At 33.3% G+C, this 230,686-nt stretch carries 181 protein-coding genes, 1 tRNA gene, 1 pseudogene and 2 riboswitches (1 of these 185 only partly in view); of the genes and pseudogenes, 105 read left to right on the top strand and 78 right to left on the bottom strand.

Going from position 1 to position 230,686, the window contains the following annotated elements; all coding sequences use genetic code 11:
* The 5 genes from JC605_RS02440 to JC605_RS02420 all read left to right on the top strand — a co-directional run.
* A protein-coding gene (locus tag JC605_RS02440; RefSeq protein WP_198854713.1) for a DUF6734 family protein crosses the window boundary here: on the top strand, positions 1-229 show its end. It extends 1,154 nt beyond the left edge of the window; the window shows 229 of its 1,383 coding nt (coding positions 1,155-1,383); its start codon lies beyond the left edge, outside the window; it ends in the stop codon at positions 227-229.
* On the top strand, positions 226-1,815 hold the full coding sequence (locus JC605_RS02435) for a vitamin K epoxide reductase family protein (RefSeq protein ID WP_198854712.1): 1,590 nt from the start codon (positions 226-228) through the stop codon (positions 1,813-1,815). Before JC605_RS02440 ends, JC605_RS02435 begins: the two co-directional genes overlap by 4 nt.
* Positions 1,816-1,817: 2 nt before the next feature.
* Entirely contained in the window at positions 1,818-4,007 is a 2,190-nt protein-coding gene (locus tag JC605_RS02430; protein WP_198855518.1) for a peptidase domain-containing ABC transporter, read from the top strand.
* 25 nt (positions 4,008-4,032) lie between these two features.
* Complete coding sequence (locus JC605_RS02425) at positions 4,033-5,328, top strand: HlyD family secretion protein (RefSeq protein ID WP_198854711.1); 1,296 nt, start codon at positions 4,033-4,035, stop codon at positions 5,326-5,328.
* 203 nt (positions 5,329-5,531) lie between these two features.
* Positions 5,532-8,408 (top strand): alpha-amylase family glycosyl hydrolase, encoded by a 2,877-nt coding sequence (locus JC605_RS02420; RefSeq protein WP_198854710.1) that lies wholly within the window; start codon positions 5,532-5,534, stop codon positions 8,406-8,408.
* A gap of 152 nt (positions 8,409-8,560) precedes the next feature.
* On the opposite strand, the gene JC605_RS02415 is transcribed toward JC605_RS02420, so the two are convergent.
* The 3 genes from JC605_RS02415 to JC605_RS02405 all read right to left on the bottom strand — a co-directional run bounded on the left by JC605_RS02415 (position 8,561) and on the right by JC605_RS02405 (position 10,796).
* Entirely contained in the window at positions 8,561-8,797 is a 237-nt protein-coding gene (locus tag JC605_RS02415; RefSeq protein WP_198854709.1) for a DUF6814 family protein, read from the bottom strand.
* Positions 8,798-8,810: 13 nt separating this feature from the next.
* Positions 8,811-10,304, bottom strand: a complete 1,494-nt coding sequence (locus JC605_RS02410) for an MFS transporter (protein ID WP_198854708.1) — start codon at positions 10,302-10,304, stop codon at positions 8,811-8,813.
* A 419-nt stretch (positions 10,305-10,723) separates the two neighbouring features.
* A tRNA-Phe gene (locus JC605_RS02405) sits at positions 10,724-10,796 on the bottom strand.
* Positions 10,797-10,895: 99 nt separating this feature from the next.
* Between JC605_RS02405 and JC605_RS02400 the strand changes: the two genes are divergently transcribed.
* The 8 genes from JC605_RS02400 (at position 10,896) to JC605_RS02365 (ending at position 18,654) form a co-directional block, all read left to right on the top strand.
* Complete coding sequence (locus tag JC605_RS02400) at positions 10,896-11,630, top strand: type III pantothenate kinase (protein ID WP_198854707.1); 735 nt, start codon at positions 10,896-10,898, stop codon at positions 11,628-11,630.
* Positions 11,623-12,852: a hypothetical protein gene (locus JC605_RS02395; RefSeq protein ID WP_198854706.1), complete on the top strand. Its 1,230-nt coding sequence runs from the start codon at positions 11,623-11,625 to the stop codon at positions 12,850-12,852. The genes JC605_RS02400 and JC605_RS02395 overlap by 8 nt, the downstream gene beginning before the upstream one ends.
* A 51-nt stretch (positions 12,853-12,903) precedes the next feature.
* Positions 12,904-13,461, top strand: coding sequence for an LPS export ABC transporter periplasmic protein LptC (lptC, locus tag JC605_RS02390; RefSeq protein ID WP_198854705.1), 558 nt, complete (start codon positions 12,904-12,906; stop codon positions 13,459-13,461).
* 4 nt (positions 13,462-13,465) lie between these two features.
* Positions 13,466-13,660 carry a hypothetical protein gene (locus JC605_RS02385; RefSeq protein ID WP_198854704.1) on the top strand — a complete coding sequence of 65 codons (195 nt, stop codon included), beginning with the start codon at positions 13,466-13,468 and terminating at the stop codon, positions 13,658-13,660.
* A 3-nt stretch (positions 13,661-13,663) separates the two neighbouring features.
* Entirely contained in the window at positions 13,664-14,920 is a 1,257-nt protein-coding gene (locus JC605_RS02380) for a hemolysin family protein (protein ID WP_198854703.1), read from the top strand.
* Between the two features lie 107 nt (positions 14,921-15,027).
* Positions 15,028-17,127, top strand: a complete 2,100-nt coding sequence (locus JC605_RS02375) for a peptidylprolyl isomerase (protein ID WP_198854702.1) — start codon at positions 15,028-15,030, stop codon at positions 17,125-17,127.
* Between the two features lie 360 nt (positions 17,128-17,487).
* Positions 17,488-17,838: a hypothetical protein gene (locus JC605_RS02370; RefSeq protein WP_345157061.1), complete on the top strand. Its 351-nt coding sequence runs from the start codon at positions 17,488-17,490 to the stop codon at positions 17,836-17,838.
* A gap of 369 nt (positions 17,839-18,207) precedes the next feature.
* Positions 18,208-18,654, top strand: coding sequence for a hypothetical protein (locus JC605_RS02365; RefSeq protein WP_233074012.1), 447 nt, complete (start codon positions 18,208-18,210; stop codon positions 18,652-18,654).
* A 31-nt stretch (positions 18,655-18,685) separates the two neighbouring features.
* Here the strand turns inward: JC605_RS02365 and JC605_RS02360 are convergent, their stop codons facing one another.
* Positions 18,686-19,594, bottom strand: coding sequence for a GYDIA family GHMP kinase (locus tag JC605_RS02360; RefSeq protein WP_198854700.1), 909 nt, complete (start codon positions 19,592-19,594; stop codon positions 18,686-18,688).
* Between the two features lie 95 nt (positions 19,595-19,689).
* Positions 19,690-21,003, bottom strand: a complete 1,314-nt coding sequence (locus tag JC605_RS02355) for a hydroxymethylglutaryl-CoA reductase, degradative (protein ID WP_198854699.1) — start codon at positions 21,001-21,003, stop codon at positions 19,690-19,692.
* 180 nt (positions 21,004-21,183) lie between these two features.
* Here JC605_RS02355 and JC605_RS02350 point away from each other — a divergent pair, with 180 nt between their 5' ends.
* The 6 genes from JC605_RS02350 (at position 21,184) to JC605_RS02325 (ending at position 28,443) form a co-directional block, all read left to right on the top strand.
* Positions 21,184-23,355, top strand: a complete 2,172-nt coding sequence (locus JC605_RS02350) for a S9 family peptidase (protein ID WP_198854698.1) — start codon at positions 21,184-21,186, stop codon at positions 23,353-23,355.
* A gap of 35 nt (positions 23,356-23,390) precedes the next feature.
* Entirely contained in the window at positions 23,391-25,067 is a 1,677-nt protein-coding gene (locus JC605_RS02345) for a peptide MFS transporter (RefSeq protein ID WP_198854697.1), read from the top strand.
* Position 25,068: 1 nt separating this feature from the next.
* Positions 25,069-26,553: a peptide MFS transporter gene (locus tag JC605_RS02340; RefSeq protein ID WP_198854696.1), complete on the top strand. Its 1,485-nt coding sequence runs from the start codon at positions 25,069-25,071 to the stop codon at positions 26,551-26,553.
* A 47-nt stretch (positions 26,554-26,600) separates the two neighbouring features.
* Entirely contained in the window at positions 26,601-27,068 is a 468-nt protein-coding gene (locus tag JC605_RS02335) for a thioredoxin family protein (RefSeq protein ID WP_198854695.1), read from the top strand.
* 212 nt (positions 27,069-27,280) lie between these two features.
* Positions 27,281-27,733 carry a thioredoxin family protein gene (locus JC605_RS02330; RefSeq protein WP_198854694.1) on the top strand — a complete coding sequence of 151 codons (453 nt, stop codon included), beginning with the start codon at positions 27,281-27,283 and terminating at the stop codon, positions 27,731-27,733.
* 260 nt (positions 27,734-27,993) lie between these two features.
* On the top strand, positions 27,994-28,443 hold the full coding sequence (locus JC605_RS02325) for a thioredoxin family protein (protein ID WP_198854693.1): 450 nt from the start codon (positions 27,994-27,996) through the stop codon (positions 28,441-28,443).
* Between the two features lies 1 nt (position 28,444).
* On the opposite strand, the gene JC605_RS02320 is transcribed toward JC605_RS02325, so the two are convergent.
* The 5 genes from JC605_RS02320 to surE all read right to left on the bottom strand — a co-directional run bounded on the left by JC605_RS02320 (position 28,445) and on the right by surE (position 33,256).
* The gene (locus JC605_RS02320; RefSeq protein ID WP_198854692.1) at positions 28,445-30,469 is read right to left on the bottom strand and encodes a ComEC/Rec2 family competence protein; all 2,025 of its coding nucleotides are present in this window, start codon (positions 30,467-30,469) and stop codon (positions 28,445-28,447) included.
* 52 nt (positions 30,470-30,521) lie between these two features.
* Positions 30,522-31,019 (bottom strand): C40 family peptidase, encoded by a 498-nt coding sequence (locus JC605_RS02315; protein ID WP_198854691.1) that lies wholly within the window; start codon positions 31,017-31,019, stop codon positions 30,522-30,524.
* 6 nt (positions 31,020-31,025) lie between these two features.
* On the bottom strand, positions 31,026-32,147 hold the full coding sequence (gene lpxB, locus JC605_RS02310) for a lipid-A-disaccharide synthase (RefSeq protein ID WP_198854690.1): 1,122 nt from the start codon (positions 32,145-32,147) through the stop codon (positions 31,026-31,028).
* A gap of 67 nt (positions 32,148-32,214) precedes the next feature.
* Positions 32,215-32,484, bottom strand: coding sequence for a hypothetical protein (locus tag JC605_RS02305; RefSeq protein WP_198854689.1), 270 nt, complete (start codon positions 32,482-32,484; stop codon positions 32,215-32,217).
* Positions 32,477-33,256, bottom strand: coding sequence for a 5'/3'-nucleotidase SurE (gene surE / locus JC605_RS02300; RefSeq protein WP_198854688.1), 780 nt, complete (start codon positions 33,254-33,256; stop codon positions 32,477-32,479). The genes JC605_RS02305 and surE overlap by 8 nt, the downstream gene beginning before the upstream one ends.
* A gap of 212 nt (positions 33,257-33,468) precedes the next feature.
* Here surE and JC605_RS02295 point away from each other — a divergent pair, with 212 nt between their 5' ends.
* The 3 genes from JC605_RS02295 (at position 33,469) to glsA (ending at position 37,608) form a co-directional block, all read left to right on the top strand.
* Positions 33,469-35,652 carry a carboxy terminal-processing peptidase gene (locus tag JC605_RS02295; RefSeq protein ID WP_198854687.1) on the top strand — a complete coding sequence of 728 codons (2,184 nt, stop codon included), beginning with the start codon at positions 33,469-33,471 and terminating at the stop codon, positions 35,650-35,652.
* A gap of 94 nt (positions 35,653-35,746) precedes the next feature.
* A complete protein-coding gene (locus JC605_RS02290) occupies positions 35,747-36,538 on the top strand; it encodes a DNA/RNA non-specific endonuclease (RefSeq protein ID WP_198854686.1) in 792 nt (263 codons plus the stop codon).
* A gap of 44 nt (positions 36,539-36,582) precedes the next feature.
* Positions 36,583-37,608, top strand: coding sequence for a glutaminase A (gene glsA / locus JC605_RS02285; RefSeq protein ID WP_198854685.1), 1,026 nt, complete (start codon positions 36,583-36,585; stop codon positions 37,606-37,608).
* 59 nt (positions 37,609-37,667) lie between these two features.
* On the opposite strand, the gene rpe is transcribed toward glsA, so the two are convergent.
* The 10 genes from rpe to JC605_RS02235 all read right to left on the bottom strand — a co-directional run bounded on the left by rpe (position 37,668) and on the right by JC605_RS02235 (position 51,161).
* Positions 37,668-38,330, bottom strand: a complete 663-nt coding sequence (gene rpe, locus JC605_RS02280) for a ribulose-phosphate 3-epimerase (RefSeq protein WP_198854684.1) — start codon at positions 38,328-38,330, stop codon at positions 37,668-37,670.
* Between the two features lie 376 nt (positions 38,331-38,706).
* Positions 38,707-39,570: an RNA polymerase sigma factor RpoD/SigA gene (locus JC605_RS02275; RefSeq protein WP_007804760.1), complete on the bottom strand. Its 864-nt coding sequence runs from the start codon at positions 39,568-39,570 to the stop codon at positions 38,707-38,709.
* Positions 39,571-39,731: 161 nt separating this feature from the next.
* Positions 39,732-41,462 (bottom strand): hypothetical protein, encoded by a 1,731-nt coding sequence (locus JC605_RS02270; RefSeq protein WP_198854683.1) that lies wholly within the window; start codon positions 41,460-41,462, stop codon positions 39,732-39,734.
* On the bottom strand, positions 41,450-42,625 hold the full coding sequence (locus tag JC605_RS02265; RefSeq protein WP_198854682.1) for a DUF4249 domain-containing protein: 1,176 nt from the start codon (positions 42,623-42,625) through the stop codon (positions 41,450-41,452). Before JC605_RS02265 ends, JC605_RS02270 begins: the two co-directional genes overlap by 13 nt.
* A 55-nt stretch (positions 42,626-42,680) precedes the next feature.
* On the bottom strand, positions 42,681-43,874 hold the full coding sequence (locus JC605_RS02260; protein ID WP_198854681.1) for a DUF4249 domain-containing protein: 1,194 nt from the start codon (positions 43,872-43,874) through the stop codon (positions 42,681-42,683).
* 55 nt (positions 43,875-43,929) lie between these two features.
* Positions 43,930-45,117 carry a DUF4249 domain-containing protein gene (locus tag JC605_RS02255; RefSeq protein ID WP_198854680.1) on the bottom strand — a complete coding sequence of 396 codons (1,188 nt, stop codon included), beginning with the start codon at positions 45,115-45,117 and terminating at the stop codon, positions 43,930-43,932.
* Positions 45,118-45,172: 55 nt separating this feature from the next.
* Positions 45,173-46,357, bottom strand: coding sequence for a DUF4249 domain-containing protein (locus tag JC605_RS02250; protein WP_198854679.1), 1,185 nt, complete (start codon positions 46,355-46,357; stop codon positions 45,173-45,175).
* A gap of 9 nt (positions 46,358-46,366) precedes the next feature.
* Entirely contained in the window at positions 46,367-49,150 is a 2,784-nt protein-coding gene (locus tag JC605_RS02245; RefSeq protein WP_198854678.1) for a TonB-dependent receptor, read from the bottom strand.
* 5 nt (positions 49,151-49,155) lie between these two features.
* A complete protein-coding gene (locus JC605_RS02240; RefSeq protein ID WP_198854677.1) occupies positions 49,156-49,902 on the bottom strand; it encodes a hypothetical protein in 747 nt (248 codons plus the stop codon).
* A 296-nt stretch (positions 49,903-50,198) separates the two neighbouring features.
* Positions 50,199-51,161 carry a helix-turn-helix domain-containing protein gene (locus JC605_RS02235; protein WP_198854676.1) on the bottom strand — a complete coding sequence of 321 codons (963 nt, stop codon included), beginning with the start codon at positions 51,159-51,161 and terminating at the stop codon, positions 50,199-50,201.
* A gap of 104 nt (positions 51,162-51,265) precedes the next feature.
* Between JC605_RS02235 and JC605_RS02230 the strand changes: the two genes are divergently transcribed.
* Entirely contained in the window at positions 51,266-52,342 is a 1,077-nt protein-coding gene (locus JC605_RS02230) for a fatty acid desaturase (protein ID WP_198854675.1), read from the top strand.
* An 80-nt stretch (positions 52,343-52,422) separates the two neighbouring features.
* Here the strand turns inward: JC605_RS02230 and JC605_RS02225 are convergent, their stop codons facing one another.
* The 4 genes from JC605_RS02225 to JC605_RS02210 all read right to left on the bottom strand — a co-directional run bounded on the left by JC605_RS02225 (position 52,423) and on the right by JC605_RS02210 (position 56,373).
* Positions 52,423-54,567, bottom strand: a complete 2,145-nt coding sequence (locus JC605_RS02225) for a polyribonucleotide nucleotidyltransferase (RefSeq protein WP_198854674.1) — start codon at positions 54,565-54,567, stop codon at positions 52,423-52,425.
* 179 nt (positions 54,568-54,746) lie between these two features.
* Entirely contained in the window at positions 54,747-55,013 is a 267-nt protein-coding gene (rpsO, locus tag JC605_RS02220; RefSeq protein ID WP_012023524.1) for a 30S ribosomal protein S15, read from the bottom strand.
* Between the two features lie 175 nt (positions 55,014-55,188).
* The gene (locus JC605_RS02215; protein WP_198854673.1) at positions 55,189-55,884 is read right to left on the bottom strand and encodes a hypothetical protein; all 696 of its coding nucleotides are present in this window, start codon (positions 55,882-55,884) and stop codon (positions 55,189-55,191) included.
* 33 nt (positions 55,885-55,917) lie between these two features.
* Positions 55,918-56,373 (bottom strand): GAF domain-containing protein, encoded by a 456-nt coding sequence (locus JC605_RS02210; protein WP_198854672.1) that lies wholly within the window; start codon positions 56,371-56,373, stop codon positions 55,918-55,920.
* A gap of 70 nt (positions 56,374-56,443) precedes the next feature.
* Here JC605_RS02210 and xrtF point away from each other — a divergent pair, with 70 nt between their 5' ends.
* The 6 genes from xrtF (at position 56,444) to JC605_RS02180 (ending at position 61,185) form a co-directional block, all read left to right on the top strand.
* Positions 56,444-56,980 carry an exosortase family protein XrtF gene (gene xrtF, locus JC605_RS02205; RefSeq protein ID WP_198854671.1) on the top strand — a complete coding sequence of 179 codons (537 nt, stop codon included), beginning with the start codon at positions 56,444-56,446 and terminating at the stop codon, positions 56,978-56,980.
* Positions 56,970-57,416 carry an exosortase F system-associated protein gene (locus JC605_RS02200; protein ID WP_198854670.1) on the top strand — a complete coding sequence of 149 codons (447 nt, stop codon included), beginning with the start codon at positions 56,970-56,972 and terminating at the stop codon, positions 57,414-57,416. The genes xrtF and JC605_RS02200 overlap by 11 nt, the downstream gene beginning before the upstream one ends.
* A gap of 46 nt (positions 57,417-57,462) precedes the next feature.
* Complete coding sequence (locus JC605_RS02195) at positions 57,463-57,861, top strand: hypothetical protein (RefSeq protein ID WP_198854669.1); 399 nt, start codon at positions 57,463-57,465, stop codon at positions 57,859-57,861.
* Between the two features lie 117 nt (positions 57,862-57,978).
* A complete protein-coding gene (locus JC605_RS02190; RefSeq protein WP_198854668.1) occupies positions 57,979-59,985 on the top strand; it encodes a TonB-dependent siderophore receptor in 2,007 nt (668 codons plus the stop codon).
* A gap of 41 nt (positions 59,986-60,026) precedes the next feature.
* Positions 60,027-60,368 (top strand): heavy-metal-associated domain-containing protein, encoded by a 342-nt coding sequence (locus tag JC605_RS02185; protein ID WP_111426071.1) that lies wholly within the window; start codon positions 60,027-60,029, stop codon positions 60,366-60,368.
* A gap of 136 nt (positions 60,369-60,504) precedes the next feature.
* On the top strand, positions 60,505-61,185 hold the full coding sequence (locus JC605_RS02180; RefSeq protein ID WP_198854667.1) for a DedA family protein: 681 nt from the start codon (positions 60,505-60,507) through the stop codon (positions 61,183-61,185).
* A gap of 258 nt (positions 61,186-61,443) precedes the next feature.
* On the opposite strand, the gene rodA is transcribed toward JC605_RS02180, so the two are convergent.
* From rodA to purH, 6 genes are all read right to left on the bottom strand, one after another.
* The gene (rodA, locus tag JC605_RS02175; protein ID WP_198854666.1) at positions 61,444-62,679 is read right to left on the bottom strand and encodes a rod shape-determining protein RodA; all 1,236 of its coding nucleotides are present in this window, start codon (positions 62,677-62,679) and stop codon (positions 61,444-61,446) included.
* A 15-nt stretch (positions 62,680-62,694) separates the two neighbouring features.
* The gene (mrdA, locus tag JC605_RS02170) at positions 62,695-64,668 is read right to left on the bottom strand and encodes a penicillin-binding protein 2 (protein ID WP_198854665.1); all 1,974 of its coding nucleotides are present in this window, start codon (positions 64,666-64,668) and stop codon (positions 62,695-62,697) included.
* Positions 64,665-65,171, bottom strand: coding sequence for a rod shape-determining protein MreD (locus JC605_RS02165; RefSeq protein WP_198854664.1), 507 nt, complete (start codon positions 65,169-65,171; stop codon positions 64,665-64,667). Before JC605_RS02165 ends, mrdA begins: the two co-directional genes overlap by 4 nt.
* Positions 65,164-65,988 (bottom strand): rod shape-determining protein MreC, encoded by an 825-nt coding sequence (gene mreC, locus JC605_RS02160; RefSeq protein ID WP_198854663.1) that lies wholly within the window; start codon positions 65,986-65,988, stop codon positions 65,164-65,166. Before mreC ends, JC605_RS02165 begins: the two co-directional genes overlap by 8 nt.
* Before the next feature lie 110 nt (positions 65,989-66,098).
* Positions 66,099-67,127 (bottom strand): rod shape-determining protein, encoded by a 1,029-nt coding sequence (locus tag JC605_RS02155; RefSeq protein WP_008466528.1) that lies wholly within the window; start codon positions 67,125-67,127, stop codon positions 66,099-66,101.
* 56 nt (positions 67,128-67,183) lie between these two features.
* Entirely contained in the window at positions 67,184-68,710 is a 1,527-nt protein-coding gene (purH, locus tag JC605_RS02150) for a bifunctional phosphoribosylaminoimidazolecarboxamide formyltransferase/IMP cyclohydrolase (protein WP_198854662.1), read from the bottom strand.
* A gap of 165 nt (positions 68,711-68,875) precedes the next feature.
* On the opposite strand from purH, the gene JC605_RS02145 reads away from it, so the two are divergent.
* The 4 genes from JC605_RS02145 to JC605_RS02130 all read left to right on the top strand — a co-directional run bounded on the left by JC605_RS02145 (position 68,876) and on the right by JC605_RS02130 (position 71,916).
* A complete protein-coding gene (locus tag JC605_RS02145; RefSeq protein WP_198854661.1) occupies positions 68,876-70,123 on the top strand; it encodes an ABC transporter permease in 1,248 nt (415 codons plus the stop codon).
* A gap of 18 nt (positions 70,124-70,141) precedes the next feature.
* Positions 70,142-70,549: a hypothetical protein gene (locus JC605_RS02140; protein WP_198854660.1), complete on the top strand. Its 408-nt coding sequence runs from the start codon at positions 70,142-70,144 to the stop codon at positions 70,547-70,549.
* Between the two features lie 86 nt (positions 70,550-70,635).
* On the top strand, positions 70,636-70,881 hold the full coding sequence (locus JC605_RS02135) for a hypothetical protein (RefSeq protein ID WP_198854659.1): 246 nt from the start codon (positions 70,636-70,638) through the stop codon (positions 70,879-70,881).
* A 147-nt stretch (positions 70,882-71,028) separates the two neighbouring features.
* Entirely contained in the window at positions 71,029-71,916 is an 888-nt protein-coding gene (locus JC605_RS02130) for a cupin-like domain-containing protein (protein ID WP_198854658.1), read from the top strand.
* 101 nt (positions 71,917-72,017) lie between these two features.
* Here JC605_RS02130 and JC605_RS02125 read toward each other — a convergent pair whose 3' ends face one another.
* From JC605_RS02125 to JC605_RS02105, 5 genes are all read right to left on the bottom strand, one after another.
* The gene (locus JC605_RS02125; RefSeq protein ID WP_198854657.1) at positions 72,018-72,629 is read right to left on the bottom strand and encodes a hypothetical protein; all 612 of its coding nucleotides are present in this window, start codon (positions 72,627-72,629) and stop codon (positions 72,018-72,020) included.
* Positions 72,630-72,718: 89 nt separating this feature from the next.
* Entirely contained in the window at positions 72,719-73,120 is a 402-nt protein-coding gene (locus tag JC605_RS02120; RefSeq protein WP_198854656.1) for a helix-turn-helix domain-containing protein, read from the bottom strand.
* A 211-nt stretch (positions 73,121-73,331) separates the two neighbouring features.
* Positions 73,332-74,186, bottom strand: a complete 855-nt coding sequence (accD, locus tag JC605_RS02115) for an acetyl-CoA carboxylase, carboxyltransferase subunit beta (protein ID WP_111379468.1) — start codon at positions 74,184-74,186, stop codon at positions 73,332-73,334.
* Positions 74,187-74,267: 81 nt separating this feature from the next.
* Positions 74,268-75,335 (bottom strand): class II fructose-bisphosphate aldolase, encoded by a 1,068-nt coding sequence (gene fbaA / locus JC605_RS02110; protein WP_012023542.1) that lies wholly within the window; start codon positions 75,333-75,335, stop codon positions 74,268-74,270.
* A 60-nt stretch (positions 75,336-75,395) separates the two neighbouring features.
* A complete protein-coding gene (locus tag JC605_RS02105; protein ID WP_198854655.1) occupies positions 75,396-77,969 on the bottom strand; it encodes a BamA/TamA family outer membrane protein in 2,574 nt (857 codons plus the stop codon).
* Positions 77,970-78,006: 37 nt separating this feature from the next.
* Between JC605_RS02105 and JC605_RS02100 the strand changes: the two genes are divergently transcribed.
* Positions 78,007-78,735 carry an RNA methyltransferase gene (locus tag JC605_RS02100; RefSeq protein WP_198854654.1) on the top strand — a complete coding sequence of 243 codons (729 nt, stop codon included), beginning with the start codon at positions 78,007-78,009 and terminating at the stop codon, positions 78,733-78,735.
* Between the two features lie 9 nt (positions 78,736-78,744).
* On the opposite strand, the gene JC605_RS02095 is transcribed toward JC605_RS02100, so the two are convergent.
* The 4 genes from JC605_RS02095 to JC605_RS02080 all read right to left on the bottom strand — a co-directional run bounded on the left by JC605_RS02095 (position 78,745) and on the right by JC605_RS02080 (position 81,602).
* On the bottom strand, positions 78,745-79,455 hold the full coding sequence (locus JC605_RS02095) for a porin family protein (RefSeq protein ID WP_198854653.1): 711 nt from the start codon (positions 79,453-79,455) through the stop codon (positions 78,745-78,747).
* A 1-nt stretch (position 79,456) separates the two neighbouring features.
* Entirely contained in the window at positions 79,457-80,188 is a 732-nt protein-coding gene (gene ubiE, locus JC605_RS02090; RefSeq protein ID WP_198854652.1) for a bifunctional demethylmenaquinone methyltransferase/2-methoxy-6-polyprenyl-1,4-benzoquinol methylase UbiE, read from the bottom strand.
* Between the two features lie 575 nt (positions 80,189-80,763).
* Positions 80,764-81,246 carry a dihydrofolate reductase gene (locus tag JC605_RS02085; protein WP_198854651.1) on the bottom strand — a complete coding sequence of 161 codons (483 nt, stop codon included), beginning with the start codon at positions 81,244-81,246 and terminating at the stop codon, positions 80,764-80,766.
* Positions 81,247-81,257: 11 nt separating this feature from the next.
* On the bottom strand, positions 81,258-81,602 hold the full coding sequence (locus JC605_RS02080; RefSeq protein ID WP_111288290.1) for a 2TM domain-containing protein: 345 nt from the start codon (positions 81,600-81,602) through the stop codon (positions 81,258-81,260).
* A gap of 239 nt (positions 81,603-81,841) precedes the next feature.
* Here JC605_RS02080 and JC605_RS02075 point away from each other — a divergent pair, with 239 nt between their 5' ends.
* Positions 81,842-82,138, top strand: coding sequence for an isoamylase early set domain-containing protein (locus JC605_RS02075; protein WP_198854650.1), 297 nt, complete (start codon positions 81,842-81,844; stop codon positions 82,136-82,138).
* A gap of 32 nt (positions 82,139-82,170) precedes the next feature.
* Here the strand turns inward: JC605_RS02075 and JC605_RS02070 are convergent, their stop codons facing one another.
* The 4 genes from JC605_RS02070 to JC605_RS02055 all read right to left on the bottom strand — a co-directional run bounded on the left by JC605_RS02070 (position 82,171) and on the right by JC605_RS02055 (position 85,680).
* Positions 82,171-83,022 carry a thymidylate synthase gene (locus JC605_RS02070; RefSeq protein WP_198854649.1) on the bottom strand — a complete coding sequence of 284 codons (852 nt, stop codon included), beginning with the start codon at positions 83,020-83,022 and terminating at the stop codon, positions 82,171-82,173.
* Between the two features lie 92 nt (positions 83,023-83,114).
* Positions 83,115-83,738 (bottom strand): bifunctional nuclease family protein, encoded by a 624-nt coding sequence (locus tag JC605_RS02065; protein ID WP_008466556.1) that lies wholly within the window; start codon positions 83,736-83,738, stop codon positions 83,115-83,117.
* A 165-nt stretch (positions 83,739-83,903) separates the two neighbouring features.
* A complete protein-coding gene (locus JC605_RS02060; protein WP_198854648.1) occupies positions 83,904-84,872 on the bottom strand; it encodes an electron transfer flavoprotein subunit alpha/FixB family protein in 969 nt (322 codons plus the stop codon).
* A gap of 61 nt (positions 84,873-84,933) precedes the next feature.
* Positions 84,934-85,680 (bottom strand): electron transfer flavoprotein subunit beta/FixA family protein, encoded by a 747-nt coding sequence (locus JC605_RS02055; RefSeq protein ID WP_198854647.1) that lies wholly within the window; start codon positions 85,678-85,680, stop codon positions 84,934-84,936.
* 502 nt (positions 85,681-86,182) lie between these two features.
* On the opposite strand from JC605_RS02055, the gene JC605_RS02050 reads away from it, so the two are divergent.
* From JC605_RS02050 to JC605_RS02030, 5 genes are all read left to right on the top strand, one after another.
* Positions 86,183-87,160 (top strand): pyruvate dehydrogenase complex E1 component subunit beta, encoded by a 978-nt coding sequence (locus JC605_RS02050; protein ID WP_008466560.1) that lies wholly within the window; start codon positions 86,183-86,185, stop codon positions 87,158-87,160.
* A gap of 69 nt (positions 87,161-87,229) precedes the next feature.
* Entirely contained in the window at positions 87,230-89,731 is a 2,502-nt protein-coding gene (locus JC605_RS02045) for a DUF5686 and carboxypeptidase-like regulatory domain-containing protein (protein WP_177211104.1), read from the top strand.
* Between the two features lie 256 nt (positions 89,732-89,987).
* Positions 89,988-90,587: a DNA-3-methyladenine glycosylase gene (locus JC605_RS02040; protein ID WP_198855516.1), complete on the top strand. Its 600-nt coding sequence runs from the start codon at positions 89,988-89,990 to the stop codon at positions 90,585-90,587.
* Between the two features lie 111 nt (positions 90,588-90,698).
* A complete protein-coding gene (locus JC605_RS02035) occupies positions 90,699-91,229 on the top strand; it encodes an inorganic diphosphatase (RefSeq protein ID WP_111379450.1) in 531 nt (176 codons plus the stop codon).
* A gap of 113 nt (positions 91,230-91,342) precedes the next feature.
* Positions 91,343-93,862: a sodium-translocating pyrophosphatase gene (locus JC605_RS02030; protein ID WP_198854646.1), complete on the top strand. Its 2,520-nt coding sequence runs from the start codon at positions 91,343-91,345 to the stop codon at positions 93,860-93,862.
* Positions 93,863-93,964: 102 nt separating this feature from the next.
* Here JC605_RS02030 and JC605_RS02025 read toward each other — a convergent pair whose 3' ends face one another.
* Together JC605_RS02025 and JC605_RS02020 are read right to left on the bottom strand one after the other, a co-directional pair.
* A complete protein-coding gene (locus JC605_RS02025; protein ID WP_111367772.1) occupies positions 93,965-94,579 on the bottom strand; it encodes a deoxynucleoside kinase in 615 nt (204 codons plus the stop codon).
* The gene (locus JC605_RS02020) at positions 94,579-95,382 is read right to left on the bottom strand and encodes a hypothetical protein (protein WP_278019672.1); all 804 of its coding nucleotides are present in this window, start codon (positions 95,380-95,382) and stop codon (positions 94,579-94,581) included. The genes JC605_RS02025 and JC605_RS02020 overlap by 1 nt, the downstream gene beginning before the upstream one ends.
* Positions 95,383-95,608: 226 nt before the next feature.
* On the opposite strand from JC605_RS02020, the gene JC605_RS02015 reads away from it, so the two are divergent.
* From JC605_RS02015 to JC605_RS02005, 3 genes are all read left to right on the top strand, one after another.
* Complete coding sequence (locus JC605_RS02015; RefSeq protein ID WP_198854645.1) at positions 95,609-96,499, top strand: GLPGLI family protein; 891 nt, start codon at positions 95,609-95,611, stop codon at positions 96,497-96,499.
* A gap of 39 nt (positions 96,500-96,538) precedes the next feature.
* On the top strand, positions 96,539-99,226 hold the full coding sequence (locus tag JC605_RS02010) for a carboxypeptidase-like regulatory domain-containing protein (protein WP_198854644.1): 2,688 nt from the start codon (positions 96,539-96,541) through the stop codon (positions 99,224-99,226).
* 93 nt (positions 99,227-99,319) lie between these two features.
* Positions 99,320-101,596 carry a hypothetical protein gene (locus tag JC605_RS02005; protein WP_198854643.1) on the top strand — a complete coding sequence of 759 codons (2,277 nt, stop codon included), beginning with the start codon at positions 99,320-99,322 and terminating at the stop codon, positions 101,594-101,596.
* Positions 101,597-101,724: 128 nt separating this feature from the next.
* Here JC605_RS02005 and metK read toward each other — a convergent pair whose 3' ends face one another.
* Positions 101,725-102,975: a methionine adenosyltransferase gene (gene metK / locus JC605_RS02000; RefSeq protein WP_111367782.1), complete on the bottom strand. Its 1,251-nt coding sequence runs from the start codon at positions 102,973-102,975 to the stop codon at positions 101,725-101,727.
* Between the two features lie 547 nt (positions 102,976-103,522).
* Here metK and JC605_RS01995 point away from each other — a divergent pair.
* The 11 genes from JC605_RS01995 (at position 103,523) to JC605_RS01945 (ending at position 117,397) form a co-directional block, all read left to right on the top strand.
* Entirely contained in the window at positions 103,523-106,369 is a 2,847-nt protein-coding gene (locus JC605_RS01995) for a TonB-dependent siderophore receptor (protein WP_198854642.1), read from the top strand.
* 338 nt (positions 106,370-106,707) lie between these two features.
* Positions 106,708-106,884, top strand: a complete 177-nt coding sequence (locus JC605_RS01990; RefSeq protein WP_198854641.1) for a hypothetical protein — start codon at positions 106,708-106,710, stop codon at positions 106,882-106,884.
* Between the two features lie 68 nt (positions 106,885-106,952).
* Positions 106,953-108,257: an O-acetylhomoserine aminocarboxypropyltransferase/cysteine synthase family protein gene (locus tag JC605_RS01985; RefSeq protein WP_198854640.1), complete on the top strand. Its 1,305-nt coding sequence runs from the start codon at positions 106,953-106,955 to the stop codon at positions 108,255-108,257.
* A gap of 215 nt (positions 108,258-108,472) precedes the next feature.
* Positions 108,473-109,561 (top strand): aspartate kinase, encoded by a 1,089-nt coding sequence (locus JC605_RS01980; RefSeq protein WP_198854639.1) that lies wholly within the window; start codon positions 108,473-108,475, stop codon positions 109,559-109,561.
* Positions 109,562-110,211: 650 nt separating this feature from the next.
* Entirely contained in the window at positions 110,212-110,412 is a 201-nt protein-coding gene (locus JC605_RS01975; RefSeq protein ID WP_198854638.1) for a hypothetical protein, read from the top strand.
* A 190-nt stretch (positions 110,413-110,602) separates the two neighbouring features.
* Positions 110,603-110,710: riboswitch (SAM riboswitch) on the top strand.
* Positions 110,711-110,787: 77 nt separating this feature from the next.
* Entirely contained in the window at positions 110,788-111,771 is a 984-nt protein-coding gene (locus JC605_RS01970; RefSeq protein ID WP_233074011.1) for an alpha/beta fold hydrolase, read from the top strand.
* Position 111,772: 1 nt separating this feature from the next.
* Positions 111,773-114,187: a bifunctional aspartate kinase/homoserine dehydrogenase I gene (gene thrA / locus JC605_RS01965; protein WP_198854636.1), complete on the top strand. Its 2,415-nt coding sequence runs from the start codon at positions 111,773-111,775 to the stop codon at positions 114,185-114,187.
* A gap of 201 nt (positions 114,188-114,388) precedes the next feature.
* The gene (locus JC605_RS01960; protein ID WP_198854635.1) at positions 114,389-114,814 is read left to right on the top strand and encodes an OsmC family protein; all 426 of its coding nucleotides are present in this window, start codon (positions 114,389-114,391) and stop codon (positions 114,812-114,814) included.
* A gap of 167 nt (positions 114,815-114,981) precedes the next feature.
* Positions 114,982-116,154, top strand: a complete 1,173-nt coding sequence (locus JC605_RS01955; RefSeq protein ID WP_198854634.1) for a PLP-dependent aspartate aminotransferase family protein — start codon at positions 114,982-114,984, stop codon at positions 116,152-116,154.
* 97 nt (positions 116,155-116,251) lie between these two features.
* Positions 116,252-116,764 (top strand): alpha/beta hydrolase, encoded by a 513-nt coding sequence (locus tag JC605_RS01950; RefSeq protein ID WP_198854633.1) that lies wholly within the window; start codon positions 116,252-116,254, stop codon positions 116,762-116,764.
* 222 nt (positions 116,765-116,986) lie between these two features.
* Positions 116,987-117,397 carry an Rrf2 family transcriptional regulator gene (locus JC605_RS01945; RefSeq protein WP_125722103.1) on the top strand — a complete coding sequence of 137 codons (411 nt, stop codon included), beginning with the start codon at positions 116,987-116,989 and terminating at the stop codon, positions 117,395-117,397.
* Positions 117,398-117,464: 67 nt separating this feature from the next.
* Here the strand turns inward: JC605_RS01945 and JC605_RS01940 are convergent, their stop codons facing one another.
* The gene (locus JC605_RS01940; protein ID WP_198854632.1) at positions 117,465-118,247 is read right to left on the bottom strand and encodes a sulfite exporter TauE/SafE family protein; all 783 of its coding nucleotides are present in this window, start codon (positions 118,245-118,247) and stop codon (positions 117,465-117,467) included.
* Positions 118,248-118,559: 312 nt separating this feature from the next.
* On the opposite strand from JC605_RS01940, the gene JC605_RS01935 reads away from it, so the two are divergent.
* From JC605_RS01935 to JC605_RS01840, 20 genes are all read left to right on the top strand, one after another.
* Positions 118,560-119,462: a sulfite exporter TauE/SafE family protein gene (locus JC605_RS01935; RefSeq protein WP_198854631.1), complete on the top strand. Its 903-nt coding sequence runs from the start codon at positions 118,560-118,562 to the stop codon at positions 119,460-119,462.
* A gap of 27 nt (positions 119,463-119,489) precedes the next feature.
* Complete coding sequence (locus JC605_RS01930) at positions 119,490-120,200, top strand: phosphoadenylyl-sulfate reductase (RefSeq protein WP_198854630.1); 711 nt, start codon at positions 119,490-119,492, stop codon at positions 120,198-120,200.
* A gap of 237 nt (positions 120,201-120,437) precedes the next feature.
* Positions 120,438-121,337, top strand: coding sequence for a sulfate adenylyltransferase subunit CysD (gene cysD / locus JC605_RS01925; RefSeq protein ID WP_008466601.1), 900 nt, complete (start codon positions 120,438-120,440; stop codon positions 121,335-121,337).
* Positions 121,338-121,498: 161 nt separating this feature from the next.
* Complete coding sequence (locus JC605_RS01920) at positions 121,499-122,743, top strand: sulfate adenylyltransferase subunit 1 (RefSeq protein WP_198854629.1); 1,245 nt, start codon at positions 121,499-121,501, stop codon at positions 122,741-122,743.
* A gap of 82 nt (positions 122,744-122,825) precedes the next feature.
* On the top strand, positions 122,826-124,916 hold the full coding sequence (locus JC605_RS01915; RefSeq protein ID WP_198854628.1) for a HEPN domain-containing protein: 2,091 nt from the start codon (positions 122,826-122,828) through the stop codon (positions 124,914-124,916).
* Entirely contained in the window at positions 124,909-125,682 is a 774-nt protein-coding gene (gene cobA, locus JC605_RS01910; protein ID WP_198854627.1) for a uroporphyrinogen-III C-methyltransferase, read from the top strand. Before JC605_RS01915 ends, cobA begins: the two co-directional genes overlap by 8 nt.
* A gap of 138 nt (positions 125,683-125,820) precedes the next feature.
* Positions 125,821-126,405: a bifunctional precorrin-2 dehydrogenase/sirohydrochlorin ferrochelatase gene (locus JC605_RS01905; RefSeq protein ID WP_198854626.1), complete on the top strand. Its 585-nt coding sequence runs from the start codon at positions 125,821-125,823 to the stop codon at positions 126,403-126,405.
* A 175-nt stretch (positions 126,406-126,580) separates the two neighbouring features.
* Positions 126,581-127,633 (top strand): NAD(P)/FAD-dependent oxidoreductase, encoded by a 1,053-nt coding sequence (locus tag JC605_RS01900; RefSeq protein ID WP_177211081.1) that lies wholly within the window; start codon positions 126,581-126,583, stop codon positions 127,631-127,633.
* Between the two features lie 134 nt (positions 127,634-127,767).
* Positions 127,768-128,127 (top strand): TfoX/Sxy family protein, encoded by a 360-nt coding sequence (locus JC605_RS01895; RefSeq protein WP_198854625.1) that lies wholly within the window; start codon positions 127,768-127,770, stop codon positions 128,125-128,127.
* A gap of 106 nt (positions 128,128-128,233) precedes the next feature.
* Positions 128,234-128,350: riboswitch (SAM riboswitch) on the top strand.
* Positions 128,351-128,686: 336 nt separating this feature from the next.
* Complete coding sequence (locus JC605_RS01890; protein ID WP_198854624.1) at positions 128,687-129,691, top strand: homocysteine S-methyltransferase family protein; 1,005 nt, start codon at positions 128,687-128,689, stop codon at positions 129,689-129,691.
* Positions 129,692-129,978: 287 nt separating this feature from the next.
* On the top strand, positions 129,979-130,131 hold the full coding sequence (locus JC605_RS01885) for a hypothetical protein (protein ID WP_198854623.1): 153 nt from the start codon (positions 129,979-129,981) through the stop codon (positions 130,129-130,131).
* Between the two features lie 315 nt (positions 130,132-130,446).
* On the top strand, positions 130,447-133,122 hold the full coding sequence (metH, locus tag JC605_RS01880; RefSeq protein ID WP_198854622.1) for a methionine synthase: 2,676 nt from the start codon (positions 130,447-130,449) through the stop codon (positions 133,120-133,122).
* Positions 133,123-133,200: 78 nt separating this feature from the next.
* Complete coding sequence (gene metF / locus JC605_RS01875; RefSeq protein ID WP_198854621.1) at positions 133,201-134,157, top strand: methylenetetrahydrofolate reductase [NAD(P)H]; 957 nt, start codon at positions 133,201-133,203, stop codon at positions 134,155-134,157.
* A gap of 137 nt (positions 134,158-134,294) precedes the next feature.
* Positions 134,295-134,948 carry a class I SAM-dependent methyltransferase gene (locus JC605_RS01870; RefSeq protein WP_198854620.1) on the top strand — a complete coding sequence of 218 codons (654 nt, stop codon included), beginning with the start codon at positions 134,295-134,297 and terminating at the stop codon, positions 134,946-134,948.
* A gap of 76 nt (positions 134,949-135,024) precedes the next feature.
* Positions 135,025-136,251 (top strand): dicarboxylate/amino acid:cation symporter, encoded by a 1,227-nt coding sequence (locus JC605_RS01865; RefSeq protein ID WP_198854619.1) that lies wholly within the window; start codon positions 135,025-135,027, stop codon positions 136,249-136,251.
* Between the two features lie 177 nt (positions 136,252-136,428).
* Positions 136,429-139,446, top strand: coding sequence for a T9SS type B sorting domain-containing protein (locus tag JC605_RS01860; protein ID WP_198854618.1), 3,018 nt, complete (start codon positions 136,429-136,431; stop codon positions 139,444-139,446).
* A 73-nt stretch (positions 139,447-139,519) separates the two neighbouring features.
* Positions 139,520-140,926, top strand: coding sequence for a pyridoxal-dependent decarboxylase (locus tag JC605_RS01855; protein WP_198854617.1), 1,407 nt, complete (start codon positions 139,520-139,522; stop codon positions 140,924-140,926).
* A gap of 291 nt (positions 140,927-141,217) precedes the next feature.
* Positions 141,218-143,560, top strand: a complete 2,343-nt coding sequence (locus tag JC605_RS01850; protein ID WP_233074010.1) for a TonB-dependent receptor — start codon at positions 141,218-141,220, stop codon at positions 143,558-143,560.
* A gap of 34 nt (positions 143,561-143,594) precedes the next feature.
* The gene (locus JC605_RS01845; RefSeq protein WP_198854616.1) at positions 143,595-144,845 is read left to right on the top strand and encodes a DUF4374 domain-containing protein; all 1,251 of its coding nucleotides are present in this window, start codon (positions 143,595-143,597) and stop codon (positions 144,843-144,845) included.
* 97 nt (positions 144,846-144,942) lie between these two features.
* On the top strand, positions 144,943-146,106 hold the full coding sequence (locus JC605_RS01840; RefSeq protein ID WP_198854615.1) for a PepSY domain-containing protein: 1,164 nt from the start codon (positions 144,943-144,945) through the stop codon (positions 146,104-146,106).
* A 394-nt stretch (positions 146,107-146,500) separates the two neighbouring features.
* Here JC605_RS01840 and JC605_RS01835 read toward each other — a convergent pair whose 3' ends face one another.
* Together JC605_RS01835 and gldA are read right to left on the bottom strand one after the other, a co-directional pair.
* Entirely contained in the window at positions 146,501-148,621 is a 2,121-nt protein-coding gene (locus JC605_RS01835; protein ID WP_198854614.1) for a TonB-dependent receptor domain-containing protein, read from the bottom strand.
* Positions 148,622-149,016: 395 nt separating this feature from the next.
* Entirely contained in the window at positions 149,017-149,913 is an 897-nt protein-coding gene (gene gldA / locus JC605_RS01830) for a gliding motility-associated ABC transporter ATP-binding subunit GldA (protein ID WP_198854613.1), read from the bottom strand.
* A 148-nt stretch (positions 149,914-150,061) separates the two neighbouring features.
* Here gldA and JC605_RS01825 point away from each other — a divergent pair, with 148 nt between their 5' ends.
* Both JC605_RS01825 and JC605_RS01820 read left to right on the top strand, forming a co-directional pair.
* Positions 150,062-150,643, top strand: a complete 582-nt coding sequence (locus JC605_RS01825) for an outer membrane beta-barrel protein (RefSeq protein ID WP_198854612.1) — start codon at positions 150,062-150,064, stop codon at positions 150,641-150,643.
* Between the two features lie 193 nt (positions 150,644-150,836).
* On the top strand, positions 150,837-151,418 hold the full coding sequence (locus tag JC605_RS01820) for an outer membrane beta-barrel protein (protein WP_198854611.1): 582 nt from the start codon (positions 150,837-150,839) through the stop codon (positions 151,416-151,418).
* 163 nt (positions 151,419-151,581) lie between these two features.
* Here JC605_RS01820 and JC605_RS23880 read toward each other — a convergent pair.
* A pseudogene (locus tag JC605_RS23880) lies at positions 151,582-151,644 on the bottom strand (hypothetical protein); the annotation flags it as partial.
* 137 nt (positions 151,645-151,781) lie between these two features.
* Here JC605_RS23880 and JC605_RS23665 point away from each other — a divergent pair.
* Together JC605_RS23665 and JC605_RS01805 are read left to right on the top strand one after the other, a co-directional pair.
* Entirely contained in the window at positions 151,782-151,922 is a 141-nt protein-coding gene (locus JC605_RS23665) for an Lrp/AsnC ligand binding domain-containing protein (protein WP_370569045.1), read from the top strand.
* Between the two features lie 96 nt (positions 151,923-152,018).
* On the top strand, positions 152,019-153,365 hold the full coding sequence (locus tag JC605_RS01805) for a deoxyguanosinetriphosphate triphosphohydrolase (RefSeq protein WP_198854609.1): 1,347 nt from the start codon (positions 152,019-152,021) through the stop codon (positions 153,363-153,365).
* A 69-nt stretch (positions 153,366-153,434) separates the two neighbouring features.
* Here JC605_RS01805 and JC605_RS01800 read toward each other — a convergent pair whose 3' ends face one another.
* From JC605_RS01800 to JC605_RS23660, 5 genes are read right to left on the bottom strand one after another with little or no spacing between them, the layout of a single operon-like run.
* On the bottom strand, positions 153,435-154,436 hold the full coding sequence (locus JC605_RS01800) for a DUF3078 domain-containing protein (protein WP_198854608.1): 1,002 nt from the start codon (positions 154,434-154,436) through the stop codon (positions 153,435-153,437).
* A 33-nt stretch (positions 154,437-154,469) separates the two neighbouring features.
* Positions 154,470-156,257, bottom strand: coding sequence for a 1-deoxy-D-xylulose-5-phosphate synthase (locus JC605_RS01795; protein ID WP_198854607.1), 1,788 nt, complete (start codon positions 156,255-156,257; stop codon positions 154,470-154,472).
* Between the two features lie 52 nt (positions 156,258-156,309).
* Entirely contained in the window at positions 156,310-156,948 is a 639-nt protein-coding gene (locus tag JC605_RS01790; protein ID WP_198854606.1) for an energy transducer TonB, read from the bottom strand.
* Entirely contained in the window at positions 156,948-157,760 is an 813-nt protein-coding gene (locus tag JC605_RS01785) for an energy transducer TonB (protein WP_233074009.1), read from the bottom strand. Before JC605_RS01785 ends, JC605_RS01790 begins: the two co-directional genes overlap by 1 nt.
* Positions 157,751-159,052, bottom strand: a complete 1,302-nt coding sequence (locus tag JC605_RS23660) for an energy transducer TonB (RefSeq protein WP_233074008.1) — start codon at positions 159,050-159,052, stop codon at positions 157,751-157,753. Before JC605_RS23660 ends, JC605_RS01785 begins: the two co-directional genes overlap by 10 nt.
* A 60-nt stretch (positions 159,053-159,112) precedes the next feature.
* On the opposite strand from JC605_RS23660, the gene JC605_RS01775 reads away from it, so the two are divergent.
* The 3 genes from JC605_RS01775 to pbpC all read left to right on the top strand — a co-directional run bounded on the left by JC605_RS01775 (position 159,113) and on the right by pbpC (position 168,009).
* Complete coding sequence (locus JC605_RS01775; RefSeq protein WP_198854603.1) at positions 159,113-159,556, top strand: nucleoside deaminase; 444 nt, start codon at positions 159,113-159,115, stop codon at positions 159,554-159,556.
* 192 nt (positions 159,557-159,748) lie between these two features.
* Positions 159,749-165,436 carry an MG2 domain-containing protein gene (locus tag JC605_RS01770; protein ID WP_198854602.1) on the top strand — a complete coding sequence of 1,896 codons (5,688 nt, stop codon included), beginning with the start codon at positions 159,749-159,751 and terminating at the stop codon, positions 165,434-165,436.
* A gap of 197 nt (positions 165,437-165,633) precedes the next feature.
* Positions 165,634-168,009: a penicillin-binding protein 1C gene (gene pbpC, locus JC605_RS01765; RefSeq protein ID WP_198854601.1), complete on the top strand. Its 2,376-nt coding sequence runs from the start codon at positions 165,634-165,636 to the stop codon at positions 168,007-168,009.
* A 1-nt stretch (position 168,010) separates the two neighbouring features.
* On the opposite strand, the gene JC605_RS01760 is transcribed toward pbpC, so the two are convergent.
* The 3 genes from JC605_RS01760 to JC605_RS01750 all read right to left on the bottom strand — a co-directional run bounded on the left by JC605_RS01760 (position 168,011) and on the right by JC605_RS01750 (position 171,111).
* Positions 168,011-168,781, bottom strand: coding sequence for a hypothetical protein (locus JC605_RS01760; RefSeq protein WP_198854600.1), 771 nt, complete (start codon positions 168,779-168,781; stop codon positions 168,011-168,013).
* 110 nt (positions 168,782-168,891) lie between these two features.
* On the bottom strand, positions 168,892-170,436 hold the full coding sequence (locus JC605_RS01755; RefSeq protein ID WP_066032867.1) for a ribonuclease E/G: 1,545 nt from the start codon (positions 170,434-170,436) through the stop codon (positions 168,892-168,894).
* 384 nt (positions 170,437-170,820) lie between these two features.
* Entirely contained in the window at positions 170,821-171,111 is a 291-nt protein-coding gene (locus tag JC605_RS01750; RefSeq protein WP_007805026.1) for an HU family DNA-binding protein, read from the bottom strand.
* A gap of 140 nt (positions 171,112-171,251) precedes the next feature.
* Between JC605_RS01750 and mutY the strand changes: the two genes are divergently transcribed.
* The 5 genes from mutY to JC605_RS01725 all read left to right on the top strand — a co-directional run bounded on the left by mutY (position 171,252) and on the right by JC605_RS01725 (position 175,218).
* Positions 171,252-172,298, top strand: coding sequence for an A/G-specific adenine glycosylase (gene mutY / locus JC605_RS01745; RefSeq protein WP_198854599.1), 1,047 nt, complete (start codon positions 171,252-171,254; stop codon positions 172,296-172,298).
* 36 nt (positions 172,299-172,334) lie between these two features.
* Positions 172,335-172,772, top strand: coding sequence for a single-stranded DNA-binding protein (locus JC605_RS01740; RefSeq protein ID WP_198855513.1), 438 nt, complete (start codon positions 172,335-172,337; stop codon positions 172,770-172,772).
* A gap of 26 nt (positions 172,773-172,798) precedes the next feature.
* A complete protein-coding gene (locus tag JC605_RS01735; protein ID WP_198854598.1) occupies positions 172,799-174,094 on the top strand; it encodes a gliding motility-associated protein GldE in 1,296 nt (431 codons plus the stop codon).
* Between the two features lies 1 nt (position 174,095).
* Positions 174,096-174,656, top strand: a complete 561-nt coding sequence (gene gldD, locus JC605_RS01730; protein ID WP_198854597.1) for a gliding motility lipoprotein GldD — start codon at positions 174,096-174,098, stop codon at positions 174,654-174,656.
* 157 nt (positions 174,657-174,813) lie between these two features.
* Complete coding sequence (locus JC605_RS01725) at positions 174,814-175,218, top strand: helix-turn-helix domain-containing protein (protein WP_198854596.1); 405 nt, start codon at positions 174,814-174,816, stop codon at positions 175,216-175,218.
* A gap of 76 nt (positions 175,219-175,294) precedes the next feature.
* Here the strand turns inward: JC605_RS01725 and JC605_RS01720 are convergent, their stop codons facing one another.
* Positions 175,295-175,672 (bottom strand): heavy-metal-associated domain-containing protein, encoded by a 378-nt coding sequence (locus tag JC605_RS01720; protein ID WP_198854595.1) that lies wholly within the window; start codon positions 175,670-175,672, stop codon positions 175,295-175,297.
* A gap of 102 nt (positions 175,673-175,774) precedes the next feature.
* Between JC605_RS01720 and JC605_RS01715 the strand changes: the two genes are divergently transcribed.
* Positions 175,775-176,641: a DMT family transporter gene (locus JC605_RS01715; RefSeq protein ID WP_198854594.1), complete on the top strand. Its 867-nt coding sequence runs from the start codon at positions 175,775-175,777 to the stop codon at positions 176,639-176,641.
* A 163-nt stretch (positions 176,642-176,804) separates the two neighbouring features.
* Here the strand turns inward: JC605_RS01715 and JC605_RS01710 are convergent, their stop codons facing one another.
* Together JC605_RS01710 and JC605_RS01705 are read right to left on the bottom strand one after the other, a co-directional pair.
* Positions 176,805-178,853 (bottom strand): pitrilysin family protein, encoded by a 2,049-nt coding sequence (locus JC605_RS01710; protein WP_198854593.1) that lies wholly within the window; start codon positions 178,851-178,853, stop codon positions 176,805-176,807.
* 12 nt (positions 178,854-178,865) lie between these two features.
* On the bottom strand, positions 178,866-180,188 hold the full coding sequence (locus JC605_RS01705; protein WP_198854592.1) for a pitrilysin family protein: 1,323 nt from the start codon (positions 180,186-180,188) through the stop codon (positions 178,866-178,868).
* A gap of 273 nt (positions 180,189-180,461) precedes the next feature.
* Here JC605_RS01705 and rplU point away from each other — a divergent pair, with 273 nt between their 5' ends.
* The 3 genes from rplU (at position 180,462) to JC605_RS01690 (ending at position 182,610) form a co-directional block, all read left to right on the top strand.
* On the top strand, positions 180,462-180,899 hold the full coding sequence (gene rplU, locus JC605_RS01700; protein ID WP_073412831.1) for a 50S ribosomal protein L21: 438 nt from the start codon (positions 180,462-180,464) through the stop codon (positions 180,897-180,899).
* A 24-nt stretch (positions 180,900-180,923) separates the two neighbouring features.
* Positions 180,924-181,184 carry a 50S ribosomal protein L27 gene (gene rpmA, locus JC605_RS01695; protein WP_012023622.1) on the top strand — a complete coding sequence of 87 codons (261 nt, stop codon included), beginning with the start codon at positions 180,924-180,926 and terminating at the stop codon, positions 181,182-181,184.
* 130 nt (positions 181,185-181,314) lie between these two features.
* Complete coding sequence (locus JC605_RS01690) at positions 181,315-182,610, top strand: hypothetical protein (RefSeq protein ID WP_233074006.1); 1,296 nt, start codon at positions 181,315-181,317, stop codon at positions 182,608-182,610.
* 59 nt (positions 182,611-182,669) lie between these two features.
* Here the strand turns inward: JC605_RS01690 and JC605_RS01685 are convergent, their stop codons facing one another.
* Together JC605_RS01685 and JC605_RS01680 are read right to left on the bottom strand one after the other, a co-directional pair.
* Entirely contained in the window at positions 182,670-185,429 is a 2,760-nt protein-coding gene (locus tag JC605_RS01685; protein WP_198854591.1) for an AsmA-like C-terminal region-containing protein, read from the bottom strand.
* Between the two features lie 53 nt (positions 185,430-185,482).
* Positions 185,483-186,064: a tRNA-(ms[2]io[6]A)-hydroxylase gene (locus tag JC605_RS01680; RefSeq protein WP_198854590.1), complete on the bottom strand. Its 582-nt coding sequence runs from the start codon at positions 186,062-186,064 to the stop codon at positions 185,483-185,485.
* Positions 186,065-186,177: 113 nt separating this feature from the next.
* Here JC605_RS01680 and JC605_RS01675 point away from each other — a divergent pair, with 113 nt between their 5' ends.
* On the top strand, positions 186,178-187,419 hold the full coding sequence (locus tag JC605_RS01675; protein WP_198854589.1) for a glycosyltransferase: 1,242 nt from the start codon (positions 186,178-186,180) through the stop codon (positions 187,417-187,419).
* Positions 187,420-187,459: 40 nt separating this feature from the next.
* On the opposite strand, the gene JC605_RS01670 is transcribed toward JC605_RS01675, so the two are convergent.
* From JC605_RS01670 to porU, 8 genes are all read right to left on the bottom strand, one after another.
* Positions 187,460-188,338 carry an AraC family transcriptional regulator gene (locus JC605_RS01670; protein WP_198854588.1) on the bottom strand — a complete coding sequence of 293 codons (879 nt, stop codon included), beginning with the start codon at positions 188,336-188,338 and terminating at the stop codon, positions 187,460-187,462.
* A 96-nt stretch (positions 188,339-188,434) separates the two neighbouring features.
* Positions 188,435-188,965, bottom strand: a complete 531-nt coding sequence (locus JC605_RS01665) for a carboxymuconolactone decarboxylase family protein (protein ID WP_198854587.1) — start codon at positions 188,963-188,965, stop codon at positions 188,435-188,437.
* A 469-nt stretch (positions 188,966-189,434) separates the two neighbouring features.
* Entirely contained in the window at positions 189,435-191,282 is a 1,848-nt protein-coding gene (locus JC605_RS01660; protein ID WP_198854586.1) for a hydrolase/aminopeptidase, read from the bottom strand.
* 91 nt (positions 191,283-191,373) lie between these two features.
* Entirely contained in the window at positions 191,374-193,014 is a 1,641-nt protein-coding gene (locus JC605_RS01655) for a pyruvate dehydrogenase complex dihydrolipoamide acetyltransferase (RefSeq protein ID WP_198854585.1), read from the bottom strand.
* Between the two features lie 5 nt (positions 193,015-193,019).
* Positions 193,020-194,018, bottom strand: a complete 999-nt coding sequence (pdhA, locus tag JC605_RS01650; RefSeq protein ID WP_144215559.1) for a pyruvate dehydrogenase (acetyl-transferring) E1 component subunit alpha — start codon at positions 194,016-194,018, stop codon at positions 193,020-193,022.
* Positions 194,019-194,177: 159 nt separating this feature from the next.
* The gene (gene cdd / locus JC605_RS01645) at positions 194,178-194,660 is read right to left on the bottom strand and encodes a cytidine deaminase (RefSeq protein WP_198854584.1); all 483 of its coding nucleotides are present in this window, start codon (positions 194,658-194,660) and stop codon (positions 194,178-194,180) included.
* A gap of 80 nt (positions 194,661-194,740) precedes the next feature.
* Complete coding sequence (gene porV / locus JC605_RS01640; RefSeq protein WP_198854583.1) at positions 194,741-195,946, bottom strand: type IX secretion system outer membrane channel protein PorV; 1,206 nt, start codon at positions 195,944-195,946, stop codon at positions 194,741-194,743.
* A 41-nt stretch (positions 195,947-195,987) separates the two neighbouring features.
* Positions 195,988-199,824 (bottom strand): type IX secretion system sortase PorU, encoded by a 3,837-nt coding sequence (porU, locus tag JC605_RS01635; protein WP_198854582.1) that lies wholly within the window; start codon positions 199,822-199,824, stop codon positions 195,988-195,990.
* Between the two features lie 212 nt (positions 199,825-200,036).
* Here porU and gldJ point away from each other — a divergent pair, with 212 nt between their 5' ends.
* Both gldJ and murF read left to right on the top strand, forming a co-directional pair.
* Entirely contained in the window at positions 200,037-201,722 is a 1,686-nt protein-coding gene (gene gldJ, locus JC605_RS01630; protein WP_198854581.1) for a gliding motility lipoprotein GldJ, read from the top strand.
* Positions 201,723-201,836: 114 nt separating this feature from the next.
* Positions 201,837-203,123 (top strand): UDP-N-acetylmuramoyl-tripeptide--D-alanyl-D-alanine ligase, encoded by a 1,287-nt coding sequence (gene murF, locus JC605_RS01625; RefSeq protein ID WP_198854580.1) that lies wholly within the window; start codon positions 201,837-201,839, stop codon positions 203,121-203,123.
* 40 nt (positions 203,124-203,163) lie between these two features.
* Here murF and JC605_RS01620 read toward each other — a convergent pair whose 3' ends face one another.
* Positions 203,164-206,043, bottom strand: a complete 2,880-nt coding sequence (locus JC605_RS01620; protein ID WP_198854579.1) for a triple tyrosine motif-containing protein — start codon at positions 206,041-206,043, stop codon at positions 203,164-203,166.
* A gap of 1,207 nt (positions 206,044-207,250) precedes the next feature.
* On the opposite strand from JC605_RS01620, the gene JC605_RS01615 reads away from it, so the two are divergent.
* From JC605_RS01615 to bglX, 10 genes are all read left to right on the top strand, one after another.
* Complete coding sequence (locus JC605_RS01615; protein WP_198854578.1) at positions 207,251-210,361, top strand: TonB-dependent receptor; 3,111 nt, start codon at positions 207,251-207,253, stop codon at positions 210,359-210,361.
* Positions 210,362-210,375: 14 nt separating this feature from the next.
* Positions 210,376-211,884 (top strand): RagB/SusD family nutrient uptake outer membrane protein, encoded by a 1,509-nt coding sequence (locus JC605_RS01610; RefSeq protein ID WP_198854577.1) that lies wholly within the window; start codon positions 210,376-210,378, stop codon positions 211,882-211,884.
* Between the two features lie 29 nt (positions 211,885-211,913).
* Entirely contained in the window at positions 211,914-212,795 is an 882-nt protein-coding gene (locus JC605_RS01605; RefSeq protein WP_198854576.1) for a hypothetical protein, read from the top strand.
* Between the two features lie 150 nt (positions 212,796-212,945).
* Entirely contained in the window at positions 212,946-214,400 is a 1,455-nt protein-coding gene (locus JC605_RS01600) for a glycoside hydrolase family 30 beta sandwich domain-containing protein (RefSeq protein ID WP_198854575.1), read from the top strand.
* Positions 214,401-214,491: 91 nt separating this feature from the next.
* The gene (locus JC605_RS01595) at positions 214,492-215,943 is read left to right on the top strand and encodes a glycoside hydrolase family 30 beta sandwich domain-containing protein (RefSeq protein WP_198854574.1); all 1,452 of its coding nucleotides are present in this window, start codon (positions 214,492-214,494) and stop codon (positions 215,941-215,943) included.
* 28 nt (positions 215,944-215,971) lie between these two features.
* Positions 215,972-217,441 carry a glycoside hydrolase family 30 beta sandwich domain-containing protein gene (locus tag JC605_RS01590; RefSeq protein WP_198854573.1) on the top strand — a complete coding sequence of 490 codons (1,470 nt, stop codon included), beginning with the start codon at positions 215,972-215,974 and terminating at the stop codon, positions 217,439-217,441.
* Positions 217,442-217,459: 18 nt separating this feature from the next.
* Positions 217,460-219,202 carry a cellulase family glycosylhydrolase gene (locus JC605_RS01585; protein ID WP_198854572.1) on the top strand — a complete coding sequence of 581 codons (1,743 nt, stop codon included), beginning with the start codon at positions 217,460-217,462 and terminating at the stop codon, positions 219,200-219,202.
* A gap of 156 nt (positions 219,203-219,358) precedes the next feature.
* On the top strand, positions 219,359-220,198 hold the full coding sequence (locus tag JC605_RS01580) for an endonuclease/exonuclease/phosphatase family protein (RefSeq protein WP_198854571.1): 840 nt from the start codon (positions 219,359-219,361) through the stop codon (positions 220,196-220,198).
* A 1-nt stretch (position 220,199) separates the two neighbouring features.
* Positions 220,200-221,624 carry a glycoside hydrolase family 30 beta sandwich domain-containing protein gene (locus JC605_RS01575; RefSeq protein WP_198854570.1) on the top strand — a complete coding sequence of 475 codons (1,425 nt, stop codon included), beginning with the start codon at positions 220,200-220,202 and terminating at the stop codon, positions 221,622-221,624.
* An 11-nt stretch (positions 221,625-221,635) separates the two neighbouring features.
* Positions 221,636-223,864, top strand: coding sequence for a beta-glucosidase BglX (gene bglX / locus JC605_RS01570; protein WP_198854569.1), 2,229 nt, complete (start codon positions 221,636-221,638; stop codon positions 223,862-223,864).
* A gap of 51 nt (positions 223,865-223,915) precedes the next feature.
* Here bglX and JC605_RS01565 read toward each other — a convergent pair whose 3' ends face one another.
* Positions 223,916-225,937, bottom strand: coding sequence for a hypothetical protein (locus JC605_RS01565; RefSeq protein ID WP_198854568.1), 2,022 nt, complete (start codon positions 225,935-225,937; stop codon positions 223,916-223,918).
* A gap of 148 nt (positions 225,938-226,085) precedes the next feature.
* Positions 226,086-226,343 (bottom strand): hypothetical protein, encoded by a 258-nt coding sequence (locus JC605_RS01560; RefSeq protein WP_198854567.1) that lies wholly within the window; start codon positions 226,341-226,343, stop codon positions 226,086-226,088.
* A 284-nt stretch (positions 226,344-226,627) separates the two neighbouring features.
* On the opposite strand from JC605_RS01560, the gene JC605_RS01555 reads away from it, so the two are divergent.
* Together JC605_RS01555 and JC605_RS01550 are read left to right on the top strand one after the other, a co-directional pair.
* Positions 226,628-227,383 carry an NUDIX hydrolase gene (locus JC605_RS01555; protein WP_198854566.1) on the top strand — a complete coding sequence of 252 codons (756 nt, stop codon included), beginning with the start codon at positions 226,628-226,630 and terminating at the stop codon, positions 227,381-227,383.
* 31 nt (positions 227,384-227,414) lie between these two features.
* Complete coding sequence (locus JC605_RS01550) at positions 227,415-227,735, top strand: MmcQ/YjbR family DNA-binding protein (protein WP_198854565.1); 321 nt, start codon at positions 227,415-227,417, stop codon at positions 227,733-227,735.
* A gap of 4 nt (positions 227,736-227,739) precedes the next feature.
* Here JC605_RS01550 and JC605_RS01545 read toward each other — a convergent pair whose 3' ends face one another.
* From JC605_RS01545 to JC605_RS01530, 4 genes are all read right to left on the bottom strand, one after another.
* Positions 227,740-228,348: an alpha-ketoglutarate-dependent dioxygenase AlkB gene (locus JC605_RS01545; RefSeq protein ID WP_198854564.1), complete on the bottom strand. Its 609-nt coding sequence runs from the start codon at positions 228,346-228,348 to the stop codon at positions 227,740-227,742.
* Positions 228,335-228,580, bottom strand: coding sequence for an Ada metal-binding domain-containing protein (locus tag JC605_RS01540; protein WP_198854563.1), 246 nt, complete (start codon positions 228,578-228,580; stop codon positions 228,335-228,337). The genes JC605_RS01545 and JC605_RS01540 overlap by 14 nt, the downstream gene beginning before the upstream one ends.
* A 388-nt stretch (positions 228,581-228,968) precedes the next feature.
* Positions 228,969-229,682 (bottom strand): 2OG-Fe(II) oxygenase, encoded by a 714-nt coding sequence (locus tag JC605_RS01535; RefSeq protein WP_198854562.1) that lies wholly within the window; start codon positions 229,680-229,682, stop codon positions 228,969-228,971.
* A 91-nt stretch (positions 229,683-229,773) separates the two neighbouring features.
* Positions 229,774-230,616: a methylated-DNA--[protein]-cysteine S-methyltransferase gene (locus JC605_RS01530; RefSeq protein WP_198854561.1), complete on the bottom strand. Its 843-nt coding sequence runs from the start codon at positions 230,614-230,616 to the stop codon at positions 229,774-229,776.
* Positions 230,617-230,686: the final 70 nt, after the last annotated feature.

The following is a 230,686-nucleotide window of genomic DNA, read 5'->3' as shown; positions in this document are numbered from 1 at the left end:
TTTAAGTATAGATGAAATTGACGAATTGGTTCTAGAAGAACTTGCCGAGCCTATTCTTTACAAACAACTTATTCGCAACATGACGGCATATTTGGAAGAAGATGTAGATGAGCAGGGAAAAAACGATTTTATAGAACTGATCCAGAACAGAATTAGATTCTTTTTAGCAGAAAAAGTACTTTTTTTGAAAGCAATGATTGAAGAACCAGATTTAATTTCATCAAAATGATAGACTTTTTTTATCTAAAAAAATACCTTCATGAGCATAAGTATAGTCATCTTGGAGAAAAATTTTTACTCGAATTAGAAGCGCATCCAGATTATCCAAGCTTAATTGCTATGGTTGATGTTTTCAATTATTATGATATCGAAAATGTAGCAGCCAGAATTGATCAAAGCGAATTACCAAATCTGCCAGATACATTTATTTCTATTTTTTGCACTTATACAGGAAATGAAATTGTTTATACAAAAAAAATCGGGCAAGATTTTGAGATCCAATTTGCAAATGGCTTTGTTCAAAAACTTTCCAGAAGCGAATATTTAGCAGGATGGAACGGAATGATTGTAGCTATTGAAGAAAATGAAAATGCTGAAAACGTAGAGAAAAATATTCTTTTTAAGAGTGTTCCTTTGTTTTTATTGATCACAATCGGTTTTGCTTTTTTTCAAGTTTATACTAACAATATAATAAGCCCTTTTTTATCAATAGGATACTTTATAGCATCATTTTTAGGATTGGCAATTAGTATTTTTTTAATTAGAGAAGATTTAGGATTTCATGACACTGCAATTTCAAGAATATGCTATGCTACTAAAAAAACAAGTTGTAAAGAGGTGCTTCATTCAAAAAAAGCAAAAATTTTAGGAGGTTTAAAATTGACGGATCTTTCTCTAATATACTTTTTAGGATTGACTGTTTTTTCAATTTTTACCAAATTTCAAGACTATATTTTTATTTATAGCTGTTTAGCTTTTTTTAGTATTCCGGTAATGTTGTATTCTGTTTATGTACAAAGTTTTGTTGTGAAAAAATGGTGCATATTGTGTTTAGGAATCTTGCTTGCATTGGCAATTCAGGTTTTGATGGTTTTAAATTATGGTTTTAGCGTCAATCCAAATTTTGCTGAAGCTAAAAATGCTGTTGTGTTTTTGTTTGCTTTGATTTTTATAAGTTTTCTTTTTCTGGAAATTAAAAGACTTATAAAAAACAATTTGACCAACAATATGATTGAGCTAAAATACAATCAGCTTAAAAGAAAATATCCTGTTTTTAAAGTCTTGATTGATGGTGAAAATAGTGTAGAAGAACTCGTTCTAGAAAAATTACAAGCCATTGTGATTGGAAAAGAAAACGCTCCAATTACAATCAATGCAGTTCTTAGTGCGTCTTGTATGCATTGTCATAAAGTTTATGAAAAACTAGTAAAACTGCAAGCCAAAAATCCAGACTACTTAAAGATAAAACTTGTCTTTAATATAAATGTCGAGAATTTGCAGAATCCATATAACATTATCTATAAACAGGCAATTGCTTATTATATAAAAGGAGAATACAACAAAGCGGTTTTATCATTGAATGAATGGCATATCGATCGATTAGATTTTGAACAATGGAAATTGAAATGGCAAGACAACTATTCTGAAATCGGAATAGCACAAATACAATCGCAATACCAATGGTGTCTTGAAAACAAGATTTTTTATACACCAGCAATTCTAGTAAATGGGCAATTATTGCCTAAAGAATATGAAGCTCACGAACTCAATTTTTTTATTGATAATCTAATAGAAGAAAAAATCGCCGTATTTTGAAAATTACCTCTTTCCCTTTTTACAAACAGCCCGACACTAAAGATTGCGGCCCAACCTGCTTACGTATTATTGCAAAATATTATGGAAAAGTAATTGAACTGCAACAAATACGAAACCTTTCTGAAACCACTCGAGAAGGCAGCAGTCTTTTAGGTTTGAGCGATGCAGGAGAAGCTTTGGGTTTTAGGACGCTTGGGCTAAAAACTAATTTTGAAACTCTGCAAAACGAAATGCCTTTGCCTTGTATTGTGCATTGGAATAGTCAGCATTTTGTTGTGGTTTACAAAATAAAAAACGACAAAGTTTATGTCTCAGATCCAAGTCACGGTTTAATTATTTATTCTAAAGAAGAATTTATTAAGTTTTGGATTGGTAAAAATGCACATGAAAAAACAGAAGAAGGAGTTGCCCTTTTTTTAGAAACAACTCCAGAATTTTATAAAAACGAATGGGACGATGAAAACTCTAAAAGGAGCTTTAGTTATCTGACAAAATATTTGTTTCGTTACAAAGGCCTAGTAATTCAGTTAATTATAGGATTGGCTGCGGCGAGTTTGTTTTCATTGCTGTTTCCGTTTCTTACTCAAAGTATTGTCGATGTCGGGATTCAGACTCAAGATTTGAACTTTATATATCTAATACTTTTAGCTCAATTAATGCTTTTTGCAGGCCAGACAGCAATAGAAGTGTTGCGTTCTTGGATTATGCTTCATTTAAGTACAAGAATAAATATTTCATTGGTTTCTGATTTTTTTATTAAACTGATGAAATTGCCGATTAGCTATTTTGATAGTCGAATGACTGGAGATATTATGCAGCGAATAGCAGACAATAGAAGAATTGAGCAATTGTTGACAGGAAGTTCGCTGAATGTAATGTTCTCACTTTTAAATCTAGTTGTTTTTAGTTTTGTGCTGGCTTTTTATAATCTGCAATTGTTTTTGGTTTTTTTAATTGGAAGTAGTGTTTATCTCAGCTGGATTTTGTTTTTTTTGAAAAAAAGAAAAGAACTAGATTATAAACGTTTCTCTCAGGTTTCAAACGAGCAATCTAAAGTAATCGAGCTTATAAACGGAATGCAGGAAATAAAAATGCATAATGCCGAAAAGCAAAAACGATGGGGCTGGGAGTTTGTTCAGATTCGTCTTTTTAAAGTTAATATTCAAGCCCTGACTTTGGAGCAATGGCAATCTGTTGGGTCAAATTTTATTAATCACTTAAAAGATTTATTAATTACTTTTTTTTCTGCAACCCTTGTTGTTAAAGGAGATTTAACTCTCGGGATGATGCTGTCTGTACAATATATTATCGGACAATTAAATAGCCCTTTAATGCAGATGGTAGGTTTTGTGAGATCTCTTCAAGATGCTAAAATAAGTTTAGAACGATTAGGCGAAATTCATGACAAAGAAGATGAAGAGGATGCTTTAAATCCTAAAAATCACGATTTATCACATTCTGATGTTTTTGTAAAAAATATATCTTTTAAGTATACAGGAAGTCAGGATTATGTTCTAGAAAATTTAAATCTGTTGATACCAAAACAAAAAACAACCGCAATAGTAGGAACAAGCGGCAGCGGAAAAACAACTTTACTAAAGCTTTTGATGAAATTTTATGAGCCAAATGCAGGAGAAATCGTTTTGGGGAATATGAAGTTTAGTACTATTTCTCCAAGTGCTTGGAGAGGAAAATGCGGTGTTGTAATGCAGGATGGATTCATTTTTAATGATACAATTGCAAATAATATAGCGGTTGGAGAAGATTATATCGACAAGAAAAAATTACTGCATGCTATTGAAACTGCCAATATCAAAGAGTTTATAGAATCTCTTCCGCTTTCGTACAATACTAAAATAGGAAATGAAGGAACTGGAATTTCGGGTGGACAGAAACAAAGGCTTTTGATTGCAAGAGCAGTTTATAAAAACCCTGATTATTTGTTTTTTGATGAAGCCACTTCTTCTCTAGATGCTAATAATGAGAAGATAATTATGGAAAATCTAAATCAGTTTTTGGTTGGGAAAACAGCAGTAATTATCGCTCATCGTTTATCGACTGTAAAAAACGCAGACCAGATTGTAGTTTTAGAAAAAGGAAGAATAGTCGAAATAGGCACACACAAAGAGCTCGTTCTTGCTCAAAGAAATTATTACGAATTAGTGAAAAATCAATTAGAATTAGGGAACTAGTTCCCTGTTAATATAAGATAACAAAATGGCATCAAAAGTTTTAGATGATTTAGAGTTGCGTTCTGAGGCCGTGCAGGAAGTATTGTCAAATCCTCCAGCATGGATTGTTCGTTATGGTATTTCTATTGTATTTGGAGTGATACTCTTATTTATTATTGGAAGCTGGTTTATTAAATATCCAGATGTAATACCCGCAAAAGCAATGGTAACATCTAATTATCCGCCAGAACGATTAGAATCAAAAGTCAATTCAAGAATTGTAAAATTGTACATGCCTAATTCTTCACAGGTTAAAAAAGATGATGTTCTTGCAATTTTAGAAAGTACTGCCAATTTTGAAGATGTTTTAAAATTAGATAAAATGGTGTCTTCAATTCCATTAGATTATCAAGCGTTTTATTTCCCTTTTCAAGAAATGGGCAATTTACAGCTGGGAGATATTCAATCTTCATTTAGTCAATTCCATAAAGCTTATATCGAAAACGAATTGAACCAAAAACTACATCCTTATTCCGAAGAAATAAATGCAGGTAAAAGTTCGCAAACAGAAAACAAAAACCGATTAGAATCGCTATACGGGCAGCAAAAATTAGAAAAAGTTAAGCTTTCTTTGAGCGATGTTCAATATCAAAGATCGCTACAGCTTTATGAAAAAGGAGTTATTTCAAAGTATGATTTAGATGTTCAAAAAGCAAATAATTTGCAAGCCAAGCAAAGCTATGATCAGATAAATACAGCCATTTCTCAACAAAGAGAAGCAATAGAACAAGCAAAAAAACAAGTAGTAGCCAGTGAAATTTCTCAAAAGAAAGCAGACGTTACTAATTTGGCTTCTTTGTTTCAAGCATTAGATGAATTAAAAAAAAGCATTCGAATCTGGAAACAGAATTATTTATTTCAGGCCAATTATGATGGAGTTTTTAAATTTCAAAATTCATGGAAAGAAAATCAGCTCATAAAAGCAGGTGACTTGTTTGCGACAGTATTGCCAGAAAATCAAGGGCAATATATAAGTAGTCTAAAAGTTCCGTCGCAGAATACAGGTAAAATAAGGCAAAATCAAAAGGTTCTAATAAAATTAGATAATTATCCTTTTCAAGAATACGGAATGCTGGAAGGCCGTGTTCAGTCTATGTCGACAATAGCAGACAAAGAAGGAAATTATTTTATTGAAGTAGTCATGCCCAATGGACTTCAAACTAGCTATGGCAGAAAGATAAAATTTGATAAAGAATTGACAGGATCTGCAGATATTATTACTGATGAAATGCGCCTCATTGAACGTATTTTTTATCAATTTAGAAAATTAGTTCAAAGATAAATATGGAGTTCTGATTTTTTTACTTAAAAAATGAAGCATACTAAATTTTGTTTTTATAATAATTTTCAGAGATTTATTATAAAGTTTTAAACACTACAACGTTGTCGTAAGTCTATTTTAGAAGCGCTTCTCCAAGTTCTCGACTTAATAAGATACCTTTATTAATTATCTCAATTTTTTGCTTGATTAATCATTATTTAAATATGAAAAAAACTTTACTTTTTATTTTCTTTTTATTGTCGATTATTGCTGATGCTCAACAGATAACAGTGTCTCCAGCTGTGTTTCAGGTTAATCAACAGATCAAAATAACAGCTTCATTTGCATCGGGTACATGTAATACAATGGGAACGAGTCCTACTAAAGTATATATGCATGCGGGTATAGGTAACGAAGCAAATGCTTGGCAAGTTGTTAAAGGAAATTGGGGAGCTGACGACGGTGTTGGCCTAATGACAAAAGAAACAAACGGAACTTGGAGCATTACCATTACACCGAGTGTTTATTTTGGGTTGACTGCTACACAGCAATCGGCGGCGACAAAAATGGGAATTGTATTTAGAAATGCAAATGGAAGCCAGACATTAAAATTGGCTCCATCATGTTCTGATTTTTTTGTTAGCGTAGGATCTTTTCAAGTTACCTTGACTTCTCCAGCCGAAAATAGCACTTCAATTGTTTCGTCAGGTTCAAGTTTTAATATTGCTGCAACAAATACTGGTGGAGCAGGCAGTTATACTTTAAAAGCTAATGGAGTAACCATAAATACAAATGCCAGTACTTCAAGCTATTCGTATACGCATACCAATATTACAAGCAATCAAAGCTATGAGCTAATTGCAACTCAAGGTACAGCTACAATCTCAAAGAAATTTGCAGTAGTTGTAAATCCAAATACTGTTTCTCAAGCTATGCCGACAGGCTTAGTTGATGGAATTAATTATAACGCTTCAGATGCCACAAAAGCAACTTTAGTATTAGACGCACCTCTTAAAGATTTTGTTTATGTTGCTGGAAGTTTCAATAACTGGCAGCCAACGTCGGCTTATGCTATGAAAAAAGATCCTTCTTCGGGTAAATTTTGGCTAGAATTAACAGGTTTGGTCTCAGGTGTAAATAATACGTACCAATATTGGGTTGTAGATACAACTCCAATTGCAAATTCACCATCAATGGTAAAAACAGCAGATCCGTATTCAACCTTAGTTTTATCACCTTATGATGATTCTTCAATTCCTGCATCAAAATATCCAAATATGCCAGTTTATCCTGCAGGGCAAAATTTTGAAGTTACAGTTTTAAAAACAGGGCAAACCCCTTACAATTGGAAGGTGACTAATTTTGATAAACCTCAAAAAGAAAAATTAGTCGTTTATGAAGTTTTGGTTCGCGATTTTGATGCATCAAGAAGCTATCAAAGTTTAATTGATAAAATAGATTATTTTAAAAATCTAAAAATCAATGCTATTGAATTAATGCCAGTAATGGAATTTGAAGGCAATGAAAGTTGGGGTTATAATACTTCATTTCATATGGCTTTAGATAAGTTTTATGGAACTTCGGATAAATTAAAAGAATTTATTGATCTGTGCCACCAAAACGGAATTGCAGTAATTCTGGATGTTGCATTAAATCACGCTTTTGGAAGAAATCCTATGGTAAGAATGTGGATGAATGATCCTGATGGAGATGGTTTCGGGTCACCTACAACAGAAAATCCATATTTTAATACAGTAGCAAAACATACTTATAGTGTTGGTGAAGATTTTAATCACCAATCATTAAAAACACAATACTATGTAAATCGTGTTATTAAACAATGGATTGAAGAATATAAAATTGATGGTTTCCGTTGGGATTTGACAAAAGGATTTACGCAAGCATGTACAGCTTCAAACGAAAGTTGTACAAATAGCTATCAGCAAGATAGAGTAGATGTTTTGAAAAAATATGCCGATTATTCGTGGAGTTTAGACCCGACACATTATACTATTTTCGAACACTTAGGAACTGATGCCGAAGAACAGCAATGGGCAAATTATCGTGTTAGCGAAACACCAAGTAAAGGGGTGATGATGTGGGGGAAAATGACAAAAGAATACAATCAATTGTCAATGGGATATGCGTCTGAAAGCAACATTTATAGAATGAATAGCACAAGCCGTGGATTTACTGCCAATCGTTTAATGGGTTATGCTGAAAGTCACGATGAAGAACGTTTGATGTATAAAAATGTACAGTATGGAGCTTCAAACGGAAGTTATAATGTAAAAACATTAAATACAGCCTTATCTAGAATGTCTGCAATTGGAGCAGTTTCTTTATTAATTCCTGGGCCTAAAATGATTTGGCATTTTGGAGAATTAGGAATGGATGATTCTATTTTTAGCTGTAATAACGGAACGGTAAATGATGAAACAACAACAACTCCTGGAGATTGTAAATTAGATACAAAACCACAGCCACAATGGACAGAAAATTGGCTTGGCGATTCAAATCGAAATAAAATATACAATGATTGGGCTAAAATGATCACGCTTAAAAAGACAGAGCCTGTGTTTTTAGGGACAGCAACAATGGCAAATACAACTACTTTGACAGTAAATATCAAAATTACAAACAGCAGCTTGGCTTCAACTCAGCTTAAAGATGTTGTGATTTTGGCAAATTTTGAAACAACTGTACAAAATATGATTCCAGCATTTCAATACACTGGGGCTTGGTATAACTTAATGGATAATTCAACGATAAATGTTACCAATGTAAATACTCCAATTAGTCTAGCTCCAGGAGAATATAGAATTTATGGTAATAAACAAGCAAATTTGGCAATAGAAGATTTTGAAAAAGGAAATCAGGTCAACCTGTATCCAAATCCTGTTTCCGATTATTTTACTTTAGGTTTTGCAACTTCAAAAGTAGATATCTATTCTATTACAGGACAATTAGTAAAAATATTCAATACAAACGGAAATGCAGATTATCAATTCTCAGTTAGTGGTTTAACTTCTGGTTTATATCTTGTAAAAACGTTTGACGAGAATAATAAAGTTCGCGTTGTGAAATTTATTAAAAATTAGGTTTGGTTAGTAATGAAAAAGGGCTGTCTAGAAATGGACAGCCTTTTTTTTTGAGTAGTTTTTTGCTATAAATGTCTTATTTTAATATTTTAATGTCTTTTTGGGGTTGTCTAATTATCAGACACTAATTTTATGATTTAACTATGATTGTTTTATTTGTTTTTTCTTTTAGGTTCGTTGTATTCTCCAATCAAAGAGTAATATCCAAATGTTCCTAATCCCATTACGATAAGCGGAGTTAGTATAAATAAAATAATTACACCAAATACCAAATCGTCTTGTTGATCTGAAAGAAGTTTTGGCAAACCAAATTCAAACACGCAAAAATAGGCGGCAGCTGCAGCCAAAGCAATCCATAACGCCCCTAAAACCTGTTTAATCGCATTCATTTTTTAATAAATTTTAAAGGTGAGTAATTTTGTTTTTGTTGTCAATATAAATCATTCCAATAACAAAGCAGATTCCAGCAATAATTATCGGATACCATAATCCGTCCAAATAATAATCGGTTTTGCCTGCTGTTTTGGCGTGTGATACAAAATAAGTAGAAATAGCGGGAAGCAATCCGCCAAAAATTCCATTTCCTACATGATAAGGCAGTGACATAGAGGTGTATCTAATTTTGGTTGGAAACATCTCAACTAAAAATGCTGCAATTGGACCATAAACCATTGTTACGAAAAGTACCTGAATAAAAACCAGAAAAATTAAAGCCCATTTATCACTTGAAGTTATTTGGATTGAAATATTTGTTTGTACATCTTTTTTATCCATGTACGTTTTTTTCTCGATCAAGGTTGTGCCGTCAGTGTATTTTTTTTGACTTATTGTAACAGAACTCCCATCAGCTTTCTTTTCAGTCGTTTCTCTAGGATTTTCTACAATTTCTGTTTTTTGACTGATATCTGTTGTGTTATACATTGCTGTATAAATAGATCTGTAAGATAAAATAGCGAGCAACATTCCAAACATCATAATATATTTGCGGCCCACTTTATCGCTTAACCATCCAAAAACAATAAAAAACGGCGTTCCAATTAAAAGGGCAATTCCCAATAATTCGTCTACTTGCGATGAATCAACATTCATTACTGTTTTCATAAAGCTCATAGCGTAGAATTGCCCCGTGTACCAAACAACACCTTGTCCCATTGTGGCTCCGAACAAAGCCAAAAGAACAAACTTTAAATTGTACCTATTTCCAAAGCTTTCCTTTAACGGATTTGTACTTGTTGTTCCTTCTTTTTTAGCTTTCGCGAAAACAGGAGATTCATCCATGTTTTTTCGAATTAAGTAGGAAACTCCAACCATAGCGATTGAAACCCAAAAAGGAACACGCCATCCCCATAAGTCAAAATTTTCTGCAGAAAGCGCGCTTTTGGTTGCTAGAATAACCATTAGAGAAATAAATAAACCAACAGTAGCAGTTGTCTGAATCCAAGAAGTCCAATATCCTTTTTCTCCTGGTGGCGCATGTTCTGCAACATATGTGGCTGCTCCTCCATATTCTCCTCCAAGAGCAAGTCCTTGAAGTAAGCGTAAAATCAAAACCAACAAAGGAGCTAAAAAGCCAATTGTTTCATAACTCGGAATGCATCCAATTAAGAAAGTGGAACCACCCATTAATAATAAGGTAGCCATAAAAGTATATTTACGTCCAATGATATCACCAAGTCTTCCAAAGAATAAAGCTCCAAATGGGCGAACTACAAATCCGGCAGCAAATGTGGCCAAAGTAGATAAAAACGCAGCGGTTGGATTGTCACTTGGGAAAAATTTTGTTGAAATAACGACAGCCAAACTGCCAAAAATGTAAAAGTCATACCATTCGATCATGGTGCCCATAGAAGAGGCCGAAATTACTTTCCAAATGCCCTTAGTAGAAGTTTTGCTCATAAAACTGCTTTGAGATCTTGTTAATAAATCAAATATAAAAATACAGTTTTACGAATATAGAAGATTATTTTTTATTCAGTCAATACTTTTTTAACAAAAACTATTAATTTGTTGACTTTTGAGTTTAACCGCAAAGACGCAAAGAAAAACCGCAAAGGTTCGCAAAGTTTTTTTGAATTGGCTCCAGCTTTAGCTGGAGTTTGAATAAAAAGAAATCGGAATGGCTTTAGCCGAAAACGCATGATTTGGCTAAAGCCTTATCGTTCGTTTGTTAAATACCTCCAGCTAAAGCTGGAGGCTATTCAAAAAATTAATACAAAAAAATTAACTTAATGACATCATCCATGACTATAGGGATTGTGATTAAAAAAACAGAAAAGTATAAAAAACAAAAAACCCACTCGGTTGAGTGGGTTTTGTGGTACCTCCAGGGATCGAACCAGGGACACATGGATTTTCAGTCCATTGCTCTACCATCTGAGCTAAGGTACCGTGCTTGTTGCGGGTGCAAATATATAATCATTTTTGGTTTGTGCAAAACATTTTTTAGAAAAAATCTATTCGTATCTTCGCAAAAGCAAAAAAGGAAATATGATTTTAACGATCGATGTTGGCAATACCAGAATTAAAGCATCTGTATTTGAGGATAATACTTCTCTAGGAAATTTTGTTTTTGATAAAAATGAAATTGAAAAAAAAATTGAAAATATTTTAGAAAAATATCCAAAATGCTCCGATTTGGTTGTTGCTTCTGTCGGAAATATCGAAAAAAAGTCCTTTTTAACTTTTGAAAATAGGCTGAAAGTTCATTTTTTCACTCACGAAGATGTTTTTCCTTTTCATAATAAATATGCAACACCAAAAACTTTGGGTATAGACCGAATGATTTTGGCAGCAGGAGCGACACTGCAATTTCCAAAACAAAATCGTTTGGTTATAGATGCTGGAACATGCATTACCTACGATTTTATCGACGAAAATGATAATTATTTGGGAGGAGCCATTTCTCCAGGGCTTCGTTTGAGATATGAATCACTGCATAATTTTACGGCCAGACTGCCGTTACTTACTTTAGAAGAACCCGATTCTTATGTAGGAAACTCGACGGCACAAGCCATTCATTCTGGTGTTGTCAACGGTTTCGTCTATGAGATTGACGGTTTTATCGATGAATATCGCAAAGAGTTTTCAAATTTTATCATAATTTTAACGGGAGGCGATGCAGATTTTTTGGCTAAACGATTAAAAAATACCATATTTGCCAATTCAAATTTCCTTCTGGAGAGTTTGAGCCAAACATATCAATATAAAATCGACAATGATTAAAAAAGTAATACTAAGCGCTTGTTTGCTTATATCGTTCGTTTCATTCGCTCAACAAGGTACTGCGTCACCTTATTCTTTTTTCGGGATAGGAGATGTGAGATTCAAGGGAACACTTGAAAACAGATCTATGGCTGGAGTTGCAGTAGAGCAAGACACGATTCACTTAAATTTAGATAATCCGGCAAGTTATGCCAGTTTAATTCAGACAACTTTTACAGTTGGAGGAACATATGCGACTTCTAATTTAAAAACGACTTCGCAATCAGAAAAAGCACAACGCTCTACTTTTGATTATTTGGCATTAGGAATTCCGATGGGAAAATTTGGTGCTTCATTTGGTTTGATTCCTGTCAGTTCAGTAGGTTACAAAATTCGTGAAGATAATTCGGCAACAGAAGGAGCAACAAGTTCTCAGCTTGACGGAAAAGGTGGTGTCAATAAAGTATATTTCGGTTTATCATACAAAATAATGCGTGGTTGGAACGTTGGGGTAGATGCGCAATATAATTTTGGTAAAATTACAACTACTAGTATAGAAGCAATTACTGGTGTTCAAAACGGAACGGCAGAGGTTAATACTTCAGAACTTTCAGGTGTTGGATTTAGTTTTGGAACAATGTATCAGAAAAAAATCAACAAAAAGACGAGTGTGTTTTCTAGTTTGAGTTATTCTTTTGCTAGTAACCTGAATTCAGATAATACAAGAGTTATTTCAGTTCAAGGCGATTCAGATCCTTATGTAATTCCAACAGAAACAACAAAATTAAAACTTCCAAACAAATTGAGTATTGGTTTGGGTGTTGGTGAAGCTAGAAAATGGCTTGTAGGAGCAAACATGACGTTTCAAGGAGACGGACAGTTAGCAAATTATTATAATTCTGCAAGTAATGTAAGATACGAAAGCTATTCTAAATATGCAATTGGAGGATATTACCTTCCAAATTACGCTTCTTTCACTAGTTATATGAGCAGAATTACTTATAGAGCTGGTTTGAAATATGAAAAAATTGGTTTAATTGTTAATAATGAATCAATTAAAGATGTTGGTATGACATTAGGAGCAGGAGTTCCGATTCCAGGATCTTTCTCAAATGTGAATTTCGGAATTGAATTTGGTAAACGTGGTACAACGGCAGCAGATTTAGTTCAAGAAAATTATGTTAATTTTAGTGTGAGTTTCTCTTTCAATGATAAATGGTTTGTGAAGAGTAAATACCAATAAACAAAATATATTATCTTTTAGAAGCTCATTACAATTTACTACATTTGGCAAATGAATTTACCAAAAAGATATAGTCTAATAGTTGTCACAGTTATTGCTGTGACAATGTTTTTTGGATGCGAAAGTAATTTTAAAGAAGTTCAGAAAATTAACTTCTCAGAATTTGTCCCTGCCAGCGATGCAGATACTGTAAATATTAAATACACAGATTCCGGACGTATTACTGGTGTTTTGATAAGTCCGAAAATGTTAGATTATTCAAATCTTGATTTTCCGTTTACAGAATTTCCTAAAGGAATCGATGTTACTTTATATGATAAAAGACAAAAACGAACCTTTATAAAAGGTAACTATGCGGTTTCATATAAAAACACTGGGATTATTGATTTGATAGGAAAAGTAAAGATTACTTCAGAAGCTGGGCAGATTTTAGAAACAGAACAGTTATATTTCGATCAAAAAAACGAATGGTTTTATACAGAGAGAAAATTTAAATTGACCGATAAAAAAGGAGTTTCTCATGGTCAGGGAATAGATTTTAGCAAAGATTTTAAAGTGATCAATTCGCAGCGTGTAACGGGCGAAATTGAATCCAACGAAGAATTATAATATTATGGGTTATTTAAAATATACACAATACGTTTACATCCTTTTTGCAGTTTTCTTTACTTATGATGGTATCGTAAAACTTAATGAAGGAGATGAGAGTTATCCTTTTTATTTCGTAATTGCAGGAATGGCTGTTTTTATGTTTTTCTTTAGGAGAAGATTTCTTAATAAGTATAATGATCGAAATAAAAAGCAATAAAAAATGGAAATTAGTATTATAATAATCTGTTTAATACTAGCCGCCTTTTTTTCTGGGATGGAAATAGCTTTTACATCCGCCAACAAAATTTATCTCGAAATAGAAAAGAAACAAGACGATTTCTTGTCTCGAATCTTAACAAAGCTAACCGAAAATCCGTCCAAATTTATTGCCGCCATGTTAATTGGCAATAATGTAGCTTTGGTGATTTACGGTTTTTTTATGGGTGATCTGATTTTAAATTGGATGACTTATTTTGGCTTTGTTTTTTCTGATTGGTGGAATATTCTTATTCAAACACTTCTTGCGGCATTTATAGTCTTGCTGACTTCAGAATTTTTCCCGAAAGTTTTTTTTCAAATTTATGCCAATTCTTTAATTAAAATTCTGGCTCTTCCAGCTTATCTGTTCTACAGATTATTTTACTATATTTCTACTTTCTTTATCTGGATTGCCGATTTTGTGCTAAGTAAGTTTTTTAAAACAGAAGGAAGTCAAATTCATTTGTTTAGCAGAATTGAACTTGGAAATTACATAACAGAGCAAATGAGCACAGTTGAAGAAGACGAAGAAGTAGATTCTGAAATTCAAATCTTCCAAAATGCTTTAGAATTTTCTGCTGTTAAGGCGAGAGAGATTATGACGCCTCGAACAGAAATTGTAGATATAGATTTGTTCGATAGTGTTGACGATCTTAAAGCTTTATTTATAGAAACAGGCTATTCTAAAATCATCATAAGTCAAAATTCACTCGATGACATTGTTGGATACGTCCATTCTTTTGATTTGTTTAAAAAGCCGTCTACTATAAAATCAGTCTTGATGACGGTTGAATTTGTTCCAGAAACTATATTTATTAAGGATGTTTTGAATTTATTGATCAAAAAACGAAAAAATGTTGCAGTAGTTTTAGATGAATATGGAGGAACTTCAGGCATTGTTACAATTGAAGATATTGTAGAAGAACTTTTTGGGGAAATTGAAGACGAGCACGATTTAGATGAAGAATTGATTGAAGAAGAAATCGGGGAAGGTAAGTATTTGTTTTCAACGCGATTAGATGTTGAATATTTAAATGAGACCTATAAATTAATGATTCCAGAAGAAGATTCTTATGAAACTTTAGGAGGTTTTATAGTCAATCATACAAAAGAAATCCCACAAAAAGGAGATAAAATTGTAATAGATAAGTTTCATTTTCGCATTGAAGAGGCATCAAATAAGAAAATAGAACTAGTCAAATTGACAATTAAAGAGTGATTTTTTAAATTAATGAAAAAAAATGTTGAAAATAAAACGCTAGTTGTATTGTTATTAACTAGATAATTGTATTTTCGCAAACTGAATATAAAATTAACGATAATAAAATGGCAGTTTTAGCAAAAATTAGACAGCGTTCCGCTTTATTGATAGGAGTTATTGCACTTGCATTATTTGCATTTATAATACAAGATCTATTTACAAGAGGAACATTTGGTCAAAGTTCAAAAGATGTAGGAAGCATCGATGGAAAAGATATTTCATTTGAAGACTTTAGAGTTAAAGTTAGTAATGTTGAAAAAAGTGGACAAGGAATAACTTCCACTGAAGCTGCAAACAGAGTTTGGGATCAAGAAGTTTCAATCGCTTTATTGTCATCTCAATTTGATAAATTAGGATTGAGAGTTGGTGAAAAACACATTTTAGAGGTTTTGAAATCAGATCCAAATATTGGTAAAAACCCAATGTTCTTAAATGCAGCAGGAATGTTTGATGTTGCTAAGTTTAAAGATTATTTTAAAACAAACCCAGAAGCAGCGCAATACATTTCTCAAAAAGAGAAAGATGCTGAATTGAATGCTAAGTTTCAAATCTATAATACTTTAATCAAATCAGGACTTTACACAACTGCTAGTGAAGGAAAATTAAAGTATGAAATGGAAACTAATAAAGTGAGTTTTGCATATGCAGCTGCTCCTTATTCTTCTATTAAAGATAGTGAAGTTAAAATCTCTGATGATGAGATCGTAGCTTACATGAAGAAAAACGAGAAAAAATTCAAAGCTGATGCTACTCGTGAGATTCAGTATGTTTTAGTTGAAGATAAAGCTTCTAAAGAAGATGAAGCTGAAATTAAAGCTAAATTGACTGCATTATTATCTGGAAGTGTTGTTTACAACGCAAAAACAGGTAAAAACGATACATTGCCAGGATTTAAAAACGCAACAAACATTGCAGAATTTGTAAATGCAAATTCTGATGTTCCTTACGATTCTACTTACGTTCCTAAAAATGCATTGCCAGCAATTGATGCTGACAAATTATTCAGCTTGCCAGCTGGAGCAATTTACGGACCATATGTTTACGGAAGATACTATGCAATCTCTAAATCTTTAGGATTTAAAGCTGGGGTTAATGCAAAAGCAAGTCATATCTTAATTGGATATGAAGGATCTCAAACTCCAAACCCGAAAGAGAAAAGAACTAAAGAAGAAGCTAAAGCTAAAGCTGAAGAAATCTTAGCTCAAGTTCAAGCTAATCCTGATAGCTTCATGATGTTAGCTTTTACAAGTTCTGATGATTCATCTGCACAACAAGGTGGTGATTTAGGATACTTTGGGCCAAACCAAATGGTAAAACCTTTCAATGATTTTGTATTCAGCAACGGAATTGGTAAAGTTGGTTTAGTAGAAACTCCTTTCGGATTTCACATTATCAAAATTACAGACAAACAAGACGGAATTCGTTTAGCTACAATTGCTCAAAAAATCGAGCCATCTGAAGCTACTTCTGATAAAGTATTTACGTTAGCAACTAAATTTGAAATGGATGCTGCTAATAAAGATTTCAATGCTGCAGCTAAAGAATTAGGTTTAAAAGTTGCTCAGCCAGTTAATGCAAAAGCTATGGATGAAGCGTTTGGACCATTAGGTAACCAACGTAACATTGTAAGATGGGCTTTTGATAAAGAAACTGATAAAGGAGACGTAAAACGTTTTGAAATTGCAAACATCGGACACGTTATTGCACAATATAAAGGCGAAAACAAATCTGGTCTAGTTTCTGTTGATATGGCAAGACCTTATGTTGAGCCAATCTTGAAAAACAAGAAAAAAGCAGAATTATTAAAAGCTAAAATGCAAGGTTCAAGCATTGAGGCTATTGCTAAAGCTGCAGGAGTTGCAGTTCAGCAAGCTACAGACGTAACTCTAGATAACCCAGTTCTTCCAGGTGGAGTTGGACAAGAGCCACAAGTTGTAGGTAATGCTTTTGCTTTGACTGCAAACAAAATCTCTGCTCCAATTGAAGGAAATACAGGTGTTTATGTTGTTAAAAACATCAAAACTGTAAAAGCTCCTGCAATTGCTAATCACGCTGCTTACGTAGAGAAAGTAAAAGCTCAAAGCGCTAATGATGCAAGTAGAGTATTGCCAGCTTTGAAAAACAATGCTAAAATTGAAGATAACAGATTACAATTTAATTACTAATTAAAAAGTAATTTCATCTTATAAAAACCCGAAACATCTTAGATGTTTCGGGTTTTTTTTTTGTGAAAATGAACAATTTTACTTTGTGTTAATTTTCTTAAAGTTATATAGGGATTATCGAAATTTAATTTAAAAAACTTGTGATTTTCAATTTATTACAGTTTATTTGCTCGAATTTTTATTTTAACATATTTTTGGCTTTTGCTGGAAAATGAGAGAAGAAAAAAATCAAAACCCAAAGCAATATCCTTAATAACTAATTATTTAATGTTTTTTACTTTTAAATTTTTTCGAAAAAAGCCGAGAGTATATACCAAAATAGAAAGTCATATTTATGGTATCATCACGGAGCTTTTAAAAGTGAGCAGCACCGACATCAATGTTGATGAGTTGGGAGGGAAATATTATTTGAGTAACGAAGAACAACATTTTAAAGTTACAATTTTGAGTAACGATTATGTGATTAGACTAACGAACACACATGACTCTGTTGCTGAAAAGTACGATAAGGTTTTTGTAGAAGACGTTTTAAGAGCTGTAAAAGAAGAGAAGCACCGCCGAATGGAAGTTGTTTATGATTCTATTACAAATAGCATCGAAAAAATGGCAGAGCGATTGCATAATAGACTTATTGAGTCAAATGAGCAAGACAGCAAATCTATTCGTCGTCTCGAAACACAATCAGATGAAAATAAGCAGGTGAGTTATTAATTACGTTCTTAGTTATAATCATTTCCTAAATTCCAATGATTTAAATAAAGTGTTACCAGCATTGAAAATCATATAAAAAATGAAGATAATAGATTGCAACTGAATTATTAATAAACAGTAATCAATAGTATAAAAACCGAAATATTCAACCGAGTATTTCGGTTTTTTTGTGCTTGCAATGATTGAAATTTTTTGTAATAAATACTTGTTGTTTTCATAACTATTTTGATTTAATAGAAATATAATTAAAGAAAAGTTTGTAACATTCAAATTATTACAGTTAATTTGTGAGATTTTTAATACGAAAACTTAGGTTTTTGTAAAAAAGATAGGTGAATATATTAATAATCAAGATACTTAATGTTTTATATGTTTAGTTTTTTAAAAAGAAAACCTAAGGTATATTCTAAAATAGAAAATCACATTTTTGGAATAATTACGGAGCTTTTAAAAGTTGGCAGTACTGATATCAATGTTGATGAGTTGGGTGGCAAGTATTATTTAAGTAATGAGGAGCAACATTTTAAAGTTACCATATTAAGTAACGATTATGTAATTAGACTTACCAATACCCGCGATTCAGTTGCAGAAAAATACGACAGGTATTTTGTAGAAGATGTATTAAGGATAGTGAAAGAAGAAAAACACCGACGTATGGAGCTAATATATGTTTCTATTACAAACAGCATTGAAAAAATGGCAGAGCGCCTTCATAATACCCTTATTGAATCTAATGAATTTGGAAATGAAAAAATCCGTCGTTTAGAATCGGGGCATTTAGAAAATAGAGGAGATCAGCAAAAAATGAAGTTCTAGTTTTTTTAGAATTACATAGTTAAAGTTATTTCTATAAAATCATTTCACTATAAGTAAGAATGGTGCTATATCCTTTTTTGGTGAAATATTCTTTCGGATTTTCTTTAGAAACTACCATTACAAAATCTCCGCCCCAAGCTCCTAGACTTTTAATGACTCCATTAAAATCAGGAAAAACAGCTTCTTTTATGGTTTGCATTTCTAAAACTTTGCTCAAATGAATTTCGTGTTTCTGAACTGCAGAAGCAAATTCGTTTAATGTTTTAGCGTGTAAAATAGCACTTGTAATTTTGTTGTTTTCTGCAACGCGATCGGCCAAATGACTATTTTTATGATTGTTGTATGAAAAAATAGCCGATTTACTGTTTTGTTTTTTATTCAAATAAACAAAATAAATGTGCTCTTTAAAGTCAGGATTAAACTCAACTTGTTTTACAAAATTATCTTTTATTCGGTATAAAACTGGCGTGTTGTTTTGTGCACATGCAATGTCGTAACCACTTCCGCCGAAACTATTTTTTAGTAGCGTAAAAGCATTGGTTTCTGTCCATTGCGCAATATTATTTATAAGAGTAGAAGAAGTGCCTAATCCCCAGTTTTTTGGAAAACTCAAATGTGTGCTTACTTTGTATCCTTTAGCGCTTTCAATAAATTTTGGGTTCAATGCATAAGCTGCATGAAGAATATTGATTAGCGTAGATTTTACAGTATCAATTTGCGGATCTGTGCTTTTTACAACTTCATCAAATGAAATAGTTTCTTCAAACCATAAATGCTTATCTTGATCATAACTTTTCCATTCGATTTGATTGTTTTCTAGTTCCTCAATTACTAAATCTTGACCAAACTTTGTTGGTAACGCAAATGCATCTGCTCCATCCAAAACAAGATATTCTCCCGCAATAAAAAGTTTTCCGTTACTGTAAAATGTTTTCTTCATGCTTTATTTTTTAGCCCCGATAGAATTAAAATCCTTTTGCTTTTTTTTGTTTAGAAAAGCAAAAGATTGCAATGAATAGCGGGATTGGCCCTAAATTATTTTCTTAAATTCTCAATAAATTCTACTACAGCGCTGTGAGAAACGGCTGTTTTTTTGAAGTGTGCTTTAATTAAATGGCGCTCTTCGTCTGTAGCTTCAAATTGATTGATAATGTTGTTAAGGTGCATTTTCATATGACCTTCTTGAATTCCGGTTGTAGTTAACGAGCGTAATGCTGCAAAATTTTGTGCTAAACCTGCAACAGCCACAATTTCCATTAATTCTGGAGCTGAAGGTTTTTCTAAAATTTCTAAACACAATTTTACTAATGGATGTAAAGAAGTTAAACCGCCAACCGTACCAACTGCAAGCGGAATTTCAAGCCAAAAAGTAAAGATCCCGTTTTCGATTTTAGCGTGCGATAAACTAGCATATTGACCATTTCTGGCAGCATAAGCATGAACACCAGCTTCTACGGCTCTAAAATCGTTTCCTGTTGCCAGAATAACGGCATCAACACCATTCATGATGCCTTTGTTATGAGTCACCGCTCTAAAAGGTTCTACTTCTGCAATTTGAACGGCTTGAACAAAACGTTCTGCAAATTCTTGAGGATTGGTAATGTGTTTTTCTGTTAATTCTTCGATAGCACAAGAAACTTCGGCTCTAACAAGGCAATGCGGAACGTAGTTAGAAAGAATGCTCATGATGACTTCTAGGTTTTCACCATTTTGGCATAAGTCAGAATTTTGAGCTTCTTCTTTTAAAGTGGTAGCAAATTGCTCTAAACAGGAGTTTATAAAATTGGCTCCCATACTGTCTTTGGTTTCAAAAGTAGCATGAAGCTGGTAGTAGTTTTCTAATAAGCTTCTTTTGTCTTTTAGTTTAATATCTAAAATTCCACCGCCACGCTGTTGCATGTTTTTGGTAATGCTTTGCGTTTCAGAAAAGAATTTAGGTTTTATTTGATCAAAAAACTGAGTTAATTTTTCTGCATCTCCGTTATAAGTAAAATGGACTTGACCAATTTTTTCTGTGTTGATAATCGTAGCTTTAAACCCGCCTCTAGTTGACCAGTATTTTGCTGCTTTAGAGGCTGCGGCCACAACGGAACTTTCTTCGATTGCCATCGGAATTGTTTTGTACTTTCCGTTGATCAAAAAGTTAGGAGCAACTCCAAGTGGTATATAAAGGTTTGTAATGGTGTTTTCGATAAATTCGTCATGAAGTTGCTGAAGCTTTTCGTCTGAATTCCAGTAATTTCTTATAATATTTTGTGCCTCTTCAGGATTCGAAAAATATTCATTTGCAATCCAGTTAATTTTTTCTTTTTTGGATAATTTAGAAAATCCGGCAACAGCGTTGTTCATTCTCAATGTATTAAATAATATTGTTGCGGCAAAGATACTATTTTAAGAGTTTTGATTGCAATCTATTTCAGACATGAAAGTACGCAATCGTTATTTTTTTTAACATTTAACACTTAAAATGTGTATTATGTTTATTTTTTTTACTAAAATTGGGCTCTTTTTATATTTAAAATAATTCTAATGAATACAAGTAAATTTACTGCAGTACTTTTATTTTTGACTGCGGTTGTTTTTGGGCAGCAAAAAATAACTGTCGAAAATGTTTTTAGCGGAACTTTCCGGGCCAAAGGGATGGATGAGCTGCAATCGCTAAAAAATACTAATCAATATACTGTTTTAAATGTTGATATGGCGAGCAGAAGCATGCAGATTGATTTATACGATTTTGCAACGCTGAAAAAAGTATCGAATCTTATTGATACAAAAAACTACAAAGAACTTGCCGACGGAATTGACAGCTATACTTTTGATGCCTCTGAAAAAAAGATCTTAATTGCTTGTAATTCATCTAAAATTTTCCGTCACTCTTTTACTGCTGATTATTTCCTTTATGATATCGCAGCTAAATCTCTAACTAAACTTGTTGATTTTCAAATTCAAGAGCCAACATTCTCACCTGACGGAACCAAAATTGCTTACGCTAAAGAAAACAACTTATATATATATGATGTTGCTTCAAAAAAATCTACTGCTGTAACAACAGACGGAAAGAAAAATGCTGTCATTAATGGTATTACTGACTGGGTTTACGAAGAAGAATTTGCATTTGTTCGTGCATTTGATTGGAGTAAAGACAGTAAAAAACTAGCTTATATTCGTTTTGATGAAAGTCAAGTTCCAGAATACTCAATGTCAATTTTTCACAAGGATTTATATCCAAAAATCGAAACTTTTAAATATCCTAAAGCTGGAGAAAAAAACTCTGTAGTTTCATTACATATATATGATGCTGCTGGAAATACTTCAAAGAAAGTAGATTTAGGAAATTACAATGATTTCTACATTGCAAGAATGCAGTGGACAAATGATGCAAATGTGCTTTCTGCGCAAGTTTTAAACCGTCACCAAGATAATTTAGATTTATTGTTTATTGACGGCAATACAGCTACTCCAAAAGTAGTTTTAAATGAAAAAGATAAAGCTTACGTAGATATTACAGATAATTTAACTTTCTTAAAAGACAATAGTTTTATCTGGACTAGCGAAAAGGACGGTTTTAATCATATTTATGTGTATGATAAAAACGGAAAACTTAAAAATCAAGTTACAAAAGGAAACTGGGAAGTGGTTTCATACTACGGTTTCGACGAGAAAACAAAAACTATTTTCTACCAATCTACAGAAAATGGTTCAATTAACAGAGATCTTTACAGAATTGGTTTAGATGGAAAAAACAAAGTGCGTTTGTCTTCTAAAGTAGGAACAAGTAAAGCGACTTTTAGTCCAAATTTCCAATACTTTATTAATACTTTCTCAAGTAATACACAGCCTACAACTTATACTCTTAACGAGGCTAAAACAGGAAAAGAAATTCAGGTTATCGAAAACAATCAAGCTCTTGCTGATAAATTAAAAGCCTATGATCTTCCTTCAAAAGAATATTTTGTTTTAAAAACGGCAAAAGGAAACGAATTGAATGCTTGGATTTTAAAGCCAAAAGATTTTGATCCTTCAAAAAAATATCCTGTTTTCATGTTCCAATATTCTGGTCCAGGATCTCAGCAGGTAAATAATCAATGGAACAATTCTAATGATTATTGGTTTCTTTCATTAACGCAGCAAGGTTATATCGTTGCTTGTGTTGACGGAAGAGGTACAGGTTATAAAGGAGCTGATTTCAAAAAAGTGACTCAAAAGGAATTAGGAAAATATGAAGTTGAAGATCAAATTGATGCTGCAAAAGTAATTGGTGCTTATCCGTATGTGGATGCTTCAAGAATTGGAATTTTCGGATGGAGTTATGGTGGATTTATGGCATCTAACTGTATTTTCCAAGGAAATGATGTGTTTAAAATGGCAATTGCAGTTGCTCCAGTTACAAACTGGCGTTTTTATGATAGCGTTTACACAGAAAGATACATGCAGACTCCACAGGAAAATGCAAGCGGATACGATCAAAACTCTCCAATTAATCACGTTAGTAAATTGAAAGGGAAGTTCTTGTTGATTCATGGTTCTGGAGATGACAACGTTCATGTTCAAAATACGATGCAAATGATGGAAGCTTTAATTCAGGCAAATAAACAATTTGATTCTCAAATTTATCCAGATAAAGACCACGGTATTTATGGTGGAAATACTAGAATTCAGCTTTACACAAAAATGACCAATTTCATCAAAGAAAATCTATAATCTAAATATATAACCTAATTAAAATAGTGAATAATATGGGAGAAACACAAGTAAAAACTGCGCATCCAAAAGGGCTTTGGGTATTGTTTGGAACGGAGATGTGGGAGAGATTCAATTTTTATGGAATGCGAGCTTTATTGACTTTATTTCTTGTAAATTCATTATTGATGAAGGAAGAAGAAGCATCTTTAATTTACGGAGGTTTCCTTGGACTTTGTTATTTAACGCCAATGCTAGGTGGTTTTGTTGCCGATCGTTATTTAGGGAACAGAAACTGTATCTTATTAGGAGGGTTATTGATGGCGATTGGGCAAATGCTTTTGTTTACTAGTGGAAGCATTTTTGAGTCTAATTTAGACTTAGCAAAAATCGTTATGTATTCTGCATTAGGTGTAATTGTTTTTGGTAACGGATTCTTTAAGCCAAATATTTCTAGTATGGTTGGAAGTTTGTATCCAAAACAAGAAAAAACAAAATTAGATAGTGCGTTTACTATTTTCTATATGGGTATTAACATCGGAGCTTTTTTAGGCCAGTCAATCTGTCCTTTATTGGGAGATGTTAAAGATGCGGGCGGAATTAGAGATATTCATGCTTTTAGATGGGGATTCATGGCGGCTTCTGTTGCAATGTTATTAGGAACAATTTTATTTTACTTCTTAAAGAATAAATATGTAGTTTCTCCAGAAGGAAAGCCATTAGGAGGACTTCCTTCTAAAAATGATGCTTCAGATTTTGAAGAAGGAGAAGCGCAAACAGCAAACTTTTCTACAAAAGCTTTAATAGGAGCAGGAATTGCTTTTATCGCTTTAGGATTCTTTTTTCATTATGTTGTAGGTCAGAATTTGATTTATACTCTGATTTATTCAAGTGGTTTGGCATTAGCAGGATTAATTATTTCTGATACTTCTTTAACTAAGATTGAAAGAGATAGAATTATTGTAATTTATATCGTTTCGTTTTTTATTATTTTCTTTTGGGCAGCATTTGAACAAGCTGGTTCATCTTTGACTTTCATTGCTGATAACCAAACAGACAGACATTTCTTTGGCTGGGCAATGCCGCCATCGATGGTTCAAATTTTTAACGGAATGTTTGTTGTGTTTTTAGCAGTTCCATTTAGTATTCTTTGGGATACTTTAAGAGCTAGAGGCAAAGAACCGATTTCTCCAGTAAAACTTGCTGCAGGATTAGTAATAATTTCTATGAGTTTCTTAATGATCGCTACTCAGGTTTCTTATATCGGAACTTCTGGACTTTTATTAGTAAAATGGCTTATCTTATTATATTTCTTAAACACATGTGCAGAATTATGCTTATCTCCAATTGGTTTATCATTGGTAGGTAAATTATCTCCAAAACGTTTTGCGTCATTATTATATGGGGTATTCTTTTTATCAAATGCATCTGGATATGCATTAGGAGGAACTTTAGGTTCTATTTTGCCTGCAACAGGTGATAAATTTGCAAAAGCAAAAGAATTAGGGATTGATTTACAAGCGGTTTTAGATAAAAAAATAACGCTTTCAGCAGATCAAATAGCTTTATTGGATCATCATCAAATTAGTGCTCAAAATCCAATTTTTGCAGGATTTGAAATCCATAACTTATATGAGTTCTTTATGGTTTTTGTTGTTTTGACAGGTATTGCTGCAATTTTATTATTTGCTTTAACGCCACTATTGAAGAAATTAATGCACGGTGTTAGATAAAATGGAAAACAATATTACTTTAGAAGAAATTCAAAATTTTAAAGGCAAGTACCCAAAACAATTGTGGTACTTGTTTTTGGTTGAAATGTGGGAACGTTTTTGTTTCTACGGAATGAGAGGGGTTTTAGCTTTTTTTATGGTAGACCAGCTAGGTTTAGTAGAAGGAAAAGCAAATCTTCAATATGGAGCGATTCAGGCTTTTGTTTACGCATTTACATTTATTGGAGGTATTTTTGCAGATAAAATATTAGGATTTAAGAAATCACTACTTTTTGGAGGAATCGTTATGATTCTTGGGAATTTGCTTATTGCTGCTTCGCCACATGATTTCTTTTACTACGGAATAACGCTTTCTATCATCGGAACAGGTTTCTTTAAACCAAACGTTTCTTCGATGGTAGGTGAGTTGTATCATGAAAGTGACGGTCGTCGAGATGCTGGTTATGGATTGTTTTATGCAGGAATTAATATTGGAGGAATGCTTGGTGGTGCAATTCCTATTTATTTAGGAAAGAACTATTCTTGGAGTCTTTGCTTTCTTTCTGCGGCAATTGTTATGGTAATTGGAGTTATTACTTTTCTTTTAACGAAAAAACATTTAGCGCCAATTGGAAATTCTCCATTAGAAAATCAAGCGCCTAAAAAACGTAATCTTTATGAAATAGCGGTTTATGTTGGTTCTTTTGTTGTAATACCATTAGTTTATATAATGGTTATCAATTCTGATTTTACAGAATACTTTATGTATACTATGGGAATAGCGGCATTAGGGTATTTTGCATATGAATTGATAATGCTAAAGGATGGAAAACAACAGCGAAAACTTTTAGCTGCATTTGTATTCATTTTTGGATACTTTATGTTTATGGCAATTTCGGAGCAATCTGGAGGATCACTGTCTTTGTTTGCAAAAGATAATTTATCTAGCAAGTTATTGTTTTTTAACATTGATCCAAACGTAGTAAATAATAGTATTAACTCGTTGTATGTTGTTATTTTTAGTCCGTTGGTAGGATTGTTATGGATATTTATGGCCAAGCGAAAAATTGAACCTAATACGGTTATTAAGTTTGGTTTGTCTTTTGTTTTGCTTGCGGCAGGTTTCTTTATTTTTTACAGCGCCAGATTTTTTGTAAATGCAGATGGATTAAGTTCTCTAGATGTTTTTGCTTTAGGATATCTTGTATATACTCTTGGAGAATTGTGTATTGGTCCGATCGGAATGTCGGTAATTACAAAATTATCTCCTAAAAGATTGTTCGGAATGATGATGGGGCTTTGGTTCTTGTCGAGTGCATTTGGCCAGTTTGCAGCTGGAAAATTAGGAGCTGAAATATCTAATGCTAATACAGGAACTACATTAATGACTAAGCTTATCGCTTATACAGATGGATACTATCAGTTAGCATTATATTCTTTAATTGCAGGAATCGTTTTAATTGTAGTTACGCCACTAATCAGAAGATTAATGCAAGAAGTTAAATAATTATATTGTAACAACTTTTTGTATAAATTTGTGTAAAATTTCTCACTATGAAAAAAATACTACTTATTGCTTTGTTTTTAATTGGAGCCGCAAATCTTCAGGCGCAAGAATTAAAATGGTATACAGATGTTAGAGAGGCAATTACTATAAGTAACAAAGAGCAAAAACCTATGCTAATGTTCTTTACAGGAAGTGATTGGTGTGGTTGGTGTATTCGTTTGCAAAATGAAGTTTTAAAGACTGCAGAGTTTAAGAAATGGGCAGCAGATAATGTAGTTTTAGTTGAATTAGATTATCCTAGATCTGTTGCGCAGACTCCAGAGCTTAAAAGTCAGAACAATGAATTGCAACAAGCTTTTGGTATTCAGGGTTTCCCAACTGTTTTCTTTACAAGTGCGGAAACAAAGGATGGGAGAGTTAATTTTAAAGGTCTTGGTAAGACAGGATATGTTGCTGGTGGACCATCTGCTTGGTTAACTGTTGCAGAAGGAATAGTACACCCTAAGAAATCATAAATTAGATTTAAAAATATTGAAAAGTCCCTTACAATGTAAGGGACTTTTTTTTGTTTAGTAGGAAAAACTCTTTGTAAAATTATCTCTAATTGAGTATTTGGTATTTTATTATATTTAAAAAAACATATAATGTATTTTTTATGCTAATAAAAATTGGAAAATTAAAATATAATGTTAATTTCGTCTTGCTAATCTAACCAAAACCAATTTATATGATTAAAAAACTACTTATCCTACTGTTTTTTTTAGGCTCATTTATGACGCAGGCGCAAAATTTAGCATGGAGAACAAACATGACAGATGCTATTGCGATAAGTAATGACCAGAAAAAACCAATGTTGATTTTATTCACTGCCTCAGGTGTACCAGAAAATCTCCAAAATGAAATCTTTAAAACGCCTGATTTTGCTGTTTGGTCACGTGATAACGTGGTCTTAGTAAAATTAGATTTGTCTGATATGAATGCTTCAGATAGCGATCGCGAACAGAATGTGAAATTAAAAAATGCATTTGGAGTTCAAGATCTTCCAGAAGTATGCTTTGCAATGGCATCGGTAAGAAAAAACAAAACGACATTTAGTGCTTTAGGAAAAATAGCCTACAAACCAGGAGGAGCGAAAGCTTGGATTGCAGAATCAAATGCAATTTTACATCCATCAGAATAGTAAACGATTTCATTCGACTTTTATTTTAATTTTTTTTAGTCCCCTTTCTGTTTTTCAGAGGGGGATTTTTTTGTTCTAAAAAATACATCGATAATTTGATTATTTTTATTTGTGTTTATTTCACATTTATTAAAAAATAGCCTATTTATTATCAATTTGATTTTAATGCTTATAAGTTGGTTTTTAATTTATTAAAATCGTTATCGGATTCTGTTTTTGTATTATTTTAGATTTATTAACATAACCAAAACCAAAATTATATGCCGAAAAAATTACTTATTCTACTATTTTTTTTAAGTCCATTTTATATGAATTCTCAAAATATAATATGGAAAACAGATATTAATGATGCTGTAACTGTGAGCGCAGAAAAGAGAAAACCATTGCTGATTTTTTTTACTAGCCAAGGTGTAAATCCTCAGTTGCAAAATGAAATTTTTTCTACTCGTGATTTCGAAGAATGGTCACGTAAAAATGTTATTCTAGTCAAGCTTGATATTTCTGATTCTTCAATCTCAGATGCTACTAGAGAGCAGATTTTACGATTAAAAAATGCTTTTGGTATAGAAGATATTCCGCAAGTGTGTTTTTCAGAAGTAACCAGCAGGAAAGGAAAAACCAATTTTAATAAATTAGGACTTATTGGTTATAATGCTTCAGGAGTTAAATCGTGGATCTCTGAATCGAATTTAATTTTAAATCCAGAATAAATTATAATCTATAGTATCCCTTTTCTTTTGTTGAATGAAAAGGGATATTTTTTTTGAGACAACTATTTTTCCAATATTTCTGAATGGAGTTCGAATTTGATCCATCTGCAATAACAATTTTCGGATGAAGAATTTGCAACAATCGATCTAAGTTTACTTTTGAAGTCTGAGTAAGAATTAAAATATCTGGTTTAATTTTTTCCGAATAAGTTTTAGTGCTGTCAATTATTAGGATCCTGTTCTTTTTAAAATAAAGTACATTTTTAATCTCTTTGGTTGTAGGTAATGAAATTGAATTTCCTACGAGATACGAATTTATGTTTCTGTTGTTCTCACTAAGAGTATCTTTTGTGAAAAGCAAAAGGTTTCTTCCTAAACGCTCAGAAATTAGGGTGTTATTTTTTTCATTATAAACAATTAATTCTTCTTCATTTTCCGTTTCTATTTTGGTGAAAATAAAAGCAAGCTGGATAGTAATAATTGAGACGAATACAAATAGCAATTTATTAAAACTTGGTTTTTTAATCCAGACGATTGTGCCAATTATAAAGAATGAAAATGCCCATAAGTGATACAGATTAAAACTGATGTTTTGAATGACAAAAGAATCAACAGAGGCAACAGCATGAATCATGAGATTTAAAAGGTAAATACTTTTTTCAAAAATGATTGTAATAAATAATGGTGGACTGGTAAAAATAGCTATAATCATAACCACAATTCCTGCTATCATGATGAAGGATAAAACTGGAAGGATTATGATGTTGGTAACAAAAAACAATCCAGGAAATTGATGAAAATAGTAAAGGCATAAAGGCAATGTGCCAATTTGTGCTGCAAAAGAAACCGTTAAGGCTTCCCAAATGTAAATTGTTAGTTTATTTTTCGGGTTATAAATATTCTTTAAAATAGGCTGTAGCCAAAGAATGAAAAAAAGCGCGATATAGCTTAACTGAAAACCAACATCAAATAAGAAATACGGTTCAAAAAGTAATATCAGTAAGATTGAAACCAATAAAGTATGATAGATATTGCCATTTCGACATAAATGATTTCCAATTGCAAGAAAGGAAAACATGACTACAGATCGCAAAACGGAAGGCGATAAACAAGAAATAACAGCAAAACCGGCTAAGGAAATTAGAATACAAGCTAGTTTAAAAAATGAACCTTTTTTTGTGTTTGGAATTGGTTTCAGTATAAAAGTGATAAAAAGCATTATAAAGCCCACATGAAGCCCTGAAACAGATAAAACATGGGTAGCTCCAGAATATTGATAATCTTGAATTATACCTTGTGAAATCTCTTGCTGTTGGCCTAAAATTAATGCCAAAGCAACATTCATTTCGGCTTGATTGAAATTTGATTTTTCTAGATTGGAGATTATTCTAGAATGAAGTTTGGCGCAATAATACCAAATGTCTTTTTGAATGGCTTTATTAACTAGAATTTCTTTTTTCTGGCAATAAACCTGCGCATAGATTTGTTTGTCGGCCAAATATCTGCTGTAATCAAATTGATTGGGATTTTTGCTTGGTTTGTTTTGCTGTAAAATTGTTTGAATTTTAATGCTGTTTCCTATAATCAAATGATTCTTGCTACTGTCTTTCTGGACATTTACAATTACTTTTCCCGAATAAGGTTTTCCTGAGATTGTTTTTATTAAACCAATGTACCGATCACTATAATCGTTGCTTTTTAATTTCTCTCTAAGAATTAAAGTAGTAGATTGTTTGCTTTTAAAAGCAGATTTGCAATGAGTGTAATTGTCTTTTTGAAGATTTTCAGTGTGACTAATAAGGGTAAAAGTTCCAATGAAAAAGGCTAAACCACAGCTGAGAATACCAAATAGAGACGATTTCTTATTCCGTTTTAAGGTCCAAAAGAAAGCGACAAAGAATGCAATAAAACTCAGCAAAAGCGGAAAAGCAATTATCGATATTGAAAAATGTAGATAATACGAGGCAATTATGCCAAGTATAAAGGCTATTGTAATTTTTACTAACGGAAAATCTAATACTTTCATGGTTTAAAAGTATTAAATATTTGTAAGAAAAATAATAAAAAAAATGAATTTTTTATGGAAGAACCCTATTTACCTGTTCAAAAGAGTTTTTGTAATAAGCTTCTTTAGTAGAAGAAATAATTACACCTTTAGAAGTAGAGGAATGGACAAATTTAATTTCGTCAGAATTAACTTCCGTGATTAATCCGACGTGATTTATTTGTCTGCTTTTGTTAGTTTTAAAGAAAATTAAATCGCCTTTTTTTGCATCATTTAGTGGAATGACTTTTCCAATTTTTGCTTGATCATAAGAACTTCTTGGAAGTTGGATGTTTTCACTTTCAAAAGTAGTGTAAACAAGTCCAGAACAATCAAAACCGCTTTTTGTAGTTCCTCCTGCTTTATAGCGAACGCCAATATTATCAGTTGCTTTTTCGATTAAAGTATTAACCAAAGCTTTGTTTTCTTTTTTTGATTCGCTTTTTGTGCCACTTTTTGATACCGCTGTCGAAGTCGATTTACAAGAAGTAAAAGCAATTGCTAAAAGGAGGAAAATTACAATTCTTTTCAAAATCAGTTACTTATTTTGTTTTAAATCGGCAACAATGAGTCTTGCTGTATTTTTACTCGCTCCAACTCCGCCTAATTTTTGTTCTAATATATCGTAATTATGTAGCACTTTATTGCGATAATCAGGTTCTAATAATTTTTGAAGTTCTTCTTTAATTCGTTTTTTATTGCAGTCTCCTTGAATTAATTCGGTTACAACTTCTTGATCCATAATTAAATTGACAAGAGAAATGTATTTTAAAGTGATAATACGTTTTGCAATCTGGTACGAAACTTCGCTTCCTTTATAGCAAACTACTTCTGGAACTTTAAAAAGAGCCGTTTCAAGAGTTGCAGTTCCAGAAGTTACTAGAGCTGCGGTTGAAGAACGAAGTAAATCGTAGGTTCTGTTCGAAACAAATGCGATGTTTTTGTTTTTTAGAAACTGCTGATAAAATTCATATTCCTGACTTGGAGCGCCAGCAATTACAAATTCGTAATCCTGAAAATCATCAACAACACTCAGCATTACGCTCAACATTTTGGTAATTTCCTGCTTACGACTTCCTGGTAGAACGGCAATAATTGGTTTTTCGCCTAAATTATTTTCTTTTCTAAATAAAGCTTCATCAAAAGCAGGCTGATTCTGAATGGCATCAATAAGAGGATGTCCAACAAAATCTACCGGAAAATGATGTTTGTCTTCGTAAAAGCTTTTTTCAAAAGGCAAAATCACAAACATCTTATCGACATCTTGTTTAATGGCTTTAATTCTGTTTTCTTTCCAAGCCCAAATTTGAGGAGAAATATAATAATGCGTTTTATAGCCTAATTCTTTTGCCCATTTTGCAATTCGCATATTAAAACCAGGATAATCAATAAAAATAATAACATCTGGCTGAAACTCCAAGATATCTTTTTTACAGATTTTGATATTGTTTAATATGGTTTTTAAATTGAAAACCACTTCAATAAAACCCATAAAAGCCAAATCGCGATAGTGTTTTACTAGAGTTCCGCCTACTTTTTGCATTAAATCTCCGCCCCAAAATCTAATTTCTGCTTCAGGGTCTTCAACATATAATGCTTTCATTAAATTAGAACCATGTAAATCTCCAGAGGCTTCTCCTGCAATTATGTAATACTTCATGTTGGTTTTTTTGTAAATGTGCTAAAGTTGTAAATCCGCAATAACGGTAACAAAGCAAAGATAAGATTTAAATAACTAATGTCGAAATAGCCAGTGCAATCACGGCTAAAATTACACCTCGAGCCATATATTCTTTATTTCTTTTTAGCAGAATAGCAAATACAGCAAGATCTAAAAGTGTTCCAAGAGTGATTATTTTTCCAAGATATCCATGTTCTCTAATGATCTCAATTCCTGACGAAATATCAAATGTTGTGAAAAAAGTAATAAACAAATAGCTTCCCAAAAGAGCCGTAAAAATTCCGATCAAAAAACCGATTAGTACTTCTTTAGTCATTTAATTTCCAAGTGTTAAGTTGCTGAATAGAATGATGTGCTGTCAAATCAAATTGTACTGGAACAACAGAAATATATCCGTTTGCCAAAGCCCATTCGTCTGTGTCTTCGCCTTTATCTTCGTTTACAAATTTTCCAGCAAGCCAGTAATAATCTTTTCCAAAAGGAGTTTGTCTTTTATCAAATTTTTGCGCATAGTAGGCTTTCGCTTGACGACAAACTTTTATTCCTTTAATTTCAGATTCTTTTAGTTTCGGAAAATTGACATTTAAAACCACCCCTGGAGGAAGTTTATTGGCCAGAGTTTCTAAAGTAATTTTTTTCACAAAAGATTTGATTGGTTCAAAATCGGCATTCCAATCAAAATCTAAAAGAGAAAAACCAATTGCCTGAATGCCTTCAATTCCTGCTTCTACAGCAGCGCTCATAGTTCCAGAATAAATGACATTGATAGAAGAATTCGATCCATGGTTTATTCCCGAAACGCATAAGTCAGGTTTACGTTTCAAGATTTCGTTTACTGCCAATTTTACACAATCTACAGGAGTTCCAGAACAGCTGTATTCTGCAATTGTGTCATCGTCTTTTGAAATTTTATCTATAAACAAAGTATTGTTGACTGTGATTGCGTGTCCCATTGCACTTTGAGGTTTGTCTGGCGCAACAACAATAACGTTTCCGATTGTTTCCATGACGCTAATTAAGGCTCTAATTCCAGGAGCTAAAATACCATCGTCGTTAGTTACCAATATAAGTGGTTTCTCAGCTTTCATTTAATAAATATTATGTGTAGTTTTAACAATTGTAAGATTTTAAAAACAAAAATAATCACAATTATTTGTGAGAAGTCACAAATAGTGCAAAATTTGTCAACTAAGGTAAAGAACTTTTTTACGAATTAAACATTTTTATATCTTTAACAAAAAATTATCGAAGCGTTAGCTCTCGTGGCATAGTTTTTAACGTAACTTAGATAAAAAAATTGATGAATGCTATTATAAAGTTTATGAAAAGAAATTATAAGATACTCATAGCCGTATTGTGCTTATCGCTTACATTGTTTGCATTTAAGATGAATGCCGATAGGACAATCGACCCAGATCCGAACAGAGACAAGACACTTTTAGAATTACTAGCATTTGTTATTGAAAAAGGACATTATAGCCCAGCAGAAATAAATGACGAATTTTCTAAAGGTATTTTCAAGGATTATATTGATGCTTTAGACCCTTCAAAAAGATTTTTCCTTCAGTCTGATATTGACGAATTCAAACAGTATGAATTAATGTTGGATGATCAGTTTTTGAATAAAGATATTACGTTTTTCAACCTTACTTATACAAGGTTAATGAAGCGTATGGAAGAAAGTAAAAAACGTTATAAAACGATTTTAAGTCAGCCATTTAACTATAATGTAGATGAGAATTTTGATGCGGATTATGAAAAAATGCCGTATGCAAAAAACTTAACAGAGATTAATGAAAGATGGAGAAAACAAATTAAATTATCGACTCTATCGTCTTTAGTAACAAAACAAAAAATTGAAGAAGAGAAGAAGAAAAAAGATCCTGCTTACAAAGAGAAATCTTTTGAAACTTTAGAAAAAGAAACTCGCGAAAGCTCTTTAAAATCTCTAGATGATAATTTTAGTGTAATTAAAGATTTAAATAGAGACTACTGGTTTTCTGTGTATTTGAACTCTATCATGGCTCGTTTTGATCCGCACACAAGCTATTTTGCACCAGAAGAAAAAGATCGTTTTGATGTAAATATCAGCGGTAAATTGGAAGGTATTGGAGCTCGTTTGACTAAGAAAAACGATTTTACTCAAATTGATGAGTTAATTTCTGGAGGTCCAGCTTGGAAAGGAAAGCAACTTGAAGCAGGAGATTTAATCTTAAAAGTTGCTCAAGGAAATGAGGAGCCTGTAGATGTTGTTGGAATGCGTTTGGATGATGTTGTAAAGAAAATTAAAGGGCATAAAGGAACTGAAGTAAAATTGACGGTTAAAAAAGTTGACGGTTCTATCAAAGTGATTTCTATCATTCGTGATGTTGTTGAAATTGAAGAAACATATGCAAAGTCTAGTGTTGTTGAGAAAAACGGTTTAAAATATGGAGTAATTTATCTTCCTAAGTTTTATATTGATTTTGAAAACAAAGACGGACGTGATGCAGGAAAAGATATTGCTAAAGAAGTAGAGAGACTAAAAAAAGAAAACATCAATGGTATTGTATTAGACGTTCGTGATGATGGTGGAGGATCTCTTTCTACTGTGGTTGATATCGCAGGTTTATTTATTGAAGAAGGACCAATTGTTCAAGTAAAATCTGCAGGTAAAAAGAAAGAAGTTCTATACGATAAAGATAAAAAAATCGAGTGGGATGGACCACTTGTTATCATGGTAAACAGTTTTTCTGCTTCTGCATCTGAAATTTTAGCAGCTGCAATTCAGGATTACAAACGTGGTGTAATTATCGGAAGTAAACAAACATACGGTAAAGGAACGGTTCAAAATGTATTAGATTTAAATCAGTTTGTGCGTAATGCAAATTATGGAGATCTTGGTGCATTGAAAATTACCGGACAGAAGTTTTACAGAATAAATGGAGGATCTACTCAGCTTGAAGGAGTTCATAGTGATGTCGTAATGCCGGATCGTTATGCTTACTTAAAAATGGGCGAGAGAGATATTGACAATGCAATGCCTTGGGATAAAATTGATCCAGCAGATTATAGCACATGGAATTCTAATGAGAATTTTGCTAAAGCTATCAATAACAGTAAAAACAGAATTGCTCAAAATCCTCAGTTTAAATTAATTGATGATAATGCAAAATGGATTGATGTTAAAAACAAAGAAAATGTTTACAGCTTAAATATTAAGAGTTTTAAAGAAACTCAAGAGCAAGTTGAAAACGAAGGAAAAAAATACAAACCAATTTCTGATTACAAAAACGATTTGATCTTTAAATCGCTTCCGTACGAAGAAGATGAAATGAAAGCTGATGCATCTTTAAAAGAGAAAAGAGATGCATGGCATCAAGCTTTATCTAAAGATGTTTATGTAGAAGAAGCATTAAATGTACTAGATGATTTGCAGACAAAAGGTTTGGTGAAAAATACAGTTAATCCTAAAATGAAAAAGGATAAACTAGTGAAGTCTTAAGTTCGAGAAGAATTTAATTTGTTAAAAAACGCTCTGTAAATTTTGAATTTATGGAGCGTTTTTTTTGTACGTTTATCGCTTAATATTTTTATTTATGAAAAAGTTGCTTTATGTGTTTTTAATGAGTTTCGTGCTGTTGTCATGCAAGAAGGAGAATGTAGAGAAAGAAAATATAAGAGAAGAAAACGAAAGTAAAGATGTGATTTCTTTTAAGGGAAATTCTACGAGCAATGATTCTTATACCGTAGCTTATTTGCCAACTTCAACAACGAAACAGATTGTAAAGCATCAATATTATACGCTTTCTTATAATGAAAAGTTTGAACAGGCAGAGTGGGTGGCTTATGAATTAAAAAAGGAATATTTAAAAAATAACGATTATAAAAGACCTTATTTTATTGAAGATCCAAAAGTAACTACGGGTTCTGCAGATTGGAGAAACTATAAAAATTCTGGTTATGATAAAGGGCATCTTTGCCCCGCTGGAGACATGGAGTTTAGTAAAGATGCTTATAATGATACTTTTTATACTTCGAATATTTCACCTCAAAAGAAAGAGTTTAATGCCGGAATTTGGAATAGAATAGAGCAAAAAACGCGCTATTGGGCAGGAAAATATAATGATATTTATGTTGTAACTGGCGGAATTCTGAAGGATTCGGATAAAAAAATAGGAATAGAGAAAGTTGCTGTTCCTGAATACTTTTATAAAATTGTTTTAGCTAAATCTGGAACAGAGCATAAGGCAATTGCTTTCTTAGTGCCAAATGAAAAAAGTGATAAATCAATTTACGATTTTGTTGTTCCAATCGAAACTTTAGAAAAAATGACTGGAATTGATTTCTTCCCAAATCTTAAGAACTTAAAAAGCAGTAAGGATTTTTAATTAAATACTGTTTATCTATAAATTAATCTAGAATAGAAATAAGAATGCCTTTTTTTAAAATGAACAAGCAATTGATTTTTGCTGGTTTAATGATTGTTTTTATCATAAACCACGGCTATAGCCAAACAATACTGAATAAACAAAATATACAAAATACCCTTAATGAAGCGTTTAATAAATTTAAAGATGTAAAAGAAGGAAAAAATGCTGATTATATTAAAGAACTAGCCAATGTTGATCCCAATATTTTTGGTATTGCGCTTGTTACTGCAGAGGGAGCCATATATACAAAAGGCGATATAACGTCAATGGTTTCAATTCAAAGCATCTCGAAAGTATTTACGATGGCAAAAGTAATTGAGCAAGAAGGATCACAGTTTTTAGAAGACAAAATAGGCGTAAATGCCACAGGATTACCATTTAATTCTATTGTTGCGATAGAAATGCATAAAGGTGATAAAATTAATCCTCTTGTAAATCCTGGAGCTATTGCAACTACGAGCCTTATTCGAGGTAATGATTCTATAGCAAAATGGAAAGAAATCCAGAAAATTCAGAGTGACTTTGCTGGAAGAGAGCTTTCTCTAAATCGTCCTGTTTATATAAGTGAAGCTGGGGATAATTTACGAAATCAAGCTATTGCACATTTGTTATTGGCTTATAACAGAATATATTTTGATCCAGTACAAGCAACAGATCTTTATACGAAACAATGTGCATTGAATGTAAATGTAAAGGATCTTGCTACAATGGCGGCCACATTGGCAAATGGAGGCGTTAATCCTGTTACAAAGAATAAGGTGGTTAGTCAGACAACTGTAATGTATACTTTACCTGTAATGGCAACTGCAGGTCTTTATGATAATTCTGGAATTTGGCTGTTTAATTCGGGACTTCCGGCAAAGAGTGGAGTTGGAGGAGGAATATTGGCTGTATGTCCTGGCAAATTTGGAATTGCTGTTATTTCGCCACCATTAGATAACTCTGGAAATAGTTTGAAAGCTCAGAAAGTTATCCAATATGTTGTAGAAAAACTTAAAGCAAATCCTTATTGGATTGAACCTAAGTAGGTTTTAGATAATAAAAAAAAGTCCAAAAATTATTTTGGACTTTTTTTGCTTTTGAAAATTTAAAAAGCAGTAAGACTTTTTAAATCTGCTATGGTTTCTGTTGGGTTTTCAGCTTTAAAAACAAAGCTTCCGGCCACTAAAACATCTGCTCCAGCTTCGACTAATTGTTTTGCGTTTTTGCTGGTTACACCGCCGTCAATTTCGATTAATGTTGAAGCATTTTTACGAGTAATAAGTGCTTTTAGCTTCTTTACTTTGTCGTAAGTGTTTTCGATAAATGATTGTCCTCCAAATCCTGGATTTACACTCATAATGCAAACTACGTCGATGTCATTAATAACGTCTTCTAATAAGTCAACATTGGTATGTGGATTCATGGCAACACCAGCCTTCATTCCTTCTGCTTTAATTGCTTGCAGTGTTCTGTGTAAGTGTGTGCAAGCTTCGTAATGTACAGTAAGCCCATTTGCTCCTAAATCGGCAAAAGTTTTTATGTAACGATCTGGATCAATAATCATTAAATGTACATCAATATACTTTTTTGCATGTTTTGAAATTGCTTCTAAAACGGGCATTCCGAAAGAGATATTCGGAACAAAAACTCCATCCATAATATCGATATGAAACCAATCAGCCTGACTGTTATTAATCATTTCTGCATCACGCTGTAAATTTCCAAAATCCGCAGCAAGAACTGAAGGAGCAATAAGTGTATTTTTCATTGTGTGTTGTTTTATTGCAAAGATAAAGTTTTTATACTGTTGATTATAATTTAACCGCAAAGCACGCTAAGAATTACGCAAATTGCACTAAGTTTTTTTGCCACAGATTAAAGGGATTAAAATGATTTTATAATCTGTGTAAATCCTTTAATCTGTGGCTATTTCTTTTTTTCTTTGTGAACTTTGCGTAATTCTTAGCGTGCTTTGCGGTAAAAAAACTTTAAAAATAAAAAACTCCGGTAATCAGCCGGAGTTTCAATCATCAATCAAAAAACGAACAGTCAATCAAACTGTTGTTTGCGGTACAAAGGTTTCAAGTTTCATGTTTCAAGTTACAAAAGCAACCTGAAACTTTAAACCTGAAACAAATATTGTCTTATCCTAAATATGTTTTAAGGATTTTACTTCTAGAAGTGTGCTTCAATCGACGGATTGCTTTTTCTTTAATCTGACGAACACGCTCACGAGTTAGGTCGAAAGTTTCACCAATTTCTTCAAGAGTCATTGGGTGCTGATCGCCAAGACCAAAATACAAACGAACAACATCTGCTTCTCTTGGAGTTAATGTTTCTAAAGAACGTTCGATTTCAGTACGAAGAGATTCGTGAATTAATTCTCTATCTGGATTTGGAGATTCGCCAGAACGTAATACGTCATAAAGGTTAGAATCTTCTCCTTCAACAAGAGGAGCATCCATAGATAGGTGACGTCCAGAGTTTTTCATAGACTCTTTTACGTCGTTTACAGTCATATCAAGTTCTTTTGCAATTTCCTCAGCAGAAGGTGGACGCTCGTTAGATTGCTCTAATAATGCATACATTTTGTTGATTTTATTGATAGAACCAATTTTATTTAATGGTAAACGTACAATACGAGATTGCTCTGCTAAAGCTTGAAGAATCGATTGACGAATCCACCATACAGCGTAAGAAATGAATTTGAAACCACGAGTCTCATCAAAACGTTGAGCCGCTTTAATTAAACCTAAGTTTCCTTCATTAATTAAGTCAGGAAGAGTTAATCCTTGATTTTGATATTGTTTAGCCACAGATACTACGAAACGTAGGTTGGCTTTTGTTAGTTTTTCTAAAGCTCTTTGATCACCAGCCTTTATTCTTTGTGCTAATTCTACCTCTTCATCAGCGGTAATTAGGTCAACTTTTCCAATTTCTTGTAGATATTTATCTAACGATGCAGTTTCACGATTAGTTACCTGCTTGGTGATTTTAAGTTGTCTCATGTTGTTGTCTCCCTATTTTTAAAGTGTACAAATGGTTATACGTAATGAGTATCAAAAAAGTTACAATATAATAAAAATATTTTTAAAATATTTTGGAAAAAATAAAAACCTGCCTTTAATGGGCAGGTTTTGTGAGTGTTATGTTTTTTTTTTAACTAAATTTAATTTACAGCAGTATTTTGAACTTCAATATTTTCTGTAACAGAGACTGGAATTCCGTTTTTAGTAAAACCTTCCAATCTAATTTCAAAAGTTCCAGATAAGTCTGAAGTATAAAATGAAGTATCGGCATCACTGTTTAGTTGAGCATTAGGATTCCAAAGCAATTGATTTCTAAAATCTGGAATTCTATCATTATCAGAACCACTTTCATATTTTACTTTGTTGTAAATCTTTTTAGGCTGCGGTCTCAAAACAGTTGGTTTTGCTATAAAACTTCCTGTTTGAGTGTTTTTAAAATCTTTATTGAAAGTTGTAAAACTAATTAATCCGTTAAAAGATCTTGGCCCAATGTAATATCTTCCTATAATAAGCTCGACTTTGTAGACATTTTTCATGCTGTATAGCGCCAAGTCGTTTACATTTTCTAAATATTCTCCATCTACAAGAACAAGTGCAGATTCAGGAAGCTGCGGGAAAACATTCGGGTCAGTTACGTGCAAATAAAGATTATTGTCTTTCTGTTTAGAGTAAATTTCAACAACAACCTCGGTAATTGTTTCCTTTAAAGTTTTAAAACGAGTATAATCATCTAAAACATATTCTTTTGCAAGCGGATAGTAAAATGCATCTGTTGTAGGTGCTTTTTCTATATTATCTACTTTTTTGTAGAAATATGCGTTTTCAACTTGGCTAGAAACAGATCTTTCTAGCAAACTCTCTTTGAAGGTATAAGATAGGCTCGTGTTTTTTTCGAATGATAATTTAGAGTAATCTATTTCTGGACTATTGTTTACAACAAGGTTATAACCGCTTGCTTTTTCGTCTATGATCTGCAAAATGATATTTGATGTGTAATATGTTTGTCCAACATTGAAAATAAAGTTACCGTACATGTCGGTTTTTACAACTTTGAAAGCAAAAGATTTTCCAGGAATAGACAATCCAACAGAAATATTTGCAATCTTATCAGTACCATTTTTTGCTGAAATTGTTCCTGCGATAATCTCTCCTCTAAGTTCTGGCAACACTAATTTTTGATCTTGTTTTTGTGTATCTAACGCAATCGGATAAGATGGATTAGAAGCAAAACCTACAGCAGAAATTTTATCTGAAGAAGGAATGTTGTCTAATTTTCTAACAGAAAGCGAATAATTTCCATTTTTGAAATCGGCATTAGAGGATTGAATTTTTAAATCAACCAATTCTCGATTTGTAAACGATTTTTTATTCAAATTAAGAGTTATGTTGTCGTTTTTTAAATTTTCTGAAGCATTTGATTTTGTGCTACTAGTTAAAACTTTTTCGGCATTAGTCTTCTCATCTGTTTTATACGGATTGATGATGTTGATGTCTAGTTGGAACAATTCTGAGATTGGTTTGTTTAGCATCCAATTGGTATATCCAACTAATTTGTAATTACCTGTTTTTACAGTTGTCGGAATAAAGTAATCTCCTTGTCCAACTCCATTTTCGAGTGCAATTTTAGTTTTAAAAACAGATTTGTGGTTGTTGTCAACAATTTCTACGTAAGCTATTTTGCTTATGTTGCTTGGCGTTTTATCAGACGATTTTAGGCAGTAAACTTTGTACAATAAAGTTTCTCCTGTAACAAATGATGTAGCATTAGAATGAACGTATACCGTTTCATCTAAAGTAATTGTTTGCTGTGCTCTGCTAAATTGTGTATTAATTAATACAAGCAATAAAAATAAATGTTTTAGTCTATCCAAAATGAAGGTTTTATGTTTGATGAAAATGATGTGCAATCTCCGCAGGCGACGTCTACAAGAGTATAGTTTGAACCAGCGCCACTAACGTATGTCATAAGGTTTTTATTTATATTATAAATCATAGTTTCTCCCTCGCAGTCTTCTGTGCCAAAGCAGAATTTAAAAGGAACGTCGTCGCAGCTGTTAAAATAAGGTATTGGGCTTGTAGGGAAAAAATCGGTATAATTGAAGAATATTCTAGACTCAGAATAAGAAGAAACATCAAAAAAGCCTATAACTTTTGTAGCCGAATCGTTTATGCATCTTATATTTCCAGCAATAATACCAGGTTGTTTTGGGTTTAAAATACTTGAAGAACTTGACATGTCTTTTATTGTTTTATGAAAAGTATATGCTTCTAAACTTTCAATATATTGTTTTACCAATATGCTGTATCGATGTCCAATTATGTAATCATTTTTATCGATAAATCGAATAGGTAAGTTTACGCGGTCTTCTGTCAGGTCATTAGTATTAACCAAAATTATATCTGTTGATTTTTTGGTTGAGTAACAAGTTTTAGTAGCAGGATCGTTATTAATCAAATCTACTGTTTGCAGAGAAGTGCTAATGATTTTGTAAACATTCCATTTTGGTGCGACAATTTTGAAAGTTTCCTCATATTCATATCTGTAGTAATTTGAAGATTTTGTTGGATCGTAATTGTTAACATTAATCTGAACACCAGTTTCATTGTCTTTATTTACTGCAAGTGCAGGAACAACACTTTGGATTGGATTTACCTTTGTCAAAGTTTGCGGGTTTGACTGATAAATCTTTCCATCTTTAGTAGTGACTTCTAATGTGTATTTAGCATCTGGAAGAGCTTGAAAAGCTACCTGAGATTTATATACTCCTGAGCTTTCTACAAATAGATATTCGTTTCCTTGGTCGTCTCTAACAACGACTTTAGCGCCACTTTCTACGGCAACTTCTGTATCTTCAAATTTTGAAGTTTTAGTGATTTTAATTTCTTGGTTTTTAAGTTCGTTTGTTAATGTTGCTTCAATTACTATTATTTCTTCATAAGTGTTAGTTAAAAGCGGATATGTTTCTGTACAGCCACTAAAAAGGACTGCTAGAAATGCTAAAAGGATTGTATTTTTTATTAAATGAAATTTCATGGTTTAAATCTATTCTTTTTAATCTGATTCTGGTTTTATTGTAAAAAGGGAATTTTTAATTATCCACCCAAAATGGAGGTTTAATACTCGATGCAATTGTTGTACAGTCTCCACATGGAGAATCTACCCAAAAGGTCAAACCTGTTCCTGTTCCCGAATAATAGGTTATTTTCCCTAATGATAAATCAGTAGCGTAATGTCCCCAGTTCGTGCAAGGGTCAGGAACTAAAGACTCATCTGTTGAGTAGCAAAACTCTTTACATTCTTCTACATAAGGTGGAGGAAATTTACCTGGAAATAAGTCTTCATAGTTAAAATAAATTCGTTCTGTCGATACAGAGCAAACATCAAAATATCCAGATATTTTACTGTCATTATTAATACCTCGTAAATTTCCCAATAAAAAGCCTGGCTGAGTAGGAGAAACAATAGTACCTCCAGATGCAGCGCTTTTTTTCAATGTATTGTAATAATTGTATGCTGTTTGACTTTCTATATATTGTCTAACCAAAATGCTATATCGGTGTGTAATAATGTAATCTTGGTCGTTAATAAATCGAATTAAATAGTCTACACGATCTTCTTTTAGATTGTTTGTACTTTGTAGCATTAATTCTATATTTTTTCCAGAACCATAACAAGTTTTAGTGCTGGGTGAATTTGGAAGGAAAACAGGAGTTTGCGTGCTTACGATCCAATCAATTTTTGTAGGTCTCCATTTTGGCGCAATAACTTTGTAGGTTTCCTCGTATTCGTATCTGTAATAAGTTGATGAGTCGGTAGGATCAAAGCTGTTTACGTGAATAGCAACACCATTTACACCATCTTTTTCTTCAACCGTAGCCACTACACTTTGTATAGGATTTATGGTGGTTAGAGTTTCTGGCGATGACTCAAAAGATCTACCGTCTTTAGTGGTAATATGCAGCTGGTATTTAGTATTTGGAACTGCCTGAAATTCCGTATCAGAAACATATTTATCTAAATCTTCACTAAAATTATATTGATTGCCGGCATCATCAGTAATGAAAACTTTTGCTCCGCTTTCAGACAGGTAGTTTTCATCTTCAAATTTTGCAGATTTGGTAAGTTTTATTTCTTGCTTTTTAAGTTCATTGGTTATATTGGCTTCTACAATAATTACTTCTTCAAATCTGTTTGTTACTAACGGATATGCCTCTGTACAACCATTAAAAAGGATTGTAAGAAGGGCAAGGAAGATTATATTTTTTATGATGTAAAATTTCATTTTTTTGATGTTCTTTTTAAGTTGATTGAATCTTTTAAAAACTAGATGACTTTGTTTAATCTACCCAAAAAGGAGGTTTTATGTTAGAGGCAATTTTTGTGCAATCTCCGCAAGGGGCATCAACCCAATAAGTTGTAATAGTATTAGCACCGTCTCCTGAAAAATAGCTTATTTTTCCGAGAATCAAATCGTCTAAATAATGGGGGGCCGAGTGTGTGCAAGGAGGAGGATTAAAAGGAGATTCTGCAATACAATATTGTGTGCAATCAATAACATACGGAGGTGGGAATTTATCTGGAAATAAATCCTTATAATTGAAATAAATTCGTTCCGTAGAAACAGAGCACACATCAAAATATCCTGATATTTTACTGTCACCATTAATAGCTCTTAAATTACCCAATAAAAGACCTGGCTGGGTTGGAGAAGTAATGGTTCCTCCAGAAACTGCCGTTTTATTCAATGTGTTATAATAGTTGTAAGCAGCAAGACTTTCTACATATTGTCTAACTAGAATGCTGTATCTGTGTGTGATAATATAGTCTTGGTCATTAATAAAGCGAATTAAATAATTTACGCGGTCTTCTTTTAGCGTATTTGTATTTACTAGCATAAATCCTACGCTTTTTTTAGAACCATAGCAAGTCTTAGTATCTGGCGAGTTTGATTCAAATATAGGCCCATTATTCCATACAAGTTTAATAGGCAGCCAGTTTGGGGCAATAACTTTATATGTTTCCTCATATTCATATCTGTAATAAGTTGATGTGGCTGTAGGATCAAAGCTGTTTACGCGAATACCTACGCCGTTTATATCGTCTTTTTGTTCAATTGCTGCGACCACACTTTGCATAGGGTTAATGGTCGTAAGCATTTCTGGGGATGATTCAAAAGATCTTCCGTCTTTGGTGTTAATGTGTAATTGATATTTAGTATTTGGAACAGCTTGAAATTCTATATCTGAAACATATTTTTCTGAATCGTCACTAAAATTATATTGATTGCCAGCATCATCGGTAATAAAAACTTCTGCGCCACTTTCAGAAAGGTAGCCTTCATCTTCAAATTTTGCTGATTTGGTCAATTTTATTTCCTGTTTTTTTAGCTCGTTAGTTAGGCTGGCCTCTACTATAATTACTTCTTCAAACCTATTTGTCACTAACGGATATGCTTCTGAACAACCATAAAAAAGGGTTGAGAGAAGAGCTAGTGGGATTATATTTTTTATGATTTGAAATTTCATTTTTCGATGTTCTTTTTAAGTTGATTTGATCTTCAAAAAAATAGATAATTCTTTATTAATCTACCCAAAAAGGTGGTTTTATGTTAGAGGCAATTTTTGTACAGTCTCCGCATGGAGCATCAACCCAATATGTTTCAAGAGATTTGATTCCATCTCCTGAATAATAAGTTATTATTCCTCGAGGCAAATCATCTAAATAATGACAGCAATGTGTACAAGGAACAGGGTTATAAGCTTCTTTTTCATAACAAAATTGTGTACAATCTACAGCATAAGGAGGAGGAAATTTACCTGGAAATAAATCCGCATAGTTAAAATAAATTCGCTCAGTCGATACGGAGCATACATCAAAATATCCTGATATTTTACTGTCGCCATTAATTGATCTCAAATTACCTAACAAAAGACCGGGCTGAGTAGGAGAAGTAATAGTTCCTCCTGAGACAGCTGTTTTGTTTAATGTATTGTAATAATTGTAAGCTGCCAGACTTTCTACATATTGCTTAACTAAAATACTGTATCGGGTCGTAATAATATAATCTTGGTCACTAATAAAGCGAATTCGATAATCTACACGATCTTCTTTCAGTTTATTTGTATTTAAAAGCATAAATCCGATGCTTTTGTTAGAACCATAGCAAACCTTAGTGTCTACAGAATTTGGTTCAAAGGTTGGCCCGCCATTCCATACAAGTTTTGTTGGCAGCCATTTTGGCGCAACAACCTTGTAGGTTTCCTCGTACTCAAATCTATAATAGGTCGATGTAGCTGTAGGGTCAAAACTGTTTACACGAATACCAACACCATTAATATCATCTTTTTGTTCAATCGCTGCTACTACACTTTGGATAGGTGTTATAGTGGTAAGGATTTCTGGCGATGAAGCAAAAGATCTTCCGTCTTTGGTGTTAATGTGTAATTGGTATTTGGTATTAGGAACAGCTTGAAACTCTATATCTGAAACGTATTTATCTGAATTTTCGCTGAAATTGTATTTATTGCCTGCATCGTCAGTAATAAAAACTTCTGCTCCACTTTCTGGAAGATAATTTTCATCTTCGAACCTTGCAGATTTGGTAAGTTTTACTTCTTGGTTTTTGAGCTCGTTCGTTAGATTGGCTTCAACAATCAGTACATCTTCAAATCTATTGGTTACCAATGGATATGCTTCTGTACAGCCATTAATTACAATAGCAGTAACAAGTAAAATAATAATCTTATATAGATTGTGATTTTTCATTTACTCGTATTAGAATTTGAAGTTATACGTAATACTTGGTACTGGGATTGAGAAAATAGATGTTTTATAGCCTTTTACTTTTCCATTTGGATCTGTTACGAAATAAATAGAATACGGATTGTTTCTTCCTAGAACGTTGTAAATAGAAATATTCCAGAAACTATGTGCTAGCTTTTTAATTTTATGGTTTCCTTCAATGTTAACTCCAATATCTAAACGAATATAATCTGGAATTCTATAAGCATTTCTATCACTATACAAAGTATATTCTGAGTTTCCGTAATGGAAAGTACCAATAGGATACGTTATAGGTCTTCCGGTTTGATATAAGAAGTTAGTTGATAAACTGTAACGTTTTGTAAATCTATAATTTAAAATCGCACTTAAATCATGAGGTTTATCAAAGTTAGCAGGGAAATATTCTCCATTATTTACGATTTCTGAACTAAACTGGCTGTCTAGTTTAATAAAAGTACGAGAATAAGTATATCCAATCCATCCGTTTAATCTTCCAGTCGATTTCTTTAATAATAACTCAACTCCGTATGCTTTTCCTTCACCTTGTAAAAGTTCGGTTTCAACATTTTGGTTAAGCAATAATTGCGCACCAACTTTGTAATCTAGAATGTTTTTAGATTTTTTATAATATCCTTCTAAACTTACTTCGTATTCTTCATCTTTTAATGTTTTGAATAATCCTAACGAAACCTGTTGAGCGGTTTGAGGTTTTACATTAGAATCAGATAATTTCCAAGTATCTGTTGGTGATTGAGTAACATTACTAGATAATAAATGAATATACTGACGAGTTACATCATAACCTGCTTTTACAGAGAAATCATCTGTAAGGAAATAACGTGCAGCAATACGAGGTTCTAGTCCGCCGTATGTTTTTATGACTTCATTATTCTTATAAGTCGTTGTTCCTGTCACTGTTTCGGCGCTCAATGGTAAACCAGGAGCATAAGTATTTACATCACCAGGACCTAATGCCATGTAATAAGAATACCTTAATCCAAGATCAATAAGTAATTTATCATTGAATTTATAACTGTCAGATAAATATGCTGCAGATTCTAATGCTTTTTCTTTTTCAATATCTGTTGGGACTAAAGTAGCTTCCGGTTTTGTAGGGTGCTGATATCCTGGCGAGATATTGTATAGTTTGCTAGCAATACCATAAGAAAAAGTATGTTTTGGGTTAAGTTGGTAAGTGAATTTTGCCTGTAATTGCGATTCGTTTACTTTATAACCAAAATCAAATGAATTTATATCATCTGAATCGTAGTCAATATTGAATTTGTATTCACTGTTTGTGAAAATGAAAGCAGCTTTATTTTTTTTGTTAAAAGTGTGATCCCATTTAATAGAAGCCAATCTGTTGCTGTATTTGTAAATAGAGTCAGAGCTTAAACTAAAACGGTCGTGGCTATAATATGCCGTAGCTTCTAAATTGTTATTAGCGTTAATTGCATTATTGTATTTAAAAATTCCATCATAAAATCCTGCTTGACTGTTTTTTAAATCTTCATTATCAAGCGCCTTTAAAATCCAATCAGAATATGTTGCACGTCCTCCGACAATAATACTAGATTTATTTTTTTCGATTGGAACACTTAACGTAAGATTCGAAGTAATAGGACCAATTGCTCCCTCACCTGAAAATTTTTCCTGATTACCATTTTTGGTAGCGATATCAAACACAGACGACAATCTTCCTCCAAAATCTGCAGGAATACTTCCTTTGTAAATATCGGCTTTCTTTGTAGTGTATGGATTAATAGCAGAGAAGAATCCTAAAAAGTGCTGCGGATTATATAATACAGCATTGTCCAAAAGAATTAAGTTTTGATCATCTTTTCCACCTCTAACATTAAATCCAGCAGAACCTTCACCTGTGGTTTTAATCCCAGGAAAAGTAGTCGCTACTTTAAGGATATCTCTTTCACCAAGAATTAAAGGAACATTCTTGATTCCTTCAATATCAATAGAAACCAAACCAGAAACAGTAGTTTCAGTAGGTTTTTGTCCTTTCTTTTTAATTACAACTTCGTCAAGTTGGTTTGATTTTTCGTTGATATTAACATCAAAAGCACCATCATCATAAACCATTAAAGTTCTTACCACTTCTTTATGGCTTAATGATTTGATTTCAATAATATTTATACCTCTAGGAAGTTGTAGAGTATAATTTCCGTCAGGGTCTGTAGAAGTATTTATGTTTTTATTTCGAACTTTAATATAAATATTTGGTTCAGCTTTACCTGTTTCTTCGTTTCTAACTGTTCCAGAAACGGTAAAAGATTTTTTAGTAGCTTCTTTGTTTTCTTTACCAATAAAAACAATTGCAGATTTTTTATTTACGGTATAGCTGCTTAAAGAATCGTATTGCTGGTGAAATACAGGATTCTCGCTATCAGTATTTTTATTCTGATTTGTTTCAACAGGAGCATCAGTAAAATAATTTGCAGGCAAAGTATCGTGAATTGTACTGTTTAGTGTAAAGATTACTTTGTTTTTCAGGATGATATAATTCAAATCTGTTTTGCTTAATACTTTATTAAGCACATCATCGATTTTTGCATCTGTATAAGTTCCAGAGATCAGTCCTTTTTCAGCATTAACCCAAGTTGGATCAAAGTAAAATTTATATGCAGTTGCTTCTTCAATACGTTTTAGCGCATTGGTTAAAGTTTCGTCTTTAAAAGTGATAGATAATTTCTCATTCGTATTTTGTGCAAAAGACAATTGAAAAGAGAACGCGATAAGTAAGGAGAGTAAAAATTTTTTCATTTGTTTTATTTGCTTGATATTGACTGAGAGTTAAAGGTATATTTCATCAAATTTTTCATGAATTGATCTAAATCGGAATTTCTTAGTTCTCTGTTCAATAAATAAAACCCATTGATTTGCTTTTTCTGTTCTGGAAATAATTTAACAAGGTCGCTTTTGCCTCTTATTGCATAAATTTTACCTTTTAAATCAATAAAATAGGAGTTGTTTTCTTTGAAGGTAAAGTAAAGACTGCTTTCGTAAATCGTTTTCTGCATATCTTTATGGTGTTTGATATACAAGACCAATTCTGGAGCAATTTTGCTTTCCTCGTAATAACCCGTTGTAAATTCAGGTATATCTTCGCTCTTTTTTTCTCTTTTGATAAAGTTTTTATCAAGTATAGAAAACGAACTAACTTTATTCTGTATTAGATTTATACCAATATTTTCTGACCCTCCATCAGGGTTCAAAACCAATATATCTCTATAAATGTCATATTTGAGTTTGACATCATAATAAGTTTGGTTTTCGTACGTAACTTTTCCTGATTCGTATTTATTAATTAAATACAAATGGATGTCAGTGCTTAAAGTTCGAAATGAATTGGTGTGTGGTATCCCATTATTAATATCCAAATTAATTCTGCCAACAGTAGTATCAAACCAATTGTAAGTATTGATATCATTACTAGTTTGACTCTGGATAGGATGAATGTTTAAGAATAATTCAAATAAAATGAGAAAAACGATTTTTTTTTGGTAATTTTTCAAAGGATTTAATGGTTTTATTAGTTGTTTTCGGAAGATTTCAAAAGTATAAAAAAAAGGTTACAAATAAAACGCTAATTTGTTAAATTGTGATAAAAAGTTGCTACAGCCTCTTAAAAGGCGTTATATAACTATTAAAATTTAGAATATTTATTAAAAATATTCGAAAATGACTTTGCAATAGTAAATTTTAAATTTGGTACGAAATAGATTCCTTTTGTAGGAAATGTAAAAAATGAAGAAATACATAAGGTTGAAAAACCCTAATTTGGTTAAGAATTTGGGGTTTTTCAATTTTTTTAAAACAATAAATCTACCTGAGAATTTATTTTTTCTAGATAATAGTCTATTTTTCGAATGGCTCGATTAAAGAAAAGATTTTGTTCCTTTATTCCAGATTGTCCTAAGGGTATAGAATTTGTAATTTGCTGTTTGAAAAATTGATGAACATTCTTGCAGCTTTCTTTATTGTCGGTTATAAAATACCCTAAAAGAGTGTAAGGTACAAACATCGTCAGCTTTTCTTCTGTTTCTATAAGCATGTTATTATTCAATAATATTAGCTCATTATAATAAATCGAAAACTGATTATTGGGTTTGCTGCATTTTTCTTTTATTAAGCTAATAATTCGTTTTAAATCTAAACAAAGAGCATTTGCACTTTTTAGATTTAAAAGTCCAGCCTCATAAAAATATAGAATTTGTTGCAAGCTACTGTTTATGGTGGTGTCATTCCATACTTCATTTACAGGAGTATTCTCGTATATTTCTTTTAATTTTTGCATGTATTCTGTAAATGATTCATCAATTACAAAATTTTCAAAAGCAACTTTTTTCTGATTTGAGTTTAATAGATTCAGCCATACAAAGGCTTTAAATTTGGATAAAATTGTACCATCCATAAAATAAAACAGCGGAATGTCTTTTGCTGAATAGAAAAGTGTTGCTGTCTTATTTTTTATTAATGCTTCAATATTTTCAGATGATGATTTGAAATAATGAAGCATGTCTTTTAAGTTTTCAATCTCGATTGTTTTCTCAATAACCACCTTTTCTTTATTTGAGAATAAATTATCTAGCGAAATGTTGAAATGTTCCGCCAGTTTAATCGTTTCATCAATAGAGAATTTGCTTTTTCCTGAAATCCTTCGATGAGAGGCGTCATAACTAATTTCTAAAATACCTGCAATTTCTTCTATTAAAGAAACTGACTTAGGTGCTTTTTGTCTAATTGCTTTTAAAAAAGATTCCTGATGTTTCATAATTTGCGATAATCGCAAATATAAATATTTCTTTAATTGGTTTGCGCAAATTGATACGCGATAAATGCAATAGGTTTGTCTTGTAATTTTAAAAAAGACACTTTATGAAAGCTAAATATTTCAATAAATCAGAAGAAGAAAAACTTTTTTTTTCTACTCTAAAACATCGTGTTCACCAAAAACTTCAAGGTAAAAATATTTCTTACGGAGATTTCAGATTTTGGTTTAAAGGATTATTCTGGACATTGATTTGTTATTTCTCCTATTCATTGCTCTTTTGTGAATCCATAAATAAAATAAGTTTTTGGCTTCTGTATGTTGTTTTTCAATTATCAGGATTATTGATAGGATTCAGTTTTGGACATGATGCTTCTCACAATACGGCATTCAAAAACAAAAAAATAAACTCGGTATTGCATTTTTTTAGTTTTCTTACCGTCGGTATCGATCCATTGCTTTGGGGATTGAGACATATTCGTTCACATCATTTGTATGCAAATGTAGAAGGAAGCGATGTAGATATTGATAAAAATCCCTTTTTAAGATTAAGCCCAACCCATCCTTGGAAACCAAAACATAAATACCAGGCTTATTATGCGCCATTTGTTTATATGTTTACGTTGCTCCATTCTGTTTTTATGAGCGATTGGGTTTATTTGTTTTCCAACGAATATGATTGGATGAAAAGAGGTGTTCCAAAGGTTGAATTGTATGTAAGATTTATATTGTATAAAATATTTTATTTTTCTTTAGTGTTGCTTTTTCCAATATTATATTGTGGTTTTTCGTGGAGTTTTATTGTCTTGAGTTATTTTACTGCGAGTGCTTTTACGTCAATGGTTTTTATTATAATGCTTGTAGGAACGCATTTTTTTGATGGCGCAGATTATCCGCAGCCAGAAGGAGAATTTCTTGAACACACATGGGCAGTGCATCAGCTTCATACAAGCTGCGATTGGAATGCAGACAAAAGTTGGGCGAGGTTTTTAAGCGGTGGTTCAAACTGTCATGCAGCTCACCATCTTTTTCCTAATATCTGCCATACCAACTACAGTGAAATAAATTCAATAATTGAAGAAACAACAAAAGAATACAAACAACCCTATCATCATAAAACGTTATTGCAAATGATGTTTTCTCATTTTACACATTTGCATAAAATGGGTAATCCTCAAGTTTGAATTATAAAACTTAAAAACCCCAATTCAAAAATATGAATTGGGGTTTTCTATGAATAAACCTTTAGTAAACTAAGATCTGATTACTCTTTTTTGTCCTCACGTGGAGGTCTTGGAACAAGTGCTTTTTTAGACACTTTTTCTTTTTTAGTTTTAGGGTCAACTCCTAAGTATTTCACTTGGAAAACATCTCCCATTTTAACTACATCAGCAACATTTTCTGTGCGTTCCCAAGCTAATTCAGATACGTGAAGCAATACTTCGTTTCCTGGCGCAGCAGTATATTCTACTACAGCTCCAAAATCAAGCATTTTAATTACTTTAACTTCGTAAGCCTCGCCAACTTGTGGTTTGAAAGTTAATGAATCAATTTTAGCTAATACAGCTTTGATACCATCAGGATTAGTTCCTAAGATTTCAACTACACCTTGCTCGTCTACTTCGTTGATTACGATTGTAGTTCCAGTAGCTTTTTGTAATTCTTGAATTACTTTTCCACCAGGTCCGATCAATGCTCCAATAAAGTTTCCAGGAATAGTTCTTGTAATGATTTTTGGTGCGTGAGCTTTCACTTCTGCTCTTGGCGCTGCAATAGTTTCAGTTAATTTTCCTAAAATGTGCAAACGTCCGTCACGAGCTTGTGCTAAAGCTTGTTCCATAATGTCATAACGTAATCCTTCGATTTTGATATCCATTTGGCAAGCAGTAATACCGTCAGCAGTTCCAGTTACTTTAAAGTCCATATCTCCTAAGTGATCTTCGTCTCCTAAGATGTCAGACAATACAGCAAATTTCTCACCGTCAGTAATTAATCCCATAGCAATACCAGAAACTGGTTTTGTCATTTGAACTCCAGCATCCATAAGAGCCATTGTTCCAGCACAAACCGTTGCCATAGAAGAAGAACCGTTAGATTCTAAAACCTCAGAAACAACACGAATTGTATAAGGACAATCAGCAGGGATCATATTTTTTAAAGCTCTTTGAGCTAAGTTACCGTGACCAACTTCTCTTCTTGAAGTTCCTCTTAATGGTTTTGCTTCACCAGTAGAGAAAGGAGGGAAGTTATAGTGTAAGTAGAATTTCTCTTCACCTTGTTCAGATGGAGAATCGATCTGGTTAGCTTCTTTAGAAGTTCCTAAAGTTACTGTTGCCAAAGCTTGAGTTTCTCCACGAGTAAATAAAGAAGATCCGTGTACAGATGGTAAATAATCAGTTTCACACCAGATTGGTCTGATTTCTGTCGTTTTTCTACCGTCTAGACGAATTCCTTTTTCAAGAATTACGTTACGAACAGCTTCTTTGTTTGTTTTGTAGAAATATTTTCCAACTAAACCAGCAAGGTCAGCATTTTCAGCATATTCTTCTTCAGTAAATAAAGCTTTTGCTTCTTCTTTTACAGCAGCAAATTTTTCGCCTCTTTCAGCTTTTCCAGAAGCTTCTTGAGCAATTGCATAGCATTTATCGTAAGCAGCGGCTTTTACTTTTGCGTAAACAGCTTCGTCTTCAATTTCACCTTCGTAAGTTCTGTATTCTTGAGAGTTTAATTTTGCTCTTAATTTTTGTTGAGCAACGATTTGAACTTTAATAGCTTCGTGAGCAAATTTAATTGCTTCAACCATTTCAGCTTCTGAGATTTCTTTCATCTCACCTTCAACCATTGCAACAGAATCCATAGAAGCTCCGATCATCATATCGATATCAGATTTTTCTAATTCTTCTCTACTTGGGTTGATTACTAATTTTCCGTCAATACGTGCAACACGTACTTCAGAGATTAAGTTGTAAAACGGAATGTCAGAAACAGCTAATGCAGCAGATGCTGCTAAACCAGCTAATGCGTCTGGCATAACGTTATCGTCATGAGACATTAATTGAATCATAACCTGAGTTTCTGCGTGGTAATCGTCTGGGAAAAGCGGACGTAAAACACGGTCAACTAATCTCATTGTTAATACTTCGCTGTCGCTTGGTCTTGCTTCTCTTTTGAAAAATCCTCCTGGGAAACGTCCTGCAGCAGCAAATTTTTCACGGTAATCTACCGTTAATGGTAAAAAGTCAACACCTGGGTTAGATGTTCTTGCAGAAACTGCAGTTGCCAAAAGCATACAGTTTCCTAAACGTACAACAACTGAACCATCGGCTTGTTTTGCTAATTTACCAGTCTCGATTGAGATGCTTCTTCCATCTCCTAAATCGATAATTTCTTGTGAAACTTGTGGAATCATAAATTTTTCCTTTTTGATTATACAATGGGTTTTAGTTGTGTTGTAGTTGTTGTTGTGTGTAGTTGTTGTTATCTAAAACCCAATGAAAAACCAAACTTTTTTTCTTGTAACGTGCTTATTATAAATAGCTATAATGTAAAAACAAAAAGAGGCACTTTCGCACCTCTTTTCTATATTGATTATTTTCTGATATTCAATACTTTGATAATCTCACGATATCTGTTGATATCTTTCTTTTTCAAGTAGTCCAACAAAGCTCTTCTTTTACCTACTAATAGTACAAGAGAACGCTCAGTGTTGTAATCGTGACGATTTTTTTTCAAGTGTTCAGTTAAGTGAGAAATTCTGTAAGTGAACAACGCGATTTGACCTTCAGCTTTACCAGTGTTTTTTGCATCACCGTGTTGTGCGAAGATTTCTTCTTTCTTTTCTTTAGTTAAATACATTCCAATATTGTTTTAATGATTTTTATGTATGTCATACAACTTTTGTAAGACGGGTGCAAAATTAGATTAAAAAAACAGAAAAATCAAAAAAAAATAAAAGAATCTAAAAATTAGGGGTAAGAAATTTGTTTTTAATGATTTGCGATCCTCTTTTTCTTTGATTTCGGTTGTTCTTTTACTTTAACTTCGGAGCTTTTTTGCCAGATTGCTTTTCACTTAAAGAAGAATAAGAGAATTTTACATTGTTGGCATCAGTGCTTACTCCCGAAATTAAAATTCCCCGATCGTAATTGTCTACAAATGTAATTTTTCGAGCCACATCATTTCCTTCCCAAACGCCTTGTTTCAATCCGTCTTTGAGAGTTCCTTTTTGTGTTACAAATAAATCGGTTTCTTCATAATCTCCGTTTCCATCAACGACGGTCTGACTTTTATTTTCATCCCAGCAATTAAGAATCAAAGTTTGTGCTTTTTTAGTTTTCGGATCCCAAAGATTCTGCTTTTCACACTTTTTATTTTGGTTATCGTACCAATTAATCTCTTTTCCGTTTTTGTGATCTTCAGAATAATTGACAACGGTTTCTTTTGCTCCGTTTTTATAATAGTAAATAAACTCTCCGTCTTTTTTTAAAACATCGCGATCCAAAGTAGAGCCCGTCATTCTCTTTCTTCCATTTTTATAAAAGTCAGTTACAACATAACGCATGCTTTTCTGAGAATAATTGGTAATTACTCTTGTATAGGCATAGTTTTCTGGAGTGCATTCACGATTTAAGGAGTCTAAAAAAATCTTTTTAGAAACCAAATTAATTTGCCCAGACAGATGAACTGAAATTGTTAGAAGCAAAAAAAGAAGGAAGTTTCTTTTCATTCTGTGCTATTTTTTCTCTTAAAAATAGTTCTTCTAGAATAATTTAGCAACTTCTTGATTTACAAATTCTAAAAATCTTTCGTCGGCTTCTGTAAAAGGATCAATAACGTGGCTGTCAATATCGATTTGGCCAATATTTACTCCATTAACAAAAAGAGGCACAACAATTTCTGATTTTACAGTTAAACTGCAAGCAATATAATTGTCTTGAGCTTTAACGTCTGGAACAACAAAATTAGCATTGCTCTCGGCTACTTGACCGCAAATTCCTTTTCCAAACGGAATAACGGTATGGTCTGTTTCAGCACCAACATAAGGTCCTAAATGTAAAGTTTTAGCGTCATGATTGGCAAAATAAAATCCGACCCAGTTGTAATACTCTACGTTTTCGTTCAAAAGTTGGCATATTGCCAATAATTTTTCATCTCTATTTGATTCATTTTCAGAGATAATTGCGCTTATTTTTGGTTGTAATTCTTGAAATGTCATAATGTAAAAATTTATGCAAAAGTATTTAAAGCTAAACTCAAAAAATACATAAATTTGAAAAAAAAATCTCTTGAAAAAATATTTAGTCCAGTTTAAGCCATTTCTCGTTTTTGTAAGCATCTTTTTCTTGACATATATTGTCCTTACACTGCTTTATAAATTTTATTTAAATAGCTACCAAGCTGAAGAGCTTGATGCTGTGACCACAATGGCTGGACGAAATGCAGAACAGCTGCTAAAGCTTTTTAATTATGATATCATAATTCAGAAAAGTTCGCAAAATCCGTGGCTGGAGATAATATTAAATGGAAGATTTATAGCCCGTATTATAGAGGGATGCAATGCTGTAAGTGTGATGATACTCTTTGTTTCGTTTGTAGCAGCTTTTTCGAGAGGCTTAAAAAAAACATTACTATTTATATTTTTTGGAGTTGTATCTATTTATATGTTTAATATTCTAAGAATTGCGGCTTTGATTGTCCTTTCGTATAACTTTCCTCAATATTACCGATTTCTGCATGGAACTTTTTTTCCTTTGGTGATTTACGGATATGTTTTTATTTTATGGGTTTTCTGGATCAATAGATTTTCAAAATATGCTAAGTAATTTAAAAGAAAATAAGCTTAAAATCTTTACAGCAATTATAGTTGTTATAGGTTTTGCCATTATTAGAACATTTGAAAGAAAATTGTTTTACGATCCTTTTCTAAAATATTTTGAAGCAGATTTCAATTCAAGTCCTTATCCTGTAGTGCAGAATTTAAGACTTTTCTGGTCGCTTTTTCTTCGCTATTTTTTAAATACCGTGTTATCTCTTTGGTTGATTTATGCCTTGTTTAAGGATCGTGATATTCTTAAGTTTAGCCTGATTGTCTACATCTTCTTTTTGGTTTTGCTTTTGAGTTCATTTTACATCATACTGAACTTTTTTCCAGATGGCGCTTGGCTTCTTTTTTATGTTAGAAGATTTATAATTCAGCCAATTTTTGTGCTATTGTTTATTCCCGGATTTTACTATCAGCTTCAAAAAACTAAAAAATAACATTTGATTTAGTTTTTTATAGGCAGTTTTTGAATAGCTTTGCAGTATGAATTTAAAAAAGTGTACAGGTCTATTTTTAGCGTTCCTTTTATTGGTTTCCAATATTGGGTTTGCTTTTGATGTGCACTATTGTGGAGGAGAAATTGCTTCAGTATCTTTAAAAACTACGGCAGAGCCTGTTGTTGAAAAGAAATGTTGCGGTTCTAAAGAGAAAAAAAATTCTTGCTGCAAAGATAAAGTTGTTCATTTTGAAAAGAAATCTGATGATGCGACGATTAAATTTTTCTTTTTTCAATTTGCTTTCCCTGCAGTTATACAAGATTACAAGCCTCTTGTCTTTTTAGAAATTCCAAATTTTAAAAAGAAAGAAGTTCTTTCGTATTACGCTGATGCGAATGCGCCCCCCTTATTTAAATTATACCATCAGTATATTTTCTATTCCTGATTTTAATGTTAAGATGCACCGCAAGTCTTGATTAAGACTTCGTATTTACATTTTAATTGCTTTTGCTTTGCGCAAAATGCAAGAATGTAATTCTTTTCAACATTAAAATCATTTTTTATGCAAAAAAATATAATGCTTTTTGTAGCGTTTTTGCTTTCTGTATCTGTGTTTTCGCAAGAAGATCTAGAAGAAGTGAAAATCACTAAAAAGCAAAAAGGAATTAAAAAATCCTATACGTTAACATCCAATACTTCTGTTATTACTAGTAAAGAGTTGCTTAAAGCGGCCTGCTGTAATCTAGCAGAAAGTTTTGAAACCAATCCGTCAATCGATGTCAATTTTTCTGATGCCTTAACAGGGACTAAGCAAATCAAGATGCTTGGATTGACTAGTCCGTATTTAATGATTACAGAAGAAAATATTCCTTCTGTTCGAGGTGCTTCCCAAGCATACGGATTATCATTTACTCCTGGAACATGGATTGAAAGTGTTCAGATTACCAAAGGAGCGGGGAGTGTTGTAAATGGTTACGAAAGTATCTCTGGCCAAATTAATACAGAGCTTTTAAAACCCTTAAATGATATTCCGTTTTTTCTGAATGCTTATGGTTCAACCGATTCTCGTTTTGAATTGAATACCCATTTCAATAAAAAATTATCAGATAAATGGGCAACCAGTTTATTTGTTCATGGAAATGCGCGTGTTGCAAAAAACGATATGAATAATGATGGATTTTTGGATAATCCGTTAGGAAAACAAATCAATGTTTTAAATCGTTATCAATATTACGATCCAGAAAGCGGTTTGGTTAGTTTTATCAATTTCAGATATATGAATGATAAAAAGCAAACAGGAGAAGTTGACTTTGATAAAGATCGTGATCGCGGAACGACCAATCATTGGGGTTCTGAAATTAACACAGAACGATTTGATGTTTCGACAAAAATCGGATATGTATTTAAAGATATGCCTTATCAAAGTATCGGATTTCAAAATGCTTTTAATAGCCACAAACAAGATTCTTATTATGGTTTAAATCAGTACGATATCAAACAGAATAGTTTTTATTCTAATTTGATTTTCAATTCGATTATAAATAATACAATGCACAAGTTTACAACTGGATTAAATTTTACTTACGACCAATATCAGGAATTTGTCAACCTAACAGATGTAAGCAGAATTGATAATTCGGTTGGCGCTTTCTTTGAGTATACTTATGATAATACCGATAATTTCAGTTTGATTTTAGGTGGAAGAGTGGACAATCATAACCGATTAGGTTTTTTTGTTACACCAAGATTGCACATGAGATATAATCCTTGGAAAAATGGAGTAATTCGTTTTTCTGCAGGAAGAGGAAAACGTTCTGCTAACATTTTTGCTGAAAATCAGCAGCTTTTTGCCAGTTCAAGAACATTCTCAATTTTAGATTCTAACGGAAAAGTATATGGTCTGAATCCAGAGATTGCTTGGAATTATGGCGTGAGTTTTTCACAGAAATTCCGTCTTTTTAATAGAAATGCCGATGCTGGTTTTGATTTATATCGTACCGATTTCCAAAATCAAGCTATTGTAGATGTAATGCAAAGTCCGCAGCAAGTTTTGTTTTATGACTTAAAAGGAAGCTCTTTTGCTAATAGTCTTCAGGTTGAATTTAATTATGAGTTGGTTCATAATTTAAATTTAAGAACAGCTTATAAATACTACGATATACAAACTGATTATTTAAGAGGAACATTTCAACGTCCGCTTCAAGCAAAACATCGTTTTTTAGGGAATTTAGAATATGAAACAACGATGAACAATGATAAGCAATGGAGATTTGATTTTACTTATAATTGGTCAGGGAAACAACAATTACCTTATACTGCATCGAATCCAGTAGAAGATCAATTTCCTGATTTTTCGCCAGCGTATGCGGTGATGAATGCGCAAGTAACTCGTGTTTTTTCGTCTGTTTTTGAAGTATATGTTGGAGGAGAAAATATTGGCAACTACAAACAGCAAAAAGCAATTTTAGGAGCAAATGATCCTTTTGGACCTAATTTTGATGCTTCAATAGCATACGCTCCAATTTTTGGACAAATGTATTATGCGGGATTAAGATTTAAAATTAAATAAAGAGAAAAAAATAAATTTCAACAACAATAAATAATTATAAAATGAATAAGATAGTTTTAATCGCAATGATGGTTTTTTTAGGTTTTTCAGCTCAAGCTCAAACTAAGAAAAATAAGAACTTAAAATATACGACAGAAGTAAATGGCAATTGCGAACAATGCAAGAAAAGAATTGAAAAAGCAGCTTATGGTGTTCCTGGCGTAAAAACTGCAAGTTGGGATGTAAGTTCGCATCAACTTTCGGTTATTTTAAACGAAGAGAAATGTTCGCCTTCGGACTTAAATAAAGCAATTGCAAAGGCAGGTCATGATACTAAGGAAGTTAAAGCAACAACTGAAGATTATGATAATTTGCATAGCTGTTGCAAGTATGTGAGAGAATAATACAAAGTGAAGCCCAGACAATAGAGTCTGGGCTTTTTTTAATAGTTAATTTATGTTTAAAATACTGCATTTTATTGTGGTTAAGGTAAATTATTGTTACTTTCACGAACTTATATAGATAACCAATTCCCCTTTTATGAATAATTTTGAATGGACCCAGTTATTAAACCCTGAATTTTATATTACTTTAAGCGTCGGAGGTTTTCAGATTGGGTTGTTTATTGTTCTGTTTATAGTTTTTGCTGAAACAGGACTTTTTGCAGGTTTTTTTCTGCCTGGAGATAGTTTACTTTTTTTGGCAGGTATTTACAGTCGTGATCTAATTGAGAATGTTGCCTATATTCCGAATGATTTTCTGAATGTATTTCTTCTTGCTACTGCAGTTGCAATAATGGGAGTTTTAGGTAATATGACTGGTTATTGGTTCGGTGCAAAGAGTGGTTATTATTTGTTTAAAAAAGAAGATACATTCTGGTTTAAGAAAAAATACTTGCTTCAGTCAAAAGATTTCTTTGAAAAGTATGGTGGCAAAGCAATTATTTATGCGCGCTTCCTGCCAATCTTTAGAACTTTTGCTCCAATTGTTGCAGGAATCGTTTCGATGGACAAAAAAAAGTTTATGTTCTTTAATGTTTTAAGTTCATTTCTTTGGTCATTTATATTAATTTTCGCAGGACATTATTTATATGGCATTTTCTTAAAACAAGGAATAGATTTAAAGAAACATATTGAGTACATCATTATTATTATCATTATAATTTCAACGTTCCCGGTTCTAATAAAACTACTTAAAAAGACACCAAACGAACAGATATAATCAATAACAAGCATAAAAAAATCCGAAGCTACAACTTCGGATTTTTTATGCTTGTTGTTTAGTTATTATCGACATTTCTATTACATGATTTATATATTGCTTAGCAAATAGAATCGAAGTTAATGAAGTAAGTGTAAAATCAAAAAAGCTGTAATTAGTTTTTAAAACGTAATTACAGCTTTAGGTTAAATTATTATAGTTGTATAAAAGTAATTTCTAATTGGAATTTGGGTATTTAAAAATTGAATATTTTAAGCATTACCATTCATTCACTTTATTTGCATCCATTTTAAGGAAAATAAACAGCAAAATGGTGAATCCCCAGAGTCCAGAACCTCCATATGAAAAGAACGGCAGAGGAACCCCAATTGTAGGGAAAATTCCGATTACCATTGCAATATTTACAAAGAAGTGTATAAAAAGAATTGCAGCGACACAATAGCCGTAAACCCGACTAAACTTTGTCTTCTGTCTTTCTGCTAAGTAAATTACTCTAAGCAATAAGCAGACAAAAAGTAAGATAACTACAAAAGAGCCTGCAAAACCCCATTCTTCGCCAACAGTTGTAAAAATATAATCGGTATGTTGCTCGGGTACAAATCCTCCTTTGGTTTGTGTGCCTTCAAGAAAACCTTTTCCAATCCATCCTCCAGATCCAATGGCAATTTCAGATTGGTTGGTATTGTATCCAATCCCTTTCATATCTACAGTTTTACCTAGTAAAATATTGAAACGATCTCTGTGGTGCTGTTTAAAAACGTTGTCAAATACGTAATCAACAGAGAAAACAAATCCAGAAATTAAGACCAGTAAAATTCCGCTTAAAATAATATTTCTGTCAACTACTCTGCCTTTAAAATGTATAATGGCCAACACGATAAAAGCCATTCCGATAACAGCATATGGTTCTAAAACTAAAGTAAGAACAAAAAGAACGATAGTTATAAATGCTGTCCAAACGTACCAAGATGGCAAGCCTTCTCTGTATAAAACAAGGATAAAAGCACTATAGATTAAAGCACTTCCAGGATCGGGCTGTGGTAGAATAAGCATTACAGGTAATAGCATAATGGCTAAAGCCTGAATTTGTCTATTCGTTTCTTTTAAATTAATTTGTGTATCACTTAAATATTTTGCCAATGCCAAAGAAGTAGCTGCTTTTGCAAACTCAGAAGGCTGTAAAGTAAAACTTCCTATCGCGTACCAGCATCGCTGTCCTGCTATGGTTTTTCCAAAGAGAAATAATCCAGCAAGAGATAATAAGGAAACTCCAAAGATTATACTGGCATATTTTTCGTAAAATTTACCATCAACAAAAAGCACAACAAATATCAATGGAATAGTGCAGCAGATAAAAATCAGCTGTTTTTGATAAGTTCCATCGGTTGATAATAAAGAAGACGAATATATATTAAGCCAACCTAAAGTTACCAGCGCAATGTAGATAAAGACACTTATCCAATCGATATTATTTTTTACACTTTGATTTTTCATTTGAAATAATCTTTCTTAGTTTTTCTTAGTTGTGTCTACTGCTGTTTTTTTTACTTCAGTTTTTGGTGCCGTTGTAACTGGTGCTTTTGGCTTAACAATTTTTGCTTGTAAAACAGAATCTTTTGGCACAGATTCAATTTTAAGAGCATCACTTATTCCGCCTACTTTAGCATATTCCGAAAGTAAGCTTTTGTTTAGTACTCTTATTTCTAGATCTGTTCTTGTAATTTTCTTTCTTAGATATTTTTCAATCATTAAACTCGCAATCGGACCTGCAACTGTTGCTCCAAAACCACCATTTTCAATCATAACTGCAATAGCAATTTTCGGATTGTCTTTTGGGGCAAAAGCAACAAATATAGAGTGGTCTTTAAGCTGGGTTCTTTTACCGTTTATTTTGGCAAAGTTCTCAGCAGTACCTGTTTTTCCGCAAATATCAATTCCTTCTACTCGAAGACTGTAAGCTGTACCTTTGTTGTAAACATCAAATAGTCCACTGATAACTGGCGGGAAATATTTTTGATCAACCGTAGTCACGTGTTTTGTGGTGAACTTTTCGTCGATTTTTTCTCCTTCAATTTTTTTAATGATATGAGGAGTGTAATAATAACCCTGATTGGCAACAGTCGCCATCATATTGGCTAATTGAATAGGTGTCATTAAAACCTCTCCTTGGCCAATTGCATTAGATACAATGGTTGAGCTTCTCCATCCTCCGTTAGGGTAAATCCTTTTGTAGGTTTTAGAGGTTGGTATATTTCCTCGTTTTCCAGTAGGTAAATCATAACCCATGAACTGACCTAATCCAAAACTTTTTACATGACTGCTCCAAACATCAACAGCTTGACCAGGATCTTTGTACTTGTTGATGGTAAGCATATAGGCCTGTCCAAAATAAGTATTACAAGAATTGTAAATTCCGTTGTGCAATTGGTGCGGACCAAAACCGTGACATTTCATGAATCGGCCTCCACCATAACTAAATCCGTGATGACACATAAAAGTAGTTTGCTCATTGATTACGCCTTCTTGAAGTGCAACTAAACCAGTCAGGATTTTGAATGGAGAACCTGGTGGATACTCTGCCAAAAGTCCTCTGTCATATAAAGGTTTCGAAATAGAATCGTTATATAAAAGGGTGTAGTTTTTAGATCTTTGACGTCCTACCAAAATACCAGGATCATAAGAAGGAGCGGTAATTAAAGCAAGAATTTCCCCCGACTTAGGTTCAATTGCCACAATACCACCTCTTTTATTAATCATCAATTCCTCTCCATATTTTTGAAGTGTGGCATCAATCGTTAAATTAATGTCTTCTCCAGCTACGGCGATAGTATCGTATTTTCCTTCTTTATAAGGACCAATTTCTCGGTTATATTTATCTTTCTGAATATATTTTACCCCTTTTATACCACGTAAAGTTTCTTCGTAGCTTTCTTCTACACCTTGCTTTCCAATTAAATCACCACTATTGTAGTATGGATTTTTAGCAATTTGTTTTTCATTTACTTGAGTAATAAAGCCAAATATATTTGCTCCGTAATCTACTTCATAATCACGTAAAGATCTTTTCTGGAAATAAAAGCCTTCATATTTTCTAATTTTTTCCTGAAAAGCGGCAAACTCATTTTTATTCAGCTGAGATAAAAACACAGAAGGAAGCCTTGGACTATAGACCTTTGCTTTTTCAATACGTTTGTGGTATTCTTCTTCAGTAATGTTTAGAAGAGCACAGAACTCGGCAATATTAAGATCTTTTTTTATTTCTCTAGGAATAACCATAATATCGTAAGAAGCCTGATTTGCAACAAGAAGCTTTCCGTTACGATCATAGATATAACCCCTCTCAGGATAGTCATAGACCTTTTTTATCGCATTATTTTCCGATTTCAGTTTAAAAGAATCATCAATAATCTGCAGGTAAAAAATCCTAATCACTAGCAAAGACGCTGCAATAATAATTATAGTGGGCAGCAGGACTTTTCTCATCGTTTATTGGGCTTAATAAGATAAATTATTATGATTGAAGTAATTATTGTAAATATCGAGCTAAACAAAATTCGGAGTAAAACATCCCAAATAAAATTAAATTGAAAAGCTTGAAGAATGAATAATACAGTATGATGCAATAGAACGGACACTAAAATAAATGAAAATCGCTCCGGAGTTAAAGATTCATTCAGTTTAATGGTTTGATATTCATAACTTAAACCAAAAGAAAATTTAAAAATGTAAGGCCTGTAATATGCTAAAATAACACAGGCAGTTGCATGTATTCCGCCAGAATTACAGAACATATCCATTACTAATCCTAAGAAAAAACTAGAAATAATCAATCCCGCTTTATTGCTGTTTACTGGATACAGAATAATATATAAGATGTACGGAAACGGACTTATATATCCTAAGAAATTCATATTGTTGAAAATAACAATCTGAATTGCCAGTAACATAATAAATCGAAAAATATTGACTAACAGAGCGCTATTCATTTTTTTCTTTGTTTTCTAAATTAATAAGTTCCTCTCTGTCCTTACTCTTGATAATATAGACGTGTCCTAAGTTTGTCATATCGTTAAATAACTTAACTTTTATAACATAAAAACTTGTTTGGGTTTCTTTGTAAATTGTTTCAACAGTTCCGATGTTGATTCCTTCAGGGAAAATTACCGATTGTCCTCCTGTTACAATTGTATCTCCTTTTCTAACCGAAGCTAATCTTGGAACGTCTCTTAGCTGTACAAAACCAGTACTTTTTCCATCCCACGTTAAAGAACCAAAGTGATTTGATTTTTTTAACTTGGCATTAATCTGAGATTTCATGTTCAAAATACTCACAACAGTAGAATATCTAGGTGATGTATCATCTACTATACCAACAATTCCTAAACTGTTTATTACTCCCATGTCTGGTTTTACGCCGTCATTGGATCCAGAATTTAAAGTAAGGAAGTTTTCGTGTGTGCTGTATGTGTTATGAATTACTTTTGACACAATGATATCAGCAGGTTTTACCCCTTTAATGGTATCTGGTAAAGGTAATTTGGCTGTGTCTTCTTTATTAAATAAAAGACTTTTTAATCTTGCGTTCTCAAGTACAAGTTCGTCGTTTTCAGCTCTTAAATTCATGTATTCATTAACACGATTGATTTTTTCATAAACACCTCCGCTTAAGAAATTTGCTGAACTGATTATTTTGCTTCTGTGGTAAGAGTGAGATTGAATCGTGAGTCCTAACGATATACCTAAAAGCAGCAAAAACAGCAATCGATTACTGTTTCTTATAATGAAATTAAATATTTGCTGCATTTCTTGTCTGGTTATTTTGTTTCAGGATATGCTTAAAGGTTTCAGTTTTTACAAGGGTCAAATAGTAATAATTTGACCCTTATAAAAGTAAATTGATTTTTATTTTGATCTTATTTGATTAAGATACTTTTAAATTTAGCAATGTTTTTAAGGGCCATTCCTGTACCACGTACAACAGCTCTCAAAGGATCTTCAGCAATGTAAACAGGTAAATCTGTTTTTTGAGAAATACGTTTGTCAAGACCTCTTAACATAGATCCTCCACCTGCTAAATAGATACCGGTGTTGTAGATATCTGCTGCTAATTCAGGAGGAGTTTGAGATAATGTTTCCATTACCGCATCTTCAATACGCTGAATAGATTTGTCTAAAGCTTTTGCAATTTCACGGTAAGAAACATCTACTTGCTTTGGTTTACCCGTAAGCAAATCTCTACCTTGAACTGACATATCTTCTGGCGGGCCGTCTAAATCTTCGATTGCCGCTCCAATTTGAATTTTAATTTTTTCAGCAGTACTTTCTCCAACAAATAAGTTGTGTTGTGTACGCATATAATAAACGATATCGTTTGTGAAAACGTCACCTGCAATTTTTACAGATTTGTCACATACAATTCCGCCTAATGCGATAACAGCAATTTCTGTTGTACCACCTCCAATATCCACAATCATGTTTCCTTTTGGTTGCATAATGTCAATACCAATACCAATTGCCGCTGCCATTGGCTCATGAATCAAGTAAACTTCTTTTCCGTTTACTCTCTCACAAGATTCCTTCACCGCTCTCATCTCCACTTCAGTAATACCAGAAGGAATACATACAACCATACGTAAAGCTGGAGTAAACATTCTTTTTTTCAATGCAGGAATACTTTTAATGAACATATTGATCATTTTTTCCGAAGCATCAAAATCAGCGATTACACCATCTTTCAAAGGCCTTATAGTTTTGATGTTTTCATGTGTTTTACCTTGCATCATATTGGCTTCCTTACCAACAGCAATGATTTTGCCTGATACTCTATCACGTGCAACGATAGATGGACTATCAATGACAACTTTATCATTATGAATGATTAAAGTGTTTGCGGTTCCAAGGTCTATCGCAATATCCTCGGTCATGAAATCAAAAAATCCCATAAGTTTTTTAGGGGTTTAAAATGTTATAAATTATTTATCGAACAAAGTTAAACAAATTAATGTTTAAAATGACGAGTTCCTGTAAATACCATTGCAAGATTATTTTCGTTGCAATAATTTATACTTAATTCGTCTTTAATCGAACCTCCTGGCTGAATTACAGCAGTTATTCCTGCTTTTTTAGCTAATTCTACACAATCCGGAAATGGGAAAAATGCATCGCTAGCCATCGAAGCTCCATTTAAATCAAATCCAAAAGCTTTTGCTTTGTCAACAGCTTGAATTAAAGCGTCAACTCTTGAAGTCTGACCTGTACCTGATGAAATCAATGTTCCATTTTTAGCAAATACAATAGTGTTTGATTTTGTATTCTTGCAGATTTTAGAAGCAAAGATCAAATCTTCGATCTCTTGAGCAGTAGGTTCTGTAATTGTAACGGTTTTTAAATGCTCTTTATTATCCGTAATATTATTTCTGTCCTGAATTAACAAACCATTAAGACAAGTTCTTACTTGACGAGCTGGTAATTCAACTTCATTTTGAACTAATATAATTCTGTTTTTCTTTTCTTGTAACACTGTAACAGCCTCATCATCATAAGCTGGAGCAATTACAACTTCGCAAAATAGTTTGTTGATTTCCTGTGCAGTTTCTAAATCAATTTTTGCGTTAGAAATTAACACTCCTCCAAAAGCTGAAGTAGGATCACAAGCTAAAGCTGCTAAATAAGCTTCGCTGATTGTTTTTCTTGAAGCCAATCCGCAAGCATTGTTGTGTTTCAAAATTGCGAACGTTGGTCCGTCAGTTTTAAACTCAGCAATTAAATTAACTGCAGCATCAACATCTAGTAAGTTGTTGTATGATAATTCTTTTCCGTGAAGTTTTTTGAACATTGCATCAAAATCTCCAAAGAAGAATCCTTTTTGGTGAGGGTTTTCACCGTATCTTAAAACTTGACCGTTTGCAATACTTTCTTTGTAAATAGTCTCGTCTGTATTGAAATAATTAAAAATAGCTCCATCGTAGTGAGATGAAACGTGGAATGCTTTAGTTGCCAACAATCTTCTGTTCTCCAAAGTTGTTGCTCCATCTTGCTCTGTAATCAAATCTAAAAGTAAGCTATACTCGTTTACAGAAGCCACAATTACAGTGTCTTTGAAATTTTTTGCACCAGCACGAATTAATGAAATTCCGCCAATGTCAATTTTTTCAATAATATCTTGTTCGCTTGCTCCAGAAGCAACTGTTTTTTCAAAAGGATATAAATCAACAATTACCAAATCAATCTGAGGAATGTCAAATTCCTTCATTTGCTGAACATCGCTTTCATTATCCTGACGATTTAAAATACCTCCAAAGATTTTTGGGTGTAAAGTTTTTACTCTTCCTCCAAGAATTTCAGGGAAAGAAGTAATATCTTCAACAGGAACTACTGGAATACCAAGGTTTTTGATAAAATCTTCAGTTCCTCCAGTTGAATAAAGTGTTACATTTTGTTCGTGTAATTTTCTAACAATTGGTTCTAATCCATCTTTAGAAAAAACAGAAATTAATGCCGATTGTATTTTTTTTGTTGTGCTCATTGTGTAGTTATGATTTTGAGACTGCAAAAGTAGTTTTTTTATATATTATATTAAAAAAAAATAGTGTAACAAAATGCTAAAAAAATCTACTGATGAGTAAGTTAACTTTTATTAGGTTATTGAATTTAAATTATTGAATTTTACTTTATTGAAAAATACAAAAATATGATCGTTTATCTGAGATTATTAAAGGAAAGTCTGAGCTTTGCCATCAATGCTTTGCGAAATAATAAATTACGCACTTTATTATCGCTATTAGGTGTAACAATCGGTATTTTTTCGATTATCGCTGTTTTGGCTGCCGTTGACTCTTTAGACAAAAAAATCTCAAAAGATTTGAGCAGTTTAGATAAAAATACAATTTATTTAATGAAATATTGCTTTGGGCCGTCTGAAATTCCACAATGGAAGAGAGAACAGTTTCCAAATGTGAAATATGACGAGTATATCGGATTGAAAAATTCAATGAATGATACCGATCAAGTCGGATACCAGCTTTTTGTAAATAGAGAAAGTTTAAAATACGATTCTAAAACTGTTAGCGATGTAAATATTATTCCGTCGTCAAGCGAAATGGTCGATATTGACGGATTGAGTTTTGATAAAGGAAGATTTTATAATGAATCTGAATCAAATTCGGGAACTCCCGTTATTGTTCTGGGATATGATATAGCTGATGGGCTTTTTGGTTCAAGTGATCCGATTGGAAAAAATATTCGCTTGTACGGACAACGATTTACTGTAATTGGCGTAATGGCAAAACAAGGAGCCGGATTCTTTGGAGACAGTAATGATACTTCGGTTTATCTTCCAGCCAATTTTTTAAGAAGAATGTACGGAGATAGCGATTCTATGACGCCAGTAATTGTCTTAAAACCCGTTAAAGGTGTAGATATGGATGCTTATAAAGCGGAAATAGCTCAAAAGCTTAGAGCAATACGCGGGATGAAAGCGGGAGAAATGGATAATTTCTTTATTAATGTGCTTGCTGGATTTACCGATTTTATAGATGGAATTTTAGGGCAGATGAATTTTGTGGGCTGGATCATCAGCGGATTTTCTCTTCTTGTTGGTGGTTTCGGAATTGCAAATATTATGTTTGTTTCGGTTAAAGAAAGAACCAATCTTATCGGAATTCAGAAATCTCTAGGAGCAAAAAATAAATTTATCTTATTCCAATTTTTGTTTGAAGCCGTTATTTTGTCTGTTATTGGCGGAATTATTGGTCTTTTGATGGTTTGGGGAATTGCTTTTGCTCTGACAAAACTGCTAGATTTTGAATTTGTTTTAAGTTTAGGAAATATTCTTTTAGGAACTGGTTTAGCTGCTTTTATTGGTCTGGTTTCTGGAATTCTTCCTGCGATTTCGGCAGCAAATTTAGATCCTGTTGAAGCCATTCGAACAGGAATGTAATATTGATATTTTTAAGAAATGAGTGGTAGGATAGAATTTTATAAAATAGATAAATTAAAAATTGAGGCAAATTTATTACCATTAATATCGGATAATAATATTTCTAAAAACTTTAAAGAATTTGTTTTTTCATCTAATTTGGATACAGAATATTTCAAAGTTTCATATGAGAATATTATAGAGAAAATAAAGTCCAATTTTTTTAAAATAAATCATAATGAATTTGAAGTGATTTTCAAGTGGATATTTGAATGCTACGATGAAGAGTTAGATTGGGATGCGGATTTTTTGGATAATCTAGGTTTATACGAAATTGGAGACTTGCATAGTAGAGAAGAGATATCAATATTTATTTGTTTTGGAGAATATGGAATAAATGACTTTGATGATAAATTAACAAATAGGATGCCTCATGGAACAATTTAAATTCACCTTATAAGCCTGATGAATTTAAACTAGTTATAGATTTTCTTTCCATTGTGCTTCTAAATATTATATTAAAAGATGAAGAGTTGGAAAGTGATTATGAAAATGAGTTAAAAGAAATATTGGCAGATTTGTCCCAAGATAAAGAGATGTATTTAAGTAGTAGTAGGTTTTTGGAAAGTATTTTGAATAAAAGTGATTTTTTAAATTTATACAATGATGATTTAGTATATATGCTTGAATGTTCAGAATCATATTTATGGAAGATCAGATCTTTGAAAGAAAATATTGGGGATTATAATAATCTAGTTTATAGACTTGACTTGTTTTAATTATTTAAGTTTTATAAATATTTTTAAATCCGGCTGAAGCCATTCGAACAGGAATGTAATATTGTTTTTGTGTTATTTTACTGTAAATTTTGTTGGGTGAGAATAATTAGATACATTTGATAGACAACAAATTAAAACACAAGATAAATGAGCTTTAATCTTAAATCTGTTGATACTGTTGAGTCGATTTCCAAGGAAGATTTTAAAAAGAATTACCTAGATAAAAGAAAACCTTTAATCATAAAGGGACTTACAAAAGATTGGCCAGCAAGAGAAAAATGGTCAACGGAGTATTTCAAGCAGATTGCTGGAGATATAGAGGTTAAACTTGTAGATAATTCAAAGGCAGATCCGAAAAAAGTAATCAATGCTTCGATTGCGAGTATGAAATTTGGAGAATATCTGGATTTGATAAAGCGTGAACCAACCCAGTTACGTATTTTTTTCTTCAATCTTTTCAAGCACAGACCCGAATTAATTGACGATGTAAAAGTTCCCAAAGAATTAATGGGAGGTTTTATAGAAAGCATGCCTGCTATGTTTTTTGGCGGTTCTAAAGCGATTACTTTTCTGCATTATGATATCGATTTGCCACATCTTTTTCATACTCATTTCGGCGGAAGAAAGCATATTATCTTATTTGATAACAAATGGAAGAAAAGACTTTACTGTCTTCCAAATACCACTTATGCATTAGAAGATTATGATGTTGCCAATCCCGATTTTGAAAAATTTCCAGCGTTGAAAGGAGTAGAAGGCTATGAAGTTTTTCTCGAGCATGGAGATACTTTATTCATGCCAACAGGAATGTGGCACTGGATGCGTTATATAGATGGTTCTTTTTCTCTAACACTTCGCGCATGGGATCAATCTGTTTCTAGAAAAATTGCTAGCGTATGGAGTCTTTTTATGCATGGTGCTGTAGATAGCGCTATAAAAGTAGTTTTTAGAGAACGTTATGCAATTTGGCGTGAAAAATTAGTCTTTAAAATCGCTGAGAAGGAATTGAAGAAGGATTTGAAAAAAGCAGGGTAATTTCGTAGGAATAAAATATTGGTAGAAACAGAACTTATTCCTTTGGGAAATAAGAGCTGGTATTCATAAATTCCATAGGAACGACATATATTGACTTAGTTTTATTTCTTTCTTTTGACAAATTTGACATGTTCAGGAAATTTGATTCTTGTTTTATCCCATTTAATGTTTTCCGAGTTGTAATGTTTGTTGTTTCTTTTATAATAAATGACCGTGTCTTCTTCTTGTGTCGTTCTTCTTATAATAACAAAATCTCGATCTTTTTTGAAATAATTTAAAGATTTATATAAATCGAAAAATATTTTAGAATTTAAAGTATCAGATTGGGATGCAATAAAAGTTTGATTTCGAAAATCATCTTTATAATTCAATTTAATAAAATCATAAATGTTTTTATTTGAAATTTCAATCAAACCTCTTGGATCTAAATCAGCGAAGTATGGAATTGTGTCTGTATTTGGTGTTCCGCATATCATTCCTATGCCTTTATTTTGCAAATAATATGCAGTAGAATCTGAGTTTATGATGAAAGTATTAGTCCCATAAAATAGCCAGCCAGGAATAGGTGGTGGTGGTGGAATTGTGTCTTTGCCACGAATTATTTCTTTGTTATTCTGAGAAATTATATATGGAATGTTTTCAGCTTGATTTTCTTTCTTGCTACAATTCAAAAAGAGAAAACAAATCATAAAACCAATAAAAATTCTAGCCATAAAGAATAAGATTTAAAATAAAGATATAAAAAAATCTCAAGAAGCAATTTCTTGAGATTTTGTATTGAATTTGTATGTTTTTAGAAAGATTATTTCTCTTTCATTAATTTTTCCAAATATTCATTTTTTTCTTTTTCTGCCAAAACCAAACGTTCGTAAAGTTCAACTACTTTATCTAACGGATTAAATGTGCAATGAGTTGGATTGAACATTCCATTTATTCCAGTACTTGTGCTGTTATCGTAAAAATTATTGAAATAATTTATCATGTTTTCTTCTGTAAAGTTTTTAATTGCTTCGGCACTTACTCCAAGAGCTTTTGCTACTTCTGCAAGTTTTGCGTCGTCAATAGTTTCGCTATTTTCTATTGCTGACACAGATTGTTGAGATATTCCTAATGCTTGTGCCAACGCTTCTTGTTTCATATCTTTAAGTTCGCGAATACGGCTTATTTGTCGTCCTATGTGTTTTGGTTTTGTTGCTGTGCTCATAATTCAAAGATATTTATATTACTTTAGAAAAAATAGATTTCCGTAAAAAACAGGTTTGCATTAGTATGATACGCTATTATCATTTATGCAAAAACAAAAATACAATTTTTCAGACAAGTTATTAATTGAACTTATAAAACTTATATGGTTTGAAAACAAAAAATCCCAAGAAGCAATTTTCTTGGGATTTCTATTTTAAGTAGTTTTAAAACTATCTAATATCATTATTTTGAATCAAATCGATATATAAGTTAATCTTATCTTTCAATTCTTTTCTTGGCGTGATAAAGTCTAAGAAACCGTGCTCTAATAAGAACTCAGCAGTTTGGAAACCTTCTGGCAAATCTTTTCCTGTAGTATCGCGAACAACACGAGGACCAGCAAAACCAATCAAAGCGCCTGGTTCAGAGATATTGATGTCTCCTAACATTGCGTAAGATGCAGTTGTTCCACCCGTTGTTGGATCTGTACAAAGAGAGATGTAAGGTAATTTAGCTTCAGCTAATTGAGCTAGTTTTACAGAAGTTTTTGCTAATTGCATTAAAGAATAAGCAGCTTCCATCATACGAGCCCCACCAGATTTAGAAATCATTACAAAAGGAAGTTTGTTTTTGATCGCGTGATCAATACCTCTTGCGATTTTCTCACCTACAACTGCTCCCATAGATCCACCGATGAATGCAAAATCCATACAGCAGATTACAAGTTCTTTTCCTTTAGATTTTCCTACTCCCGTACGTACAGCGTCTTTAAGGTGAGTTTTCTCCATCACATCTTTCAATCTGTCTGCATATTTCTTTGTGTCAACAAAGTGCAAAGGATCTTTAGAAGTCATGTTTTTGTCTAACTCAACAAATTCGTTGTTGTCGAATAAAATTTCAAAATAGGTTGCGCTTCCAATTCGAACGTGAAAATCATCTTCAGGGCTTACGAATAAATTTCTCGCTAATTCGTCAGCATCAATAATTTTTCCAGTAGGAGATTTGTACCACAATCCTTTCGGAACGTCCATCTTATCTTCTGTCGCGGTCGTAATCCCTTTTTCTTGTCTTTTAAACCAAGCCATATTGAATGTTTTATTTGTTTGAGGTTTCAAGTTTCAAGTTGCGAAACCTGAAACTTGAAACTTTAAACTTGAAACTTTTTATTATAGTGTATTCACGTTATTTAAATCAGCAAAAGCTTGTTCAAGTCTTGCGTTGAATGTTACTTCGCTTTCACGAACCCATCTTCTTGGATCGTAATATTTTTTGTTTGGAGCATCTGGACCTTCTGGATTTCCAATTTGAGATTTCAAATAGTCAAGGTTTTTAACCATGTAATCACGGATTCCTTCAGTGTATGCAAATTGTAAATCTGTATCGATGTTCATTTTGATAACTCCGTAGCTAATTCCTTCTCTGATTTCTTCAAGTGTAGAACCTGAACCTCCGTGGAATACGAAATCAACTGGATTGTGTCCTGTGTTGAATTTGTTTTGTACGAAATCTTGAGAATTTTTTAAGATTTTTGGAGTTAATTTTACGTTTCCTGGTTTGTAAACACCGTGAACGTTTCCGAAAGCAGCAGCAATTGTAAATTTAGGGCTTACTTTAGATAATTCTTCGTAAGCGTAAGCTACTTCTTCTGGTTGAGTATATAATTTTGAGCTGTCAACATCAGAGTTATCAACACCATCTTCTTCACCACCTGTAATACCAAGCTCGATTTCTAGTGTCATACCCATTTTGCTCATTCTAGCTAAGTATTCTTTACAGATTTCGATGTTTTCTTCGATTGGTTCTTCAGATAAATCGATCATGTGAGAGCTGAATAATGGTTTTCCTGTTTCTGCGAAATGTTTTTCAGAAGCATCTAATAAACCATCAATCCAAGGTAAAAGTTTTTTTGCACAGTGGTCAGTGTGTAAGATTACAGTTGCACCGTAAGCTTCTGCCAAAGTATGAATATGTTTTGCTCCTGCGATTCCTCCCGCGATTGCTGCTTTTTCACCTGCATTTGATAATCCTTTTCCAGCGTTGAATTGAGCTCCTCCGTTAGAAAATTGAATGATAACTGGCGCGTTTAGTTTCGCTGCAGTTTCAAGAACTCCATTAATTGTGCTAGATCCAGTAACGTTTACTGCTGGAAGAGCAAAACCCTTCTCTTTCGCATAATTAAAGATCTCTTGTACTTGATCTCCTGTAGCTACTCCTGGTTTAATGTTATGTGCCATTGTAATTTTTTTTATAGTTGTTTTTAGTTTTTAGGTTGCAAAAATAAGAATTAATTAGCATTAGAACGGATAATTTATACCAAAATTTAAAACCGAGTGTCCAAAATTGTATTCTTTAAACCATCGATCTCCCTTCTCATGCGCCGGATTATAAGTCTTAAAGCCTAAATCTAAACGAATAACAAAAAAGCTTAAATCGTATCTTAAACCAAATCCTGTACCCAAAGCAATTTCTTCTAAATCGTTTAAGTTGTCAAATTTTGCTTTGGAATCTGTAACATTATCGAGGACATTCCAGATATTTCCGGCATCTGCAAACAATGCTCCCTTTACATCTCCAAAAAGTTTGAAACGAAATTCGGCACTTGCTGCAAGTTTCATATTGGCCTCATTAAAGTCGTTTACAGCATTTGTGCTTCCTGGCCCTAAAGCATAAGGTTGCCAAGCACGGTTATCATTAGAACCTCCACCATAATAACTTCGTGAAAACGGAATATAATTTGAGTTTCCAAATGGAATAGCAATTCCAAAGAAGCTTCTAACGGCTAAAACTTTTTCTTTTCCAAAATCCCAGTGCTTGATATAATCAAACTCTGTTTTAACGTATTCTGAATATTCTAGGTTGAAAATCTCATAGTTTCCTTTCGAATTTTTTTGAAGATTTCCAATTTCAGAAACCAGAGTCAATAAAGTTCCAGCTGATTCTATTTTTGTTCTAAATTGATAGAAGTTGTTATCTGCTAAATCTTTTTTAGTTGTTTTGGTAAAAGAAAAACTTGTTGCTAGAATGAAATCATTTTCAGTCAAACGAATTCGTCTTTCTTCTATACTTGAAACTTCCTGGTATTGTGCGTCACTTGGTGTTAAAGCAGTTTTGTTTGTTAAAACATCATTAGTAAATCCTGTTGTTCCTTTAGGTATGGTTAGATCTTTTCTTGCTTGTTCTTCTGTAGTTTCTCCCCAGTTGTCAGGGTTGACATTGTAGTCTTTTCCAATACCGTTCAAATCATCATAAGAAGATGTATATACATTAAAGTAGTTCCCTGGATTTAAGTTTCGAACAAACTGTGCGTTCAATAATTCTAGTTTTGCAGTATTATGACGTTTTGGGCTCCAATTATATGAGATACCTCCTGTGAAGTTTTCTTTATCCAAGCCTATATTTCGCTGTTTGGAAAAACCAGATGATATAGAAGTGTACGGAATCATACTTTTCGGAATGATTTTCTCGGTTCCAAAAGGCAGTAAAATTCTCGGAAAATTCAATTTCATATCCAAACCATATTCCGAAACGTTAAAGAAATTATTGTTCGGATTAGCCATATCTCTAGATGAACCAATATTTAAACGAGCTGAAATTTCAAGGGTCTCTGCTCGATTAAATACATTTCGAATCGTTTCAGAAATACTGGCTCCAATTCCGAAATCCTGAATGTTAGAGTGTGTTACGTCAAGAGTAGTTCCAAAACTGTATTTTTTTCTCGGAGTCAAATAAACATTAGCGATAAGAGATTGTGCTGTAGAATCTCTCTTGTCTACTTCGTACTGAATAGAAGGATAATTGAAAATTCTTAAATTGTTTAAAGAGCGAGAAGAAAGAGTTGTTCTAAAATCGGCAAACGTACTTCCTTTTGTAATAAAAATAGCATCAGTAATGGCGCGCGGTCTATATTTTAGACCTTTATAACTGTAAAGGTTAAAGTTGTTGTAACTTACGCTATCTGTTGGTTTTTTCTTAGCATTAGCAGCAGAATAATCGGTGTAGATATTTACATCGCTAATCTTATATAATTTAAAAGGTTCTGTACGGCTTGAATCTTTTTCCTGTATATTATTGTTGTTAATAATTAAGGTGACATCGGCTTTTGCTTTTTTGCCAATTGTGTCAATGTCAAAAGTTACATAAGTAGGTTGAAAATAATAAGCTCCGTGATTTCTAAAGTAAGTTGTAATACGGTTTTTCTCTTCTTCAAAATCTGTAGTTTTGTACTGATTTCCAGATTTTAATAAAGAAGGCTCATTATTAGTTCTATATAATGAGTCTAGTGCAGGAGTCATTATTTTGGTTCTAATAGTATCCAATTTATAAGCAGGTCCTGTTGTAATATTGTAATTAATCGCGGCTCTTTTTATACCAACAGTATCAATTGTATAGCCTGTTTGAACATTGAAAAAACCATTGTTAAAATAGTAGTATTTTAAACGTAATAATGATTTTTTGGTTTTTGAAGTGTCAATTATTACAGGTGGTTCGCCAGTGTTTTTTAGAAATTCATGAATTCCTTTATAATAAAAAGATTGCCCAAGACGATCTACTTGTTTTGCAGAAAAAATTTTAGACATACGCTCATACTTTCCAGGATTGTTTTTAAATTTTGCCTGATAAGTAGAATCTGGATTTAAATTGGCTAAATTGTATAAATTTAATCGAAGCTTATAACCTAATAATTTACCATTTGGTTTTTGGTACATTTGGTTTGAAGCTGTTTCGTCACTTGTAGATTTTCCGTTAACTAGAATATTATTTTTTACAAGAAGGTTTTTTCCATCGGGAACTCTTTTTACGGCATTACAAGCGCAAATTAATATTGCAATTAGAAGAAATGCTATTATTTTTGTGGAATTATTTTTCAAGTGTTTTTTAATATTTAATTCAAAAGTACATTATTTTATGGTTAGTAAAAACCAAATAAAGCTTATCTCTAGTTTGCATCAAAAAAAGCAGCGTTTTGCCAATCAATTATTCTTTGCTGAAGGAGTAAAAGTAATTCAAGAATTGCTGCAATCCAATTTTGAATTAGAACATTTATACACCACATTGAATGATTTTGAAACGGTTCAAGCTTCAAAACGAACTCTTATTAATGAACAAGAACTGAAAAAAATAAGTGCTTTGTCGACTCCAAATTCTTGTTTGGCAGTTTTTAAAATTCCAGCCGAAAAGAAGGCAATCGATTCAGGCTTGATTTTGGCACTAGACGATATTAGAGACCCAGGAAATCTAGGAACTATTTTGCGTCTATGCGATTGGTTTGGTATTAAGCAGATTGTCTGTTCTAAAGAAACGGTAGATATTTATAACCCGAAAGTCGTACAAGCTACCATGGGATCAATTACCAGAGTAAATGTAAGCTATGTTGATTTAAAACTTTTTCTTGCTCAAACTAAACTGCCAGTTTTTGGAACTTTTATGGACGGAGAAAATATTTATCAATCCAAATTGCCTCAAGAAGGAATCATTATTATGGGTAATGAAGCCAACGGAATTTCTGGAGAAATTGAAAAAATAGTAACTAATCGTCTAACAATTCCTAGATTTGGAGAGCTTCAAAAAACAGAAAGTTTAAATGTAGCTACTGCAACAGCAATTATTCTTAGTGAATTTAAACGAAATAGTTGATATTTTGTTTTAATGAAAAGTGAAATTTATTAAAATAGCTCTAGATTTCATCGAATCGATATTCCCAGTCCAAGGGCTGTCTGGAGTTTTATCTCTAATAAGTTCATCTGTTATGCCGAACATTCCTCTAACAGAAGGAGAAAAAATAAAGTATTCGGTAAAGATATCAATCCCTAAACCTAACTCGTAAGCAGCAGTCCATTGTTTTACTCTGAATTTTTGCTCAAAGTTATCGTCTTGAGATTTAGCATTGCTAGATAAATTTAAAGTTGTAGACATACCGCCAACTAAATACGGACGTATATTTCCTGTACGCAAGGCAGAAAATTTCAATAATAAAGGGAAGTGAATATAAGTACTATTTACTTCTCTTAAATAGTCGGTCTCTTTGTTGCTTATTCCAGGAAAATATAAATCTCGTTTAGTATAATACAAACCAGGTTCAAAACGCAGGTTGATATATTCCTGAAGTCTTAAATCGGCTACAACACCAACATTAAAACCAGTAGTTTTTTTAACCTGAATATCTTGCTGTACAGGAGTTTTGTAGTCAAATTTAAAGTCGAAACTATTAAAACCTAGATAATAGCCAAAGTAGATGCGCTGCTTTTGCCAGTTTTCAAGATTAATGATAGGATCTTTACTAAACATATTTTTAGCAAATTGAGAATGTCCTTTTGTCGTTAAGACCAATAAAAATAAGATTACAACTTTTTTCATACTATTTTTTAGATGCAGAATAAATTGTTGCGACACCAAAAGTTTGGGGCATTGCCACAACATCTATAAACCCAGTTTTTCTTAAAATATTGTTTAAGGCTTCACCATAAGGAAAAGCTGCCGCCGATTCGGATAAATAACCATAGGCATCATTATCTTTAGAAAATAATTTTCCGATTAGAGGAAGTATATTTTTACTGTAAAAATTATAACCTTGTTTATAAGGGAATTTATTTGGAACAGAAGTTTCTAATATAACAAATACTCCGTTTGGTTTTAAAACTCTTAAAATTTCTGCAAAACCTTTTTCTAAGTTTTCAAAATTTCTCACACCAAAGCCAACAGTAATAGCATCAAAATAATTGTCTTCAAATGGCATGTTTTCAGAATCGCCCAAAACTAGTTCAATAACATTAGAAAGCTTTTTTTCTTCAACTTTCTTTTTTCCAACTTCCAGCATTCCGGCAGAAATATCTAGACCAACAATTTTCTCAGCATTAGTTTGTGCCATCAAAATTGCTAAATCGCCAGTTCCTGTTGCAATATCCAAAATGACTTTTGGTTTTTTGTCTGATACGATCTTTAATACTTTTTTGCGCCATTTAACATCAATTCCAAATGAAATTACACGATTCAAATTATCGTAATTCCCAGAAATGGTATCAAACATTTGGGTTACTTGCTCTTTTTTACCTAAGGTAGAGTCTTTATACGGAGTTACTTTTTCAGACATTTTTTTTATTTAGGCAAATATAAACAATCTAGTTTAACTGTAATTGAGTTTTTTAATTTGTAAAATAAATGTTTTGAAGAGTTTGTTTTAGAACAGATTTACAGGCTGTTTTGGCATCCCTAAATTTAGGGATTTTGGTAAAATCCCTAAAACGCGGTATTGTACAATCACGGTATTATGAGCAACTTTGTTCAAGTAAAAATGATTAAAGTTTAATGATTGATAAAGTTGCTATAACTTAAACAAGTGGTTGCTTTTTTGCGCTGGTAATTCATTTGTTCTTGAAAGAGTTTGTAAAGTATTGTTCTTGGGGGGAAATACTGTATTTAAGTGCAAAGTACGTTCTTAGGATTAAATTTGTTTTTGGAAATTTTAATTTTCTGCCTTTAATATCTTAGTGGTATTTGTTATTAAAGGCGTTTGGGATTTAGGTCCCAATAACATTAAATGTTATTCAGTTTTACAAATGTTTCTTGACATTTGTGATTTTTTTTAGACAAAATTTTTCTTGAGCGAGTTAGGCTTCAAAATCAATTATTTAAAAACATCCTCCCTTAAAAGAGGATGTTTTTTATTTATTTTCTAATGTAAGTTTCATAGGTGTAATCATAAAGATGCTTTTCATCTTTATAATTTTCTTCAGATTCAACCAAAATCCATTCATTTTTATTGATTTTCGGAAAAAAAGCATCTCCATCAAACGAATGATGAACTTTTGTTAACTCGATAATATCGGTAAACGGAAGAGCAAGATTATAAATTTCTCCACCGCCAATAACATAACTATCGTCATTTTCAGGACATAGTGCAATTGCCTTTTCAATGCTATCTACCACAATACATCCTTCTGGTTTATAATTTTCTTGACGAGAAATTACAATATGAACGCGATCTGGTAACGGTTTTGGGAAGCTTTCAAAAGTCTTTCTTCCCATTATGATATGATGACCAGTAGTAAGCGATTTAAATCTTTTAAAATCATTTGGCAAATGCCATACTAATTCGTTGTTTTTTCCAAGCGCATTATTTTCGGCCGCAGCCGCTATCATTATAATCATGGTATGCTTAACTAAATTTTATTTTCATTCTCTTCATTAATAGAAGATTCTAGCTGACTGATTCTTTTTTGCTGTAAAGCAACTAATCGGTCAATTTGTTCTCTTTCCCATTTTTTATTCATAAAACGGTCCGTTATATATACCTTTATAAAATGTAGAATAAAAAGGAAAAGCCAAATTGTAATACCCCAGATACACCAATTTTGAGTTGTGCCCTCTCCAAATCCAAAAAATTTATTGGCAATAAATAAAAATAAACTTCCAAGCAGGAAAAGAACAAAATGAAAATATAAGACCTTTTTTTGTCTTAATCGGCGTCTAGCGTATTCGTATTGTTCGTGTACTTCTTTTTCCATAAGATAAAAATGAGATTATAAAGTTAAAATTTATTTTCGAAAGTCAATATTTTGAATATGGAATATTTGCCTTTTGCAGATATAAGAATTTGAAAAACAAAATTTTAACCACTTTAAATTGCAGATAAAGCGAAAATATTAAGCTGTTTTTGGTATTATCATAAATCGCTTCTGAAGGTAGTTAGTGTTTCATTGAATTTAATTAATTTTAGATGTATAAATCTAAAAACGAAATAGTTATGTCTTTAAAGAAACAATTTGTGAAAACGAAACCCGTATGTAAAGTGACGTTTTCAATAGATGCTAAAGATGCAAATTCGGCAGCTGTTGTTGGAGATTTCAATAATTGGAATGCTGAAGAAGGAACTTTGAGTAAATTGAAAAACGGAACTTTTAAAGCAACTTATGACTTGGTTAAAGATGCTATTTATGAATTTAAGTATCTGATTGACGGAAATTATGTAAATGATCCAGAAGCCGATTCTTATAAATGGAATGATTACGCTGGAAGTGAAAACAGTGTTTTAGTTGTATAAAAAAATCCGCTATTAAAGCGGATTTTTGTTTTTTATACTGCAACACTTCCTTTAATGGCAGGATGCGGATCGTAATCTACAAGTGTGAAATCATTAAAATCAAAATCAAAAATGTTTTTAATCTCAGGATTTAAAATCATTTTTGGTAATGGTTTTGGTTCACGCGTTAATTGCAGTTCCAATTGTTCAAAATGATTACTGTAAATATGTGCGTCGCCAAATGTGTGAATAAATTCGCCTGGTTCTAAGTCGCATACTTGTGCGATCATCATAGTTAGCAATGCATAAGAAGCAATGTTAAAAGGAACTCCTAAAAAGATATCGGCACTTCGCTGATACAATTGGCAAGAAAGTTTTCCTTTTGTTTCTCCTTTTTCAGGATCTGGACTTGCTACATAAAATTGGAAAAAAGCATGACAAGGAGGTAATGCTGCTTTGTTGTTAGCCACATTTTCTTCAAAAGACTTTTTAGTATCTGGCAAAACCGATGGGTTCCATGCAGAAACCAACATTCTTCTGCTATTCGGATTTGTTTTTAATTCTTTAATTAATTCAGAAATCTGATCTATTTCTTCACTATTCCAATTACGCCATTGGTGGCCGTAAACAGGTCCTAAATCACCATTAGAATCTGCCCATTCGTCCCAAATTTTGACTCCATTTTCTTGAAGGTATTTTACGTTTGTATCGCCTTTTAAAAACCAAAGCAATTCGTAAATGATCGATTTTAAATGAAGTTTTTTTGTTGTAACCATTGGGAAGCCCTCACTTAAATCAAAACGCATTTGGTAACCAAAAACACTTTTTGTTCCAGTTCCAGTTCGGTCTCCTTTTTGATTGCCGTTTTCTAAAACGTGTTTTACTAAATCTAAGTATTGCTTCATCTTTGTTTAATCGTTTAATCGTGGATCTGTTTAATTGTAAATTTGTTTAATCGATTTAACGAATAAACGGTTTAACGATTAAACATCAAAATTTATCTTCTAGAGATTTCGTCTCTAATTTTTGCTGCTTTTTCGTAATCTTCCTGAGAAACGGCTTGATCTAAAAGCTCGTTTAGTTCTTGTAAACTATGTTTTGCGTAAACGTCTCCAGATTGGTTGCTTTCTTCTTCGTGTCCAAAAGTTTCAGGGTTTGAAAGAACATCATCAATTTCTTGAGCGCCAGAATCTGTTTCAGCAGTGTTTGATTTTAAATAAATACCAGCTTTATCTAAAATGTTTTTATAAGTAAAAATAGGAGCGTTGAAACGTAATGCTAAGGCAATTGCATCAGAAGTTCTAGCATCTATAATCTCTTCGATTTTATCTCTTTCGCAGATTAAGCTAGAATAAAAAACACCATCAACTAATTTGTGAATGATAACTTGCTTAACCACAATGTCAAATCTTTCAGCAAAATTTTTGAATAAATCATGTGTTAACGGACGTGGCGGTTTTATTTCTTTTTCTAAAGCAATAGCGATTGACTGGGCTTCAAAAGCACCAATAACAATAGGTAATTTTCTTTCGCCATCCACTTCATTCAAAATTAAGGCATAGGCGCCATTTTGAGTTTGACTGTATGAAATTCCTTTTATGGATAATTTTACTAGACTCATATATGTTTGTAAAAAAGGCACTTAGCACCTTATTTTAATACTGTTTTGGTTTAAAAAATAAAGCTGCAATTTTAATCAAAAAATATGGAACAAAAAAGCTGCCTATAAACAAAGATACAACATCTTGTTTTTAGGCAGCAATATTTTTAAAGAGAATTCTTTGTGTTAAGAGTGCTGAGCTTTAAAAGCTTTTAATTTCTCTGTTAATTGTGGTACAATTTCAAAAGCATCCCCAACTACACCATAATCAGCCACTTTAAAGAAAGGAGCTTCAGGATCATTGTTGATTACTACTTTTACTTTAGAAGAGTTAATACCTGCAATGTGTTGGATAGCTCCAGAAATACCGATGGCAATATATAAGTTTGTTGCAACTGGTTTTCCTGTTTGTCCAACGTGCTCGCTGTGAGGTCTCCATCCTAAATCTGAAACTGGCTTAGAACAAGCAGTAGCAGCGCCAAGAACAGCAGCAAGATCTTCTACTAACCCCCAGTTTTCTGGACCTTTTAGTCCGCGTCCGCCAGAAACTACGATATCTGCATCAGCAATAGAAACTTTTCCAGAAACTTTTTCTACAGATTCTACTTTTACACCAAAATCATTGTCTCCAATTGTTGGATTGAAATCTTCTGCTGCAGCCGCTCCTGCGCTTTCAAAAAGTCCGTAAGAATTTTTAGCTAGACCAAGAACTTTTACATCTGTATCGATTTGTGTAATGTTGAAAGCTTTGTTTGAAAAAGCATTTCTTTTTACTTGAAAAGGAGAAGTGCTAACTGGCAACCCAACTACATTTGAAGCGAAACCAGCATTTAAAGCTACCGCAACTAGTGGAGAAAGGTAAATACTGTCTGTTGTAGAAGAAAGCAATACTACTTTTGTTCCTTCTTTCTCAGCAGCTTGTTTAATAACATCAGCGTAAGCTTTTGCGTTAAAACCAGCTAATTTATCATTGCTTACTTTTAAAACTTTATCAACTCCGTATTTGCCTAATTCGCTCACATCGCTGATGTTTACAGTTAAAGCTGTAACAGTTGTTCCTAATGATTCAGCTACTTTTTTTGCATAAGAAGCTAATTCGAAAGCAACTTTTTTAAATTTTCCTTCTGCAGATTCTGCATATATTAATATTGACATAATTTTTTTTTGTTTAAAGTTTAAAGTTCATAAATTGAGACTGAAAACTGATTACTGAATACTAGATTACCTTCGCTTCGTTGTGTAATAAATTGATTAACTCATCTAAATTATCTGCAGAAACTAATTTCACTGCTGATTTTGGAGCTGGTTTTTCAAATTTCACCGCTTTTGTGTTTACAGCTGCATCAACTGGCTCAAGGATAGTTAAAGCTTTTGTTCTTGCAGTCATAATTCCTCTCATGTTCGGGATACGTAAATCTTTTTCCTCAACAAGACCTTTTTGACCTCCAATAATTAATGGAAGAGTAGTGCTTACAGTTTCTTTTCCACCGTCAATTTCACGAACTGCTTTTACATTGTTTCCGTCAATTGTTAAAGCTGTACAAGAGTTTAAGAAGTTAGAACCTAAAATTCCTGCAATCATTCCAGGAACCATTCCTCCGTTGTAATCCAAAGATTCTTTTCCAGCAATTACAAGATCATAACCTCCATTTTTAATAACTTCTGCTAATTGCTTAGCAACAAAAAATCCGTCAGTTGGATTTGCATTCACACGAATTGCTTCGTTTGCACCAATTGCTAATGCTTTACGCAAAGTTGGTTCAGTATCAGGACCTCCAACGTTTACAACCGTTACATTTGCACCTTGTTGTTCTTGAAACCAGATAGCGCGTGTAAGACCAAATTCGTCGTTAGGGTTAATTACATATTGTACTCCATTAGTGTCAAATTCTGAGTCACCGTTGGTAAAGTTAATTTTTGAAGTAGTATCAGGCACATGGCTGATGCAAACTAGTATTTTCATAAGTATATATTTTGAATTTATAATATGCTTTTACAAATTTAGAATTTAATTTGGAATAATTATACTATGCATGCATAATATTTTTCAAAACTATTACGATTTCGCAGATTGTTCAGTTTTGAATGATTTTCATCGGAATCTAAAAATAAAATAATACTCATTTTGTCTGATTGTTAGGAATTTTGCAATAACTGACAGTTGAGGAGCAGATTAATTTTTGTCTGAGAAATACTAATTTTTGGTTTTTTACGTTATGATGGATGAATTTGAAGAAAATAAGAATTAAACAAATGAATAAAAGTTTGTCTAAAAAATATTTTGGAATAGATTAAGTGTGAATTGTACGTTATTATATCGATTTCGTTAATATCACAATAAAGTTTAAAAAGTTAAAACCAGAGAACAGATAGAAGTTCATGTGATTTTAAATTCAATTTTTGCTTTTAAGTTATTTAAAATATTTATTTTTGCTTTTCAGAAAATTCAACATACAATATAAAATATGAGAACAATACAATTTAGAGAGGCCATTTGTGAAGCAATGAGCGAAGAAATGCGTCGCGATGAATCCATATATTTAATGGGAGAAGAGGTTGCAGAATACAATGGAGCTTACAAAGCTTCTAAAGGAATGCTTGCTGAGTTTGGTGAAAAAAGAGTAATCGATACTCCAATTGCTGAGCTTGGATTTTCAGGAATTGCAGTAGGTTCTGCAATGAATGGAAACCGCCCTATTGTAGAATATATGACATTCAACTTCTGTTTAGTTGGTATTGATCAAATTATAAATAACGCTGCTAAAATGCGTCAAATGACAGGAGGACAGTTTAATGTGCCTATCGTTTTCCGTGGACCAACAGCTTCTGCTGGTCAATTAGGAGCTACTCACTCACAAGCTTTAGAAAACTGGTTTGCTAATACTCCAGGTTTAAAAGTTGTTGTTCCTTCAACTCCTTATGATGCAAAAGGACTTTTAAAATCAGCTATCCGTGATAACGATCCAGTTATTTTCATGGAATCTGAGCAAATGTACGGAGACAAAGGTGAAGTGCCAGATGGAGAATATACAATCCCGTTAGGTGTTGCTGATGTTAAACGTGAAGGAACAGATGTAACTATCGTTTCATTCGGAAAAATCATCAAAGAAGCTTTTATTGCTGCTGATGAATTAGCAAAAGAAGGTATTTCTTGTGAGATTATCGATTTAAGAACAGTTCGTCCAATGGATAAAGATGCGATCTTAAAATCGGTTAAAAAAACAAACCGTTTAGTAATTCTTGAAGAAGCTTGGCCAGTTGCCAGCCTTTCTTCTGAAATCTCTTATATCGTTCAAGAACAAGCATTCGACTTCCTTGATGCGCCAATTCAACGTATTACAACAGCAGATACTCCTGCACCGTATTCTCCAGTATTGCTTAAAGACTGGTTGCCAAATGCTGGTGATGTAGTAAAAGCAGTTAAAAAAGTATTATACAAATAATACAAATACAAAATACTCATAAAACTTCATCAGACAACATGGATTGGTGAAGTTTTTTTTTACTTTATAATGAACAAATTAACTCTACTTCTCTTATATATTGTATTTGCATTTGCGAATGTTGTTACTGCACAAACCAAAGTGAGTGGAGTTGTTTTGGACAAATCGAATCAACCAATACCTTTTGCAAATGTAGTTTTTAAAGGTTCTAATATTGGGATTGTTTCCAATGAAGACGGTCGTTTTTATTTAGAATCGCCAAATACTTATACCGCACTTTTGGTTACTTCAGCAGGATTTTCAGATAAAGAAGTTCCTTTAGACAAAGCAGTTAATTATAATTTTAAAATTGTTTTGTTCGAAGAGCAAGTGCTTAACGAAGTTGTAATTTATACTGGAAAAACTTCTAAAAAGAATAATCCAGCATTGGATATTTTGAGAAAAATTTGGGAAAGAAAACGTAAAAACGGATTATACCTATTTAATCAGTATCAAATGCAGAAGTATGAAAAAGTGGAGTTTGACATGAACACAATTGATAGTGCTTTCATGAAGAATAAGCTTTTTAAGGGAATGGAGTTTATCTTTAATCACGTTGATACTTCAGACGTTACTGGAAAAACCTATTTGCCAATTTTTATCAACGAATCGGTTTATGATGTTTACGGAGATAATAAGTTAAAAAAGGTAAAAGAAAATCTTACCGGAAATAAAATGTCTGGTTTTAACGGAAATCAGCAAATTCTGTCTTTCGTTAAAGACCTTTATTCTGATTATAATATTTACGACAATCACCTGAAATTCTTTGATAAGAGTTTTACAAGTCCGCTTTCAAGAACAGGAATCGATGTTTACAATTATGTTTTAAAAGACAGTGCTTATATCGATAAAAAATGGTGCTATAATATTGTTTTTTACCCTAGACGTAAAAATGAATTGACTTTTAAAGGAGATTTTTGGGTTAACGATACCACTTTTGCGATCAAGAAAATTAATATGGGTGTGACGAAAAGCGCCAATATTAACTGGGTAAAAGATATTTATATTGAACAGGAATTTGAAGTAGAAAACGACTCCGTTTTCCTTTTGACACGTGATTACATGATGTCTGATTTTGCTTTAAATAAAAAAGAAAAATCAAAAGGAGTTTATGGTAAAAGAACAACTTTATACCGCAATCATAAATTCAACATTCAGAAACCGGAGAAGTTTTATAAAGAAGAAGTCAATTTTATTGATAATGCTGTTTACGAACGACCGCCTGAGTTTTGGGAAGAAAATCGTTTTGAAAAATTAAATAAAGATGAGCAGGGTATTTATAAAATGCTTGATACACTGCAGACAGTCAAGCGATTTAAGCAGCTATATAATCTGGTCTCTATTTTAGGAAGCGGTTACATCGAATTTAAAAACTTCGATTACGGGCCAATATTTTCAACTTTTGGATATAACGAAGTCGAAGGTTTGAGATTGAGAGTAGGAGGAAGAACCTATTTTGGACCAAATGATCCATGGCGTCTTCAAGCTTATACCGCTTACGGATTTGATGATAATAAATTCAAATATGGTGTTTCCGGAAAATGGATGGTTGACAAGAAAAACCGAGTTATCATTTCTGGAGGAAACAGGCGTGACATCGAGCAAATTGGTGCCAGTTTAACTACTACAAATGACGTTCTAGGACGAAGTTTTGCATCTTCGGCCCTGTTTACTACTGGAAGTAATGGGAAATTGACCAATATTAATTTGAGTAACATTTCTGTAGAAATGGAGCCTAAAAAGAACTTTATTGTTTCGGCAGGACTTTCATATCGAACACTAGAATCGGCATCGAAGACCTTTAGTTTAGATTATTATACAACTTTACCAACTGCAGCAAATCCAGCAGGAGTTGTCGAAAGCATGGTAAAACAATCTGAGGCCAATATTCAGTTTGAGTTTATGCCAAACAGAAAAACGATCGGTTATGGTGTAGAAAGGAGTTTAGTTGATAGTCCTTTTAGCCATTTCTTCGTGAATTTCAGTTACGGATTAAAAGGAGTTTTTGATAGTGATTTTGCGTACGAAAAAATTCAAGTTTTCTATAGACAGCCAATTATTATCGGGCCTTTAGGAAGAACAAATATTACAATCGAAACAGGAAAAACTTTTGGTACAATTCCGTTAGGTTTGATGAGTGTAATTCCGGGTAACCAGACTTATTTTACAATTGAAAACACATTCAGTAACTTGAATTTCTACGAATTCGTTACAGATCAATATACAACCTTGCAGTGGAATCATGATTTTGGCGGAAGATTGTTTGCCAGAATTCCATTTATGAGAAAACTGAATTGGAGAGAGTTTATAGGAATTAGAGCCGTTCACGGAACTATTTCTGATGCTAATCGTGCTATTAATGCTTCTGGATTACCATATAACGCTCCTGAAAAAGTATACTGGGAATATAATGCAGGAATTGGAAATATCTTTAAAGTTTTCCGTCTTGATTTCTCTTGGAGAGGAAATTATCTAGATATGCCAGATGCACATAAATTTGCAATTAAAGGATCTTTCGGGTTTTATTTCTAATTGTTTTTTGGTGCAAAGGTTCAGAGTTACAGAGTCGCAAAGGTTTTAAATCTTTGCGACTTTTTTATGCTTACTTTTTTTTGCACGCAGATTTTGCACGCAGATTTTGCAGATTTAAGCAGATTTATTTTTTACAATTTGAAATTATTTAATCTGCGTTTATCAGCTTAAATCTGCAAAATCTGTGTGAAACAAAATCGATCATTTGCTAAATACTTTTTTATTTAATTTTGGAATAGATTTAAAAATGAAAGTAATGCAAGAAGCCATCAATTTCTTAACCAATAAAAATCCTGTATTTCTAGAAATTATTGAAAAATACGGATTGCCTCCAATTCCAAGACGTCCTCCTGGATTTGAAACTTTGGTTTTATTAATACTTGAACAGCAAGTTTCTATAGATTCGGCGAAAGCCACATTTTTAAAAATCAAAGCTTACAAAACTTGCAATCCCGAAAATATGGCTGTTTTGACTGATGAGGAATTTAGAAATTTGGGAGTAAGTCGCCAGAAAACAAAATATATAAAGATTTTAGCGGAAGCGGTTTTAAACAAAGAATTAGATATTGAAAGTTTAGCTTCAAAATCGGCAAAACAAGTTCGTGAAGAACTCATTAAACTAAAGGGAATCGGTAATTGGACAATTGATATTTATCTGATGTTTTGTTTGGAAGAACCCGATTTAATTCCGCTTGGCGATATAGCAGTAATAAATACGATCAAAGAATTGCTGGATATTCATGACAAACAGGAAATGGAAATTCATGCAGAACAGTGGAGTCCGTATCGATCTTATGCAACCTATTTGCTTTGGCATTATTATTTAAAGAAGAGAAATCGAAGTATTACCTATTAAATGCTTGTTTTTTAAACTTTAATGCGCATAATTTAACCTTGTTTTTTATTGTAAAACTAGATTCTTTAGTTATTTTTGCAACCGAAATTATAGAAACAATAAAAAACGAAAATGACCGCAGACAAATTAACGACTTTCGATGTGTTAATCGAAATACCACGAGGAAGCAGAAATAAATATGAGTACGATTTTGAAATTAAAAGAATGCGTTTTGACAGAATGTTATTCTCTTCAATGATGTACCCAGCTGATTACGGATTTATTCCAGAAACTTTAGCTTTAGATGGTGATCCTCTTGACGTATTAGTTTTGGTAAACGAGCCAACTTTCCCTGGATGTGTTATGGAAGTGAAACCAATTGGTGTATTCCACATGGCAGATGATAAAGGACCAGACGAGAAAATTATTTGTGTACCAGTTTCAGATCCAATCTGGAATTCATTAAACGATCTTTCGGATATTAATGCCCACTTATTAAAAGAAATCGAGCACTTTTTCCAAGTTTATAAAGACCTTGAGAACAAAAAAGTAGATGTAGAAGGATGGGGAGACGTAAAAGAAGCTTACGACATTATCGCTGAGTGTACAAAACGTTTTGATGACATTGAAAATAAACCGGCTGGATTATTTAGCATTAAATAATTTTAACCGCATTCTAATATAAAAAAAGCAATACTGCCGTCAGGAGTATTGCTTTTTTGTTTAAATTCGTTTTAGTTAGATTGTTGACTATTAACCAAAACCATTAATATATTATGAATGCATTTATGATTTACCTGCCAATTATAATGGCAGTTTTAGGATTACTTTTCATGGGAATAAAAAGGACTTGGGTTTTAAAACAAGACGCTGGAGACGGTAAGATGAAAGAGATTTCAGATTACATTTACGAAGGAGCCTTAGCCTTTCTAAAAGCCGAATATAAACTATTAACCATCTTTGTAATTATTGCCAGTTTAGCTTTGGCTGGAATTACTTTTATTCCAGGAGTAAAAACACATTTATTAATCGTAATTGCCTTTATTTTTGGTGCATTCTTTTCTGCTTTAGCAGGAAATATGGGAATGAAAATCGCAACAAAAACAAACGTTAGAACTACTCAGGCAGCTCGTACAAGTTTACCGCAAGCTCTTAAAGTTTCTTTTGGTGGCGGAACAGTAATGGGATTAGGCGTTGCTGGATTAGCCGTTTTAGGATTAACATCATTTTTTATAATTTTCTTTCATTTATTCTCTGGTGGAGTTTGGAAAGATACAGATACAATGACAGTTGTTTTAGAGACATTAGCGGGATTTTCGCTTGGTGCAGAATCAATCGCTTTGTTTGCTAGAGTGGGTGGTGGAATCTACACAAAAGCAGCCGATGTTGGAGCAGATTTAGTTGGTAAAGTTGAAGCTGGAATTCCAGAAGATGATCCACGTAATCCTGCTACAATTGCAGATAACGTAGGAGACAACGTGGGAGACGTTGCAGGTATGGGAGCCGATTTATTTGGTTCTTATGTAGCAACTGTTTTGGCTGCAATGGTTCTTGGAAACTATGTGATAAAAGATATGGGTGGAAGTATCAATGATGCTTTTGGCGGAATTGGACCAATTTTGCTTCCAATGGCAATTGCTGGTTTCGGAATTTTGTTTTCAATTATCGGAACAACTTTAGTAAAAATCTCAGATGACAATGCTAAAGAAGCACAAGTACAGAAAGCATTAAATATAGGGAACTGGGTTTCTATTGTTTTAACCGCTGTGGCTTGTTTCTTCTTAGTACAGCACATGCTTCCTGAAACAATGCAAATGACTTTCTTTGGAGAAGGTTCTAAAGCGATTTCATCAATGCGTGTTTTCTACGCTACATTAGTCGGATTAGTTGTAGGTGGCGCTATTTCATCAGTAACAGAATATTATACAGGATTAGGAACAAAACCAGTTATGGCAATTGTTCAAAAATCATCTACAGGAGCGGGAACAAACGTAATTGCAGGTTTGGCAACCGGAATGATTTCTACTTTCCCAACCGTATTATTGTTTGCGGTGGCAATTTGGATTTCGTATGCTTTAGCAGGATTCTATGGAGTAGCTTTAGCAGCTTCTGCAATGATGGCTACAACAGCAATGCAATTGGCAATCGATGCTTTCGGCCCAATTTCTGATAATGCTGGAGGAATCGCAGAAATGAGCGAATTGCCAAAAGAAGTTCGTACTAGAACAGATATTTTAGATTCAGTTGGAAATACAACTGCAGCAACAGGAAAAGGATTTGCAATTGCTTCTGCAGCCTTAACTTCATTGGCATTATTTGCTGCTTATGTAACCTTTACAGGAATCGACGGAATTAATATTTTTAAAGCGCCAGTTTTAGCGATGTTATTTGTTGGTGGAATGATTCCAGTAGTTTTCTCTGCTTTGGCAATGAATTCTGTTGGAAAAGCTGCAATGGATATGGTGTACGAAGTTCGCCGTCAGTTCAAAGAAATTCCTGGAATTATGGAAGGAACAGGAAAGCCAGAATACGGAAAATGTGTTGAGATTTCTACAAAAGCGGCTTTACGTGAAATGATGCTTCCAGGGATTTTAACGATTGGTTTCCCAATTTTAATTGTTCTTTTAGGAAAATTAGTTTACTCAGACAACAATCAGTTAATTGCTGAAATGTTAGGAGGATATATGGCAGGAGTTACTGTTTCTGGCGTACTTTGGGCAGTTTTTCAAAACAATGCTGGAGGTGCTTGGGATAATGCTAAAAAATCTTTTGAGGCAGGAGTTATGATTAACGGAGAAATGACTTATAAAGGTTCTGATGCGCATAAAGCAGCGGTAACAGGAGATACAGTTGGAGATCCGTTTAAAGATACTTCTGGACCATCAATGAATATTTTAATCAAATTAACTTGTTTGATTGGATTGGTAATTGCTCCAATTTTAGGAGAAGGCCACGAATCATCAGATATCGCTGGAAAAGCTTCTTGCTGTGCTAAAACAGAAATGCATGCAGGGATGTCTAAATGTGGCGATATGTCTGGAATGACAAAAGAAGAATGTATTAAAATGTGTAAAGAAAAAGGTTGTTCTGAAGAAGAAACAGCAAAGTGTCTTGCTCATTTTGATGCAAACGGAAAATATGCTCATACAGAAAGCCAATCGGTTCGTGTTGAGGTTAAAAATATTAACGGAAAAACTACGGGAACGGTTACTAAAACAGTAGATGGAAAAACAACAACCGAAGTTTTTGAAGGAACTGAAGAAGAAGTTTTAGCAAAAGTTGAAGCTGCAAAATAACAACTTTGTCAAAGTTTTAAACTTTGACAAAGTTTCTTAAAACAGAAAAAGCCTCTAAAAATATTTTAGAGGCTTTTTCGTATTCGTATATAAACTATATTTTTAGAACAATCCGTTCAATTCAGCATCAATTTTATTAATGATATCTCCTAAATCCTCAGGGTTGTCAACAAAATTAATGTTGTCAACGTCAATGATTAGTAATTTTCCTTTACTATAAGTCTGAATCCAAGCCTCGTATCTTTCGTTCAAACGGCTTAAATAATCGATAGAAATAGAGTTTTCATATTCGCGTCCGCGTTTGTGAATTTGTCCCACTAAATTAGGAATAGAACTTCTTAAATAAATCAATAAATCTGGAGCTTTAACCAAAGATTCCATTAATTCGAATAAAGACGTATAATTTTCAAAATCACGGCTTGTCATTAATCCCATTGCATATAAATTGGGTGCGAAAATATGAGCATCTTCATAGATCGTTCTATCCTGAATGATTTTTTTTCCGCTTTCGCGAATTTGTTGCACTTGACGAAAACGGCTATTAAGGAAATAAATCTGAAGATTAAATGACCAACGCTCCATTTGATGGTAGAAATCATCTAGGTACGGATTATCAACTACATCTTCATAATGAGGTTCCCATTTGAAGTGTTTCGCCAATAATTTGGTCAAAGTAGTTTTTCCTGCGCCTATGTTTCCTGCTATTGCTATGTGCATTACGGTGTTACGATTTTATAATTGGAAATATCTGTAGCTGTAAAAATAGATAAAATTTGGTCTTTGTAATAAAAATTGTCAAAGGTTTTTTCTGAAATTTTAATCTCAGAAATTACTTCTGGATTTGATTTGTTGAAACCTTTAAAATACAATAAATTACCCTTACTGAAAAGATATTGTGAAGAATTAACAATGGCAATTTTATCGAAATCGGTTATTTTTCCTAACGAAGTGATTTTTCCGAAAATGTCACAAGAGAACCAGTTGTTTTTCTTATCAATCCAATAAAAAGCATTAAAATCGGTTTGATAATATTGAATTGGTTCAGTCAACGGAATTGAAACCGTTTTGTATTCATTTTTCAAATAATCAAATAGACCAATCTGCTGATTTAAAGTGTTGTAAATCCATAGTTGATTTTGTGTTGACATTCCGATTGCGCTTACTACAATTGGGGTTGTATTCTGCGAAAAGTTAATTTCAGTCATTTTATTTAATTGATTATCTAATAAGACAACGCTATTAAAATCTTCATAAAACAAAACAATTTTTAACGGATTTTGTAGATCAACTTTTGTTATTTTTCCTAAAGATATATTCTTGTATTCGAAAATTTCTTTTCCTTTAATTTTACTAAAAACGTTGTTTGTTATCTGATACGAATACCCAAATGAATCATATCCTAAAAATTCATCTGAAGTATTTTTGTACTGCGAAATTAAGGTCGGATTTATTTTCAAATCCTGAGCCGAAAGCGCCTGAAAAGTGCAGAAAAGAAGTATGGAGAATAAAATTTTTTGCACGGTTTTACAGATTAGAAAATTGATTTACAAGATTACCAAATTACAAAAAACTCGCATTAAAACATCAATTTTAAGGTTTAAACCTTTTTTTATACTAATTGTCTAAAAAATAGACGGTTCTATCTATGCCATTATGCGATTAATATATTTAGTTTTTTGAATTTTAAAATTAATAATACATTTGAATGTAAGTTTTATTGAATTTGCTCACTTAAAGAAAAACGAAATGAAAAAGATATTTTTTTATATGACTTTGATGCTTGTTTCAACACAAATTCAAGCGCAAAAAGATTTTCAAGGAATGGCTGTTTACGAATCGAAAACGCAAGCGCCAAAATTTGAAGGAATGCGCGGAAATAGAGACATCACGCCAGAGATGCAGAAAAACATGGAGGAGCGCATGAAAAAAATGCTAGAAAAAACATTCATCTTAAACTTCGATAAAGCAGCATCAATTTATAAAGAAGAAGAAAAACTAGAAGCGCCTGGCCAACAGCAAGGGGGTTTTAGAATGATGTTTGGCTCTCTTACGGGAGGCGGAGGAACTTTTTATAAAGACGTAAAAACAAAAACGTATACTGTAGATAAAGAATTTATGGGCAAAGAATTTCTTGTTGTCGATTCATTGCCAAAATTAAACTGGAAATTAGAACAAGAAACCAAACAAATTGGAGGATATAATTGTTATAAAGCGACGGCTGTAAAACAAGCAAGCAAAACCGATTTTAGAAACTTTAGACCTAAGAATAACGATGATAAAAAGGATGAAGCTAAAAAGACGTCAGGAGATACTAAAACCAACTTTGCAGACAACTTTGAAATGCCAAAAGAAATTGTGGTAACGGCTTGGTATACACCAGAAATCCCGATTAATCAAGGGCCAGAAAATTACTGGGGGCTTCCTGGTTTAATTTTAGAAATTAATGATGGAACAACTACAATTTTATGCTCGAAAATTGTTTTGAATGCTAAAGAGAAAGTGGATATTAAACCTTCTAAAAAAGGAAAAGTAATTTCTCAAAAAGAATATGACGAAACAGTGATTAAAAAAATGGAAGAATTTAGAGAGATGAACCGCGGTCGTGCTGGCGGACCTCCTCCTCCTCCGGGAAGATAACTCGCAGCCTTTATTATTTATTCTAAGCATCCTTTTTTAATGAACAAGCTATATTTTTTCGCCGCCTTTTTAATTACTTCTTTTTCTTTTGCACAAAGTGTTCGTTTTGATGGTCTTATTCAAGATGAACAGAAAAATCCGTTAGAAATGGCTAATATCATGGCTGTTAATAACGGAACCAAAGCGATGGATTCGTATGGAATTACGAACGACAAAGGAAAGTTTCAGCTCACTTTAAAGCCAAATACTGCTTATACTATTAAAGTGAGTTATTTGGGAATGAAATCTAAGGAAATGGCTGTATCTACAAAAGCTGAAAACATGACTCAAAATATTGTTTTGGATGGAGATGGAATAGAGTTGGAAGGAGTAGAAATTGTCCGAGAAATGCCCGTTTCTATAAAAGGAGATACGATTGTTTATAATGCTGATTCTTTTAAATCTGGAACAGAAAAAAAACTTGAAGATGTTCTAAAAAAACTGCCAGGAGTTGAGGTAAATGCTGACGGAGAAATAGAAGTAGAGGGGAAAAAAGTCAGTAAATTAATGGTGGAAGGAAAAGACTTTTTTGACGGAGATACTAAATTAGGCGTAAAAAATATTCCTGCTGATGCTATTGATAAAGTTCAGGTTTTAAGAAATTATAATGAAATTAGTCAATTAAAAGGACTTGAAAACGATCAGGATAATGTGGCAATGAATATTAAACTGAAAGAAGGGAAAAAGAATTTTTGGTTTGGCGACGTTACCGCAGGAATTGGTGTTGCAGAATTGGATAGCCGATATATCATTAATCCGAAATTGTTCTATTACAGTCCAAAATATAGTATAAATTTAATTACCAATTTTAACAATATTGGTGAGTTGCCTCTTACGGCTCAAGATTATTTTAAGTTTACGGGTGGGTTTAAAAACTTGATGAAAAAAGGAGGGAGCAGTTTTAATGTTTCTTCAAATGATTTGGGAATTTCATTGCTTCGAAATAATCGTGCAAAAGAAATTGAAACTAAATTCGGAGCTACAAACTTTGCTTATTCGATTAATAAAGCTTGGAATATAAGCGGTTTTGGAATTCTATCAACTTCAAAAACAGAATTGGAAACCAAATCGCAAACCACAATTTTAGATTCTGGAGATCAGCAGAAAAGTAACGAAAATACAAGTCAAAAAAATAATTTGGGACTTTTTAAATTAAGCTCAATCTATAAACCAAACGACAAATTTCAGTTTGATTATGATATTTTGACCAAACTTACTAAACAAGAAGAATATTCAGATTTGTTTAGAGAGCAAATTGTACAGAATGTAGCAACTTCGGAAGATATTTTTACCACCAAAAAACAAGATCCGACTTCAATTAATCAGAATTTGAATTTGTATTACACGCAAAACGCTAAAAATATTTTTGCTTTTGAAATGCAGCATTTGTATCAAGATGAGAATCCGTTTTATAATGCTAACCTGCAAACGCTTCCTTTTGCTTTGTCAGGATATGATGTTACACAATCTAGAAATGATTACAATCAGGATCGTTTTGTAAAAACGAATAAGCTCGATGCTAAACTGGATTATTATTATATGGTAACACCTAAAAGTAATTTCAATGTTACTTTAGGAAACACCTATTCTTATCAGAATTTCAATTCTCATATTTTTCAAATGTTAGATAATGGAGGCAGAAATGATTTAAATAATCCTGAAAATAATAACGATGTAGATTATAGGTTCAATGATGCGTTCGTAGGCTTCCATTATAAAATTCTAACTGGAAAATTTACATTGACGTCAGGAGTAAGCCTGCATACGTATCAAATGACAAACGGACAAGAGGGAACAGATTATTCTCAAAGTTTTAGCAAAATACTGCCAGATTTCTTTGCCTTATACCAAATCAAAAAATCTGAAACACTTACTTATAATTTCTCTTTAACGAATGATTTTACAGATATTAACCAATTGGCAGCAGGATATGTTTTGTCTGATTACAGTAGTTTATTTCATGGAAATCGTTTCTTAGAAAATGCAACTTCGCAAGTGCATACGCTTCGTTATTTTAAATATAACATGTTTAATTTTGAGAACATTTTTGCCAATGCGACTTATACAAAAAAGGTAGATGCGATTAAAACAAAAGCAGATTTTGACGGAATCAATCAATCTTCTGTTCCATATAATTCTAATTTGGCAGATGAAACTTTCTCAGGAATGGGAGCTTATGGACGTTCATTTTTAAAAAACTACAAAGCTTCTGTTAATGCAAGTTTAAACTGGTCAAAGTTTAATAACATTCAAAATGATGACTTGAGAACAACAGAAAGTTTTGTTCAGAGCTATACTGTAAAAGCTTCTACGAATTATAAAAACCTTCCCAATATCGAATTTGGATATAATCTTTTAATTAATAAATATAGTGGTTCCACTTTTTATACCGATAAGCCTTTTGCAAAATTAGATTACTATTTTTTAGATAGTTTCTCTTTTGTTTCAGAATATGAATTCTATCACTATTATAATGGAGATAAAACAGTTGATAACGAATATGATTTCTTAAGTGCCAGTTTAATTTATCAAAAGAAAAACAGCAAATGGGAATATAAAGTTTCCGCAACCAATTTATTAAATACAAAATATCTTAACGACGACAGCTTCTCACAGTTCTCTACAAGAGTTTCTCAATACACTGTACAGCCACGTTATATCATATTTTCGATGAAGTATAATTTGTAGTATTTTAATTGCAAATATTATGATTTTTTGTGATTTGTTTAAAGGAGAATCAGATATCTTTGCGCTATATTATTAACAACAAAATACGTAGTTATGCGCGATTTTATTTGGAGCTTATCACTCCTATTTGCTGGAATTTCTATCTCTTTTGCCCAGACAAATGGATTGGAAAAAGGAACTTATTTATCTACAAATAAAGGAGGGAAAATCAAGTTAAATTTATTGGATGATAATAAATATGAATTGGTTTTTTATTCGGGAGGATATGAAATTAAAGGCGATTCTTTGGTTTTCTTAAAAAGTGAAAATACCGTAAATAATAGATTTGATCTCTCTTTTTTTAAAGATAAAAAAGCAAAAAAAGTTAAGATTAAGTTTTTGAATCCGTCTTATTATTCTTTTTACATAGGAACTCAAAAAGGAACAGAAGCAGTTCAATACCAGAGACTTTCAGACATAAAAACAAAAGTAGATCCTGATTATATAAAAATAGATTTAGATTTTGAAATAGAAAAAACGGATTTCCTTTATTTGGTTTACGAAGATTATAATGGAAAAAGTGATGTTAATAAATATACATTGCCAAAAGATGTTTCAGAAGTAATAATCGATTATGATGTTGCAATTGTTAACGATTTAAATCTTGCAGGATCTTTTGATAAGAATACAAAAGAATTGAGAATTTCTGATCAAGCAGGAAAAGATCCTTTGGTATTTGTAAACGAAAAAGATGAAAAGCCAGCTAAGACTCCAGCAGTCGTTCCAATACAAACTGAAAGTATTTCAAATTGGACGTATCCAGGGAAAGATTCATTTCAAGATTCTTATGGAAATACTGTAGTAGATAGTATATATAATAGTCTGCCAGTTGATAGTACTGCGGTACCTGCTGCAGATTATTCTCTTGATCCTCCAGCTTCTTACACCAAATACGATTTTAAACTAAAAATCGAAGACAATCTAAAAAAGGCAATAGAATCTACGAAAACAGCTAGTAACAAATTTTTGGTAGTTGTGGTTGACAGCAAGAATAAATCGGCTAAGGAAGGTTTTAATGCTTTTGTAAAAGAGCAGGAAACTCAGACAGGATATAATATGTACGATTCGTATAATGCACTGTATGATACTTACAATTATTATTTGGCTGGAGCCGATGATCAAAAATGGCTAAAAAATAATAAAATTACTAATGATCCAAGCGTATTGGTTTTAAATGGAAACGGTGATGTAGTTGCTGCTGCAAAATCAGATTTAACAACACAGCAATATCAGTTTAGCTATTATGGTGATTTGTATAGAAAACTTCAAAGAGCAAGTGCTTTTCTTTCTATAGATAAAGTGTTAAAGAACAAAAAAACTTCAGATGCAGATCTAATTACAGCTTTTAATAAAGCTGCTCTTTTGGAAGCAGTTTATGAATATGAATCAGAAGATGTTTTGATAAATGAAAAAAACGGGACTGAATTTGTAATGACAAAAACGAAATTAGATCAAAAAGAAGTAGCTCAAAGTTGGAAAAAATTGATTGAAGCGCATCAGAAAGATAAAAATGTGAATATGCAATTGGCCGAAACCATTATAAAAGAAATCAAAAATCAAGGGTTTACTAAACAATTCTTTAATGAAGAAAGAATTCTTAATGATACCGATTTTCTTGCTATTGATTATCTGTTAAAACATTCTGATGAAATTGAAAACAATAGGGTGGCATACAATAATACAGAAAATGCGATTCATAGTTTTGGTAATCCTGTTTCAGAAGTTTCTAATGCATTACAGCAAAACCTATATGCTTCGCAGGACGGACTTACAGGTAAAATGAACAAAGAAAAAATCAATTCTGTTTATAAAAAGATTATCGAATCTGGGAAAGGTAATTTTGATGCTTATAGAAATTATTTCTATTATTTGACTCAGGTTGAAGATCAAGATGGTTCTAATACAACTTATTTAAGAGAGTTTAATACCTATTTTGATGCAACATTGGCAGGAACAAGCCCAATAGAAAAATTAGACGCTATTTTTTCAGGTTTAGATTCTAGCTCGAGTTATTCTTATGATGGATGGAGTTCGTTTAAACTTTACCACTCAGATATTTGTAATAACGCAGCTTGGACAGTAGTTTTAAAACCTCAGAATGCAAACTTCTTAAAGGATGCCATTAAATGGTCAGAATATAGTTTGGTTTTAAGTAAAAACAATCCATATTATTTAGACACTTTAGCACAATTGTATTATAAAGATGGACAGGCACAAAAAGCTATCGAAACACAGGTTTTAGCAGTAAAATATATTACTAGTGATGTTGATGAAGAAACTGCAAATCAAATGAAAGAAGTTCTAACTAAGATGAGTAATGGAACATACTAAGTTTAATAAATAAATAATAGACCCGACAAGTTAAACTTTGTCGGGTTTTATTTTTTTAAGAGCTAAAACTAAAAAAGGCTTTCTAAAATTTTAGAAAGCCTTTTTTAGTATTTAAAATTTAGATTGAATTACAATCCAAATGCAGCTTTTACTTGGTCAACAAAATCAAGTTTTTCCCATGTAAACAATTCAACAGTAACTGTTTTTTCGTTTCCGCCTGGAGCAGAGAAAGTTTTAGTAACCGTTTCTGGTTTACGTCCCATGTGTCCGTAAGCAGCAGTTTCGCTATAAATTGGGTTTCTTAATTTTAATCTTTGCTCAATAAAGTAAGGACGCATATCAAAGATAGCTTCTACTTTTTTAGCGATTTCACCGTTAGTTAAGTTTACTTTAGAAGTTCCGTAAGTTTCAATGAAAATTCCCATTGGTTCAGCAACTCCAATTGCGTAAGAAACCTGAACTAAGATTTCGTCAGCAACACCAGCGGCAACTAAGTTTTTAGCAATATGACGAGTTGCATAAGCAGCACTTCTGTCTACTTTACTTGGATCTTTTCCAGAGAATGCACCACCACCGTGAGCACCTTTTCCACCGTAAGTATCAACGATAATTTTTCTTCCTGTTAAACCAGTATCTCCGTGAGGTCCTCCAATAACGAATTTTCCTGTTGGGTTAATATGGTAGTTGATTTTATCGTTAAATAAATGAGCATGCTCTGGGTTTTTAGCGATAATTCTTGGAATCAAAATCTCGATAATATCTTTTTTGATTTTAGCCAACATCGCAGCTTCTTCATCAAAATCATCATGTTGAGTTGAGATAACAATCGCATCAATACGAGTTGGTTTGTTATCGTCGCTGTATTCTAAAGTAACCTGAGATTTAGCATCCGGACGTAAATATGTGATTTCTTTGTTTTCACGTCTTAAAATAGCTAACTCTTGTAATAATTTATGAGATAAATCTAATGCCAATGGCATGTAGTTTTCAGTTTCGTTTGTAGCGTAACCAAACATCATTCCTTGGTCACCAGCACCTTGCTCTTCTGGCTTAGCTCTGTCAACACCTTGGTTAATATCTGCAGACTGCTCGTGAATAGCTGAAAGAATTCCACAAGAATTCGCTTCAAACATATATTCACTTTTAGTATATCCAATTTTACGGATTACCTCACGTGCAATTTGCTGAACATCAAGATAAGTATTCGATTTTACTTCACCTGCTAAAATAACCTGACCAGTTGTAACTAATGTTTCACAAGCTACTTTTGAGTCAGCGTCAAATGCCAAAAAGTTGTCAATTAATGCGTCCGAAATTTGATCTGCAACTTTGTCTGGATGCCCTTCACTAACAGATTCTGACGTAAATAAATAAGCCATAATAATGTAATAAAAATGTATTAATTTTAATTTAAGCGAGAAAAATGATTGCTAAAAAGAGCTAAAGGAGAGTTCCTGCTTTAGCATTTTTTACTGCTGAAATGAATCTTTCGGCATTCATAATGAAATCCTTTCATTATGAAGAGGTTGCAATCAGTTCAAATTTTTCCTCTGTTTCGGGTGCAAAGGTATGAAACCATTTTGATTTGCAAATTAAAGTTCAACTTTTTTTATTTTTTCTAGCAGAAATTTAACAATAACATACTATTTTGATAGGGTAATGGAAAATATTTTGTTTTTTGTTTGGTCGATTAAAAAATAGTTTGCAACTTTGCCCCGTTAAAATAAAAGAAACAAAATGAAATTTACAGTTTGCAATATGATGTCTTGTAAGATGCCGGAGTTATCCGCAGAGACGCTATTGTAGTTATTTTTCAATAAAATATAAATAGAACCTCTGCCGAACCGCAGAGGTTTTTTTTATGCCAAAAATAAACCTGTAAGATTTTTTTTAAGCCAAAAACAATAATTAATCAGTAAAAAAGAAATGAAGAAAAATGTACTAATCGTTTTAGGTCTTGTGACTTTTTCAGGACTTTATGCTCAAGACAATAAAAAAGAGCAAGACAGTTTAAAAAACAACGAACTGTCTGAAGTTACTATTATTGGATCAAGAAGTAAAAACAGAGTTAAAACAGATGTGCCAGTTCCGGTAGATGTTTTTAATGTATCAGAAATAACAAAAGGAGCGCCGCAAACAAGCGTAACTCAAATTTTAAATTATGTTGCTCCTTCGTTTACGAGTAATCCAACTTCTACAGCAGATGCAACAGATCACGTAGATCCTGCACAATTAAGAGGATTAGGGCCGGATCAGGTTCTGATTTTAGTAAACGGAAAAAGAAGACACACAAGTGCTTTAGTAAACATAAACGGATCGCCAGGAAGAGGATCTGTTGGAACAGACCTAAATGCCATTCCGTCTTTTGCCATAGAAAGAATTGAAGTTTTAAGAGATGGAGCTGCCGCACAATACGGTTCTGATGCGATTGCGGGAGTTATTAATATTGTTCTAAAGAAAAACGCTAATTATCTAACAGGAGGAATTCAATATGGAGCAAATTTATCTTCGGGATCAAATAATTTTGAAGGAGGAGCAGACGGACAAACTGCCCAAATAGATTTAAACTACGGAACTTCATTGGGCAAACCGGGAAGTTTCTTGAATATTACTGGAACTGCGGTAACGAGACAAGCAACAAGTAGAGCAGGAATTAGAAGCAATGCTATTTTTAATGCTTACAATGCAGTAGAAAATAGAGCTGCACAAGATGGTGTAGAAATTAACTCTTTGTTTAGCAACATTAATACGACTACAAATTCAGCTCAGATTTTGTCTTCTTTAAAACAATATGCTCCACAAGTAGGTTATTTTACAACAGCTCAACAAAGTGCTATTGCATCAGCTTCAACAATTGCGCAGATGCAGACCGCTTTGAATTTTGATGTTACTAATAATGAATTAGCTTACAGAGGACAGCAGAGAAGTGATTATAATATGAGTGTTGGTCAGTCAGAATTGGCTTCAGGACAAGCATATTACAATGCAAAATATCCTTTAACAGAAACAACTTCTTTGTATTCTTTTGGTGGAATATCGTATAGAAGCGGAAAATCATATGCCTTTAATAGATTGCCAAATGGTTCTGGAACTTTCACTCAAGTGTACCAAAACGGATTTTTGCCAGAAATTGAATCAAAAATTTTAGATGCTTCTGCAGCAGTTGGTGTAACTACGCAATTATTTGGATTTGATACTGATTTAAGCACAAATTTAGGAACAAACTCTTTTAATTATGATGTAAATAATTCCATCAATGCAACTTTAGGGACAAATTCTCCTTTTAGTTTTGATGCAGGAAAAGTTTCGTTTTTACAAAGCACAACCAATTTGGATTTTAGTAAAAAACTAGATGTTCTTGCTGGACTGAATGTTGCTTTTGGAGGTGAATTCAGATATGAAAACTACGAAATTAAAGCAGGAGAAGAAGCTTCTTACGGATTGTATGATGTAAACGGAAATTTAGTTTCAGGAATTCTGCCAAGCAATTCACCATTAATTGTAACTGACTTCTTTGGAAACAAACGTGGAGCAGGAGCACAAGGATTTTCAGGATTTCAGCCTTCGGATGCTAAAGAAAAAAACAGAAAAAGTGGTGCTGCTTATGTTGATTTAGAATTGAATGCCACTGAAAAATGGCTTATAAATGGAGCTGCACGTTATGAAAACTATTCAGATTTTGGAAATACGGTTACGTTTAAACTGGCTTCTCTTTTAAAATTAAATGATAATATTAATTGGAGAATTTCTGGACAGACAGGTTTTAGAGCGCCGTCTTTACAGCAAAGATATTTTGAGTCAAGTTCTACTCAGTTTATAAACGGTTCTCCATATCAAGTGGGGTATTTTACAAACGATTCGCAAGCGGCAAAAAGCATTGGAATTGAAAGTTTAAAACCAGAAAAATCAAAAAGCATTAGTACAGGATTTACATTCAAAATTCCTGAAGCTAACATAACAATTGCAACTGATGCTTATTTTACAAGAATCAACGACAGAATTGTATTGTCTGGACAATATTCTAGACCAACAGATGCGCAAATTGGTGCTGCAACTTCGCCAGAACAGGCAGAGGCGTTGACTTTATTTCAGCAAGCATTTGATTTGAAAGGAGTAGAAAGAGCTTCATTCTGGACAAACGGAATTGATTCTGAAACAAAAGGGATTGATTTGGTAATTTCTCAGAAATACGATGTAATTCAGGATTTCACAATTAGAAATGATTTTGCTTTTAGTTTCAACGAAACCAAAAGAGTAGGCGATTTGCATATTCCAAAATCTATAGTAGATGCAGGTGGAGAGCCGTATATTTATTCATTCTTTCCAGAATCAAGCAGAGTATATTTAGAAGAAGCAATTCCGAAAGTAAAGGCCAATTTGATGACAACATTCAGCATTAAAAAACTGGATATTTATTTAAGAAACAGCTATTTCGGAAAAGTTACAGACCCAGGAGCAACAGATGTGAATTTAGACGGATTTTCTTCTGTGTACGAACATCCGGAATACAGCGCAAAATTGGTTACAGATTTATCTTTAGGATATCAGATCAACAAGCATTTTAGAGCTACAATTGGAGTTAATAATATAGGAGATGTTTATCCAGACAGAAATAATCCTGCAACTCCTGCATTTACAAACACAACGCCAACTTTGTCGCCAGCGCCAAGTACAGATTTGACAAATGCGAATCAGTTTGCGTATTCAAGAGCAGTTTCTCAATTCGGATTAAACGGAAGATTTGGTTTTGCCCGTTTAAGCTTTAAATTCTAATTAAATAAATTTCTTTCAAGTCTTTATTTGAAAGGCTTGAAAGAAATTTAAAAAAAAATAGTATAAAATTTCAATTTTAATTTGGTCGTTCAAAAAATACTTATTACATTTACTCTATCGAATTAGTCGAATTTAAAAAATAATCGAATTCAAATTTTAAATAAAAATGAAAACAATAGCAAAAAGAAATATGATGTGTTGTAAGATGATGCAAATGTGCATCCCAATTTGCTGTTGCCAAAAGTGAAAGAGACAATCTTTGTTATAGTTAAACTATAAGCCCTTTTGGTCGCCATCCGAAAGGGCTTTTTTATTTCCAACATTTTAAATTTTAAATCATGAATACACTAGATATAAATACAATCGCATTTCAATACTTATTAAGAAATAATAATTCGGAAGAGACATCGGCTGAAACACTAAAATATGATCCTGCACAGCAGACAAAAACACAAAAATCATTACTATTTCATTTATATGATCTTGAAGAAGAAGCTGAAGATATTTTAGCTTAAATCAATTTTAAAAATCAATATCAATTACAATATAAAACGTATTAACAATACCTAAAAACTTAAAAATCATGAGCACACAAAAATTTGCAACAAACGCATTACACGCAGGACACGACGTAACTAAAAACGCAGGAACAAGAGCCGTGCCTATTTATCAGACATCATCATATGTATTTAATAACGCCGATCATGCGGCCAATTTATTTGGTCTTGCCGAAGCTGGATTTATCTACACGAGATTAAATAACCCAACAAATGACATTTTAGAACAGCGTTTGGCAGCACTCGAAGGAGGAATTGGAGCTGTAGTAACTGCTTCTGGAGCATCTGCAATTTCAACAACTTTATTGACTTTGCTAAAAGCGGGAGATCATATTGTTGCGTCAAATAGTTTATACGGAGGAACTTATAATCTTCTAAAAGTTACCTTGCCAAGATTAGGAATTACTACCACATTTGTAGATCCTTCAAAACCTGAAAACTTTACAAAAGCAGCAAAAGAAAACACAAGAGCTTTCTTTGTTGAGTCTCTAGGAAATCCAAAATTAGATGTATTAGACTTAAAAGCAATTTCGGCAGAAGCCAAAGCATTCAAAGTACCATTTATAGTAGACAATACAGTTGCGACACCTTATTTATTAAACCCAATTAAATATGGTGCCGATATTGTAATTCATTCCTTAACTAAATATATCGCAGGAAACGGAACTTCATTAGGAGGCGTTATCATTGATGCTGGAAACTTTGATTGGGCAAACGGAAAATTCCCGGAATTTACCGAGCCATCTGCAGGATACCACGGATTAGTATATCATGAAGCCTTAGGAAATGCAGCTTTTATAGCAAAAGCTCGAATTGAAGGACTACGTGATTTTGGTTCTGCTTTGAGTCCATTTAATGCTTTTCAGATTATTCAGGGACTAGAAACACTTCCAATTCGAATCAAGAAACACAGTGAAAATGCTTTGGCTCTAGCTGAATGGTTAGAAAAACAAGATGAGGTAGTCTGGGTAAATTATCCAGGTTTAAAATCAAATAAATATTATGATTTGGCTAAAGAATATCTGCCAGAAGGGCAAAGCGGCATTATCACTTTCGGATTAAAAGGAGGTTTTGATGCGGCTAAAAAAGTGGTAGATGACACAAAATTATTCTCTCTGCTAGCGAATATTGGTGACACAAAATCGCTGATTATTCACCCAGCAAGTACAACACACCAACAATTGACAGAAGCAGAACAAATAGAAACAGGAGTTTCTAAAGATTTGATTCGTCTGTCTGTGGGAATTGAAGATATTGAAGATTTAATTGCTGATCTTCAGACTGTTTTTGAGAACGTTTCGCTTTCTCAATTCAGCATCAATAAAAATTAGGTTTTTTTGTTTTTTGTTTGAAAAATTGCCTTTAGCGAGTGGTTTTGCTAAAGGTAATTTTTTATGAAAAACACCATTATAAAATTTAAACCATATAAGGAATATAAGTGCATTTTGTAGAGACGCACTGCAGTGCGTCTACCTTGATAAACGTTTGGATATTAAATGAACTTACATCACTTATATGGTTTTAAAAAATTAAAATGTTAGAAATTATGTCAAAGCTTAAAATAAACATTATCCTTTTCGGAATTGGAAATATCGGAAGTACTTTGATTAATCAAATTGTTGAAAGTCAGGAGTTTTTTCTGGAAAGTAAAAATGTCGATTTTCATTTTCCAATAATAACCAATTCGACGGTTGCCTTTTTTGAGAAAGAAGGTGTTGGTTATGCTTGGGAAACCAATTTTAGACAATTGGCTGTTCCTTTTAAAGTAGAAGATATTGTCGAATTTGCACAAGAAAATGAATTCGAAAACTTGATTGCCGTAGACGCAACAGCCAGCGATGAATTGGTGAAGCATTACAATACGTTAATTAAAAATGGATTCCATATTGTAGCAGTAAACAAAAAAGCCAATACGCTCCCGATTGACTTATATAAAGAACTACGAGCAGATCTTAAAAAGTATGACAAGGAGTTTTTGTACGAAACGTCGGTTGAAACTGGAATTCCTGTTTTGCAGACCTTAAGAGATCTATATTATTCTGGAGAAAAAATCACGAAGATTCGAGGTGTTTTATCTGATAATTTGAGTTATGTCTTTAATCGATTTTCATCAGAAGATGTTTCGTTTTCTTCTGTTTTAAAAGATGCGAGCCTTTTAGGTTTAATGAAATCTAATTTTAAAGAAGATCTGTCTGGAAACGATTCTGCAAGAAAGCTTCTGATATTGGCCAGAGAAATAGGAAAAGATTTTGAGTTTTCAGACATTACAATCAAGCCCTTTATAACCGAAGAACATTTGGAGAAAAATGGAGTGCTAAACAAAGATGCTGTCGATAAATCTTTTAAAATCGCCAAAATTACTCAAGCAGAAAATCATGTATTGAGATATGTAGGAGAGTTTGATGTAGAAAAAGGAACTTTAGAAGTCAAATTAATTTCGGAACCAATAAATTCTCCAATCGGACAATTAAAAGGTTCTGATACCATTTTTGAAATTTTCACTAAATCTTATGCCGATATTCCAATCGTAATTCAGAGCGCTCCACCTTGCAAACAAGCAATTTCTAGAGGAATTATAACCGATATTCTGAAAATTGCGGAGCGAATTAGGAGTAAAGAAGCCGTTTGGCTGTAATTTTTTAGTTAAAAAAATATAAAAGAGAAAAAAGTTCTTTGATAAATTGATTTGTCAAATGGAATTATGAAGGAAAATTGGCTTATTTTGTAAGTTTTTTACTTGTGTTATTTCGTTTTCGTTTTTGTAAGATGTTTTTTGACGTTAAAAAACACATTTTCAACGGATTTTGTAATTAAATTCTTGAATTTTATTTGTGTAATAAGAAAAATATTTGCATATTTGTTATACCCAAAAACTACTAGAAATCAAATGAACTTAAAAGTCAACAAAATGTTTTGTGCCATTTCGGTTAAGACCGAGGCGGGGGTGTCTATTGCTAAAAAATTGTAAGAATACAATAATAATATAGTAAAAGCCTCCTAAGAAATATTTAGGAGGCTTTTTAATTTACAACAAATGCAGAATTTAAATAAAATACAATATAAATCACAGATGAATAAATCCTTACAGATGAACACTAAGATGTTTGCTGTCGCGCTTATTTGCGTGAACGTCTGTTGATACTAAAAGTATAAATGAGTTTAAAAACTTAAACCCTTTTGGTATCTAAAAATCCAAAAGGGTTTTTTTATTCTAGAAAATGACTTAACAAAAAGATAAACGAGAAATAAAGATTATAAAACACAACTTAACTAAAACTTAATATCATGAGCAAATTGAACTACTTCGCAGAAAAAATTTCTAAATTGAAAAACAGAAGGACAAAAAATAGTAATCCGCCGCCAACAAACGAATTGGCTCATCCAAGATTCGGAATCACAGAGGAAGATAAAAGCGCTGAGAAAAAAGTGCCAAACTCTTTATTGTTTTTGATGTATTCAAAAGAAAATGAAACGCTTTTTATCTAAACGGAAAAGCATCATAAATTTAGGGTAAAACCTGCTTAATTTTACTGGGCATTTTTGTTCGGTAAATTTTTGCGTATAATAGTTTTTGCTAAAATAAGTCTCAGAAATTTAACAAACACTTTTAGATAAAATTTGTTTGTTTGAGAAATTAGTAGTTAATTTGCACCGTTAAGTTCAAACACGTATTGAAATGTTATAAAGAAAGGACGAGGGATTAGACCCGATGAAGCCTTAGCAACCCTTCGGTAAAACGAAGAAGGTGCTACATTCTACCACGCCAAACGTGGAAAGATAACAACAAGATTTTTTCTAGTTAAACCTAGTTTTTCTTTCTAATATTTCCATATACAAATCAATAATACAACAGATTTGAAATTGGAAAATATACCAAATCCCATTATAATTCAAGATTTCATCACAGAAAGTGGTGCAACTTATCATTCTATACCATTAAGTTTTACGCTGGCAGGACAACCTTTGCACAGCGCGCCTATTGTTTTGGTTAACCATGCTTTAACTGGAAATTCGCAAGTTACTGGCGAAAACGGCTGGTGGAATGACTTGATTGGTGAAGGCAAAACCATTGATACTGCTGTTTATACCATTTTGGCTTTCGATATTCCAGGAAACGGAAGCAATTCCTTTTTAATTGACAACTATTTAGACTTTACAGCTAGAGACGTTGCAAGAATCTTTATCGAGGGCGTAAAAACGTTAAATATCGAAAAACTTTTTGCAGTTATCGGAGGTTCTGTTGGTGGCGGAATTGCTTGGGAAATTTTAGCTTTAGCGCCAAATATCACAGAAAATCTTATTCCGATTGCGAGTGACTGGAAATCGACTGATTGGCTTATCGCCAATTGCTTTTTACAAGAGCAAATTCTAAACAATTCTTCAAAACCAATCGAAGATGCAAGAATTCACGCAATGCTGTGCTACCGCTCGCCAGAATCATTCAAGGAAAAATTTCAGCGTACCATAAACCAAGATCTTTTGATTTTTAATATCGAAAGCTGGTTGGCACATCACGGAAAAAAATTGCAGAAAAGATTTCAGTTGTCTTCTTATAAATTAATGAATCAGTTGCTTAAAACAATTGATATTACTAGAAATAGTGAAAGTTTTGAAAACTTAATGTCTAAAACAAAAGCTTCAATTCACATTGTCGGAATCAATTCAGATTTGTTTTTTACAGCAAAAGAAAATGTAGAAACCTACGAAGAATTGAAGAAGTTTAAAGATAATGTTTTCTATAGCGAAATTGATTCGGTTCACGGACATGACGCTTTTTTAATCGAGTACAAACAATTAGATCATTTACTTGCCGACATTTTTAAGGCAGAAACAATAAAGAAATAAAATGAAAGTATTAAAATTTGGAGGTAAATCGTTAGCAAACGGAGAAGGACTTAACAAAGTTGTTTCAATCATTTCAGATAAAGTAAATCAAGGTGAAAAAATTGCCGTTGTAGTTTCTGCACGAGGAAATGCTACTGACGAATTAGAATTTATCTTAAGCATTGCTGCTAAAAACGGCAGTTACAAAGAATTATTAGAGAATTTTAAAAAATATCAAATATCAGATTACCCACAAGTTGATTTGTCTGAAGAATTTAGCGTTTTAGACAAGCTTTTTGAAGGTGTAAGCTTAATTGGAGATTACAGCAAAAAAATCAAAGATCAGATTTTGTCAAAAGGAGAATTGCTTTCAGCTAAATTATTGACAGCAATTTTACAGGAAAAAGGAATTCCTGCCAATTTTGTAGATACAAGAGATTTGTTGAAAACCGATTCTAAATTTGGTGATGCACAGCCTTTGGAGCAGCTTTCAAAGAAAAACGTAGTAAATTATTTTAAAGAACATAACGGCGAAACGGTTAATATAGTTACAGGCTTCATTGGCTCAAACAACAACAACGACACAACTACTTTAGGTAGAAATGGCAGTAACTATACCGCTTCGTTAATTGCAAATTATTTAAATGCAGAAGAATTACAGAACTTCACGCACGTAGATGGAATCTATACGGCAAATCCAGATTTAGTTGCCGATGCTAAGAAAATTGAATATTTATCATTTAATGAAGCAAACGAATTAGCTAATTTTGGAGCAACGATTCTTCATGCTAAGACGATTATTCCTTTATTAGAAAAAAACATTCCGTTACGAATTTTAAATACTTTCAACCACGAAAATCGCGGAACTTTAATTACATCGGATTCTTCTAAAGAAGGAATTAAAACACTTTCTGTTTTAGAAAATGTCTCTCTTGTAAATCTTGAAGGACGCGGATTACTTGGAAAAGCAGGAGTAGATGCCAGAATTTTTAAAGTAATGGGTGATCACAATATCAGTGTGAGTATCATTTCGCAAGGTTCTTCAGAAAGAGGAATCGGACTTGTGGTAGCAACAGAAAAAGCTACTCTTGCAATGGTTGAATTAGAAAAAGAGTTTGAAAATGACTTTTATTCTAAAGATGTAAATCAGATTACGGTAACAGATAATGTATCGGTAATTTCAATTATCGGACAAGATTTGAGTACTTTCCACAAACCATACACCGCTTTAATCAAAAACAAAATTGTTCCGATTTTGTTCAACAACACGGTAACGGGTAAAAACGTGAGTTTGGTTGTTAAAAAAGAGGAATTAAATAAAGCGCTTAACGTAATTCACGGAGAGATTTTTGGAGTTTCGAAGAAAATCAATATTGCGATTTTTGGTCACGGATTAGTTGGTGGAACTTTAATCAATCAGATTTTAGAATCGGCTGCAGCAATCGAAAAACGTAAAGACATTAAGCTGAATGTTTTCGCTATAGCGAATTCTAAAAAATTGCTTTTAAACAAATACGGTGTTAACAGTAATTGGAAGAATGAAATTGCAACTAAAGGTGAGGCTTATACAATCAAAGATATTATTGCTTACGCGAATGAACATCACTTAGAAAACTTAATTGCGATTGATAACACCGCAAGTGCAAGTTTCGTTGAAAATTATATACCGCTAGTAGAAAGTAGTTTCGATTTGATTTCTTCAAATAAAGTGGCTAATACTTTGAGTTATGGTTTCTACAAGGAATTGCGAAAAGCTTTGGCAGAAAACCAAAAGAATTATTTGTATGAAACGAACGTTGGTGCGGGATTACCGTTAATTGATACAATTAAATTATTGCACCTTTCAGGAGAAAATATCACGAAAATTAAGGGGGTTTTCTCTGGAACATTAAGTTATTTATTCAATAATTTCTCAGCAAAAGATGCGCCTTTCAGCGAAATCTTGCAAGAAGCAATTGATAACGGATATACAGAACCAGATCCGCGTGAGGATTTGTGCGGAAATGACGTGGGAAGAAAATTATTAATTTTAGCTAGAGAATTAGACTTGCAAAACGAGTTTGAAGAAATTTCAATTCAAAACTTAATTCCAGAGCACTTACGTGAGGGAAGCGCTGCCGATTTCTTGACGAAATTAAAAGAATTTGACCCAATTTATGCTAAAATAAAAGCAGAACAACAGCCAAATCACGTATTGAGATATATTGGTGAATTGTCTGGAGATTTGCAGAATGACAAAGGAAATTTAGAAGTAAAATTAGTTTCAGTACCAAAAGATACTGCATTAGGCGGATTAAAAGGTTCTGATTCTTTCTTCGAAATTTATACAGAATCTTACGGAGATCGTCCAATCGTTATTCAAGGAGCTGGTGCAGGTTCTGCGGTAACGGCAAGAGGGGTTTTCGGAGATATTTTGAGATTGTCTGATAAAGGGTAATTAATTTTAGATTGCAGATTTTAGATTGTAAGATTTGTATCTAGTTTGAGTTCAGTTTGTCATTTCGACGAAGGAGAAATCTTCGCAAGAAACTCCGCAAAGAATGTATAGTCTTTGTCGATTTGGCAACGAAGATTTCTCCTTCGTCGAAATGACAAAATTGAATGGAATTAAAAAAAAAATAAAAAAAATAACAGCACAATGAAAGTAACTTTAAACAGAGTAAATGACGCATTTCATTTTAAAGTAAAAAATGAGCGCGGACACGTAGTTGACGTTGATAGCAGAGCCGAATTTGGCGGAAGCGATTTAGGTGCAAGCCCAATGGAATTAGTATTAATGGGAGTTGCGGGATGCAGTGCTATTGATATGATTTCGATCTTAAAAAAACAGCGTCAGGAAATCACTTCTTTCAACGCTGAGGTTGAAGGAACGCGTGTGCAAATTGAAGAAGCAAAACCTTTTAAAGAAATTGATGTGGTTTTTTATTTAGAAGGAGAAATTAACCCAGAAAAAGCAAAAAAAGCAGCACAGCTTTCTTTTGAGAAATACTGTTCGGTTGCTAAAACGATTGAACCAACAGCGACAATTAAATACAAAGTTGTCTTGAACAACGAAGCTTTATAAATTAGATAATTAGTCAATTAGATAATTAGAAAATGCTCAGATTGCGCATAAATAATTGACTTGTTTTTGGTTTAGATTTCAGTTTTTAAAACTTGAAACCTGAGACTTGACACGAGGCTGGAAGCCGAACTGGCGAAGCAAACAAAAAAACAAAAAAACAACACACAATGAATACAGAAGAATTTGGTTTTGAAACACAAGCCATCAGAACACAATTAGAAAGATCTCAATATTTAGAACATTCGGTGCCTTTGTACCTTTCATCAAGCTTCGTTTTTGAAGATGCTGAAGATATGAGAGCTTCTTTCACAGAAGAAAAAGAAAGAAATATTTATAGCCGTTTCAGCAATCCAAACACATCAGAATTTGTAGACAAGATCTGCAAAATGGAAGGTGCCGATTCAGGTTATGCTTTCGCAACAGGAATGGCAGCAGTATATTCTACTTTTGCAGCATTATTAAATTCTGGAGATCATATTGTTTCTGCAAGCAGTGTTTTCGGTTCGACTCACGCGTTGTTTATGACTTATTTTCCAAAATGGAATATCGAAACTTCTTATTTCGAAATTAATAAGCCGGAAACAATCGAAAGCTTCATTAAGCCAAATACCAAAATATTATACGCCGAATCTCCAACAAACCCTGGAGTTGATGTAATTGATTTAGAATTGTTAGGAAATATTGCTAAAAAACACAACTTGATTTTAATTATCGACAACTGTTTCGCAACACCTTATTTGCAACAGCCAATTAAATTTGGAGCACATTTAGTAATTCACTCAGCAACTAAATTAATTGACGGACAAGGTCGTGTTTTAGGAGGAGTAACAGTTGGAGACGCAGAATTAATCAGACAGATTTATTTGTTTTCTAGAAATACAGGGCCAGCTTTATCACCATTTAATGCTTGGGTTCTGTCAAAAAGTTTAGAAACTTTAGCGGTTCGTGTAGACAGACATTGCGAAAATGCATTAAAAGTGGCTGAATTTTTAGAAAGCCATCCAAATGTAAACAGCGTAAAATACCCGTTCTTGAAATCGCATCCACAGTATGAAATTGCTAAAAAGCAAATGAAAGCTGGTGGAAACATTATTGCATTTGAAATTAAAGGCGGAATCGAAGCAGGAAGAAAATTCTTGAATTCAATTCAACTTTGCTCATTATCTGCAAATATTGGAGATACAAGAACAATTGTAACGCATCCAGCTTCTACAACACACAGCAAATTATCTGAAGAAGATCAATTAGCAGTTGGAATCACACAAGGTCTTGTTCGTGTTTCTGTTGGTTTAGAAACTGTTGAAGATGTGATTGCAGATTTAAAACAAGCGTTGGCTTAAACATAAAATATAATACTTTTGAAGGGCTATTTTTTTTTGAAATAGCCCTTTCTTTGTTATTGAATGAACCACTTTTCTTAATTTAGTTTTGCAATATATGAAAAAACCAAGATTGCTTTTGCTGTCAGATTTGTTTGGAGACAATCCTGAATGGATTCAGAATTATATCGAAATTTTAGAGCTTAAATTTGATGTTCAGTATTATGATGTTTTAAAATTAGCTCAGATTGATTCTTCAAGTGAGGAAAAGGAAATCCATAATCAATTTTTGAATGGCGGAATTGAAAAAGCAGTAAATTGTTTATTAGATTTTGAAAAAGAAGAAGTGGCTGTTTTGGGTTTTAGCATTGGGGGAACAATTGCATGGAAAGCTTCTCTAAAAGGATTAAAGGCGACACAATTAGTTGCTGTCTCTTCGACAAGATTGCGTTTTGAAACTGGAATTCCTAGTTGTAAAGTCAAACTTTATTATGGTGATAAAGACATGAATAAGCCTGATCAGGAATGGTTTATGAGACTAAAAATGGAAAGTCAAATTTTTGAAAACCAAAATCATAATTTATATGAAGAGAAAAGTAATGCCTCTCCGATTTGTAATAATTTTGTATAAATTCATTCTCATATTTTTTTGTTGTAACTTGATAAAATTAAATTATTAGAACGTGACTCTATTGGATTTTTATGGATATTAAAAAAAAGAAGTAATCTGATAGATTTAGTAGAATTTAACTTTATTCTTTGTGATAGTTCAAACAAAAAGCATACTTTTGTTATTCAATAATTTGCAAGAGTATGATTTGAAATTAAATTCTGCAATCAAAATTTTACATTAGTGCTTTCAAAGAAAACAAAATACGGAATTAAAGCTTTAACTTATTTAGCCAGACGCGAAAACAATGAGCCAGTACAAATAGCTGAAATTGCGAAAAGTGAACATATTTCAATTAAATTTCTAGAAAGTATTTTGTTGTTGCTAAGAAATTCAGGTTTTCTTGGTGCTAAAAAAGGAAAAGGTGGAGGTTATTATTTAATCAAAGACCCAAAAGATATTAGCATGGCAAAAGTCTATCGAATTCTAGAAGGGCCAATCGCTTTACTGCCTTGTGCGAGCCATAATTTCTACGAAAGATGTGATGACTGCGATGATGAAACTACCTGTGCCGCAAGACGTTTAATGACAGAAGTTCGTGATAATACGCTTAAAATATTAGAAAGTAATTCTTTAGCAGATATTGCGTTTTAGAAATTTGCTTTAAACCAATAAAAAAGACCATTTCAATTAGAAATGGTCTTTTTTATTTCTGTTTATATTAAAATATCAATTTATATCCAGCCATAAAAAGCATTACAGCAATTGCATTTCTAAGAAATTGATCTGGAACTTTTCCGCTTAGCATACTTCCCATGTATATTCCAGGAAGTGATCCCATTAATAATTGACCAAGTAAGCCTAAATCTAAATTTCCCATAGAAGCGTGCCCAAGACCAGCAACTAAAGTTAAGGGAACAGCGTGTGCAATTTCAGTTCCGACTAAACGTGGCGTTGGCAATAATGGATAAAGGAAAAATAAAGTCACTGTTCCTAATGCCCCAGCGCCGATAGAAGTTAAAGTTACGGTTGCTCCTAATAAAACTCCAATTCCTATAGTAAGCATATTTTGAGTTGTGCTTTCGTTGTGAAATTTATCTCCAGCATGTCTTTGAGAGAAGACTAAAAGCTTCTTTTTGAATATAATAGCTACCGAAGTAAACAATAAAGCCCAGCCTAAACTGTGTTTAATAACGTTATTGATAGTTTCGATATCCGTTTTAATGCTGTTTAAAACCCATAATGTAATTAAAGCTGCAGGGACACTTCCTAAAGTCAGCCAGCCTGTAATTTTCCAGTTGATGTTTCCTTTTTTGTTGTGTACAAATATTCCTCCGGCTTTTGTGAAAGCAGCATAAAGCAAGTCTGTTCCAACTGCTTTTGTTGGCGGAATTCCAAAATACAATAAAATAGGAGTCATAAGAGAACCTCCTCCAACACCTGTTAACCCAACAATAAAACCAACTACTAAACCTGCTATTACGAGACCAATCTGAAAATCCATGAAAAAATATTTGCCGCTAAAGTAAAAACAATTTTATAATTATCCTATAGATTTTGTAGAGATTAAATGTGTATTTTTGTGAATCACAAAATTTGAATGTGTTGTTAAAATAATAAGTCGCAACATTTAATTTGTTAAAATAATCACTAATTCTTTTTTAAATGTCTTTTATCTTGGTTTATAAGATGATAGCTGATGTAAAAAAGTAAATATATTGTTTTGATATTTCGAAATATATAGTACTTTTGCAAAGTAATCTACTAAGCCGATAGGGTAATGGATTTTTGAGAATAAAAAAACATTCTTAGAAATATGGAAAATGAACTTAAGTTAGAAAACACTATAGTAAAGTCTGATTCTTTATTAAAGGAAAAATTGTGGGTCGTAATACCTGTTATTTTGTTGTTAGGTTTAGCAGTTACATTAATTTATAATCATCACGCTGAATTTTCATGGGATGGTTTCGTTCAGGGATTTGATGAAAATCTTTTAGTGTTTTTCTTAATTGGTGTTTTTGCACAATTAGTAGATGGCGCTTTAGGAATGGGATATGGAGCAACTTCTACGTCATTTTTATTGGCTTATGGAGTTTCGCCAGTTTTGAGCAGTACGGCAGTTCACGTTTCAGAGATGTTTACAACTGGAGCATCGGCGCTTTCGCACCACCGCTTTGGAAACATCAATAAAAAACTGGTAAAGCATCTATTGATTCCAGGAGTTTTAGGATCGATCACAGGGGCTTATTTATTATCAGATGTTATTGACGGAGATATTATTAAGCCATTTATTGCGGTTTACATGATTATTCTGGCAGTTGTAATTATCAGAAAGGCTCTTAGAAAAAGTGTTGTAAAAAAGAAAACTAAGAAACTGGGAGTTTTAGCAGTGTTTGGAGGTTTTATGGATTCTGTTGGAGGAGGAGGCTGGGGGCCAATTGTAACTTCAACATTATTAGGAAGAGGAAGAAACCCGAAATATACTATCGGGTCAGTAAATGCAGCTGAGTTTGCAATTTCGTTTGCTAGCGGAATTACTTTCATGCTTTTTGGAGGAATTCACGGCTGGCAGATCATTATCGGATTGATTTTAGGAGGAGTTATTTCAGCACCAATAGCAGCTTATTTGGTAAATAAAATCAAAAGAAAACCAATGATGGTTGCAGTTGGAATTCTGATTATATTATTGAGTTTAAAAACATTATCTAAATTATTGTAAAAGATAGTTTTAGAAAGGAAAAGAATTATGAGTGCGATTATTGTACAAGAATTATTAGAGAAAACTAAAGACCTTTCGCTTGACGAAACCTTAGTTTTTTTAGCAAAAGAATTTCCAGGAAAAGTAATTTTTTCCACATCTTTCGGTCAGGAAGACCAGGTAATTACTGATTTCATTGCAAAAAGCAATACTGATATTACGGTTTTTACTTTAGATACAGGAAGGTTATTTCAGGAAACTTACGATGTTTTTCATAAAACATTAAAAAAATATAAAAGACCAATTGAAGTTTTTTTTCCAGAAGCAGCTTCAGTAGAAAATCTTCTGAAGACAAAAGGGCCAAACAGCTTTTACGATTCAGTTGAAAACAGAAAAGAATGCTGTTTTATTCGAAAAGTGGTTCCGTTAAAAAAAGCTTTAGCAGGAAATTCAGTTTGGATTACAGGTTTAAGAGCAGAACAATCAGAAAACAGACAAGATTTAAACTTGTTTGAATACGACGGAAACTTCGAAATCATCAAATTCAATCCGTTATTAAAATGGACTTTGGAAGAAGTTGAAACGTATCTGTCAGAAAACAATGTTCCTCAAAATGCATTGCACAAACAAGGTTTCGTAAGTATTGGATGTGCACCTTGTACAAGAGCAATTTTCCCTGGAGAAGATATCAGAGCCGGAAGATGGTGGTGGGAATCAAGCCATAAAGAGTGTGGACTTCATAGTGCTAAGAAAGAGTAAGTCTAGATTTTTAGAAACAAGATACAAGAAGCAAGAAAATAGAGAATTTAGATTTAAAGTTCCGAAGGAGCGATTCATATTGTAGCGCCGGATTTTAATCCGGGGAAGATGTGGTAAAATAAATAGATTTTATCCGTTGAAGAGAGAATAAAGAAAATAGAATAAAGAGTGGAGATTTTTAGATCAGGCAACCTGAAACCTAAAACTTGAAACTAAAAAATATCAAACAAAAAAACAATGAGTTCAGTATTAAAAACAAACGCTTTAGAGAGTGAAGCGATATACATTTTCAGAGAAGTAATTTCACAGTTTGACAAACCGGTTTTACTTTTCTCAGGAGGAAAAGATTCTATTACCTTGGTGCGTTTAGCGCAAAAGGCATTTTTCCCTGCTAAGATTCCGTTTCCTCTATTACACGTTGATACAGGACATAATTTCCCTGAAACCATTGCTTTCAGAGATAAATTGGTAGAAGAATTAGGTTTAGAGTTGATCGTTCGTAATGTTCAGGATGCTATTGATGAAGGAAAAGTGGTTGAAGAAACAGGGAAATATTCTAGTAGAAACAGCTTGCAGACTACAACACTTTTGGATGCAATTGAAGAATTTAAGTTTGATGCTTGTATTGGTGGTGCGCGTCGTGACGAAGAAAAAGCAAGAGCGAAAGAACGTATTTTCTCTGTTCGTGATGATTTTGGACAATGGGACGAAAAAAATCAGAGACCTGAATTGTTTGATATTTTAAATGGAAAAATAGAAAATGGACAAAACGTTCGTGTTTTCCCAATTTCAAACTGGACAGAATTAGATGTTTGGAGTTATATCGAGAAAGAAAAAATCGAGATTCCGTCAATCTATTTCTCACATAAAAGAAAAGTTTTTTTGAGAGACGGTTTAATCTGGTCGCATTCTCCTTTTGTGTACCAAGAAGAAGACGAACAAATCGAAGAAAGAATTGTTCGCTTCAGAACCGTTGGAGATATGAGCTGTACGGCAGCAGTTGAATCTTACGCAGCAACAATTGAAGAAGTAGTTGGAGAGATCAGATCATCAACGATTTCTGAAAGAGGAGCCAGAATCGATGACAAACGTTCTGAAGCTGCAATGGAAAAGAGAAAACAACAAGGGTACTTTTAATAATTGTTAATTATGAATTGTTAATGCAATTCGGGACGGAACTTTAGAAGTAAAAATCAAGAAAACAAAAACATACAGATTTAAATTTTAGTTCAAAGGCAAGCAACTTGAAACTTGAAACCTGAAACAAAAAAATTAAACCTGAAACAAAATATTACAGAATGGACGTTTTAAAAATAGCAACAGCAGGAAGTGTAGATGACGGAAAAAGTACTTTGATCGGGAGATTATTGTACGATACAAAATCATTGACGACTGATAAGATAGAAGCAATCGAAAAAAGCAGTAAACAAAAAGGATACGATTATCTTGATTTTTCTTTGGCAACTGATGGTTTAGTGGCAGAAAGAGAGCAAGGAATTACGATTGATGTTGCGCATATTTATTTTTCGACTGCAAAGAAAAGTTACATTATTGCCGATACTCCAGGTCACGTAGAATATACAAGAAACATGGTTACAGGAGCTTCGACTTCTCAGGTTTCTATCATTTTGATTGATGCCAGAAAAGGTGTAATTGAGCAGACTTACCGTCACTTCTTCATTAATAATTTATTGAGAGTAAAAGAAGTAATTGTTGCGATTAACAAAATGGATTTAGTGGATTACTCAGAAGAAGTTTTCAATAAAATCAAAGCCGATTTTCAGGCATTAAATGCAAAAAGTACTTTCAAAGAACAAAACGTAAGTTACATTCCGTTAAGTGCAATCAACGGTGGAAACGTGGTTGATAAATCAGAGAATATGCCTTGGTACGAAGGACAAACTGTTTTAGAACATTTAGAAGGATTGCATTCTCATGATGTTTACGAAGCAGGAAAAGCACGTTTTCCAGTTCAAACAGTTATTCGTCCAAAAACAGAAGAATACCACGATTTTAGAGGTTACGCTGGAAAATTATACGGAAACTCAATTAAAGTTGGAGATGCTGTAACGGTTCTTCCTTCTTTAACAGAATCAAAAGTATCTAAAATTCACTTCTTCGATAAAACATTTGACGAAGCTGTTGCAGGTTCTTCAATTACAATCGAATTAGAAAATGATATCAACGTAACAAGAGGCGATATGATTGTAAAATCAGATGAGCTTCCAAAAATTGAAAAAGACATTACCACAACAGTTTGCTGGATGGACAGTAAAAAACTGGTTCTGGGAACTAAATATTTAGTACAACACAATACAAACAGAGTTTTAGCAAAAGTAGAAAGCATTAAAAATACAATTGCAACAGATTACTCTGGAACGACAGAAGCTTCACAATTGGCAATCAACGAAATTGGAGAAGTAACAATCAAATTAAGCAAACCGTTATATTTTGATTCATACAACGAAAACAAATCAAACGGAGCTTTCATCTTAATTGATACAGCAACAAACACAACAGCAGGAGTAGGCTTTATAAGATAGTTGGTGGTTTTTAGTTGATAGTTGATGGTTTTTACAGCCAACAACCAACAACCAGCAACCAACAACCAAAAACTAAAGAGAAATGGAAAGTTTTAGAACAGAAATAGAAAATCCGGTAGTTCAGAAGGAGATTATCGAATTAGAAAAAAAGATTCACTTATTCCGTGGAGGAAAAATTGATGATGAGCGTTTTCGTAGTCTTCGTTTAGCGCGTGGAATCTACGGGCAACGTCAGGAAGGCGTTCAAATGATTCGTATCAAATTGCCTTATGGTAAAGTGACCAGCGAGCAATTAGTGCGTATCACACAAGTTTCTGACGAATATTCTACAGGGCGTTTGCATATTACAACACGTCAGGATATCCAGATTCACTACGTGAGTTTAGACAGAACACCAGAACTTTGGGCAGATTTGGCTAAAGACGATATCACGCTTCGTGAAGCTTGTGGAAATACAGTTAGAAATATTACAGGAAGCGAATTAGCGGGTGTTGACGTAAACGAACCATTTGATGTTTCGCCTTATGCACACGGACTTTTTCAATATTTGTTGAGAAACCCAATCTGTCAGGAAATGGGACGTAAATTCAAAATTTCGTTCTCGTCTTCAGACGAAGATACGGCTTTGAGTTATTTACACGATTTAGGATTTATTCCGAAAATTAAAGACGGACAAAAAGGTTTCAAAATCATGTTTGGAGGAGGTTTAGGATCTCAACCAGCACACGCCGAATTGCTTTCAGAGTTTGTTCCGGTAAACGAAATCATTCCAACAGCAGAAGGAATCATTCGTATTTTCGACAGATACGGAGAGCGTGCAAAGAGAATGAAAGCGCGTATGAAATTCTTAATCAAAGAAATGGGAAGAGATGTTTTCCTTGATTTGGTTGAGCAAGAGAAAAAAGCCATCGCTTTTGAAACCTACGAAATTGATACAACCGCTTTTGATGGTCCAATTCCAGAACCATTATTAGAAGTTCCGCAAGTTACAATCGAAGATACAAAAGCGTATGAAGCGTGGAAAAATTCAAATGTAATCAAGCAGAAACAAGAAGGTTATTATGCTATTGGGATCAAAGTTTTATTAGGAGATTTTTATACAGATAAAGCGAGATTATTAGCTAATTTAATTAAGAATTACGGAGCAAATGAATTACGTTTTTCATTGCGTCAAAATATTGTAATACGTCACATAAAAGAAGAGAATCTTCCTTTCTTTTATCAAGAATTAGCCAAACTTGACTTTGTTCAATTAGGATATAATTCAGTTGGAGATATTACGGCATGTCCGGGTACAGATACTTGCAACTTGGGGATTGCAAGTAGTACCGGTATTGCAGAAGAATTAGAAAGAGTTTTAAGTGCCGAATATCCTCAGTATTTAAACAATCGCGAAATTGAAATTAAAATTTCAGGTTGTATGAATGCTTGCGGACAGCACAATATGTCTGCAATTGGATTCCAAGGAATGTCTATTAACTCAGGAAAATTGGTTGCCCCAGCTTTACAGGTTTTATTAGGAGGAGGAAGATTAGGAAACGGAGCAGGACGTTTTGCTGATAAAGTAATTAAAGTACCTAGTCGTAGAGGCCCTGATGCATTGCGTACCATCTTAAATGATTTTGATGCTAACGGAAGCGGGCAAAAATTCCTTGATTATTATGATACAAAAGGAGAGAAATATTTCTACGAAATCTTAAAACCTTTCGCAGATGTAACCAATTTAACAGAAGCTGATTTTGTAGATTGGGGTAACGCAGACAATTACGTAAAAGCAGTTGGAGTTGGAGAATGTGCCGGAGTTGTGATCGATTTAGTGGCGACATTATTGTTTGAAGCTAAAGAGAAATTGATTTTGGCTCAGGAATCTTTCGATGAGAAAAAATGGTCAGATGCAATTTACCATGCATATGCAGGATTTGTAAACGGTGCAAAAGCATTGTTATTGGCTGAAAACCAAAAAACAAATCATCACGCAGGAATTGTGGATTTGTTTGATACTGTTTTCATTGATACAAATAAAATCGAATTAAACTCAACTTTTAAAGACTTGGTTTACCAAATCAATAAAAATGAACCATCTGAAGCTTTCGCTAAAGATTACATTGCTCAGGCAACTGTTTTCTTTGATAAAATCGAAACTTTCAGAGCACAGGAATTAGCAAATGCATAATATAAAACCCAAAATAACTTTAGTCGGTGCAGGTCCGGGCGATCCCGATTTACTGACGCTGAAAGCTGTAAAAGCATTGGCTGAAGCTAATGTGGTTTTATACGACGCTTTGGCCAACGAAGAAATTCTGGATTACGCACCAAAAAATGCGATCCGAATTTTTGTTGGAAAAAGAATCGGAAATCATGCTTATACGCAGGATCAAATCAATCAATTGATTGTGGATAATGCTTTAACGTACGGAAATGTAGTAAGATTAAAAGGCGGAGATCCATTTATTTTTGGAAGAGGCGGAGAAGAAATTGATTTTGCAGAAAGTTTCGGAATTGAAACTATCGTAGTTCCTGGAATTTCATCAGTAGTTGCTGTTCCTGCAAGTCAGGGAATTTCGATTACAAAACGTGGCGTTTCAGAAAGCTTTTGGGCGATTACCGGAACAACTTCTGATAGAAAATTATCTTCGGATGTAGCTTTAGCAGCACAATCTTCTGCAACAGTTGTAATTTTGATGGGAATGCATAAATTGGCTCAAATCATCGATTTGTTTCAAAAAGAAGATAAAGGGAATTTACCCGTTGTGATCATCCAAAACGGAACAACAGCAGAAGAAAAAGTAGGCGTAGGAACCGTAGATTCGATTTTAGAAGTTGTAAAACAAAAAGAATTAGGTTCACCAGCTATTATTGTTTTAGGTGAAGTTGTCCGCGAAAGCAATAAATTAAAAGGCTTTTACGAAGAATTTCTATCACAAGAAGTTTCAAGATAAAGTTCCGAAGGAACAATTCATATTGTAGCGTCGGGTTTTAACCCGATGGACGCATGGTAATAACGTTGGATTTTAAACCAATTTTACCAAAGGCAATAGAAAAATCATCTAATTTTGTTTAGATGAAATTAAATTAAAATGGAACAAAACGAATTATATCCAATATTTCTAAAGCTTCACAATTTAAATGTTTTGATTGTAGGCGGAGGAAATGTAGGTCTGGAAAAGCTTTCTTTCTTGCTAAAATCAAGTCCGAATGCTAATGTTGAGGTAGTTGCACCTGATTTTCATTTAGAAATTAAGGTTTTAGCAGAAAAACATCCTTCAATTAAATTGACGGAAAAAAAGTTCAAAAAGAAAATGCTCAAAAAGCGTCACATGGTAATTGCCTGTACAGACGATTTGAAAGTAAATAAAAAGGTTTACGATTTAGCGAGAAAGCGTTATTTGATTTGCAACATTGCCGATACGCCAGATTTATGTGATTATTATTTGGGCGGAATCGTCACGAAAGGAAACGTAAAAATCGCCATTTCAACAAACGGAAAATCGCCAACAACAGCAAAGAGATTGCGCGAGTTTTTTGAAGAAGTAATTCCTGAAGATATCAATCAAATGGTTGAGAATCTGAATGAATATCGAAAGACCCTAAAAGGTAATTTTGAAGAAAAGGTTAAAAGAATGAATGAGATTACCTCTTCATTAAAAAATAAAGAATCGTAAAAGTTCCAGAGGAACGTTTCATATTGTAGTGTCGGGTTTTAACCCGATGAACGATGAGATTAAAAAATAAAGAGTAAAAAAGGTTTCGGAAAGAAATTAATGATAAAAATCATTGAAAGTACAAGGATTTATTCGTTTCTTTGCGTTATTAAGAATGATTATAAACAACAACATAATGATTAAAACAGATATACTTATAATTGGAGCAGGCCCAACAGGTTTATTTGCCGTATTTGAGGCAGGATTGTTAAAATTAAAATGCCACATTTTAGATGCTCTTCCACAACCAGGAGGACAGCTATCAGAGTTATATCCAAAAAAACCAATTTATGATATTCCTGGATTCCCAGAAGTATTAGCAGGAGATTTAGTTGACGGTTTAATGGAGCAAATCAAACAATTTGAACCAGGGTTTACTTTAGGAGAACGTGCTGAAACAGTTGAAAAGCAAGAAGACGGAACATTCATTGTAACATCAAACAAAGGAACTAAATTCCATGCGCCAGTTATTGCAATCGCTGGAGGTTTAGGGAGTTTCGAGCCTCGTAAACCACTTATCGAAGATATCGAGTTTTATGAAGATAAAGGAGTAAAATACTTCATCAAAAATCCTGAGAAATTCAGAGATAAAAGAGTTGTTATTGCAGGAGGAGGAGATTCAGCATTAGACTGGAGTATCTTCTTAGCAAACGTAGCTTCAGAAGTAACTTTAATCCACAGAAGAAACGAATTTAGAGGAGCTTTAGATTCTGTAGAAAAAGTACAGGAATTAAAATCAGCTGGAAAAATTAAATTAATTACTCCAGCAGAAGTTATCGGAATCAATGGTGCTGAGCATGTTGAGTCATTAGATATCGAAGAAAATGGAGCGCACCGTAAAATCGACTGCGATTATTTCATCCCACTTTTCGGATTAACACCAAAATTAGGTCCAATTGGAGACTGGGGATTAGAAATCGAGAAAAATGCAATTAAAGTAAACAATGCATTAGATTACCAAACTAACATTCCGGGAATCTTTGCCATTGGAGACGTAAATACATACCCAGGAAAATTAAAGTTAATCCTTTGCGGTTTCCACGAAGCAACTTTAATGTGCCAAGCTGCTTATTCAATCATCAACCCAGGTAAAAAATATGTATTGAAATATACAACAGTTTCTGGTGTAGACGGTTTCGACGGAACTCGTAAAGAAGCTCCAAAAGCGGTTGTTAAGGCGATTGTCTAAGTTGCTAAGATTCTGAGATACTAAGACTCTAAGATTTATTATATAGAAAGCTCAAACTTTTAGTTTGGGCTTTTTTATTGAACAGAATTTTAAACTCAGTATCTTAGTAACTCAGAATCTTAGAATCTAAATATATGGCTTTCGAAGAAGATAATGCGAAGAGAATTAGAACGTTTCTCCAATATAAAGAAGCAGACTTTTTTGAAAAGAAAATGTTTGGTGGTATTGTTTTCATGGTAGATAACAAATTATGCTGTGGAACTCGTTTAGATAAAAAAGTTGGAGAAAATCTTTTGCTATGCAGAATAGATGATTCAGCTTATTTAAAGGCCATAGAAAGAGATGATGTGTTGCCAATGCCCAATGCCGAAAAGCCAATGAAAAACTATGTTTTTATTGCCGAAATTGGATGGACAAAAAATCAGGATATGGAGTATTGGCTTCAACTTTGTTTAGAGTTTAATCCTTTAGCAAAAGCAAGCAAGAAGAAATAAAAAAAACTTAGAAGCTTAGTATCTTAGAACCTCAGAACCTTAGAAAAAAAACATTTGCAAATCGAAACCCTATTTCATACCTTTGCACTGTTCTTAAAATTATTGTTCGTTATCACGAAAGGCGGAGGGATAGACCCGATGAAACCTTAGCAACCCTTTACCATAAAGAAGGTGCTAAATTCTACTTTATACGACATTTTCCAGTATTAAAGATAGATAACACAAATACACACTCGTATTTCTCAAAACTTTTCTCGATAACATATAATATTTACTGAAACAGATTCTGTATCAGGAGCGAATCATTGGCGCATTTTTGCAGTCAATAGTTCCCGCTTTACGTTGCAATCATTTTGCTTTTTAAAGAAAAAAGCAAAATAATTTCCACTTCAATCGGGGCTAATGAGCCGGCAATAGTGCACTTTTGGAATTAATGCGAAAAAAATATCCGAAGCAAACCTAACAGGTTTTAAAAACCTGTTAGGTTTAAACTTCACAATCATAATAAAAAACTTAGCATCTTAGAACCTTAGTATCTCAGAAGCTAAAAAAATAAGCCATGGCAATAACAATTCAAGAAGCAGTAAAAAAAAATATCCTAATCCTTGACGGAGCAATGGGAACAATGTTGCAGCGCTATAATTTCTCAGAAGAAGATTTTAGAGGAGAGCGTTTCAAAGATTTCCCGCATCCATTAAAAGGAAACAACGATTTACTATCCCTAACACAACCACAAGCAATCCGCGATGTTCATGCCGCTTATTATGAAGCTGGTGCTGACATTGTAGAAACCAATACCTTCTCAGGAACGACAATCGGTATGGCCGATTATCACATGGAAGATTTGGTTTACGAGTTAAACTACGAATCGGCAAAACTTGCACGCGAGGTTGCCGATGAGTTTACCGCAAAAAATCCGGAGAAACCACGTTTCGTAGCAGGCTCAATCGGACCGACAAACCGTACAGCAAGTATGTCACCAGATGTAAACGATCCGGGTTACAGAGCCGTAACATTTGACGATTTACGAATTGCGTACAAACAACAAGCAGAAGCTTTAATGGACGGTGGCTGTGATTTGCTTTTGGTAGAAACAATCTTCGATACATTAAACGCAAAAGCGGCACTTTTTGCGATTGAAGAAGTAAAAGAAGAACGTAATCTCGATATTCCAATCATGGTTTCAGGAACAATTACAGATGCTTCTGGAAGAACGCTTTCAGGACAAACAGTTGAAGCGTTTTTGATTTCAGTTTCACATATTCCGTTATTAAGTGTAGGATTCAATTGCGCTCTTGGAGCCGATTTATTGAAACCGTATTTAAAAACGTTAGCGCATAACACAAGCTTTAATGTGTCAGCACATCCAAATGCAGGATTACCAAATGCTTTCGGACAATATGATGAAACACCAGAACAAACTCAAGCTTTCATCAAAGAATATTTAGAGGATAATTTAATCAATATCATCGGAGGTTGTTGCGGAACAACGCCAGATCATATTAGATTAATGGCTGAGGTTGCGAAGGATTATAAGCCTAGGGTTGCGCCGGTTTTTGAATAATTTTCGCGAAGTTTAAAAATGAAGAAAATTTTGTTCTTGGAAAGCAAAAAATAATAGTAAAGCGAAATGAATAATTGGAAGACTATTTTTTTATTTATGATAGCTGGCTTACTAATATATGAAGTATACAAGAATGTTCAGCAAGATGATTATAGAAAATCTTTCAAAGGTGAAACAATTGCATTTATTTTTATACAGATCGAAAAATTTTAGGAAAAATTGGGAATAGATCACGTCATAGTAATTTATATAAAGAGATAAATAAGTTTTATAAAGTAAAATACGATTTGAATAAACCTGAAGAGAATGAAATTTTCTTAGAAGAAGAAGTGAAACCTGATTCTTTATCACTCGTTAAGGCGGGTTTTACTAAAACTAAATATTATGAATATGATAATGGTGTGACGGGTAAATATTTAGAAAAATCAAGATGGAAGTAAAAGTTCCACAGAAACGAAAGATTTTGTAGTAATGGAATTTATTCTGTTGAAAATAGAAATAAATATAAAAATTCGGTAAATATAAAAGTCTTATGAAACCGAGTTTGCGTGAGGGATAGAAGTGAAAAGCCCACAACCTGACGAAGGAAGAGCGAGGACTTGTAACGGATAGCCCGGTTCGCCACGGCGAAACACGCCCAAATTAAAATTGAAAACGTGAATACCTACAAGGTTTTGGAAACCTTGCAGGAAAAAAAATAGAATAAAAAAACTTAGCGCCTTAGAATCTTAGGCCCTTAGTAACTTTAAAAAGAAATGACAGAAAAAAGAAGAGACCTTGTATTATCAGGATTAGAACCGTTGATTATTACGCCGGAAAGTGTTTTCGTGAATGTTGGTGAGCGTACGAATGTAACAGGTTCAAGAAAATTCCTAAGACTAATCAAGGAAGAGAAATATGACGAGGCGCTTGATATTGCAAGACAGCAGGTAGAAGGTGGAGCACAAATCATCGATATTAATATGGATGAAGGAATGCTTGACGGAGTTACTGCAATGACTAAATTTTTGAATTTAATCGCTGCGGAACCAGACATTTCGAGAGTGCCGATTATGATCGACAGTTCGAAATGGGAAATCATTGAAGCAGGTCTAAAAGTAGTACAAGGTAAAAGCGTTGTCAACTCGATTTCGTTAAAAGAAGGAGAAGAAGCCTTTATTCACCACGCCAAATTAATCAAACGTTACGGAGCGGCGGCGATTGTTATGGCTTTTGATGAAGTTGGTCAGGCGGATAATTACGATCGTAGAGTGGAAATCTGTCAGCGTTCTTATGATATTTTGGTAAACAAAGTAGGATTCCCTCCGCAGGATATTATTTTCGATTTGAATATTTTCCCTGTTGCAACGGGAATGGAAGAGCATAGATTGAACGCTTTGGATTTCTTTAGAGGAACGAAATGGGTTCGCGAGAATCTTCCGCACGCTCATATTAGCGGTGGTGTGAGTAACGTTTCGTTCTCTTTTAGAGGAAACGATACGGTTCGTGAAGCGATGCACTCGGTGTTTTTATATCACGCAATTAAAAACGGAATGACGATGGGAATCGTTAATCCGGAGATGCTTACGATTTACGATGATATTCCGAAAGATTTATTAGAATACGTTGAAGATGTAATTCTGGATAGACGTGACGACGCAACCGAAAGATTGTTAGATTTTGCAGACAGCGTAAAAGGTGAAGCAAAAAGCGATGAAAAAACGGTTCAAGAATGGCGTTTTGGAACGGTTCAAGAACGTATTACACATTCGTTAGTAAAAGGAATCGATGCTTTTATTGAAGAAGATGTTGAAGAAGCACGTTTGGCTGCAACGAAACCAATTGAAGTTATTGAGATCAACTTAATGGCGGGAATGAATGTGGTTGGAGATTTGTTTGGAAGTGGAAAAATGTTCTTGCCTCAAGTAGTAAAATCGGCTCGTGTAATGAAAAAGGCCGTGGCTTATTTATTGCCATTTATCGAAGCGAGTAAACAAGCAGGGGACAAACAAGGAAACGGAAAAATCTTGATGGCAACCGTAAAAGGTGACGTTCACGATATTGGTAAAAACATCGTTTCGGTAGTTTTGGCTTGTAACAATTATGAGATTGTAGATTTAGGTGTAATGGTGCCTCCGGAAAAAATCATTGCAGCGGCGATTGAACATGAAGTAGATATTATTGGATTAAGCGGACTGATCACGCCTTCGCTTGACGAAATGGTATATTTAGCCAAAGAATTAGACAAACAAGATATTAAAATCCCGATTATGATTGGTGGAGCAACCACTTCGCGTGCGCATACTGCCGTGAAAATTGCACCTCAGTACAGAGAAACTGTAATTCACGTAAACGATGCTTCGAGAGCCGTTACCGTTGCAGGAAATCTGTTAGATCATAATAGAAAAATATATGCGGCAGATATTCGTGCAGAATATGATTCTTTTAGAGAAACATTCTTAAATCGTTCGAGAGATAAAAATTTCTTAACTATTGAAGATGCCCGCAAAAATAAATTACCATTGGATTGGTCGGAATACACGCCAACAAAACCAAAAGTAATTGGCGCGCAAACCATTGAAATAGAACTAGATGTTTTGGTTCCCTATATTGACTGGACACCATTTTTCCAGACTTGGGAATTGTATGGAAAATATCCTGCGATTCTAGTGGATGAGGTTGTGGGTAAAGAAGCGACTTCTGTTTTTAACGATGCTCAGGCGATGTTGAAAGTAATTTTAGCTGAGAAAAAACTAAAAGCAAAAGGTATTTACGGAATTTTCCCTGCGAATCAGGTAAATGACGATGATATCGAATTGCGTGATGAAAACGGAAAAGTTTTGGAGAAATTCTTGACGCTTCGTCAGCAATCGCAAAAAACAAAAGGCGCTCCAAATATCGCTTTAGCCGATTTTATTCTGCCAAAAGATAGTGGCGTAACTGATTATATGGGAGCTTTCTGCGTAACGACAGGTTTTGGTGTTGACGAATGGGCGGCTGAATATGAAAAGAATCTAGACGATTACAATTCGATTATGGTTAAAGCACTTGCCGATCGTTTTGCTGAGGCTTTCGCCGAATATCTTCACGAGAGAGTCCGTAAAGATTTTTGGGGTTATGACAGCGAAGAATCTTTAACCAACGAAGAATTGATCAAAGAAAGTTATAAAGGAATTCGTCCAGCTCCAGGTTATCCGGCTTGTCCAGATCACTTGGAAAAACCAACAATCTGGAAGCTTTTAGATGTTGAAAAACAAATTGGAGTGAAACTAACAGAAAGTATGGCAATGTGGCCAGCGTCATCGGTTTCAGGATATTATTTTGGAAACCCGAAAAGCCGCTATTTCGGACTCGGAAAAATAAAAGAAGATCAGGTTACAGATTATGCAAAACGCCGAAATGTACCACTTGATTACGCAATGAAATGGTTAAACCCTAATATAGCAGATTAAATTAGTCTAAAGTCAAAAGTCGTAAAGTCCGAAAGGAAAGACTTTAGACTTTAGGCTTTACAACTTTAAGACTTAATAATGAAAGTAACAGAACATATAGAAAACGCCAAAGGAAAAACATTATTCTCATTTGAAATTATTCCGCCTCAAAAGGGGAAAAGTATTCAGGAATTATATGATAATATTGATCCATTAATGGAGTTTAATCCACCGTTTATTGATGTAACGACTTCTCGTGAGGAGTATATTTACATTGATAAAGGCAACGGACTTTTGGATAAAAAATTGACTCGTATGCGCCCGGGAACGCTTGGAATTTGCGCTTCTATAAAACACAAATACAATGTTGATACGGTTCCGCATTTACTTTGCGGTGGATTTACCAAAGAAGAAACCGAGTATATGCTGGTTGACTGTCATTATTTAGGCATTAATAATGTAATGGCGCTTCGTGGTGACGCTATGAAAGATGAACAATCTTTCGTTCCAAAAGCTGGAGGAAATCATTATGCAATTGATTTAGTAAAACAAATTAAAGACTTAAATTGTGGACAATATCTGCACGAAGTAATCGATGCTGATAACAAAGCCGATTTCTGTATTGGAGTAGCAGGTTATCCAGAAAAGCACTTAGAATCTCCTTCTTTACAATCAGATTTAAAAAGATTAAAAGAAAAAGTTGATGCAGGAGCTGATTATGTAGTAACGCAGATGTTTTTTGATAATTCGAAATATTTTGCTTTCGTAGAAAAAGCAAGAGAAATGGGAATCACAATTCCGATTATTCCTGGAATTAAACCAATTGCCGTTCAAAGACATTTACAGGTTTTACCGCAAATTTTTAGAATCGATTTGCCAGAAGATTTAATCGATGCAGTAGACAAATGCAAAAATAACGCTGATATTAGACAAGTAGGAGTCGAATGGGCGATTCAGCAATCATTAGAATTAAAAGCAGCTGGAGTTCCTTTTTTACACTATTATTCGATGGGTAAATCTGAGAATATCCGCCAGATTGCAAGTCAGGTTTTTTAAGGTCTTTGTGAGGAACTTTGTCAAAGTTTAAAACTTTGACAAAGTTGTTGAGGTCTAGTTTATCATTTCTAAGAATGACAAAAAAATAATCTTCGAATTTGGATTTTGTTTAATTTAGAGTTTTAAAATTTTGCATTATGAAAAATGAAGAATTACAAGCCATAGCTTCTCAATTAAAGCATCCATCAGGAGAAAAAGGAATCGAAATGGGAAATATGATGAACGAAACGAACATCAATATGACCAAACATTCCATTCAAAATCTAAATATTTCAAAAGAGAATAAAATTCTAGAATTAGGCCATGGAAATGCAGGTCATGCTGAATTTCTTTTCGAACAAGCAGATAACCTAAAATATTACGGACTTGAAATGTCTGAATTAATGTTTAAGGAAGCGCGCCAGATCAATAGAAATTTCGTTTCTCAAAAACAGGCATTCTTTTCTATTTATGACGGAAATAGAATTCCGTTTGAAGACGAATCTTTCGATAAAATATTTACAGTAAACACCATTTATTTTTGGCAAAAGCCAGAAGATTTGCTTTCGGAAATCTACAGAGTTTTAAAACCAAACGGAAATTTCTGTCTGACTTTTGCTGAAGAAGATTTTATGAAAAAGCTTCCTTTTACTCAATTTGAATTTGAGCTTTACAGCACCGAGAAGGCGCAGCAATTAATAGAGAAAACAGCTTTTCAAATTGTTTATACTGAAACTCAGACCGAAAAGGTGAAAAGCAAAACCGGCGAATTGGTCGACAGAGCTTTTACTACAATTGTTCTAGAAAAATAATAAAAGAAAGAGTATTAGTTTTAATACTCTTTTTTTATTTAATTTTAATTCAAGTCTCTAATGCCTTTTACAAATAATGGAAATCAAAAAAATTAATTTTCTACAAAGTTATAGCAGTATCCTTTTGCTTCTTGGCGGAATTATCGTCGGAAGTATTTTTGGGTTAGTTTTTGGAGAAAAAGTTCTGGTTATAAAACCAATTGGAGATATTTTTCTGAATTTGCTTTTTACAGCAATTATTCCATTAATATTTTTTACTATCGGTTCTTCAATTGCAAATTTGGAACAAAAAGAAAAGTTAGGAAAACTGTTTTTTATAATGGTTTTGGTTTTTCTTTCAACGATTCTTATTTCTGCAATTGTAATGATTTTTGCTGTTTATCTTTTTCCAATTCATCAGGATATTGCTGTTGCAAAAGTTCCCTTTGAAAACATACAGTCAGGCTCTGTAGGCGATCAGATTGCTAAATTGGTTACTACAAATGATTTTTTCGAATTATTATCGAGAAAAAGTATGCTGGCGCTCATTATATTTTCGTTTTTAATTGGTTTTGCTACTTTACAATCGGGAGAAAAGGGAAATGCTTTCAAGAGTTTTCTAGACTCAGGTAATGAAGTTATGAAACAGCTGTTGAATATTATTATGAAATTTGCACCTATAGGATTAGGAGCTTATTTTGCTTATCAAGTTGGTATTTTCGGACCTCAGTTATTTGGAGTTTACACAAAACCTATGGCGGTTTATTATGCAGCCTGTATCTTTTACTTTTTTACATTTTTTAGTTTGTACGCTTTTATTGCTGGCGGAAAAAGAGCTTTTAAAGTCTTTTGGAGCAATAATATTACACCTTCTTTAACCGCAATAGGAACTTGCAGTAGTATTGCAACAATTCCGGCAAATTTGGATGCTGCACAAAAAATGGGAATTCCAGCACATGTTCGCAATTTGGTAATTCCGCTTGGAGCACCTTTACATAAAGATGGGTCGAGTATGTCATCTATCTTAAAAATCACTTTTTTGTTTGCCATGTTTGGAAAAGATTTTACAGAACCATCAACTATTCTTTTGGCATTAGGAATCACTATAATTGTTTCGATTGTCGAAGGCGGAATTCCAAATGGCGGTTATATTGGAGAAGTTTTAGCCATTACCGTTTATGGTTTTCCAATGGAACAAGCCTTGCCGGTTGCTATGATTTTAGGAACATTAGTTGATCCAATTGCGACTTTGCTAAATGCAAATGGTGATGTAATTGCTTCCATGGTAGTTTCTAGATTCTCTGAAAAAACGAAATGGGATTAAATTTTATAAAGAAATTACGTATTAGTAGATAATACTTTTATATACATCGAGATTTTGTATTGATTAGTCTAAAACATTAATGTAATGACTTATTAAACAGTAGTTTTACCGAGTAATTGATTTATTTTGAAAGGTAAAACTTTTTTTGTTGTATTTCTATTTATTGTCTGCTTCCATGTGCACGCTCAGCTGTGCACAGGAAGTTTAGGCGATGCCGTTGTTAAAATTGATTTCGGTACTGGTACTTCATCACATGGAACTGCTTTAGGAACTGGAATTACAAGTTATACTTATACAACAGCAGATTTTCCCAATGATGGTTCTTATACCATAGAAAAAACAACTAACACACCAGGAACTTGGTGGACTACAACAGATCATACCGGTGGAGGATATATGATGGTAGTTAATGCAAGTCTTTCTACAACCGATTATTTTTATAAAAATACCGTTACGGGACTTTGCCCAGATACTACATATGAGTTTGCTGCGTGGATTATGAATTTATTGCGATCAAATGATACTAGTCCGCCCAATATTACTTTCACAATTGAATCAACTTCTGGAACTATATTAGGAACTTACAATACTGGAGATATTGGTTTAAGTTCTAGTGCTGTCTGGAAACAGTATGGCTTTTACTTTACAACACCTACAGGCATTTCTACAGTTGTAATTAGAATGCGAAACAATAAAGCAGGAGCAGCGCCTGGAAATGATATTGCTTTGGACGATATTACTTTTCGTGCCTGCGGTCCGACAGTTACTTCATCAGTACAAAACAATACAAATACGAATTTAACAATTTGTCAAGGCGATACACAAAGTTATACACTTGCTGGAGCAGTTTCTTCAGGATATTCAAATCCAGCTTACCAGTGGCAGGTTAGCAGCGATAACGGAACAACTTGGATTGATATTTCGGGCGCAAATGCACTAACTTATACTTTTGTTCCCAATTCTACAGCTGGGACTTACTTGTATCGCATGGCGGTAGCACAAAGCAGTAATATTTCATCGACTACTTGTAGAGTCGTGTCAAATACTATTAGTTTTAAAATCAATGAAAGTTCCATTGCCCCAACTTTCACGACAGTGCAACCAACATGCGATGTACCCAGTGGAACTATTATTATTGCTACAACAGCCAATACGACTTATAGTATTGATGGGACGAATTATCAAACATCGGGTATTTTTTCTGGTTTGTCGGGAGGCGATTATAAGGTTACTACAAAATTAAATACAGGCTGTGCTTCGACTCCTGTAGTGGCACATATAAATTCTGTAGCTTCATCAAATGCGACTCCTTTATTTTCGGTTACACAGCCTGTAATTTGTTCGAATCCTTTAGGATCAATTACAATTACAAGCATCGATTATGAGTATAGTTTTGACAATGGCACAACATGGTCAACGAGTAACTATAAAATAGGTTTAGAAGCAGGAGACTATCAGATTAAAACTAGAAATAGTTCTAATTGCGAAACTACAGCAGTGTTGGTTTCTATTTTGGTACCACCGGGTTATCCGCCAACTCCAGCAGTTTCGATTGTACAGCCAGATTGTATTTCAGCAACAGCAACAATTACAATTTCTGATTCGGCTTCAGCGTATAGTTTTGATAACGGACTAACTTGGGGAGTTTCAAATTCAAAGAATAATTTAGTTCCAGGAATTTATAAGGTTTTGATAAAAAACAATTTAGGTTGCATTTCATTGTTGCCAAATGAAGTTGAAATAAAGACTTACATTAATCAAGAGCCGCTTGTTACAGCTGTGAGTCCGCAACTTTTCTGCCTACAGCAAAATGTAACATTGAGTGATGTTAGTGTTACGGGACAAAACATCAAATGGTATGATGCTCAAACAAATGGAAACTTATTGCCCAATACTACTATTTTGCAAAACAAAACATATTACGCTTCTCAAACTATTGCTGTTTGCGAAAGTGAAAGAACTCCAATTGCGATCAATATTCAAAATACTCCAGCTCCAACAGGTGATTTACAGCAAGATTTTTGTACCACTCAAAAACCAACAATCGCAAACTTAACAGTTGCAGGAACCAATATAGTTTGGTATGATAGTATATCAAACGGAGTAGTTTTATCTTCTTCAACAAGTTTAACAAATGGGGCAACCTATTATGCTTCTCAGACTATAAATGGCTGTGAAAGTGTAAGCCGTCTGACAGTCTCGGTTTCTATAGTTGCCCCATCTTTAGCATTTAATAATATTTCGGCTAATGTTTGCGATGAATTAAATAATGGATCTGAAGTTATAAATCTAAAGAGTTATAATAATCAGATAGCAGAATGCAGTTCATGTACGTTTACCTACTATACGACTTTATCTGGAGCAGAAAATCAAACAGTATCGAATCAAATTACAGATGAAACTAGTTATACTTTATCAGCTGGCACAACATTAATTTATGTTCGAATTGATTCTAATGATAAATGCTATCAAATTGCTGAATTAAATTTAACATTAGTAAATGGGCCTATCATCGCAATTTCTGATGTCGTTTCGTTATGCCAAAATAAAGAGGTTGAGGTTCATGCAGGTTCTGGTTTTGATAGTTATTTATGGTCAACGAAAGCTACGACAGAATCGATAATCATTACAGAAGCTGGCTCGTATTCTGTGATGGTTACACAAAATCACGGTGGTGTTATTTGCTCATCTACGAAAGATTTTCAGGTAAAACTCTCGAATACTGCTACAATCAAGAATCTTGCTGTCAAAGATTGGACAGATGCTGACAATAGTATTGAAGTTGAATTAGCAGACACAAGTCTTGGTAATTACGAATATTCAATTGACGGAAACACTTATCAAGACAACAACATTTTCTCAGGATTAACAACAGGAGATTACATTGTTTATGTTCGAGATAAAAACGGCTGTGGAACTGTAAATCAAGAAGTCTTTTTATTGAATTATCCAAAGTTTTTTACTCCGAATCAAGACGGTTACAATGATACTTGGGGGATAAAGTTCTCTGAAACAGAACCAGAAATCAATACTAAAATATTTGATAGATACGGAAAATTCATAAAAGAACTGAATGCTTATACTTCTTGGGACGGAAAACTCAACGGAATAGATTTGCCAGCAACAGATTATTGGTTTGTAGTGACAAGAGCAAATGGCAAGATTTATAAGGGACACTTCACTTTAAAACGCTAAAAAAAGTTTATTTCGCTATAAATCTAAGGGCAATTATTCATTAAATTAGATGAAAAATTAGTTTAATAGAAAAATGAATTCAATACTAAAGCAAGATCTCGACAATTTTGAGAATATCTTAGAAAAAACAAAACAACAAGGGATTGATTTTCTGAATGACATAGAAAATATTCCAACTTCAAACACTTATACAATTAATCCCAAAACAGCTTTAAACGAATTAGGATTAGGCTCGATTGAAGCTTTAAGAGAATTCAACGAAAGATTAGCTCCTTTGATGGTTTCTTCTCCAGGACCAAGATATTGGGGCTTTGTAACAGGTGGTTCAACTCCAGCATCTATCGTGGGCGACTGGTTGGCATCTATTTACGATCAAAACACTCAGGCTGTAAAAGCACAAGGTGGTGCTTCGGCATTAATAGAGTTTGAGACAATCAATTTATTGCTGCAGCTGTTAGATCTTCCGGACACATTTTTAGGCGGATTTGTGACAGGCGCTACCATGTCAAACTTTACATCTCTTGGTGTTGCCAGACAATGGTTTGGTAAGCAATTCGGGAAAGATTTCGCTAAAGACGGAATTTCAGAAACTGTCAACATTCTAACAGCAACGCCGCATTCTTCTTCTATAAAATGTTTATCGCTTTTAGGAATTGGAAGCCAAAATTATACAACTGTAAAAACAATCGAAGGAAATCGTGAAGCTCTTGATATTGTTGATTTGGAAGAAAATATAAAGAAGTTAGAAGGAAAACCTTTCATCTTGATTTCTAGCGCGGGAACTGTAAATACTGCCGATTTTGACGATTTTGAAGCAATTGCTGCATTAAAAGAAAAGTACAATTTCTGGTGGCATATTGATGGCGCTTTCGGTGGATTTGCAGCGGTTTCAGATAAATATAATCATTTGGTAAAAGGTTGGGAAGGAGCAGACAGTATTACGATTGATTGTCATAAATGGCTGAATGTGCCTTATGAGAGTGCTTTCTTTTTAATTAAAAAAGATCATATTAACCTGCAAGTTGAAACATTTCAAAATTCTAATGCACCATATTTAGGAAATCCGTTAGAAAATTTTAATTATCTAAACGTACTTCCTGAAAATTCGCGTCGTTTACGTGCATTACCAGCTTGGTTTTCGCTTAAAGCGTATGGAAAAGAAGGTTTCAAAGATCTTATTGAAGGCAGTATAGCATTGGCTTTGCACTTTGGAAATGCTTTAATCGAAAATGATTTTGAACTATTAGCGCCAATACGTTTAAATAATGTTTGCTTTACGCTAAAAGGAAAACACAATCAAGACAAAGTAAACCAGTTTCTATCTGCGTTGAATGATACTGGAAAAGTATTTATGACACCAACAATTTATCAAAACAAAAAAGGGATTAGAGCCTCTTTTGTAAATTGGCGAACAACCGAAAAGGATATCAAATTAGTGATTGAAGAAATGAAGCAAACGATTTTAGATATGGAAATCTAATAATTAAAGATCTATTTTAAGAGCCCGCTTATTTTAAAGCGGGCTTTTTTATGTCTTTTATTTTGGATTTCATTTAAAAAAGATAGAAATATTTAACTCTTCAGGTTATATTTTTTAATGTAATATTAATTTAATCTTAATTATTTCTTAAGAAAGAATATATTTTTTATTGATTTCTATTTTTTAAAGTTAAATAATACTTTTATTTAGAATAATTAAAAATAGTATTGTAAAAGCCTGCTGAAGGCCTTAAATTTGGAGCACTTTAATTTTCAAATTCAAAAAATTATAATGCAACTATCTAGATTATTGCTCTTGCTTACAATTCTGTTAATTTCATTTCAAGGGTATTCACAAAAAAACAAATCGAGTTTAAGCGGGGTCATTTTAAATGCTGGGAAACCGCAGGAAGGAGTTTCGGTTGCGCTGAAAGGAACTCCTTATGCTACACTAACTAATAGTAAGGGAGAATATAAATTTACGCTTGCACCTGGCAACTATACATTAGTAGTTGCATATACAGGTTATAAAGCTACAGAAATAGCAATAATTGTAAAAGAGAGCGCTAAAACTCTTGAAGATATTACCATTGAAGAAGATATGGCAGCTTTAAATGAAGTAGCTGTAACAGGTAAATCTAAAGTACAGCGTGTTAGGGAACAGGCTTATAATATTACCGCAGTTGATCTTAAGAAAACCTACAATACCTCTGCAGATTTAAATCAGGTTTTGAATAAAACAACTGGAGTTCGTATTCGCGAATATGGAGGATTGGGTTCTGCATTTAATTTTTCTCTAAATGGATTTTCAGGAAGTCAGGTTAAGTTTTTCTTGGATGGAGTGCCTATGGACAGTTATGGATCTGCACTTACATTGAATAACATTCCAGTAAATATGGCAGAAAGAATTGATGTTTACAAAGGAGTTGTGCCAATAGAATTAGGAGCTGATGCGTTGGGAGGAGCTGTAAATATTGTAACCAACAAAAATGTAAACCGTTATATCGATGCTTCATACAGTTATGGTTCGTTTAATACGCACAGAGCCGCTGTAAATACGAGATTTTCTGGTAGAGATGGTTTTATAGCCAACATTAATGCATTCGCTAATTACTCTGATAATGATTATAAAGTTGATGTAAGTGTGGTAGATAAAAATACTTCTAAATTTTTGCCAGAACAAAAATATAAGCATTTCCATGATGGATATAAGTCGGGTACAGTAATGGCTGAAGCAGGATTTAAGAATAGAAATTTTGCAGATTATTTGCTTGTTGGTTTTGCGATGGCAGGAAACAAGAAAGAAATTCAACAGGGAAGAACCATGCAGAAAGTTGTTGGACAAGCTTTTACAGACAGTCAAAGTTTTATCACATCTTTAAAATATAAAAAAGACAATCTTTTTACTAAAGGTTTGTCTTTGAATATTAATTCTACATATGCTCTAGTAAACAACCGCTCTATCGATACTTCGTCGAGAGTTTATGATTGGACTGGAAATTACGTTTACAGGCAGTTTGCCAATGCTGGAGATAAAGGAGAATTGGGCAACAAAACAATTTATGTATACGATGAGGCAAATGCGCAATTCACATCCAATTTGAAATATCAGTTAAATAACCAACATTCCGTTGCTTTAAATTATACTTATCTAGCATATAAAAGAAAGGCAACTGAAGAGTTTCAAAAAGTTGTCGATCTTGGTGAACCTACTATCGATAAAGGCATTTTAGGTTTTGGATACAATTTTAGTGGTCTGGATAACCGACTTGCAATTTCTGCTTTTGGTAAGATGTACGATCTGTCAACCAAAATGGTTACCAATTCGATTAGCCAATCTGCATCGTCAAATAATTATGGCTATGGAGCTACTTCTGCTTATCATTTGTCGGATAAATTTCAAATAAAAGGATCATTTGAACATGCTTATCGCTTGCCATCAGCGACAGAAATGCTAGGTGACGGATTAACAATCAACAGTAATATTGGCTTGAAACCGGAAAGTAGTGATAATGCAAATTTTGGATTGGCATTTCTTACTCAACAAACCAAAAATCATTTTAGTGCCGAAACAAGTTTGATATACAGACAAGCAAAAGATTTTATCAGAGAGAAACAAGACGGAGATAAAACCGTTTATGAAAATCTTCAAAATGTACAAATAACGGGTATCGACGGAGTTTTTAGATATGGATATAAAGATCTGCTTACTTTCGAAGTAAATGGTACTTATCAAAAAAGTCTTAACAAAAATAAATTTAAATCTGGAACAGCAATTCCAGATGCGCTATATGACGCACAATTGCCAAACGTTCCAATCTTTTTTGGAAATGCCGATCTGACTTTCAATTTTAAAAATGTCAAATATAAAGGAGATCGACTTTCTCTAAACGCAAGTGCAAATTATATAGACGATTTTTATCTGACTTGGCCAGTTTTAGGAAGTCTAGAAACTAAAAAGGCAATTCCAGAACAATTTACTCAAAATGCAATGGTTGCATATTCTTTCTTAAACGGAACATATAATCTGGCTTTTGAGTGCCGAAACATTACTGATGTAAAGGTGTACGACTATTTTAAAGTTCAAAAGCCAGGACGTTCCTTCTCAGTTAAGTTTAGATACTTTCTTCAATAATTTAAAATAATAATAACCCTTAATACTTTTAATCATGTTTGTAAACAAATTTGCAAAATGCTTTGCATTGGCTTGTCTGTCACTTTCTATTTTTTCATGTAGTAGTGATAATAATGATTCGACCGAACCAACCGAACCAACGGTAAATGGTACTAAATATGTTGCCTCTTATTGGCTTGACGATTATACACAGTATATTCTTGATTTTAATTCTATAGATCAGTTAATGACTGGCGAAATCAGTGCTAAAGGAGTTGGAATTGAACAAAACGGATCTTGTTTTCCTATCGAAAATACATTTTTTGCTTTAAGTACTGATGATGAAGGAGCTGCTTCTTTTAAACTTAACAGCAGTGGAAAACTTATACAAGCAGGAAAACTAGCTTTTGAATCGTCTTATGCTGTTGGTTATACAGATGACAAAAAACTAGTCAATATTGGTGCAACTTGGGACGGAAGTTCATCAGATTACGAACTTATGATTTACAATCCTGCAACTGTTTCTATAGAAGGACGTAAGTTTAATGATTTTGCTGTAGACCCAGCTAACAAAAAAGTTTTATACTGGCCAACTGGAGTTGCTGTATCAGGAGATAAACTTTTTGTTCCTGTTTACACTAAAGATGTAACAGACGGAACAAATAAAGTATTATCATCTGATGCGACTGTTAGAATTTACAAATATCCTTCTTTAGAATATGTTACAACAATAAAAGATACTAGAACAACTGCAATTGGAATGTATTATACAAATACCGGAATTGTTCAGACAGAATCTGGAGATGTTTATACATTTTCATCTAATGCACGTGCAGGAGGATATCCTGTTACAACTGCTGCTTCAGGAATTTTACGCATCAAAAAAGGAGATGCAAAGTTTGATCCAGGTTATTTCTTCAATTTAGAAGAAAGTACATTAAAAGGAAAAGTTCTTGCAGCTTATCCATTAGGCGGAGAAAAAGTTTTCATTTCTTATATTCCTAATGATGTAGATGCTGTTAATGCAGTTTACAGTTTCTTAAATACAAAAACAATTTTCAAGTCGGCTATTTTAGATTTATCAAATAAAACTATTCTTGCTGTAACAGGCTTGCCTGATCATGGTGGAGATGAGTTTTTTGGGTTAGGAAGTTTGCTTGTAGATAACGGAAAAGCATACAAAAGTTTTGTTACAGGAGACGAAGCACGTGTTTATCAAATCGATATCGCGACTGGTGTTGCAAAAGCTGGAGCTCTTATCAAAGAAGGCCTTTATTTGCCTACAATTGGTAAACTTACATATTAATTTTATACATTAAAAAATGGCTTGAGGCATTATTAACATAATCCTCAGGCCATTTTGTTTTTACACTTTTTTGTAATCTTCTCAAATTTAAATTGCAATGAATATTTTTAAAAAACGTTTAAATAAACCTCCAAATAAAGGAAAATCAAGATTCAGTAAAATCAATGCTTGGCTGCATCTGTGGCTCGGACTTGCTTCTGGAATTGTAGTTTTTATAATGGGAATTACAGGCTGCATTTTGGTTTTTGAACATGAAATAAAAGAACTAACTTCTCCGTGGCTTAAAGTTGAAGCTCAAAGTGCAGATAGAGTTTTGCCTCCTTCTAAAATATATGCTGCTGTTAAGAAAGAATTGCCAGGAAAAGACATTCACGGCTTATGGTATAACGGTTTAGATAAAACAATAAAAGTTGATGTTGCATCTGATTCTTTGATTTATGTAAACCCTTATAATGGAAAAATAACCGGAATGGTTGATCATGAAGATTTTTTTCATGAAATTGATGAAGGACACCGTTATGTTTGGTTGGGTAGAGAAGTAGGAACTGCAGTAACATCTTGGGCAACTTTAATTTTCTTCTTTTTATTGATAAGCGGTATTATTTTATGGTTTCCTAAAAAGTGGAATAAAACAACCATCAATAATAGTTTCAAAATTAAATGGAGTGCCAAATTTAAAAGGCTTAATTATGATTTGCATAATGTTTTAGGGTTTTACTCGCTTCTTTTAGCATTTTTGATTGCGTTAACAGGTTTAATCATGAGTTTTCATTGGGTAAGAGAAAGCACCTACTGGATTACTGGAGGTTTTAGCAATGAAAAAGAAAAGAAAGAAGTTGTTGCTGAAATAAAATCGGATACACTTTTAAAACCTAAGTATGATATGCTGACTTCTGCGGATATTATTTTTAATCGAGTTCGTAAAGAAATTGCGAAGCAGAATCATGAGGCCGTAATTATTCATTTTCCAGATGAACCGAAAGATAATTTTTACGCATGTACCGATATGCACAACGGGAATTGGAGAGATTTATATTTTGATCAGAAAACACTAGAATTGCTTCCAAATTCTAAAAAATATATAGGAGATGAGAAATTCCACGATTGGATGAGTCGTTCAAATTATAGCCTTCATGTTGGCGCAATTGGCGGAATAACAACCAAAATTCTCTATTTTACAGCAAGTTTAATCTGCGCGAGTTTACCTATTACCGGTTTTTATATTTGGTGGGGAAGAAAGAAGAAAACAAAGAAAAGCTAGCCGTTACAATTGTTTTTTGAAGAGTCTTTTTGAAGTGAAATAAGCTTTAAAAGGACTTTTTTTATGCTCTTAATCGAAAGATTTTTACGAAAGTGTGTTTATATCTTTAAAAAGCAAAAGATTTAATTTTAAGGATTTTAGAATGTAAATGATTCTGAATTTAATTGCGCTTTAATAGTTAAATGACAGCTTGTATCGGTAAAATTTAAAGAGCGAATAATTTCAGAAGTTTCTATAATTAGAAAAATTAGTGAATTGTTTCATCTGTTTACTATTGCTAAGGTTGCAACAATAAAACTAAGCACATTATTAAATGTAGAAGAGCCTGTTTGAAGGAACAGGCTCTTAACTAACACAAAAAAAAACAAAAAACAAGGTATTTAAAGAACGAATTTTATATACGGTATGTAAATGCAATTGTCGCAATACGATTATCTAAATCATATTTTTTATCAATAGTAGTTTGCGCAACTGCCGATTTAATGTAGAAATTATTAGTATTGAAAACATCAGTAAAATTGAGTTTGATGCTTCCTTTTTTGGCTAAAACTTGTTTAGATATTCCGATGCTAAAATCAAAGAAACCATCTCTTTGGTAAATTCCAAGATTAGATTTTGATTGATATTGTGCATTTCCTTCTGCTTTCAAGGTTTCGGTTATAGTAAAAGAATTTTGAATACTCAGATTTACTGTCATTATAGGATCAATAGTATTACTGTTTAAAATCTCTCCCATAAATTTGTTCTCAAAAACATTAAATAAAGTGTTTACAGACCACCATTTGTTTAACTCAGCCGTATTGGTAATATTAACTCCGTAATTGTATGATTTGTCAACATTTATTTGAGTTGTAATCGTTGTATTGGTGTCAGGATTATAATTGTACACTTCTGTAAAAACATCTTTAGTGCTATTAAAATAAAGAGAAGCCATAAAATTGCTTTTCCAAGCGTAGCCAATTTCCATAGCATGTGTAATCTCTGGAATCAAGTTTGGATTTCCTTGCGAATAATTGAATGAATCATCGTAAAAACGAAACGGATTCAAATCAAACTGGCTTGGTCTATTGATTCTTTTACTGTAAGATGCATGTGCAGAATGATTGCTTGTAAATTCATATTTTAAGGAAAGACTCGGAAACCATTTCAAATAATCATCTTTATGCTCTTCATTTAGAGTTTTCTGATCGATATTGATTGCCGTGTATTCGCTTCTTAAACCAGCCTGAATGTTTAATTTTTCTAACTGATATTTGTAATTTGCATAAGCAGCATAAATCTGTTCGTTATATTCAAAATGATTGGTCGAATTAAAATCGATAAGCCATTGGTTGTTTTCATAATATTCATAAACCGATGGATTATCATTGTTTTTAATGCTGGCTTTAAAACCCCACTCAATAGATTGTTTTTCCTTGAACGGATTTACAAAATCGACTTTTCCTGTAAAAACTCTTAATTGAGAAGGAATATAACCGCGACGATCGTTTACAACAGTAGCGTTTGCAGTATTATCGGCACTCTGGAACTGATTAGATCTAAACTTTGAAGTTTCGTATTCAAAATCAAAAATCATATTTTTTCCTTCGTCATTAAATTTATGCGTACCAGAAAAAGCATACGTATAATCAAACCATTTTTCTTTACTGTCATTATAAGTCAAGGCATCAAAAATGAGCTGATTTGTAGTATTAAAGACCTTATTTGTTCCGTCTGCCATATTTTGATAGCGTCCAATTTTAGCGTCTACATAAAGCTCTAAATTGGTTTTGGGCGAAACCTCGTATTGCGTTCCAATTTTAAAATTATTAGAAGTCAAAGGCTCATCTGTAATAGAAGTCTGGTGATTTGTAGAAGCAATTTCTTGATGTGTAAGACTTGTATATTGAGTCTGATTGAATGTCTTATGCTCTTCTTCGCCACGGAAAGTATAACTGTAATTTCCGAAAACGCCCCATTTATCTTTATTGTAATTTAAATTGAAACCAGAATTAGTTCTGTTTTTTCGCCCTCTTCCGTAACTCGCAAAAGCAGTTCCTTTTAAACCCGAAGCGTTTGGCTTTTTAAGAATGATATTGATAATACCCGCTTTTCCAGCCGCATCATATTTAGAAGAAGGGTTTGTAATTACTTCAATTTGTTTGATATTGGATGAAGTTGTAGCTTTTAAATAATTAGCTAATTCTTTCTGCGAAAGCTGTGTTAATTTACCGTTTATCATTACAGCAACACCTTGTTGTCCGCGAATAGACAAATCGCCATCTTGCGAAACCACAACGCCTGGCGCACGCGACAAAACGTCAAGAGCAGTTCCGCCTTCAGACACGATGCTGTTTTCTACATTAAAAACAAGACGATCTGATTTTTGAGTGTAAAGTACTTTCTTTTTACTAATCACAATTTCATCTAAAGCATTTATAGTTGTTTCAACAATACTATCAGTTTCTTTTTCTGTTTGAGAATATCCATCATATACCGAAAAAGCAAGCATAAGAGAGGTTATAATTTTTTTCATGTTGTTTGAATTTGGCCTTATTCTAAACCGAGATTTAGAACATAATAATCTTTGTAATTTTTAAAATCAGAATTTATCGCAATACAATTTGTTCTAATTTGTCTGAAAACTTTTTTCGAAGATTTATTACTTGGTTAGGAACAACAGAAATAAGTTTTTTAAGGATAAGGAGGATACGTAACATACCGTGGCATTTAAAATTTGATTTGCCAAATATAATACTATTTATAACAAGTCTAAATAAAAATAGTAATTATTTTTTTAGAAAAACCCTTATTTTACTGATTTGCAGAAAAAAGAAGAAGAAATAAAATAAAAAAGGAGTCTGTTTTATTTAAAAACAAACCCCTTTTTTAACTTAAAGTTGTCCCGATAGTTGGGAAGTCAGTAATAACTTATTTGGTAATTTCTCTAAAAACAGCTTCTAGATTTTTATTTTTCTGATTCAATTGTAAAGTTTTTAAACCATTTTCGTTAGCAAAGTCAAAAATAGCTGGTCGCATATCTTTATCTGTAACAAAAGTTAGTTCCCATGTCATGTCATGTGTATTTATGTACGAAGCGATATTTTCGAGTTTAGCCAAAAGTTGTTCTTCAACTTTGTAATCAAACTCAACTTCAATAATTTGCTCTTTGTCTGTTGTAACCAAATGGTCTAATTTATTGTCTGCAACGATCTGTCCTTTGTCAATAATTATAACACGATCACAAATTGCTTCGACTTCTTGCATGATGTGTGTTGATAAAAAAACAGTTTTATTTTTTCCTGCATTTTTAATTACATTACGAATCTCCATTAACTGGTTAGGATCCAGTCCGGTAGTTGGCTCGTCCAAAATTAAAACTTCTGGATCATGAAGCAAAGCATTTGCTAATCCAACGCGCTGGCGGTATCCTTTAGAAAGTTGTCCAATCTTTTTATGACTTTCTGGTGTCAGTCCTGTCAGTTGAATTACCTCTTCAATTCTTGTTTTTGGCACGTTATAAACATCGGCGTTAAATGCCAAATACTCACGAACATACAAATCCAAATATAACGGATTGTGTTCTGGCAAATACCCAATTGAACGTTGAACAGCTTTGGCTTCCGTCATGACATCGTGACTGTTTACAAGGGCTGAGCCTTCATCTGCCAATAAATATGTGGTCAAAATTTTCATTAAAGTAGATTTTCCAGCTCCATTTGGACCTAAAAATCCAACAATTTCTCCTTTCTCAATCGAAAATGAAATCGAGTTTAATGCTTTTTGTGTTCCGTAACTTTTTGATATGTTGTTTACTTCTATCGACATTGACTTTTTATTTGCTACAAAAGTAACGAGAAATAATTTCGATTGCTACATTTTGCCTTTTAAAGTAGTTCTTAAAAAAAACATAAAGTCAGCAATTCACGGCACTGTTGTTGTTAAAGGAATGCTAAAATTAAAATAAACCCAAATCATGAAAAAAATGTTAGTGATGGCTGCTTTAGCTATCTGCAGTTTTGCAAACGCACAAAAAGGAACAATCTTAGTAGGTGGTAACATCGGATACACTTCTGAAAAATCAGAATTCAGATTTAGAGATGATAAAGCAAGTACATTTACTTTTTCTCCTAAAGTAGGTTACCAATTTCACGAAAACTGGACAGTTGGAGGAGAATTCTCTCTAAGCACATCTGATATCGATAATACAGATGTAAAACGTAAAGACAACAAATTTAGAACAGGTGGTTTTGTACGTTATACAAAATCATTAAGCCAAACTTTTTCTGTTTTTGCAGATATGGGAGTTGGTTTCCAAACTGAAAAAAACAAAATCTACACGAATGCAAATAACTATGTAAGATATAAAGGAGATGGTGCTTATGTAGATGTAACTCCAGCACTTTTCATCAACATGAAAAAAGGTTTTGGTCTTAACTTCAGTATTGGTGGTTTAGGATACGAAACATTAAGTTTTGATGATAATGGAGAAGATTATAGCAATTTCTACTTTAATTTCGGTAAAACATTCAATATCGGAATCTCTAAAAACTTCTAATCTTAAGTTTATACATTCAATTTCAGAAAGCGCTCCATTTGGAGCGCTTTTTTTATAACCATTTCTTATTCTTATTTTAATTTTTAAGCTGATTAAGGCGAGTTATTTTTAAGTAATAGTTAAGAAAATAACTACGATTGTATATTGGTATTTTAATTGTTTGTTGTATGTGAAATCTTAATAAATATAACATATGAAAAAAATGCTACTTATTCTTGCATTGGCTATGGTTAGCTATGCAAATGCACAAAAAGGAACAGTATTAGTAGGAGGAAACGTTGGTTATACTTCAGAAAATATTGATCAGCAAACCGATGAGAGAAAATCAAATTCGTTTACTTTTTCTCCAAAAGTGGGGTATCAATTTCACGAAAATTGGACGGTTGGGGCTGAATTTGCTTTAGCAACTTCAAAAAGTACTGCTTTGGATACAGAATCGAAGTATAAGAATTTAAGAGTAGGGGCGTTTGTTCGTTATACAGTTCCGCTAAATGAAACTTTTTCTGTTTTTGCCGATTTAGGAGCCGGTTTTCAAAATAGAACAAACAAGAATTATCAAAACAATGTGCTTATGTCGGATAGTAAAGCCGATGGTTTCTATACCAATTTAGCTCCATCTCTTTTTATTAATATGAAAAAAGGCTTCGGTTTAAATTTTAGTATTGGCGGTATAGAATATCAAACATTAAGCTATGATAACGATGATACGAAATACAATAGTTTTTCATTCAATTTTGGAAAAACGGTTAACATCGGAATTTCTAAAAATTTCTAGTCTTAAGTTTATATTCAATTTTAGAAAGCACTCCAATTTGGGGTGCTTTTTTTATGATTAGTAATATCTCAAAGTTTGTAATGCATTGTTTTTTTAGTGTTTTGCTACAAAAGCAACAGAAAATCCTGTCGGCATCTTTCTTGGGTCTTAACGGAAGACCTTAGCGAATTGCGGGCTCATCAATCTGAATAATTTTAATTCCTGCTTTTTCTAAATCGACAACTTTGAAATGCGTAATGACTGTTTTTTGCAATGTTCATTTAAAAGAACATGCCAAAAATGTCGGGAGCAATTTTGTAAAAGATATTGTTGCGCTTCCATAAATTATAGAATACTACAATAATTGCTGGCAATTATGATTTTATGCTTAAGATTTTGGTGCAAGATATGGCTAGTTATCAGGATTTTGTAATGAATAATTTGTCTACTATAGAAAACATCGCAAATACGAATAGTATTTTTGTATTGGGAGAAATCAAACATAGTGCACCTTTAGAGTTTTAAAGCAGAAGAAAATCCTAAAATAAAATGTATTTTTGAAGTCTAAAATCAAGATTTAGATCATCAATCTAAAATCTTTAATCTACAATCTAAAATCAAATGAACTGGGAACAACTTTTATCATTAAAACGTCAGGGCGATACAAGCAAAAGATTACGTGTAGAACAAGATGATACGCGTTTAGGATTTGAAGTAGATTATGATCGCATTATATTTTCTGCTGCTTTTAGAAGTTTACAAGATAAAACACAAGTTATTCCACTTTCTAAAACAGATTTCGTTCATACGCGTTTAACGCATAGTTTGGAGGTTTCTGTTGTAGGGCGTTCGCTTGGCCGTTTGGTCGGAAAAAAGATTATTGAAAAATATCCTTACTTGAAAGAAGTTCACGGTTATCATATGAATGATTTTGGAGCAATTGTGGCTGCGGCTTCATTGGCGCATGATATCGGGAATCCGCCTTTTGGACATTCTGGCGAAAAAGCAATTGGCGAGTATTTTTCTATAGGAAATGGCCAGAAATACAGAAATCAGCTTACAGATAAACAATGGCAGGATTTAATTGATTTTGAAGGAAATGCAAATGGATTTTCAGTTCTAACGGCAAGTCGTCCAGGAATTGAAGGCGGACTTCGTATTTCGTATGCTACTCTGGGAGCTTTTATGAAATATCCAAAAGAAAGTCTTCCAAAAAAGCCAACTAATAACATCTCAGATAAGAAATACGGTTTTTTTCAGACCGATAAATTATTCTTTGAAGAAGTAGCTAAAGATATGGGAATGATTGCCAATAAATCTGGCGATGATATTGGTTTTGAAAGACATCCTTTGGCGTATTTGGTTGAAGCTGCTGATGATATTTGCTATACAATTATTGATTTTGAAGACGGAATCAATTTAGGTTTGGTTTCTGAAGATTTTGCTCTAGAATATTTGATTAACCTTGTAAAAGACAATATTGGAGTTTCTAAATACAAATCATTAACGACAAAAGAAGATCGTATTAGCTATTTAAGAGCTTTAGCGATTGGAACTTTAATTAACGATGCTGTAAATGTTTTTGTTGAAAATGAAGAAGCGATTCTTGCAGGAAACTTTCCATATGCTTTAACAGAGAAAAGCAGATATAAAGCGCAAATGGATGATATTATCAAATTAAGTATTGAGAAAATCTATCAGAGCCGCGAAGTGATCGAAAAAGAAATTGTGGGTTATCAGATTATTCAAACACTGTTGGATAAATTCATAACAGCATTTAATAACAAGTTTGAAGGAACTGCTTCAAACTACGATAAGTTGATTTTGAAAATGTTGCCAGAAAAACATCATTTAGAGAAAACCAATTTATACGAACGTCTATTGCATATTTGCCATTATGTTTCATTACTGACCGACGGAAATGCGCTTGAGTTGTATGAAATGATTCAGGGACAAAAAAAGCGTTAAATAAAAAAAGCTTCTTTCAGAAATATTCTAAAAGAAGCTTTTTTTTATAATTATAAATCTTTCTCTCTATTATTGAAAAGCATAAACAAGACCTACACCAAGAACTTGTCTTAACTGCATTCTCGGTCCGTTATTTACCTGAGTAGTTGCTCCTGTTGCTGGATCAACAACATCTTTTTTGGTTTTAATGTCGTCATCATAAATTAAGTGAAATCCAATATTTGCTTTCACATAAGCATTAACAACAAGGTCTAAACGCGTGTCATAATCGATGTCGACATTTCCAAATTTGTTCAAATAATCAGTATATAAACTTAGCCTGTTTTCGTAAAAAACGTTTTTATAAATTTCGTTTTTCATATAAGCTGTAAAAAGAATACCAAATTCGGCTTTTACTTTCTGGCCTTCATCAATCAAAATCTGAGAATTTGGATCTAAAGGATCAGTAATATAAGTTGCTTTCTTAACCCCAAACGCACCTTGATTAGCTAAATCTTGATCTAATACCAAAGTGGTTTTTAATGTTATTGGAGAGAAATAGAAAACTCTATTTTTTTGCTTATTAGAATTCTCGGCTCCAGCTCCCAGAAAGATATAAGCTGGTGCAAAAGGTTTAGAGATTGCAACGTCTGTATTTGGATAATTGTAACCGTTTGTAAATTGTGTATTGAAATTTAATTTTGAAGAGTAATACCAATTTGATGCAGTATCTTTTCTAAACCCATAAGTCGAGTTGAACTGAATAGCGTCGTCTGTTTTTCTTAATTCAGTCCCATCTTGCTTGTTTAAGCCATATTTTACAATAAGTTCGTTAACCCATTTATGATTTTTCTTTGCATAAGTTCTTCCAAATTCTCCTTTAAACAAACCTGAAATAGAACTTGTTCCCCCGGCACTCCAGTTTACAAAAGCAATTTCGGAAATGTCAAAACCAAGCTGATTTTTTTGGGTCCAGTTAGAAGGCGGTTTAGGAACCTGATTTGGACTTAATGTTGTTTGTATAATCTGGGCAAAGTTATTAGAAGTACACAAAAGCAATAACAGCAAAAGGGTAGAACGCAATAATTTCATTGTGGTAATTTTTGTTTTGGTGTCGCAAAATAATTATTTTGAACCGTTAGAAAAAAGATTTATTAAACTTTTAACGTCAATTTTACACAATTGTTGCAGTTGGTTTACTGTTCCATGTTCAATAAATTCGTCTGGAACACCCAAAATTTCTATAGAATTTTTAAAATTATGTGATGCTGCAAACTCTAAAACTGCACTTCCGAAACCACCATTTTTTACGCCATCTTCGACTGTAATAATGTGTTGGAAAGTTTTGAAAATAGTATTTAATGTGTTGATGTCTAATGGTTTGATAAAACTAAAATTATAGTGGGCAATCTCATCAGAATGGGTCGATTCTTTAAGAGCTTCTATAACATTATTTCCAATTGTTCCGGCCGACAGTACAGCAACTTTCGTACCATCTTTTAAGCATTTTGCTTCGCCCCAATTTATTTTTTCGTAATGTCCGAAATTTTCTACTTCCCAATTTGGAAGAACTCCGCGACCTCTTGGATATCGAATTGCGATTGGATGATCTATTCCTAATTGAACTGTGTACAAGATGTTTTGAAGTTCAATTTCGTTTAATGGAGCATAAATAATCATATTCGGAATCGAGCGTAGATATGCAATGTCAAAAACGCCATGATGCGTTGCACCATCTTCGCCTACCAAGCCTGCACGATCAAGGCAAAATATGACAGGCAGATTTTGTAAAGCAACATCATGAATAACTTGATCGTAGGCACGCTGTAAAAATGTCGAATAAATATTGCAGTAAACAATCATTCCTTGAGTCGCCATTCCTGCAGCAAGCGTTACGGCATGCTGTTCTGCAATTCCAACATCAAAAGCACGTTCTGGAAATTCGTCCATCATAAATTTTAATGAACTTCCAGATGGCATTGCAGGTGTGATTCCGATTATTTTTTCATTCTTTTTGGCTAAATCTAAAATGGTCAAGCCAAAAACATCCTGATATTTTGGAGGAAGATTTTCTTCTGATTTTAAATGAATTTCTCCCGTCGAAGCGTCAAATTTTCCAGGAGCGTGATATTTTACCTGATTTTCTTCAGCTTGCTGCAATCCTTTTCCTTTTGTAGTTACAATATGAAGGAATTTTGGGCCTTTGATCTTTTTGAGACGATTTAATTCTTTAATTAATTTTGGAAGATCATGACCATCAATTGGACCAGAATAATCAAAATTCAAAGATTTAATGATATTGTTCTGGCGCGGATTTTTTCCGTTTTTAACCGAAGTAAGGTATTTTTTTAAAGCACCAACACTTGGGTCAATTCCAATTGCGTTGTCATTAAGGATAACGAGAATATTAGCATCTGTAACTCCAGCGTGATTAAGACCTTCAAACGCCATTCCGCTTGCAATTGATGCATCACCAATAACTGCAATATGTTCCTTATCAAAATCGCCTTTTAATTTAGAAGCAATCGCCATTCCGAGTGCTGCAGAAATCGAAGTTGAAGAATGTCCGACACCAAAAGTGTCATAAACGCTTTCGCTCCTTTTTGGAAAACCAGAAATACCTCCAATTTGCCTATTGGTATCAAAATTTTCTCTTCTTTCAGTTAATATTTTATGCCCATAAGCTTGATGTCCAACATCCCAAACCAATAAATCGTTTGGAGTATTAAAAACATAGTGAAGCGCTATTGTAAGTTCTACAACGCCTAAACTTGCTCCCAAATGCCCTTCTTTTACAGAAACTATATCAATAATAAACTGACGAAGTTCTTGGGCAACTTGGGCGAGCTGTTCTTCTTTTAAAAGACGTAAATCAGCGGGATTATATATGTCGGAAAGTAAATCGCTTTTCATTGTAAGGTAAAAAGCAAATTTACGGTTTTAAATTTAATTTTCTCTTAGAGTCTTATTTCAATAAAATGGGCACAGAATATTGCATTCTCACTTTTTTTCCGTTCGATTCGCCTGGCAGCCATTTAGGGCATAAGCTTAAAACCCTGATAATTTCTTTTTCCAGAGGTTCTTCAACTGCAGGAGCGCATTCAAGAAATGATACAGAACCATTTTTTTCTACAGCAAATGAAAGCGTAAAATTCAACTTCCAATATTCAACTTCTTCAGGTTTTTTATATTCTTTCATGAAAAAGTTATGAAATTGTTCAATGCCACCTGGAAATTCTGCATTAGAATTTGAAACTGTTTTTGCAACTATCGAAGCGTCATCTTTTTTTGTTTTATCAGATTTTGAAGATTTGTTCTCTTCAACTTCTCTAGATGCTATTGTTGTAGTTTTCCTTATTTTAAGCTGCTCAATTTTTGATATATCTGACGGTGCTTGATCTGATTTTTTTGTACTGATTGCAGTTGTATCTAAAACATCTGGCTTTGTAGTCAAAGTGTCTTTGTTAATATCAATGTTTTTAGCTTTCGGCTGTTTGTTTTCTTTGTTTTGACAACCGAAAAGAACTAGAACAATAACTACATACAACGTTGGCAAAAATGATTTGCAATTTATATGAATAGTTATTTTATGTTTAATTTTCATTATTTAAATGTAATTGGCAAAATGAAAGTTGATCGCACATCCCCATTGTTTGTTTTTCCAGGAATCCATTTTGGACCAGATTCTAAAACTTTAATAACTTTTGCTTCATTTTCTGAAGATTCGTTTTTGGTTACTTGAAAATTAGTTAAAGTGCCATCTCTTTCTACTACAAATAAGATTGACATTTCTCCTTTTTTTGAAGCAGTGTAATTTTTTGCAAAGTAAGAATAGAATTTTTTCATTCCGCCTTTTGGAGCAGGTAAAATATCCAAATCAACTGAATTATATATAATGCTATACTTAAAACGATAATATTCAATAGGTTTAGAAGGAACTACCATTCCCATTGTGACTCTTTCTCTTGGTATTTTTGTTTTTTCTTTTTTAGATTCAATCTGATGCCCATAGCAGGAGGAAACATCTTCATCTTGATTTTGTGTTGGATTGTCAACAATTTCAATTTGATCAATTTTTTTCTTGTTGCCTTCTTTATCTGCACAGCTAAACAAAGTGGTTCCCATTGCAATAAACAAAGCGAGAAGAAATATTTTATGGTAGTTTGTCTGCGAATATAAAACGCGATTAGGAATTTGAATCGTAATGTGATCTAACTGTGATTGTTTAAACCTTCCGCAAATTTTTTGGTTTTGGTTTTGAATGAAATAATGCTGAATTTCTTCTGGAAGCATAGAAGTGAAATCCATAACCGTTTTAGAACAGCTTACACAGAAACGCCCATTTTCAGTTGGAGTCATTTGATCCCAGTTTTCATTGCATGGCTTTGGTATTTCGATTTTGTGTACTATTTCCATTTTTCGAGCACTATTGGGAAACTAATTTTTTCTCTTGTTCTTTTTCCATTTTGTTCACCAGGAATCCATTTAGGTGACAGATTTAAAACACGTGTTATTTCTGATTCTAATTTAGGATTAATATCTTTTGGAAATTGAAATGCAGCCAACGAACCATCTTTTTCTACTACAAATGAAACAATAATGCGATCTTTTGCATTTTCTACTTCTTCAGGCATTTTAAATTCTTGGGCAAAGAACTCATAGAAAGCGTTAATACCACTTGGATAGTCTGCTTTTGTTTCGATTGCAGCTCCCATATAAAACACAGAATCATCTTCTAATGCGAGATCTTGTGGTACTTTTTTTTCACATAAAGGCTGATTTTCATTATATGACAGTTTATCATTTTTTTTGACAAAATTAATTGCGACTATTTTTGAAAGCTTTCTGTTTTTTCTCTCAATATTTAAACTGTCTTTTTGAACAACAATATTCATTCTGATAGTATCAAGAGTAGGTTTTCCATTAATTATTCTTGGCATCCATTTTACCTTTGAACTTTTTAAAACTCGAATCATTTCTTCTCCAGTTTCATAACCAATATTGTCAAAAACTTTAAATTGCTCTAAAGTTCCAGCTTTATTTACAACAAAAGAAACCTCAATTTCTCCTGTAATTCGTCTGGCTTTTTTAGGAATTTTAAATTCATTTTGAATGTATGTGCTAAATCTCTCTAGCCCCCCAGGATATGCAGGTAATACTTCAAAATTTTCAATAGCAGGAGTGCCAGTAATGGTTTCGTAATGAGGTTCGATATAGGCAATAGATCCTTCAGGAACGGCCTTTATAGGCTCTATGTTGGCATATAAATGAGGTGCAGGAGGTGTTTTTTCAACCAAACGGTCTTCATTGTTTGGTTGATCAGGATTTTTTGGTTCATTGTCTGTTACCACTTCTATTTTATCAATTTTCATTTTATTGCCTTCGGTATCGGCACAACTGAATAAAGTGGTTCCCATCGCGACAAATAATGCCAATAAAAACATTTTATGATAATGGGTTTGCGAATATAAAACACGATCCGGAATTTGAATAGTAATAGTCTCCAATTGTGACTTTCTAAATCTGCCGCAAATTTTTTGGTTTTGGTTTTGAATGAAATAATGCTGAATCTCTTCAGGAAGCATCGACGTAAAATCAACAACGGTTTTAGAACAGCTCATGCAGAAACGGCCATTTTCATTTGGCATCATTTTGTTCCAGTCTTCAGAGCATGGTTCAGGTATACTGATTTTATGTTTTCTTTCCATATTCAAATTTCAAAATTTAAATGTAGTAAAAATAATGAGTAAAGTTTTACTTTTGCAAGTATGATAAATCCTTTCACCGACGAGTATTTTATGAAAAAAGCTTTGCAGGAAGCCGAAATCGCTTACGAAAAAGGCGAGATTCCTGTTGGAGCTATAATTGTTGTGGCTGATAAAGTAATTGCAAGAAGTCATAATTTGACCGAATTGCTGAATGATGTAACGGCACACGCTGAGATGCAGTCCATCACCGCGGCAGCTAATTTTCTTGGCGGAAAATATTTAAAAGATTGTACGCTTTATGTTACACTAGAGCCTTGTCAAATGTGCGCGGGTGCTTTGTATTGGAGTCAGATTTCAAAGATTGTTTTTGGTGCACGCGATGAACAACGCGGATTTTTAAATATGGGAACAAAACTGCATCCTAAAACTACTGTTGTTTCTGGTGTAATGGCAAATGAAGCAGCAGATTTGATGAAACGTTTTTTTCTTGAAAGACGTAAATAAGCTTTAGATACCTTGTAGGATAGTTTATAAACTTCAACAAAAGTTAAATAATCATTATTAGAGAATTTTCTTCTTAATTAACCCGAAAAATACGTTACTTTTATCGTGATTTAATTCGTGTTTTGCTGTTGTAATTTTTAACGGTATAGCGCATTAAATTCTCAATTTGTTAACCATTAACTCTAGATAAAAGTGAAGGCAAAAGGATTATTTCTCGTATTTTTTGTGTTTTTTATTTTTCAATCCTGCGGGCGCAAATCAGCGGCCGATTTCAATTCCGATTTTTCATTATTCAAAGACTACATTACTAGTTTTACTGGCGGTATCGTTTCTGCAGATTCTGATATTCGCGTGGTTTTGGCTTTCGATAAAAACGATTGGAAACCTAATCAGGAATTAGACGACGATTTGTTTGATATTTCGCCAAGTGTTCACGGAAAAGTTATTGCACTTTCAACAAATACTTTAGCTTTTATTCCAGAGAAAAAACTTAAAATGGGAACAGAATATCAAGTTACTTTAAACTTAGATAAGCTGACAGCCATTCCTAAAGAGAAAGAAAAAGAACTTTCTAAATTCAACTTTACAGTTAAAACTGTTAAACAGGATTTTACCATTAATACGGGCGATGTGCAGTCGTACAGCAAAGAATATCAATATTTAAACTGTACGTTAAAGACTGCAGATAATATTGATTTGGAAACCGCCATTAAGCTGGTTAAAGCTAAACATAACGGAAGCGATCTTAAGATTAAGTTCGATAAAAATGTGTCTTCAGGAAAAGAATTTCATTTTATAATAGATAGTATTCAGCGCCAGTCAGAAGCTTCGAATTTAGAAATTATATATGACGGAAATGATTTTGACATCGATCAGAAAGGACAAATCGATTTTCCGATTACGAGCATCAACGAATTTAAAGTTATAAAGGTTGAAATTCCAGATGGAAACAATCAGCAGGTTTTAATTAATTTCTCCGAGCCTTTAGAAAAAGGTCAGGATTTTGCTGGATTGGTTTCGATTCAGAATACCAATAATTTGAAATTTTCTACACAAGGAAATTTACTAAAAGTATATTTTACGAATCAAAATGCACCTAAAAAAGAAAAGACTGTAACAGTAGTTGCAGAAGAACCAGTTGCAGTAGCTGTAGATTCCGCAGCAGTTGTAGTCGATTCTGCTGCAGTGGCAGTTGATTCTGCCGCCGCAGTTGTAGAAGATGCTGTTGAATATGTGCCAGACGAAGAACCAGAACAAGTTGTTACGGGCGAATTATTATTGGAAGTTTTTCAAGGAATAGAAAGCCAATATGGCAAAAAACTGGAAAACAATTATTCGGAGAAAATTTCTTTTGATCAGATAAAACCCAATGTTCGTTTTATTAAAAACGGAACGATTCTGCCAAGTTCAAATAATTTAAAATTAAATTTTGAAGCTGTAAATCTGAGTGCTGTAGATGTTAAAGTGTACAAAATCTACAAAAATAACATTCTGCAATTTCTTCAATACAATGAATTAAACGGCGGACAAAATCTAAAGAAAGTCGCCCAGCCAATTGCCAAAACAACACTGAATTTAAAAGAAAGTACGCTCGTAAATCTCTCTAAATGGAATACGTATGCTTTAGATTTGTCTAAAATCATTAAACCAGAACCGGGAGCAATTTACAGAGTTGAATTTGTTTATAAAAAGAAATACTCGCTTTACAAATGTGAAACTTCAGAAGGAAATGACGATGAAGCTGAGGAGGAAGAAGTGGATGAAAATGATGTAAACTACAGCGGAAACTCTTACGACGATTACTATTATTATGACGATTACGATTGGAGAGAAAGTCAGGATCCTTGTACAGGTTCTTACTATTATAATGCCAGAATTGCAACTAATATTTTAGCTTCAGATTTAGGAGTTATTGCAAAAAGAGGCGAAAATAAATCGTACTTGTTTGCTGTAAATAATATCGTTACAACTGAGCCAGTTTCAAACGCAAGAGTAGATTTATACAACTTCCAACAACAAAAAATTGCAACAGAAGCAACAAGCAGCGAAGGAATTGCATCTTTCCAATTGGATAAATTTGCCTATTTCGCAATTGTAACTTTAGGCGATCAGTCGACTTACGTGAAGCTGGACGACGGACTTTCGTTATCAGTAAGTAATTTTGATGTTGCCGGAGAGACTTTACAAAAAGGCTTAAAAGGATTTATTTACGGAGAAAGAGGCGTTTGGCGTCCGGGAGATAATCTATATCTGTCATTTATTTTGAATGATGCTGCGAATAAACTTCCGAAATCTCATCCAATCAAATTCAGATTAAACGATCCGAATGGTAAAACAGTTTATCAAACCGTTCAAAAAACAAATGATCTAAACCATTACGCTTTTATAGTTCCAACGAATCAAGATGCGCCAACAGGAAACTGGGAAGCAATGGTAAGCGTTGGAGGCGCAAAATTCTATAAGAGCATTAAGATTGAAACGATTAAACCAAATCGTTTAAAAATCAAAAATACCTTTAGCAGAAAAACACTTTCGGCTTCGTATCCAAATACTGATAATCTTGAAGTAACATGGCTTCACGGTGCAATTGCTAAGAATTTGAATGTAGAAATGCAGGCTAAATTCTCTCAGCAAAGCACAACGTTTAAAGGTTATGAAAAATATACTTTTGATGATTTAGCTCGTCAATTCAGCACAGAAGAAATCAATGTCTTCTCTGGAAAATTAAACGAAAACGGAAAAGCATCGGTAAACATTCAGCCAAGATTACAGGGTCAGGCGCCAGGAATGCTTCGCGCTTCATTTATTACAAAAGTGTATGAAGAAGGAGGAGATTTTAGTACAGATGTAATGTCAACGACTTATTCTCCGTACAAAACCTACGTTGGACTTAAAACTCCTGAACTGAACAAGTACAGCATGCTCGAAACGAGAACAAACAATCGTTTTGACGTAGTAACGGTTGATGAAAACGGAAGGCCAAAATCAGTTCATAATCTCGAAGTACGAGTTTACAAAGTAGACTGGAGATGGTGGTGGGATTCTTCAAGCGATAATTTATCAAATTATAACTCGTCGAATGCAACTACTTCGTACAAAACTTTTGTAATCAATACCGATTCAAGCGGAAAAGGAAGTTTTCAATTTGCCTTGACAGACGAAGAATGGGGACGTTATTTAATTCGTGTTGCCGATCAGCAAGATGGTCATGCGGCCTCATTGACAGTAAATATTGACTGGCCAATCTGGTCTGGAAAAACACGTAATAGAGACGCTTCAACTGCTAATATGTTAGTTTTTTCTACCGATAAGAAAAATTATGAAGTTGGAGAAAAAGCACAAATATCTTTCCCTTCAAGTGAAGGTGGACGCGCTTTAATTTCAATAGAAAACGGATCAAGAGTAGTGCAGACTATTTGGGCTGAGACTAAAAAAGGAGAAACTAAAGTTGAGGTTCCAATTACAGGAGCAATGGCACCAAACGTATATTTTAATATTACATTATTGCAGCCACACGCTTCAACCAAAAACGATTCGCCAATTCGTATGTATGGGATTGTTCCTGTTGAAGTTGTAGATAAAAACACTATTTTGGCGCCAACGATTAATATGCCAGATGTTTTAAGGCCAGAACAGCCATTTACAGTAAAAGTAGGTGAGAAATCAGGCAAAGAAATGACATATACAATCGCAGTTGTAGATGAAGGGCTTTTGGATTTAACTCGCTTTAAAACACCAAATGCATGGGATAGTTTCTATGTTCGTGAAGCTTTAGGTGTAAAAACTTGGGACATTTACGATGATGTAATTGGCGCTTATGGCGGAAAAATAAGCCAGATTTTCAGTATTGGTGGAGATCAGGATTTAGGTGGAGGAAAAGCTAAAAAAGCTAACCGTTTTAAACCTGTTGTATTGTATTACGGACCATTCAAATTAGAAAAAGGAGAAACAAAATCACATCAATTAAAACTACCTAAATACATTGGTTCTGTTAGAACAATGGTTGTGGCAGGCGATGCAAAAACAAGCGCTTACGGAAGTGTAGAAAAAGCAACACAAGTTAAGAGTCCGTTGATGGTGTTGGCTTCGTTGCCAAGAAAAATTTCACCTTCTGAAAAAGTAACGTTGCCTGTAACGGTTTTTGCAACTGAAAACAAGATCAAAAATGTTTCAATTCAGGTAAAAACAAGCAATGGATTAAAAGTAATGGGAAGTGCGGTTCAAAGCTTGAATTTTGCACAGCCAGATGAAAAAATGGCTTACTTTAATTTGGTTGTCGGATCTGCTACTGGAATTGCAAAAGTTCAGGTAATTGCAACATCTGGCAGCGAGAAATCGGTTTATGATGTTGAAATTGATATGACAAATCCGAATCCAGTTACAAGTACTTTCACAGATGTTGTTTTAACGCCAAATAGCACTAAAACAATTTCATGGAAAACATTTGGAATTGCTGGAAGTAATAAAGCAAGATTAGAAGTTTCGTCAATGCCGTCAATGAATTTGAATGGAAGATTGCAATTCTTAATTCAGTACCCACATGGTTGTGTAGAACAGACAACTTCATCTGTTTTCCCGCAATTGTATTTAGGCGATGTAGCAGATATTGATGCAAAACGAAAAGATCTGATTCAGAAAAACATTGCAGCTGGAATTGCAAGATTGGGTAATTTCCAGTTATCAAATGGAGGAATGCCTTACTGGCAAGGAAATGCAATTGCAGACGATTGGGGAACTTCATACGCTGGACATTTCTTGATCGAAGCAGAGAAAAAAGGGTATGTATTGCCAATTAATTTCAAATCAAAATGGTTAGGTTATCAGCAGAAAGAAGCGAAACAATGGCGATTTGAACCAAAATATGGAAATGATTTAGCTCAGGCGTATCGTTTGTATACTTTAGCTTTAGCTGGAAATGCCGATTTATCAGCAATGAACAGATTGAGAGAAACAAAAGGTATTTCGAATGAAAGTATGCTTCGTTTGGCAGCGGCTTATGTTTTAGCAGGTCAAAAATCGGCGGGACAAAGTTTATTCTTGAAAACCAGCATTGATGGAAGTTCAGATAGCTACAGTTATTACTATTATGGTTCGAGCGAAAGAAATAGAGCAATGGCATTAGAAACGATGCTTTTATTAGATCAAAAACAAAAGGCGTTTGTAACAGCAACGAAATTGGCTAAAGAAATGTCGGCTAATCAATGGATGAGTACCCAGACAACGGCTTATTGTTTGTATGCAATGTCAAAATTTGCAGTAAGTAATGGCCCAAAAGGAATCAATATCCAATTCAGTAAAAACGGAAAAGGTGAGACAATAAATACAGGTAAATCGGTTGCAGATCGTAGTTTGTCTGCTGCTTCTGGTACAAACAGTATTACATTAAAAAACAATAAAGCTAATACGGTATATGTTCGTGTATTAAACACAGGAATATTGCCAATCGGACAAGAAAATGCGGTTCAAAGTGACGTTACGGCTTCTATAGTTTTCAAAAATAGAAAAGGAAGTGTAATCAATGTTTCAAGAATTAATCAGGGAACTGAATTTGTTGCCGAGGTTACAATTAAAAATCAAAGAGGAGAAAGTGTTCAAAACGTGGCATTATCACAAATTCTGCCTTCAGGATTCGAAATTGTAAATACTCGTTTCACAGATTACGGAGACGCAGTAAACAATATAGCAGATTATATTGATATTCGAGACGATAGAACAAATTTCTATTTCGGAATGAAAGCCAGAGAAACTAAAGTTTTCCGAATTCTGCTAAACGCATCGTATTTAGGAAACTATTATTTGCCTGGATTGCAATGTGAAGCAATGTATGATAATACATTCTTAGCGAGAACAAAAGGATTCTGGGTTGAGGTGGTGAAATAAAGTTTTTTTAGCCACAGATTATACGAATTAAAAGGATTTTAAATCTATGTTAATCTGTGTAATCTGTGGGTAAAAAATCTTTGTGATAAAAGGTCTCCCGCAGATTTTGAAGATCAAGCAGATAAAAATAAGATCTGCTAAATCTGTGAGAGAAAAACTTTGCGAACTTTGCGCCTTTGCGGTTAAAAAAACAAGCATTGAAAAATAAAATTAAAGCGTTTTTACAACGCATCATAAACTGGATTAAAAAAAATAAAATAAAATCAGCAATTGCATTTTTGCTCTTGCTGATTTACTATTTTTCGATACCCCGAATGTTATTCAAGGAACCTTACTCGACAGTAATAGAAAGCAAAGAAGGAGAACTTCTAGGAGCGAAAATTGCACGTGACGGGCAATGGCGTTTTCCGGCACAAGATAGCGTTCCTGATAAATTCAAGAAATGCATTGTTTATTTTGAAGACGAATACTTTTATAACCATCCAGGTTTTAATCCCGGAGCGATGATAAATGCTTTTAAACAAAACAGAAAAGAAGGAAAAGTAGTTAGAGGCGGGAGTACGCTGACTCAGCAAGTCATTCGATTATCCCGAAAAGGAAAAAACAGAACCTATTTTGAAAAAATAATAGAAATTATTCTCGCGACAAGACTAGAATTAGGCTATTCTAAAAATGAAATTCTAGAAATGTATGCAGCACATGCACCATTTGGGGGAAATGTTGTGGGATTAGAAATGGCTTCGTGGCGTTATTTTGGCGTTCAGTCCAATCAATTATCTTGGGCAGAAAATGCAGTTTTGGCAGTTTTACCGAATGCGCCAAGTTTAATTTATCCTGGAAAAAATCAAATTAAATTGTTGAATAAAAGAAACCGTCTTTTATTAAAACTGCATCAGGAAGGAATAATAGACAAACAGACGTACGAGCTATCTATAGAAGAACCTCTTCCTCAAAAGCCATACGATCTGCCTCAAATAGCACCACATTTGTTGCAGAGAGTGGCGAAAAATGAAGAAGGAACAAGAGTAAAAACTACAATTGATTATGCTTTACAAAATCGTGTCAATCAAATTGCTAGATATTATTACAATCAGTATAAGCAGAATGAAGTTCATAATCTAGCTATTTTGGTAATAGATGTTCAGAGTAGAAATGTAATGAGTTATGTTGGGAATTCTCCAGCAGATGCGGATCATCAAAAAGATGTCGATATTATTGATGCACCAAGAAGTACAGGAAGTATTTTAAAGCCATTTTTGTATGGAGCGATGTTAGATGACGGCGAGTTATTGCCGAATACTTTAGTAGCCGATATTCCAACGCAAATTTCAGGGTATACACCTCAAAATTTTAATTTGACATTTGACGGAGCTGTTCCGGCACATCGTGCATTGTCTCGTTCACTCAATATTCCCGCAGTTTTGATGCTTCAGGAATTTACTGTAAACAAGTTTTATGAAGAGCTTCAAAAATTCAAATTAAAAAACATAAATAAAACGCCTGATCATTACGGTTTGTCCCTAATTTTGGGAGGAGCCGAAAGTAATTTATGGGATTTATGCAGGACATACGCTAATCTTTCTTCTACATTAAATTACTTTGCAAAACATCAGGCAAAATATAGGACGAATGAGTTCACAGAGTTAAATTATAAAAACGATTTTAAGCCCGATTTTGGCTCAGAAACAGATCAAAAGAATATTCTAGGCGCTGGATCAATTTGGCTAACATACAACGCAATGGAGGAAGTCAACAGACCTGAAGGAGATGAAGCCTGGAAGTTTTATGACAGTTCGCTTAAAATTGCATGGAAAACAGGAACAAGTTTTGGAAATAGAGATGCATGGGCAATTGGAACCAATTCAAGATATGTAGTTGGAATTTGGGTAGGAAACGCAACGGGCGAGGGGAGGCCAACTCTAACAGGAGTTACCAGTGCCGCGCCAATTTTATTTGATGTTTTTAATTTACTGCCAAGACAAAGATGGTTTGATACACCGTATAAAGATTTATCCGAAGTTGAGGTTTGCCGTTTAAGCGGCTATTTAGCAAAAGACAATTGTCCGAAAATCAAACAATGGGTTCCTAAAAAAGGGAAATCAACCAAAGTATGTCCCTATCATAAAACCGTTCATTTAGATAAAACAGAACAATTTCAAGTAAACAGCAGTTGCGAAAGCATTGAAAATATTGTGACTAAAAACTGGTTTGTTCTGCCTCCTGTTATGGCATGGTATTACAAAAGCCAGCATATAGAATATTTGCCGTTGCCTCCTTTTAAAGAAGGTTGTGAAGGAACACAAACCACAACGATGGATTTTATTTATCCGAAAGCAAATAGTAAAATCTATTTAACAAAGGATTTTAACAGCAATATACAGCCTGTAATTTTAAAAGTAGCGTATTCTGAAAGGGATAAAGTATTGTTTTGGTATGTTGATGATGTATATAAGGCTACAACTAAAACCTTTCATGAACTGCCTATAACTCCAACAACAGGAACGCATTATATTACGGTTGTAGATGCTTCAGGAAATGAAATTAGAAGAAAAATCGAAATTGTAAGAGAATAAGTTACATCATTTTCATTTGTGTATAAATCTTTTTTGGTTTAGTAGTAAGTCTAAATGTTGTATTGATAGTGAACCCTTTTATTTCTGGTATTTTGTTGTCTGAAAATGGTTTTGAATAGCCGAATCCTAAATCCATCATATTAAATAATGTCAAGCCTGAAACAATATATGCATGTTTAGTAGACGCACCTCCTTTTAAAAACAATAAATATTGAGTATTGTAGGATAAATGAAAATCAGGAAGACCAAAATAATTTCCGTTGTAACTGTTTGTAATTCCGTATCCTGCTCCTAAAAAGAATTTATTGTAACTATCTTTATTTAAGCACAATTCAACTCCGGCACTAAACAAGCTTTTATTTGCTGTTGAATAATTTAAATCAAAAATTAAAGGAAAGTCTAAAGTCTTTTTAAGTGAAAGAAAAGCAGAGTCTGTCAGCGTTCCATTTTGATTATACCATTTTGCATTTCCTGTTAAATAGGTTCCATTTTCATCCGTCGAAAAACCTTCGAATTGAAGATTATTTGTGCCGATGTAATAATAGTTGAGAGGATACGTCTGTTTAACTCCTCTTTGAAGCCAGCAGGCTCCGATAGGCCTATTCTGCTGTTTGATTCGGTAATAAACGGACTTATCTTTCGTCGTTATTTTCCAATTTTGATCAACGAAAATGGTATCATTCTGAGCAGATATTCTTGAAAGGTTTAAAAATGAAAGAATGAGAATAAGACTAACTGTCTTAAAACGTATAAAAAAAGAATAGGTAAGCATTTTGCAAATTAAAAGAAAGATTTTAATTTGTAAATGTAAGAATAATATTAAAAATAATACGATTTAAAACAAAAAAACCGCCAATCTCACGAAAGGCGGTTCTTTGTTTTTTATTCTGTAATAACATTTCCTTTTTTGTCGTAGAAATGATACTCTAAATACGTGTAAGCGTCACGAGGTATGATTTTCACCCATTTCTTATGTTCAAAAAACCATTTTGAACGTAATGATGGAAAACCTTTGCTGAGGTATGCAGCCACAAACGGGTGTGTATTAAGCACAACTTTATTGTGGGTTTTTAAAAGTCTTTCTAAATCAGCGGTGATCTTATCAATGATTAAAATTGGAGCTTCAATTTCACCATTATGTTTGTTAGGATCTTCCTCTCTGGTTTTGATATTCACTTCTGGTCTTACGCGCTGTCTTGTAATCTGGACCAAACCAAATTTACTAGGCGGTAATATTTTATGTTTTGCTTTATCGTCGCTCATTTCTTCTCGCAAGAAGTCGAACAAAACTTTCCTGTTTTCTGGATTAGACATATCGATAAAATCAACTACGATAATTCCGCCCATATCACGCAGACGTAGTTGTCTTGCGATTTCAGCAGCGGCAATCATATTTACTTCCATGGCTGTGTCTTCTTGGTTGGTCGCTTTATTAGAACGGTTTCCGCTGTTTACGTCAATGACATGAAGGGCTTCGGTATGTTCTATGATAAGATAAGCACCTTTACTCATGGAAACAGTTCGGCCAAATGAAGTTTTGATTTGTCTCTCTATATTGTATTTCTCAAAAATCGGAGTGTCATTTGATTGATAAAACTTGACAATCGATTGTTTTGAAGGAGCAATTTCTTGCAGATATTCCTTCGTTTGATGGTACAACTCTTCATCATCTATTTGGATACCACTAAAGGTATCATTGAATACATCTCTTAATATTGAAGAAGCTCTATTTAGCTCTCCTAATACTTTTGATGGATGATGAGCAGTTGGTAATTTTTTACACATTGCAGACCATCTGCCAAGCAGGTTCTGCAAATCTTTTTCTAATTCGGCTACGTTTTTGCCTTCTGCTACTGTACGAACAATAACACCAAATCCTTTAGGTTTGATAGATAGAACAAGTTTTTTTAGACGATCCTTTTCTTTTTTGTCTTCTATTTTTTGAGAAATAGAAACACGATCAGAAAAAGGAACTAGAACGATAAATCTTCCGGCAAGAGAAAGCTCAGCACTTATTCTTGGACCCTTGGTCGATATAGGTTCTTTAACTACTTGAACTAAAACAGATTGATTGGCACTTAAAATATCAGTAATGATGCCATCTTTGTCAATCTCTTTTTCAAACTGAAAGGTTTTTAGGGAGAAATCTTTTAATTTACCTGCGCTTACAAGTTTTATGAATTTCAGTTGGGAAGCTAAGTTTGGACCTAAATCATGATAATGTAAAAAGGCATCTTTTTCGAAGCCCACATTTACAAAAGCAGCATTAAGTCCAGCAACTGGTTTTCTGATTTTAGCAATAAAAATATCGCCAACCTGAAAGTTGCTTTTCTCTTCTTCTTTGTGCAATTCAATTAGTTTTCCATCTTTTAATAAGGCAAAATCTACGGCATCAGAACTAGATCTAATGATTAATTCTTTATTCACACTGTAAATTTTTATCTGTTTTTTCAGAAAATAGAAAAAAGAGAGAAGAGTATAGATTATAAAAATCTAAAATCTTAGGTCTAAAATCTAAAATCTTATCTACAGATGGATTAAACAATATTTTAACAGGTATTAACCCGAAGGAGTTATTTTGTCAGTTTTTAGTTCCGGTAAGCAGTTTAAAGCTGCAAACTGTAATCTGTGACTGAGACTATAGAACTCCAATTTCAATGAACGTTTAAAAAGAAAAAAGTAGTTTAAAACTACTTTTTCTTTTTGTGGCGGTTAGCTCTCGCTCTTTTTTTACGTTTGTGAGTCGCTACCTTATGTCTCTTTCTTTTTTTACCACTTGGCATATTGTGTCAGATTTTATGTTAATTAATATTATTTTGCTTCGTTGTTTGTTTTAACCCCTTCTACAAAAACTTTTGCAGGTTTAAACGCAGGAATGTTGTGTGCTGGAATTTTAATAGTAGTGTTTTTAGAAATGTTTCTTCCAGTTTTTTCAGCTCTAGTTTTAACGATAAAACTACCGAAACCTCTAAGGTATACATTGTCTCCAGTTTCTAAAGAAGTCTTCACTTCTTCCATAAAAGTTTCTACTGTTGCTTGAACGTCTCCTTTTTCAAGACCTAGTTTCTCTGAAATCTTCGCTACGATATCTGCTTTCGTCATTTTCTTTCCTATTTTATTTTATAAATGGTGTACTATTTTTTTGAGTTTGCAAATATAGGAATTAAAAAAATAATTAATCAAGCTAATTCGTTAAATTTTAATTACATAAACATTTACTTTTGCAATCTAAGTATTTTGCAATGGATTTTTATAACATATTGATAAAATGGTATTTACAGAACAAGCGTGATTTACCGTGGCGAAAAACGGTCGATCCGTACCAAATTTGGCTCTCAGAAATTATGCTTCAGCAAACGCGAGTTGCGCAAGGAATGCCTTACTTTTTCTCATTTACCAAGGAATTTCCTACTGTAAAAGATTTGGCAGATGCGCCAGAAGAGAAGATTTTGAAACTTTGGCAAGGCTTAGGATATTATTCTCGTGCTCGAAATCTTCATAAAACGGCTCAATATATAAGTAATGATCTAAATGGAGTTTTTCCTGATTCTTATAAAGAACTTTTAAAACTTAAAGGTGTTGGCGAATATACAGCTGCCGCAATAGCTTCTTTTTCGTATAATGAATCTGTTCCTGTTGTAGATGGAAACGTATTTAGAGTATTATCTCGCTATTTTGATATAGAATCTGATATTGCGCTGCCGGCAACTAAAAAAGAGTTTGCTGCTTTAGCACAAGAATTAATGCCAAAAGATAATCCTGCAATTTTTAATCAGGCCATAATGGAGTTTGGCGCGCTGCAATGTGTTCCTAAAAGTCCTGATTGTTCTGTTTGCGTTTTTAATGAAAGTTGCGCTGCATTGCAAAAAGGAAAAGTTAACAAGCTTCCCGTGAAATCGAAAAAAGTAAAAGTGACCAATCGTTACTTTAATTATTTGATATTAGAAGATGTCTTAGGAAATACATTAATTCAAAAAAGAACTGCAAAAGGAATCTGGCATAATTTATATGAGTTTCCGTTGTTGGAAACAGAAGCTATTGCCGATTTTGATTTGGTTTCTAAAAAAGCCAAGAACGAATTTTTTTCAGATTATACTATTATAAGTATGGAAGATTACAGTGAATCGACCGTAATTCATAAACTTTCGCATCAGCATCTGCACATACAATTCTGGAAAATTAGAGTGCAAGATAAAATCGAAAACGGAATAGATTCTCAAAAATTAAAAACTTTTCCTTTTCCTATTGTGATATATAATTTTATAGAAAAGCAAGAAATAAATTGCTAAAAAAATGTATCTTTGGGAGAAATACCACCAAAAACTATGAACGGAACATTAAATAAAGTGATGCTTATTGGCCATTTAGGCGATGATGTAAAGATGCATTATTTTGATGGAGGAAACTGCATCGGACGTTTTCAATTGGCTACCAATGAGGTGTATATCAATAAAACGACCAATGAAAAGATTACTTCTACAGAATGGCATAATTTGGTTGTGCGTAATAAAGCCGCAGAGATTTGCGAAAAATATCTTTCTAAAGGAGATAAGATTTATGTTGAGGGAAGAATAAAATCTCGTCAATGGCAAACAGAAGATGGAACCACTAAATATACTACAGAAATTCAGGTTACTGAGTTTACTTTCCTGACAACCAAAAAAGAAACTGCGTATACAAAACAAAATCAAGATACAGAGTCGCCAAAAAACACTAACTTTGACGCTCCTGAAGGGCTCCCGATTAATGATCTGCCCTTTTAAGTGATGTTTAACTAATTTTATACAATTTGGACCCAGAGCCCAGTTTACTTTTTTCTACAAATCTTGACGCTAATTTAATTATTGGTTTCGTCGGAATTTTTATTTTATTATTTCTTTCGGCAATCGTTTCTGGTGCCGAAGTAGCCCTTTTTTCTTTATCACAGCAAGATATCGATGATTCTTTAAACGATAATCCTGCAAAAGGTAAAATTATTTCGAACTTATTAGACAAGCCTAAAAAGCTTTTAGCGACTTTGTTGGTTGCTAATAATTTTTTCAACATTGGCGTAGTCATTTTATTTGCTTACATGGGGCAGAATATTTTTGCCAATGTAAGTTCGCCAGCTTTTAAATTTACTCTAGAAGTTATCTTGGTAACTTTTTTAATTTTATTGTTTGGTGAAGTTCTTCCTAAAGTTTACGCAAGTAGAAACAGCATTCGTTTTGCTAAAGGCGTTGCTTATCCGCTGGCATTTTTAGATAAAGTGCTTTCTCCAGTAAGTTTGCCAATGCGTGCTTTTACAATATATTTACAGAATAAATTAGGCAAGCAAAAGAATAATTTTTCTATTAATCAGCTTTCTCAGGCTTTAGAATTAACAGATTCTGAAGGAACTTCGACAGAAGAACAAAAGATTTTAGAAGGAATTGTTTCTTTTGGAAATACAGATACAAAGCAAGTAATGAGTCCGAGAATAGATATTTTTGCATTGGAAATATCAGAAACTTTCTCAGAGATTTATCCCAAAATAATTGAAACTGGTTTTTCGAGAATTCCTATTTATCGTGATAATATTGATCAGATTGAAGGAGTGCTTTTTGTGAAAGATTTATTACCTCATATTGATAAAGAAGAGTTTGACTGGACTTCTTTAATCAGAGAAGCTTTTTTTGTTCCTGAGAATAAAAAATTGGACAACCTTTTAAAGGATTTTCAGAGCCTAAAAAGCCATTTGGCAATTGTGGTTGATGAATATGGAGGAACATCTGGATTGGTTTCGTTAGAAGACGTTATTGAAGAGATTGTTGGAGATATTAGTGATGAGTTTGACGATGAAAACCTGAACTTCTCACAAATAGATGAGAATAATTTTCTTTTTGAAGGAAAAATAAACCTGAAAGATTTTTATAGAATTGTAGATGTTGACGAAGATGTTTTTGAAGCTCATAAAGGAGAAGCAGAAACATTGGCGGGATTTATTCTAGAAATTTTAGGTAATTTTCCGAAAAAGGATCAAAAAGTACCTTTTAAAAACTGTATTTTCACAGTAGAAACAGTAGACAAAAAGCGTGTAAAACAAATAAAAGTAACCATAAATTAAAATGTTTAATAGAATACTTTCAATAACAGCAATTTTGCTTGCTCTAACGGTTATAAGCTGTAAAAATGATGTTTTGCCAAAACCTGCGAGTTATCTGCGATTGGATTATCCAGAAGCAAAATATGTGAATTTTGAAAACAATTGCCCATTTGTTTTTCAGATGAATGAAGACGCTATTATAAAAGGCGAAAAAGAATGTGGTTTTGCAATTACCTATCCAAAGATGAAAGCGACCATTTATTTGACGTACAAGCCAGTAAATGGCAATATTGATAAATTGCTACGTGACGCCCAAAAGCTGACTTACGAGCACGTTATTAAAGCTGATGATATTTTAGAACAACCGTATTTAAATCCAGAGAAAAAGGTTTACGGAATGTTTTATCAAGTTGATGGAAATGCAGCGACAAATTCTCAGTTCTACGTTACCGACAGTACAAAACACTTTTTAATTGGTTCGGTATATTTTTATGCAAAACCAAACTTTGATTCGATTATGCCTGCAGCGAGTTATGTTAAGAATGATATGCAGCGTTTGATGGAAACATTGAAATGGAAATAAAAATAAAAAGGATTCAATTTGAATCCTTTTTATTTTTTTAGCGTAAGAAAAATTATACTTTTGTTTGGAGTTGATAGATTGAATCTGTAACATACAGAAAGATTGGTGTTTTTTACGGATTGCTTTATTTTTTATTTCTAATAATTATCTTTGAATTATGAGCACATTAACGAAACCAAGTCATATAGGGCGAAAAATAAGCCGTATTCGTGAACTAAAAGATATGAAGCAGGAAGCATTGGCTCAGGCTTTAGGAACTAATCAACAAGCAATATCTGCTATGGAAAACAGTGAAACTATTGATGATGATAAACTCAAAGAAGTGGCAAAAGCCCTTGGCGTAACTGTGGAAGCAATTAAGAATTTTTCTGAAGAAAATATGATAAATTACTTTAATACTTTTACTGATCATAGTGCAGGAACTTTCAATAATCATTGCACTTTCAATCCGTTAGATAAAATGATGGAACTTGTAGATGAAAATAGAAAACTATATGAGCGTCTATTAGAATCGGAAAAAGAGAAAAATGCTTATTTAGAGAAAGGATTTAAAGAGAAGTAATCTTTAGTTAAAATATTAAATGAATTAAAAAAGGCGCTCAAATTTGAACGCCTTTTTAAGTTTATTAATTTAGAATTTAAGACTTAAAATTCGAAACCTTATATGTTTTTCCGTCTCCAGTTTCTTGAACTACTTTTGTTAAAGATTCTGAGTTTTGGATTGTTTTATCAAAACTTACAGTTGCCGTTTTTTTGTCAAAATCAACAGTTGCTTTTTCAACTCCGTCAAGATTTGCTAATTCTTCTTCAATTGTTTTAGCGCATCCAACAGCGCAAGTCATTCCGTCAATTGTGAAACTTGCAGTTTGAAGATTTTCAGCAGCGATTGGTTTGTGTTCTTTTGGAGCACTTTTTTCTGCATTTACGACTTCAAGGCTTTTGTCTTCTGCTTTTTTACAGCCAACAAATACTAAACCAGCGATTGTTGCGGCGATTAAGATTTTTGAAATTTTCATTATATATAAATTTAAAAATTGCGAATTAGATTCTTGCAAAATTAATAAAAAGAGAATGCTTAGTTCGTAAAATAATTACAAATTTGCAATAAAATACAAATTATGGAAACAAAACAGTTAAAGTGGGTTTACTTAACTATTCTCTCTCTTATTTGGGGAAGTTCTTTTATTCTGATAAAAAAGGGATTGATTGGGTTAACGGCAATTCAAGTCGGTTCGTTCCGAATTATTTTTGCTGCGCTGTTTCTGTTGATTGTAGGTTTTAATAGCTTAAAAAAGATTTCGCGTCGTCAGTGGAAATATGTTGCGATAACTTCACTGTTTGGAACTTTTATGCCAGCTTATCTTTTTGCTATTGCCGAAACCCAAGTAAATAGCTCTATTGTGGCGATTTTGAATTCGCTTACACCTTTAAATACTTTAATTTTAGGAATTATAGCATTTGGGATTCAGTTTCAAAAAAGGCAGGTTTTAGGTGTTTTCGTAGGGCTCGCTGGTTGTTTGCTTTTGGTTTTAAGCGGAGATTCTTCTAGTGGAACTCAAAATTATTTGTATGTGCTATTGGTTATAATTGCGACGCTTAGTTATGCAATCAATGTCAATTTAATTAAAAAATATTTACACGATTTAAATTCTGTAAGTATTACAACAGGAAATTTTGCAGTTTTGCTTTTACCGGCATTAATCATTTTAAGTACAACCGATATTAGCCAGAAAATACATTTTGCAGAAACGCAGCATTCTATACTTTTTGTGGCAATTTTAGGTGTTTTAGGAACTGGAATCGCCAATATTCTTTTCTTTAAATTAATTCAGATGTCGTCGCCTATATTTGCAACATCGGTAACATATTTGATTCCGATAGTTGCCTTCTTTTGGGGGTTATTAGATAACGAAATGTTGACACCAATTCAGTCTGTAGGAGCGTTTATTATTTTGATTGGAGTCTATTTATCGGCTAAGAAGTGATTTTGAATTATGAGTTATGAGTTATGAGTTATGAGCGGACTTCTAATTCGTTCAAACTGACAACCTGGTAATAAAAAAAAAAGGCTTTGTCAAAGTTTCAAACTTTGACAAAGCCTTAAAATCTTAAACACTTAGCAACTTAGTATCTCAGAACCTTAGCACCTTAAAGAAAATCCTTCTCAGAAACGCCTTCGTTTATTTTAATATCAGACATTTTGATATCTAATTCAAAGCCAACATTTTGAACTAAATTAAAAGGAACTTTAATGCCTTTTACTTCTTTATAATCGTTAAAATTGGTGATTTGTTCTACTGATTTTCCGCCTTGCTCACGAACTTTAGATTCGGCTGTTTTTAAGCCAGATTTAACGTCATAATAATACTTTGTTTTACCGTCTTTAATTACGTAAGCATCACTTCCGTTAATTGGTTCAATTCCTTCTACTTTTAGGTCGGTTCTCTTTGCAAGTTGTAATTCTTCAAATGGCGCTGCATTTGCTTTCATTTCGGCTAAATCTTCGCCTTCAAGGTTTTTTCTTTTTCCTTGTTGTTCTACATAAGCGCCTTTTTCATTCACAACTTGTTTCATTAAATTCATAGTTCCCATTGAAAGTGAAACCATCATTTTTCCTTTTGAATCTAATTTAGAAGTAAAAGTTAATGGAGTAGGAGCTTGAGGAACAGTTGTAGAGCCGTTCATGTATAAAGTTTTTACTGCGCTAACAGCTTTTTCTCCTCCAATTGCATTGATATAGTTTTCAAAAACTGTTTTAGCACTAATATCTTTAGGAGCTTCTTTTTTTGTTGCAGGTTTTTCAACAGGATTTCCATATTTATCGAAATAATAAATCGGAATTTGTAATTTTTCTAAACCAGAAATTACATCCGATCCTTTTCCGACAATCACAATACGCATATTGTCCAATAAGAAATATTTGTTTGCAACACGATAAATATCGTCTGCAGTAACATTATTGATTGTTTGAATGTATTTTTCGTAGAAATCGGCAGGAAGTTTTTCTGTTTCAATGTTCAAAGCGTAACGTGCAACAGCTTGTGGTTTTTCAACTTGCATTACAAATCTTCCAATATATCCAGCTTTTACATTTCTTAAAACTTCTGGATCAACTCTTTCTGTTCTAATTCGTTTTATTTCTTTTACAAATTGAACAACAGCACTATCTGTTACAGTGTTTCTAACTGCTGATGAAGCTTTGAATTTGGTAACATATTTTCCGCTTCCGATGCTAGAATTTGCGCCATACGTCCAAGCATGTTCTTCGCGTAAATTCATATTTAAATAACTATTGAAATCGCCTCCAAGAATTTGATTTGCAATTACTGCAGGGAAAAAATCTGGATCGCTCATTCTTAAATTTACAGTATTTACTAATGAAATTTCAGATTGAACCGCATTTGGAACATCAACAAAATCAATTTGTAAGTTTGAAACATTCGTCGGATTTGGGTAAGTGTTTTTTGGTGCTGCTTGCTTTTTCCATCCGCTGAATAATTTCTCAACAGCAGCTTTTACTTCTTTAAATTTGATATCTCCAATAACAACTAAATAAGCGTTTTCTGGAACAAAGTAAGTGTTGTAGTTGTTTTGAACATCTGCAAGCGTTACATTTTTTACAGTTTCTTCAGAAAGATATTCTCCTGTTGGATGATTTTTTCCGAAAGCTAAAACATCGACCACTCGGTTTGAAATAGCAGGAACGCTTTTTTCGTCAGCTTTAAGGCCTTCTAAAAGTTTTGCTTTTTCTTTGTCAAATTCGGTTTGAGTGAAATTTGGCTGTAAAGCGCCTTCTGCTAAAAGTTCTAAAACGCGTGCAGAATATTTTGATAATGAACTTGCATAAGCACCTTGAGAAGTAAAATTGATATTAGCTCCATAAAAATCAATTTCTTCGTTAAAGGCCTCTTTGGTTGTTTTTTTAGTTCCGTTTCCAATTAAGCTACTAGTTAATTCGTCAACGCCTTTTTTGTTGCCTTCAGTAAAAGGAGCGTTGTCTAAAGTAAGTGTAAAGCTAACTCTAGGCAATTTATGGTTTTCAACAACTAAAACCTTCATTCCGTTTGCTAAAACAAAGGTCTGTGGTTTTTTGATGTTGACTACTGGGGCATTTCCTGGTTTGGGTTGTGGACGATCTTGTGCTTGCATAATTCCAGTTAGGAAAATAAGGATTAAAAAAGGATATATTTTTTTCATGATTCGATATTCTTAGTTTTGAGATTTGGCAGTTGGAACATAATCTAAAATCAAACGTTGGTTCGGATTTAAATATTTCTTGGCAACTTCTCTTATTTCTTCTCTTGTTATAGAATGGTAAATGTCGATTTCGGTATTAATCAGATTTACATCGCCATAAAGTAAATAATATGAAGCAAGATTTTCTGCAATTCCTTCTACGCTCGAATTGGCATTTACATAATTGTTATCGAATTTGTTTTGTAATTTTTCGTAATCTTTTTCAGAAATAAGATCGGTTTGAATTTTTACAATTTCCTCATCCATTTCTTTTAAAATATCGGCTGTTGTGTATGGAGCCATTGGAAGACCATACAGAATATACATTCCGTAATCTTCTTGGCTAAAACCTACAGCACCAATTTGCAACGCCATTTTTTTGTCGTCTACAATTTTCTTGTACAGTTTAGAACTTTTTCCATCACTTAAATACGATGAAATTAAATCTAAAACCCTTGCATCTCTTGTTTTCATTGAAGGCGTTCTGTAGGAAGCTACAATCATCGGAATCTGGATGTTTGGATCTTCGTAAGTAGCTTTAATCGTTTGGGTGATCGGATCTTCTGTATAGGTTTGTTTTTTAACTTCTTCACCTCGCGGAATTGGTCCAAAATATTTCTGAATCCATTCTTTTGTTTTTGTTTTTTCGAAATCTCCAGCAACCACTAAAACGGCATTATTTGGAGTATAGAATTTTTTGTTGAAAGCTTGGAATTCTTCAAGAGTTGCAGCATCCAAATCTTTCATAGAGCCAATAGTGGTCCATCTGTAAGGATGATTTTTGAACATATTCTTTTTAACCTCGGGAAGAATATTTCCGTATGGCTGATTGTCGTAACGCATTCTTTTTTCTTCTTTTACTACTTCATTTTGCGTGTCAACTCCAATTTTATTAATAATAGGATGCATCAGTCTTTCAGATTCCATCCATAGACCAAGTTCTAAACTGTTAGATGGAAAAACTTCATAATAATATGTTCTGTCATCAGAGGTATTTGCGTTGTTTACACCTCCGTTAGCAGTGACAATTTTCATCCATTCTCCGCGTTTTATATTTTGGGTTCCTTCAAATAATAGATGTTCAAAAAAATGTGCAAAACCAGTTCTGTCTGGGCGTTCGTCTTTTGATCCAACATGATACATTACCGAAGTGATCACGACTGGAGCCGAAGGGTCATTGTGTAAAATGACATGCAGCCCATTGTCTAAATCGTATTCTTCGAAAGCTACTTTTTGGGCATGAGCCACTCCGCCAAGCATTAATGCAGCACTTAACATCATTATTGATTTTTTCATAAAGATTAATAATTTTAAAATATCAACAGTAGTAGGTAGACAAGAGTTGATTTTGGTTACACCAAAAATAGTTTTTTTTAATTAGGTATTACAGATTTGTTTTTAAATTAATGTGATTTTAACAATCTTTTACTTTAAAATAATTTTGTTTTTGATGTAGAACTGCCTGAAAAACAAGGTTTTTTTAAGTAAAAATATTTTTGCTTTTAGGGATTGCACAGTAAATTATTAGTTGTATATTTGCAACCTTAAAAATCAATAAATCAATTTGGTATGTATGCAATCGTAGAGATAGCAGGGCAACAATTTAAAGTAAGCAAAGACTTAAAGGTTTATGTTCACCGTTTAGCTAATGAAGAAGGTTCAAAAGTTTCTTTTGACAAAGTTCTTTTATTAGATGATAACGGAAATGTAACTTTAGGCGCCCCAGCTATAGAAGGTGCTTCAGTAGAAGCTAAAGTGTTACAACACTTAAAAGGTGATAAAGTTATCGTTTTCAAAAAGAAAAGAAGAAAAGGATACAAAAAAAGAAATGGTCACAGACAATATCTTACACAAATTGTAATTGAAGGTATTACTGCAGCAGGAGGAACTAAAAAAGCAGCGGCTAAAAAAGCAGTTGTAGCAGAAGAAGCAGCTACTGAAGAAGTAGAAGCTCCAAAAGCAAAAAAAGCAGCTCCAAAAGCAAAAAAAGAAGCTACTAAAGAATAATAACAATATTTAAACTCATACGTCATGGCTCACAAGAAAGGTGTCGGTAGTTCGAAGAATGGTAGAGAATCAGAATCAAAACGTCTAGGCGTTAAGATTTATGGTGGTCAAGCTGCTATTGCTGGAAACATCATCGTTAGACAAAGAGGTTCAAAACACAATCCAGGTGAAAACGTTTACATTAGTAAAGATCACACTCTTCACGCAAGAGTTGCTGGAGTTGTTAAGTTCCAAAAGAAAAGAGATAACAAATCTTATGTATCTATTATCCCATTCGAGGCATAATAATCATAGATTACTTTTTATAAAAAACCCGTTCAGAAATGATCGGGTTTTTTGTTTTTTATACTTTTATAAAGACTTTAAAACTTATATTTACTTTTACGTTTGTTTTCATTGTCCTAAATATTAAAAGTTGAAAAAAATAATAATACTTATACTGCTGTGTTGTTTTAGTGCTTACGGAAAAGCTGTTTCAGATAATAATGTTAGCAGTTATTTAAATTCGTTAAGCGAAGAACAGAAAAATGTTTTGTATGAATTTGAAGTTCTTAAAAAGAACGGTTTTGAAACAGAACAATTCTGGATGAAACACAAAAATGAATTTTCAAAAATTGATGATAAAGTACGAGATCAATTAGCTTTAGAAGTTTTTGCTAATTCTAAAATAGTGTATGCTCCGCCAAAAGGTTCTGCAGTTCAATTCTGGTTACAAGCGCAATCGCTGGCAAATTGGATGTTTTATCTGTCTGCATTTATTGCTATTTGTGCTATTCTAGCTTTGTTTAAGCGATATTGGAGTCTGTTAATTGATTTTGTTATTAGGCATTTAGCACCATTATTAAGGTTTTTATTTTCACCAATCTTATTGACTTACGAATTGCTGATTGCAAGCGCTTTCTGTATCTATTACGGAGTTTCTATAGATGAATTTGTACTTCGTACAGTTGTGATTCATGTAGGACTGTGTTTGTTGTGGAGTCAATCTACAGCTCTTTTTACGAAAGAATATTTAATTAAACGGTATATTTTTAAAATAGAAAATAACTTTTGGGGCGAAAACTCTTGGGAAGCGGTAAAAACAATTTCTCTCCCTGCTTTATGTCTTACGCTTGCACTTTTGTATGTGCTGTACAGAGTTCCGCAAGACATTTTTTATAACTACGAAATTGTATTATCAGGAATTGCAACAATTTATGCTTTGCCTTTTTGGCGTACTTTAGAAAAGTATTTATATCCGGTTTTATTTCCCTTTAAAAATGATAGAAGAGAAAGAGGTATAAATTCTCTTGGCGGATGTACTGTAATTGCTGTTGTTGTAGTTTTAGTGCTGATTTTTCAAGACAATTTTCTTTTTTATAATGTTATTGCCGCTTTAATAAGTTTGTTGGCGATATCGTTCTTAATTTTGTCCTTGAAAATGAACTACAGATATGATTTCAGAAATTATTACTATCTGCAATTTGTAACCGTACTTTTTTTAAGTTTAACTTTCTTGTACGGCTTCAGTTATCATTTAAATGAAGTTGTTTGGTTTTCGCTGATAGGAACAAGTGCTTATGTAGTCATTAAATATTTTGAAATATTTTCGTTTTTCTCTGATTGGAAAAGAAGTAAAGCTTGGGCTTGGAAACTGCTAGGGGTGGCAGCCTTATTGTGGTTGTTGGCTAAAGGAATTTTATATGTTTCTAAAATCATATATAGAGTTTAAAATAAAAAAACCGAAGCTTGTGCCTCGGTTTTTATTTTTGTATTAGAATTTTTAAATCCTTATTCAGTATCCTTAGTTTCCTCTAAATCTTCAGTCTTTCTTCCCACTTTTACTTTTGGATTATCTTGTGTTCCTGTAACTGTCAGCGGAATTCCGAAAATACCGAAAGGAGGCAATCCTAAACGCATTTTAAGGTTCAGTCTTCCATCTAAGCTTGATGTCCCTTCGATTCTTGGTCTAAAGCCTGCAAATTTAAATTTAAAACGTTCTACGGTAATAATATTGTTTTTAACTGTTGTTTTAATATCAACTTTTGAAAGATCTGGATTTTTTATAGATTCCGTATTTGTTTGTTTACTTACGGCATTAAACATTTTCAGACCTCTTACTTTTACATCTTTTACAGAAAGTGTTCCGCCGCCCACAAGAGAAGGGTAGACAGGATCCATATTTCCGTTTAAACGGCCTTTTAATTGATAATCTAAAGAAACAATTCCTTGCGCTTTCTCTGCTGCACTTGCCATTTTTCTGAAAACTTCAATTTCGTTATAGGCTCTTTTAATATCAAAATCTGTAGCTTTTATTGCATAATCAAAATTTGCTTTTTGCGGAGTTACAGCTTGATAATTGGCATTCATAGAAACATTGCATCCAATTAAATTAAAGCCAGTATTTTGCATAGTTAATTTGCCTTTTTTCATGGTTAAATTTCCAGTTGCATTTTGCAGGTTTAATTTGTCAAAATTTACTTTTTGGGCATTTGCAATCAGCTGTAAGTTCAGATTGCTTGGAATAATAATTACGCCAGTTTGTGTATTGTCTGATTGTTTTGCTTCTGTTTTTGGAGCAGAGCTTTGCGTTACAGGTGTATTTGGGTCTACGCTTGACATAAATTCATCAACATTGATATATCGAGAAGAAACTTTAAAAGAGCCTTTTAAAACGCCTGTATTGGTCATTACATAATTGAAAACATTTTGTAAATAACCATTCATTTTAAAATCTGATTGTCCATAAGCGGCCAAGAAATTATTGAACGACATTTTATCCTGATTGATTTTGAAAATACCTTCTTTGATGATGAATTTCTTTGGAAGATATTCAGAAGCAATTCCGATGTTTCTTAATTCAAGTGTTCCTCTATTATTTAACTTGCTGTAATTTCCTTTTTCTGCATCGCTTTGTTTTCCTTTTAGTGATACATCAGCTTTTACAAAACCATCCAGATCAAGTCCTTTTTGAGAGAAAACTTTATAAATTCTGCTAACATCCAATTCGCCTTTTGCTTTTATGTCGTAATTTAAATCGTCAAAATTGCTTAAATCTGCTTGTACAAAAACTGGTTTTCCTTCAAAAGTAAATTGAGTTGGTGTTAAGCTTACTTTTAAATCTTCAAAAGTTCCTTTTTGGTTTACGATTTTAGATTTAATCGTAATATTTGTAATAGGATTTGGATAGTAAGGTGTTTTTAAATATCCATTATCCAAATTAAGGGTTCCGTTTGTAACAGGAAAACGTTTGTTCTTTTGGTCAAACACTCCATTTGCTTTTACATCGCCAGCTAAAGCTCCTTTTAATTCAACATCAGGAATTCCAAGTGCTTTCGTTAGTTTTTCAAGATCAATTTTAGCTTTAAAATCGGCATTGATTTCTGGTGTGTTTATTCCTTTCACCAAAAACTTAGATTTCAAATAATCTTGATTAATATTTAGAGAAAGAGTTTTAGCATCAACAATAACTAAATCAGGGTTTAAAGACGGAACAGTTGTTTTGATGTCTAAATTTAAGTTTGAAACCGGAAATGCGCTTTTGTTGTAATTGACAAATCCGTCGTTTATTTTTACATCCAAATCCAAATCTGGAGCAATGTTTTCCGACGCAATATATTTTCCTTTTAATGTCAATAAAAGATTTGTATTTCCTTTTAATTCAGTTTTAGAAAGCCAAGTAATATATTTTGGAGGAAAGGCGGTAAAAACGTCATATAAATTACTGTTATCAGATTTAATAACAAAATCCATGTTGTAGCCATCTTTCAAAATATCAAATTTACCTTTAAAGTCGACCAAGAGCTGATTGATTTTGAGGTTATTCTGTTGGAAAAAGAAAGAAAGCGAGTTAATGTTGACTTTGGTAATCAAATCAGCATCAATTTTTTTATTCATTAAATACGGTTCATCTTCGTAAACGATATTCAATTTTTCGATTTTGGCTTTCGAATACAAATCAAAAACGGCTTTATTTAAATCTCCTTTTCCTAAATAATTGAAGCCATAGGCATCAAAATGAACTTTTGTCGATTTGTCGTCGTAAATAATTTTACTGTTCAAAATTTCAATTCGTTCTAGCTTTAAAGCAGTATCAGAACTGTCATTTGATTGTGAAGCTTGTTCTTGCGATTTATAAATATTGTAATTTGCTTCTCCGTTTGGATTTACTTTTACGTTTATAAAAGAATCAGATAAATAGATCTGGTCAATTTTTACCGATTTGCTAAAAATAAGACTTGCCACATTGATTCCAAAAGAAACCTCTTTTGCGGTGATGAATTTTTCGTTTTTGTATGGCGCAGAACCATTCAAACTTAAATTATCTAAAGTTAAAGTAAGAGAAGGAAAATGATGAAAAAATGAAACAGAAACATCAGAATAATTTAATTCTGCGCTTAATCTTTCATTGGCTGTTTTCTTTATTTGCTCTTTAATTTGGTCCTCAAAGACGATAGGCATTAAAAATAATAATCCTATAATAACCGCGAAAGTTATTCCGAAATACTTCGCAATTTTAAAAACGATTGATCTGGATTTACTTTTCTGCATAGCGAATAGTGGTGTTTAAATATGAAAATAGAGTAATAAAAAAAGAGCGTAATTTATCCGTGAACGGTTTCACTTTTACCATAATTGGTAATAATAGAACCTTCATATTCAATCCATTCTTTCCATCTTTTATCAATGTCGATGTTGTCTTGGTATTTTCTGGCAAAGCCTAAAAATGTAGTATAATGTCCCGCTTCAGAAATCATTAAATCTCTGTAGAATGTAGCTAGTTTTTCGTCTTTAATATTTTCTGAAAGGACTTTAAAACGCTCGCAACTTCTGGCTTCAATCATTGCAGAGAACAATAATCGGTCGCAAAGTGCATCTCTACGGCTACCATCTTTTTTCATGAATTTAAACAGTTCATTTACGTAATGATCTTTTCGTTCGCGTCCTAGCGTAAGTCCGCGTTCCTTTATGATATTATGAACCATTTGAAAATGCTCCAATTCTTCTCTGGCAATTTCAAGCATTTCGGTTACTAATTCTTCGATTTCAGAATTATACGTCACAATGCTAATAGCGTTTGAAGCAGCTTTTTGTTCGCACCATGCGTGATCAGTTAAAATTTCTTCGATATTCGATTCGACGATATTTACCCATCGAGGGTCTGTAGCTAATTTTAATCCTAACATAATTTCTAAGAATTTAGTTTTGCAAAATTAGTGTTTTTTTACAACCGAAAGTCAGTAAATATGATGCAAAAATGTGCAAAAAAGCATTATTTTGTAAAATGAAACCAAATAAAATGAAACAGATAAAAAAACTTTTAATTATTGGGTTTGTTTGGCCTGAGCCAAAGTCTTCTGCGGCAGGCGGAAGAATGATGCAATTGATTTCTATTTTCAAAGAAAATGGATTTGAAATTACATTTGCAAGCGCTGCTCAGGATAGCAATTTTATGGTTGATTTGTCTGAGTTTGGAGTAATAAAAAAAAGCATCGAACTTAATTCTTCAAGTTTTGATGATTTTGTAGCCGAATTAAATCCAGAAGTTGTCTTGTTTGATCGCTTTATGGTCGAAGAACAATTTGGATGGCGCGTGATTGAAAAATGTCCGAAGGCAATCCGAATTTTAGATACCGAAGATGTGCATTGTTTGAGAACTGCAAGGCAAAAAGCATTCAAAGAAAACAGAACTTTTAAAATTCAAGATTTGTTATCTGAGGAAGTTGCAAAACGCGAAATAGCCAGTATTTTAAGATGTGATTTATCTTTGATTATTTCTGAATTTGAAATGAATGTTCTAAAAGATGTTTTTAAGATTAATGAAGACTTATTATTTTATCTTCCGTTTTTGGTTGATGAAATGAAGGAAGAAGAGCTTTTGAAATTACCCTCTTTTGAAGAAAGAAAGCATTTTGTTTTTATCGGAAATTTTCTTCATGAACCGAATTGGAACACTGTCCAATATTTAAAAGAAGCAATTTGGCCTTCTATAAAAAAAGATTTTCCAGAAGCTGTTTTGGAAGTTTACGGAGCGTATCCTTCGCAAAAAGTACTGCAATTGCATCAGCCTAAAAATGGTTTTTATATCATGGGAAGAGCAGAAGATGCTAATGAAATTGTGAAAAAATCTAGAGTTGTTTTAGCGCCAATACGTTTTGGAGCAGGTTTGAAAGGTAAACTCTTAGAAGCAATGCAATGCGGAACGCCAAGCGCAACAACTTCTATCGGCTCTGAAGCAATGCATAGAAAATTGTCTTGGAATGGTTTCATTGAAGATGATTCAACTGATTTTGCTAGAAAAGCAATTGCACTTTATCAAGATGAAAATCTTTGGAAGCAATCTCAAAAAAATGGAATCGAAATCATTAATAAATGCTACCAAAAAAGCAACTATTCTAGTCAATTGCTTTCACTGGTAAATTCACTTATAGAGGATTCAGAAAGTCATCGTCTTCATAATTTTATGGGGAATTTATTGCAGCATCATGCATTTAAAAGTACGATGTACATGTCAAAATGGATTGAAGCGAAAAATAACTAATCAGAACAGTTCACAATAATCAGTAAACTGCGACTTTAAACTAAGCTTCCATTTTTCCAAAACCTACTGTTTCACGATAAATTTGTGGCGAAACATCGGCATTGGTTTTAAAGAAACGACTAAAATAATGTTCGTCATCGTAACCTAACTCATATGCAATTTCTTTAACCGTTTTGTTGGTTAGATATAATTCTCTTTTAGCTTCAATAATAATTCTTTCTGAAATTAAATCAGTCAACGTTTTATTGAAATAATTCTTAGATAATTTAGCCAAAGCTTTAGGAGAAATATTCAATAATTCTGCATAATTTCCTGCTGAATGTTTGGTTTTGAAATTTAGTTCGATCGCATCTTTTAGATTTTGAAGAATAATAGGTTCTTTCGAATCTGGAATCGATTTCATTTCTTCTAATTGTTCGGTTTTTAGCCTTGAAGCTGTAATTAAAAAGATTTTCAAATATGAAATAAGCAATTCATATTGTGCCAATTCTGCATTTTGAATTTCAGTTTTCATTTGGTCGATAACCATATTGAAAGTTAGTGATGCTTGTTCAGTAACCTTTACATAAGGAGGTTGATAAATATTATTGAACAAAACGCCATTGCAAGAAACTTCTTTTTGATGCATGTGAATGCAATAAAAATCAGGATGAAAATGAATGGCAATACCTTCGAATGGTTCGTTTACACAAAGCATAAATGGCTGATAAGGTGAAAAGGCGAGAAGTGAGTTTTCTTCAAAATGATGTTCGGCAAAATCGGCTTTTACCTTGCCTTTTCCTCTGGTGACCCAAATTAGCGAGTAATAATTGTTTCGCTGTAAATGATCAAAATGACTGTTGTCATCAAAAGAAAGTATCTTGAAAGCTAAATTGCCATTTTGCGGATTTGTTAAAGTAAAAACTTGTTGCAAACTCATATTATTTGGTTTTTGAAAGTATAAAGATAGTCATGAAATAAATTCACAACTATCTTTACATGTTGATTCTTGTTATAGTGAATGTATACTTTTTAATTATACTGTTGGAAAGTCAATTTCTGTTTTTGCTACGTTGTTAAAGTAGTTGGTTAGTACATTTAGAGCTACATGTCCGATAGTTTCTGCAATTTCAGCATCTGCAACTCCTGCGTTTTTAGCTTTGTTTATATCCTCGTCGTTTACTAAACCATTTTTACTAATAAGAGTTTTAGCCAATTGTAAAATGGCTTCTGTTTTGGCATCGTCAGACTTTCCTAATCTAGCAGCTTTTAAAACTGCTGGATCTGCTTTAACTAATTTCTCTCCAATAAAAGTGTGCGCGGCTAAACAGTAGTCGCAAGAATTGCTTTCTGAAACTGCTAAAGCAATTAATTCTCCCGTTTTTGCGTTTAATTTTCCATGGCTTAAAGCACCGCTTAAATTTAAATATCCTTCAAGAACTGCTGGAGAATTTCCCATTGTTCTCATCATGTTTGGAACAACGCCTAATTTTGACTGAACTGCGTTGAATAAATCTTTAGTTTTTCCTGTTACTTCTTCTGGGTTTAAAGCTGTTAATCGTGTCATTTTATTTGATATTTAATTGTTGTTATTTGTTGTTGTCTTTTGACATTACAAAATTGCAACGATTACAGATTTTAAAACATGGAGAATGTACGCTATATGATGGATAATTTTCCCCGCTGTTTTTTTAGGAGCTATTTCCCGCTATCCGTTTCAATCTTTTGTGCCGAACCCCGGCACAAAAGGATTTCCACTTCTATCGGGGCTAGGGCTCTCGTTTTATATGATTGTTTTTTGCATAGTTTGTCATCCTGACGAAGAAAGGATCACACTTAGAAATTCTGCAAACAATTAACGCAATCTTGTCATTTCGACGAAGGAGAAATCTTCGCGAGTAACTCCGTAATGAGAATCCAATCTTTGTCGAGCTTCTTGTGAAGATTTCTCCTTCGTCGAAATGATAAATAAGGCGTAAAAAAAGAGGCTGTTCCTAAAGAACAGCCTCTTTTTTAGAGCTATAATCTTGAAAAAACTATTTCAAAACACTTGCAGCATCTTGAATTGTCGTCGCGTGATAACCAGATTTAGCTTTATCAAATACTTGCTTAGCCCAAATTTTTCCTTCTGGAGTTTTAGCCATTTCTTTATAAAGCATCATGATAGAGCCGGTTCTGCTGCTTCCAATTAAAAATTGTTCAATTGCAGGATCGGCAGCTTTGTATTGATGACGAATTGCTTGAACAAACCATTGGCGTTTAATAATGAAATTACCGCCCTTAGTAAAGTTGAATTCTTTATCAATTGCTTCCATTTCCTTTACAGTAATATCAGCAGGAAGATGGTCAATAAAATGCTGTTTTTCTGCAGTAGTTGTGATTTTTTTACTCAAACCTGCAACGCCAGTTTCTCTCCAGCTTTTTTGGATAGCATCGATAGCATCAAAGTCAGCTGAACTTACTGGAACAATATTTGAAGGAATTCCTGGTTTGTAAATCCAATCGTCTAATTGAATTTTATCTGCTAAAGTTTTGTCGCCTTTAATAAGATTTTCATTGATGTATTTAACGAAATCTTCTGTTGTGATAGATTGGAAAGCATGAGAATCGAAATAATTCTTGATAAACGGATCAAATTTATCGCGCCCAACGGCATTTTCAATAACTCTTAAAAAAGCATATCCTTTTACATAAGGAATCATGCTGATTCCGTCGTCAGGATTTCTTCCTGTCAAACTAACTTTTAATCTTGTGTCTGGATTTGTATCTCCGTATTCAGCAACATTATCAATCAATTCTTTGTTGGTGATAACATTCTGCATATCAAATTCTTTTTTGCCAAAAATTGCTTCTCCAATTCTGTGCTCAACGTAAGTAGTAAATCCTTCGTTTAACCAAATATCATCCCATGTAGCATTTGTAACCAAGTTTCCGCTCCAGCTATGACCTAATTCGTGTGCAAGCAAACTCGTAAGTGAACGATCTCCAGCAATTACTCCCGGAGTTAAGAAAGTCAGGTTTGGATTCTCCATTCCGCCATAAGGGAAACTTGGAGGCAAAACCAAAACATCATAACGTCCCCATCTGTAAGGTCCATATAATTTTTCTGCAGCATTTACCATTTTTCCAAGTTCGGCAAATTCATAAGCGGCACTTTTTAGAACAGATGGTTCTGCATAAACTCCAGTTCTGTTGTCGATTGCTTGGAATTCGATATCTCCAACGGCAATTGCCATTAAATAAGAAGGGATTGCTTTGTCTTGTTTGAAAGTATAAACTCCAGTGTCATTTTTCTTCTGCGGATTTACAGCACTCATAACTGCCAATAAATCTTTAGGAACCGTAACTTTTGCATTATAAGTAAAACGAATTCCTGGAGAATCTTGACAAGGGATCCAAGTGCGTGACCAAACGCTTTCGCCTTGAGAGAAAACAAAAGGTTTCTTTTTGTCTGCAGTTTGCTCTGGTTTTAACCATTGTAAAGCTACAGCATCTTTAGTAGTGTTGTAATAAATGTTTACTTTGGTTGTATTTGGTTCAATTGTGATATGAAGTGGTTTGCCATGAAATTCAGTGTCTTTTCCAAGCTCAAATTTGGTTTCTTTTTCATCATCTCCTAAAGTTACTTTTGTAATATTTAAAGTGTTTTCGTCGAAAATAATTTCGTTTCCTTTACTGATGTTGTCAATTGTCCAAGATGCTTTTCCTGAAATAGTCTGAGTGTCAAAATCAACTTTAATATCAAGGTCAAGATGTTTTGCTACAGCAAGTTCTGGTTTAGAGTAACTGTGTTCGTCTGTAACGGCAGCTGTTTTTTCTGTTTGCTCTTTTTTCTGGCAAGCAATTGCTGTCAGAAATAAAGCGACAAGAATTAGTTTCTTCATTTTGTGAGGTTTTGAATTTGAGGATGAAAATTAAACAAAAAATCCCGTTTTGAATAAACAAAACGGGATTTAATTATAAAATTAACAACGATTATGCCAACATTGTAACTGGGCTTTCGATGTATTGTTTTAATGTTTGTAAGAACTGAGCTCCAGTTGCACCGTCAATAGTTCTGTGGTCACAAGCTAATGATAACATCATTGTGTTTCCAACTACGATTTGACCGTTTTTAACTACTGGTTTCTCAACAATTGCACCTACAGAAAGGATTGCAGAGTTTGGCTGGTTGATAATTGAATTGAATTCAGTAATACCAAACATACCAAGGTTAGATACTGTAAAAGTACTTCCTTCCATTTCTTGTGGTCCCAATTTTTTGTTTTTAGCTCTTCCAGCAAGATCTCTTACTGAACCGCCAATTTGAGATAAACTCATAGCATCTGTAAATTTCAATACAGGAACTACTAATCCGTCTTCAACAGCTACAGCAACACCAATGTTTACGTGGTGGTTGATGATGATTGCATCTTCTTTCCAAGTAGAGTTGATTTTTGGGTGTTTTTTCAATGCTAAAGCACAAGCTTTGATTACCATATCGTTGAAAGATACTTTTGTATCTGGAACGCTATTGATAGCAGCTCTAGCTTGCATTGCTTCGTCCATACTTACTTCGATCACTAAGTTATAGTGAGGTGCAGTGAATAAAGATTCAGAAAGACGTTTTGCAATGATTTTACGCATTTGAGAGTTTTTGATCTCTTCTGTGTAAACTTCTCCAGCAGGAACGAATACTTTTGGTGCAGCAGGAGCAGATGCTTCTTGTTTAGCAGCTGGTGCCGCAGCAGAAGTTTGTGCTTGAGCAGATGGAGTAAAGTTTTCGATATCGCTTTTTACGATACGTCCGTTTTCTCCAGATCCTTTAACTTGACTTAATTGAATTCCTTTATCAGAAGCGATTTTTTTAGCTAAAGGTGAAGCTAAAATTCTTCCTCCATTTGAAGTTTCAACAGCAGCTTCTGGTGCTTTTTCAGCAGCAGGTGCAGTTTTTTCTTCAGCAGCAGGAGCACTTGCAGTGGCAGCGCCTCCAGCAGTATAATTTTCAGCAATTCCAGAGATGTCAGTTCCTGCAGGTCCAATGATCGCTAATAAGCTGTCAACAGGCGCAGTATTTCCTTCCTGAATTCCAATGTATAATAATGTTCCAGCATTGAAAGACTCAAACTCCATAGTAGCTTTGTCTGTTTCAATTTCTGCTAAGATATCGCCTTCAGCAACAGCATCGCCAACTTTTTTCAACCAGCTAGCGACTGTACCTTCAGTCATGGTATCGCTCAAACGAGGCATTGTTACAACAACAACTCCTTTAGGCAATTCAGCTGCTGCTTTTGCAGGAGCAGCAGTTTCAGTTTTTGCTTCAGCAGCAGGAGCATCCGCTTTTGGAGCTTCGGCAGCAGGAGCATCACCACCGGCTAAAAGAGCAGAAATATCTTCTCCTTCTTTACCAATGATTGCTAATAATGAATCAACAGGAGCGGTTTCTCCCGCTTGAATTCCGATATGTAAAAGAGTTCCTTCGTTAAAAGATTCGAACTCCATTGTTGCTTTGTCTGTTTCAATTTCAGCAAGGATATCTCCTTCGCTAACTTTGTCGCCTACTTTTTTAAGCCAAGTTGCTACCGTTCCTTCCGTCATTGTATCGCTCAAACGAGGCATAGTTACTTTAATTGCCATAATTCTTATAATTTATGAGGTGTAAATGGATAGTCTTCTTGTGCGTATACTACATCGTATAATTGTTGTAAGTCTGGGTATGGAGATTCTTCAGCGAATTTCGCACACTCTTCAACTAAGTCTTTAACTTTTTGGTCAATTACATCAATTTCTTCTTGAGTAGCATATTTTTGATCCAAGATTACGTCTAAAACCTGGGTAATTGGGTCGATTTTTTTGTACTCTTCAACCTCTTCTTTAGAACGGTATAATTGTGCATCAGACATAGAGTGTCCTCTGTAACGGTACGTTTTCATTTCAAGGAAAGTTGGTCCGTCTCCGCGACGCGCTCTTTCGATAGCTTCGTGCATAGCTTCAGCAACTTTTACTGGGTTCATTCCGTCAACAGGTCCACAAGGCATTTCGTAACCTAAACCTAATTTCCAGATGTCAGTGTGGTTTGCAGTTCTTTCTACAGAAGTTCCCATTGCGTAACCATTGTTTTCAACGATAAATACAACTGGAAGTTTCCATAACATAGCCATGTTGAAAGCTTCATGAAGAGAACCTTGTCTAGCAGCACCATCACCAAAGTAAGTCATGGTAACACCGCCAGTGTTGAAATATTTGTCTGCAAAAGCAATACCAGCTCCTACAGGAATTTGAGCACCTACGATTCCGTGTCCACCGTAAAAACCGTGTTCTTTAGAGAAAATGTGCATAGAGCCTCCCATACCTTTAGAAGTTCCTGTTGCTTTTCCTAAAAGTTCTGCCATTACGTTTCTAGGATCAACTCCCATACCAATTGGCTGAACGTGGTTTCTGTAAGCAGTAATCATTTTATCTTTGGTCAAATCCATAGCGTGCAGTGCGCCAGCTAATACAGCTTCTTGACCATTATATAGGTGTAGAAAACCTCTAACTTTTTGTTGAATGTATAATGCTGCAAGTTTGTCTTCAAACTTTCTCCAAAGTAGCATGTCTTCATACCACTTTAAATATACCTCTTTTGTAACTTCTTTCATCTGAATTCTTTCTTTTGCTAAAGTTGTTTGTGTTATCGATTATTGTGCCTGTAACGCAAAATAGTTTCCTCCCACAAATTTGCGCCCGAAAGGTCGGGATGCAAAAATAAGACATTACATTTAAGAACTAAAATTAAAACGATACTTTTTGGCTTTTTTTTACAAGAACTTTTTATCAAACATCAATGGGAGTAAATTTTTGAGGGATGATGATTTATAAATTTCACCAATTTCACCCATAAAATAGATTTCAATAGGTGTGTCTTGTTTTGTCTCGTATTCTGCTATTGATTGTCGGCAAGATCCGCATGGTGGGATAGGGGCAGTGGTTTGATTAGTGTCTGAAGCTGCTGTAATTGCCATTTTTAAGATTTTTGCTTCTGGATAAGCGCTTCCAGCATAAAAAATTGCAGTTCTTTCTGCGCAAAGTCCAGAAGGGTATGCGGCGTTTTCTTGATTAGAACCTAGAATAATTTTTCCGTTATCTAAAAGTAAAGCAGCGCCAACTCTGAACTTAGAATAGGGAGCATAAGCTTTTTTTCTGATTTCAACCGCTTGATTCATTAAATCTTGAATTTCGGTTGGAAGTTCATTTAAATTATCAAATATTGTAAACGAAGTTGTTATATTGATCTCTTTCATTTGTTTTTAAGGGAAAAAAAATCCAAATTCCTAAAATGCTGGAATTTGGATTAAGTTGTTTTTATTTTGATCTTTTCTCTTTAATAAGTGTCGTATTTGTCGCCAAAGTTAAACGTTAAAGAGAAACGAAGTGTATTTTCTAAAGGGTTTTTTATTTTTGATGCTGAGAATAAGTACGAAACATCAATTTTCATAATGTTGTATTTAAATCCCGCTCCTAAAGAGAAAAATTGTTTAGCACCTTTTTCTGGACTTTCGTGGTAGTAACCTAAACGGAAAGCAAAAGCATCTTGATAAACATATTCGGCTCCAAGGCTATACGTGATTTCCTTTAGTTCTTCGCTAAAACCTCCTGGCGCATCTCCAAAAGATTTAAACATTCCTTCAAACCAGCCAATTTTATTGTAGTTTCTGTAAGCAGCATCTGTAGCTTCTTGCTGTGTAATGTCTTCAGGATCGTCAAAATCTCCATCGCCATTTCCATCGATAGCAGCTTGCATGCCTGGAGGAGTTGGAACTAAAAGTTTAGTAAGCTCAGCGCTTAATGTAAGTTTATTGTAGTCGTCAAAGATAAAATCAAATCCTCCCCCTAATCTTAAATTAGCAGGTAAGAAGTTTGTGCTAATATCATCATTGTCGTAACTAATTTTTGGCCCCATGTTCTGGAAGTTAACTCCAGCTCTCCATCTACCATTGAAATCTTGGTAAGCGATTTCTTCTGATTGATAAAAAGCAGCAACATCAACAGCAAATGATCTTGCAGATGTAGCGTCAACTTCTTCTGAAGCGACTTTTAAGTTTGAACTAATAAAACGTCCAGCAACTGCCATCGAGAATTTCTCACTTAATTTAAGAGAGTATGAACCGTCTAAGGCAAATTCGTTTGGAGAAACTGTTCTTGTAGGCTCAGTTGGATCTCCTGTAGTTCTTAATTCGATGTCTCCAAAACCGAAATAACGGAAACTTCCTGCAAAAGCACTTTTTTCGTTGATTTTGTTGTAATACGTAATCTGACCTAATGAGATGTCATTAGCAAGATCTGTTAAATAAGGAGTGTAGCTAATAGAAAGGCCTTGTGCATCTTCTGAAAATGCATACTTGGCAGGGTTCCATTGTTGAGAGAAAACGTCGGCAGAAGTAGCGACACCTTGGTCTGCCAAACCTGCTGCTCTAGCATCAGCAGCGACTAGTAAAAAAGGTACTCCAGTAACAATTGGTCTTGATTCCTGAGCCCTTGAATTGTAAATGCTAAAAATACAAATTAATAGAAGTGATAGTTTTTTCATTTATGGGACTTATGTTTTTGGTGGTGCAAATATATATAATATTATAGGATGACAAGCTTTTCGTATTTTTCTGCTTTTTTATTTGTTAAATTGGATTTTACAGTCAGTTTGTAAATATACACTCCTTTTCCGATTCTGTCGCCAAAATCATCTCTTCCGTCCCATGTTATTTCTCTTGATAAAAATCCTTCTGTTGTAACAGTTTGGTTTTTTGTCCAAACCACTTTTCCTGTAATGGTCATTACCTGCACTTGTACTTCCAATGGTTCATACGGTCTGTTATGTGAAAACCAAAATTGCGTATAAGTAGAAAAAGGATTTGGGTAATTAAGAACGTGTGATAAAGTTAAGGAATCGTCTCCTACAACTGTAAATTGAATTTCACTCGTCACAGGATTGTTATAAACATCCCAAGCGGTAAAACTTATTGTATGTAAACCAGGAGCTAAATTTCGGAGTGGGAAACGTAGGTTTCCGTTGGTGTAATCGTCTAATTTTGTTTGGTAATAATCATTCAAAATATAAGGATTACTAACGTCTCCATCTAAAATAGCAACAATATCATGTCCGATTCCGCTTGCTGTATTGATTCCGTTTTCATCTTCTAAGAAGGCTAAAAGAAAAGGAGATTCGTTTGTAATTCCGCCAGATACAAAAGTTTCATCGTTCATATATAACTTCACTTTTGGACTTATATTGTCTTGGGGTGCATTTTCGTTAATTCCTCCAATTTTGATCGTATTGTTGTATCCTGTTTGGTTTTCTAATGCCTCATTTTTCTTTGAATAAAAGCTAATTCTTCCATTGTCAACAGGAATTCTAATGTCTCTAGGAACTACAAAGCTAAATTCAAATTGTCCGTTGGTTACAGAGGCATTCCCTCTAAAAATGGTTTCTCCTAAAGTTTTGAATTGCATTGGAGGACTATAGCCGTCATTGTTTAAAGTAGTATTTGTAATTAATTTATCAAAAATAGCAGTTGCTAATTCTCCATTGTAATTGCTTAAAAGTGTGTTGTTTTCGTCTGTAATTTCTCCTGAAATTTTAATTTTTGACAATGATTTTAAGTCAGGAATTGCTTGCGAAATCACAATATCATTTACTTTCGTTAAATTAATTCGCGGTTTTGGAATAGCGAGCATTAATGCAGGATCACCTAAGTAAAAAACAACATTACTAGAAGAACTTGGATTTTCGTTTTTAGATATTCTTAAAGATTCAGCAATGGAGTTATATTGGTTAGAGCCATAAGAAAGAAGGTTTTTGCTAAGCGTTTTATTAAATTCTTCGGCATTAGCCTGTCCGATTTCACGAATTGTTGTCAGCATGGAAATAGCGCCTCCTTTTGGATTCCAGAAAACATATTCACCAGCGGTTGGTCTGGTCGGATCATCAAAGCGGGAAAATTCGCAAGTAATGGTAATAAATAGAGGATATTTGTATTGGTTGGTCAGGTTTTGCCCGTCCGATTTTTCCCAGATTCTCTCGCTAGCCAACCCGTCTTCGCCACCGTGCCCTAAATAATTAAATATTAAAGCCCCTTTTTCAAAAGCATTAAAAAAGTCTGTTCTTGCTTTAGGATATCGAGATCCGCCAGCAGAAGCTTCTTGCGTATATGCATCTAAAAATATTTTGTCGATATTAAAAAAAGGTTTTTCAGTTGCAATTTGATCTGCAAGTGCATTTTGGTTTGCTTGTAAAGTTTGATCGCCAGGTTTGTCCGAGTCGTCGCTAATTAGAACAACATTATTTCGCCAATTTCCGTATGATTTTGTGTCGTAATATTCAAATACTTTGTTGACCATTTCCTGTGCTTGAGCATTGTCGGAAACTAGCATTCTTCCTATTGCTATATCAATCCCTGCAAGAGACGGAATAATAACTCCCTCATTAGAATCCATCAATCCATAAAAATCATCAGAAGCAAAAGAAGCTTCGCCGACTGTGTTGCTTATTAGGGATTGATATATAGGTACAATATTAGTATTGTTCGAAATGCGATCTTTGTAGTCGAACGAAGCGTCTCCAAATAAATTTACATAACGAATCCTTTTTTCTGACGAAGAAGCATTGTCATAAATATATCTAATGAAGTTTCTAATAGCAGCTATGTCTTGTTTTCCAGAAGAAAATTCCTGATAGATGTTTTCTAATGTGATAACTTTTACATTTAAATTAGAATTAGTTCTATGAAAACTCGCTAATCTTTCGGCTTGTGAAGCTAAAAATTTTGGAGTTATAATAACATAATCGATATCCTGAAAAGAGCTTTGATTATTTCTGAAAACCGTTCCTTTTAAATTTTGGTTGGCAATTTTCGGTTGATTTTCTTTTAACGGACTGTAATAATCGGAAGGATCTATTGCAATGTATTTTCTAATTTCTCCCAAATTGGCTTTAAAACTAAAAGAGGCTTGGTTGGCATTTTCTATTTTTGACACATTATATAGGTCTGTAACATCCCATATTTGAGCTATTCCAGATGCATTTCCAATTGTATAATTAACAATTCCTGCTGTCGAGCCTGCAGAGTTATACTGAAAAAGAAATTGTTTGCCTACTCCTAAAAGTTTTCGTTTTGCCGTGATATTAATATAATCTAAGTAGCCTTTTGATCCCGGAACACCATTATTATTATAGGTGAGTTTTATTTTAATATTATCTGCCCCAGTAAATACTGTATTTGCTGGTAGTTTTCCTGTTATATATTTCGTGTCGGAACCTGCAATTAAGGGCGTGAAATTTATATTTCCGATATTCTGTCCGTTTGCTGCTATTGCAAAAGAAGTCGTGGTTAAAGATGCAGATGCAGTGCTTGCTTCTATTTTTACTGGTATTGAAGTGTCTAAGTTTGGAAAATTAAACGAGAATTCTTGTTCCTGATTAATGTCAAAAGACTCTCCGAGCCATTGGCGACCAAGGTGAACAATATTGGTTTGATCGATTTCATGATATTGATAGTCATCAAACGTGTTTAGTTCTAAAGTGCTATTTCCTATTGGCTGATTTAGGTTTTGAATTCTTTTTCCGTCGTCTCCAGAAGCCGTAATGTAATAGTAAGACTTGGTGTCGTATAAATTTAGGTTAGTCTGGTTTTCAGAACTCCAAGTGTCGGTTCCTTCTGCATAAAAAAGAATGTAATCTTCGTTGTTAAAAACACCGTCATTTTCTCCTATTACTTGTATCGCATTTTCTGTTAAATCATTAGGATAATATGTGTCGTTGGGAAGAGGAAGCATTCTTCCTCCATTTCCGTAAATTTTGATTCTTCTTGGGTTAACTTTGGAGGCGTCAAATCCTAAGCTTTGTAAAAAAGAACGATCTATTTTGTAAACGCCTGATTTCTGAATGTAAAAACGATACCAATCACCAGAAGCCAAAACAGAATTTGAAATTGCTGCCGATTTTTGAAATGAAGATGTAGATGCAGTTCGTCCAGTTGCATTGCTAATGAAATAAGAAAAGGATTTAATTCGTTTGTAGCTATTTCCTTCCTTAATTATAGGAGATAAAGAAAGGAAAGAATATTTTATGTCTCTTGCATTCGTAACTATTACAGATTCATTTGGTTTTTCAGGGATATTTTCAAGTGTTAAATCTCCTAAATCTGCTCTGGAAACCGACTCATAAATGACATTGTTAATTTGCAAAGAACTGTTGCCTGAAACGTTAGATTGGTTTAAGTTTTGGAGCAGCATTATGCTTTTTTTTGTAGTGTCAAAGCGAAAACTGCTTCCGGAGAAGTAAGGAATTACGATTTTATTTTCGCCATAATTTACCTCTTTTTTATTCTGCCAATCTATCGTTATAGCCCCATTTATCTGGGAAAATGAGAGAATTGGGAGGAGAAAAAGAGAGATAAGTATTACTTGTTTCATGAGTTTAAAAACCGAAATTTAATTAAAAAATAATTAGTAAGTAAAAATATAGTATTTCATGTTACAGTAAATAATAAAAAGTATATTTTTGCGTTCGTAACTAAAGGTTATTTTCTGGAAAAAACAGCGAAATAAAATTATGAGAACAGATGTTGCCAATTAAATGTTAATTATTATATTGCAGCACCTAAATTTATCACCTAAGAATGAGTATGAAAGTAAACAAAATTGTAGTCTTGCAGTTAATGATGTCAATGGTATTGATGTTGGGCACGGCTAGTTGTAGCAAAAAATCGAGTTCGAGCCATGCTTCTAGAGCTACAGGCTGGGATGTAGATAGTCAGAATGGAACTGCTGCCAGAAATGCAGGTAAAAAACAACAGGCTGGTCCTGGTTTGGTTTTTGTTGAAGGAGGTACGTTTACTATGGGTAAAGTACAGGATGATGTTATGCATGATTGGAATAACACGCCAACTCAACAACACGTTCAGTCATTCTATATGGATGAAACCGAAGTTACAAACGGTATGTACTTAGAATACCTAGAGTGGTTAAAGAAAGTTTTCCCGCCAACAGAAGAAAATTACAAAAACATTTACGAAGGAGCGTCTCCTGATACATTAGTTTGGAGAAATCGTTTAGGATATAACGAAACGATGACTAACAACTATTTAAGACACCCATCTTATGCTAACTATCCTGTAGTTGGTGTTAACTGGATTCAAGCAGTTGAATTTAGTAAATGGAGAACAGACCGTGTTAACGAGGCTGTTTTAGAAAAAAATGGATATCTTAAAAAAGGTGCTAAAACAAATGATGTAAGTGCTGAAAGTTTATTTAATACTGAAGCTTACATGGCTTCTCCATCTACTACTTATGGTGGAAATGAAGAATTAGTGTTAAAGAAAAACCCTAACGGAAGAAAACCTAGAGCTGGTAAAGATGGTGTAGTTCCTGAAGAGAAAAACGTTTATGCTCAGCGTTCTTCTGGTATTATTTTACCAGAGTACAGACTTCCTACTGAAGCAGAATGGGAATATGCAGCTGCTGCTGATGTTGGACAAAGAGAATACAACATTTACAAAGGACAAAAGAAATATCCTTGGTCTGGAGATTATACACGTTCTAACAAACGTAAAAATAAAGGCGACCAATTGGCTAACTTTAAACAAGGAAACGGTGACTACGGTGGAATTGCAGGTTGGTCAGATGACGGAGCTGATATTACAAATGAAGTTAAAAGTTATGCTCCAAACGATTTCGGTCTTTATGATATGGCTGGAAACGTTGCAGAATGGGTGGCTGACGTTTACAGACCTATTATCGATAACGAAGCAAATGATTTCAACTACTTCAGAGGTAACCAATATGCTAAAAACAAAATCGGTAAAGACGGTAAACTTGAAATCGTTTCAACTGCTAACATTAAATATGATACTTTAAGTAATGGTAAAGTTGTTGCAAGAAACCTTCCAGGAGAAATTGCTCAAGTACCAGTTGACGAACAAGAGACTTATTTAAGACAAAACTTTAGCACAAGCAACAACATCAATTACAGAGATGGTGATAAACAATCTTCTAGATATTTTGATTTTGGTGATTCAGAGTCTGGTTCAAAAGCAGAACAGGCAATGTACAACTCTCCTAAACATAATGTAACAACAGATAGTTTAGGAAAAATGATCAGAAAATATGATAACTCTAGTAAGCGTACTACTTTAATCGATGATAAAGTAAGAGTTTACAAAGGAGGTTCTTGGAGAGATAGAGCTTACTGGTTAGATCCAGCTCAAAGAAGATACTTCCCACAAGATATGGCAACTGATTACATTGGTTTCAGATGTGCAATGTCTAGAGTAGGTTCTAAAGCTGAAAAAAGAAAATCTCCTAGAAACTAAGATTTAGGAATTATAATATCAAAAATTCCAAATTCCAAGCTGAATTTTCAGTCTGGAATTTGGAATTTTTTTGTTGTTTTTTTCTACTTTTATGACATATTAAAAAAATTATAAATGAATATTCAGGACATTCATAACTTATTTTTACAATGCAGTTCGCTGTCTATTGATACAAGAAAAATTGAAAAGAATTCTATGTTTTTTGCTATCAAAGGAGAGAATTTTGACGCTAATACATTTGCTAAAGAAGCCTTAGATTTAGGTGCTTTATTTGTTGTTATTGATAACGAATCTTACTTTGTTGATAACAGAACGATTTTGGTAAAAAACAGTCTAGAAACGCTTCAGGAATTGGCCAAATTTCACCGTACTTATTTAGCGCTTCCAATTGTTGCGTTAACAGGTAGCAACGGGAAAACTACAACAAAGGAATTGATCAATGTTGTATTGTCGAAAAAATTTAGAACAAAAGCGACAATTGGCAATTTAAACAATCATATTGGAGTGCCATTAACGTTACTTTCTTTTACGAAAGAGACAGAAATCGGAATTGTTGAAATGGGGGCTAATCACCAAAAAGAAATCGAATTTCTTTGCCAAATTGCACAGCCTGATTTTGGGTATATTACTAATTTCGGAAAAGCACATTTGGAAGGTTTTGGTGGAGTTGAAGGTGTAATTGCTGGCAAGAGCGAAATGTATCAGTATCTTGCAACAAATCAAAAAACTGTTTTTGTAAATCTGGAAGATCCAATTCAGATTGAGAAATCAAAAGGTATAAAGGCGTTTACTTTTGGAGTAAAAAAAGAAAATGCGGATTTAAATATCCAAAACATTACAGCAAATCCTTTTGTTGCTATTGACTACAATGATTTCACAATTGAGTCTCACTTAATTGGTCTTTATAATGCTAATAATATAAATGCGGCTGCAGCAATAGGTAAATATTTTGATGTAAAAGAAAGCGATATCAAGAGCGCTATTGAGAATTATATTCCGGCAAACAATAGATCTCAAATGATGCAAAAAGGTTCGAATGAGATAATACTAGATGCTTATAATGCTAATCCAAGCAGTATGGCTGTCGCGATTACGAATTTTCTACAATTAGACAAGAAAAATAAAATTATGATTCTTGGAGATATGTTCGAATTAGGTGATGAAAGTCTTCATGAACATAAAGTTATAGTTGACTCTTTAGCAGATCAAAATCACGCTCTATCTTTTTTAATAGGGAAAGCATTTTTTGCTAATAAGATTTCGAATCAAAATATTCAGTTTTTCGAAACATTCGATGCTTTCGCAGCGTTTTTGAAAACATTCAAATTTGGTTCTAATATGATACTAATAAAAGGTTCTCGAGGTATGGCCTTAGAGCGAACTTTAGATTATATTCAATAAAAAAAAGAAAAGCCATTCAAATACTTGAATGGCTTTTCTTTTAAATACTCATTAAAAATCCGATTAGGTTTTCTTTTTTGTTTAACCCTAATTTTTTTCTTAAACGATAACGGGCTAATTCCACTCCGCCTGTTGAAATATTCATAATTTCAGCTATTTCTTTGGTTGACATATTCATTAATAAATAAGTAGATAAATCTAATTCTCGTGGAGAAATAGTTGGATATTGCCCTTTTAATCGTTTCAAAAATTCAAAATGAACGTTTTTAATGTGTTTTTCTAAGTCTTTCCAACTCTTGTCGGTATTTACTTCTTTTACGATGCTTTTATGCAGTTTGCTAAATTCAGCTTTAGTGGTTTCATCTAAGATTCCAGTATCAATATCTTTTAGTTTATGAATGATTCCGTTTAGAACTTTATTCTTTTTTACAACTTGTAAGGAATTGTTAACCAGTTCTTTGTCTTTGGCTAAGATTTTAATTTGGAGCTTATCATTTTTCAGTTTTTCAATTTCTTTTTCCAAATCATGTTGCTCGTGTCTGATTTTAGATTCCTTTTCAAGATACAGTCTTCTTTGTTCTATAGTTTCATAATACCTGTTTTTTCTAATCTTAAGTTTAATTCTAACCGAAATTAAATATGCACCAAGTAAAATGAGTACTAGGTAGAACAAATAAGCCAAAAAGTGTCTGTACCACGGCGGCGATACAGTAAATTCTACTTCAGTAATGTTAGATTCTATGCCGTAACTATTTCTGGCTTTTAATTTCATTACATAATTGCCTTCTCTTAAATTGGTATATTCTTTTATTGCTGTAGGCGACCAGCCTCGCCAGTTTTCTTCAAAAGGCTCTAACTTATAAGAATACATTACGTTTTCCTGGTTTTCGTAAGTTGGAGACGCAAAAGTAAATTTGACACGATTATATTTATAAGGAATGCTATATGATTCTAGTTTTCGGGTCAAATTGCCCGTTAAAATAGTATCTCCAGGATTCGAAAAGCTTTCAATAAAAGCTTTTGGTTTTGTCATAAAAGTGTTTGGAATTGTAGAGTTATAGTGAGCCAAACGGTCTGTTAATCCAATAAAAATGTTCTGAGGATCTATCGCGTTTATAGAAATATAATTGTTTACCAAATTTCCAGTTAAGTTTGAAAAAATAGCTTGTTTCTTAGTGAAAGTTCCGTTTTTGTTTTTAATTAATACACCAATTGATTCATTAAATGCATACCATAGATTTCCAGAAGAATCTTCAATTACAGTGTTAATAGTTGGGATTCCGTTAAATAGATTTGTCATTTTTTTATCTTCAAAAAATGCTTCTTGTTCTACAGAATATCTGAAAAAATGATTTTTTGCTTGAAAATAAACTTTACCGTTGATGTTCTGTAGACTGTTTATTCCCTTATACTTCTCAGATATGTTAACATGTTTTTTTATAAAATCGAATCGTTCCAAATCCTCAGATAATTTTACCTGGTACAGGAACGGGTTTTTCTTTAGCCATAAATAATTGGCATCTATTTCTACAGAAAAATTGTTGGTCGTTTCATCAAATCCTTTTACTTGATGTAAATAATCGTAACCAGTTGCAGATCGTTTAAAGACTGAAAATCCGTTATAACTTTCGCCAATAATATAGTTTTCGTGATCAGGAATTTTTTTGAATCCAAAGTATCCTTTATTGTCTAAAATTTTTGAAACTCTATTGTTTTCAATTATCAGCGCCCCGCTATTACTTGCACATATTAATACATTATTTAAGACTTGAATATTCCAAACTTGAGAGATCGTTCCTTCGACCCTTGTAAATGGACTATCTTGAAATGAGCCTCCCCATGTATGATAAAACAGTCCTTGGTTTGTTGCAACATAAAGATTCCCGTTGTAGGTTGTTGAAGCGTATACTGTTCCTATGTTATAACTGTAGTCAAAAAATGAGAAAGGCGAATTTTCGTTTATAAATGTTATACCATTATCAAGGCCAAGCCAAATATTGCCTTTGTTGTCAACAAAAGAAGCTAAAATTGTATTGTTTTGAATGCCTTTTTGTCTATTCAGGTGCTGGATTATTTTTCCGTTCAAATCGCAAATAATTGCCCCATTTAATACAGAGTTAAGTATTATAAATTTGTTTTTAATAATAGATCCGCCAAGCGAAGTATTTTTCTTAATGAATTCGTTGGCTTCTGTTGCCCATGGTTTGATAACACCATTTTCAGATACAAAAAGTCCTTTTTCTAAAGTAGCGTAAAGCAATTTATTATTTGGCAATGGAAAAAGAGACCATATCTCTTTGTCATTAAAAAAAGTGGTGCCTTTAATTGCTGTAAGTTTTCTGTTTTTGTATTCAAGTAAGCCTAATGTTTTGTCTTGAAAATAAAGACGATTATTTACTAAGAATGAAAATTGAAAGTTATGAGGAGCGGTAAGTGTTGTGACTTTTTCGTTTTTTAGAAAAAACACTTTGCTAAAAGACTGAAAAATGACTTCTCCATTAAAAATATGGATCCTCCATATAAGGTTGATGTTTTCTTTGTCTGTTGGACTTAATAGATTGTATAGAGAATGATATTTTAAAATTCCTCTTTCATCATTTTTAAAATACCCAAATTCGTTATTTCCTCCAACAAATATTCTTCCTAAAGCATCAATTTTTAAACTTCTAATTTCTGATTTATTTGGCAAAGAGTATTTATGCCAGTTTGAACCATCAAATTGAATTAATCCGCTATTGTTGGCAAAATAAATAATTCCGTTTTTGTCCTGATCGATGCTCCAGTTTTGAGTTCCACCTTTATATTCAGATCTTTTATAATTTTTTATATCTGGAATTCCAATATTTTTTACCTGTGAAAAACCTTTTAAATATAAGAATAGTAATAAAATTAGCGTAAAAGGCCGAATTGTAAATTTCATAATATTTTAAATATGTTTTTATTATAAGTAAGCTTATTTGACTTTTATGTTATTGATTTATCAATTGTGATAAAATGTATTTTTTTGTTTTTTCAAAAATATAAAGTAATTATATACTGTAAACCTATGTAATATACATTTTTTTTAATTAACATTTTTGTAACAAATTTTTGAAAAATGTAATATTCATAAAATGAGTGTTTTAAAAATAAAAATGTAGTGTTTTTGTTATATACTACTATTTAGCATGAAGTGTTTTTTGTAAAGATTCTAAATATGAATTTAGTAAAGTTCAATATTAGCATTGTATTGAATTAGTAATTAATTAGCCCAAAATTTTAGAAAAATGAAATTTATAAAATTCTTGTATTTAGAATTAACTGCTCTTTACTTCCCACATTTGCAGATTAGAGATGTTTCTACGTATTTAATAACAGCACACCTTAAAGAGTTGAAAAAATAGAGCAATTTTTGAGGATGTATTTCATTCCAATTTCTTTAAGTCAGTATTGAAAGGGCTAAGTAAAATCAGGATGCTTTAAGTTTGGTTTGAGAACCAATCCTTATTGTTGCTACTGAAATGCATGTAGAAATACTTCTTTGTTTAAAAAAAATGCTTTTAAAAATAGATGACTGAATTAAATCGCAATTTCTTCATAATAGATTTCGGTTCTCTTTTTGCGTTAAAAAAGGCTTTTTTTTAATATTTCGCCTCATTATTTTTTAAGACTAAGCTTCAAATAGCAGCTTAAAAGTAAATTATTTCCTATAAAATACTTTAAAATAAGAATTTTCTGTAGTTAAAAATAATTATTAAAAATGAAAAAAAAGTGAGGTAAAAATATCATATTCTTTATTTTTTAGAATTTAGAAAAAATCATTTTTTTTTAAATGTAATCATCTGTATTTTAGTTTATTATGTTTCTTTTTGCCTTACTACCACGTTGTAGTTTTGATGGTTTAAAGTAACTATTTGTTCTTATAATATGATGTAGTGTTATTTTTTGAAATTAACTTTTTTTTAGCATTATTTTTTATTCAATTAAACTGTTGAAAAACAGCTAATTATTATTTTTTTGATGTGTTTTTATAATATTATTTTTTTGTTTTTGATGTGTTTTTGTAGTGAATTTAAGATGTGAAAAGTAAAAATTTAGTTTTAGTATTGCATCAAATTACTAATTAATTAACCAAAATTTTTAGAAAAATGAAATTAACAAAATTACTTGTTTTTTGTATTTCATCTTTATTATTCTCGGTTATCGCTGTGGCTCAGGATGTCACAGTAAATGGAATGATTAAAGATGAAACTGGTATGCCTGTTCCAGGTGCAACAATTTTATTAAAAGGTACTACTAAATCTACTGCGTCAGATTTTGACGGAAAATTCCAGATGCAGGTACCTTCAAATGGATCATTAACAATTACGTTTATTGGTTACACTACAGTAACAGAAGCAGTAAATGGTAGAACAAAAATTACTATTCAGTTGAAACCAGAATCACAAACTTTAAATGAAGTTGTGGTTGTTGGATATGGTACTCAAAAGAAATCTGTTGTAACTGGTGCAATCTCTAGTGTAAAAGCAGCTGATCTTGAAAAAGTGCCAAACGGACGTGTTGAACAGTCTTTGCAAGGTAGAGTAGCGGGGGTTTCTGTTGCAGCTACTTCTGGACAGCCGGGTGCAGCTTCAAAAGTTCGTGTAAGAGGTATAACTACCTTTAGAGAAGGTGGAAATGATCCTTTATGGGTAGTTGACGGAATTGCTGTAGATGCTGGTGCAGTTGGTTTTATTAATCAATCTGATATTGAATCTATCGAGGTACTTAAAGATGCTGCTTCTGCTGCAATCTACGGTACTCGTGCGGCTACTGGGGTTATCTTAGTTACTACTAAAAAAGGAAAATCAGGGAAAATTTCTGTAAACTATAATGGTTTTGCAGGTATCTCTGCTCCAGCTAGAAGATTAAATATGTTGAATGCTACTCAGTATGCAACTCTTATGAATGAAAAATCTTTAAATGATGGTGGTGGTATTAAATATGCAAATCCAGCTTCTTTCGGTAAAGGTACAGACTGGCAAGATGCAATTTTTAATGACTCTGCTTTCAGATACACACACGAGTTAAGCATTAGTGGTGGTGGTGAAAAATCTACTTTCTACGCTTCATTCGGAATTCAAGATCAAGAAGGTATCGTTACTACTGATATTTCTAATTATACAAAGAAAAACTTCAGATTAAACTCAACACACAAAATTTCTGATTACTTTACTTTCGGACAGACTTTTGGATATACACACCAAAAAACTAAAGGTATTGGTAACGTAAATAGTGAGTTTGGAGGACCTTTAAGTTCAGCAGTTAATTTAGATCCGCTTACTCCATTAGTGGTTACTGATCCTGCTGTTGCAAATACAGGTTACTATACAAATCCAAATGTTATTAGAGATGCAAACGGTAATCCTTACGGAATTTCTTCTTTAGTACAACAAGAAATGACGAACCCTTTAGCATATACTCAAACTAGATTAGGAGGATATGATTGGTCAGATGATTTTGTTGGTAATGCTTACTTAGAGGCTAACATTACAAGTCATTTAAAATTTAGAACAACACTTGGTGGTAAGTTAGCATATTGGGGTAATGAAATGTTTACTCCGGTTAACTTCTTAAACCCAAACATGAAAGCTGATAGAAATAACTATAATCAAAACAACGAAAAAGCGCTTTCTTGGACTCTTGAGAATACTTTATCTTATGCTAACAAATTTGGAGATCATAACGTTAGTGTTTTAGCTGGACAAGGAGCTTATGTTGAAAATATTGGAACTACTATCGGAACGACAATGTTTGGTCTTCCAATTACAAGTTACAAAGATGCTTCTTGGAATTTTGATGTTCCTCAATCTGACAGATCAACTAGAACAAGCGATAAAGTAGAGCACAAATTGGCTTCGTTGTTCTTACGTGCTAACTACGACTACATGGAGAAATATCTTTTCACAGGAATCGTTCGTCGTGATGGATCAACTCGTTTTGGTGAAAACAAAAAATGGGGGGTTTTCCCTTCATTCTCTCTAGGATGGGTACTTTCTAAAGAAGGCTTCTGGAAAGAAAACAATGTAGTTAATACTTTAAAATTACGTGGAGGTTACGGAGTTGTGGGTAACGATAACATTGATGATTTTAAATATAGAGCGTTGGTTGTTGGAGGTTACAATTATGCTGTTGGAAATACAGGAGACATTACTACAGGATACGGAAACTCTACTTTGCCTAATGCAAACTTAGGATGGGAAGAAACATCTCAAACAACTGTAGGTCTTGATGCAAAATTATTTAATGATTTTACTCTTACACTTGATTACTACAAAAAAACAACAAAAGGAATCTTAAGAAATATTGTAATTCCTGGATACGTTGGAGTAGTTGATGCACCTTCTGCAAATATTGCAGATATGGATAATAAAGGTTTTGAGGTTGAATTAGGATACAAGAAAAGACTTGGAGATTTTAATTTAGGTGTTAATGCGAATTTTGCTTACTTGAAAAACGAAATTACTTACGTAGGTTCATCTACTAATTTCATTGTTGGAGATGCTACTTTCCAATCTATGGGACCTGTAACTAGAACACAAGTTGGACACTCATTTAACGAATTCTACGGATTTAAAACAGCTGGAATCTTCCAAAATGAAGTTGAAGTTGCCGCTTATAAAAATGCAGATGGAGCTTTAATGCAACCAAATGCTAGACCTGGAGATTTCCGTTGGGTAGATTCTAATGGAGATGGAAAAATTACTGATGACGATAAACAATTCTTAGGAACAAATATTCCTAAATATACTTTTGGTTTTACAGTAAACTTAGATTACAAAAACTTTGACTTTATGGCATTTACTCAAGGTGCTGCAGGAAGCAAAATCTTCCAAGGTTTAAGAAGACTAGATGTACTTAATGCAAACTATCAAACTAAAGTTTTAGAGCGTTGGGTTGGAGAAGGAACTTCAAACGATTATCCAAGATTAACAAATAATGATCCAAATAAAAATTACACTAACATGTCTGATTTTTATCTTGAAAATGGAAACTATTTGCGTTTAAAAGTTGTAACTCTTGGTTACACAATGCCAGCTAGTTTATCATCTAAAATTGGAGCAGATAAATTACGTTTTTACCTAACAGGAGAAAACTTAATCACTTTTACAAAATACACTGGATATGATCCAGAAATTGGAGGTCAAGTTTTTGGTATAGATAAAGGAGTTTATCCGCAAGCAAGATCTATTCTGTTTGGAGCTAACGTTCAATTTTAATAAATTAAAGAATCATGAAAACGATAAAATTTAAATATATATATGTAGCCGTGGCAATGGCTGTTCTAGGATCTTGCTCTGAAGATTTTGTGACTATTGATCCAAAAGGAAAATTCGATACAAGTACCTATTTTTCTAATGAGCAACAATGCTATGCGGCTTTAATTGGAGTTTACGATCCGTTGAGAAAAAATACAGGAGGTTTTGAAAACTTAGTAGCGATGCTAAATGCTGGTTCTGATGATTTTTATGCTGGTGGAGGTAGTTCTACAGACGGAACCGGAATCCAGAATTTCTCTACACACTCACTTACTTCAATTACTATTCCAGGTAGCTATTGGAGCGATCATTACCAAGGTATTTCTAGAGCAAATATGTTGATCGCTAAATTACCAGCAGCTTCAATGAATGATGGAGTAAGAAGCAGATTTGCAGCTGAAGCTAAAACTTTACGTGCATTTTACTATTTCAATTTAGTAAGACTGTTCAAAAACCTTGCATTAGTTTTAGAGCCGTTAACTACAGAAACAATTTATAATCCTGAGCAAGTTGCTCCAGAGGTAATTTATGCTCAAATAGAAAAAGATTTGACAGAAGCTATTGCTGCTTTACCAAATAAAGTGGATGCAAAAACTGAGGCTGGAAGATTTAACAAAGGAGCTGCTCAAGCGCTTTTAGGAAAAGTGTATTTGTTTGAAGGTAAAAACCCTCAGGCAGCAGCTGTTTTAGCAGAAGTAAACGGTACTCCTGGAGCAGTGAACCAATACGGTAATAAATTGTTAGATCACTTTAGTGATTTATGGATTACATCAAACAAATTTAACGCAGAATCATTAATTGAAGTATCTCACAGTAGTGCTGGTAACTCTGATTGGACATTCTGGGGACAAGGTAAAGATGAAGGAAACTCTTTAAACATCATGGTTGGGCCAAGAGGATATTCTAGACCAAAAGGTTCTGATGCTCCAGATCTTCCAGCAGGATGGGCATTTAACGTTGCAACTCAAAAATTATATGATGCAATGCAAGGTGATCCACGTAAGGATGCTACAATTCTTGATTTAAAAGCATTAAAAGCAGCAGGAAAAGCAGATTATATTCCAGCTTACCAAGACACTGGATATTTCTTGAACAAATATCTTCCAAGACAGACAGATGTTAGTACAGGTGGAGGTAACTCAGAGTTGAACTACAAACAAAACTCTTATGTAATCAGACTTGCAGATACTTACTTAATGGAAGCAGAAGCGTTAGGATCTGGAACAAGAGCACAAGCTTTACTTGATGCGGTTAGAAAAAGAGCCGGATTAACTCCTGTTCCTGTAACATTAGCAGCTATTAAGCACGAAAGAAGAATGGAATTAGCGGGTGAAGGACATAGATTCTTTGATTTAGTAAGATGGGGAGATGCAGCAGCAGCTTTATCTGATAGAGGTTTTGATGCTGGAACAGATGAGATTTTCCCAATTCCGTACACAGAACTTAACGGTACTAAATTAAAACAAAATCCTAATTACCAATAGTATTTACTAATTAACCAAAATAAAAAGAAATGAACCTAAATATATATTTTAGAAAAAGTGTATACCTAATGCTAGTTTTAGCATTAGGAACACTAAACAGCTGTAGCGAAGAAGTTAATGAGAACCCTCTTTTGGCTACAAATGTTGATCCTTCGTTTACGATAACACCTGTTGCAGGAGAAGTAAACACCTATATGCTAACATCTCAAATAAAAGGAGTTATTGATTCTTATTGGGATATTGGATATGGGCCTTACTTAGGGAAAATGACTGAAAAAATCGTTTTGCCAGATGCAGGTACTTACACTGTTAAACATATTGCAGTTGGAGCAGGAGGAGCAAGTGCAGATGTGTCTCATCCAATTGTAGTAGAAACTTCAGATCCAGCGAAACCTAATTTAGTAAAAGGCGGTTTCTTTAATAATGCTGCTGACATTGCACAATGGACATCTGCAAAATTAAGTCCGACAGGGGCTGCTTTTTGGTCTTTTGAAACTGGAAGCGCAACAATTCACTCTGCTGGAGGAGGTGCACAAGAAGGTATCTACCAAGCAATTGATGTTGTAAAAGATAAAGAATATACAATTGATATGTTGGTTTCATCTCCAAGCGGATCTGACGAAACTTGGTTTGAAGTATATGCTGGTAAAACAGTCCCTGTAGATGGTGTTGAGTACAAAGACAACAAAGTTATGGGATTGAGTACTTGGGATGGTTGTGCTAAAAGTGCATTTTTAGGAAGACTGTCAATTGTTGGATGTGTTAAAAATGACAGAACGGCTTCAGTTTCTAATGTAGTTAAATTCGACACAACAGGTAAAATTTATTTAGTTATCAGAAGTGGTGGTAGTGGTAATAAGTTTACAAAAGATGGAATTACAATTGGAAGAATTGAAATGAGAGCAAAATAATAAAGATTAAGTTAAGTTTAAGTTTAAGTTTGGTTGTAAATAGCCCATAATCATTATGAGTATGGGCTATTTTTTAAATCCTTCAATGGTAGAACTCATTTTTTTGATTTCTTCTAAACTTCAATTTAAAAACATTATAATTAGAAGCGAATGAAAAAAAATAGTCTAAAAATTATATGCCTTTTGTTTTCTGTTGCAGCTTTTGCACAACAGCCAAAAACAAAAAAAGAGTTCACAACCGACGGTAAAAAAATAACCGTTTATACTACTGCAGAAAACTCTAAGTTACGATTAACTACTACAGATAATTTGACTTTTTCTGCCGCAAAACAACCTCTAGAAACCGAAAATTCTATTTTTGTCCAACCATCTAAAAAGTTTCAGACTTTTATGGGAATCGGAGGGGCTATCACAGATGCTAGTGCCGAAATATTTGCTAAACTTTCAAAAGAAAAACAAGCAGAATTTTTAAATGCTTACTACGATCAGCAAAAAGGTATAGGCTATTCTTTGCTAAGAACAACAATTCAAAGTTCTGATTTTAGCAGTGGAAGCTATTCTTATATCGAAGAAGGAGATAAAGATCTGAAAACTTTTTCTATTGATCACGATAGACAATATCGAATTCCTTTAATCAAACAAGCCATTCAAAAAGCTGGTGGAAAATTGACAACTTATGTTGCGCCTTGGTCACCAAATGCTTTTATGAAAAGCAATAAGAATGTATTAAAAGGAGGAACTTTACTTCCTGAATACTACCAAACTTGGGCTAATTTTTATGTAAAATTTATTAAAGCTTACGAAAAAGAAGGCATTCCGATTTGGGGAACTTCTACTCAAAATGAACCAATGGCGGTTCAGACTTGGGAATCTTGTATTTATACAGCTGAAGCTGAGAGAGATTTTATCAAAAATTATCTTGGGCCAACTTTGAAAAAAGAAAATCTTGGAGATAAAAAAATTATCGTTTGGGATCATAACCGTGATTTGATGAATTATCGCGCCAATGTAATTTATTCAGATCCTGAAGCGTCAAAATATGTTTGGGGAATGGGATTTCACTGGTACGAAACTTGGTCTGGCGGTGCACCAATGTTTGATAACGTAGGGAAAGTAAATGAAGCTTATCCAGACAAAAAACTGATGTTTACTGAAGGTTGTATCGAAAAATTTGATGCATCAAAATATCAATTTTGGGGTAATGCTGAGCGTTATGGAATTAACATGATTAATGATTTTAATAACGGAACCGTGGCTTGGACAGACTGGAATATTCTTCTAGACCAGAATGGAGGTCCAAATCATGTTGGAAATTTCTGTTTCGCACCAATTCATGCAGATACAACAACTGGAGAATTAATTTACACTCCATCTTATTATTACATTGGACACTTTTCAAAGTTCATTCGCTTAAATGCAGTTCGTGTAAGTACAGCTGCAAGTAAAAGCGCATTATTAAGCACATCTTTTTTAAATGCTGACGGAACAATGGCAACTATTGTCATGAACCAATCAGCCAATGATCTTACATACAATTTAATTATTGGTGATAAAAAGGCAGAAGTGAAAATTCCGTCACATGCTATACAAACACTTGTTTATTAATATTTTGCAGTAAAGTAATGAAGAGGACTAATTTGAATCATCCATTTTAGTCTTCTCTTGCTTTTAATTTTAAAACGATTATTTAAGCAACATGAAAGTTACCTCACAAATATTTTTATCAGCCTTTGTTCTAATACAATTAAGCTGTTTTACCTCAAAAATAACAGCTCAAAAAAACAGTAAAATAAAGGTTTATACTACTGCCGAAAATACCAATTTGAAATTATCATTATCAAATGATTTTATTTCGAAGAACAACACTACACAACAAAAAACATCAACAGTATCTATTATTGTAAATACTGGAAAAACAGACCAAACCTTTCTCGGAATAGGAGGAGCAATTACAGATGCAAGTGCAGAAGTTTTTGCAAAATTATCGCCTAAAAAACAACAGGAATTTTTAACTGCTTATTACGATAAAAACAAAGGTATTGGGTATACTTTGGCTAGAACAAACATTCACAGCTGTGATTTCAGCAGTGATAGCTATACATATGTTGCTGAAGGAGACAAAGAACTAAAGACTTTTAATATAAACCACGATCGCAAATATAGAATTCCACTAATTAAAAAAGCAATTAAAACAGCCGGCGGAAAACTAACCTTATTTGTTAGTCCATGGAGTCCCCCAGCTTTCATGAAAGACAATAATGATATTTTGCACGGCGGCGTTTTGTTGCCTGAATTTGCTCCATCTTGGGCACTATATTATACGAAGTTTATAAAAGAGTACGAAAAAGAAGGAATTCCAATTTGGGGATTGACAGTTCAAAACGAACCAATGGCCAAACAAAGTTGGGAATCTTGTATTTACACTCCAGAAGCAGAAAGAGATTTTCTTAAAAATTACCTTGGGCCAACTTTAGAGAGAGAAGGTTTGGGGGCTAAAAATGTTATTATTTGGGATCATAATCGAGGAGATATGTTAATCAAAAGAGCCAATCTTGTTTTCTCAGATCCTGAAGTTTCTAAATATGCTTGGGGAATTGGATTTCACTGGTATGAAACTTGGAATGGAGGGCCACCTCAATTCGAATCTGTTGCAAAAGTTCATGAAGCTTTTCCAAATAAAAATCTTCTTTTTACAGAAGGCTGTATTGAAAAATTTGATGCTACAAAATATCAATTTTGGGGAAATGCAGAGCGTTACGGAATTAATATAATTAATGATTTTAATAACGGAACTGTTGGTTGGACAGATTGGAATATTCTTCTAGATCAAAAAGGAGGACCAAATCATGTTGGAAATTTCTGTTTTGCGCCTATTCATGCCGACATAACAAAAGATGAGTTAATTTATACGCCAATGTACTACTATATTGGGCATTTTTCAAAATTCATTAGACCCAATGCAAAAAGAGTACTTGAAACCATAAGCGACAAATCTTTATTAAGCACATCTTTTAAAAATTCTGACGGACAATTGATTACTGTAGTGATGAATCAATCTGAAAAAGAGATTGTTTATTCTTTAGAAAATCAAACAGAAAAAACAACAATTACAATTCCGGCACACGCTATACAGACAATTGTTTATTAATTGTCAGCTAACTAAATAACCGCAAAAAATGAAATTCAATTTAAAAAATACCATAAAAGCATTTTTCTTTATGGCAGCCGTATTGGCTCAAGTAAAATGTTCTTCTTCAAGTGATCCAGTAGAAAATCCGCCTGTAGATCCTCCAGTGACACCTCCAGTAGTAGTTACAAACGATGTTGATTTTTGGCTAACAAAAGGCAATCAGACTGTTTTATTGGCAAAACAATCGGGAATATTGGGTTTTGGTACAACAACAAATACTTATGCTAATATTGAAGTAAATGCCAATCAAAAATATCAGACCATTGATGGTTTTGGATATACTTTAACAGGAGGAAGTGTGGAGGTTATAAACCAGCTAAACGCAGCTAAAAGAACGGCTCTTTTGCAGGAACTGTTTGGTTCTGGCGCAAATTCAATTGGAGTTAGCTACATAAGAATCAGTATTGGAGCTTCAGATTTAAATGCAACACCGTTTACTTACGACGATCTTGCTGCTGGCGAAACAGATTTAAACCTAGAAAAATTTAGTTTAGAAAAAGACAAAACTCTAATTGCTATGCTAAAAGAAATTTTAGTCATAAATCCAAAGATTTTAATCTTGGCAACACCTTGGTCTGCGCCGATTTGGATGAAAGACGTAGCTAGTTTTAAAGGAGGAGAACTGAAAACAGAGTATTATGATGTATACGCTAAATATTTTGTAAAATATATTCAGCAGATGAAAGCAGAAGGAATTACAATCGATGCTGTAACTCCTCAAAACGAACCTTTGCATGACGGAAACAATCCAAGTATGTATATGTCTGCCTCAGATCAGGGAGCTTTTATTAAAAACAGTTTAGGCCCAGCATTTAAAGCAGCAAATCTAAACGTAAAAATTATTGCTTACGACCACAACTGCGATAATCCAAATTATCCAAAAGCAATTTTGGCAGATGCAGATGCATTTCCATTTGTAGACGGATCGGCTTTTCATTTATACGCAGGAGATATTAGTGCCTTAACTAACGTTTTTAATTCTTATCCGACTAAGAACGTATATTTTACAGAACAATGGACTTCTTCTGATGGGAAATTTGATGGCGATTTAAAATGGCATCTTCGAAATGTAATTATCGGATCGATGAGAAATTACAGTAAAAATGCATTAGAGTGGAATCTAGCTAATAATTCAAGTTTTGGTCCTCATACAGATGGCGGATGTAATATGTGTAAAGGTGCTATAACTATAACTTCAGGAGATAGTTTTGAGCGTAATGTAGGGTATTACATTATTGCACATGCTTCAAAATTTGTTCCAATGGGATCTACAAGAATACAAAGTAACTCAGGAGGAAACTTACAGAATGTTGCTTTCATTACGCCTTCAGGTTCTAAAGTATTAATTGTAGAAAATGATGGTTCGGAAACAGAAACTTTCAATATTAAATTCAATGGAAAATGGGTTACAACTTCTCTTGAAGGAGGATCTGTTGGGACTTATACTTGGAAATAATCTGATAAACTATTTTATATGAAAAAAATACTTTTAACATCGTTGCTTTTTGTTTCGATTGCCTCTTTGGCACAAGGCTTTTTGCATAGAGACGGACAAAAAATAGTAGATGGAAATGGTAAAAATGTTCTTTTAAGAGGTTTGGGTCTTGGTGGATGGATGGTGCAAGAGGGTTATATGTTACAGACTCAACCATTTGCTAGTCCGCAATATCAAATTAGACAAAAAATACAGGAAGTTATCGGCGAAGAAGGAACAAAAGAATTCTATGCGGCATACAAAGCAAACGGAATTACGAAACGAGATGTTGACTCTTTAGCAAAATGGGGATTCAACTCTATTCGTCTTCCTATGCATTACAATTTGTATACTCCGCCAATCGAGCAGGAGAAAAATGGAGAAATCACTTGGATTGAAGAAGGTTTCACCATGACAGATAATTTACTGAAGTGGTGTGCCGAAAATAAAATTTACTTGATTTTAGATTTACACGCAGCTCCTGGCGGACAAGGAAATGATGCTGCGATTTCAGATTTTGATACCACAAAACCTGGACTTTGGCAAAGTGAGACCAATCAGAAAAAAATGATTGCTTTATGGAAAAAACTGGCTTCTCGATACAGAGATAATCCTTGGATTGGAGCGTACGATATTATCAACGAACCAAACTGGAATTTTACCGGATCAAACAAAAATGGTTGCGACGAAAATTCAAACGGACCTTTAAGAGATTTAATGGTTGCTGTTACAAAAGCCATTCGTGAAGTAGATACAAATCATTTAATTTTTATTGAAGGAAATTGCTGGGGAAATAATTATAACGGAATTTTTCCTCTTTGGGATGATAATCTAGCTTTAAGCTTTCACAAATATTGGAACTATAATGACAAAGCTTCAATCGAAACGATGTTAGGTTACAGAGAGAAATACAATGTACCAATTTGGATGGGAGAAAGTGGAGAAAACTCTAATGTTTGGTTCAAAGATGTTTTGACTTTAGTTGAAAGTAACAATATTGGGTGGGCTTTCTGGCCAATGAAAAAAATAGACAACATTGCAGGAGTAGCCTCTGTTACTAAAATTCCAGAGTATGATGTTCTCTTGAAATATTGGAGAGACGGCGGCCAAAAACCAACTCCAGAATTCGCTAAAAAAACATTGATGAAAATAGCGGACAATTATAAAATGGAAAACGTAACCGTTAAACCAGATGTTGTAGATGCCATGTTTAGACAAGTGCAAACAGACGATACAAAACCATACAAAAAGAATACAGTTCCAGGAAAAATTGCTGCAACGTACTATGATTTAGGAACCAATGGAAAAGCTTACTTCGACAATGATTTTGTAAATTATAGATCAGTAACCGGAAAAGATGAAAGATGGAATCTTGGCAACAGCATGAGAAATGACGGAGTTGATATTTTGCCTTGTAAAGACAAAGATTCAAACGGTTATCAAGTTTCATTTATCGAAGATGGAGAATGGATTCAATATACCGTTGATGCAAAACAGGGAAATTATAATGTTGCTATTCGTTATTCAAGCGAAAAAGCTGAAGGGAAATTGTATGTAGAAATTGATGGAATAAAATCTAAAGAAATTACACTTTCTGCAACTGCTGGAGACAATAAATGGAAGACTGTCATTTTATCTGATATAGCATTAAAATCGGGTTCAAACAAAGTAAAAGTTGTATTTGAAAAAGGAGGTTTTAATCTGAACTATTTTGACTTTGCTATTAATAAAACGAAGAAGTAAAAAAGAATAATAGTTGCTTTAATATTAAATAAATCATTTAAATAATAAAAAGATGAAAATGATTATGGACGAGTATACAATTAACATAACTTTTAAATAGATTTTTCTCTTTAAAGCCTCGTAAACACTAGCTTTACAAGATTAAAATTTTTTAACATGAAAAAGATAAACAAACTTGTTTTTGCAGTAATTCTGCTTTTAACCGTGAACTCATTTTATGGTCAGAATTTAAAAATTATGACATATAATATCCGTTTGGACGTTGCTTCAGACGGAGAAAATGCTTGGCCAAACCGAAAGGATTATTTTACATCTCAAATTGGTTTTTACAGCCCAGACATTTTCGGAGTTCAGGAAGCAACGCCAAATCAAGTTTTAGATATTGCATCGGCTTTGCCAAATTATAACAAATTCGGAGTAGGAAGAGAAGAAGGAGGTTTAGGAGAAGCTTGTACGATTTATTACAAAAAAGACCGTTTTAAAGTTGAGCAATCAAATACTTTCTGGTTATCTGAAACCCCAAACGTAGTTTCAAGAGGTTGGGATGCAGCCTGCAACAGAGTTTGTACATACGGACTCTTTAAAGATTTAAAAACTAAAAAGTCATTTTGGGTTTTCAATTTGCATTTAGATCATATGGGAGAAGAAGCAAGGGTTAAAGGCGTACAGCTTGCTCTTTCTAAAATAAAAGAATTGAATACAAAAAATTATCCTGCTTTTCTAATGGGTGATTTCAATTCTGAACCCAATACAACGCAAATTGGAGAAATCAAGAAATTGATGGATGATACTAAAGACGTTTCAATAGAAAAACCTTTTGGACCTTCAGGAACTTTCAACGATTTTAAACACAATGAACCCGTAACATTATTGTTAGACTATATTTTTATTTCAAAAAAGAGTGGTCTAAAAATTCAAAAACACGCAGTGTTAAGTGATTCTAAAGATTTAAAATATCCCTCAGATCATTTGCCTGTCTTAATAGAAATAGATTAACATGAAAAACATCAACAAAAAACTTCAAATTCTAGTTTTACTGCCATTAATTGCAATGCAGTTCAACTGTGGATCTTCAACAAATGCTGTAAAAAATACTGGAAAAGTTTCTTCTTGGATTACCACTACAGACGAGACCTCAAAACTTAAAAAACAAACTGATTTAGCTTTTGCGTCAGAAACAAATTCAAATCAGACTATTGAAGTAAATCCAGCTGAAAAATTTCAAACCGTAGAAGGTTTCGGATTTTCATTAACAGGAGGAAGTGCTCAAGCCATTAAAAAATTGGATAAGCCAAAAAGAGAAGCTTTACTTCAGGAATTATTCTCAAGAAAAGACAACGCAATTGGTTTAAGTTATTTAAGAATAAGTATTGGAGCATCTGATTTGAATGAAAAAGTTTTTTCGTATGATGATATGCCAGAAGGACAAACCGATTTGAAACTGGAACATTTTAATCTTGGACCAGATTTAGACGATGTAATTCCGGTTTTAAAAGAAATTTTAGCTATAAATCCTAAAATTAAAATAATGGGTTCTCCGTGGTCTCCACCAGTTTGGATGAAAGACAACGGAAGCTCAAAAGGCGGAAGTTTACAGCCAAAATACTATCAAGTTTATGCAGAATATTTTGTGAAATATATTCAAGCAATGAAATCTCACGGAATTGTTATTGACGCTATAACGCCTCAAAACGAGCCTTTGCACCCAGGAAACAATCCAAGTTTATTGATGTTGGCAGAGCAGCAAGCAGATTTTATTGGAAATAATTTAGGGCCTGCTTTCGCGAAAGCTGGAATCAAAACCAAAATTGTTGTTTACGATCACAACTGTAATAAACCAGAATATCCTTTGACAATTTTAAGAGATCCAAAAGCAAATTCGTTTGTAGCAGGATCAGCTTTTCACTTGTACGAAGGAGATATTAGTGCTTTGACTACTGTTCATAATGAATTTCCAAATAAAGACTTGTATTTTACAGAACAATATACAGGAACAGGAACCAATTTTGAAACTGATTTAAAATGGAGCGTGAAAAATGTGGTTATTGGTTCTATGAGAAACTGGAGTAAAAATGCACTTTCTTGGGGATTAGCAAATGATGAATTCTACAAACCTTTTACGCCAGGAGGATGTTCAACCTGTAAAGGAGCTTTGATGATTGATCAAAATCAAAACATCAAAAGAGAAGTGGGATATTATATTATCGGACACGCTTCTAAATTTGTTCCAGAAGGTTCGGTAAGAATTGGTAGTAATATTGCAGGCAACTTATATAATGTAGCTTTCAAAACTCCATCAGGTCAAACTGTTTTAATTGTAGAAAATGATGGAGCTTCGGCAGAAACATTTAATATTAAATACAATCAAAAACAAACCACAACCACACTAAATGCTGGAGCAGTAGCTACTTACGTTTGGTAAAAACTTAAACTATGAAAAGAATAACCACAGTTACGCTGTTTATGCTTTCGCTTATTGCGTCGGCACAGCAGCAGTCAATAGATCAGAAAGTCAATGATCTGTTGAAGAAAATGACAATTGAAGAAAAAGTAGGCCAGCTGAATCAATACACTGGCGATAATCAGGCAACTGGACCAATTACCATTAACCCGAACAAACAAGCCGAAATCAAACAAGGTTTAGTTGGTTCGATGTTAAATATTATAGGAACAAAATATACCAGACAATATCAAGAATTGGCAATGCAGTCAAGACTTAAAATTCCGTTGTTGTTTGGACAAGATGTTATTCACGGCTACAAAACAACTTTTCCTCTTCCTTTAGCGGAAGCGGCAAGTTGGGATTTAGCAGCAATCGAATTAGGAGCAAGAGTTGCAGCAACAGAAGCTGCGGCAAGCGGAATTCATTGGACATTTGCTCCAATGGTAGACATCAGTCGTGATCCTCGTTGGGGACGTGTAATGGAAGGTGCAGGAGAAGATACTTATTTAGGTTCTAAAATTGCTTATGCGAGAGTAAAAGGTTTTCAAGGAAATAAATTGGGAGATTTAAACTCGGTTATGGCTTGCGTAAAACACTTTGCTGCTTATGGAGCAGGAGTTGGAGGAAGAGATTACAACTCTGTTGACATGAGCGAAAGAATGCTTTGGGAAACGTATTTGCCTCCTTTTAAAGCAGCTTTAGATGCTGGTGCAGCAACATTCATGAATTCGTTCAATGATATTAACGGAATTCCGGCAACAGGAAATGCACATCTGCAAAGAGATATCTTAAAAGGAAAATGGAACTTTCAAGGTTTCGTAGTTTCAGATTGGGGATCAATTGGCGAAATGGTAGCTCACGGTTACTCTAAAGATCTCAAAGAAGCGGCTTATTCTGCAATTACTGCAGGAAGCGATATGGATATGGAAAGCAATGCTTACCGTTATAATTTAGCTCAATTAGTAAAAGAGGGAAGAGTTTCTGTTGATTTAGTTGATGATGCTGTAAGACGCATTCTTCGTAAGAAATTCGAATTAGGACTATTTGATGATCCTTATAAATATTCTGATGCAAAACGCGAAGAAAAAGCATTAAACAATTTAGAGCACAGAAAAGCGGCTCGAGAAATGGCAGAGAAAAGTATCGTTTTATTGAAGAATGAAAACCAGACTTTACCAATTTCTAAAAGTGTAAAAACAATTGCTTTCATTGGACCAATGGTAAAAGAGTACAAAGCCAATATGGGATTTTGGGCTGTTGAACTTCCAGAAGTAAAATACGATCAATGGGTAGTTTCGCAATGGGACGGTTTACAAAATAAAGTAGGCAAAAACACTAAATTATTGTACGCAAAAGGATGTGATGTTACTGGCGACAATAAAGACGGTTTTGCAGAAGCAGTTGAAACAGCCAAACAAGCTGACGTTGTAATTTTAAGTATTGGCGAAAGACACGATATGAGCGGTGAGGCAAAAAGCCGAAGCGATATTCATTTGCCAGGAGTTCAAGAAGATTTAGTAAAAGCGGTTATGGCAACAGGAAAACCAGTTGTAGTTTTAATAAATGCTGGAAGACCATTAGTTTTTAATTACACTGCAGATAATGTTCCAGCAATTCTATACACTTGGTGGTTAGGCACTGAAGCAGGAAATGCAATTGCAAATGTATTGTTTGGAGATTATAATCCGTCTGGAAAATTACCTATGACTTTTCCGAGAGAAGTAGGACAAGTGCCAATTTATTACAATCATTTCAGTACAGGAAGACCTGCTAAAGACGAAAATTCAACAAATTACGTTTCGGCTTATATCGACTTGAAGAACTCTCCGAAATTTCCTTTTGGATATGGGTTAAGTTATACAACGTTTGATTATTCTGGTTTGAAACTCTCTTCTACCAAAATAAAAAGCAACGAAACTATTAAAGTTTCTTTCCAATTGAAAAATACCGGAAAAGTAGCTGGAGAAGAAGTAGCTCAGTTGTACTTGAAAGATAAATTTGGTTCTGTTGTAAGACCAGTATTAGAATTAAGAGATTTCCAGAAAGTGAAATTAAATGCTGGAGAAACTAAAACAATCGAATTTACAATAGACAAAGAGAAACTTTCTTTCTACAATAATAAATTAGAATGGGTTGCTGAACCAGGAGATTTTGAAGTAATGATCGGAACTTCATCGGCAGATATTAAATTGAGATCTGATTTTGAATTAGCAGATTAAGTTTTAACAAAAAACGGGGTCCTAAAAGGCCCCGTTTTTTATATGTCAAATTTATTTAAGACGTTTCTTGAAACTGTATTTCAGCATATTCAATAAACCTTCTTCGATAATGTCAATTCCAATTCCGAAATTACTATCTGCAACTTCGTGATGCGCATTTCTAAAATCTTCAAAATCCTCACTCGGAATTTCTAAGTTGATTAATGGTTTGTAATCGATATTTATAGAAGCACCATTTTTAGTTACTTTTTTACGACTTGTAAAATCGAAGTAAGGATTTGTGATGGTACTTTCTTGAATCGTATATTTCTCCTGAGTATCTATTTTTTGATCTGTCGTGAGATTAATTTCGTATTTCTCATTGTCAAAATTATGCCAAAACAAAAGGTCAGTATGCATAAAATCACGAGCTCCATTTTTAACCACATTGCGATCAAAATACATTAGGAAACGATTTTTCTCTGCATCTGTAAAATACGGATTTTCGATTGACGCATTATACTGAATCGTAAATTCATTCTGTTTTTTGTCATCACTTACAATTTCGATTGCTGCACCTTTAAAAATCGTTCTAATATCAGTTCCGTTTCTATCATTTGAATAATTTAAAGTATAGAACAAGAAATTATTCCAGCTGTCAATGATTTCTCTTTTGTTGGTGTTTTTGAAATATTTACGCATATAATTGGCACGGTTTCCTTTGTAAGTCGTAACCAATTTTAGTGTTCCCGTATTGTTTTGAGCATTAAAATCTGCTTTTTCATTTATACCATAATAAGGAAATTTGTAAGGCTCTTTAATTTGTAATTCAAGATTTGGTTTCACTTCCAAATAATGCATAAAATAGATGTAACCACGATTTTCAATTAGTCCAAATTCATCTCTCGAAGTAGCATCAACAAAATAAACTCCGCCTTTGTAATTGATTTTTACGATAACGTGATTAAAAGTCAATAGTGACGGAAGGTAATATTTAATGTAATGATCTGAATTGAAGTTAACCAAAACCACAGAAGAATCAACATTGATATAATCTAAAACTACTTTCAACAAAACTGATTTTGCTTTGCAGTCTCCTTGTTTATTTTCATAAGTTACTGATGGTTCTTGCGGTTTGTGACCATTCATTTCATCAGCATTATAAATATAGTAAACGTGATTTTGAACATAATCAATAGCAAACTGTAATTTCTCGTCTTGATCTGCAATTGCATCTAGTTTTTCTACCAGTTTTGGGGCAAATTCAGTCAAAGAGGCTTTACTGTATATTTCTTCGTAAAGAGGAGAAATGTAATTTGATAAATCAATCCAGTTGCGATTTGTTGCAAAATCAATAAAAGGAGCAATTTCTCTATTTGAATCAAAAGAGTTAATGTAATTTTCTTTTTCGATTACATATCGTTCTCCTTTTTCTAAGAAATTAATTTCTGGTTGCAATACATTTCCTTCTTCATCTCTATAAAATGTCTTTTTGTATGCAATCTTTTCTTTTCTATCATTAATAAAAGAAAACTTGTATTTGCCGTAAGCCCAGTAAGTGCTAGGTGTTACATAGACATATTTAAGAAATTCTTTTCGCATAAAATCACGATCTGTAAAGACCTTTGTACGCGAATCTTCTGTAATTAAAACATCATAAAGGCGTAAATCTTTAATCGTAATATTTACCTTTTTGTTGCTGCTTAAAATACCGCCTTCACTCTGATTTTCGCTATCTAGAACTTTAATTTTAGTATCAGCAATTTTATCAATCAAAACACCATCTCTCAAAACGCTAATTCGGTGTATCAAATAAGTTTCGTTTTCTTCAACAACAACATCTCTTACCGAAGCACTTTCAAGGTTTGAAGGTTCGTTAAGTGTGTAGGCAACGCAAGCATATTCGCTATTTTCAGTATCGCTTGTGTAGTAAACTTTATCCAAGAAGTAGCAGAAATCGCGACCTTCTTCGACCTGTTTGTTGGAGAAATCCGATTCTTGTATATAGTCAATAAGTTGATCATCGTTAATTGTAGGTGCCCAGTTTTCTGGTTTTTGAATTTTGTAACTTTCTGGTTCAATGATATTTTCCATGATTCTTTCTATAGGTGTATATTCTTACTTTTAAAACGGCTAAAATAACTAATAAAAGACCATTTTCTTTCATATTAGTGTAAAATTTATAATAAAAAACCCCACAAAAGTGGGGCCAGCATTATAAATTATATAGATGTGTAGGTATTTATTTCAAAACAATATTTATAAAATCCATTGCGCCAATTCCTTTATAAGAGGCATACAAAGCTTTTTCGTAAGCTTCTCTTTTTGCTTTTTTATCTTTTGCGTCAGTTTCAACAATCATTTCATTGAAAATTCTCTCTTGTTCTTCGCTATATTTTAGAGATTCTTCCAGAAGATATGTTTTTGAAACAAATCCGAATGAAGACCAAATTCTGGTTCTGATTTTTTTACCGATGTGTTTTAAAGGATTGTTAATCATAAGTTCTGTATTTAAATTTCTACGCTCACTTGAAGAAAAATGGGAACAGCTTGCATTATTTTTCTTTGTATTTGATTCTATTTTTAACAATTAAAATTGTTAATGTGTTATTATGACGCAATGTACTTATTTTTTTTAAATTTGATTTTAAATTTTCGTTAAAATTGTAGTTTCAACACTTCTGTTTTATTGAAAATCGGTTCTTTGTTTTTAGAAGATATTTCGGTTTTATAAAAATGAAGTAAATTGCAGAGTTATTAGAAGAAAGAATTTATACCAATCTGATGCTAAAGGACATTATAGATAATAACGAAAATTACCAGCCAGGGCTGTCTATAGACTGTGTCATTTTTGGCTTTCATGATAATCAGTTAAAAGTTTTATTGATTAAAGTGGAACGAGCCAATAAATGGTCTTTGCCTGGTGGTTTTATCCCTGTAGATCAAGATATTGATACGGCTGCAATCACGGTATTGAATAGCAGAACTGGGGTTGATGGTGTTTTTTTAAGACAATTTGCAACCTTTGGAAAAGTAGATCGTAACAAACAGCACTTTGATAAAAAGACGTTGGAATATCTTAAAATTGAAGAAGCAAAAGGAAAATGGCTCCTGCGTCGTTTTGTCACGATTGGATATTATGCCTTGGTAGATTTCTCTAAAATTCTTCCAAATCCGGCCGGCAGGCATGAAGTTGTAGAATGGATTGACCACAAAGAAGTTCCTGAACTTATTTTAGATCATCGTGAAATTTTGGATAAAGCTCTAGATACTTTAAGAATCGAATTGAACTTAATGCCAATTGGTTACAACTTATTGCCTGAGAAATTTACAATTCCAGAATTGCAAAAATTGTATGAAACGATTTTGGATAAAAAGCTAGACCGAAGAAACTTTTTGCGTAAAATTACCAATATTGGAATTCTGACCAAATTGGATGAAAAGAAAAGCAACGTAGCGCACAAAGCTCCAAACTTATATTCTTTTGATAAAGAAAAATACGATGAAGTGCTGAAAAATGGATTGAACCAAGGTTGGTAAGAGTGAGTTTTAATCTTTAAAAATTGTGATTATGGTTTCAATTGAAGAAGTTAGGAAATTAGCAATGTCATTTCCAGATGCAACCGAAGGACCTCATTTTACAAAAACTTCCTTTCGAATCAAAAAGAAAATCTTTGCCACTTTAGACGAAAAAAGAAATCAGGTAGAAATAAAATTAAACGAAATAGATCAGTCTGTTTTTTGTGCGTCAAGCGAAAAAATTTTCCATGAAGTTCCAAATAAATGGGGTAAACAAGGTTGGACAATTGTCGAACTTTCAAAAGTAAGACCCGAAATGTTTGAAGATGCGCTGATACTTTCGTATGAAAATGTTGCGACAAAAAAGAAGTAAAATTTTATCTCACAATAGTTCTAAAAGTCAAATTTACTCTTGGTTTTTGAGTGCTTTTTGTAGGAGGCAATCGATGCAACCAATGCGTTTGCGTTTCATCTTTCATAACCAATAAACTTCCGTGTTCCAGAATTAGAGAAACAGTTTCTTTAGATTCTTTATGTTTAAATGCAAATTTACGCTCGGCACCAAAACTTACAGAGCCAATCGCTCCATTTTTCTTTAAATCTTTTTCAGCGTCGCTATGCCACGCCATTCCCTCTTCGCCAGTATGGTATAAATTTAGCAAACAAGAATTAAAAATTTCACCTGTTTTCTCTTCAATGATTTTCTTTAATTCTAAAAGTTCAGGAGTCCAAGGCAACGCTTTTTTTGTGGTATTCGAATACGTATACTCAAATTCCTGATTGCCATACCAAGCTACTTTTCGTTTGGTTAAGATTAATTTCCCGAAGATTATTGCCTCGTCATTTTTCCATTCGATTGTGTTTAGTAAAGTGTCACGATAGAAATCGGCTTCTGTTTTAGAGAATAATCTTCCATAATAATTTACGGTTCCATCTTTCGGAAGCAGATTGGTTGTTTCGTCTATTTGAGGATTAAATAAGTCCATTTTTCCATTTTTGATATTCTGATTTCATGCAATGTCCGCAAGGTCTGAAACCATTTTCTCTCGCTTCATTTTCAGATAAAAAGAAAACCCGATTTTCTCTTTTCATTCTTTTCCCCGAAGAACATTTCAGTGTTCCGTAGATTTTTAATTTCTGGTTGCCACCGAAACAAATTTCGCCTTTTTTAATTTTATTTAGAAGGTCCAAATCGGTTATTTTGCTATGTTTTACCATTTATTTTTATAGATATTTTATTCTGTAGAGACGCACCGCAGTGCGTCTACGCAAAGATTGGTTTTTAATCAGCCACAGATTAGAGGAATTATTATGATTAAAAATCTGTTTAATTCTTTGGTATCTGCGAGGAAAATGTCTTTGTGGATTACGTTGTGTAGATGCATTGCAATGCGTCTTTCGAGTGGATAAATTTCTCGGAAAGTCGCGAAAACGCAAAGTTTTTTGATACAGTTTCTATATAGTTTGTCATTTCGACGAAGGAGAAATCTTCGCAAGTAACTCCGTAACGAAAATCCAATTTTTGTCGAGCTTCTCGAGAAGATTTCTCCTTCGTCGAAATGACATAAAATGAGAAAAAAACTTTGCGTCACTGTACCTTTGAACCTTAATTTAACGCATCATGAAAAATAATACCTAACGTATATCTTTCACCAGAATGCACTTCGCTTACACCATGTTTCATGTTTACACGATAGTAGCCTTTCGTGCCTTTTACAGGTCTAAAATTGGTTGTAAAAACTAAAACATCTCCCTTTTTGGGTTTCAAAACAATGGCTTTAGATTGTGCTCGTGGAGTTTGCTGTGTCAAAACAAATTCACCACCCGTAAAATCTTCATCGGGTTCGTTTAGGAAAAGCACAATTTGAATAGGAAAATAAACATCACCATACAAATCCTGATGTAAAGTATTAAAACCGCTTTTTCCATATTTTAGAATTAGAACTGTAGCTTTGAGCTGGTTATTGTCATGACATTGTTTTAGCAAATCTTCATGTTTCTCTGGAAATACCGTGTCAATATTTAAAACTTTCATCCAAGAATTAGCAATTGGAGCCAGTTTAGGATAAATCGAAGACCGAATTTTTTCAATCAAATCAGGAAGAGGATAATTAAAATATTTGTATTCTCCTAAACCAAATCGATAACGTTCCATAACAACTGTTTTTCGATATAAATTGGGATTGTCATAATCAAATTTTAAGTCTTCGCATTGTTCATTATTCAACACATTTGAAATAATAGCAAAGCCATTTTCGTGCATAGATTCGGTAATGCTTTCCCAGTTTTGAGAAGCAATTTTTGATTGTATATTTTGCATAAAGAAGTTTTAGATTGAGATTTTTTTCCGCCACAAATTCACGAATTGTATTCGCATAGATCTAAAAAATCGTGAATTTGGGGCAAAAAAACTATGGATTTATTTGTGCACCTTCCCAACCAATAATAGCAGTTTTTCGGGTGTTCCCCCACATATAACCGCCAAATGTTCCCGAAGATTGAATAACGCGGTGACAAGGAATTAAAAATGCAACAGGATTACTTCCAATTGCTGTTCCAACCGCGCGAGAAGCATTTGGTTTTTGAATTTGATGTGCAATAGAACCGTAAGTAGAAAGCTGTCCCATTGGGATTTTTAGCAAAGCTTCCCAAACTTTCAATTGAAAATCGGTTCCTTTTAAATGCAATTTAATTTCTGATAATTTACTCCAGTCGTTTTGAAAAATGAATAAGGCATTTTGTTGAGATAAATCCAGTTTTTTCGAAAATTGGGCATTCGGGAATTTATCTTTTAAAGCGATAAATCCAGTTATTTCATCTTCGGCGAAAGCCATAAAACAAACGCCTTTTGAAGTAGAGGCAACAACAATATTTCCAAACGGACTTTCGGCAAAACTGTAGTTGATTTCAAGATTTTTTCCTCCGTTTTTATATTCGGCAGGTGTCATACCTTCAATATTTACAAATAAATCATGTAGACGACTTGTTCCTGAAAGTCCTGTTTCAAAAGCTGTTTCAGAAATGGTTGCCTGACTTTCTTTGAGTAGTTTTTTTGCGTGTTCGATGCTCGTATATTGTAAAAACTTCTTCGGACTCGTTCCTGCCCATTCGCTAAAAAGACGTTGAAAATGAAATGGACTTAAATGTACTTTTTCTGCAACTTCATCCAGATTGGGCTGATCTTTAAAATTAGCTTTGATATAATCTATAGCTTCAGCGATACGATTATAATTGATGGTTTCCTGTGTATTCATCTTCATTCAATTTTATAATACAAATATCGTTTGGTTTTTAAAGGTATAAAATCCGAAACTTGCTGAAATT

It is taken from the genome of Flavobacterium sp. IB48 (assembly GCF_016405855.1).
Taxonomy (GTDB): domain Bacteria; phylum Bacteroidota; class Bacteroidia; order Flavobacteriales; family Flavobacteriaceae; genus Flavobacterium; species Flavobacterium ginsengisoli.
Note: the sequence above shows the minus strand (reverse complement) of the source record. Positions and strands in the feature narration are given on the sequence as shown.

What these genes read in the sequence shown, in the direction of transcription:
- JC605_RS02435 (WP_198854712.1), top strand. Translation starts at nt 226, where the DNA reads ATGATAGACTTTTTTTATCTAAAAAAATACCTTCATGAGCATAAGTAT.
- JC605_RS02425 (WP_198854711.1), top strand. Translation starts at nt 4,033, where the DNA reads ATGGCATCAAAAGTTTTAGATGATTTAGAGTTGCGTTCTGAGGCCGTG.
- JC605_RS02420 (WP_198854710.1), top strand. Translation starts at nt 5,532, where the DNA reads ATGAAAAAAACTTTACTTTTTATTTTCTTTTTATTGTCGATTATTGCT.
- JC605_RS02415 (WP_198854709.1), bottom strand. Translation starts at nt 8,797, where the DNA reads ATGAATGCGATTAAACAGGTTTTAGGGGCGTTATGGATTGCTTTGGCT.
- JC605_RS02410 (WP_198854708.1), bottom strand. Translation starts at nt 10,304, where the DNA reads ATGAGCAAAACTTCTACTAAGGGCATTTGGAAAGTAATTTCGGCCTCT.
- JC605_RS02400 (WP_198854707.1), top strand. Translation starts at nt 10,896, where the DNA reads ATGATTTTAACGATCGATGTTGGCAATACCAGAATTAAAGCATCTGTA.
- JC605_RS02395 (WP_198854706.1), top strand. Translation starts at nt 11,623, where the DNA reads ATGATTAAAAAAGTAATACTAAGCGCTTGTTTGCTTATATCGTTCGTT.
- lptC (WP_198854705.1), top strand. Translation starts at nt 12,904, where the DNA reads ATGAATTTACCAAAAAGATATAGTCTAATAGTTGTCACAGTTATTGCT.
- JC605_RS02385 (WP_198854704.1), top strand. Translation starts at nt 13,466, where the DNA reads ATGGGTTATTTAAAATATACACAATACGTTTACATCCTTTTTGCAGTT.
- JC605_RS02380 (WP_198854703.1), top strand. Translation starts at nt 13,664, where the DNA reads ATGGAAATTAGTATTATAATAATCTGTTTAATACTAGCCGCCTTTTTT.
- JC605_RS02375 (WP_198854702.1), top strand. Translation starts at nt 15,028, where the DNA reads ATGGCAGTTTTAGCAAAAATTAGACAGCGTTCCGCTTTATTGATAGGA.
- JC605_RS02365 (WP_233074012.1), top strand. Translation starts at nt 18,208, where the DNA reads ATGTTTAGTTTTTTAAAAAGAAAACCTAAGGTATATTCTAAAATAGAA.
- JC605_RS02360 (WP_198854700.1), bottom strand. Translation starts at nt 19,594, where the DNA reads ATGAAGAAAACATTTTACAGTAACGGAAAACTTTTTATTGCGGGAGAA.
- JC605_RS02355 (WP_198854699.1), bottom strand. Translation starts at nt 21,003, where the DNA reads ATGAACAACGCTGTTGCCGGATTTTCTAAATTATCCAAAAAAGAAAAA.
- JC605_RS02350 (WP_198854698.1), top strand. Translation starts at nt 21,184, where the DNA reads ATGAATACAAGTAAATTTACTGCAGTACTTTTATTTTTGACTGCGGTT.
- JC605_RS02345 (WP_198854697.1), top strand. Translation starts at nt 23,391, where the DNA reads ATGGGAGAAACACAAGTAAAAACTGCGCATCCAAAAGGGCTTTGGGTA.
- JC605_RS02340 (WP_198854696.1), top strand. Translation starts at nt 25,069, where the DNA reads ATGGAAAACAATATTACTTTAGAAGAAATTCAAAATTTTAAAGGCAAG.
- JC605_RS02335 (WP_198854695.1), top strand. Translation starts at nt 26,601, where the DNA reads ATGAAAAAAATACTACTTATTGCTTTGTTTTTAATTGGAGCCGCAAAT.
- JC605_RS02330 (WP_198854694.1), top strand. Translation starts at nt 27,281, where the DNA reads ATGATTAAAAAACTACTTATCCTACTGTTTTTTTTAGGCTCATTTATG.
- JC605_RS02325 (WP_198854693.1), top strand. Translation starts at nt 27,994, where the DNA reads ATGCCGAAAAAATTACTTATTCTACTATTTTTTTTAAGTCCATTTTAT.
- JC605_RS02320 (WP_198854692.1), bottom strand. Translation starts at nt 30,469, where the DNA reads ATGAAAGTATTAGATTTTCCGTTAGTAAAAATTACAATAGCCTTTATA.
- lpxB (WP_198854690.1), bottom strand. Translation starts at nt 32,147, where the DNA reads ATGAAGTATTACATAATTGCAGGAGAAGCCTCTGGAGATTTACATGGT.
- JC605_RS02305 (WP_198854689.1), bottom strand. Translation starts at nt 32,484, where the DNA reads ATGACTAAAGAAGTACTAATCGGTTTTTTGATCGGAATTTTTACGGCT.
- surE (WP_198854688.1), bottom strand. Translation starts at nt 33,256, where the DNA reads ATGAAAGCTGAGAAACCACTTATATTGGTAACTAACGACGATGGTATT.
- JC605_RS02295 (WP_198854687.1), top strand. Translation starts at nt 33,469, where the DNA reads ATGAATGCTATTATAAAGTTTATGAAAAGAAATTATAAGATACTCATA.
- JC605_RS02290 (WP_198854686.1), top strand. Translation starts at nt 35,747, where the DNA reads ATGAAAAAGTTGCTTTATGTGTTTTTAATGAGTTTCGTGCTGTTGTCA.
- glsA (WP_198854685.1), top strand. Translation starts at nt 36,583, where the DNA reads ATGCCTTTTTTTAAAATGAACAAGCAATTGATTTTTGCTGGTTTAATG.
- rpe (WP_198854684.1), bottom strand. Translation starts at nt 38,330, where the DNA reads ATGAAAAATACACTTATTGCTCCTTCAGTTCTTGCTGCGGATTTTGGA.
- JC605_RS02275 (WP_007804760.1), bottom strand. Translation starts at nt 39,570, where the DNA reads ATGAGACAACTTAAAATCACCAAGCAGGTAACTAATCGTGAAACTGCA.
- JC605_RS02265 (WP_198854682.1), bottom strand. Translation starts at nt 42,625, where the DNA reads ATGAAATTTCATTTAATAAAAAATACAATCCTTTTAGCATTTCTAGCA.
- JC605_RS02260 (WP_198854681.1), bottom strand. Translation starts at nt 43,874, where the DNA reads ATGAAATTTTACATCATAAAAAATATAATCTTCCTTGCCCTTCTTACA.
- JC605_RS02255 (WP_198854680.1), bottom strand. Translation starts at nt 45,117, where the DNA reads ATGAAATTTCAAATCATAAAAAATATAATCCCACTAGCTCTTCTCTCA.
- JC605_RS02250 (WP_198854679.1), bottom strand. Translation starts at nt 46,357, where the DNA reads ATGAAAAATCACAATCTATATAAGATTATTATTTTACTTGTTACTGCT.
- JC605_RS02245 (WP_198854678.1), bottom strand. Translation starts at nt 49,150, where the DNA reads ATGAAAAAATTTTTACTCTCCTTACTTATCGCGTTCTCTTTTCAATTG.
- JC605_RS02235 (WP_198854676.1), bottom strand. Translation starts at nt 51,161, where the DNA reads ATGAAACATCAGGAATCTTTTTTAAAAGCAATTAGACAAAAAGCACCT.
- JC605_RS02230 (WP_198854675.1), top strand. Translation starts at nt 51,266, where the DNA reads ATGAAAGCTAAATATTTCAATAAATCAGAAGAAGAAAAACTTTTTTTT.
- JC605_RS02225 (WP_198854674.1), bottom strand. Translation starts at nt 54,567, where the DNA reads ATGATTCCACAAGTTTCACAAGAAATTATCGATTTAGGAGATGGAAGA.
- rpsO (WP_012023524.1), bottom strand. Translation starts at nt 55,013, where the DNA reads ATGTATTTAACTAAAGAAAAGAAAGAAGAAATCTTCGCACAACACGGT.
- JC605_RS02215 (WP_198854673.1), bottom strand. Translation starts at nt 55,884, where the DNA reads ATGAAAAGAAACTTCCTTCTTTTTTTGCTTCTAACAATTTCAGTTCAT.
- JC605_RS02210 (WP_198854672.1), bottom strand. Translation starts at nt 56,373, where the DNA reads ATGACATTTCAAGAATTACAACCAAAAATAAGCGCAATTATCTCTGAA.
- JC605_RS02200 (WP_198854670.1), top strand. Translation starts at nt 56,970, where the DNA reads ATGCTAAGTAATTTAAAAGAAAATAAGCTTAAAATCTTTACAGCAATT.
- JC605_RS02195 (WP_198854669.1), top strand. Translation starts at nt 57,463, where the DNA reads ATGAATTTAAAAAAGTGTACAGGTCTATTTTTAGCGTTCCTTTTATTG.
- JC605_RS02190 (WP_198854668.1), top strand. Translation starts at nt 57,979, where the DNA reads ATGCAAAAAAATATAATGCTTTTTGTAGCGTTTTTGCTTTCTGTATCT.
- JC605_RS02185 (WP_111426071.1), top strand. Translation starts at nt 60,027, where the DNA reads ATGAATAAGATAGTTTTAATCGCAATGATGGTTTTTTTAGGTTTTTCA.
- JC605_RS02180 (WP_198854667.1), top strand. Translation starts at nt 60,505, where the DNA reads ATGAATAATTTTGAATGGACCCAGTTATTAAACCCTGAATTTTATATT.
- rodA (WP_198854666.1), bottom strand. Translation starts at nt 62,679, where the DNA reads ATGAAAAATCAAAGTGTAAAAAATAATATCGATTGGATAAGTGTCTTT.
- mrdA (WP_198854665.1), bottom strand. Translation starts at nt 64,668, where the DNA reads ATGAGAAAAGTCCTGCTGCCCACTATAATTATTATTGCAGCGTCTTTG.
- JC605_RS02165 (WP_198854664.1), bottom strand. Translation starts at nt 65,171, where the DNA reads ATGAATAGCGCTCTGTTAGTCAATATTTTTCGATTTATTATGTTACTG.
- mreC (WP_198854663.1), bottom strand. Translation starts at nt 65,988, where the DNA reads ATGCAGCAAATATTTAATTTCATTATAAGAAACAGTAATCGATTGCTG.
- JC605_RS02155 (WP_008466528.1), bottom strand. Translation starts at nt 67,127, where the DNA reads ATGGGATTTTTTGATTTCATGACCGAGGATATTGCGATAGACCTTGGA.
- purH (WP_198854662.1), bottom strand. Translation starts at nt 68,710, where the DNA reads ATGAGCACAACAAAAAAAATACAATCGGCATTAATTTCTGTTTTTTCT.
- JC605_RS02145 (WP_198854661.1), top strand. Translation starts at nt 68,876, where the DNA reads ATGATCGTTTATCTGAGATTATTAAAGGAAAGTCTGAGCTTTGCCATC.
- JC605_RS02140 (WP_198854660.1), top strand. Translation starts at nt 70,142, where the DNA reads ATGAGTGGTAGGATAGAATTTTATAAAATAGATAAATTAAAAATTGAG.
- JC605_RS02130 (WP_198854658.1), top strand. Translation starts at nt 71,029, where the DNA reads ATGAGCTTTAATCTTAAATCTGTTGATACTGTTGAGTCGATTTCCAAG.
- JC605_RS02125 (WP_198854657.1), bottom strand. Translation starts at nt 72,629, where the DNA reads ATGGCTAGAATTTTTATTGGTTTTATGATTTGTTTTCTCTTTTTGAAT.
- JC605_RS02120 (WP_198854656.1), bottom strand. Translation starts at nt 73,120, where the DNA reads ATGAGCACAGCAACAAAACCAAAACACATAGGACGACAAATAAGCCGT.
- accD (WP_111379468.1), bottom strand. Translation starts at nt 74,186, where the DNA reads ATGGCTTGGTTTAAAAGACAAGAAAAAGGGATTACGACCGCGACAGAA.
- fbaA (WP_012023542.1), bottom strand. Translation starts at nt 75,335, where the DNA reads ATGGCACATAACATTAAACCAGGAGTAGCTACAGGAGATCAAGTACAA.
- JC605_RS02100 (WP_198854654.1), top strand. Translation starts at nt 78,007, where the DNA reads ATGGTTAGTAAAAACCAAATAAAGCTTATCTCTAGTTTGCATCAAAAA.
- JC605_RS02095 (WP_198854653.1), bottom strand. Translation starts at nt 79,455, where the DNA reads ATGAAAAAAGTTGTAATCTTATTTTTATTGGTCTTAACGACAAAAGGA.
- ubiE (WP_198854652.1), bottom strand. Translation starts at nt 80,188, where the DNA reads ATGTCTGAAAAAGTAACTCCGTATAAAGACTCTACCTTAGGTAAAAAA.
- JC605_RS02085 (WP_198854651.1), bottom strand. Translation starts at nt 81,246, where the DNA reads ATGATTATAATGATAGCGGCTGCGGCCGAAAATAATGCGCTTGGAAAA.
- JC605_RS02080 (WP_111288290.1), bottom strand. Translation starts at nt 81,602, where the DNA reads ATGGAAAAAGAAGTACACGAACAATACGAATACGCTAGACGCCGATTA.
- JC605_RS02075 (WP_198854650.1), top strand. Translation starts at nt 81,842, where the DNA reads ATGTCTTTAAAGAAACAATTTGTGAAAACGAAACCCGTATGTAAAGTG.
- JC605_RS02070 (WP_198854649.1), bottom strand. Translation starts at nt 83,022, where the DNA reads ATGAAGCAATACTTAGATTTAGTAAAACACGTTTTAGAAAACGGCAAT.
- JC605_RS02065 (WP_008466556.1), bottom strand. Translation starts at nt 83,738, where the DNA reads ATGAGTCTAGTAAAATTATCCATAAAAGGAATTTCATACAGTCAAACT.
- JC605_RS02060 (WP_198854648.1), bottom strand. Translation starts at nt 84,872, where the DNA reads ATGTCAATATTAATATATGCAGAATCTGCAGAAGGAAAATTTAAAAAA.
- JC605_RS02055 (WP_198854647.1), bottom strand. Translation starts at nt 85,680, where the DNA reads ATGAAAATACTAGTTTGCATCAGCCATGTGCCTGATACTACTTCAAAA.
- JC605_RS02050 (WP_008466560.1), top strand. Translation starts at nt 86,183, where the DNA reads ATGAGAACAATACAATTTAGAGAGGCCATTTGTGAAGCAATGAGCGAA.
- JC605_RS02045 (WP_177211104.1), top strand. Translation starts at nt 87,230, where the DNA reads ATGAACAAATTAACTCTACTTCTCTTATATATTGTATTTGCATTTGCG.
- JC605_RS02040 (WP_198855516.1), top strand. Translation starts at nt 89,988, where the DNA reads ATGCAAGAAGCCATCAATTTCTTAACCAATAAAAATCCTGTATTTCTA.
- JC605_RS02035 (WP_111379450.1), top strand. Translation starts at nt 90,699, where the DNA reads ATGACCGCAGACAAATTAACGACTTTCGATGTGTTAATCGAAATACCA.
- JC605_RS02030 (WP_198854646.1), top strand. Translation starts at nt 91,343, where the DNA reads ATGAATGCATTTATGATTTACCTGCCAATTATAATGGCAGTTTTAGGA.
- JC605_RS02025 (WP_111367772.1), bottom strand. Translation starts at nt 94,579, where the DNA reads ATGCACATAGCAATAGCAGGAAACATAGGCGCAGGAAAAACTACTTTG.
- JC605_RS02015 (WP_198854645.1), top strand. Translation starts at nt 95,609, where the DNA reads ATGAAAAAGATATTTTTTTATATGACTTTGATGCTTGTTTCAACACAA.
- JC605_RS02010 (WP_198854644.1), top strand. Translation starts at nt 96,539, where the DNA reads ATGAACAAGCTATATTTTTTCGCCGCCTTTTTAATTACTTCTTTTTCT.
- JC605_RS02005 (WP_198854643.1), top strand. Translation starts at nt 99,320, where the DNA reads ATGCGCGATTTTATTTGGAGCTTATCACTCCTATTTGCTGGAATTTCT.
- metK (WP_111367782.1), bottom strand. Translation starts at nt 102,975, where the DNA reads ATGGCTTATTTATTTACGTCAGAATCTGTTAGTGAAGGGCATCCAGAC.
- JC605_RS01995 (WP_198854642.1), top strand. Translation starts at nt 103,523, where the DNA reads ATGAAGAAAAATGTACTAATCGTTTTAGGTCTTGTGACTTTTTCAGGA.
- JC605_RS01990 (WP_198854641.1), top strand. Translation starts at nt 106,708, where the DNA reads ATGAATACACTAGATATAAATACAATCGCATTTCAATACTTATTAAGA.
- JC605_RS01985 (WP_198854640.1), top strand. Translation starts at nt 106,953, where the DNA reads ATGAGCACACAAAAATTTGCAACAAACGCATTACACGCAGGACACGAC.
- JC605_RS01980 (WP_198854639.1), top strand. Translation starts at nt 108,473, where the DNA reads ATGTCAAAGCTTAAAATAAACATTATCCTTTTCGGAATTGGAAATATC.
- JC605_RS01975 (WP_198854638.1), top strand. Translation starts at nt 110,212, where the DNA reads ATGAGCAAATTGAACTACTTCGCAGAAAAAATTTCTAAATTGAAAAAC.
- thrA (WP_198854636.1), top strand. Translation starts at nt 111,773, where the DNA reads ATGAAAGTATTAAAATTTGGAGGTAAATCGTTAGCAAACGGAGAAGGA.
- JC605_RS01960 (WP_198854635.1), top strand. Translation starts at nt 114,389, where the DNA reads ATGAAAGTAACTTTAAACAGAGTAAATGACGCATTTCATTTTAAAGTA.
- JC605_RS01955 (WP_198854634.1), top strand. Translation starts at nt 114,982, where the DNA reads ATGAATACAGAAGAATTTGGTTTTGAAACACAAGCCATCAGAACACAA.
- JC605_RS01950 (WP_198854633.1), top strand. Translation starts at nt 116,252, where the DNA reads ATGAAAAAACCAAGATTGCTTTTGCTGTCAGATTTGTTTGGAGACAAT.
- JC605_RS01940 (WP_198854632.1), bottom strand. Translation starts at nt 118,247, where the DNA reads ATGGATTTTCAGATTGGTCTCGTAATAGCAGGTTTAGTAGTTGGTTTT.
- JC605_RS01935 (WP_198854631.1), top strand. Translation starts at nt 118,560, where the DNA reads ATGGAAAATGAACTTAAGTTAGAAAACACTATAGTAAAGTCTGATTCT.
- JC605_RS01930 (WP_198854630.1), top strand. Translation starts at nt 119,490, where the DNA reads ATGAGTGCGATTATTGTACAAGAATTATTAGAGAAAACTAAAGACCTT.
- cysD (WP_008466601.1), top strand. Translation starts at nt 120,438, where the DNA reads ATGAGTTCAGTATTAAAAACAAACGCTTTAGAGAGTGAAGCGATATAC.
- JC605_RS01920 (WP_198854629.1), top strand. Translation starts at nt 121,499, where the DNA reads ATGGACGTTTTAAAAATAGCAACAGCAGGAAGTGTAGATGACGGAAAA.
- JC605_RS01915 (WP_198854628.1), top strand. Translation starts at nt 122,826, where the DNA reads ATGGAAAGTTTTAGAACAGAAATAGAAAATCCGGTAGTTCAGAAGGAG.
- cobA (WP_198854627.1), top strand. Translation starts at nt 124,909, where the DNA reads ATGCATAATATAAAACCCAAAATAACTTTAGTCGGTGCAGGTCCGGGC.
- JC605_RS01905 (WP_198854626.1), top strand. Translation starts at nt 125,821, where the DNA reads ATGGAACAAAACGAATTATATCCAATATTTCTAAAGCTTCACAATTTA.
- JC605_RS01900 (WP_177211081.1), top strand. Translation starts at nt 126,581, where the DNA reads ATGATTAAAACAGATATACTTATAATTGGAGCAGGCCCAACAGGTTTA.
- JC605_RS01895 (WP_198854625.1), top strand. Translation starts at nt 127,768, where the DNA reads ATGGCTTTCGAAGAAGATAATGCGAAGAGAATTAGAACGTTTCTCCAA.
- JC605_RS01890 (WP_198854624.1), top strand. Translation starts at nt 128,687, where the DNA reads ATGGCAATAACAATTCAAGAAGCAGTAAAAAAAAATATCCTAATCCTT.
- metH (WP_198854622.1), top strand. Translation starts at nt 130,447, where the DNA reads ATGACAGAAAAAAGAAGAGACCTTGTATTATCAGGATTAGAACCGTTG.
- metF (WP_198854621.1), top strand. Translation starts at nt 133,201, where the DNA reads ATGAAAGTAACAGAACATATAGAAAACGCCAAAGGAAAAACATTATTC.
- JC605_RS01870 (WP_198854620.1), top strand. Translation starts at nt 134,295, where the DNA reads ATGAAAAATGAAGAATTACAAGCCATAGCTTCTCAATTAAAGCATCCA.
- JC605_RS01865 (WP_198854619.1), top strand. Translation starts at nt 135,025, where the DNA reads ATGGAAATCAAAAAAATTAATTTTCTACAAAGTTATAGCAGTATCCTT.
- JC605_RS01855 (WP_198854617.1), top strand. Translation starts at nt 139,520, where the DNA reads ATGAATTCAATACTAAAGCAAGATCTCGACAATTTTGAGAATATCTTA.
- JC605_RS01850 (WP_233074010.1), top strand. Translation starts at nt 141,218, where the DNA reads ATGCAACTATCTAGATTATTGCTCTTGCTTACAATTCTGTTAATTTCA.
- JC605_RS01845 (WP_198854616.1), top strand. Translation starts at nt 143,595, where the DNA reads ATGTTTGTAAACAAATTTGCAAAATGCTTTGCATTGGCTTGTCTGTCA.
- JC605_RS01840 (WP_198854615.1), top strand. Translation starts at nt 144,943, where the DNA reads ATGAATATTTTTAAAAAACGTTTAAATAAACCTCCAAATAAAGGAAAA.
- JC605_RS01835 (WP_198854614.1), bottom strand. Translation starts at nt 148,621, where the DNA reads ATGAAAAAAATTATAACCTCTCTTATGCTTGCTTTTTCGGTATATGAT.
- gldA (WP_198854613.1), bottom strand. Translation starts at nt 149,913, where the DNA reads ATGTCGATAGAAGTAAACAACATATCAAAAAGTTACGGAACACAAAAA.
- JC605_RS01825 (WP_198854612.1), top strand. Translation starts at nt 150,062, where the DNA reads ATGAAAAAAATGTTAGTGATGGCTGCTTTAGCTATCTGCAGTTTTGCA.
- JC605_RS01820 (WP_198854611.1), top strand. Translation starts at nt 150,837, where the DNA reads ATGAAAAAAATGCTACTTATTCTTGCATTGGCTATGGTTAGCTATGCA.
- JC605_RS23665 (WP_370569045.1), top strand. Translation starts at nt 151,782, where the DNA reads ATGCTTAAGATTTTGGTGCAAGATATGGCTAGTTATCAGGATTTTGTA.
- JC605_RS01805 (WP_198854609.1), top strand. Translation starts at nt 152,019, where the DNA reads ATGAACTGGGAACAACTTTTATCATTAAAACGTCAGGGCGATACAAGC.
- JC605_RS01800 (WP_198854608.1), bottom strand. Translation starts at nt 154,436, where the DNA reads ATGAAATTATTGCGTTCTACCCTTTTGCTGTTATTGCTTTTGTGTACT.
- JC605_RS01795 (WP_198854607.1), bottom strand. Translation starts at nt 156,257, where the DNA reads ATGAAAAGCGATTTACTTTCCGACATATATAATCCCGCTGATTTACGT.
- JC605_RS01790 (WP_198854606.1), bottom strand. Translation starts at nt 156,948, where the DNA reads ATGAAAATTAAACATAAAATAACTATTCATATAAATTGCAAATCATTT.
- JC605_RS01785 (WP_233074009.1), bottom strand. Translation starts at nt 157,760, where the DNA reads ATGGAAATAGTACACAAAATCGAAATACCAAAGCCATGCAATGAAAAC.
- JC605_RS23660 (WP_233074008.1), bottom strand. Translation starts at nt 159,052, where the DNA reads ATGGAAAGAAAACATAAAATCAGTATACCTGAACCATGCTCTGAAGAC.
- JC605_RS01775 (WP_198854603.1), top strand. Translation starts at nt 159,113, where the DNA reads ATGATAAATCCTTTCACCGACGAGTATTTTATGAAAAAAGCTTTGCAG.
- JC605_RS01760 (WP_198854600.1), bottom strand. Translation starts at nt 168,781, where the DNA reads ATGCTTACCTATTCTTTTTTTATACGTTTTAAGACAGTTAGTCTTATT.
- JC605_RS01750 (WP_007805026.1), bottom strand. Translation starts at nt 171,111, where the DNA reads ATGACGAAAGCAGATATCGTAGCGAAGATTTCAGAGAAACTAGGTCTT.
- mutY (WP_198854599.1), top strand. Translation starts at nt 171,252, where the DNA reads ATGGATTTTTATAACATATTGATAAAATGGTATTTACAGAACAAGCGT.
- JC605_RS01740 (WP_198855513.1), top strand. Translation starts at nt 172,335, where the DNA reads ATGAACGGAACATTAAATAAAGTGATGCTTATTGGCCATTTAGGCGAT.
- gldD (WP_198854597.1), top strand. Translation starts at nt 174,096, where the DNA reads ATGTTTAATAGAATACTTTCAATAACAGCAATTTTGCTTGCTCTAACG.
- JC605_RS01725 (WP_198854596.1), top strand. Translation starts at nt 174,814, where the DNA reads ATGAGCACATTAACGAAACCAAGTCATATAGGGCGAAAAATAAGCCGT.
- JC605_RS01720 (WP_198854595.1), bottom strand. Translation starts at nt 175,672, where the DNA reads ATGAAAATTTCAAAAATCTTAATCGCCGCAACAATCGCTGGTTTAGTA.
- JC605_RS01715 (WP_198854594.1), top strand. Translation starts at nt 175,775, where the DNA reads ATGGAAACAAAACAGTTAAAGTGGGTTTACTTAACTATTCTCTCTCTT.
- JC605_RS01710 (WP_198854593.1), bottom strand. Translation starts at nt 178,853, where the DNA reads ATGAAAAAAATATATCCTTTTTTAATCCTTATTTTCCTAACTGGAATT.
- JC605_RS01705 (WP_198854592.1), bottom strand. Translation starts at nt 180,188, where the DNA reads ATGAAAAAATCAATAATGATGTTAAGTGCTGCATTAATGCTTGGCGGA.
- rplU (WP_073412831.1), top strand. Translation starts at nt 180,462, where the DNA reads ATGTATGCAATCGTAGAGATAGCAGGGCAACAATTTAAAGTAAGCAAA.
- rpmA (WP_012023622.1), top strand. Translation starts at nt 180,924, where the DNA reads ATGGCTCACAAGAAAGGTGTCGGTAGTTCGAAGAATGGTAGAGAATCA.
- JC605_RS01685 (WP_198854591.1), bottom strand. Translation starts at nt 185,429, where the DNA reads ATGCAGAAAAGTAAATCCAGATCAATCGTTTTTAAAATTGCGAAGTAT.
- JC605_RS01680 (WP_198854590.1), bottom strand. Translation starts at nt 186,064, where the DNA reads ATGTTAGGATTAAAATTAGCTACAGACCCTCGATGGGTAAATATCGTC.
- JC605_RS01675 (WP_198854589.1), top strand. Translation starts at nt 186,178, where the DNA reads ATGAAACAGATAAAAAAACTTTTAATTATTGGGTTTGTTTGGCCTGAG.
- JC605_RS01670 (WP_198854588.1), bottom strand. Translation starts at nt 188,338, where the DNA reads ATGAGTTTGCAACAAGTTTTTACTTTAACAAATCCGCAAAATGGCAAT.
- JC605_RS01665 (WP_198854587.1), bottom strand. Translation starts at nt 188,965, where the DNA reads ATGACACGATTAACAGCTTTAAACCCAGAAGAAGTAACAGGAAAAACT.
- JC605_RS01660 (WP_198854586.1), bottom strand. Translation starts at nt 191,282, where the DNA reads ATGAAGAAACTAATTCTTGTCGCTTTATTTCTGACAGCAATTGCTTGC.
- JC605_RS01655 (WP_198854585.1), bottom strand. Translation starts at nt 193,014, where the DNA reads ATGGCAATTAAAGTAACTATGCCTCGTTTGAGCGATACAATGACGGAA.
- pdhA (WP_144215559.1), bottom strand. Translation starts at nt 194,018, where the DNA reads ATGAAAGAAGTTACAAAAGAGGTATATTTAAAGTGGTATGAAGACATG.
- cdd (WP_198854584.1), bottom strand. Translation starts at nt 194,660, where the DNA reads ATGAAAGAGATCAATATAACAACTTCGTTTACAATATTTGATAATTTA.
- porV (WP_198854583.1), bottom strand. Translation starts at nt 195,946, where the DNA reads ATGAAAAAACTATCACTTCTATTAATTTGTATTTTTAGCATTTACAAT.
- porU (WP_198854582.1), bottom strand. Translation starts at nt 199,824, where the DNA reads ATGAAACAAGTAATACTTATCTCTCTTTTTCTCCTCCCAATTCTCTCA.
- gldJ (WP_198854581.1), top strand. Translation starts at nt 200,037, where the DNA reads ATGAAAGTAAACAAAATTGTAGTCTTGCAGTTAATGATGTCAATGGTA.
- murF (WP_198854580.1), top strand. Translation starts at nt 201,837, where the DNA reads ATGAATATTCAGGACATTCATAACTTATTTTTACAATGCAGTTCGCTG.
- JC605_RS01620 (WP_198854579.1), bottom strand. Translation starts at nt 206,043, where the DNA reads ATGAAATTTACAATTCGGCCTTTTACGCTAATTTTATTACTATTCTTA.
- JC605_RS01615 (WP_198854578.1), top strand. Translation starts at nt 207,251, where the DNA reads ATGAAATTAACAAAATTACTTGTTTTTTGTATTTCATCTTTATTATTC.
- JC605_RS01610 (WP_198854577.1), top strand. Translation starts at nt 210,376, where the DNA reads ATGAAAACGATAAAATTTAAATATATATATGTAGCCGTGGCAATGGCT.
- JC605_RS01605 (WP_198854576.1), top strand. Translation starts at nt 211,914, where the DNA reads ATGAACCTAAATATATATTTTAGAAAAAGTGTATACCTAATGCTAGTT.
- JC605_RS01600 (WP_198854575.1), top strand. Translation starts at nt 212,946, where the DNA reads ATGAAAAAAAATAGTCTAAAAATTATATGCCTTTTGTTTTCTGTTGCA.
- JC605_RS01595 (WP_198854574.1), top strand. Translation starts at nt 214,492, where the DNA reads ATGAAAGTTACCTCACAAATATTTTTATCAGCCTTTGTTCTAATACAA.
- JC605_RS01590 (WP_198854573.1), top strand. Translation starts at nt 215,972, where the DNA reads ATGAAATTCAATTTAAAAAATACCATAAAAGCATTTTTCTTTATGGCA.
- JC605_RS01585 (WP_198854572.1), top strand. Translation starts at nt 217,460, where the DNA reads ATGAAAAAAATACTTTTAACATCGTTGCTTTTTGTTTCGATTGCCTCT.
- JC605_RS01580 (WP_198854571.1), top strand. Translation starts at nt 219,359, where the DNA reads ATGAAAAAGATAAACAAACTTGTTTTTGCAGTAATTCTGCTTTTAACC.
- JC605_RS01575 (WP_198854570.1), top strand. Translation starts at nt 220,200, where the DNA reads ATGAAAAACATCAACAAAAAACTTCAAATTCTAGTTTTACTGCCATTA.
- bglX (WP_198854569.1), top strand. Translation starts at nt 221,636, where the DNA reads ATGAAAAGAATAACCACAGTTACGCTGTTTATGCTTTCGCTTATTGCG.
- JC605_RS01565 (WP_198854568.1), bottom strand. Translation starts at nt 225,937, where the DNA reads ATGGAAAATATCATTGAACCAGAAAGTTACAAAATTCAAAAACCAGAA.
- JC605_RS01560 (WP_198854567.1), bottom strand. Translation starts at nt 226,343, where the DNA reads ATGATTAACAATCCTTTAAAACACATCGGTAAAAAAATCAGAACCAGA.
- JC605_RS01555 (WP_198854566.1), top strand. Translation starts at nt 226,628, where the DNA reads ATGCTAAAGGACATTATAGATAATAACGAAAATTACCAGCCAGGGCTG.
- JC605_RS01550 (WP_198854565.1), top strand. Translation starts at nt 227,415, where the DNA reads ATGGTTTCAATTGAAGAAGTTAGGAAATTAGCAATGTCATTTCCAGAT.
- JC605_RS01545 (WP_198854564.1), bottom strand. Translation starts at nt 228,348, where the DNA reads ATGGACTTATTTAATCCTCAAATAGACGAAACAACCAATCTGCTTCCG.
- JC605_RS01540 (WP_198854563.1), bottom strand. Translation starts at nt 228,580, where the DNA reads ATGGTAAAACATAGCAAAATAACCGATTTGGACCTTCTAAATAAAATT.
- JC605_RS01535 (WP_198854562.1), bottom strand. Translation starts at nt 229,682, where the DNA reads ATGCAAAATATACAATCAAAAATTGCTTCTCAAAACTGGGAAAGCATT.
- JC605_RS01530 (WP_198854561.1), bottom strand. Translation starts at nt 230,616, where the DNA reads ATGAATACACAGGAAACCATCAATTATAATCGTATCGCTGAAGCTATA.